Source organism: Streptomyces sp. NPDC107581 (assembly GCF_055657175.1).
Map to the genome: position 1 here is coordinate 1 of NZ_JBVKBH010000009.1, position 172,994 is coordinate 172,994.

Genomic DNA, 172,994 nt, shown 5'->3' on the forward strand with positions numbered 1-172,994 from the left:
CACACACCGACCCTGCCGGTCGCCTGCGCATAACCGGTGGCCGCATGACCGGCACCCTGCTCATGACGCACCAGCACATGACGCACCCGGCTGGAATCCATCAACGGGTCGTACGCCGGCAGGATCGCACCACCCGGGATACCGAACACCGTCTCAGCGCCGACCTCCTCGAGGGAGCGGATGAGGGACTGCGCACCCGTCATGAGTTCGCTCCTCGCACCTGTCACGAGTTCGGTCGTCCCCCCTGTCGCGAGTTCGGCCGCCGCACCCGTCGCGGGGCCGCTCGTCCCACCCGTCATGAGTTCGGTCATCGCTATGCCCATGTGATCAGTCGCTTGGGTCGCTCCAGGATCTCCGCGGTCGCGGCGAGAACCTTGGAGCCGAGTTCCCCGTCGACCAGGCGGTGGTCGAAGGAGAGGGCCAGGGTCAGGATCTGACGCGGCCTCACCTTGCCCTTGTGGACCCAGGGCAGGGGCTTGATCGCGCCGACGGCGAGGATGGCCGCCTCCCCCGGGTTGAGGATCGGGGTTCCCGTGTCGACGCCGAAGACCCCGAGATTCGTGATGGTCACCGTGCCGCCGGACAGGTCCGCAGGGGTGGTCCGGCCGGCCCGCGCCGTGGTGACCAGGTCGCCCAGCGCCTGAGCGAGTTGCGGCAGCGTCCTGGTGTGCGCGTCCTTGATGTTGGGGACGAGCAGACCGCGCGGCGTGGCCGCCGCGATGCCCAGATGGATCCGCTCCTTGATGACGATCTCCTGTGCGGCTTCGTCCCAGGAGGCGTTGATCTCGGGGAACCGCCGCACCGCGGCGAGAAACGCCCTGGCCACCAGGAGCAGCGGGGTCACCCGCAGCCCGGCGAAGTCGGCGTCCTCCTTGAGCTGTTGCACGAGCTTCACCGTGCGCGTGACATCGACCGTGCTGAACTCGGTGACGTGCGGCGCCGTGAACGCGCTCGCCACCATCGCCTCGGCGGTCGCCTTCCGCACCCCCTTGATGGGCACACGGCGCTCGTCGGACGCGGGCGTCCGGGCCGACTCGGCGCGGACGGGCCGTTCGTCACGGACCGGCGGTCGGGTAGAGGCCGGCGGTCGGGCAGGGGCCGACGGTCGGGTAGAGGCCGACGAACCGGTGCGCACCGGTGCTTCGATGCGAGCCTGCGATTCGGTACCGACCGACGGCTCGGTACGGGCCGCGGCGTGGACGTCCTCACGGGTGATCACGCCGCCCGGGCCGGAGGGTGCCAGGCGATCCAGGTCGACGCCGAGGTCCCGGGCGAGCTTACGGACCGGGGGCTTCGCCTGCGCGGGAGTGGTCTCGCGGTGCGCCGTCTCACTGAGGGCGGCCTCGCCGCGGGCGGCCTCGCCGCGGGCGGTCTCGCTGCGCGTGGTCCGCTCGGCCCGTGGCTTGCGCGGGCGGCGCTTGGTCGAGCCGTGCATGACGCCGTAACCGACGAGCAGGGCCTGCTGGGGCTCCTGCTGGGACTCCCGCCGGGGCTCCTGCCGGGGCTCCTGCTGGGGCTCCTGCTGGGACTTTTGCCCGGGGACGGGCGGGGACTCGACACCGGACACCGACGGGGCCACGGGCGCTGCCTCACCGGGCACGCCGGCCGGGGCGGTGTCGACGGTGATGATGACCGCTCCGATGTCGACCGTGGTCCCGGCGGGGCACCGGATCTCGTGCACCGACCCGTCGTAGGGGATGGGCAGTTCCACCGCGGCCTTGGCGGTCTCCACCTCGCACACGATCATGCCGTCATGGACCGGGTCGCCGGGCTTCACGTACCACTGGAGTATGTCGGCCTCGCTCAGGCCCTCGCCCACATCGGGCATCTTGAACTCACGGAAACGCTGTACTTCCACGGGATCCTCGTCTCAATAGGCCAGGACGCGCTCGACAGCATCCAGAATTCGGTCCAGGTCGGGCAGGTAGGCGTGCTCGGCACGTGAGGGTGGGTACGGCATGTGGAATCCGCCCACGCGCAGGACCGGTGCCTCCAGCCGGTGGAAGCAGCGTTCCGTGATGCGCGCGGCGATCTCCGCGCCGGTCCCGAAGAACACGGGCGCCTCGTGCACCACCACCAGGCGGCCGGTCCTGCGTACCGAGGCCTCGATCGTGTCGAAGTCGACCGGCGAGACGGAGCGCAGGTCGACGACCTCCAGGCTGGTGCCCTCCTCGTCGGCCACGGCCGCCGCCTCCAGCGCGGTACGCACGGTCGGCCCGTAGGCGAGGACCGTCGCATCGTGCCCGGGGCGCACCACGCGTGCGGAGTGCAGCGGGTACGGTGCCGCCGCCGGGTCCACCTCGCCCTTGTCGTAGTAACGGCGTTTGGGCTCGAGGTAGATCACCGGGTCGTCCCCCGCGATGGCCTGCCGGAGCATCGTGTACGCATCGCCGGGGTTGGACGGCGACACCACCCGCAGCCCCGCGACATGCGCGAACAGCGCCTCGGGCGACTCACTGTGGTGCTCGACCGCGCCGATGCCGCCGCCGAACGGAATCCGGATGACGACCGGCAGCCCTGTGCGACCGCCGGAGCGGGCCCGCATCTTGGCGAGCTGGGTGACGATCTGGTCGTACGCGGGGAAGACGAAGCCGTCGAACTGGATCTCCACCACGGGGCGGTAGCCGCGCAGTGCGAGTCCGATCGCCGTGCCGACGATGCCGGACTCGGCGAGCGGGGTGTCCTTCACCCGGTGTTCCCCGAAGTCCTTCTGCAGACCGTCGGTGACCCGGAAGACGCCGCCGAGCTTTCCGATGTCCTCGCCCATCAGCACGACCTTGGGGTCGTCCTCCATGGCCTTGCGCAACGCCGCGTTGATGGCCTTCGCCAGGGTCAGTGCCGCCATCTCAGCTCCCCTCGGTGAACGACGCCTCGTACTCCTTGAACCACTCCCGCTCCTCGGTCACCAGCTGGTGCTCGCCGGCGTAGGTGGTGTCGAAGAACTCCGTGAGACCGGGGTCGGGCATGGAACGGACGCTCTCCCTGATGGTGTGGGCGAGCCGGTCCCCCTCCTGCTCGACCGTGCCGAGGAAGCCGGCGTCGGCCCACCCGTTCTTCAGGAGGTACGTCTCCAGCCGTGCGATCGGGTCCTTCCGCGCCCACTGCGTCAGCTCGGCGGACTGCCGGTAGCGGGTCGGATCGTCCGACGTGGTGTGGGCGCCCATGCGGTAGGTGAACGCCTCGACCAACGTCGCCTCGCGGTCCTGACGGGCCCGCTCCACGGCGGCCCGGCTCACCGCCAGACAGGCCAGCACATCATTGCCGTCGACGCGGACACCGTGAAAACCGAATCCGGCGGCACGCTGATGGATCGGCACCTTGCTCTGCCTTTCCACACCCTGCGAAATAGCCCACTGATTGTTCTGGCAGAAAAACACGACCGGCGCATCGTAGACGGCGGCGAAATTGAATGCCTCGCTCACGTCTCCCTGACTGGTCGCACCGTCGCCGAAATACACGATGACAGCGGAATCGGCACCGTCGTCGGCCACGCCCATCGCATATCCGGTCGCATGCAGCACCTGCGACCCGATGACCAGCGTATAGAGATGGAAGTTCTTCTCCGCGGGGTCCCAGCCGCCGTGACTCACGCCCCTGAACAGTCGGAAGATGTGCAGCGGATCGACCTCCCGGGCGAGCGCGACACCGTGATCACGGTAGCTCGGAAAGACATGGTCGTCCGCGCGCATCGCCAGCGCCGAGCCGACCTGGGCCGCCTCCTGCCCCAACGAGGAGGGCCAGAGCCCCAGTTCACCCTGGCGTTGCAGGGTGACCCCCTCGGCGTCCACCCGGCGGGTCAGCACCATCCGGCGGTACATCTCACGGAGTTCTTCAGGGGTCGGTTCGATGTCGTAGTCCGGGTGGTGCACGCGTTCGCCATCCGGCGTCAGCAACTGCACCATTTCCCCGGGGCCTTCCCCTTCAAGGCCGTCCCTCATTCGTTTTCGCGCAGCCAAGACACTCCCCCGCCACTGCTTGGAATCGTAACTCGAATTCACCCATGGACGCCGACTCAATCGCGCGCAGGAAGTATTACTGATCCTTCACCGGGAACACCAGGTTGTGCATGGACCGGCCATACACATTCCGTACCCGGTCCGACGTGCGGTCGAGCACTTCGTACGCCGATCCGTTCGGCCCCACCGGCCTCGCCGACGCCCCCGTTACGTCGGTCCCGCCGGCCCCGCCGATTCCGTCAGTCCCCCCGGTTCGCCGGGCCGGCTTGTTCCGCCGGCTCGCCGCGAAGCAAGGAGAGCAGTTCGCCGAAGAAAGCCCCCTTGGACTCGCGGGGGAAGAAATGGCCGCCCGGGATCACATGGACGGTGCAGCCCGCGCTGGTGTGCCGGCTCCATCCCGCCGCGGCCGTCCGGTCCACCAGGGGATCGCGGGTGCCGGTGAAGACATCGATCGGGCAGGACAGCGGTACGCCGGTGCCCTCCGCCGGGTGCAGGGGCCGGCAGATCCGCAGGTCCTCCCGCAGCCGGGCGAGCATGACGGCCACACGGTCGGTGCCGCCGAGGAGGTCGGCGTGGATGTCGGACGTGTCGACCAGCCAGCGCAGCAGTTCCGGGTCGGTCATGTCCTCGGCAGCACCGGCCGACTGGCGCAGATGCGGCGCGCCGAAGGCCCCGACCAGCAGCCGTTCCGGAAGCCGCTGCGCCCGCCGGGCCCGCAGCCGGGCCAGCCGGTAGGCGATCAGCGCGCCCATGCTGTGGCCGTAGAGCACATGCCGCCCCGAAAGGCGGGGCCCGAGATCGTGGGCCAGCGCCTCGGCCAATGAGTCCAGATCGCGGTAGCGGGGGCTGCGGCCGTCCCGCCCCCGCCCCGGCAGAGCGACCGGCACCACCTCGACCTCCGGCCCCAGCGCACGCTGCCAGCCGGAGAACGCCGCGATGCTGCCGCCGGCATGGTGAAACCCGAAGAGGGTGAGTCCCTCCAAGGCGTCGCCACCTCCCCTTTGTCCGCCGGACGGCCCCGACCGGAGCCTCCGGCGCTGTGCAACCACCGAATCCCCGTGGTTGCACAGCCCCCGTGGTTGCACATGTCCGTGCAGCGGCGCCACGTCGACCTCATCGATGTGGCGCGAGCGCAGCCACTCGGCCGGCGGAGCCGCTGTCGCCCCGCTGCTGCACGGGACGAGGACCCGTCCGTACTGCACACGGCCGTACCGTACGCTCCCCGCGGTCGTACGGTCGCCGTTGACCGTCCAGGTGTCTCGCGGTCGCGCACGACCGCCCGCGCCTACGCGCCCTCGGCCTCGGCCTCGGCCGCCACTCGTTCCAGATCGTCGGCGAACTCGGTCCAGGCCGTGGCGCACTTGCGGGCCAGCTGACTGATCACCGCGGCGCCGTGGTCCGGTACGGCTTCCTTCAGCTCCGTCCACCGGCTGTCGGGCAGTACCTGGGAGCCGAGCAGCCTCAGCAGGAAGCGCCCCCGCTCGGACAGCCTGAGGGAGGGGTCCTTCATGAGGGATCTCAGCAGCCCCTGCTCGTCGACCGGGGTGCGCACCGCGGCCAACCGCCGCACCTGCGCGGGCCGGGGCTCGACGGGGTCACCTCCGGAGGCGACCGGGGCCCGCAACGACGCCGGGACCGGGTCCTCGCCCCTGCTCATCCTGTCGCGTACGTCGCGGACCGTGCCCGGGGAGATGCCGGCCCGCTGGGCGATCGCCCGCAGCGAGGCGTTCGGCATCTCCTTGATCAGCTGACTGGCGCGGATCCGCCCGTCGGCACTGTTCAACGGCCGCACCCGGCCGTCGCGCCCCAGCCGCACGGCGGGCACTTCGCTCTCCCCCTGGGACGCCCGCCGGATCTCCCCCACCGTACGGGCGGAGAGCCCGGCCGCGAGCGCGACGGCGGGATCGGACCAGTGCGGATGCATCCGAAGGATGCGGGCGGCGGCCGCGGCACGGTCGCGTGCGCTGAGCGGCAGTCCGTGCGCGGTGTTCTCCCGTACGGCGATCACGAACGCGTCGCGCTCGGCGCCGTCGAAGAACCGCACCCGCACCTCGCGCTCCCCGCGCAGACCGGCCGCCATGAGCCGGTGCATACCGTCCACGACCCGCATGGTCGGCCGGTGGACGATGATCGGCGGGAGCAGTGCTCCCGAATCAGCCAGTACACGTGCGTGCGAGTGGTCCTCACCGGCGGTGCGCGGTGAGTCAGCAGGCAGCAGACAGTCGATCGGGACCCTGGTCACCGCTGAGAGACTGGGCTGCTGCCCTTCGCCCAACGCCTGCGGTTCGCCCACCCCCGTGGACTGCTGAGGCAACACCAAGACGTTCTGGGTACTCATCATGCTCCACATCTCGAGCTGATCTAGTGCCCCCAGCATAGACTTTTTTCGTACCTTCGCGAACGGTTTTTTATTGGTGCGTACCTAGAAGGACGGACAGTCACACCACAGAAGGACTCTCAACTTGCCCTTTTAGCCCCACCTTCAGATGCTTCAGACGCCGTGATCCAGTCATGTTCTGTTACAAGCGGAGGCGACGAATACGTTCCCGGTGGTAGGTTTGCGTGTCAACCGAGCCGACGTTGACATCACGCTGGAGCCGCTACGTGCACGTCTTTGAGCCCAAAACCTCCGGCGAGGAGCGCCCCGCCAGGCAGAGCCCCAAACAGCAGCGGTCGATCCGCACCCGCGTCCAGATCCTCGAGGCGGCGGCGGTCGTCTTCGCGCGGGACGGCTTCGGCCACGTCACGCTCCTCGACATCGCCGAGCAGGCCGGGGTGACCAAGGGCGCCGTGTACTTCCACTACGCGAACAAGGAGGCCATCGCCGTCGCGGTCTCCGAGGAGTACTTCGCCCGCCTGGCCGCCCTGTCCGCCGGCGTGAAACGCCTGAAACTGCCTCCCCTGCAGGCCACGGTCAAGCTCCTGAACCGCGTGGCGGTGACCCTCCGCGACGACACCCTGTTCCAGGCCGCGGTGCGACTGCATCTGGACCGCCACCTGATCACCAGCGGCCTGCCCACCCGGCCGTTCGTCGACTTCACGGCGCACTGCCAGGAGTCACTGACGGAGGCGAAGCAGCTGGGCCAACTCCCCGCGGACGTGGACCCGGAGAGGCTGGCCCGGGTGCTCGTCGCGTCCTTCTTCGGTGCCCAGCACATCTCCTGGGCGCTGAACGACCGCGCAGACCTCATCGAACGAGTACAGGAGACGGTCGACGCGATCCTGCCTCCTCATTGGTACGCATCACCCGAGACCACGTGACCGCATCGGAGCCGACTGCTGCGGGGGGTGGGTGAACGGGGGCCGGACGGTGAGACGGGGGCCGGACGGTGGAAACGGGGGCCGGAGGGTGAGACGGGGGCCGGAGGGTGAACGCGAACCGGGCGGCAGACGGGAGCCGCTCGGGCCAGGGCGTGGACGTGACGACCGCGAGCCGGGCGGGCCGGAGCGTGGACATGGCGACCGCGAGCCGGGCGGGCCGGAGCGTGGACATGGCGACCGCGAGCCGGGCGGGCCGGAGCGTGGAAGTGACGACCGCCGAAACCCGCTGCCATCGCGTAGACCCCGCCTCCGTCGCGCAGGCCGATGCGGCGGCGACCCGGAGGAGGGTCAGCCATGGCCGTCGAGGGCCCCGCGGCCACAGCCGTACGGCAGCGCCCGCCCGAGCCTCGATCCGGTACGCTGTGGATCGAGCGTCCCGGCGGGCGTTTGTGGCGTGCGTCGCGGGTTCAGCCCGCCTCCTCACCTCATCACCCTGCCTCAGGCCGCTCAGGGCTTGATCAAGAGACCTGGCCACGACTCGTCCACCGAGCCTCGGCCAAGGTTTCGCACAGGCCCCGCCTTCGTAGCTCAGGGGATAGAGCACCGCTCTCCTAAAGCGGGTGTCGCAGGTTCGAATCCTGCCGGGGGCACCAGGCAAAAGGCCCCGGACCGATCATGGTCCGGGGCCTTTGACATCCATTTTTGATCAACGGGGGCGGTCAGCCACGACCGGGGCGCCGCTTTCGCAGTAGCCGGTCCATGTGGCTCATGGCCTCGCGCTGGGTGTCCTGGACGACGTGGGTGTACACATCCATGGTGATGCTGATCTGAGAGTGGCCGAGGATCTCCATCACGACGCGGGGCGCGACCCCGGCCGCCGTAAGGAGCGTGGCCGTGCCGTGGCGAGCGTCGTGCAGGCGGATGAGGCGGAGGCCGGCGGATTGGGCGACGCGGGTGAAAGAGCGGTAGAGGTTGCGCGGCTCGACCTTACCGACGGTTCTGGTGAAGACGCAGTCGGAGTGCTGTCACTCCGCCACGGCGCGGACTCCTTGCCCCGCCTGGTGCCGACGCAGAACGCGACACGTCTGCAGTGCCAGGCACAGTGATGGACGTCGTCGGCTCGGGCGAGAATCAGGCGAAACCTTCGCCAGTCATCCAGGCGCATGTCTCTTGACCCCTCGCGCTGTCGGCGCACGCCCGCCATTTTCCGCTAGGGCGAGGCATCAGGGGCTGGCAAGCCACCGCCAAAAGCCCCTCTACCGCAGCCCAACCTCTTACAGCTATCCGAAATCAGAAGGAACAGAAGAACGCCTTGCCGGTAGGTTATATCCCGCTCTCGCGTAGGCCACGAGCCAACCTACGGCCGTCATCGACGCAATCTTGCGCCGCTTATCCATCTCATCCGCCTCGTACGTCAAGAGATTGGCATCTTTCAACGTCCGAATAGGCGATCGCATAGCCTTCGACGACTCAAATCCGAACTCTCCGAAGTCATGGCAGGGACGACAGGTCCCTCCCCTTGTAGACAAAGCATCAAAAGTCGCCCAATCCCGCTCTTCGAGCCATTCACCCGCATCGTCACGGTAACGGTCAGCAGTGTTCGCGACCCAGACCTCCAGAAGGTCTTGATACCCGCCCTTACCTGGACCTCCGACCTGCTGAGCATGCAACCAAAGAGAAAACTCCTCAGCAAATTTTAGCGCGGTGCGAAGATTTCGATTGAAGATGTCGTATAGGTACCAGAAATTATCCGGACCTATCGGAACAACGGGATTTTCTCTGGTTTTATAGGCGTCGATCCTTCTAGTTATGACATCCGATGTGAGTTCATCTGCAATCGGATTCACCTCAATCGGATGCCCCAGGGTGTCACCAAGCCTGGGAGTGGCGGCCGCGGACCGGATGACCCCTTGAGCTCCGCACAAAATCCACCGCAGCCCCTCTTGAGCCAGGATGTTGTCACGCATATAGTCGAGGACGTCTCGAACTCTTTGAGACGTTCGCATGAGTTCCATGTTGTCGATCACGCCGACAAATCCCCCGTATCCACGCTCAGGGAAGCAGCTTTCGAGGGAGGCTTTCATCGCCCTCGGAAAACCGAATTCAGAGTAGGCGGAACCGGAATTTGGCGAGCTCCCCTTCCCTACAGCCACTCCCCCAAGTGGCATATTTGCCCCAAGTGCGCGCGTGCTGAAAACAGGATCGTTCAGCCAGCGCTCAATATCCTTTTGCTTGGGGATCCTTCTACCCGTGGCCTCCAACCTGTCTTTGTGCAGCCTAAAAGCCTCGGCGACCTGACAGAACAGTTTATGCTGGATCCTTTCAATCGTTATATCCGGATAGAGTTCAATGGGCTCTTTCAGCGGAATCAAGGAGTTGACGCTCGCTTTCCCCTCATTGAACGATCGTTGCATCCGGAAGCAAGCCACTCGAATCAGGCTGGTCTTCCCGACACCGAACGGTCCCTCGATAGTGGGATGTCGTGCGGATGATTCGAGCCGAGAAACCAGATTCCTGATCTCCGCATCGCGCCCGACAAGCAAATGGTCCCCTTGCCTGGTGGCAGGGATCGGATCGATGGCGTATGGAGAACTGGTAAAACCGAAGTCGGCCCAGACTGACATAGCGTCTCCAGAGTGAGGCCGCGGACTCCTCTACTTCCCCAGGATACGTCTACACGGGACGGCGGACCACGCTCCGATGCTGCGGCAGCCGGCCGAGGAGCCCAAGACCCTACCTCGACCTACATGTCCGGCATGCGATCGCTACGAAACCGAGCGATGAAAGTTCCGCAGCCCCGAAGACGCAATCTACACCCAGGCAAGCGGGTAATTTTAGTTGCCCCCTTGACAATCGCAAGTTCAACCTTGGCCCGTGCTTCTCAGTCGCCAGTAAGCAACCCCGAAAAATCATCCGGCTCAATTTGTTAAGCCGACCTCCGCTGTACCACATGGCCACGGCAACGACCTGCGACGGCGCAGCTTAACTGCAGTAAGGCGACCACTTTGGCCTCAGCCAAGCGATACGGATCACAAGCAAGTATCGCGAATCCTGCCGGGGCACAAGAAGAAAGGCCCCGGACCGATCCTGATCCGGAGCCTTTGACATCAACACGCACGGTCATTGGCGACCGGGGCGCCTCTTAAGCAGCCGATCCATGTGACTCATGGCCTCGCGCTGGGTGTCCTGGACGACGTGGGTGTACACGTCCATGGTGATGCTGATCTGGGAGTGGCCGAGGATCTCCATCACGACACGGGGCGCGACCCCGGCCGCCGTGAGGAGGGTCGCGGTGCCGTGGCGAGCGTCGTGCAGCCGGATGACGCGGAGGCCGGCGGACTGGGCGACGCGGGTGAAGGAGCGGTAGAGGTTGCGCGGCTCGACCGGGCGGCCGGTCCGGGTGGTGAAGACGTAGTCGGAGTCCTGCCACTTCTCCCCCGCCTTGGCGCGAGTCTCTGCCTGCCGCATGCGCTGCCAGCGAAGGGGAGCGAGGCAGAGAGCGGGCAGCGGGACGGCACGGCGACGGCGGCTCTTGGGATCGCCGTCGTACAGGACGCCACGGCGACGCTGGACCTGGTGACGGACGTAGAGGACACGGTTATCGAGGTCGACGTCCGCCCACCGCAAGCCGACGATCTCTCCCCGGCGTAGGCCCATGGCGATGGCGAGCACGAAGGCCGCGTAGAGCGGGTCCTCGCGCGAGGCCGCGAGGAAGTCCAGGGTCTCGTCCAGGGTCCAGGGGTGCAGCTCGGGTGTGTCCGTGCGGGGCGGCTCGACCAGTTTGGCGACGTTGCGCGTGATCAGTTCCTCGCGACAGGCGGAGGACAGTGCGGAGCGCAGAACTCGGTGCGATTCCTTGGCGGTTGCGGTGGTGGTCTCCTTCTCCAGACGGACGAGGAAGCGCCGCACGTCAGCGACGCCGAGGGATTCGAGCCGCTTGGAGCCGAGGAGCGGCACCAGGTAGAGCCGGACGTGCGTTTCGTACTTGACCTCCACATGCGTGGACTGGTCGGGCACTGTGTGGCACGGGCAGTCGCACGCCTCGTAGACCAGGGGGAGGGCGGCCGGCGCCGGGGCAGGGGAGGATTCTGTGCAGGCGCGGTGCGTGCCGATCCGGCAGGCGGTCGATCGGTAGGAGACGCCCGAGGCGTCCGTGAAGCGCGGCTGTGGGCGCGGAGACATCAGCGGACCCCCAGGAAGGCCGCGCAGACCTCGGCCGATAGGTGGGGCGCGACGACCACGGAGCGCGTCCGTACGCGCCTCTCCCACGCCAGCACATACGGGCGGACGAGTGCGTTGTCCTCACCTGCGAGCGAGTCTCGGTGGGGCGGGCCGTCGGAGGTGCGTCCCAGGGCGACCGTCGGTGCGTCAAGGGTGGTGGGGACGGTCTGCGACTGGGCGGGCCGTAAGGGGCGGCGGTGCCTGCCCTTCGGAAATCGCCGCGCTCTGGTGAGTGCGGCGGCACGGCGGATACGGTTGAGCACGCTGCTCAGCTCCTATCGCTGATGGCCCGGTCCCCCGACATCGCCCGTCGCGGGGACCGCTTTGCGTACGACCGCCCATAGGGTGCGGCCGTTCAGGCTGGTGGTGAGGAGCCCGAACCGATCGGCTTCCGCCACCACTTCCAGGACCTCCCGCCAGGACTCCGCGGAGAGGGATTTCGGTACCTCCGCTTCGACCGACGTGTACCGGTCGTGCTCCACCACCCGAGCGGCGAGCCCGACGGCGGACAGCCGGGCGGCGATGGCCGCCGCGCTAACTCCCGAAGCGGGCACAGGGCAGCCTCCGTCAACCGACAGTCACTTTCAGTGAAGCTAGTTAACTAGGCTAGAGCTAGTGGACTAGATTTTCCATATGTCTGAGCAGCCGCCCTACCTCCGCATCGCCGACGAACTCCGGCGGCGGATCGCGGAGCACGTGTGGGAGCCGGGGGACCGGCTGCCCTCCCGCACCCAGATCGGCCAGGAGTGCGGCGTGGGCGAGAACGTGGTCCGCCGGGCGCAGGAACTGCTCATCTCTCAGGGCGTGCTGGAGGGCCGTGCCGGATCGGGTACGTACGTCGCCGAGCCTCGGCAGCGAGTCCGGGTCGTCCGGTCATCGGCTCGGGAGCAGCCCAGCGGTTCGCCGTTCCGCGCGGATATGAAGGCCGTAGGCAGGCAAGGCGATTGGGAGAGCCGGACCGATGCCAAGGTCCCGGCTCCAGCAGAAGTCGCAGCGCGGCTGGGCATCACCGAGGGCGACCTGTGTGTCCGGACGACGTACGAGTTCCTCGCCGACGGCAGGCCGGTCCAGCTGTCCACGAGCTGGGAGCCGTACGACCTCACCGCCGGCACTCTCGTCGTCCTGCCCGAGGGCGGCCCACACGCAGGGGCGGGCGTCGTGAACCGCATGGCCGCGATCGGCGTCACCGTCAGCCACGCCGTGGAGCAGCCCGAGCCGCGACAGGCGACCGCCGAGGAGGCGTCGATACTCGGCATCCAGAAGGCCGCGCTCGTCACGCACATCCGGCGGACGTACTACAGCGACCAGGGGCGACCCGTGGAGACGGCGGACATCGTGGTGCCTGCGGCTCACTGCGAGATCGTCTATGAGATCCCGATCAACCGGTAACCCGCTCTAGGGTTCGCCGTATGGCCGACGACGCTCCGTCCTGTCCCGAGTGCAAGCAGCCCCTGAGGTCGGGCGGTCTGGTGCTCGCCAGGCGGGATGACGATGGCCGGCGGACCTGCCGGTCGTTGTGGCGGTGCGCCGATCGGCATACGTGGTGGCAGTGGGCGGACCGGCCGGGGGAACCGTTGGAGGTCTGCCCAGTTCCGGGGCTGTTTCGGTGACATCCAATGCTGACATCAACGGGGCCGGACGAAGGCATACGGCAGCACCCTCGGGCGACCGCCGGACCAGCCGACGACGGCACCAGGGGCGGGGGTAGATCGAACTCCTAAAGCGGGTGTCGCAGGTTCGAATCCTGCCGGGGGCACAAGGGAAAAGGCCACCTAGGAACGTTCCTAGGTGGCCTTTGACATCAACGCGGGCGGTCCTCACGACCGGGGCGCCTCTTCCGTTCCTCAGCAGCCGGTCCATGTGGCTCATGGCTTCGCGCTGGGTGTTCTGGACGACGTGGGTGTAGACGTCCATGGTGATGCTGGTCTGGGAGTGGCCCAGGATCTCCATCACGACGCGCGGCGCGGCCCCGGCCGCCGTGAGGAGGGTGGCGGTGCCGTGCCGGGCGTCGTGCAGCCGGATGACGCGGAGGCCGGCGGATCGGCGACTCGGGTGAAGGAGCGGTTGCGTCGCGGCTCGACGGGGCGGCCGTTTCGGGTGGCGAAGACGTAGTCCGACTCCTGCCACTTCTCCCCGCCTTGGCTCGGGCAGCCGCCTGCCGCATGCGCTGCCGGCGCAGGGGCGCGATGCAGAGGGCGGGCAGCGGGACAGCACGGCGACGGCGGCTCTTGGGGTCGTCGTACAGGACGCCACGGCGACGCCGGACCTGGTGGCGGACGTAGAGAACGCGGTTGTCACGCAGCTGGTGAGCGGTGCCCTGGCTCAAGTTGGAGCGCCTACTCAAGTTGCTCCGGGACGAAGAGGTCCCGGGTCCTGGGCTCGCGCAGCAAGCAGGCGCCATGCTGGCCGCGCAAGTCCGACGATCCTGCCGTCAGGCCAGCGCAGGCATGAAACCACCGCGGGCGGTGCCCGAGGACAGCAAGGCAGACCAATCGAGCGCCTCGGGTAGCTGCTCCAAAGACAGGACGACTGCGCCGCCGGCCTGCACAGCATCCGCGCACCAGTCGCCCATGCCATTCGATGCCTCGCCATCATCGGCGCCCCCGACCACCGGCGCGGCGAGAGCGGGGACAACGAGTCCGTGGTCCCCAGGTCCGTCTACGACACACAGGGTGAGTCGAGGGACAATGCTCCACCCCTCACACAAGGGCACCGCCCCGTCCGACGCAGCCAGCAGCGGCAGGGCATCGTGAACGGGCGCGTCGGCCAGCAGAAGCACGGGCGTGGCACCACGGACGAACAGAGTGTTCTCAGGATCCAGGATCACGGGACCACTCTCGCAGGCGGAGAGATCCGGGCGTCAGGGAGGTACCAAGCAGCGCAACGAGCGCTGTCGGCCCAAACAGCCCGGACAGGATTGAAGGCGACTGTCCGGGCTGTCCGGTCACGGACGACTCGGACGAACTGGCCGGGCCTGACGTGCTGATCTCGAGTCACATGGTCCGCCTGTTGGATGTTCCGGTTTGCGCTGCAAGGCCGTTCAGCTGACCCAGATTCCGTCGGGTGAGAGTCGGCGAGCAAGGCGCCGGCCCGCAGCGCTTACGCGAGTCGATCAGGACACATCCGCAACATTGCATCCGAAGTCGGTGGCTAGTGCCTGCACGAGCGTGGCGCCAATGCCGCGGTGCCGATGGGCGTCTGCCACCCCAAATGAGGATGATTCGGGGGCGCAGGGTAGCGTCCGGGCTCGGAGACCACCGACCGGATCGTGAAGGTCGACCAGTACGCCAAGGCAGGCATCGGCTTCTACTGGAGGTCGACAGGCATCGGCTTCTACTGGCGGATCGAGCAGGCCGCGACAGGTGTTCCTCTCGTATACAGCTACGTTCTCGACCCCGCGACGAAGACCTACCGGGACGGAGACGTGTTCACCGGAGTCGTCGAGGCAGCAGCCCCCTTCCCGGTGGAGATCGACCTCGGCCAGGTCTGACCTGCTCACTGCCCGGCAGTCGGCAGCGCGTGAGCGATACGTGAGTGGACGGCCGGATACCGGGCGGCATGAGCCGGATCAAGTGGGTTTCCGTGCGATTCCGGCCGGGGGAAACAGCACCGCGCGACAGTGCCCGGCAAGGATTCGATGCCACTCCTGAACGGGTGTCGCAGGTTCGTATCCTGCTGGGGCGTCAGACAAAAGGGCAGGCCGGCTGAGGAAGGGTTCCCTCCTGAATTGGCCCTTCGTCGTGTTCGGGGTTGCGCCACACGCGACCAGGCTCCTCGGAAGGTGCCTCGCCGTAACCGTCCGGCCTGCGCGGAGAGCCGCCCGGCCGGCGCATGCGGGCCCAGGGCCGGCCGCGGAAGACTACTCCCGCATGGTCAGGCCGCCGTCCACGGACAGAATCTGGCCGGTGATCCAGCTGCCTTCGTCCGACAGGAGGAAGGTGAGGAAGGAGGCCAGGTCCTCCGGCCGGCCCAGACGGGGAAGCGCCGTGCGCTCCAGCATGGCCGCCCGTGCGTCCTCCGCCATCACTTCCCTTGCTCCTTCCGTGAGAACCGCACCAGGGGCGACGGCGTTGCAGCGCACGTTCTTCTTGCCCCACGTGCGAGCCGTGTGCCGCGTGAGCGCATGCAGGGCGATCTTGGAGGAGCCGTAGGCGGCGAAGGCCGGGTCCCCCAGCCAGGCTGCCGCCGAGGAGACGTTGATGATGGAGCCGCCGCCGGCGGCCACCAGGGCGGGCAGGCTCTCGCGGATCACGGTGGCCGTTCCGATGAGGTTGGCCTGCATCATCTCGGCCCACAAGCCGGCGTCCAAGGTGTCCACGCCCTGGTCCCGGCTCAGGAAATCCGGGTGGACCGCCGCGGCGACGTTGGCGACCCCGTCGAGGCGACCGAACGTCTCGGTGGTCCGGGCGACCAGGGAGGTGATCGAGGCTTCATCGCGAAGGTCGAACCGGGCCGTCAGCACATTGCCGGCCATCGCCCCGGCCCGGTCGCGGGTTTGCGCGAGGCCCTCGGCGCGGGTGCCCGCAGCCATGACCCGGGCACCCGCGGAAAGCAGGCGCAATGCGGTGGCGGCACCAATTCCCGATCCGCCGCCCGTTACGATGAAGGCTTTTCCTTTCAACCCTTCCATTGTTCGCCTCCTTGATTTGCGAAGGCCGCTCGAGTCGATATGATCACTCACTTTCATCCTAGCCAGTAACCCCGCTGCGCATGAAACGGAAAGGCGATCCAAAAGGAATATCCGCGTGGATCAGGAAACTGACCGGAGCCCGGCAAGGATCGCCCGCGACTGTGCCCGGCTGCCGGAGCAGGAGCCGGGCACGGTCTTCTGGGGGGTGCTGCGGTGGGGGCGTCCCCCTCGGTCGTCCCCACTGCGGCACCCGCCCCTTGAGGCCACCCGTGCAGGGCGGGCCTGAACGGACGGTCACGGTGGTTACTTCATCGCCGCCAGCGCCGTGTCGACGCCGGCGAGGGGGGAGCCGAGGCCGGTGACGGTGTCGTAGCCGGGGCCTGCGGTGCACTCGGCGCCGCACAGGCCGTTGGAGCCCTGGGTGACGTCGTTGAGCTTGCTGCCGAGGGCGTAGACGTCCTAGTGGGCGGTGTCGCCCTGCGGACCCGCGACGGCCAGGGGGCCTTGCCGGCGGCGGCGCGGAGCTGGTCGGCGACGGTGATCACCGCGCCCCAGACCGGGGCGGACAGGCTGGTGCCGCCCACCTCCATCCACACGGGCTGCCCCAGAGCGGTGGTGTAGACGGCGACGCCCGTCGCCGGGTCGGCCACGAAGCTGACGTCCGGGGTGGCGTTCGGGTAGTCGTAGGCGTCGACGATGGCGATGGTCTGGCCCGAGCCGTCACCGGTGAGGCCGAGGCGGGTCCGGATCTGTGCCGGGGTGCAGCCGCGGGTGACTTCGGTGGTCGCGTGGGGAGGGGAGACCGCGACGGTCGACCTGACCTTCACCGGCGGGGCGATCAGGCCCGAGGTGTTCAGCCTGCCGCGCCTGGATCTGACCCGCACAAGCACCTGCCGCGCCTTCCCCTGACCCGCACGAGAGCCTGCCGCGCCTGGCGGAGCTCCATGCCGTCGCCAGGCTTCACAGGCGGTCTCCGCCGGTACGGCGGTCGAGCCGTCGTGGGAGTTACTCGCCGAGCGCGGCCCGGTAACCGGCCGGGTCAAGAAGACGGTCGAGTTCAGCGGACTTCGACGGCTTCAACCTGAAGATCCAAGCGCCGTAGGGATCTTCATTGATCAGCTCCGGGCTTCCTTCCAACTCTTCATTGACGGCCAGTACTTCGCCGCTGACCGGCGCATAGAAGTCCGACGCCGCCTTGACCGACTCCACGACACCGACGGCATCCCCGGCCGCGAAGACTTTGCCGGCCTGAGCCATGTCCACGAACACGAGTTCCCCGAGCGCGTGCTGGGCATGGTCGCTGAGCCCGACCGTGATCGTGCCGTCCGATTCCAGACGCGCCCACTCATGTGACTCGGCAAACCGCAGATCGGTCGGAATGTTCGACACGCGCGCTCCCCTGAAGCCGTAGGTGATCAACACATCCATCATGCCCAGGAATGGGAGCGTTTTAGGAGTACTTTCACCTTTATGGCCTACATGCTGCCGACATGCCCATAGTGCGCGTCGGGGATCGGATCATGTCCCGCGGCGTGGCCGCGCAGCGTGCGTTCCAGGCAGTCGGCAACCTGCCGTACGCCTTTGTCCTCTTCCTGCTCGGCCGGTCGAATTCCTGGTCGGCCGAACGGTGTGGCCGAACCGGCCCGACCGTCCTTGTCGAAGGGGAATCGTTGTTCCGCAACGCAGTCCGGGCCGTGAGCATCGCCGGTCTTGCCGTGGCGCCCTTGGCGGGGGCGGCGGCAGGGGCATCGGCCGAGGGAGCGAGCCCGGCTCCGTCCGCCGGCCCGGCCGCAGCCGTCCGCCTGGAGTCCCACGTGCCTCAGGGCAGGATCCTGGCGGCCGGCGACTCCCTCTGGTTCAGCATCGAGGGCATGCCGCCGGGGTGGGACCGGGTCGAGGTCACCTCCCCTGCCCTCCAGGAGCCGATCGTCCTGGCTCCCGTGAAGAAGGGCGCGACGCAGTCGGTCCAGTCGGACGAGGCGGGAACGGAACACCGCATCCGCTCGGGCCTGCGCGCGGGCACCTATCCGGTCACCGCGACCCGTCACGGCCGTACGGTCGCCACCGCGCAGCTCAAGGTCGCGGCCGAGGACTCGGCAGAGATCTACCGGTTCGTCATCGGCCCCCTCAACGCGTTCCCCGGCAGCGACACACCCGCCCCCGTACGGCCCGGCAGCGACGTCCGGGTGGTGCTCACCGACCTGCGCGCCGCATCGGAAGACTCCCTGACCGTCAGGTCACCCCTCTTCATCGGCCCTGTGACCATCAGAACGGACAGCGCCGACGATCCCGGGTGCAAGTGCGACGACCCGGGCACGGTCTATGCCGGCCATGCCCGGGTGCGTGATGACGTGCCCCCGGGCCGCTACACGCTGACCGTGGTCAGCCACCACGGGCAGCAGACCACCGAGCAGCACGTCACGGTCGTCGGAGAGCCCGTTGCACACGGCCCTTCCTGGTGGGTCGCCGGTGCTGTCGCAGCCGCGGGAGTGGCCTTCGCCTCGGGCAGCGTGATCGCGGCGCGCCGCCGCTCGCGCTCGCTGCCGCCCGCCCCGGCTCCTTCCGTCAGGTCCGGTAGCGGTAGCGGATCCGGCCGCGGGTGAGGTCGTAGGGGCTGAGTTCCACGAGCACCCGGTCGTACGGGAGGATCTTGATGTAGTTCTTCCGGATCTTTCCGCTGATGTGGGCGAGCACGGTGTGACCGTTCTCGAGCTCCACCTTGAACGTGGCATTGCGCAGGCACTCGACCACGGTGCCTTCGACTTCCACGCCTCCTGAAGTTTTCGTCATGGTCTCTCACTTCTCCCGTTCTGCGACGGTGTATTCGGCACGAAATGAAATGCGGCGCGCGGCCGGCCTCGATGCGGTGCGGTGCGGCGCGGTGTGGCGGAGCGTCAACGGCGGGCCAGTTCCAGGGTGTTGGCCGTGTGCCGGGCACCGATGCCCTCGAACAGAGCGGTTGCCGCGGTGTTGGACTCGTTCACCTCGGCCCATGCCGAAGCGGTCCCGGTGCGGTGCAGCGAACCCAGCGCGTGGGCCAGCAGTGCCCGGGCGATGCCGCGGCGGTGCCTGTCGGCCCGGACGGCGATCAGCCCGATCCGTGGCTGCCGGGGCAGCGGCGCCACCCGGACCAGCCCCACGTACTGGTCCAAGTGCCGTGCCACCGCGTACTTCGACGGGTCGACCAGGGTGGTCCCCGCCGGGCGGGGCAGCACCTCGGCCGGCATCGTCCGCCATCCGACGGTGGCCTCGACCTCGTCGCGGATGATGCGGTCCAGGGCGCGCAGCGGGCCCTCCTCCGCCTCACCGGCAGGGACGATCGTCACGTCCGACGGGGGCCGCACCGAGCCGAGCCCGCTGATCTGCGGGTCGGTGGGCACGAGATAGCCCCGCTCGCGGCGTGCGACGGCGAAGCCGGCCCGCTCCCAGGCGGACCTCGACTCGTGGTCGGCCTCGTCGACCACGGCGTACAGCGGTGTCGGCAGGTCCGCCAGCATCGCGTCGGCGATGCGGTCGAAGACGGCGTCGTGCCATGCGTCGGCGCTGATGAAGAGCCGTCCGTCGGGCCGGCGCGAAGCATCGCCGCGGCCGACCACCCGGTCGTCCTCCACGGCGTGCCACTGCATGTCCGAGACCCGCGTGACCACCACCGCGTGGTGGTCCGTGCCCGAGGTGGAATGCAAAGAGTTCATAGGAATTGCCTTTCAGGAGTGCCTTGTCGGAGGCGCTCCCGGCGACACCTAAGTCAACCGCCCACCGTGACGAAAAGGGGGAGCACCCACACCGGTACAGCCTTCATGGGTCTCACCTCCTCGCGTCTCTCTCACGGCTGCCCAGACCGTACCAGCGGAGACCGGTCGGTCCCACCTATTTATTCCCACGAGGCCGGCCCAGCCCGCCCGTTGCTGCCCGGGCATCGGCCGACGCCACCGCCGCCCGGCCCATCGGCTGCGGATCCGTCCCCGGCGAGTCCGGCGGAACAGCGGCCCGCCGCCGACACGTCACCGCCGTCCGGATGCCGTTTCCCGGCCGTCCTGCCCGTCCGGGGCGTCATCGAGGACGAAGAGTGGTTTGGCGCCGTGTGCGGGTGCTTCGGCGAGCGAAATGGCCTCGGTGAAGTCTTCGAGCGGGAACGGCCGGCCCGGGGGGATGCTCAGCACGTCATCGGCGACGAGACCGCGAACCTGGGACAGCGCGTGCAGCGCATCCGGAGGTGAGGCCGTGCTGAACCAGCGGTACAGCCAGAAGCCACGGACCACTTTGGTCTCGTAGATGACCGAGCGTGCCAGCAGCGGAATCGTCAGCGCCGCCGGATCGGCCTGCCGATGGGTGGAGAGCGCGCCGTACACCACGACCTCTCCGCCGGGAGCCAATGCCTGGGACACCTGGGCGCCCACCTCGCCCGAGACACAGTCGACGGCTTTGCGCACACCGGCCGGTCCCGCTATTTCGGCCACCCGCTGCACCAGGTCCTCGTCCTCGGTGCAGATGACCTCCTCACCACCGAGCGCCCTGATCTCCTCGACGGCATCGCGCCTCCGCACGACATTGATCGTCCGAATTCCCAGGTGCTTGGCCAGCTGAATGACGAGCCGGCCGACGGTGGAACCCGCGGCCGTCTGCAACAGCCATTCACCCGGCTTTACGTCGAGTTCGCGCGTCACCAGCAGCAGCGCGGTCAACGGGTTGACGGCGAGTTGACAGGCACTGGAGTCGCTCAGCCGGTCGGGGACCGGCAGGAGCCTTTGTGCATCGGCAACAAGGTATTCCTGCCAGGTGCCGGCCACCCCGACGGTCACCACGCGTTCACCGGTCTTCAGTCCCTCCGTGTCCGGGCCCAGGGCCTCGATACGGCCCACGCATTCCAGGCCCACCACAGCGGGGAACTCGGGGGAGAAGCCGTAGCGGCCGCGCAGCACGTGCAGATCGCTGGCGTGAATCGGAGTCGCCTTCACGCGGACCAACGCCTGACCGGCCTGCGGAGTGGGAACGGGGCGGGATTCCAGCCGCAGGACATCGGCCGGCTCACCGACCTTTCCGGCTACGAGCGCACGCATGGATTGCGACATGAGCGAGCTTTCGACTCTCGGCACCCGACGGACTCGGCGGGCGTTCCGGACACGGATCTGGGTTCAGAAAGTGCATCCCGACTTGCAGGCCGCCGGGACAGACCGTCTCACCGGCGATGAAGAGATCGACCTCGTCCTCAAGAATAACGTGGCCGGGCCGCCCCGGCAGAACCTCGGATTCCGGCTGATCTTCCGCGCGTGTGGAGAAGTGGCCGAGAAGAGAAGTGATCGGGAGAAGAAGTGGGCCGGGGGGAGAAGAAGTGGTCGGGCGTCGTCCGTGATATCCGGCTGTGGAATTCCGGGATCCGATCCGCTCCCCGGCTCAGGGGACATTGCCGCCTCCGGCCTCCGGGCCGTACGCCCGGGAAAGGGCCTCGCGCCCGCGGCGTCCGCATGAGCCGGAAGCGCCGCCGGGGCTCCGTCCGCCCCGGCGGCGCAGCCCGGGTCCGCCCACCCGTTGGGTACCCGGCCGGGGTGGGTCTATCGTCGGAATGCTGGGCCAGGAAACAGGAGGACGGCCGGTGATGCCGCAGGACGAGGCCGTGATCGGCTGCACGGGGAAGGTTCTGATCGGAACCCGCGGATCCGCGGGCCCCGGCGAGGTCCTGGTACGGGTCAGGGGCGGCTCCGAGACCTTCCTCGCCTGGTCGGAGGATCCCCTCCCCTCGGGCGCGTCGGTGCTCGTGATCGAATCACGTGGATGCCGCGAAGTCGGCGTCATCGAGTGGGTGGATCCATTGGACGCGCTCGACGGCGATACCGTCGGCGCCGGCTGAGGAGTAACAGCATGTTCGGATACCGCGTTCCCGCTCCCGACGAGGCGATGTTGATCTCAGGGGGCCGGCGGGGACTGGGGGGAGCGCCGTTCCGAGTGGTGACGGGGCACGGCAAGTTCGTGCTCCCGATCTTCCGTAAGACCCGCTTCCTCACGCTGTCGATGTGCGAGGCCGAGGTCACCGAGACCTGTGTGACCAAGCAGGGCATCTCCCTGCACGTGCGCGCGGTCATCGCCTTCAAGGTCGGCAACGACCACGAGAGCATCATCAACGCCGGCCAGCGGTTCCTCTCCGACCAGGAACAGATGTCGGTGCTGACCGGCCGGATCTTCGCCGGCCATCTGCGGGCCATCATCGGCTCGATGACCGTCGAGGAGATCGTCACCGAGCGGCAGAAGCTCGCCGCCGAGGTCCTGGACACCTCGAAGACGGAGATGGCGAAGATCGGTCTGATCGTGGACTCGCTGCAGATCCAGTCGATCGACGACGGTGACACCGGCTACATCGACGCGATGTCCGCGCCGCACAAGGCGGCGATCCAGCGGCAGGCCCTGATCGCCCAGGCGCAGGCCACCCAGGCCTCCGTCGAGGCGGAGCAGGCGGCGGCCCGCAAGCAGGCCGAGTACGCCCGGCAGACCGCCGTCGTCAAGGCGGAGTACTCGGCCGAGGTGGACCGCGCCCAGGCGCAGGCCGCGCAGGCCGGGCCGCTGGCGCAGGCACACGCCCAGCAGGAGGTGCTCGCCGCCCAGACGGAGCTGGCCCAGCGCCAGGCCAAGCTGCGCCAGCAGCAGCTGGTGGCCGAGGTCGTGAAGCCCGCCGAGGCCGAGGCCGAGCGGGTCAGGATCCTCGCGGCCGCCGAGGCGCAGCGGATGAAGATCCAGGCGGAGGCGGCGGCCTCGTACGACCGGGTCGCGCTCGACCGGATGCTGATCGACCAGCTCCCGCAGATCGTGAAGGAAGCGGCCGGCGGCCTCGCCGGTGCCAACGTCAACGTCCTCAACGGCGCGGACGGCCTCGGCGAGATCGCCGCCGGCCTGGTGTCCCAGGGCCTGACGATCCTCGACTCGGTCCGGCAGAACCTGAACGGCCAGGACTCCGACGGCCAGCGCCCCGAGGAGGGCAAGGGCAAGGGCCTGCTGCAGCTGCCGACCAGCAAGGAGAAGAGGTCGGACGACGGTCCGGTGGACGTCGACTAGTCGTCCAGGGGCAGCCGGCCTCGACCGGGAGCTTCCGACGGCGGCCGGTGGCTTCGGGAGCGTCGGAGGGCTCGCGCGGAGCGTCCCGGGTCTCCCGCAAAGCGTCCGGCCCCGTCACCGAACAGGACGGGGCTGGGCCGCCATTCCGCGGAATGGGTCTGCCAGTGACGGCCTAGAGCAAGCCGCCGAGGAGGGCGAGGACTTCACCGAGCAGGTTGACGACGATCATCTGGATACTCCCTTCTTTCGTAGGACGGTCCTACTACGGCCGAGTCTGGATGAATGCCACAACTCGGGCAATCGGAGCTGGGCTGACTGGGAGCCCTCCCCCGCCACGAGCGGCAACCTCACAAGCGGCAGCGCCCGTCGCGGCGTTCGGCTCAGCCCAGGTCGCCCGGCGCACCGTCCCCCCTGATCCTGCGCCCTCGGTACAGGCGCCCCTTGACGCCGCTGAACCGCAGGTCCAGACCCACCCCGTCACGTTCCGCGTGCAGATGCAGGTGCGGTTCCGTCGAGTTGCCGCTGTTGCCCACCTCGCCGAGGAGCCGGCCCGCCTCGACGACATCGCCCGGCTTCACGGTGACCGAACCCGGGCGCAGATGGGCCAGTTCGATGATCTCGCGGCCCGTGTCGAGGACGACGTGGTTGCCGTAGCGCGGTGCGTAGCGGGTCTCTCCGGGGCGCTGGTCCGGGAGGGTCGTGACCGCCGAGAGCACGCGGCCGGCGCTGGGGGCGCGGACGGGTCGGCCGTAGGCGGCGTAGGCGGCCAGGTCGTCGCCGGGGCGGGTGCGGGTGCCGTGGGGGCCGAGGGCGACCAGGTCCAGGGCGGCGCGTTGTTCCGGGACGCCGGTGTGGTGGTTGACGAGGCTGCCGCCGCCCTGGACGACGTACCAGGTGCCCTCCAGGGGGAAGCGGAGGGGCTGGGAGACGGGGGTGCGCCAGTGGTGGAGGCGCGCCCGGGCCACCAGGCCCACGGCCGCGGCGAGCAGCGCCGGGGCGATCACCAGGGCCGGGGTGAAGTCTCCGGTGGGCAGGGTCGGCAGACGGTAGGCCGAGAGGAGCGGGAGGAGGGCGACCGCCCGGGCGGCGCGGCGGCGCAGGCGGGGTTGTTGCGCGGGGGCACCGACACCCTCGGCGAAGACGAAGAAGGCGGCGAGGACGGCCATCCACGCGCACCATGAGAGGCGGCTGCCGGCCGCCCGGATCGTGAGGACGCTCCAGAAGGCGTCCAGCAGGAGGAACACCAGCCAGGGGACGAATTCCGGGAGGCGCCGGCGTCGGGCCGGGGGCTCGTAGAGGTCTCCTTCGAGGAGCAGGCCGGTGATCTCCTCGCCGTCGTCGGTCTGCCGGGCCCAGGCGCGGACCCTGCCCCGCGGGCCGGTGACGATCAGGCCGTCGGGGCTGTCCGTGACGGTGACGGGGGTACCGGTGCGGGCGAGTGTGGCCTCGACGATCCGCTCCATCCTGTCCGCGCCGACCGCCTGGGCGACGCCGGGCGCGAGCCGGGCCCGGCCGGCCGGGTCCGCCGCGAGGAAGCGGGTCAGGGTTTGGGCCTCGGGCGGCAGGGCTCCGTCGCCCTCCGACGGCGGGGTCTCGCCACCCTCCGGCTCGCCACCCTCCGGCGGCCCGGTCACGGCCTCGTGCGGCGGAGTTCCGCTCCGCGCCGGCGGAGTCCCGCCCCCCGGCGGCGGCGCGGACGAGGGCACGGCGTCGGACGTCGGGTTCTGTTCCTGCATGTGCTCCCCCATGGTTCCGGCTCTGCGGCAGTCGGCCGCCTGCGAGGTGCACCGCGCGGCCCTCTGGAAGACGATCAGGAGTGCGGCGGGGGTTCGCCGGACAGGGCGGCCGGCGACGAGCACGTGTCGCTTTCTTTACGGATCCCTGACGCCGCGTCCGCATCCGGAGACCCCCGCCGTGGTGTCCTCCCCCTTGTCCGCAACCGGATGGAAGTCGCGTCGGAGAATGGAGTGCCATGGAAGGCACTGTCGTCGCAGTGGTGCTGGTGGTCCTGCTCGTGCTGCTCGTGCTGAAGAGCGGAATGCGGGTCGTCAACCAGGTGGAGCGCGGGGTCGTGTTCCGGTGGGGGAAGGCGCTGCCGACCCACCGGCAGCCCGGTGTCACCTTCCTGATCCCGTTCGCCGACCGCATGCGCAAGGTGAACGTGCAGATCGTGACCATGCCGGTGCCCACGCAGGAGGGCATCACCAAGGACAACGTGTCGGTGAAGGTCGACGCCGTCGTCTACTTCCGGGTGACCGACCCGCTGCGGGCGGCCATCGAGGTGCAGGACTACGTCTTCGCCGTCGGGCAGGTCGCCCAGTCCTCCCTGCGCTCCATCATCGGCAAGAGCGACCTGGACGATCTGCTGAGCGACCGGGAGCGGCTGCACGAGGGCCTGGCGCTGATGATCGACAGCCCCGCCACGGGGTGGGGCATCCACATCGACCGCGTCGAGATCAAGGACGTCCAGCTTCCCGAGTCGCTGAAGCGGTCCATGTCACGGCAGGCCGAGGCCGAGCGGGAGCGGCGGGCCCGGGTCATCACCGCGGACGGTGAGTTCCAGGCGGCCCAGCAGCTCGCCAACGCGTCGAGGATCATGTCGGACACCCCCGAGGCCATGCAGCTGCGTCTCCTCCAGACGGTCGTCGAGGTCGCCGCCGAGAAGAACTCCACGCTGGTGATGCCGTTCCCCGTCGAGCTGCTGCGGTACTTCGACCGCGCCGCCGCGAACCTCGGCGCCCAGAACACCGGCACGCGGCACCCCGACGCCCCGAACGCGGGCATCCAGAACACCGGAGCCCAGAACACCGGCACGCAGACCCACGACGGGCAGAACCCCGGCGTGCAGAACCCCGGCGTGCAGAACGCCCTGGATCTCGCCGTCGACCTCATCGCGAAGAGCGTTCCGGAACAGCAGCCGCAGGAGAACGACGGCCGGCCATAGCCAGCGAGCCGGTCACGGCCAGCGAGGCCGCCGCCATCACCGTCATCGCCCGGCCGGGCGAGGTCAGCTGGGCCAGCGAGCCGGCCAGCGTCGCGCTCACGCCCTGCAGGGCCAGCATCCCCGCCGAGTGCAACCCGAGGGCGTGACCGGCCAGTTCGTCCGGGGTCAGGCTCATCAGCCGCTCCTGCTGGACCAGGCTCGCGCCGAATCCGGCGGAGGCCACGGTCACGCACACGGCGGCCACGGCGACCGGCGGACGCGCGCAGAACAGCAGGTACGGCGTCGCCAGGAGCAGGAGCAGCGGCGTCGCGAGCCGGGGACGTACGGCGGCCGGGATCAGCCTCCCGACCGTCACGTCCCCGGCGAACATGCCCAGCGCCGCACAGGCGAACAGGGTGCCGGCCGCGTCGGGGGCGTACGACACGTAGAGGGACTCGCAGCCGACGACGAGGCCGTTGGGCAGCCACAGCCCCAGATAGGTGAGACGGCGCGTACGGGCGGACCACAGCAGCGCGTTGGTGCGCCGGGTCGCCGCCGGGGAGGGGCGGCCGGTGGCGCGCGGCGGGCGGCGGGTGAGGCCGAGGCGCAGGACGAACGCGGCCGTCAGGTACAGGGCCGCCGCGAGGAGCAGACAGGTCCGCGGGGACAGAGCGGTGAGCAGGGCGCCGCCGGTGGCGTACCCGGTGATCTGCATCAGCCCGCTCATCATGTTGAAGAGCGAACGCCCGGGCAGATAGCCGTCCTTGGCGAGGATCTCGTTCAGCAGACCCCAGCGGACCCCGCCGCCGAGCGAGGCGACCAGGCCCAGCGGCAGGACGACGGCGAAGAGCGCGCCGGCCGGGAGGCCCGGCAGCGCCTGGACCGCCGTCCCGGCCGCGAAGGTGAGCGAGACGGCGGTGAGGGCCGTGCGCGGGGGCAGCCGGTCGGCACCGGAGAGCAGGAAGGTCGCGCCGAGCACCTGGGCCAGCGACGGGCCGAACATGCTCACCGCCGACAGCAGCGGGGAGCCGGTCGCCCGGTACACGAGGGTGCCGAGGGCGAGTCCGCCGACGGTCTGGGCGGCGGTCTGTGCGGCCGCTCCGAAGAACAGCTGGGTGAACTCCGGGGTCCGGAACAGGGATCGGTATCGGGGCATGCCCCGGAGTCTCGGACCGGCCCGGCAGCACTCGTTATTGTTTCGCCGTCGCGCGAAAGGTCGCGGAAGGGTCCGCCGAGAGGTTCGCGAAGAGGCCCGCCGAGTGGTCCGCAGAGAGGTCGGAGAGGTCCGCGGAAAAGGCAGGCTCGGAAGAGGCGGGATCGGAAGGGGCGGGCTCGGAAGGGGCGGGCTCGGAAGAGGCGGGCTCGGAAGAGGCGGGCTCGGAAAAGACCGCGGACAAGGCCGCGGAAGGGTCGTGGGAAGGGGGGATCCGTGGGCTGGTGGCAGCTGAACGCGGACACCCTGGCCCGCAGCCGGTTCGTCCTCTCCCCGCTCGCCGAGACCTTCGCGAGCCTGAAACTGCTGCACTCGGGGCAGGGCGCACACCCCGGCGAGCGGGAGTGGCTGCGCGACCACCTGCCCGGCTACCGGGCGCGGCTCACGGCCGACCCGGTGACGGCCCGCCTGGTGCGGGCGGGGCTGGGCCGGGACTGGATCGCCGACTTCCTCACGCCCACCCCCCGCGCCGGGGAGGACTTCGCCGACGAGGTCGCCCGGGTGCGCGCGGCCGGGCCCGCCGACGCCCGCGCCCATCTGCGTCTCGCCCTCGCCGGGCCGCTGCCGGCCGTGCTGGACCGGGACGACCTGCCGGAGCGGGCGGCCGCGCTGCTGGAGTGGGTGTGGCAGGAGGCCGTACGGCCGTACTGGGAGCGGCGCAGGCGGGTGCTGGAGGCGGATGTGGTGGCGCGGACCGCCCAGGTGAGCCGGGGTGGCTGGGTGAGCGCGCTGGACTCCCTGCGGCCGGGCGGGACGCGGTGGCTCGGGGAGAACCGGTTCCAGGTCAATCTGCACGAGTATCCGCCCCGCGAGATCTCGGGTGCCGAGCTGCTCTTCGTGCCGGTGACGCCGCAGCGGACGGGGTGGGTGGCCTGGGAGGAAGGGGAGCGGTACGCCGTGGTCTATCCCTGCGCCGGTGTCCTCGCGGGCGGGGACGACCGGGCCGTGCCGGCGAGTCTGGGCGCGCTGCTCGGGCCGGCCCGGGCCGCGGTCCTCGCGCTTCTCGGCTCGCCCATGAGCACCACCCAGCTGACCGCGGTCACCGGGCAGGCGCTGGGCTCGGTGGGCCGGCATCTGAAGGTGCTGCGGGAGGCGGGGCTGGTGCAGCGGCGACGTGCCGGGCGGTCTGTGCTCTACGCCCGGACGGCGGCGGGTGAGGTGCTGATGGAGGCCGGGACGGACCCGACACCACCGGGGGCCGGAACGGACCCGACACCACCGGGAGCCGGGACGGGCCCGACGCGCCCGGGGGCCGGGACGGGCCGGACGCGGCCCGGGGCCGGGGCAGCCGGGGGCTGAGGGAGACTGGAAAGGTGCCCGTAACCCTGGTCCGTAACCCGCCGGGGCTAGCATCCGCACCATGACGACTACTGACCACAACGGTTCCGTGCTGGACACCGAGATCGGCGCCCTGCGGGGCGGCTCCGCGAACCTGCCGCAGTATGCGGGCAAGGCCGTGCTCATCGTGAACGTGGCTTCCAAGTGCGGCCTGACCCCGCAGTACTCGGGTCTGGAGCAGCTGCAGGAGCGGTTCTCCGGGCAGGGCTTCACCGTGCTCGGCGTGCCCTGCAACCAGTTCCTCGGGCAGGAGCCCGGCACCGCCGAGGAGATCGCCGAGTTCTGCTCGGCGACGTACGGCGTGACCTTCCCGCTGACCGAGAAGGTCGAGGTGAACGGGGAGGGCCGGCACGCGCTGTACGAGCGTCTGGTGGGCTTCGCCGACGCCGCGGGGCACAGCGGGGACATCCGCTGGAACTTCGAGAAGTTTCTGATCGCCCCGGACGGGCAGGTCGTCGCGCGGTTCTCGCCGCAGACCGAGCCGGAGTCCGCCGAGGTCGTGGCGGCCATCGAGAAGCAGCTGGCCTAGCCGGTTGACCTTGCCCCTGGGGCAAGGGAGAGCGTCCCTGTCACCGGGCGGAAAGAGCCGCCCGGTGACGGAGGATGGCATCGTGGACGAGGAGCTGCTCACCATCGGCGCGTTCGCCGCGCGGGCCCGCCTGTCGGCCAAGGCACTACGGCTGTACGACCGGCTCGGGCTGCTGCAACCGGCGCATGTCGACGAGGCCAGTGGCTACCGCTACTACCGCGCCGGCCAGGTGGAGCGCGCCCGTCTGGTGGCCCTGCTGCGGCAGCTGGACATGCCACTGGCCCGGATCGCCGAGGTGGTCGGGGCCGGGGGCGCCGAGGCGGCCGACCGGCTCGCCGCCTACTGGGCGGCCGTGGAGACCCGGGTGGCCGGGCAGCGGACCCTCGCCGAGTACCTCCGTGGACGGCTGTCGGGGAGGAGCTCCGAGATGTACGACAGGTTCGTGGTCGAGACGGTGGACGTGCCGGCGCAGGTGGTGATCACCGAGTCCCGCCACACGCTGGCGGACGAGCTGCCGACGTGGATCGGCGCGTCGCTGGGCCGTCTGGAGGAGGCCGCGCGGGAGTGCGGGGGCGTCGCCGGTGCGCCGTTCGTCGTCTACCACTCCGAGGTGTCGATGGAGAGTGACGGGCCCGCCGAGTCCTGTGTTCCGGTGGCCGACGAGGCGGCGGCCCGGGCCTGGGTGGAGCGGCACGGCGGCCCCTGGGCGACGCGGGTACGGGTGGAGCCGGCGGCCCGGCTGGCCCGCACCCGGATCAGCAAGGCACAGGTGGCGCATCCGCAGATCCTCACCGCCTTCGAGGCGGTGGAGCACTGGATGGCCCAGGAGGGGCTGGAGACGGCCGGCCCCTGCCGCGAGGTGTACTTCGCGGACTGGGACGCGGCGGGAGCCGGGGACCCGGTCTGTGACGTGGCCTTCCCCGTGCGCCCGCCGACGGCCGCCCACGGAGCATGAGCCGCGGGGAGGGCCGGGTCCCGGGGATGAAAGCCGAGCGCTGGAAAGGGCCGAGCCCCCTCGGCAAGGACGGCGACTCGTCGAGAGGGCTCTGCGGGGTGGTGCTTGTGCAGTTGTCGTCGGACGAGTCCGCGAGGGAGCGTCAGAGAGGGCTCCCTACGCCTTGACCGAGGCCACGAAGACGTTCCACGCCTCGGCGGGGAACGCCAGGACCGGACCCTCGATGACCTTGGAGTCGCGTACGGCGAGTTCCATGGTGGTGGGCGACTTGACCTCGACGCAGGCGCCGTTGCCCGCGGAATAGGAGGACTTCATCCACGTCTCCGAAGCGCCCTGAATCAGTGCCATGTCCACTCCTGTTGCGAGTTGCTGGTGGTGCGGTTCACGCCAACCTTGTCGTCTGATTGGCGTGATCGACGCTACCGGGCAACCGCCCTTGCCGGAGTAGCCGTTCACTCAAGCGGATGGCATATTCCAAGTGAGCCTTCCGCGAAAGCGGACTCACAGTGTACGATCCGGCACTTCCTGTGGAGCAGGGCTCAATCGGCGTAGGTTTTCGCTACATCCGAGATGTATTGCCGGGATTGCTCCACATTGAGGGACTGTGCCCGCAAGTGCTCGTACATCACGGCGTACTTCTGCACGTCCAGCGCCTTCTCCAGGTACAGGTCGCTGGTGACGCCCTCCAGATAGACGACGCTGGAGTCGGCCGCGTCCGTGAACTCGAGGATCGCGTACTGCCCGTTGAGCCCCGGGTGTGCGCCCACCTCGAAGGGCAGGACCTGCACGGTGACGTGCGGCAGCTGGGACATCTCGATCAGGTGCTCCAGCTGTTCGCGCATCACCAGCTTGCTGCCGACGACCCGGCGCAGCGCCGCCTCGTCCAGCACCACCCACAGCCGAAGAGGGTTGTTCTCGGCGGTGATACGTTCCTGTCGGCGCATGCGCACCTGCACGCGCTTCTCGATCTCCGCCGTCGACGTCTCCGGCAACGCGCCCTGCACCAGGGCCTCCGCATAGGCGCGGGTCTGCAACAGACCGGTCACCAGCTGGGGTTCGTACACCCGCAGCGACTCGGCGTCGGTCTCCAGGCCGATGTAGACGCTGTACGGGATGTCCCCGAACGTGTGCCACCAGCCCTGCTGCCGCGAGTCCCGGGCCATCTCCATCAGCGAGTCGACGATCCGCTGGTCCTCGACCTCGTACACCCCGCACAGGTCGCGCACATCGCGCTGACTGATGCTTCTGCGGCCGTTCTCCAGCCGGCTGATCTTCGACTGCGACACGAGCAGTCGCTCCGCCACCTCTTCGGCCGTCATGCCCTTGAGCTCGCGGAGCCTGCGCAGCTCCTGGCCCAGCCGGCGTCGCCTGACGGTGGGATTGACATTGGACGCCACGGGACGTGCACCTCCGGCTGCCTGCCTGTACCTGACACTTTGCGTATCTGCTGCTGAGCAGACTGCCACCAAGGTGCTTTCTACCGCTGGGAAACGGTGGATATGCGGCGCGTACGCGTCAGTTCGGGCACGGATTGACGGACGTGCGGATGCGGTCGAGCGGGGCGGTGGGACCACGAGGGTCCCGCCACCCCGCTCGTACCAGCGGCTCCCGTACCGGGTCCTGCGGACCGACGGTGCGGCTCAGTGGGCCACGGCGCGCGCCATGGACCCATGGTGCGGCTGCATCGGAACCCCGCGTGCGGGTTCCGCCGTGGTCCTGACCGCGGGCCCCGCCGGCCGGCCGGCCGTGGCCGGTCCGCGCCGCGGCTGGGCCACCGCGCCGTTCTGTACGTCCATCACGGCATGCGCGACCAGCCCGCCCATGGGGTCGTGCCGGATCAGGTCCCGCAGCCGGGAGCGGGACGAACGCCCCTCGTTCCCCGGATACAGGTGCTTGCCGAGGCCGACGGCGTGTGCCAGGGCGGCGAGCGCCGCGGTCCGCGGGTCCGGCGGTACGCCGGTGCGGATCGCGCAATCCAGCCGGGAACGGATCTCCCTGCTGATTTCGGTGTCCGTCGCCTGGTAACGAGTCGTCGGCAGTACTCCGCACATCTGCCCCGGCACGGCGGCAACCATGCCGCACCGTTCGAGATGCGAGAGGTAGGTCTGACGCAGCCCCAGCCGGGGCCCGCCGATCCAATGGACGGCCCGCACAGGAGCGCCACGCCTTCGCAGCAACTCCAACGCGCAGTCCAAAGTCGGATCTCCAGTCGGCCGTGGTACCACCACGGCGATACGATCCCCGTCTGGGGCTATCCGTCCGGCCAGCGCCAGCTCCACTAGCTGCGCTCCGGCCAGACCGAGGTCGAGCGACTGCGGCTGTGCAGTGGTACCCGTGGTCGGGTCCAATGCCAGCAGCAGAAGCTCCTCCGGAAGTGTTCTGCGGCTCCTGCCCATCCATGCCTCCCCGCGTGGATGAATGACAGGGTGACCCCTCTCACATTGGTCTGTCGAGGGTGCGTGACCGGTTCGTGAGGGAACCGGTAGGTATGTCGTTCTCGTCTACCACAGGGGCCAAGCCCTCACACAGGACACTGGTACATGGTTCGGACAGGCCGCGCGCGTGGGCGTGCGGCGCACGGAGGAGGCATCGGTGGCGGGCGAGTCCCCCGACAGGTCGAAGCAGCACGAGTCGTCGGCGGAACCGACGTCGGGGAGCGCGGGTCCGGTTCCCGAGGCCCGCGATCCGCGTCTGGCCGTCTCCCGCGAAAAGGATTCAGCGAACGGGGCGGCGGACACCGCGACGAAGGTCCTGTCGGTGCGGGACGTGAAGAAAGCCGCCGAATCCGCCAAGGACGCCAAGGGCTCCGGGGACGCCGAGAAGTCCGCGGACGCCAAGGGCTCCGGGGATGCCGAGAAGTCCGAGGCATCCAAGGCCTCTGACGCATCGGAGGACCCCAAGGCCCCCAAGGACGAGGACGCCGACCTCCGCGAGGCGGTCTCGGCCTGGGTCCGCTCGGCGGACACCACGAAGAAGCCGAACCCCGAAACCGACGCATCTGCAAAGACACCTGAGGGCACCGAGGGGTCCCGGAAGCCCGAGGGCTCACAGAGCACCGAGGGTCCGAAGGGTCCCGAGAAGACCGAAGACCCCGAAGGGACCGAGCAGAAGACCGCGCGCGAGGACGAGCGGACGGCCGAGAAGACGGCCGCCTCCGGGGCCGGCGAGGACGCGAAGGCCGACCGGCCGGAGAAGCCGGCGAAGGAGAAGGCCGAGGCCAAGGCCGAGCCGGAGTCCCTGGGGGAGAAGGCCGACGCGAAGGCCGATGCGAACGCCGAGCCGACAGCGGACGCCGACGCAGGCACGGGCACGGGCACGGGCACGGACGCCAACGCTGACGTGGACGCCAACGCCGACGCCGACGCGGACGCCGACGCGGACGCCGACGCGGACGTAAAGGCTGACGCCACCTCGGAATCGGACGCGAAGGCCGAGGCGGACGCGGAGGCTGACGACGTCTCGGACCGGGCCGAGGGCATAGACACGGCCGCAAAGGCCGCCGACAAGAACGAGGCCGGGGCAGAGGCCGAGGCCGGGGCAGAGGCCGGCGACGCGGACGAGCCGCAGACCGCCGACAAGGCCGAGGGCAAGACCGAGGCCAAGGCCGGCGACGCGGACAAGCCGAAGGCCGGTGCCGCGGACGAGGCCGCAGCCGCCGACGGTGAAGGTGGTCCTCAGGGGCCACCCGCAGCCGAGGACGAGAGCCGCACGGATGGTGCGGCTGGGGACGGGACCGGCACCGACGGCGAAGCCGAGGCAGCCGCCGCGCCGCAGGCGAAGGGCGTCGACCAGCCCACCACCGTCTTCAAGGCCCTCCGCCCGAAGAAGCCCGAGGTCGACCAGCCCACCACCATGCTCAAGCTGGGCGGCAGCAAGTTCGTCCCGCTCAAGAACCCCGATGTCACCACCACCGTCCCGCAGGTCGGCCCCGAGCGCACCACCCAGCAGCCGCTCCCGCCCAAGCCGCCGCTGGACCTGCTGGCCGAGCTGACGAACACGCCCCCGCCCCCGGAGACCCCGGTCCGCACGATCGTCCGCCGGGTCAAGATCTGGACCCCCCTGGTCCTGCTCCTGGTGGTCGTCCTGGCGGTCGTACAGGCCTTCCGCCCGCTGCCCCGGCCCACCCTCGACCTCACCGTGAAGGACACCTTCACCTTCGACGGCGGCAAGCCCGGCATCCCCTGGCCCTCCCAGGGCCAGGCCGCCCTCGACGTCCAGGGCATCGGCAGCTTCGGCTCCTCCGGCGCCCAGAAGCCCGTACCGATCGCGAGCGTCGCGAAGGTGATGACCGCGTACCTGATCCTGCGCGACCACCCGCTCAAGAGCGGTGAGGACGGTCCGAAGATCACGATCGACAAGCCCGCCGAGGAGCAGTCGGACGCGGGCCAGGAGTCCACCGTCCCGGTCACCGCCGGCGACAAGATCTCCGAGCGCGAGGCCCTGGAGGCCATCCTCCTGCCCTCCGCCAACAACGTGGCCCGGCTGCTCGCCCGCTGGGACTCGCATTCCGAGAAGGCGTTCGTGGCGAAGATGAACGCCGCCGCCAAGGAACTCGGCATGCCCAACACCACCTACACGGACCCCTCGGGCCTGACGGACTCGACGGTCAGCACGGCCGTGGACCAGCTGAAGCTGGCCAAGAAGGCGATGGAGCAGCCCGCGTTCCGCGAGGTCGCGGCGATGATGTCCTACGTCGACTACAAGGGCGCCAAGCACCTCAACTACAACCGGCTGGTCGGCTACAACAACGTGGTCGGCATCAAGACCGGCACCACCACCTCCGCCCTCGGCAACCTCGTCTTCGCGGCGAAGCAGCAGGTCGGCGGGGAGACGCGCACCATCATCGGGGCCGTGATGCGGCAGCCCGCCGGTGGCGACGACAACACGATCATCAGCGGCGTCCTGGATGCCGGCGACAAGCTGATCCGGTCCGCGCAGGGCGCTCTGAAGTCGGCGACGATCCTGAAGAAGGGCGATGTCGTCGGGTACGTCGACGACGGGCTCGGCGGCCGTACGCCGGTCGTGGCCACCAAGGACGTCACCGCGGCCGGCTGGGCCGGTCTGAAGGTGAAGCTGTCCTTCACCTCCGGGACGCTGCCGCACACCGCGAAGGCCGGCACCACGGTCGGCTCGCTCACCGTGGGTGACGGTTCGGCCGCGGGTGCCGTGAAGGTGCCGGTGGCTCTGCAGAAGGACCTGATCGAACCCGGCCTCACGGACAAGCTGACCCGCCTCGGCTGACCCGTCCCGACCGGGCCGGGACCCTCGGCCGTACCGCTACCGCACCCCGCCGACGGAGCCCCGCGGCGGGGTGCGTGCTAGCGTCACGAATCGGGGCAGGTCGCCGGTCACGGGACAGGGCCGCGAACTGGACGGAAAGCGGCCGGGAACATCGAGGGAAGCGGCCGAGAACAGAAGACGGGACACGGGGAGTGCCTTCAGGTGGCCACAACCGAGCCGACACGCGCCGACGACGCCGATCCGGACCCGGGATCCGGCCCGCGAATACGCCTGTCCGCCGCTGACACGGACGATCGCGCCGGCGGTCGTCCCGGCACGCATCCGAAAGCGCGTCCGACCACGCGTCCGGACGCGCAGGGGGACGCACCTCAGGGCACACGTCCGGACACACACCCGGGCCTGCGCCCGGACGGCAGACTCGCCCGTCTCCTCATCGCCGCCGAGCCCCTGCGGCAGCGGCTCCTGCGACACCCCGTGCTGTCCATCACAGCTCTCGCGGGTGTCCTGCACATCATCTGGATCTTCACGTTCGCCAACAGCGGCGGCGACCTCGCGGCCCAGGACGCCTGGGCGGAGTTCGTCGGCCGCCACCCGGACTCGGCGTACAACCTCGCCTGGTACGGGGGCATGCACCCGGTGTCGTACAGCGTGGTGTCGCCGTATCTGATGTCCGTGCTCGGCGTCCGTACGACGCTGATGATCGCCGGGACCATCTCGGCGGGCCTGCTGACGTTGATCCTCATCCGCAGCCGGGCCGTGAAGAACCCGTTGTGGGCCTCGCTCGCCGGGGTCTTCGCACTGGTCTGCAACGCGCTGTCCGGCCGGGTGACCTTCGGGCTCGGCACGCTGTTCGCGCTCGGTGCGGTCGCGGCCGTCTTCTGCTGGCCCTACCGGTGGCGGTACAAACGCTGGGCGAAGGCCCTGGTCGCCGCCCCGCTGGCGGCGCTCGCCACGATGGCCTCGCCGGTCGCGGGGCTGTTCGTGGGCCTGATCGCGGCGGCGCTGTTCCTGCAGAAGCGACGGCCGGGAGCCTGGGCGCTGGGGCTCGCCCCCTCGGCGGTGGTCGCCGTCTCGGCCTGGCTGTTCCCGTTCTCGGGCACCCAGCCGATGACGATCGGCTCGGTGATACTTCCCCTGTCGTACGGCCTGCTGTGCCTGTTCCTCGTCCCCAAGGAATGGATCACCGTACGGCTGACGGCCGCCGTCTACAGCCTCGGCGTGATCCTGGTGTGGCTGATCAACTCGCAGATCGGCTCGAACATCTCGCGTCTGCCGATGCTGTTCGCGGGTGCGACCCTGATCGCCGCGCTGCCGTTCACGGTGCCGCGCTCGCGCAAGTGGTACCTGACCGTGGTGGCGTTCCTGGGCGTGGTCGGCTGGATCGGCTTCAAGTCGGTCGACGACATCATGCACACCACCCCGGCGGCGTCCTGGGCCCGCGAGCTGGCCCCGCTGGTCAACCAGCTGCAGCAGGTCGGCGCCGAGAAGGGCAGGGTCGAGGTGGTCCCGGTGCGCTCGCACCGCGAGGCCTCCGCGCTGGCGCCCTACGTCAACCTGGCCCGCGGCTGGAACCGGCAGGCCGACATGGAGCGCAACCCGCTCTTCTACGACGACACGCTCAACTCGGCGAACTACCACGAGTGGCTCCAGCGGTGGGCCGTGCACTTCGTCGTGCTGCCGAAGGACAACCCGGACGGGGACGGCGGCGAGCGTGAGCAGGCGCTGCTGCGGCGCGGGATGCCGTACCTGAAGCAGATCTGGGGCGACGCCAACTGGCAGCTGTTCAAGGTGACCGACCCGGCGCCGCTCGCCGAGCCCGACGCGGTGGTGGACCGGGCCGAGCAGGGTGAGATGACGCTGGAGGTGCGCAAGGCCGGGCGCATCCTGATCAGGATCCCGTACTCGCCCTGGCTGAGCGTGGTCGACGCGCACGGCAAGAGCCTGAAGGCGCCGCAGGAGACGGAGGCGTCGAAGCATCGGGCCGAGGGTGTGCCGAAGACGTACGACAACGTCAACGGGTGTCTGATGGAGACGCCGGAGGATGCGAAGGGGGACAAGTGGACGATGCTGCTGGCGCCGAAGGCGGGAACGTATCGGTTGGCGGCGCCGTACCAGTTGCCTCGCGGCACCCCCTGCCCGGACGAGCTGAAGTGACCCCCGGGGGCTCCGCCCCCTCTACCCCTCCCCCCGTAGTTCCGGCACGTACCTGTCCGTGCCCGGGATCGTCGGGATGAACGGGGCCACCAGCTGGACCCTGCCCAGGCCCGTCCGGGTCAGCTGGTCGTCCAGCCCTGTGAAGTGGCCCTCCCAGCACTCCCGCGGGTCCGTCTCCAGGAACCACAGCAGGGTGAGCCGGGTGTCGACGCCCTCGACCTGTTTGACATAGGTCATGCGGTCGCCGGGCAGCGGGGTGGGCCGGAAGACCGTGACCATCGCGGACGGGGAACCCGCCAGCCAGCGGGGCAGCAGGCGGGTCCGGAGCCACTCCAGCAGCTGAACCCGCTGCTCGGCCGAGTCCGCGTCGATCACCTCCATCACCAGGCCCGCGTACGGGTGGTCGAGGGCGTGGAAGTCCCTCGGGCCCGCCGCGCCGTCCCGGTAGACCGTCGTCTCGTGGTCCTGGAACGCCGTGAAGACATGGGTGCGGTCGTGGTAGACGCGGGCGTCGCGGTTGAGGCGCTTGTTGATGGCGACGGTCCACTTCATGTGGTCGTCGTAGCGTCCGTCGGTGATCCAGTACGTGGAGAGGTAGCAGCCGGCGGTGACCGGCTGGGCGATCGCCGACTTCTCGGGGTGGCGCAGGAGCTGCAGGTCCCGGGTGGCGACCCAGCGGCGGCCGGCGTACATCCAGGGCATGGCCATCGCGCCGGCGTAGTAGTGGTCGTCCTCGTACCAGCGGTTGTAGGCGTACTCGTGGCCGGGGTGCGGCTCGACCATGGTGATCAGGGCGTGGCCGGGGTGGACGCCGTAGGGACCCGCCCCGGCCAGTTCGGCGTACAGCTCACTGCGGGTGTCGGCCCCGCTCCCGCTGTCGGTCTCCCCACGGGTGTCGCTCTGTTCCGGCATGAACGCTCCTCCCCTTCCGTCCTCCTGCACTCGCCCATACTCTGACGCTCCGTCAGATGATGCGCCAGAGCCCGGACAGCTGGAGGTCCGTCATGTCACTGCTCGCAGGCAAGACCGTCGTCGTCTCCGGAGTCGGGGCCGGGCTCGGCCACCAGGTCGCCGCGGCCGTCGTACGGGACGGCGGGAACGCCGTGCTGGGGGCGCGCACCGAGGCGAACCTCGCCAAGAGCGCGGCCGAGATCGACCCGGACGGCACGCACACGGCGTACCGGCCGACCGACATCACCGACGAGGGGCAGTGCGAGGCGCTGGCGCGGCTGGCGCGGGAACGGTTCGGGGCGATCCATGCCGTGGTGCACGTGGCGGCCTGGGACTCCTACTTCGGCGGGGTCGAGGACGCGGACTTCGCGACCTGGCAGTCGGTCATCGACGTGAACCTGCTGGGGACACTGCGGATGACCAGGGCCTGTCTGCCGGCACTTCGGGCGGGCGGGGGCGGGTCGGTGGTGTTCGTCGGGACGCAGTCGGCCGTCGCCGCGCCCTCGCAGGTCGAGCAGGCCGCGTACGCCGCTTCGAAGGGAGCGCTGACCAGCGCGATGTACTCGCTGGCGCGGGAGCTGGGGCCGCAGCGGATCCGGGTCAACACGGTGCTGCCGGGGTGGATGTGGGGACCGCCGGTGCAGGCGTACGTGCGGTTCACCGCGCACACGGAGGGCGTGCCGGAGGCGGAGGTGCTCGGGCGGCTGACGCAGCGGATGGCGTTGCCGGAGCTGGCGACGGACGGGGATGTGGCGGACGCGGCCGTGTTCCTCGCCTCGGACCGGGCGCGGTCCATCACGGGACAGTCCTTGCTGGTCAACGCGGGTGAGCTGATGCGCTGAGGCGGCCGAAGGGCATCGCGCGGCCTTTCTGAATGTTCAGATAGGTGAACCTAGGTCACTACGGCGAACGATTTTACCGTCTCCATACCTTCCGCTTCCTTGCCGTGTGTCCATGTTCGAAACCAGAGTTCACATGCCTGACCTTGGCTGCGAACCCTGGAAGGGGGCACATGAACGGTCTCGACTGGGCCGTGCTGATCGGCTACTTCGGTGTGATGGTCGCGATCGGCCTCTGGTCGCACAAGCGGGTGGACAACGTCAGCGACTTCTTCACGGCCGGCGGCAAGATGCCCTGGTGGCTGTCCGGCATCTCGCACCACATGTCGGGCTACAGCGCGGTGATGTTCACGGGGTACGCGGGAATCGCCTACACCTACGGCGTCACCTCCTTCATCACCTGGTCCTTCCCGATCGCGCTCGGCATCGCCATCGGCTCCAAGCTCTTCGCCCCGCGCATCAACCGGCTGCGGTCCAGGCTCCATGTGGCCTCCCCGCTGGAGTACCTGAAGACCCGCTACAACCTGCCCACGCAACAGGCGCTCGCCTGGTCGGGCATGCTGCTGAAGATCGTGGACGTCGGCGCCAAGTGGGCGGCTATCGCCACCCTGCTGTCGGTGTTCACGGGCGTGACACTGAACCAGGGCATCCTCATCACCGGCGCGATCACGGCCGTCTACTGCACGATCGGCGGCCTGTGGGCGGACGCGCTGACCGAACTCGGCCAGTTCGTCATCCAGTTGCTGGCCGGGATCTCGATGTTCATCGCGGTCGTGATGAAGCTGAACGACAAGAACATCGGCTTCTTCGGCGCCTGGGACGAGAGCGCGCTGCACGGCCACGGCAAGCCGCTGGTCGGGCCGTACGGAACGGTCTTCCTGCTCGCGTTCCTCTTCATCAAGCTCTTCGAGTACAACGGCGGCATGCTCAACCAGGCCCAGCGCTACATGGCGACGGGCAGCGCGCACGAGGCCGAGCGCTCCGCGCGCCTGTCGGCGATCCTGTGGCTGGTCTGGCCGGTGGTGCTCTTCTTCCCCATGTGGATGTCCCCGCTGCTGGTCCACGCCGCGAAGCCGGACGGCTCCGACTCCTACGCCCTGATGACCGAACAGCTGCTGCCGCACGGGCTGTTGGGCCTGGTCGTCGTCGGGTTCTTCTCGCACACGATGGCCATGTGCTCCTCCGACGCGAACGCGATCGCCGCGGTCTTCACCCGTGACGTGGCGCCGGTGCTGTCGCAGAAGGCGCGGAACTGGGGCGAGCGCTCGGGCCTGATCGCGGCCCGGGTGACCACGGTCGTCTTCCTCGGCCTGTCGATGGCGGTGGCGACACAGGTCAACTCCCCCGCCTTCAAGGACATCATCACGGTCGTGATCAAGTGGGTCGCGGGCCTGATGGGCCCGATCGCGATCCCGATGATGCTCGGGCTGCTCCGCCCGTTCCGCCGCTCCGGTCCGACGGCGGCCCTCACCAGCTGGGCGGCGGGCCTGCTGGCCTTCTGGCTGGTCAACTACCCCGTCAACTGGAGCGTCGACGGCGGAGTCCCCCTCCAGTACCAGGTCTCCGTACCGCTGGCGGTCTCCCTGGTCCTCTACGTCCTGATCGGCTGCCTGAAGCCGGAGGACACCCCCGAACGGCTGGCGGTCATCGACCAGGTCAACACGGACGGGGACGGCACGACGGCGGTCCCGGTGCCGGCCGCGGCGGGCGACGACATCGCGGGGACGCCCAAACCGGCCTTGTAGAGTGCCAGTTGGTCACCTCTTGGCATGAACGGGGAAAAGTGAACAGCATGGACGCGGTGCGGTCGGCCTCCCGGGTGGTGGGCCGCCGCACCACCTTGCGTTATCTCGCCATCGGCGTCGGAGCCTCGCTGCTGACCGCCTGCAAGGGCAAGAGCAAGGACAAGACGAAGACGAAGGCGAAGGGCCACGGGACCGGGGGGCCGAAGCAGCCGTACCGGCACTCGGCGACGGCCGGGGCGGCCGGCAAGGCGCTGGCCGCCTTCGTGCGCGGTTCGTGGAAGATCACCACGGAGACGACCGACGGCAAGACCGTCTCGTACTCCGCGGTCGTCGACGACGGCTTCTGGACGCTGGACTTCGGCGGCGGACGACGGCAGAAGGGCACCTGGGCGCTCCAGGGCGGGCGACTGGCCCTGCGCGCGCCCGAGCACCCGGGCGGCGACAGCTCCGAACTGGCCGACGCGGCGGCGCAGAACGTCCCGGCCAAGGTCGGCGACTCGGTGTCCCTGCTGCTGCCGTGGCAGCCGCCCGGCTACCCGGGCACCGATTCCGGGCAGCAGCTCGACGTCAACTACACGAAGAAGAGCGGGGTGCTGCGCATCCGCCACATGGAGGCGAGCGGGATGACCGTGCACACGTGCACGAGGGCGTGAGAGCCGGGGCGCAGCACCGGTGAGCGGTGGATGGGTGAACCGTGAGCCGTTGAACCGTTAGCCGGTGAACCGTAGGCCGGTCAGCCGTGGGCCCGTGAACCGTAGGCCCGTCAGCCGTGGGCCGGTGAATCGTGGGCCCGTCAGCCGTAGGCCCGTCAGCCGTGGGCCGGTGGCTTACGCCCGCGGGTACCTGGCCAGCCACCCGGGTGACGACCCGGCGGGGCCGTGCAGGGCCGGGCCCTGGGTCATCTCCATCGCGAAGTCGTCGGCCAGTTCCAGGATCGTGGGGCGGCCCTCCAGTTCGGCCAGCCACGCCGGTGGCAGGGCCGTCTCGCCGTGCAGCGCGCCGAGCAGCCCCCCGGTCAGCGCTCCCGCGGCGGCTGAGGGGCCGCTCTGGTTCACCGCGAGGCACAGGCCGTGCCGTACGTCCTCCCCCACCAGCGCGCAGTACACGGACGCGGCCAGCAGGCCGTCCGCGGTGCCGTCGCCGGCCAGTTCCTCCACCCGTGCGGGGCCGGGCAGCCCCTGCCGTACCGCGCCGAGCGCGTGCTGGAGGGCGTCGGAGACCGGCTGGTGGCCGGGGCGGGCGGCGAGCAGGGCGAGGGCCCGCTGCACGGCGCCGTCCAGGCTCTCGCCGCGGGCGAGGGCGTGCACGACGACGGCGTACGCGCCCGCCGAGAGATAGGCGATGGGGTGCCCGTGGGTCTGGGCCGCGCACTCCACGGCCAGTTGGATGACCAGCTGGGGTTCCCAGCCGACCAGCAGGCCGAAGGGGGCGGACCGGGCCACCGCCTCGGGACCGAGTTCACCGGGGTTCCTCGGGGCCTCCAGCGTGCCCATGGCCTCGTCGCCGAGGCCGATGAGCAGCGCCCGGGTCGGATCCCGGCGGGCGTACAGCCACTCCTCCCGGGCCAGCCACCCGTCGTCCGTGCGCCGCTCGTCGGGCCCCCAGTCCCGCTGGGTGGCCGCCCAGCGCAGATACGCCCGGTGCACGTCGGTCGGCGGATGCCAGGCGCCGGTGTCACGGCGCACCTGGGCCCGGATGAGGCCGTCCACCGTGAAGAGGGTGAGCTGCGTGTGGTGGGTGACCGTGCCGCGCGCCCCGTGCCCGTAGGCCAGGTCGAGCAGGCCCTCCCCGCCGTACGCGGAGCGGATCTCGTCCAGGGCGAGCGCGTCGGCCGGTCCGCCGAGCGCGTCGCCGAGGGCGGCGCCCAGCAGCGTGCCGCGCACCCGGCTGCGGAAGTCCTGCTGCTCGGCGCGGCCCCAGACGGCACCGGACGTGGCACCCACCCTGACCTCCTCACGGCACCGTCCGTACGTACGACGCTCAGCACTGTAATCGACCCGGGACAGTCGATTCACGGGGGCAAATCGGCTCCGCCCGGTCATTCCCGTACAGCTACGGGTACCCGTCTTCGAACCGTGGGCCCGCCCGGCGGGTCACCACCGTGACAAGGCGGCCCCGAGGTGCCCCGGCCGGCCGCCCCACAGCCGGGCTACGTGCAACCCGGCTGTGGGGCGGCCGGGCCGCGTGCAACCCTGGGCGGCCCGGGTTCCGTGTAGGGCGTAGGGAGAGGCGGAGACCCGGGCCGGCGCCCGGACTCGACGCCGGCGACGCCTGGATGCGTGAGACGAGGAAGAGCGTGACCGATCATCCCCGCGAGACCGACTTCCGGACCTGGGTGCTCGAGCATCGGACCCGTCTGCGCACGACGGCGTTCCTGCTCTGCGGTGACTGGTACCTCGCCGATGACCTCGTCCAGGACGCGCTCGGACGGCTCTACTCCAGGTGGGGCAGGGTGGCGGCGTCCGGCGATCCGCGTGCGTACATGCGCCGGGTCCTGTGCAATCTCCACACCGACCACCTGCGCCGGCCGGCACGACGTGAGATCAGCGAGGCGGATGTGGCCGTACTGGACTCGCACCCGCACACCAGCATGGCCGAGCGCGACGACGATCTGATCGCCGCCCTGCTGACGGTCCCGGCCGGCCAGCGGACCATGCTCGTCCTGCGCTTCTTCGAGGATCTGTCCGTGGAGCAGACCGCGGCCCTGCTCAGGACGAGTCCGGGCAACGTCAAGAGCCAGACGAGCCGCGGCCTGGAGGCGCTGCGCTCCGCGCTCCGGACGGGGCCCGTCCGGGCCGCACGACCGACCACGATCGAAGGAGCATCGTGAACCCCGACACCACGCCGGAAGAGCTCACCACGCGGATCGCGTCCCTCAGCGTCCGTGGCCCTGCCGACCGCATCGACATCGATGAGGCGGTGCGCGCGGGCACGAGGCAGCGCCGGCGCCGGCGGCTCGCCGTCGCCGGTGTGTTCGCCTGCGTCGTGGCCGTCGCCGGGACGGTGGCCGTCGCCGCACAGGCGTCCCACGACAGGAGCAGCACCATGGCCGCTCCCAGCTTCGGCCGTGCGGCCCTGAACGCCGAGAGCCTGGGCGGGCGTTGGATCGCCGTCCGGGTCGACGGGCGTGACGTCTCGTCGTGGCGCGACGCGGGCGGCCTTCCGGCGAACCTGATCATCGGGGCCGACGGGGCGCCGAACGGATGGCAGGTGAACAGGGCCTGCGGCCCGCTGGTCGGCGGTGACTTCACGGTGCGGGCGGACGGCTCGTTCACCGCCGCGCCGCCGCCGCTGCAGTTCCAGTCCTGCCCGATGGCCGGCGCGGAGCCCCCCGACCTCGTGGCCGCGGTCGCGCGCACCGCTCATGTCGATGTGGACCGGCCGGCCGGCTCGGCCGCCCGGACGCTGCGGTTCCTGGACGGCCACCACAGGCTCGTCGCACTGTGGCGCGAGGACACCACGACCGGCTCACCCGCCGCCGTGTGCAAGAAGGCGCTCGGCGGGAAGTCCGCCTCCGACGGCACCTTCACCACCGTCGAGAAGATCCGCGCGAAGCGCCTGGCCGCGACGGGCGCCGGGCCCGAGGACGTGCTGCCCCGCGTTCCCGGCGGCACCGTCGCCGTCCACTGCTCGGTCACCGAGGCGGGTTCGCCGGTCGGGTACGCGGTGACGGCCGACGGCCACAAGGTGCGGCTCCGGCCGGCCGGGTGACCGGCACCGCGCGCGGGTGTCACCCACTCGCGCGCGGCAGGTCCGGTCCTACGAGCAGCGTTTCCAGGTCTGGTAGAACGCGCTGGAGCTGGAGTGGGTATTGGCGAACAGGGCGGCGCCGGAGGCGGAGCCGTTGCTCGTCAGCCGCACCTCGGTGTCCGACAGCTTGAAGAGGTCCTTGAAGGTGCTGCCGTACCGGGCACCGGCGGCGCTGAACGTCTGCCGGCTGAACTTGCGCAGCTTGACGCCGTACACGCGCTCGTTGATGTAGTCCGCGGTCGTCCCGTCGTAGTAGCCCGACATACCGGACACGCTGACGGGTGACCAGCCGGCGCCGGCGGTCCGGTCGTACCAGTGGAAACCGGCCTTTCCGGAGGCGTAGGTCATGTACTGCGAGATGACGTGGCCGGTCTTCGTCGTGTGCCCGATGTAGACGGGCGGGTTCTGGTGCGCCGAGTTGAGGTACTCGTACCAGAGCGATGCGCCCTGGAGGGTGCCGCCCACCGATGAACCCGAGGCGAAGCCCTGCTGGATCAGCTTGCTGGAGCGGTAACCGCCCAGACCGATCCACGGGGCCGCCAGTGTCCGGTTGGCGGCGCCGCAATTCCCGTAGTAGGTGGGGATGTTCTGGTCGTCGTAGACCTCGTTGTAGTTGGAGTGCCCGCCTGCCATGTAGCCGCCCCAGTTGCCGCTGTAGGAGGCGAAGCGCGGTGACGACAAGGGGGACGACCCCAGGCACGGCACCGACGGGAGTGTCTCGCGGTACCCCTGGTACTTCGCCCGCCACGCCGTCAGCGCCTTCGGGGTGTCCGGGGCGTCGAAGCCGTAGGCCCGTGCCGTCGCGGGAGCCGCGGTCTGCGGCCGGAATCCCCGGGGCGGCACGATGGTCGTCATGGTCGCGCCGCCCGGCAGACGGTACGTCAGTTCCTTGCCCGCCGCGGCTCGGACGGCTGCCGCGGCCGAGGGTGACACGGTCTTTCCGTCGGCCCCGACCAGACGTGTCCGGGTGGGGCTGAGGGTTGTGCATCCCTGGGCCGGCGCGGAACCGGCCACCGGTGCGGCTTGCGCGGGCGTCGCCACGTAGGCGGCAGCCGCCACCACCATCGAGCTTCCGATGACTAAGGCTTTCCGGACATGAGAGCTTGCAGTTACCCGAGTGGGCCTCATGCTTCTCCTTCGGAACGGGAAGAGGACACCAGCGGCCACGGCGCGTGCGCACCGGTGTCACTCACTGATGCCGACAGGGCCCGGGCGGCCCGACCGCCGACGGCGGTCACGACCTCGCGGCCCGAACCCCTGCGGTTCCGAAGCCCATACCGACGATGAACGAACTGTTCACGCCACCCAACCCCCGTCGTGTGCATGAAACTTCCCCGCACGTGTGTGACTCACCGGATCCGTGCGGTCAACGCATCGTACGGGGCGACGGGTAAAGCACGGGGCCCTGTATAGAAAACTTGTTCCCATCTTGCCCGGTCACCGGGACACCTCCGGCGCATTCCGGTGCGCTCCGGCGGCCTCCGGCCGGTTCCGGGATCGTGACACGCACTCGCCCGCGCCCGTTCAACCTCCGTTCGCTGATCTTTCTCCCGGCCACCGAACGATCTCGGCCATGCCTCATAAGACACGTGTCAACGCGGCCGCGTACGCCCTGTCGGCCGCCGCACTGCTCGCCGGCGTCTCCGCGCCCGCCGCGGTCGCGGCGCCCCTCGCGCACGCCCGCCACGCACACCGCATACCGTTCACCGCGGCACAGGTGACGGCTCAGAACGACGGCTCGTACCGCATCACCTGGACGGCGCCGGGCGTCCGCCGCGTCGCCGTGCGCGCCGACGGCCGCACCCTCGCCGCCGGCGGCTCCTCCGGCTCCGTCACCGTGCGCGGCCTGCCGGCCGCCGACCGGCAGTGGTTCGACCTCGTGCCGGACCGCGGCGAGGGCCTGCACCTGGCCGACCGCCTGATCAGGCTCCAGGGCACCGTCAACTTCCGGGACGCGGGCGGCTACCGCACCGAGGACGGCCACTGGGTGCGGATGGGCGCGGTCTACCGCTCCGACGCCCTGGTCCTTGCCCGCCGTGCTTGCGTCCCGCCCGTGGTCCGTTTCGTCACGGCCGGGACGCGGCCGCGTAGTTGACGCAATGCGCACGGGAAAAGGGGGCCCTCGCCGGGGGAGAATTCAGCCATGACCACCACCCCCACCACCGACACCACGGCCACCAGCCGCACCGCTGGGAACGCCCTTCCGCTGGCCGCCGGAGTGCTCACCGGCGTCCTCGCCCTTTACATCGCCCTCGTGGCCCTCGGGAACATCACCGACTTCGGCACGAACCAGCAGTTCGTGCGGCATGTGCTCGCGATGGACACGACGTTCAAGGACGACGACCTGATGTGGCGGGCGATCACCAGCACCGCGCTCCAGGACACCGCCTATGTCGCGATCATCGTGTGGGAGAGCATCGCCGCCCTCGTGCTGATCGGGGGCACGTACCTCTGGGCGCGGCGGGACTTCGAGCGGGCCCGGCGGTTCTCCACCTACGGGCTGCTGATGCTCGTCCTGCTCTTCGGTGCCGGGTTCATCGCCATCGGCGGGGAGTGGTTCTCCATGTGGCAGTCGAAGACCTGGAACGGGCTGGACGCGGCGACCCGGGTGTTCCTGCTCAGCGGGGTGGCGCTGATCGTCAACCAGCTGCCGGGCGGGCGGCGCGACGCTAGCTGACCACCGCCACCTTGGTGCCCGTGTCACCGAAGGACCACAGGGCGGCTCCGTCCTCCTTGTGGAGGCGGATGCCGCCCAGCTTCTTGCCGTCCGCGGGCGGCGGCGAGGAGCCGTCGAGGGCGTTGGAGAACGCTATGTTCACGCCGGACGCCTTGGTGAAGTACATGATGTGCTCGACCTCGACGCCGTCGGAGCCCTTGAGCGACTGGATGCGCAGGGTGACCGAGTAGCGGCCGGGCTGCGGGCTCACCGTGCCCGGCCACACCGTGAACGTACGGTTCGCCCTGCCGGTCGCGTCCACCAGCCATACGCGCTTCTCGCCGAGCGAGTAGACGATCCGGCGGCCCGTGCCGGACTCCTCCGGGAGCGCGGGCGGCGCCGGCGTCTTCGGCGCGGCGGGCGCGTGCGCGCCCGCCGACGCCGAGGGGCTCGGGCGGACGGCCGCGGCCGTGGGATGGAGCCCGTGGTCCGCCTGGACGGCGAGGACGACGACGGCAGCGGTCGCCCCCGCGGTCAGACCGGAGACCCAGGCCCACGAGGGCAGTCGGGCAGCCACGGGTACGCATCTCCTCCGCTACGGGGCCCCTCTCAGCACGAGGGTCGGATCATCGTACTCAGTCCGGGCTCAGTCCAGGACCGGCAGCAGGTCGGGCAGGTGGCCGTCGGAGGCCTCCGCCGCGCGCCGCCGTTCCTCGGACACCTCGCCGTACAGGGTCGTGCGCGGCCTGGCCGGGCGGCCCGCCGCCTCCGCCACCGCGATCAGGTCGCGGACCGACTTGTAGGAGCCGTAGGACGAACCCGCCATCCGGGAGATGGTCTCCTCCATGAGCGTGCCGCCCAGGTCGTTCGCCCCGGAGCGCAGCATCTCCGCCGCACCCTCGGTACCCAGTTTGACCCAGCTTGTCTGGATGTTGGGGATGTAAGGGTGCAGAAGGAGGCGGGCCATCGCCGTCACCGCCCGGTTGTCCCGCGTGGAGGGACCGGGGCGGGCGATGCCCGCCAGGTACACCGGTGCGTTGGTGTGGATGAAGGGAAGCGTCACGAACTCCGTGAAGCCGCCCGTCCGCTGCTGGATCCCGGCCAGCGTGCGCAGATGGCCGAGCCAGTGGCGGGGCTGGTCGACATGGCCGTACATCATCGTGGAGGAGGAGCGGATGCCCAGTTCATGGGCCGTCGTGATCACCTCGGTCCAGGTCGCCGTGGGCAGCTTGCCCTTGGTCAGCACCCAGCGGACCTCGTCGTCCAGGATCTCCGCCGCCGTGCCGGGCAGGGAGCCGAGACCGGCCTCCTTGGCGGCGGACAGCCACTCCCGGATCGACATCCCGGTGCGGGTCGCGCCGTTCACGACCTCCATCGGCGAGAACGCGTGCACATGCATGCCGGGGACCCGCTCCTTCACCGCCTTCGCGATGTCGAAGTACGCCGTCCCGGGCAGGTCGGGGTGGATGCCGCCCTGCATGCAGACCTCGACCGCGCCCACGTCCCACGCCTGCTGGGCGCGGTCGGCGACCTGGTCCAGGGAGAGGGTGTAGGCGTCCGCGTCGGTGCGGCGCTGGGCGAAGGCGCAGAAGCGGCAGCCCGTGTAGCAGACGTTGGTGAAGTTGATGTTGCGGGTGACGATGTAGGTGACGTCGTCGCCCACCGCCGACTTGCGCACGTCGTCCGCGACCCGGCACAGCGCGTCCAGCGCCGGGCCGTCCGCGTGCAGCAGGGCCAGCGCCTCGGCGTCCGTGAGCCGGGTGGGGTCGTCGGCCGCCGTGCGCAGCGCCTGGCGCACGTCCGTGTCGATGCGCTCGGGTGCCATGCCGGGGGCCGCCGCCTCGCGCAGCGCCTCCCAGTCGCCGTAGACCTCGTCGAAGTCGTCGCGCCGGTCGGCGGTGCGGCCCTCGGTGTCGATCGTGCGGTGCAGGTCCGTGCGGCCGGCGGGCACGAAGGCCTCCTCCGGCTCCTGCCACGGGTGTCCCTCGACCACCGCGTCCGGCAGGGCGAGGCCGGTCTCCGGGTCGGCGAGCGCGGCCAGGTGCGGGCGCAGCCGCGGGTCCAGCCAGGGTTCGCCGCGTTGCACGAACTCCGGGTAGACGCAGAGGCGTTCGCGCAGTGCGAAGCCGGCGGCCCGGGAGCGCTCGGTGAGTTCCTCGATCTGCGGCCAGGGGCGCTCGGGGTTGACGTGGTCGATGGTCAGGGGCGACACCCCGCCCCAGTCGTCGATGCCGGCGCCGATCAGCCGCTCGTACTCGGAGTCGACGAGGTTCGGCGGGGCCTGCAGGCAGCCGCTCGGGCCCATGATGTGCCGGGCGACGGCCACCGTGGCGACCAGGTCGTCCAGTTCGGCGTCCGGCATGCCGCGCATCGCCGTGTCCGGCTTGGCGCGGAAGTTCTGGATGATCAGTTCCTGGATGCCGTGATACGCGCGGGAGACCTTGCGCAGGGCGAAGAGGGACTCCGCGCGCTCCTCGTACGTCTCACCGATGCCGATCAGCAGGCCGGAGGTGAAGGGGACGGAGGAACGGCCCGCGTCCTCCAGCACCCGCAGCCGTACGGCCGGTTCCTTGTCCGGGGAGCCGTGGTGCGGGCCGCCGGGCTCGGACCACAGGCGGGTGGCCGTGGTCTCCAGCATCATGCCCATGCTCGGCGCGACCGGCTTCAGCCGCTGGAAGTCCGTCCAGGTCATGACGCCCGGATTGAGGTGGGGCAGCAGGCCCGTCTCCTCCAGGATGCGGATGGAGATGGCGCGGACGTAGGCGATGGTGTCGTCGTAGCCGTGTGCGTCCAGCCACTCGCGCGCCTCCGGCCAGCGGTCCTCGGGCTTGTCGCCGAGGGTGATGAGGGCTTCCTTGCAGCCGAGGGCGGCGCCCTTGCGGGCGATGTCCAGCACCTCGTCCGGGGACATGAACATCCCGTGGCCCGCCCGGCGCAGCTTGCCGGGGACGGTGACGAAGGTGCAGTAGTGGCACTTGTCCCGGCACAGCCGGGTGAGGGGGATGAAGACGCTCTTCGAGTAGGTGATGACGCCGGGCCTGCCCGCCGCCTCCAGGCCCGCGTCCCGCACCCGGGCGGCGGACGCGGCGAGGTCGGTCAGGGCCTCGCCGCGGGCCTGGAGGAGCACCGCCGCCTCGGCGACGTCGAGGGCGACGCCGTCCCGGGCACGTTTGAGGGCGCGACGCATGGAGTTCTCGGTGGGGCCGGTTCCGGAGGTCGCGGAAGTCGTCATCTCTTGAGCATACGGAGGGGCTCCGCCGGTTCGGCGGGGTCGGGGGGCTTTGAGGGGCCGCGGTGCATCCGGGGGCGGGCTCGTCACGGCCGGTCGCGGCCGCGCGGCGGAGCCGCACACGGATACCGCCCCGCGCCCCCGGGCCGGCCGGCCCCTCGCTCACAAGGACGGGGAGTACGCGTCCAGCAGTCGCAGCACCTCCGACTCCCCCGCGGACGGCAGCTGGACCACGGTCTCCTCGATGCCCAGTTCGACGTAGTGGGCGAGTTTGCCGGGGGTGGGCAGGACCGCGTACGGGACCACCTGAAGAGCGGACGGGTCGCGGCCGGCGTCCGCCCAGACGGACCGCAGCACGGGCAGCGCCTCGGTGAGCCCGCGTCCGCCGATCGGCAGCCAGCCGTCCGCGTACTCCGCGATGTGCGCGAAGAGTCTGGGCCCTGCCGCACCGCCGACCAGGGTGCGGGGGCCGACGACCGGTCCGCGCGGCTTCTGCACCGGCTTGGGGAACGCGAGGCTGGGCCGGACGCCGCCGAACTCACCGTCGAATCCCGCCGGCTCCTCGGACCACAGCGCCCGCATGAGGCCCATCCGGTCCCGGACCAGGTCCCGGCGGGTGCGCCACTCCACCCCGTGGTCGGCGGCCTCCTCCACGTTCCAGCCGTAGCCGACGCCGAGGGTGAAGCGGCCGCCGGAGAGGTGGTCGAGGGTGGCGATCTGCTTGGCCAGGCCGATCGGGTCGTGCTGGGCGACCAGCGTGATGCCGGTGCCGAGGCCCAGCCGCTCGGTCACGGCCGCGGCCTGGCCGAGCGCGACGAAGGGGTCGAGGGTGCGGCCGTACTCGCGCGGCAGATCGCCTCCGGCGGGGTACGGGGTGGTCCGCTCCACCGGGATGTGGGTGTGCTCGGGGAGGTACAGGCCGCTGTAGCCGCGGGCTTCCAGTTCGCGGGCCAGGCGCGTGGGGGTGATGGTCTCGTCCGTGAGGAAAATCGTGACGGCGATGCGCATGGGTCTTCTGTACCCGGTGCCGCCGCCACTGTCCATACCGACTGGTCGGGACTTCGGGCGGACGGTGGGGCCGGCCGATCACCGCCGTGGGTGAGGGCTCACCGCGGGTGCGGGTTCGCCGCGGCTTGTCGCGCCCGCGCGGCGGAGTCGCAAATCGGCACTGTCCCGCACCCCTCCGGTCGGCTTACGTTGGACGTGTGACGACGTTGCGCGGCACCTTGGCACCGGGCTCGCCCGACTATGTCTACCTTCCGGTCGAAGTGCCGGCCGGCATCCGCGAGTTGCACGTCTCCTACACCTACGACAAGCCCGCCGTCCCGGCCGGCACCCCCGGCAACGCCCTCGACATCGGTCTCTTCGACGAGCGCGGTACCGAGCTGGGCGGGCGGGGGTTCCGGGGCTGGTCGGGCGGGGCCAGGACCGAGTTCTTCGTACGGGCGGACGACGCGACCCCCGGCTATCTGCCCGGCCCGCTCACCCCCGGCACCTGGCACCTCGCCCTCGGCCCCTACACGGTGGCGCCGCAGGGGCTGTCGTACGAGGTGACGGTCACGCTCACCGCGGGGGAGCCGGGCGGGACCCCGCGGCCGGTGTTTCCGCCCGGCCGGGCGGCGGGCCGGGGCCGCGCCTGGTACCGGGGCGACTGCCATCTGCACTCCTGGCATTCGGACGGGCGCCGCACCCCGGCCGAGATCGCGGCGCTGGCCCGTGCGGCCGGCCTGGACTTCATCAACAGCTCCGACCACAACACGACCTCCTCGCACGCCCACTGGGCCGACGCGGCCGGCGAGGACCTGCTCGTGCTGCTGGGCGAGGAGGTCACCACCAGGAACGGGCATGTGCTGGCCCTCGGGACCGAGCCGGGCACCTTCGTCGACTGGCGGTACCGGGCCCGGGACGACCGCTTCGGCCGCTTCGCGCGCCGGATCCGGGAGGCCGGGGGGCTGGTCGTGCCGGCCCATCCGTACGCCACCTGTGTCGGGTGCGCCTGGAAGTTCGGGTTCGGGGAGGCGGACGCGGCCGAGGTGTGGAACGGGCCGTACACGCCCGACGACGAGGTCGCGCTGGCCGCCTGGGACGCCCGGCTCGTCGCCTCGGTGCGACGGGACCGGCGGTGGCTGCCGGCGATGGGCAACAGCGACGCCCACCGCGACCCGGACGTGATCGGACTGCCCCAGACGGTCGTCCTCGCCGACGACCTCACCCGGGAGGCGATCCAGCAGGGCATCCGCGCGGGCCGCTCGTACGTGGCCGAGTCGCGGCTGGTGGCCCTGGCGTTCACGGCCACCGCCGGGGAGGGCCGGCAGGCCGGCATCGGCGAGCGGCTGGCGGTGCCCGGCGACACCCCGGTCATGGTCCGGCTGGAGGTGTCCGGCGCCCCGCGCTGCTCGGTCCGCTTCGTCACCGACCAGGGCGTGCTGTTCACCAGCGATCCGCTGCCGGTGTCGGGCCAGGGGGTCGTCGAGTGGCGCACGACCCCGGCGTACGCGGCCTACGTACGGGCGGAAGTGCGCCACGAGACGGCCCTGGGGCCGGTTCCGGGGTCGCTGGCCGCGTTCACGAACCCCGTGTTCCTCGGCGCTGCTTGATCTGCGCGGCGGCCCACTCGGCCCACTCCCGGCGCATCGCGTTGAAGCGCAGGCCGTACTCCAGCGCGATCCGGCCGTGGACCGAGAGGTCGTCGTCGTCCCAGTCGATGGCCGCGTCGAGCTGCTGCAGCTGCCCGTACTCCGCCGCGGACATCTCGGCCAGGCCGGTCAGATAGACGCGGGCCTGCTCGGGCGGCAGCACACCGAGGAAGAAGACGCGCAGCAGGAGGTCGCTGCGGGTGTTGCGCTGGGGCGTGGTCCCGGTCAGCCAGTGGCGCAGCTCGGCCAGGCCGGCATCGGCGAGCGCGTACTCCTTGCGGCCGCGCGGCCCCTCCGCGGCGACCGTGATCAGTCCGGAGCCCGCCAGCCTGGTCAGCTCGGTGTAGATCTGGCTCTGGGTCGCCGGCCAGACGTTGGCCAGCGAGGTCTCGAACCGCTTCAGCAGGTCGTACCCGCTGGCGGGGCGCTCCGAGAGCAGGCCGAGCAGTGCGTGTTTGAGGCTCATGCCCTCAGCCTACCTTCTACCTTCCACTATTGACATGTCAGGATGTGACCTTCTAGTTTTGACATGTCAGAACAGACACCTGATGACCGGGGGAACCCCATGTCGTACCTGCGCACCTTCCTGCCGTGGATCGTCTTCGCCGTCATCCCCTCGGGGCAGTGGCAGTGGGGGGCCCTGGCCGCCCTGGTGATCGCCGTGGGCATCACCGCCCGGGAGAAGCGGGCCGGCGCCGGATTCGACGCACTCATCATCGAAACCGGCTCGGCGGCCTTCTTCGCCGTCCTCGCGGCCATCGCCTTCGCCGACCCGCACTCGGGCGTGCACGACTACTCCGCGGCACTCTCCTCCGGCACCCTCGCCGTCGTCGCCGGCGTCTCGCTGGCCATCGGGCGGCCGTTCACGCTGGGCATCGCCAAGCGCACCGCCCCGCGCGAGCTCTGGAACCTGAAGCCGTTCATCCGGGTCAACGTCGTCATCACCGCCGTCTGGACCGCCGCCTTCGTCCTGACCGCCGCCGTGCTCGCCGTGCTCGCCCACTCCGGGCACGCCCACACGACGCCCGCGACGATCGTCCAGATCGCCGGCTTCGCCGTCCCGATGGTCTTCACCGTCCGCTACGTCGCCCACGTCCAGGCCAAGGCCGGACAGGCCGCCCGATGAACCCGGGGCACCTCTTGGGCAACTACGCCCCGGTCACCGAGGAACTCACCGCGCACGACCTGCCGGTGACCGGCACGCTCCCGCCCGGGCTGGCCGGCTGGTACCTGCGCAACGGCCCGAACCCGGCCGACGCGGCGTCCGGGCACTGGTTCTTCGGTGACGGCATGGTGCACGGCGTCCGGCTGGAGAACGGCCGGGCCGCCTCCTACCGCAACCGCTGGGTGCGCACCTCCCGGTTCACCGACGGCGCCGGGATGTACGACGACCGGGGCGACCGGGACCTCAGCACCGGCCCGGCCAACACCCATGTCGTCCGGCACGCCGGCCGCACCCTGGCCCTGGTCGAGACCGCCCTGCCCTACGAGCTGACCCGTGACCTCGGCACCAAGGGCCCCTACGACTTCGGCGGCCGGCTGCGGACCGCGATGACGGCCCACCCGAAGACCTGCCCGGTCACCGGCGAACTGCACTTCTTCGGCTACGGCATGCTGGAGCCCGACCGCCTCACCTACCACCGGGCCGACGCCACAGGCGAGTTGGTGATCAGCAGGCCCGTGGAGGTGCCCGGGCCGACCATGCTGCACGACTTCGCGCTCACCGCCGGGCACGTCGTCTTCATGGACCTGCCCGTCGTCCTCGACGTCGAACTCGCCCTGACCGGCGGGACCATGCCCTACAGCTGGGACGACGGATACGGTGCCCGGCTCGGTGTGCTGCGCCGCGACGACCCGTACGGCGAGGTCCGGTGGTTCACGGTCGACCCCTGCTACGTCTTCCACACGCTCAACGCCTACGACGCGCCCGACGGCACCATCGTGCTGCACGTCATGCGCTACCCGGAGATGTGGCGGCGCGACGCGGACGGCGGCACGCGGGCGCAGCAGGCGGTGCTGTGGAAGTGGACCGTCGACCCGGTGCGCGCAACGGTGCGCGAGGAGCAGGCCGACGACCGACCGGGCGAGTTCCCGCGCGTCGACGACCGGCTGACCGGCCTCGCCGCCGCGCACGGGCACATGACGAGCGGCACCTCACTGGTCCGCTACGAGTTGTCCTCCGGGGCCGTCGCCGCACACGACTTCGGCCCCGGCCGCACTCCGGGCGAGGCCGCCTTCGCCCCCGCCGACGACACACCCGGCGGACCGGGCTGGCTCCTGACGTATGTCCACGACGCCGCCACCGACCGCAGCGACCTGGTCGTTCTGGACGCCGACGACCTCGCCGCGCCACCGGTCGCGACGGTCCACCTGCCGGCCCGGGTGCCGTTCGGCTTCCACGGCAGCTGGCTGGCCGACCGGGTTTCCTAGGCAGTGCCCTCACGGGTGGCCCGGCGCAGGGCGATGATCTCGGCGACCGCGTCCAGCCAGCGGGCGGCGCGGGTCTCGGACTCCGGGGTGACGGCGGTCTGCGCCGCGCCGCTCAGCCAGTCCCGCAGGATCGCGGCGGGCCCCGGGGACGGCAGCGGCTCCGGCAGCCCGGCCGCGTAGGCCAGGCCGCCGGCCCGGACGATCTCGGCGACGAACACCAGCGAGCGCGGCAGTACGCCGAGCCGGTCGAGGGTGACCGCGGCCGCCACGGCGCCGTCTCCGAACAGGGCCGTGCGGAAGGCGTCCTGGGTCAGGCCGTAGCGCAGCAGGACGGCGACGTCGGTGGCGGCCAGGACCTCGTCGTCGGTGCGGCTGTCGGGAGCAGGGGGCATGAGGGCCTCGGTTCCGGTCCGGTCAGCGGACGGTGATCGTGAAGACGTAGAGGGCGGCGTGGGAGTCCGGAGTGCCGGTGGCCGTGGGGTACGGCGACGGGGACACCGTGCCGCCGGGGGTGGCGGCCAGGGTGGGACGGTCGTCGGGGCCGGGGCCGGTGCACGTGTTCACCGGGCAGTGCAGCAGCCGTACCGTGGCCCTGCCGTGCGCCAGGGCGGTGAAATCGAAGGACTGGGTGCCCGTGGTGCCGCCGTCGAGGTGGTCGTCGCCCTTCCAGCGGTCCCGCATGCCCCGGTACTTCAGCACGGCCGCGTCCGGCTTCGGGTCGGTGAGGTACCAGTGCTCGCCGTAGCTGGGGGACGACGGGACGGTGAGGGAGAACCCCTTGCCCGGCCCGACGGTGACGGTCCGGTCCTCGGTGCCGTATTCGGCGGTCGCCCTGCCGGGGCCGGGCTCGGCGGTCACGCCGTGTGTGCCGGGCGTGCCGGGTCCGGCCGTGCCGCCGGTTCCGCCGTCCTTGCCGCACCCGGTGAGGGCGAGCAGGCACACGAGGGCGGCCGGGCCGAGGAGAAGTGCACGTGAGGTCATGGTCGGTCGCTGATTCCTGGGTTTCTCAGTCCTGGGGCAGGTGAACGGCATACGCGTCGGGCAGTCCGCTGTTGCTGGCCTTCGCCATGCCACCGTTGACGAAGTCCTCTTCGCTGACCCATGTGGTCCGGCCCCACGGGTTGTAGATCTCCAGCTTGTCACCCTCCTGGCCGACGATCATCATGGCGTGACCGGACCGCACGCCCTGGTCGTTGTAGCCCTCGACGCCGATGGGCACCGGCTTGCCGTCCGCCACCGCCTTCTCGATCTCCGGCAGGACGTTGCGCCGGGAGTCCGCGTCCCGCACCTCGTGCAGTGCGTAGGAGCTTCCCGTCTCCGGACTGATCTCCTTGTTGACGACCTCGGTCTTGCCGGTCAGGTCCATGCCGTTCCAGCCGGCGCCGCCGTGGCCCTCCTGGTGCACCCGGTGCTGTTCGTCCACCAGGCGCCGCCGGAAGGCCGCCGGGTCGTTCTCCTGCCCGCTGGGACCGCCGGTGAGTCCGAGGGCGTAGACGGGGTCGACCATGGCGCGGGCGGTGACGGTGGACGAGGCCACGCAGGTGCCCTCGCTGCCGTCGCCGCCCTGGGCCCACTGCTGGCCGTCGAAACTCTGCAGGGCGGTGTTGACGTTGGAGCCGTCGCCCCGCGTTCCCTCGTCCTTCAGACTGCCGCCCCCGGTGACGACCGGCGTCAGGTGCTGCTGCAGCCATGCCGGGTCCTTGCCGTGGATCTTCCCGTCGAACGTCGTGATGTCGTCGACGCCGTGGCCGGCGGCGAGGGCCTTCATGAGGTACGCCTTCTCCTGCGGCGACTTCGCGTTCGCCAGGAGGCCGTCCATCCGGGCCCGGTCGGCCGGGGAGAGCCTGTCCATGGCCCGGCCGGAGCGCTCCAGGTCGTTGGCGCTGAGGATCTCGTTGTAGTCGGCCGCACCGGCCTTGCCGCTGGTGTCGGCCAGCATCAGCCGGTCCACCGAGGTCAGCCGGCCCGTGTGCATCTTCCCGGCGCGTGCCTCGGCCGCCCACTTGTTCAGGTCCCGGGCCGCTGCGCGCACGGCGTCGTCCGCGGCGACGGCGGCCTTGTGCATCAGCCCGGCCCCGTCCGTGGCGACGGTCCGGGCCGCGGCGAGGGCCTTCTTCTCCTCGGCCTTCTCCTCGTCGGTCTCGATCAGGCGGCCGAGGTCGAAGAAGCTGTCCTTGGGGCCGAGTTGCTGCTTGGCCTGCTGCATCCTGGCGCGGCCGTCGGCATCCTGCTTCTGTGCGTGTCCGAGCGCGTCGGCCAGCGTGAGCAGTGCCTTCGCGCCGCCCTGGAACGCCTCGGCCATCTTTGTCGCGGCCCGGGCGGCGGCGCCCACCGCGTCGGAGGCCAGGACGCTGGTGTCGCCGACCCAGACCTCCGGCAGCCCCTTGCGGGCCACCTTGTCCGCGCGGTCGTGCACGTCCCCGGCCTTGTCGACCTGGCCGCGGTAGCTCTTGCCCAGCGATTCGAGGGTGGCCGTGTCGCCCACCGGTGCGGAGACGAGGAGCGCGCCGTCGATCTGGTCCAGCAGGTCGTTCTTGGACCCGGCCTTGGGGATGCTCCGGCACAGATCGGCCAGCCAGGAACGGCGGCCGGCCGGGGAGTCCAGGAGGCTCAGGGGGTTCAGGGGGATGAGGAATCCCGTCATCGGCCGGCCCTCAGTAGCTCGACAGGGCCGACGGGCGGTCGGCGTGGGCCGGCATGGTGGTGACGCCGTTCCCGCCGACGGGCACGGCCTCGGTCCGCGTCGCCGCGGCGTGGTCGGCCCCGCCGTACGCCCCCTTGGAGAGGCGGACCTTGTCCGCGAGTTCGTGCAGCGCCGATTCCAGCGTGGACGCTTCCGCCTCCCAGGCAGCGGCGAACGCGTTGAACGCCTCGCTCGCCTCGGAGCCGCCCAGAGCGTCCTGCGTGTAGCACATGACGGGGCTGATCGCCCTGCTGATGTGTCCCGCGTCCTCGCCGGCGCCGTCCAGTTCCTTCGCCTGCCCGGACACACCTGACTTGACCGTGTAGCCGTCCGAAGACGCGCCCATCACGTTCCCCCGTTGCGATAGATCATGAACGCGGGGGAGGCTAACACGCGCCTCTCGTACACCCGTCCGCGAAGCACACAGCCCCCACAGGGCTGCCACAGCATCCGCCGGCGGCATCCGGGCGGTGCGCGCCCGTGCAGGATCTCAGCAGATCAGGAGAGTCCCAGACATGTCGTCCCAGGCCGGCCTCAAGCAGCGGATCGTCACCCGCTTCCAGCGTCATCTTGCCAACCCGCTGAACCGGCGCCTGCCGTTCCAGACCCTCCTGGAGACCACCGGCCGCTCCTCCGGCCTGCCCCGGCCCACGCCGGTGGGCGGGCGACGGGTCGGCGACTCCTTCTGGATCGTCTCGGAGTTCGGGTTCAAGTCGCAGTACGTGCGCAACATCCAGGCCGACCCGAAGGTCCGTGTCCGCATCGGCGGGCGCTGGCACCACGGCACCGCCCTCCTCCTTCCGGAGGACGACGCCGTGGCCCGGCTGCGCGCCCTGCCCCGCTTCAACAGCGCGGCCGTGCGGGCGTTCGGCACCGATCTGCTGACGGTGCGGGTGGATCTGGCGGACTGAGGCCGCTCACCCCGGCCACACGATCGACTGCACCTCGCTGTAGGCGTGCAGGGCGTAGGAGCCCACGTCCCGGCCGACCCCGCTCTGCTTGAAGCCGCCGAAGGGCGCCTCCATGTTGCGGCCGACCGTGTTGACGCCCACGCCGCCGGCCCGCAGCCGCCGGGCCACCCGGAAGGCCCGGGCCACGTCGCCCGACCAGACGTAGTCGATCAGGCCGTAGTCGGAGTCGTTGGCGCGGGCCACGCCCTCGTCCTCCTCGTCGAAGGGGATGACCGACACCACCGGCCCGAAGATCTCCTCCCGCGCCACCCGCATGTCGTCGGTGCAGTCGGCCAGCAGGGCCGGGGCGACGTGGAATCCCCTTTCCAGCGGCGGGCGTTCACCGCCGGTGACCACCGTCGCCCCTTCCTTGCGTCCCAGCTCGATGTACGACTCCACCCGCGCCCGGTGCTCGGCGGAGATCAGCGGCCCCACGACGGTGTCCGGCTCCCTCGGGTCACCGACCTTCAACCTCCTCGCATAAGCGGCCAGTTGCTCGACGAGCCGGTCGTACACCCCCCGCTGCGCCAGCACCCGGGTCGGCGCCGTGCAGATCTGCCCGCTGTAGAAGGAGAACGTCGTCCCGATCCCGGCCACCGCCGACGCGAGGTCGGCGTCGTCGAAGACCAGGGCCGCGCCCTTGCCGCCCAGCTCCATCAACTGGCGCTTCATGTCCCGCCCGCACACCTCGGCGATACGCCGGCCGACGGCGGTGGATCCGGTGAAGCTCACCATGTCGACGTCGGGGGAGGCGACGGCAGCCTCGCCGACCTCGGTGGAGCGGGCGGAGACCACGTTCACCACACCGGCCGGTGCGCCCGCCTCCTCCAGCGCCTGCGCCATCCGGTAGACGGACAGCGGGTCCTGCGGGGCCGGTTTCACGACCACCGTGTTGCCCATCGCCAGTGCGGGGGCGACCTTGCCCACCGGGTTCGCCCACGGGTTGTTGTAGGAGGTGATGCAGGTGACGACCCCGACGGGCTGGCGCACGGCCAGCGCCCCCATCACGGCCGCCCCGCCCATCGGCCCGGCCTCGTTGATCTGCGGCGGGATCGCCCACTCGGCCGGCTCCACGCGCGCGTACCGCCGGAAACGGGCCACTGCCACCCCGACCTGCATCGCCCGCGCCGTCCCGGTGGTGGCGCCGGTCTCCGCCCGGGCCAGTTCGGCGTACGGCCCGAACCGGCCGGCGATGATGTCCGCCGCCCGCCCGAGCACCGCCGCCCGCTCCTGCGGCGCCGTACGCGACCACGGCCCGAACGCCTCCCGGGCCGCCGCGCAGGCGGCCTCCGCCTGCGCCACGGAGGCCTCCGGCGCCTGCCCCACCGTCTCCTCGGTGGCCGGGTCGACCACCGGGTAGTACCCGGCGTCCGGCTCGGTCCACTCGCCCCCGATGAACAGCCGCTGTCCGTCCGTCACCTGGTGCTCACCGTCCCGGTGTCCCGGCCGGAGCGCAGCACCCTGCCGGGTACCGCCCCGCTCACCACGTCGTCCCGGATCGCCTCGACGCCGTTGACCCAGACGGCCCGCACGCCGAGCGCCCTGGAGTCCAGCCTGGGGCTGTCACCCGGCAGGTCGTGCACCAGGGTGGCCTGGCCGGCGTCGATCCGCTCCGGGTCGAAGAGGACCAGGTCGGCGTGCCAGCCCTCCCGGATCCGGCCGCGCTCGCGCAGCCCGAAGAGCCGCGCCGGGTCGTCGGTCAGCATCTTCACCGCCTGCTCCAGGCCGACCAGCTTCCGGCCGCGCAGACAGTCCCCGAGGAACCGGGTGGTGTACGGCGCCCCGCACATCCGGTCCAGGTGCGCGCCCGCGTCCGAGCCGCCGAGCAGCACGTCCTCGTGCTGCCAGGTCTCGGCGCGCAGGGCCCAGGAGGCGGGGTCGTTGTCGCTGGGCATCGGCCACAGGACCGTACGCAGCTCGTCGTTGGCGCAGATCTCCACCAGGCAGCCGAAGGGGTCCTGCCCGCGCTCGGCGGCGATGTCCCGGACGACCCGGCCGGTGAGCCCGCGGTTGGCCTCGCTGTACGTGTCCCCGATGACGTACCGCCCGAAATCGGCGAGCCGCCGGAAGACGCCCGCCTCCTTCGAGGTGGCCCGCCGCAGCATCTCGCTCCGGACCCCGGGGTCGCGGAGCCTGGCGATCCGCTCGGGCACGGGCAGTCCGAGGACCGGTCCCCACCCGGGGATGAGGTTGAGGGCGCAGAAGGTCCCCAGGGACATGTTCATCGGGGTGAGGATCGGCATGGTGAGCGCCACCACGCGCCCGCCCGCCTTCCGCGCCCGCTCGCCGGCGCTCAGCTGCCGCGGCACCCGCTCGGGAACGGCCGCGTCGATGGTCAGGACGTTCCAGTTCAGGGGCCGTCCCGCCGCCGCGCTCATCTCCGCGAACAGATCGATCTCGGCGTCGCTGAACTGGTCCAGGCAGCCGGCGACGATCGCCTCGATCTGCGTGCCCTCGTGCTCCCCGACGGCCCGGGCCAGGGCCAGCAGCTCCTCCGGCCGGGCGTGCCGGGAGGCCACGGGCTGCCCGTCGCCGTCGGAGTGCGTACTGGACTGGGTGGTGGACAGCCCCCAGGCGCCGGCGTCCATGGCCTCGTGGAACAGCCGGAGCATCTGCCGGAGCTGCTCGCCGCTCGGCTGCCCGCCGACCGCCCCGGGCCCCATGGCATACCGCCGCAGCGCACAGTGCCCCACCATGAACCCGGCGTTGACCGCGATCCGCCCCTCCAGGGCGTCCAGGTACTCCCCGAAGGAGTGCCAGCTCCACGGCGCCCCCTGCTCCAGGGCGACCAGGGACATGCCCTCCACCTTGGACATCATCCGCCGGGTGTAGTCGGCGTCCTCGGGACGGTCGGGGTGGAGCGGGGCGAGCGTGAACCCGCAGTTCCCGGCGGCGACGGTGGTCACCCCGTGGTTGAGGGAGGGAGTGGCGTACGGGTCCCAGAAGAGCTGGGCGTCGTAGTGGGTGTGCGGGTCGACGAAGCCGGGGGCGAGGACGAGGCCGTCGGCGTCCTCGGCCGTGCGGGCGTCCTCGGTGACCTTGCCGACGACGGCGAGACGCCCACCGCGTATGCCGACGTCGGCGGTGAAGGCGGGCGCACCGGTGCCGTCCACGACGGTGACGCCCTTGATGAGGTGATCGAGCACAGAGGGCTCCTTTTCAGCGCAGGTGCGTCGAACTCCCTGAGGGGCGAGGGAACCGCGCGGGCCACCGCAGCCGGCCCGCAGCCGCCGGCAGTGGCTAGACGGCCGCCCGGAACCGCGAGGTCCGGTGAACGGGATCCGTGTCGATCTTGGGGATCACGTGCTCCCCGATCAGCCGGATCGTCTGCAGCGTCTCCTCCTTCGGCACCCCCACCGGCAGCCCGAAGCTCAGCTGATCCGCCCCGGCCTGCTCCCACCGTTTGCACTGCCGCAGCACCTCGTCCGGGTCCCCGCAGATCAGCAGCTCCTCCTCGATGAGCAGCTCCACGAACTCCGGCGTGTACCGGGGCAGCGTCTCGGGCCACTCGGGGAAGCCCTCCGGCCGGGGGAAGGTGTCGTGGTACCGGAACACCAGCGAGGGCAGGTAGTGCAGCCCGCCGTTCACGGCGATCTCGATCGCCTCGGCGTGCGTCGGTGCGCAGATCGCCGTGGTCGTCACCATCACGTTGTCGTTGACGAAGTCCCCGACCGGCTCGGCGTTCACGACCGCCGTCTTGTACTGCTCCAGCACCCACTCCATGTCGGAGACCTTCTGGATGCTGAAGCCGAGGACGCCGAGCCCCTTCTTCGCGGCCATGGCGTACGACGGCGGCGACCCGGCCGCGTACCACATCGCCGGATGCGACTTCCCGTACGGCTTCGGGAGGACCTTGCGCGGCGGCAGCTGCCAGTGCTTGCCCTGGAAGCCGGCGTACTCGTCCTGGAGCCACATCTTCGGGAACTCGGCGATGGTCTCCTCCCAGATCTCCTTCGTGTGGTTCATGTCGGTGATGCCGGGCAGGAAGCCGAGGATCTCGTGGCTGCCGGCGCCCCGGCCGCTGCCGAACTCGAAGCGTCCCTCGCTGAGGTGGTCCAGCATGGCGACCTTCTCGGCGACCTTCACCGGATGGTTGACCTGGGCGAGCGGGTTGAAGATCCCGGAGCCCAGGTGGATCCGCTCGGTCGCGTGGGCGAGGTAGCCGAGGAAGACGTCGTTGGCGGAGAGGTGCGAGTACTCCTCCAGGAAGTGGTGCTCGGAGGCCCAGGCGTACTTGAAGCCGGACCTGTCCGCCTGGATGACGTACTCGGTCTCCTCCATCAGTGCCTTGTGCTCGGCCAGCGGGTCGGTCTCGGCGCGCTTGCCCACATATCCCTGTACAAAGAGCCCGAATTCCACGGCGGTCCACCGTCCCGGAGTATTTCTGACGTACCGTCAGATCCTGTTGATTGGCCGACTGTCGCACCGGCCGCCGTGACCGTCAATAGCTGACGCCGCGTCAGATGACACTGACCCCCGCGAGCCATCCGCCGTCGATCACGAACGGCTGCCCGGTGATGTACGAGGAGTCGTCCGAGGTCAGGAAGAGGGCCAGCCGGGCCACCTCCGCCGGCTGTCCGACCCGGCCCAGCGGCACGAGCTTGCGGTACAGCTCGTCCAGGGCCCGGCTCATCTCCTCCGGGTCCGCGTCCGGGTCCAGCCGGGCCGGGTTGGACATCGGGGTGTCGATGGCGCCCGGGCAGACCGCGTTGACCCGGATCCGCCTGCCCGCCAGCTCCAGCGCGGCCACCCGGGTCAGCCCGAGCACGGCGTGTTTGGTGGCGGTGTAGGTCCCCACGGCCGCCATCCCGGTGAGCGCGGTGTAGGAAGCGGTGTTGACGATGGTCCCACCGTCCGCCATCTCCGGTGCGACGGTCTTCATCCCCAGGAAGCAGCCGACCTGGTTGACCTGCACGACCTGCATGAACTCGTCCAGCGGGGTGTCCACCAGGGCGTTGAAGCGCAGGATGCCCGCGTTGTTCACCAGCCCGTCGATACGCCCGTACGCCTGCTTGACGGCGGCGACGGCCTCCCGCCACCCGTCCTCCGAGCCCACGTCGAGATGGACGTAGAGGGCCCCTATCTCCTTGGCGAGGGCCTCCCCCTGGTCGTCCAGCACGTCCGCGACCACGACCCGCGCGCCCTCCTGCCGGAAGAGCCGCGCCTCCTGCTCGCCCTGTCCGCGTGCCGCCCCGGTGATGACGACGACCCGCCCGTCCAGCTTGCCCATGCCCGCTCCTCAGTCCAGTCGGGGCGCGACCTCGGCCCCGAAAACGCCGATCTGGTCGATGAGTTCACTGCGGTTCCGGCTGCGGAACCGCACCTGGATCTGGTGCACGCCCATCGCGCGGTACGCCCGCAGCGACTCGGCGATCCGCTCGGGCGCCCCGGTGAGGGTGCGCCGCCCGACCTCCCAGCCGGCCTGTCCGACGTACAGGGGCTCGGTGATGGCGCCGATCGTGAGGGGCCCCTCGATGCCGTGCTCCTCCCTCAGCCGCCGCAGCCGAGCGATCTGGCCGGGCAGCCGGTCCCGTGGATCCCCCTGCGGCAGCCAGCCGTCCCCCTTGAGCGCGGCGCGGCGGACGGCGGCGGGCGAGGAGCCCCCGACCCAGATCGGGACGTGCTCCTGCGCGGGCCGGGGCCGCTGCCCCAGGTCGGCGAAGTCGTACAGCTTGCCGTGGTGCTCGGGGAACTCCTCGGGCCCGAGGGCGGCCCGCAGCGCGTCGATCGCCTCGTCCAGGACCGCCCCGCGCCGCTCGAAGTCCACCTGGAGGACCTCGAATTCCTCGCGGACGTGCCCGGCCCCCACGCCGAGGACGAGCCGGCCGCCGGAGAGATGGTCGAGGGTGGCGTACTGCTTGGCGGTGACCAGGGGGTGGCGCAGCCCGACGACGGCCACATGGCTGAGCAGCCGGACGCGCTCGGTCACGGCGGCGAGGTGCGCGAGGGTGGCGACGGGGTCGTACCAGACCGTGCTCATCGCCGGGGCCAGCCGGCGCGGGACGGCCACGTGGTCGCAGGCGGCGAGGTAGTCGAACCCGGCCCGCTCCACCGCCCGCGCGATCCCGACCAGGTCGGCGGGCCCGGCGGCGGCCTCCCAGCCCTCCGTGTAGAGGGTGCTCTGGGACTGCACGGGCAGCTGGACGCCGTAGGCCAGGCGGCTCACCGGGACCCCTGCCAGAGCCCGTCCTCGCTCAGCCCCAGCAGCTCGATCGCGTTCCCCCGCACGATCCGCTCCACGACGTCCGCCGGCAGGTGGCCCATCTGGGCCTCGCCGACCTCGCGGGACTTCGGCCAGGTGGAGTCGGAGTGCGGGTAGTCGGTCTCGTACAGGACGTTGCCGACGCCGATGGAGTCGAGGTTCCTGAGCCCGAAGGCGTCGTCGAAGAAGCAGCCGTAGACGTGCCCGGCGAACAGCTCGGACGGCGGCCGGTGGACCTTCTCGGCGACCCCGCCCCAGCCCCGGTTCTCCTCCCAGACCACGTCCGCGCGCTCCAGGATGTACGGGATCCAGCCGATCTGCCCCTCGGCGTACATGATCCGCAGGTTCGGGAAGCGCTCGAACTTCCCGCTCATCAGCCAGTCCACCATCGAGAAGCAGCAGTTGGCGAAGGTGATGGTGGAGCCGACGGCGGGCGGGGCGTCGGCGGAGGTGGAGGGCATCCGGCTGCTGGAGCCGATGTGCATGGCGACGACCGTGCCGGTCTCGTCGCAGGCCGCGAGGAACGGGTCCCAGTCGTCGGTGTGGACGGAGGGGAGGCCCAGGTGCGGGGGTATCTCGGAGAAGGCGACGGCCCGGACCCCGCGGGCCGCGTTGCGCCGCACCTCCGCCGCGGCCAGCTCGGCGTCCCACAGGGGGATGAGGGTCAGCGGGATGAGCCGCCCGTGCGCCTCGGGCCCGCACCATTCCTCCACCATCCAGTCGTTGTAGGCGCGGACGCAGAGCAGCGCGAGCTCCCGGTCCCGGGCCTCGGTGAAGGTCTGGCCGCAGAAGCGGGGGAAGGTGGGGAAGCAGAGGGCGGACTGGACGTGGTTGACGTCCATGTCGGCCAGGCGCCGGGGGACGTCGTACGAGCCCGCCCTCATCTGCCCGTAGGTGATGACCTCCAGCTTGATGTCGTCCCTGCTGTAGCCGACGGCGGTGTCGAGCCGGGTCAGGGGCCGGTGCAGATCCTCGTAGACCCACCAGTCGCCCAGGGGCCCCTCGTCCCCCGGCTCACCCATGACGGGGTTGAACCGCCCGCCCAGGAAGGTCATGTCCTTCAGCGGGGCGCGGACGATCCGTGGCCCGGTGTCGAGGTACCTCTTCGGAAGCCGGTCCTGCCAGACGTGCGCGGGCTCCACCGTGTGGTCGTCCACGGAAATGATCCGGGGGAAGTCGCTCTGGGTGTCCATGGCGCTCACCGTAGCGCCGATCTGACGACCCGTCAGCTAGTGGCGTCGGCCGACTCTGTGCAAAGACCGTGTGAGGACCTTGTGTACTGAGGTGTACCGGTCTGTGATCGGCGTCTCCCACGGCTGACGCAACCGCCCTGAACAAGGCAAACTGACGGAGTTGTTCGTGATGCCTAGGGGGGCGAACGCATGGACGGTGGACCGCGAGTGCCTGAGCAGCGGCGTCCCGGCTCCGCGGCCGTCGCGGCGCCGGCGACGTTGCGCTTCGGCGTGCTCGGTCCGGTGCGGGCCTGGCGCGGCGAGGAGACGCTGAACACCGGCTCCCCGCAACAGCGCGCCCTGCTGGCCGCCCTGCTGCTGCGCGAGGGCCGTACGGCGACGGCGGCGGAACTGATCGACGCGCTGTGGGGCACCGAACCGCCGTCCCAGGCACTGGCGGCACTGCGGACGTACGCCTCGCGGCTGCGCAAGGTGCTGGACCCCGGGGTCCTGGTCAGCGAGTCGGGCGGCTACGCCGTGCGCGCGCCGCGCGAGGGCGCGCTGGACCTGGCGGTGGCACAGGAACTGGCGGCCGAGGCGGAGAAGGCGCGCAGTGCAGGGGATCTGTGTCATGCGCGTGACCTGCTGAAACGGGCCCTGGGCCAGTGGGACGGCGAACCCCTGGCAGGCGTGCCCGGCCCCTACGCCGACGCCCAACGGGTCCGTCTGGAGGAGTGGCGTCTCCAGCTCCTCGAATCCCGCCTCGACATGGACCTGGAGCAGGGCTGTCACGCGGAGGCGGTCTCCGAGCTGACCGCGCTGACCGCGGCGCACCCCCTCCGTGAGCGCCTGCGTGAACTGCTCATGCTGGCGCTGTACCGCAGCGGCCGCCAGGCGGAGGCGCTGGCGGTGTACGCGGACACCCGGCGCCTGCTGGCGGAGGAGCTGGGGGTGGACCCGCGGCCGGGCCTGCGGGAACTGCAGCAGCGCATCCTCCAGGCGGACCCGGCACTCGCGGAGCCCTCCGCCCCGGTGGCGGAACCCTCGGTGGTCCAGGTGCGCCCCGCCCAGCTCCCGGCGTCCGTGCCCGACTTCACGGGACGTGCCGCGTTCGTCTCCGAGCTGAGCGAGGTGCTGGCGTCCGCTTCGGAGGCGGCGGCGGAGGGCCGGGTGATGGCGGTCTCGGCGCTGGCCGGGATCGGGGGCGTGGGCAAGACGACGCTGGCCGTCCACATCGCGCACCGGGCCCGTCCGGCCTTCCCGGACGGGCAGCTGTACGTGGACCTGCAGGGGGCCGGGCCGCGCGCGGCCGAACCGGAGACGGTGCTCGGCTCGTTCCTGCGCGCCCTGGGCACGGCGGACTCGGCGATCCCGGACAGCCTGGAGGAGCGCGCGGCCCTGTACCGCTCGGTGCTGGACGGCCGCCGGGTCCTGGTCCTGCTGGACAACGCCAGGGACGCGGCCCAGGTACGGCCCCTGCTGCCGGGCACGGAGGGCTGCGCGGCCCTCGTGACCTCCCGGGTCCGGATGGTGGACCTGGCCGGGGCCCACCTGGTCGACCTGGACGTGATGTCCCCCGACGAGGCCCTCGCCCTGTTCACGAAGATCGTGGGCGAGGAGCGGGTGGCGGCGGAGCGGGAGGCGGCGCTGGACGTGGTGGCGGCGTGCGGCTTCCTGCCCCTGGCGATCCGCATCGCGGCGTCCCGGCTCGCGGCGCGGCGCACCTGGACGGTGTCGGTCCTCGCCGCCAAGCTGGCGGACGAGCGGCGCCGCCTGGATGAACTCCAGGCCGGCGACCTGGCCGTGAAGGCCACCTTCGAGCTGGGCTACGGCCAGCTGGAGCCGGCCCAGGCCCGCGCGTTCCGCCTGCTCGGCCTGGCCGACGGCCCGGACATGTCCCTGGCCGCGGCCGCGGCGGTCCTGGACCTTCCGCCGGAAGAGACGGAGGACCTGCTGGAGTCCCTCGTCGACACGTCGCTGCTGGAGTCGGCTGCGCCGGGGCGCTACCGCTTCCACGACCTGGTCCGGCTCTACGCGCGTGCGTGCGCGGAGCGGGACGAGCGGCTGCCCGGTGAGCGGGAGGCCGCGATGTCCCGGTTGCTGGACTTCTACCTGGCCACGGCGGCCCGGGTCTATGCGATCGAGCGGCCGGGGGACCGGCTGGTGGATCACCTGGAGGGCACGCGCCACCCGGGCCTGGCGTTCACCCGCTCGAAGGCCGCGGTCGACTGGCTGCACGCGGAAGGAGACTGCCTGCTGGCCTGTGTTCGCCAGAGCGCGGGGAACGGCATGCTGAGGCGTGCCGTCGACCTTCTGTGGGTGGCCAAGGACCTCACGGAGTCGGGCGCGAACTCGTACCAGTACGAGGCCACCGCCGCGGCCCTGCGCGACATGGCCCATGAGGCGGGCGACAGCCGGGCCGAGGGCCGGGCCCGTACCGCGCTGACCAACGCGCTCCTGGTCTCCGACAGGTTCGCCCAGGCCGACGAAGAGGCCCGCCTGGCCACCTTGCTGGCGCAGGCCGCGGGCGATCTCGCGCCCTGCTGCTGGGCCCCCAACGACCGCGGGATCATCGCCCTTTACCAGGGACGCAACGACGACGGCGAGAAGCACCTCCAAGAGGCGATCACGAACTACCGCGCCGACGGAAACCTCCCGGGCGAGGCCAGCGCCCTGTGCAATCTGTCCCGTATCCACGTGAAACTGGGGCGGCTGGACAGCGCTGCCGAACTGGCCCGCAGGGGACTGGCCATCTACGACCAGCTCGGGCTGACGCTCCGTGTCGCCAATGCGCGGCTCGCCCTCGGTATCGCGCTCAGCGCCGCCGACCGGGCCCCCGAGGCGCTGGAGCAACTCCACGAGTCGCTCCGGCTGTTCCAGGAGAACCGGCAGCGCCTCTGGGAGGGCACGGCCAACTTCCGTATCGCCGAGGCACATCTCGCCGGCGGGCAGCACGCGCTTGCGGCACGCCATGCCGAGCAGGCTCTTGCCCTCCACGTCATCGGAGGTGATTGGATGCGGGCCAACGTGCTGACGGCACTGGGCCAGGCGCTCAACCGGCTCGGGCAGACCGACCGGGCGAGGGCGTGCTGGAGCGAGGCTCTCAACGTCCACGAGCAGTTCGGCGCGGCCGAAGCCGAAGAGGTGAAGGCCCTCCTGCGCCCCGCCGCCACGGCCTGACGGAGCCGCAGGACGCAGCGTTCATTTTTTGTTTATCGCCGATCGCCATCCTCATTGGTGCCAGACCGTCGCGTCGGGGGGCAGGCGGCAACGGCACTGGTCGCACCGTTAAGGTGAACGGCCTTGAAGCCCGTCCGGCGGCACCTCGGGGGAGCTGCCGGACGGGCCCATCATCCTTCTAGGACGCTCGACAGAAAGTTGCCGACGATGAGCGAGACCTCGCAGAAGAACGAGATCACCACCCTGGAGAACCACGCCGGCAGCCCGGACGACGGCTCCACGGTCAAGCCCCTGGAGAACCACGCGGGGAGCACCACGGAGAGCGAGACCATCAAGCCGCTCGAGAACCACGCCGGTCTCGCGCAGAAGGACATCCTCAAGACCCTGGAGAACCACGCCGGTTCCGAGAAGGCGTAACGCCCTCACAGCACGACGGGGGATCGGCCGCGGCGGCGCGGAGGGGGAGCCGTCGCGGCCGAGGCGTGTCCGGGGGCCTTGCCACAGCGCCACCCGCACCGACCTGCCCTCGCCGCCGAAGCCGGTCAACCGGCCTTCTCCGGAGGGCGCCGCTTCCACCGGAGGTGACGGCCGGGGCCGGCCGGGGCATGGTGTGCACGGCGCTGTGCTCAGCGGCCGTCGCCGGCGCCGCCGTGCTGATCGGCCTCGAGAACTGACCGCTCCCGCGGGCGGTTCCGTGCCCCCGTCCGGAAGGGGACCGTCCTCTCTTCCCTCCGGGGGCCTTCGGCCGTGCGAGGGTGACGCGGCTCAGGGCCGGCGGCCCGCCCGCGCCCGCAGCTCCCCCTTGACCACCTTCCCGCTCGCGTTGCGCGGCAGCTCGGTCACGAACTCCACCGCCCTGGGCACCTTGTAGTTCGCCATCTCCCGCCGCGCCCAGGCGATGAGGTCGTCGGCGGTCAGGACCGCGCCCGCCCTGCGCACCACGTACGCGCTGCCGACCTCTCCGAGGCGGGCGTCGGGTATGCCGATCACCGCGACGTCGGCCACATCCGGGTGGATGCCCAGCAGTTGCTCTATCTCCGCCGGGTACGCGTTGAAGCCGCCGACGATGAACATGTCCTTCAGGCGGTCCGTGATGCGCAGGTTGCCCGCCTCGTCCAGCACACCCACGTCGCCGGTGCTCAGCCAGCCGTCCGCCGAGATCACCTCGTCCGTGGCCGCCGGGTCCTCGTAGTAGCCCCGCATGACGTTGAAGCCGCGGACCAGCACCTCGCCGGGGGTGCCGGGCGGCACCGGTGTGCCCCGGGGTCCGGCCACCCTCACCTCCGTACCGGGGATCGCCCGGCCGGAGGTGGAGGCGATCAGCGACGGGTCGTCGCCGCGGCGGCACATCGTGACGATGCCGCTCGCCTCGGAGAGGCCGTACGCGGTCAGGACCGTCTCCACGCCCAGTTCGCCGCGCAGGCGCTCCACCAGCCGCAGCGGCACCACCGCCGCGCCCGTCACCACCAGGCGCAGGGCGGAGAGATCGTGCGCGTCGCGGGACGCGTGGTCCAGGAGCGACTGGTGCAGCGTCGGCGGGCCGGGCAGCACCGACACCCGTTCCGCCGCGATGTTCGCCAGCGCCGTGTCCACGTTGAACACCGGCTGCGGGATCATCGTCGCCCCGCGCATCAGACAGGCGATCACCCCGGCCTTGTAGCCGAAGGTGTGGAAGAAGGGGTTGACGATCAGATAGCGGTCCGTGGTGCGCAGGCCCGCCAGGTCCGCCCAGATGTCGTACGCCGTCAGGGTCTGCTCGTGCGTGATCATCGCGCCCTTGGGCCGGCCCGTCGTGCCCGAGGTGAAGACGATGTCCGACAGACAGTGGCCGGCCAGCGTCCCCTCGCGGTGGCGCACCTCGGCCTCCCCCACCCCCTCCCCGCCCGCCAGGAAGTCCTTCCAGGTGCGGAAGTCCCGGGGGGCGTCGTCCGACAGCACCACCACCTGCTCCAGCGCCGGCAGCCCGGGCAGCGGGCGGCCGGAGCCGTCCGGGTCTCCCGCCGCCCGCCGCAGCGAGGCCACGTACGAGGTGCCCAGGAACGTGCCCGTCACGAACAGCAGCCGGGTCCCGCTGCGGCGCAGCACGTCCGCCGCCTCGGCCCCCTTGAAGCGGGTGTTCAACGGCACGAGCACCGCTCCCGCCGAGACCGCGCCCAGCGCCGCGACGATCCAGTCCAGGGAGTTGGGGGACCAGATCGCCACCCGGTCGCCCCTGCGCACGCCGCTCGCGATGCAGGCCGCCGCCGCGCGCTCCACCCGGGCGCCCAGTTCGGCGTAGGTGATCCGCGTACGCCCCTCGACCACCGCCTCGGTGTCCGCGTACCGCTCCGCCGCCGTCCGCACCAGACGAGGAATGGTTCCCCAATCGCTCACAGCAGGCCTCCCCCACACACAGAGCTGACTGTCCGTCAGATTAGCTGTAACCTGACGGGCTGTCAGCGCAGGATGACCTCGCGGAGGTGTGCGCACCATGGCAGGACCGGGGTTGAAAGACGCCACCGCCATCGTCGGAATCGGGCAGACCGCCTTCGCCAAGCGGCTGCCCGAGGACGAGAGGACGCTCGCCTGCCGGGCCGTCCTCACGGCGCTCGACGACGCCGGGATCGCCCCGGACGAGGTCGACGCCGTCGCCTCCTACACCATGGAGGAGACCGACGAGGTGGAGCTGGCGAAGGCCGTCGGGTTCGGGGACCTCACCTTCTTCAGCAAGGTGGGGTACGGGGGCGGCGGATCCTGCGCGACCGTCGCCCACCTCGCCGCCGCCATCGCCGCCGGGCAGGCCACCGTCGGCGTCGCCTGGCGGTCGAGGAAGCGGGGCAGCGGGGCGCGGCCCTGGACCAACACCGCGGTCCAGCTGCCCACTCCGGCCCAGTGGACCAGGCCCTTCGGGCTGCTGCGGCCCGCCGACGAGATCGCCATGCTCACCCGTCGCTACATGCACGAGTACGGGGCGACCCGCGACCATCTGTTCAACGTCGCCCTCGCCTGCCGGAACCGGGCCAACCAGAATCCCGCCGCCATGATGTACGAACGGCCGCTGACCCGCGAGATGTACATGACCTCGCGGTGGATCAGCGAGCCGCTCTGCCTCTTCGACAACTGCCTGGAGACGGACGGCGCCCTCGCCTGTGTGGTCGTGAGCCGAGAGCGTGCCCGGGACTGCCGCCGGACCCCGGTCTACGTCCACTCCGCCGCCCAGGGGCTGCCCGCCCAGCACCACGGCATGGTCAACTACTGGAACGACGACCCGCTCACCGGGCCCGCCTGGACCGCCGCCCGGCACCTGTGGAAGCACGCCGACTTCACGCCCGAGGACGTGGACGTGGCGCAGATCTACGACGCGTTCACGGCCCTGATACCCCTGTCCCTGGAGGGATACGGCTTCTGCGGGAGGGGCGAGGGCGGGGCCTTCACCGAGCAGGGCGCCCTGGAGATCGGCGGGCGGCTGCCCGTCAACACCGCGGGCGGCGGGCTCTCCGAGGCCTATGTGCACGGCTTCAACCTCATCAACGAAGGGGTGAGGCAGCTGCGCGGCAGCAGTACCGCGCAGGTTCCGGGGGCCGCCACCTGTCTGGTGACGGCCGGTGAAGGCGTTCCGACGTCCGCTCTGCTGCTGAGGAGTTGAGGTGAGCTCATGCTGAATCCCGTCACCGACACCGACGGCGCCCCCTTCTGGGAGTACGCCGCCCGCGGCGAGCTGCGGGTCCAGGCCTGCGCCGACTGCGGCGAGGCCCGCTTCCCGCCCCGGCCCTGCTGCCCGCACTGCCAGTCCTTCGCGAGCGAGTGGCGGCCGGTCTCGGGGCGCGGACGTGTGTGGTCGTACGTCGTGCCGCATCCGCCGCTGCTGCCCGACTACGCGGAACAGGCGCCGTACAACGTCGTGGTCGTGGAGCTGGAGGACGTGCCCCTGATACGGCTCGTCGGGAACCTGGTGAGCCGTGCCGGGGCGAGGCTCGATTCCCTCGATCCACAGCGCATCAGGATCGGCGCCCGGGTGCAGGCGGTGTTCTCCGACGAGCTTGTGCAGTGGGTGCTGTCATGACCGCGGTCCAACTCGGCACCGACAAGGAGACCGGCGTCGCCGTCGTCACCCTGAACCGGCCCGGGCGGCTCAACGCCGTCGACGGGGACATGGTCCGCGAACTCGCCGGTGTGTGGCGTGAGTTGCGGTTCGACGACTCCGTGCGGGCCGTCGTCCTGACCGGGGCCGGGGAGCGGGCCTTCTGCACCGGCATCGACCGGGACTTCGCGGTGCCGCAGCCCTCGTCGCCGTACATGCAGGACGATCCGCTGCTGACGATCGGCCCGAAGGCGAACGACCTGTGGAAGCCGGTGGTGGCCGCCGTGCACGGGATGGCCTGCGGGGGCGCCTTCTATCTGCTCGGGGAGAGCGAGTTCGTCGTCGCCGACACCACGGCCGCCTTCTTCGACCCGCACACGACGTACGGGATGGTGAGCGCCTACGAATCGGTGCTCATGGCGCACCGGATGCCGTACGGGGAGGTCGCACGGATGATGCTCATGGGCAGCGCGGAGCGGCTCTCCGCCCGGCGCGCCCACGAGATCGGGCTGGTGTCCGAACTCACCGAGGAGGGGTGCGCGTTGGAGGCGGCCGTGCGCTGCGCCACGGTCATCGCCGGGTATCCGGCGCAGGGCGTGCAGGGGACCGTGCGGGCGCTGTGGGCCGCCAAGGAGGCGGTCCGGGCGCAGGCGTTCGCGCAGGCGCCGCATCTGATCGCGCTCGGGAACCTGCCGGCCGAACGGCAGGCGGAGCTGTTCGCCGGGAGGCGGCCGGAGTACCGGCTGCGCTGAGGCCCCTCCTCCGGACCGGGCCGGCCCGCCCCGAGGAAGGGCGGGGCCCGCGGGGCTCGAGGACTCGCGTGGCGGCGCCGGGTCCCTTGTTACCAAGTGCGGACAGAACCGGGTGAACAACTCCTGTCCGGACGCCATCTGACGGGGTGTAGCGAACAGCAGACGCGGCCGGCCGTCCTGCGGGAGCAGGCGCGGGTGCCGCATCCAGACACTCCATGGGGGCTTTCGATCATGACCACTCGCCGTGCCCGCCGCACCGCCCGTACCGCCGGCCTGGTGGCCGTCACCGCCGCCGCGGCACTCTCGCTGACCGCGTTCCAGAGCGGGAGCAAGGCCGCCGCCGCCCCGGAGACGGCCGCCGTGCACCACACCACCGCACCGGCCGCCGCGGCCAGGACGGCGTCCCCGGTCCGCACCCAGACCCTGCCGGACGGCAGCAAGGCCGAGATCTACCGGCTCGGCGACCAGCACTACCTCGCCAAGATCGTCAACCGCGGTCAGGTCCTGGCCACGATGGAGACGAACCAACAGGACGCCGGGCTCGACGCCAACGACATGTTCATCGTGCTCACGCTGGACGGCCAGGTCCACTCCTGGATGGGCGGCGGACACCAGGGACCGGGCACCTTCCACCTCGCGGGCGGCTGGACGGCCAAGGTCACGAAGATCGACGACGACCGGTACCGCGCGCAGATCATCGGCCACGACGGTGTGGCCGCCACGCTGAACGCGAACCAGCACGACGCTGGGGTCGACGCCAACGGGGTGTACATCGTGCTCAGCGCGGGCGGTGTGATCAGCGCCCACCTGTGAACGCCTCCCGTCACCGCGGTGGAGCCGTCTCCGCGGCTCCACCGCCCGGCCCCACCGCAGTGACGGAAGCGTTCGAAAGCCCTGAAGCCCTCCTGGGGCCTGCCGCCGGCCTGCGGGTCCGGGCACCCCGGCACCGCCTGGCGGGTGCCCGGCGCCGGGGGTAGCGTCAGGCGTGGGACGGCCGCCGTCCGGAGCCCTTCCGTGTACCGGTACGACGGCCGTCACGCAGTCAGGCCGTCCGGGCCGTGCCCGTCCCCTTCTCCGCGTCCAGCGCGTACACGCACCGGTCCTTGCTGCACGCGTACACCACGCCGTCCTTGACGACCGGCGAGCCGGTGATCTCGCCGCCCGTGGCCAGCTTCCACCTGAGCCGGCCGTCGTCGGCCTTCAGCGTGTACAGCAGATGGTCGGTGGAGCCGAAGTGGATACGGCCCTCGGCGACCGAGGGAGCGCCGACGACGTCGCCGCCCGCCTGGAAGCGCCACTTGGGGGTGCCGGTGACCGCGTCCAGGGTGTACAGGCCCTTGCCGCTGCCCACGTGGACGTGTCCGGCCACCACCAGGACCGGCTCGATGGAGGAGCGGGCCTCGGTGGCGATGCGCCAGCGGTCGCGGCCGTCGGTGGCGTCCAGGGCGTAGACCGTGCCGAGGTAGTCGGCCAGGTAGATGCCGCCGCCGGTGACCGCCGGGCCCGGGGCGTAGGCCGGCGGGCACAGGAAGACCGCGGGGGCCTCGAAGTGCCAGCGGACCATGCCGCTCGCCACGTCGACGGCCAGCACGCGGGTGCCGGCGCAGACGTAGACGTAGCCGTCGGGGGCCGGGGTGATGCGCACCGGGACGCCGCCGCAGGAGGCCGCGTCCCCTATGGGGTACGACCAGCGCTCCTCGCCGGTGCGGGCCTCGAGAGCGCGCAGGCGGGCGTCCTGCCAGACGTAGACCGTGCCGTCGTGGACGGCGGGCCCGGCCTCGGGGGACTCGAAGTCGGTCTGGCAGCCGCTGATCTCCCACAGCTTCTGGCCGTTCGCGGCCTCCCAGGCCTGGACGCCGCCGCCGCGGGTGCCGGTGACGACCGTGCCGTGGTCGGCCTTCAGGGAGTACACCCAGGCATCGGTGGACAGCCGCCACAGGTCGCCGCCCTCGCGGGCGTCCAGGGCGAAGAGGGTGGGGCCGTCGGAGGCGTGGATACGGCCGTCGGCGACCGCCATGGACCAGGCGACGTCCCGGGTCTTGAAACGGCGGCGGCCGGTGGCCACGTCCAGGGCGTGCACCTCGAAGGAGGTGACGTAGACCAGGTCGCCGTCGACGGACGGGGTGCCCCAGACGTCGTTCGACATCCGGAAGCGCCAGGGGCGCCAGCCGGAGGCCGTCTCCGGGGGTGCGGCCGGGGCGGGCGCCACACCGGGGTCGGCGCCGTTGACGCCGGGGCGGGGGCGGGACCAGCTGGCGACCAGGCCGGCTTCCGGCGGGGGCGCCTTGACGGCGGCGGCGCGGGCGTCGGCGACGCGCGGGCCGGGGCCGATGGGCACCTGGGCGCCGGCCAGCCGGACCGGGCCGGTGTCGGGCGCACCCACGCCGACCGGTGCGGGGGCCGGGACCGCGGGGTCGTACGAGGGCGGCGGGGGCAGGGCCGAGCGGCCGCCGCTGCGGGGGCCGGACGAGGCGGGGGCGGGCTTGACGGCGGCACGGCCGCCGCGGCGGGACTCGATGAGGCCGACGGCCTTCTCCGGCAGCCAGGCGGAGGCGGTGCCGCTGTCGTCGGAGCCGGAGCCGAAGAGATGGGGGGCGAGCTGGGCCTGGAGGTCGGCGGGGTTGGGCCGGCCGGTGGCCTCCATCTGCATGCAGGACTCGATCAGCGGGCGCAGTTCGTCCGGGAGGCCGGTGAGGTCCGGGCCCTCGCGCAGCAGCATGAAGACGGTCTCGACCGGATTGGCGCCGTGGAAGGGCGGGTGTCCGGTGGCGGCGAAGACCAGCATCGAACCGAGCGAGAAGACATCGCTGGCGCCGGTGACGCTGCGGGAGTCCTTGGCCTGCTCGGGGGACATGTAGGCGGGGGTGCCGACGGCGACGTTCGTCATCGTCAGACGGGTGTTCGAGACGCCGGAGGCGATGCCGAAGTCGATCACCCGGGGCCCATCCTCGACCACCAGGACGTTGGAGGGCTTCAGGTCGCGGTGGACCAGGCCGGCGCCGTGGATGGACTGCAGGGCCTCGGCCACGCCCGCCGCCAGCCAGCGCACCGCCTGGGCCGGGAGCGGCCCGCAGTCGTTCACTATCTCTTCGAGCGAGGGCGCGGGAACGTAGGCCGTGGCCAGCCAGGGCACGGCGGCGCGCGGGTCGGCGTCGACGACGGCCGCCGTGTAGAAGCCGGAGACCGCGCGGGCCGCCTCCACCTCACGGGTGAAGCGGACACGGAAGAGCTGGTCCTCGGCGAGCTCCGTGCGGACCGTCTTGATCGCCACGCGCCGGCCGGATGCCGAGCGTGCCAGATAGACCAGCCCCATGCCGCCGGCGCCCAGCCGGCCCAGCACCTCGAACGGCCCGATCCGCCGCGGATCGTGCTGTGTCAGCTGATCCACCACTTGCCTGCCACCTCCCCGTACGAGCCGCGCCACCCACATATGTACGCGACCGAAGTGCAGCGTCTCACCACCGCACCGCCATGGCGGCACGCACCCTGATTCTTCCTGGCCGGACGGCCGGTGGCGAACCCAGTGATAAATCGGGGTGTCTCAGGACGAACAGGTTCGAATACGACCGAATAAGGTCATTTCTCAACTGTGCCGCCGCGCCGCCGTGCCGCCGTGCCACCACTGCAGCGCGCATCACCGCTGCAGTATCGCGAACGACGCCCCCTGATTGTCGGTGACGACCGCCACTCGTCCGTACGACGCCTCGAAGGGCGGCGCCTGCACCCGCCCGCCGAGCCGTTGTACGGCCCCGAGGGAGTCGTCGAGGTCCGTGACCCCGAAGTGGACGAGGAAGTGCGGGGGCATCTCGGCCGGGAAGACCTCGGAGACGTCCGCGCGGCCGAAGTCGGGCTCGGCGTCGGCGCCGAACAGGGCCTCGTGGAAGATGTCGCCGTAGAAGGCGTTGGCCGCGGCGGTGTCACGGGTGTACAGCTCGACCCAGGCGAACGTGCCCGGCTCGTGCCAGCGGCCGAACCCCGCGTGGGTGCCCGGCTGCCACAGCCCGAACACCGCGCCCTCGGGGTCGGCGGCCAGCGCGAAGACGCCGAGGTCGTCCAGGGGCAGCGGGGCCGTGACGAGCTGGCCGCCGGCCGCGGTGATCCGCCGGCCCAGGACCCCGGCGTCCGGCGCCGCGAAGTACACCGTCCAGACGGTGGGCATCCGGCCGTCCGCCTTGCGGGCCAGCGCGGCGACGGGCTCGTCGTCCAGCCGGGCCCACACGGAGGAGCCGTAGGCCTCCCCCGGCTCGGAGAAGGTCCACCCGAAGAGCTCACCGTAGAACCGCTTGCCCGCCTCGACGTCGGGAAGCTGGGCGTCGACCCAGCAGGGGACGCCCTCTCCGTACACCGATGCCCTGTTTTCGGCCATGCCGTCAAAGTAACCGGGCCGCGCGCACCCCGCAGACCAGCCACACCACCCCCGGCGGACCCGTGCACCCCATTTGCAGTCGGCCGAATCGCGCTCCGATCACCCCTCGGTAAGCTGACGGCATGACAGGACAAGTGCGTACCGTCGACGGCCGCGTGGCCGGCCGGCGTGGGCAGGCGACCCGGCAGAAGCTGCTCGACTGCCTCAGCGAGATGCTCAGCTCCTCCCCCTACCGGGACGTCAAGGTCATCGATGTCGCCCGGAAGGCGGGCACTTCACCCGCGACCTTCTACCAGTACTTCCCGGACGTCGAGGGCGCCGTCCTGGAGGTCGCCGAGCAAATGGCCGCCGAGGGCGCCGGGTTGACCGAGCTGCTCGCAGGGCGTTCCTGGGCCGGCAAGGCCGGCTGGCAGACCGCACAGGAACTCGTCGACGGCTTCCTGGAGTTCTGGCGGAAGAACGATGCGATCCTGCGCGTGGTGGACCTCGGGGCGGCCGAGGGGGACAAACGGTTCTACAAGATCCGCATGAAGATCCTGAACTCGGTGAACAACTCCCTCGCGGACTCCATCGCGGAACTGCAGGCCAAGGGCAGGGTCGACAAGGACGTGAACCCGGCCGCGATCGCGGGCTCGATGGTCGCGATGCTCGCGGCGGTGGCCGCGCACCAGAAGGGTTTCCAGAGCTGGGGCGTCAAGCAGGCCGAACTCAAGCCGAACCTTGCGCTGTTGGTCCACCTGGGCGTGACCGGCAAGAAGCCGACGAAGTGACGCGGTAGCGCCCGGCCCGCCCTCCGGGCTCCGGTCCTCCGGGCTCCGGGCTCCGGCCTTCCGGTTTCCGGGTTTCCGGCCTTCCGGTTTCCGGCCCTCCGGGTTTCCGGGTTTCGATGCAACAGGTTCCGATCTTCCGGGTTTCGATCTATCAGGCCCCGGCCTCCGGGTCCATGTTCAAGTCCTGTCTGGCAGGCGGTGGTTCACATGCGGTGAGCCACCGCCTGCGCCGCTATGCGGGCAGCGGCCGGTCCCGCACCACGTGCTTCATCACCAGCGTCGAGGTCAGCCGCTGCACGCCCGGCAGGGTCGCGAGGCGCTCGTCGTACAGCCGCTGGAAGGCGGCGAGGTCGGCGGTGGCCACCCGCAGCAGGTAGTCGGGTTCGCCGAACAGCCGCTGGGCGTCCAGCACGTGCTCCAGCTCGCTGACCGCCCGCTCGAACTCGGCGACCGTGTCCCGGTCCTCCTGCCGCATGGAGACGAAGACCAGCGCCTCGAAGTTCAGCCCGAGCGCGGCCGGGTCGACCACCGCCCGGTAGCCCTGGACGGCACCGGACCGCTCCAGCTCGCGCAGCCGCCGGTGGCAGGGCGAGACGCTCAGGCGTACCCGGGCGGCCAGCTCGGTCACGGTCAGCCGCCCGTCCTGCTGCAGCTCGGCAAGGATTTTCCGATCGACGTCGTCCATGAAGAAGATATTTGCTCAGAAACCGCGATCATGGGCAAACTTCAGGAACACTTTCGGGCCATTCACGCCTAATGTCCCCAGCATGGACTCGGGACTGCTCTTCTCCTTCCTCGCCGTGGACCTGCTGCTGGTGTGCGTGCCGGGCGCCGACTGGGCGTATGTCATCGCGACCGCCCTGCGCGGCCGCTCGGTGCCGCGCGCGGTGGCGGGGCTGGTCTCGGGGTACGCCCTGCACACGGCCCTGGCGACGGCGGGCCTTGCGGTGCTGGTGGCGGGCTCGCCCCGGCTGCTGACGGCGCTGACGGTGGCGGGCGCCGGGTATCTGCTGTGGCTGGGCTGGGGTGTGCTGCGCCGCCCGGCCCTGCCGGGGGCGGCGGACGAGACGCCCGGCGCCGACCGCCGGCTCTTCCTGCGGGGCGCCACGATCAGTGGTCTGAACCCCAAGGGTCTGCTGCTCTACCTCTCGGTGCTGCCCCAGTTCCTCACGCTCACGGGCGCCCATCTCCCGGTGTCCGCGCAGACGGCGGCGATGGGGCTGCTCCACATGGCGTGCTGTGCGGCCGTCTACCTCACTGTCGGTGTGCTCGCCCGTGTGCTGCTGGCGGCCCGGCCGGCGGCGGCTCGCGCGGTCACCCGCACGTCGGGGGCGGCGATGCTCGGAATCGGCGCGTTTTTGCTGGTGGAGCGGTTGGCAACGCTTTAGCTTCGCTGCGGCCGGGGGGGTCGTGGGGCGCCGGGTCCGTGCGTTGGCTGCGGCTGCGTCGTGGCTTGTCGCGCAGTTCCCCGCGCCCCTGGGGGACTGCCGGGCCCTCGGCCGTTCCGCACCCTGGGCACCCGCGGGCGCCGGGTCCGTCGGTCGACTGCGGCAGCATCGTCGCTGGTCGCGCAGTTCCCCGCGCCCCTGGGGAACTGCCGGGCCCTCGGCCGTCCGGCACCCTGGGCACCCGCGGGCGCCGGGTCCGTCGGTCGACTGCGGCAGCGTCGTCGCTGGTCGCGCAGTTCCCCGCGCCCCTGGGGAGCTGCCGGGCCCTCGGCCGTTCCGCACCCTGGGCACCCGCGGGCGCCGGGTCCGTCGGTCGACTGCGGCAGCGTCGTCGCTGGTCGCGCAGTTCCCCGCGCCCCTGGGGAACTGCCGGGCCCTCGGCCGTCACCGTACTCACGCCCGTAGCCGTACATGCACCCACGCCGCGCCCGCGCTCACGTCCGTAGCCCTACCCGCCCGCAGCCATAGCCGTAGTCGTAGCCGTAGTCGTCGTCGCGGTCAGGGGTTTTGGCGGGTGAGGCGGAAGAGGCGGATCTCTCGGGTTACGCGGGCCTGGTAGGTGGCGTACGGCGGCCAGAAGGTCAGGAGTTCGGTCCAGGCGGCGGTCCGTTCCTCGGCTGTGAGCAGGTGTGCCGTGACGGGGATGTCCCGGCCGTGCCAGCTGATCGAGGCGTCCGGGTGGGCCAGCAGGTTGTGGGTCCAGGCGGGGTGGCCGGTCCGCCCGAAGTTGGAGCCGACCAGGAGCCAGCCCTCGCCGTCCTCCTCCGGCATGCAGGCGAGCGGGGTCCGGCGGGGCAGCCCGCTGCGGGCGCCGGTGGAGGTGAGGATCACCCCGGGCAGCATCCGGGCGCTGAGCAGCACCCGCCCCCGGGTCAGCCGGTGCACGGCCCGGTCCACGGCCGGGACCACATGCGGGGCGACCTTCGCGAAGGCCCGGGTGGCGGACACCTTCTGCACGAACCGCACGCCGGCGCCGGCCATCAGAGGGCCGCCTCCCCGCGCACGAACCGCACGCCGGCGCCGGCCATCAGAGGGCCGCCTCCCCGCGCACGAACAGCCCCGCGGTCTCGGCGGCCGCCTCCCGCAGCCGGTGCACCGGCCCGAACAGCAGCTCGTCCCCGGCCGCCCGCTTGAAGTACAGGTGGGCCTCGTGCTCCCAGGTGAACCCGATCCCGCCGTGCAGCTGGATCGCCTCCCCCGCCGCGCACCGCAGCGCCTCCAGCCCCTGCGCGAGGGCGAGCCCGCCCACCCGCTCCCCGTTCACCGTCGCCCAGGCGGCGTAGTGGGCGGCCGAGCGGGCGGCCTGCACGGACACATACACATCCGCGAGCCGGTGCTTCACCGCCTGGAAGGAGCCGACGGCCCGCCCGAACTGCTCCCGCTGTCCGACGTACTCGACGGTCCGCTCCAGCGCCCGGCCGGCGGCTCCCACGGCCTCGGCCGCGAGCACGGCGGCGGCGGTCTCCCCGAGTGCGGCGAGGGCGGGGAGCACGTCGGCGTCGGCGGTGCCCAGCAACTCGGCCGTCACGTCCCGCAGCTGGACCCTCCCCTGCGGCCGGGTGACGTCGAGTGCGGTCTGCCGGGCCCGTACGACGCCCTCGGCGTCCCCTTCGACCAGGAACAGCAGCGTGCGGGAGCGCGCGAACCCGCCGGTGTGCGCGGCGACGACGAGCAGCCCGGCGCTGTGCCCGTCCAGCACCTGGTCGACCTGCCCGTACAGCCGCCAGCCCGCCGTGGTGTGCCGGGCCTGCACACCACCGGCCCTGCCCCCGCCGGCCCACTCCCCTCCGTTGTGGCCGGTCAGGGCGAGGGCGGTGGTGAGGGCGGGGCCGGGGACGGCGAGGGTGGCGGTGCGGGTGCCGGCGGCGAGGCGGGGCAGCAGTTCGGCCCGCTGGGCCTCGGTGCCGAGGGCGAGGATCAGCGGGGCCGCGAGGACGGAGCTGGCCAGCAGCGGGGACGGGGCGAGGACGCGTCCCGCCTCCTCACCGGCGAGGGCGAGTTCGGTGACCGAGCAGCCGACGCCGCCGTAGGCCTCGGGGAGCGCGAGGCCCGGCAGTCCGAGCTGGTCGGCGAGGGCGGACCACAGGTCGGGGTCGTGGCCGGCCGGGCCGGCGACGGCGGCTCGCAGCTCCTCGGCGCCACAGCGTTTGCGGAGCAGTTCGCGCAGGGTGCGGCGGATCTCGTCCTGCTCGGCGGTGAGGCGCGTGTCCATGGCTGATCCGATCCTTCCGACCTGATCTGACGGTGCGTCATATTAGGGCGGACGGAGGGGGAAGCCCAGGGGTACGGCACCTGCCGCGCCGCACCGGATCTGATGTACCGTCAGATTCATGATGCCCGGGAGCCGGAAAGTCGCCGTGGCCGGAGTGGCCCTCTCCGACTGCGGCCGCGTGGACGACGCGACCCCGTACGCCCTGCACGCCCAGGCGGCCCGCCGCGCCCTCGCGGACGCGGGCCTGGACCGCGCCCTGGTGGACGGCTTCGCCTCCGCGGGCCTCGGCACCCTCGCCCCGGTGGAGGTCGCGGAGTACCTGGGCCTGCGCCCCACCTGGGTGGACTCCACCTCCGTGGGCGGCTCGACCTGGGAGGTCATGGCGGCGCACGCGGCGGACGCGATAGCGGCGGGCCACGCCAACGCTGTCCTGCTGGTCTACGGCTCGACAGCGCGGGCGGACATCCGGGCGGGCCGCAGGACCGGGAATCTGTCCTTCGGCGCGCGCGGGCCCCTCCAGTTCGAGGTCCCCTACGGGCACACCCTGATCGCCAAGTACGCGATGGCCGCCCGCCGCCACATGATCGAACACGGTACGACCATCGAGCAGCTGGCGGAGGTGGCCGTGCAGGCGAGGGCCAACGCGGCCCTGAACCCGGCGGCGATGTTCCGCGAGCCGATCACGGTGGACGAGGTCCTGGCCGGGCCGATGATCGCCGACCCCTTCACCAAGCTGCACTGCTGCATCCGCTCCGACGGCGGGGCCGCCGTACTGCTGGCGGCCGAGGAGTACGTGCGGGACTGCCGTACGCCTCCCGTGTGGATCCTCGGCACCGGCGAGCACCTCTCCCACGCCACGATGTCCGAGTGGCCCGACTTCACGGTCTCCCCGGCGGCGGTCAGCGGACGGCTGGCCTTCGAACGGGCCGGGGTGCGCCCCTCCGAGATCGACTTCGCCGAGATCTACGACGCCTTCACCTATATGACCCTGGTGACCCTGGAGGACCTGGGCTTCTGCGGGAAGGGCGAGGGCGGGGCGTTCGTGGAGAAGGGCCGGCTACGGGTGCGCGGCGGCGAGCTGCCGGTGAACACGGACGGGGGCGGCCTGTCGGCCCAGCACCCCGGCATGCGGGGACTGTTCCTGCTCGTGGAGGCGGTGCGACAGCTGCGCGGGGAGGCCGGCGAGCGCCAGGTGCACGGCAGGGACGGCGAACCGCCGCGGCTGGGGGTGGCGTCGGGGACCGGCGGGTGGTTCTGCTCCTCGGGGACCGTGGTCCTGGCCCGGTGACCGGCCGGCGCCCGAAGGGCGAAAGGGCTTCCCCGTCCGCCGGTGGGGCCGAGCGATTCATGGACGCCCTCGCCGCCGAGACGCCGAGATACCGAGACGCCGAGACGCCGAACATGGCGCGCGGAAGTCGAGTGCGGAAACCCACCCGCACCACTCCGCTAACATGTTCGAACTTGCGACGATCTCCCTCATCGCCCGCCCTTCACCGGAAAACCATGTCATCCGGCACAAAGAGTGACCTGGTTAACTAAATAGCAAATCGGCCAAATAATTGACATCTATAACATCGCGGGTGTTTTCGCGAATAAACAGCAGAATGACGTTCTCCGCGTGGCGTCGGCCACGCGCGATCCTGTGGGCCACGGCGGGCGTGGTGGCCCTCGGATTCCTCGTCGCGCTGGAGTTCGCCGCACGTCACTACGGCCTGCCCGGGCCGATCACCAACCAGGCCCGTGAGGTCGTGTATCCGCCCAAGTCGGGGCCGCTGCTGTACGCCAGCATGGCGTTGACGATGGTGGTGCTCACCTGGCGGCAACGGTTCATCGCGGCGGCCGTCGCGATCGGCATCGACGTCGTCTTCTTCCTGGTGCGGTGGGCGGTCGACGCCAGGACGACCGGCGGCCACCCCTTCGGCAACGGCGCGTTGTGGGTGATCCTGGGCTGCGCGGTCATCGCCGTCACGCGCCGCACGGGCCCAGAACGCGTCCTGCTGCTGAAGGGCGTCGGGCTGGGCCTGCTGCTGGTGGCCGGCCGCAAGACCGGCGACACCTGGCTGCTCATCACGTCGAAGACCCGCCCGGCCGTGCTCGACCCGTACGTCGCGACCGCCGATCACGCGCTGGGCAACCCGTCGTGGCTGGTGGGCCGGCTCGTCAGGGCCACCGGTCCGGTCGGCGCCCATGTGCTCGACTGGGTCTACATCCAGCTCGCGGTGGCCGCGGTCGTCGTCGCGCTGTACCAGCTGCGCAACGTGGCGGCCGAGCGCCGCTTCCCGCGCCATCATCTGGTCCGCACGTTCCTGGTGATCGGCCTCCTCGGGCCGGCCATCTACATGATCTTCCCGGTGGTCGGACCGGTCTTCGCCTACGGCGCCGACGGCGGGCACTGGGCGGTGGCCGGCCTGTGGCCGAACACGCCGCCGCCGGTCGGTGCCCCGCACCCGATGGCATTCGACGGGATCACCCCGCGCAACTGCATGCCCAGCCTGCACACGGCGTGGGCCACCACGATCTTCATTCATTCCCGAAGGGGCCCGCGGATTCTGCGATTCGCCGGCACGTTCTGGCTGATCGCCACGCTCGGCGCAACACTGGGCTTCGGCTACCACTACGGCGCGGATCTCGTTGCCGGCGTGGTGTTCGCGTTCACGGTCGAGGCCGCTCTGCGCTCGCTCGAACGCGGCTGGGACCGGCCGGGAATCCAGCTGGTCGCGCACGGCGCAGCGGTCTTCACCGCACTCCTGCTGTCATATCGGTATCTGCCGCTGGAAATGGCCGAACATCCGTGGGTGTTCGGACCGCTTCTCATTCTGGCGATGGCCTCGGTGGTCCACGCCTACATGCGGACCACCAGACTGTGGGAACCGAAAGCCGCGCCGGCGCCGCAACCGGAACCACGACCCGAAGTCGAACTGGTCTGAACACCGGTCCGCCCGGCCACGCACCGCTCAGTCCTCGTCCCGCAGTCTGCGCCAGATACGGGTGCGGTGCAGCACATAGAGGGCGATGACCACGACGGACGCCTGGAGGCCCACGGCGAGCAGCCAGAAGACGATCCTGCTCTCCAGCTCGTCGGTCAGATAGGTGAAGTTCATGCCGAAGAAGCCGGTCAGGAAGGACAGCGGCAGGAAGATCGTCGACACGATGGCCAGCCGGTTGATCACGCCGTTCTGCTCGCCGGCGACCAGGGAGGCGTAGCTGGCGAAGGCGCGGCGGGCGGCTTCCTGGAGGGACTCGATCGTCGCCAGGACCAGCCTCGCCGCGTGCTGGAACTCGCGGGCGAGCCGCTGCCGCTCCATCGGGAAGTCGCGGCTCATCATCCTGCGGGTGAAGACCTCGTCCACCGCCTGGAGGTAGGGCAGCAGCGAGCGGTGCAGCAGGGCGGAGTGCCGGCGCAGCTGGGACAGCCGGTAGACCTGCGCGGGGGTCCTTCCCTGGAACATGGCGTCCTCCAGCTCCTCCACCAGCAGCAGGTCCTGCACGGCGGCCCGGCGAAAGGTCTCCAGCGCCTCCTGGAGCATCAGGAAGAGCAACGCCACGGCGTCGGGAGGCCGTTCGGTGCGCAACTGCGCGGTGATGCTCGCCGCCAGGCCCGCCCTGCCCCGGTGCGCGGTGACCAGGAACCGGTCGCTCGCCAGCGCGTGGAGATGAGCGACCCGGTCGTCATGGACCACCGGTACGACGAACCCGGCCCGGTCCCCGAGGAACTCGGCCCGCGCGGGCTCCCCCGCCCTGCCGAACCAGTCCAGTTCCCCGGACCCCAGGCCGAGCCGGCGCGCGATGGGCTCCCCCTCGGCCGCCTCCCCCTCAGCCGGCTCCCTCTCGACAGTCGGCCTCTCCGCCGTCGGCCTCGCCGCCCGCGCCTCCTCCAGCAGTTCGACGTCGACAAGCAGGAAGCGGGCGGTGGCGAGCCGCTCACGGGCTCCGGACACGTCCGTACGCGTCGTGGCCCCCTCCGGCATCGACACCACCGTTACGATCATCGCCCCTCACCGTCGGTCCCGGCGCCCAGGGTCCCAGCGTGCGCACGGCCCGGCCCGCCCGCACCCGGAGGCACTCGCGTGCCCCGCCCGGTGGGCCCGGACGGGTGACGGACCCACCCGCCCCCGCGGAGACGGCGGCGACGGCGCCCGGAAACGCCGTACGGCCGACGCCGCCCGGAAGCGCGGTGGAGCCGGCGCCTCTCCGGGAGCGCGGCGGCGCCCGCACCGGTGCCGCACGGCCCGGCGATACTCGGCCCATGGCACACGAGGATCTCCACGACATGCTGCGCGCGCTGCGGGTCTGGTCGCCCGAGGTGACGGAGCTGCGCCCGTTCGACCCGGACACCGCCCCGCCGACACCCCTGCTCCTGTTCACGAGCTGGTTCGCGGAGGCGGTGCGGGCGGGCCAGCCGGAGCCGCACACGATGTCGCTCGCGACGACGGACGAGGAGGGCAGGCCGGACGTGCGGGTCGTGATGCTGCACGGTGCCGACGCGGAGGGCTGGTCGTTCGCGACGCACTCCACGAGCCGCAAGGGCCGGGAGCTGAGCGCCCACCCGTACGCGGCGCTGGCCTTCTACTGGCCGGTGCTGGGGCGCCAGGTACGGGTGCGCGGGCCGGTGACGTCGGCGCCCTCCGCGGAGAGCCAGGCGGATCTGCACGCCCGCTCGACGGGAGCGCTGGCGGCGGCGCTCACCGGACGGCAGAGCGAGGAGCTGGCCTCGGTGGAGGAGTTGAGGCGCGCCTCGCGGACGGCGTGGGAGAGGGCCCGGGAGAACCCGGCCGAGCCCTCGCCCACGTGGACGCTGTACCGGCTGCGGCCGGAGATGGTGGAGTTCTTCCAGGGGGACGCCGAGCGACGCCACGTACGACTGGAGTACCGGCACACGGGGTTCGGCTGGAGCCGCGGGCTGCTGTGGCCCTGACGCCCTCCGCCCAGGTGCCGGGGTGCCCCGTCGTCAGTCCGTGAACTCCCGCACCGCGAAGTCCGCGACACCCCGGTATCCGATCCGCTGGTAGAGCCCGTTGCTCGTGGGATGGGCGAGGTCGGCGAAGAGAAGGACCTCCGCCGTCCCGGAGTCCAGGGCGGCGCCGCTCACCTCGGCGGTCACCGCGCCCGCGTAGCCGTGGCCGCGCAGGTCCGCCGGGGTGTACACCGGTGCCACCCGAACCTGGCCCGCCGTCCTGGGGGGGCACCCCGGCCATGGAGACCGGGGTGCCGTCGGGGGTCTCCCAGAGGGTGATGCCCCCGCGCCCGATCCGGGCGTCGGCCCATTCGCCGGGGTCCCGACAGAGCAACGGCTGTCCCGGTCGTGGCTCAGGTGCCAGGTGTCCGCATGCATGCGGTCATGATTCCGGTCGGCCGCCCGGCCTGAACACCGGTTTTCCCTCCCGGAACGTCACCCGCAGGGGCATCCCGGCCACCGGCTCCCCCGGCCCGCACTCCACCAGCTCCGTCATCATCCGCGGCCCCTCGGCCAGGTCCACCACCGCGGCCACGTACGGGGTGCGGTCGCCGAAGGGCGGGAGGTCGTTGCGGTGGACCGTGGACCACGTGTAGAGGGTCGCCCGGCCGCTCGCCTCCTCCCAGGCCACCTCCTCGCTCCAGCAGTGCGGGCAGAACTCGCGCGGGTAGTGGTGGGCCCGGCCGCAGGTCCCGCAGCGGCGGAGCAGGAGCCGGCCCGCCGCGGCGGCCTCCCAGTAGGGCCGGGTGAAGCCGTCGACCTCGGGGATGTCGTAGCGCGCCGTGCTCATCGGAACCACCCGGCCGTCGCCATCGACCCCACCCCGCCGCCTTCATGGGCCCCGACGCGCCGCGCCCCCACCACGCCGCGCCTGCCCCGCGCCCGCCCCGTCACCCGCATCAGAACCACCCCAGCGCCGCGTCCAGCGACCACGCCTGCCACGCCATGCCGAAGAAGCCGACCAGCGAGATCAGCGCCATCATCGAGTTCTGCCCCTGCTCCGCCCAGTCGTGGATCATGAGGACGAAGTAGAGGACGTTCAGGACCAGGCCGCCCAGCAGGGCCACCGGGGTCAGGAAGCCCAGGATCAGGCCGAGGCCCAGGGCGAGTTCGGCGTACGCCACGATGTACGCCATCAGTTTCGGCCGCGGTTTCACCACCGTCTCGAAGCCCGCCCGCACCGGGGCCCAGCGGTGTTCCGCCGCCACGTCCGCCGCCCAGGCGATGCCCGTCCCGCGCTGGAACCAGGCCTTCTTGTCCTTGTGCCGCCAGCTCTCCAGCCACCACAGGCCGAGGCCCATGCGCAGCACCGCCAGCCACTCCGCGCCGTCCAGCCAGATCGCGTCCATGACATCTGACGGTACGTCAGATCACTGGGAAAGCCGAGGGGTCCGCCGTCGATCGGCCGTGAGTCCGGCGGACAGCTGCGGGTCCCCCATGCATCACCCGGCGCCTCCGCCTCCGGTGCCACCCCGCCGGCACCACCCCTCCAGTGCCGCCTCCTCCGGTGCCGCCTCCCGCGGCGAGGTGCCGGGCACACAGCCAGGGGCCGGCTCAGGGGGCATGATCCCCCGGAGCGGTCCGGCGGCTCCGGAGGGCCGCGGTACCCGTCCGGGGCCGCCCTTCGGACACCGTCTCCGACCATCCGGGGCGACTACGACACCTGTCCCACCCACTCCTCCCACAGCCGTGATCAATCCGCAACCAATTCCGGTCTTGACCGAGACCCATCAACCGAGTGTGTGATTACGCTCCCGCTCATGGCCGTCTCCCGTCCGTCTCCCGGACACCTCTCCCCGCCCCCCGCGGACCGCCCCGTCTACGTCATCGGCGCCGGTCCGGGCGGGCTCGCCGTCGCGTACGCACTGCGGGCCCGGGGCATACGGGCCGTGGTGCTGGAGAAGGCCGACCGGGTGGGCGCCTCCTGGCGGAACCACTACGACCGGCTGCACCTGCACACCACCCGCCGGCTGTCCGCCCTGCCGGGGCTCGCGATGCCGCGGAAGTTCGGCCGCTGGGTGTCCCGGGACAACGTGGTGCGCTATCTGGAGAAGTACGCCGAGCAGCACGAGCTGGAGATCGTCACCGGTGTGGAGGTCTTCCGCATCGAGCGCTCCGCGGACGGCGAGGGCTGGCTGCTGCACGCCTCCGGCGGGCGGGAGCTGACCGGCAGCGCGGTGGTCGTCGCCACCGGGTACAACCACACCCCGAAGGTCCCCGAGTGGCCCGGACTGGACGGCTACGGCGGGGAGTTCCTGCACGCCGGCCGCTACCGGAACGCCGGGCCGTACGCGGGCCGGGACGTGCTCGTCGTCGGTGTCGGCAACACCGGCGCCGAGATCGCCGTGGACCTGGTGGAGGGCGGGGCCGCGCGGGTGCGGCTGGCCGTGCGCACCGCCCCGCACATCGTGCGCCGCTCGTCCTTCGGATGGGCCGCCCAGTACACGGGCGTGCTGGTGCGCCGGCTGCCCGTGCGGCTGGTCGACCGGCTCGCGCGACCGCTGGCCGGGCTCACCGTCCCCGACCTGTCGGCCCACGGACTGCCCCGGCCGGACACCGGCTGCTACACCCGTGTCAACGAAGGCGCCATCCCCGTCCAGGACGTCGGCCTCATCGACGCCGTGCGGAAGGGGAAGGTGGAGGTCGTGGCCGCCGTCGAGGGGTTCGAGGACGGAAAGGTGATCCTCGCCGACGGGAGCCGGATCTCGCCGGACGCCGTGATAGCGGCCACCGGGTACGCGCGGGCGCTGGACGGGCTGGTCGGGCACCTCGGCGTGCTGAACGAGCGCGGGAGGCCGGTCGTGCACGGCCGGCGCACCCCGGCACAGGCGCCCGGGCTGTACTTCACCGGGTTCACCAACCCGATCAGCGGGATGTTCCGGGAACTGGCGATCGACGCGGAGAAGATCGCCAAGTCGGTGGCCGGGAGGCCCGCGTAGCCGTATACAACTTTGCCGTACCGACCCGTTCCTGACACTGCGTCAGTTCAGTAATCTGACAGTGCGTCAGTTACTTGGCAGTCACGACAGGAGCGGGCGGACGATGCTTGGATCAACCCACGGCACCCTCACCACCGACTCCCGCCGGGCCCGGGTCATCGCCTGCGGTGAGCAGCGGCCCGGACCCGCCGTCCACGGCCGGGCCGATTCCTTGGACGGCGCGGCCGGCGGGGCCGGCGCGCCCGACCTCGATGTCAGCGGACGGCCGTTGTACACGGACGTTCCGGATCTGGCGCGGTTCTTCCGGCCCGAGTCGGTCGCCGTGATCGGCGCCTCGGACGCCGAGGGGCGGCCGAACACCGGGATCACCCGTCAGCTGCTGGCCTGGGCCGAGCGGGTGGGGGCGCGGGTGCATCCGGTGCATCCGACCCGGCCGTCCGTGTTCGGCGTCCCCTGCGTGCCGTCGGTCGGCGGGCTGCCCGAACAGGTCGACCTGGCCGTGCTGCTGGTGGCGGACCCGCTGCCGGTGATCGAGGAACTCGCCGAGGCGAAGGTGAAGTTCGCCGTGGCCTTCGCGTCCGGGTTCGCGGAGACCGGTGCGGAGGGGGCCGAGGCGCAGGAGCGGCTCGCCCGGGCCGTACGGCGCTCGGGGCTGCGGCTGCTCGGGCCGAACACCAACCTGAACGCCTTCGAGCGGTTCCGGGACGACCTGGACGGCCCCGCGATCGCGCTCATCACCCAGTCCGGGCACCAGGGCCGGCCCGTCTTCTCGCTCCAGGAGCTGGGCATCCGGCTCTCCCACTGGGCGCCGACCGGCAACGAGGCCGATCTGGAGACCGCCGACTTCATCTCGTACTTCGCCGAGCAGCCCGGGGTCGGCGCCATCGCCTGCTACGTCGAGGGGCTCAAGGACGGCCGTGCCTTCCTGCTGGCCGCCGACCGCGCCGCCCGCCGCGGAGTGCCGGTGGTCGCGGTGAAGGTGGGCCGCACGGAGGAGGGCGCCCGTACGGCGGCCACGCACACCGGCAAGCTCACCGGCGCCGACGACGTGGTGGACGCGGCCATGCGGCAGTACGGCGTCGTCCGCGTCGACGGCCTCGACGAACTCCAGGACACGGCCGCCCTGTTGGCGCGGGCGCGGCCCCCACGGGCCGAGGGCGTGGTCGTCTACTCCATCTCCGGCGGCACCGGCGCCCATGTCGCCGACCTCGCCGCCGGGCTGGGGCTGCGGCTGCCGACGCTGTCGCCGGACCGGCAGGCCGAGCTGCACCAGTGGATCCCCGAGTACCTCGGCGTGGCCAACCCGGTGGACAACGGCGGGCATCCGGTCGGCGACTGGCGCGGCCGGAAGATCATCGACGCGATCCTCGCCGACCCGGAGGTCGGGGTGCTGATCTGCCCGGTGACCGGCCCCTTCCCGCCCCTCAGCGACAAGCTCGTACGCGACCTGGTGGAGGCGGCCGAGGAGACGGACAAGCTGGTGTGCGTGGTGTGGGGGTCACCGGTCGGCACCGAGCCGGCGTACCGGGAGGTGCTGCTCGGCTCCTCCCGCGTGGCCACCTTCCGCACGGTCGGCAACTGCCTCACCGCCGTCCGCGCCTGGCTCGGCCACCACCGCTTCGTGAGCGGCTACCGCTCCCCCTTCGACGAGGCCCCGCGCACCCCCTCCCCCTCCTTCCGCAAGACCGAGGCCCTGATGCGGCCCGGTCAGCAGCTCAGCGAGCACGCGGCCAAGCAGCTGCTGCGCGCCTACGGCATCCGGGTACCGCGCGAACAGCTGGTCACCAGCGCGGCGGCGGCCGTACGGGCGGCCGGTCAGGTCGGCTATCCGGTGGTGATGAAGGCCTCCGGCGCGCAGATCGCCCACAAGACGGAACTGGGTCTGGTGAAGATCGGTCTCACCTCGGCCAGCCAGGTCCGGGACGCCTACCGGGAGCTGACCGACATCGCCCGCTACGAGGGTGTGTCGCTGGACGGTGTCCTGGTGTGCCAGATGGTCGAGCAGGGCGTCGAGATGGTCGTCGGGATGACCCATGACGCGCTGTTCGGGCCGACGGTGACCGTCGGGCTCGGCGGGGTGCTGGTGGAGGTGCTGCGCGACGCCGCCGTACGGGTGCCGCCGTTCGGCGAGGAGCAGGCCCGGGACATGCTCGCCGAACTGCGCGGGCGGGCGCTGCTGGACGGGGTGCGCGGACGGCCGCCGGCCGACCTGGACGCCCTCGTGGAGGTCGTCCTGCGCGTCGAGCGGATGGCGCTCGAACTGGGCGGGCGCCTCGCCGAGCTGGACATCAACCCGCTGATGGTGCTGCCCCGCGGGCAGGGCGCGGTGGCGCTGGACGCGCTGGTGGTGTGCCGATGAGCGACGAAACGGTTCGCCACGAGGTCCGCGGCCAGGTCGCACATGTGACCCTGGACCGCCCCGAGGCCCTGAACGCCCTCACGCCCGGCGACCGGGACCGGCTGATCGCCCTGCTGGAGGAGGCGTCGGCGGACCCGGACATCCGGGCCGTCGTCCTCACCGGCACCGGACGCGGTTTCTGCGCCGGCGCGGACCTGCGCGGCGGGGCGGCCGGCGGGGAGCGCGTCCCGGGGGACGTGGCCCGCACGCTCCGCCTCGGCGCCCAGCGGCTCGTCTCCGCCGTACTGGACTGCGAGAAGCCGGTGATCGCCGCCGTGAACGGCACGGCGGCCGGGATCGGCGCACATCTCGCGTTCGCCTGCGACCTGGTCCTGGCGGCCGAGTCGGCCCGCTTCATCGAGGTGTTCGTACGGCGCGGCCTGGTACCGGACGGCGGCGGTGCGTACCTGCTCCCCCGGCTGATCGGACCGCAGCGGGCCAAGGAGCTGATGTTCTTCGGGGACGCGGTCACGGCGGCGGAGGCGGAACGGCTGGGACTGGTCAACCGGGTCGTCCCGGACGGCGGACTGGCGAAGACCGCCGGCGAGTGGGCGGCCCGCCTGGCCACCGCTCCCACCCGGTCCCTGGCCCTGACCAAGCACCTGGTGAACACGTCCCTGGACACCGACCGCACCACGGCCTTCGCCGCCGAGGCGTCCGCCCAGGAGATCAACATGACCACGGAGGACGCCCGGGAGGGGCTGCGGGCGTTCGCGGAGCGCAGGGCAGCGGAGTTCCGGGGGCGGTGAGGCTCAGCCGGACCGCCGCAGGATCCACACGGTGCCCACGTCCTCGTCGCCGTACCGCGCGAACAGTTCGGGGGCGTGCTCGGTGCCGCTGAACGCCCAGTGCGTGGCGCGGCCGCAGTCGAGCCGGAGCAGAATGCCGTCGCGCCCGGTGTCGTCGGGCTCCCAGGTGCCCGATCCGCCGCACATGGTGTAGTCCGTGACGCCCGAACCGCTCTTCCTGGAGACGAGCGGCAGCCTGGTGGCCTCGGCGTGGCCGCCCGGACGCAGCCGCAGCCGCGCACCGCTCGCACCCTGCCAGACACCGGTGAGCTGGGCGGTGGTGAGCCGCGGCGGCTCGTACCGCGGGAGCAGGCCGGTCGCGGTGGCCGTCAGCCCGCCGCCGAGGGCGAGGACGGCGAGGACGGGGGAGAGGAGGGCGGCGCGGCCCCAGATGCCCCACTGCCGCCAGGTGCGCCCGCGGACGCGGGCGACCCACAGCGAGGGCAGCACGCCGAGGGCGGTCAGGAGCGGGACGGTGAGGGTGGGCGGGTGCCCGGCGAGGGTGGCGAGCAAGCCCCACGCGACGGCCGGTGCGACCGGAGCCGCGAGGTGCCAGGCCCAGGTCCGGCCGCCGAGACGACGGCGCCCGAACCGGGCGAGCAGCACCGCGGGCAGCGTCAGCGCGAGGGGCTGCGCCAGGGCCACGACCGGAACGAGTACGGCCTCGATGACGAGGAAGACCACTGCGGCGAACGAGGTGTACCCGCCGCCGTGGTCGTCGTGGCCGAGGCCGGCGATCCACCAGAGCACGGAGGCCGCCGGAAGCTGCGCCGCGCTCATGGCCGCCGCCGCGCCGAAGTCCCGGAACGACCAGCCCGGATCGGCGGCCCGGGGCCGCCCGCGCTTCTCTTCCCGCCCCATGGACGCAGAGCCTACGGAGTTCTCCTCTCCCGTCCACACGACCCTTCACATCTGACGAGCCGTCAGCTTCAATGGGTGACGTGATGGGACAAGCAGGGGCGGCGGCGGCTGCCGTCCGTTGGTTCGGGTCGGCCCCGGCACCGGGGCCCGTGGAGGCGCTGCCGCGCCCGGAGTTGCGGTGCGTCCGCGAGGACGAGCGGGCGCCGCTGGACCGGACGGAGTTCCGCCGTGTGCTGGGGAACTTCGCGACCGGTGTCACCGTGGTGACGGCACCGCCCACCGAGGGCTCGTCGTCCCCGGCGGGCTTCGCCTGCCAGTCCTTCTCCTCCCTCTCCCTCGACCCGCCCCTGGTCTGCTTCATGGTGGGCCGCACCTCGACGACCTGGCCGCGCATCGCCCGCGCCGGTTCCTTCTGCGTCAACGTGCTCGGCGCCGGCCAGGGCGGCCTGTGCCGGGCGTTCGCGGTCAGCGGCGCGGACAAGTTCGCGGGGGTCGTCCACGACGCGGCCCCCGTCTCCGGGGCGCCCCGCCTGGCCGGCGCCGTGGCATGGCTCGACTGCACGATCCACGCCGTGCACACCGGGGGCGACCACCTGATCGTCGTCGGCCGGGTGGACGCGCTGGGCACCGGCGGGGCGGAGGACCCGCTGCTCTTTCACCGAGGGCGGTTCGGGCGGCTCGACGGCACCTGAGCCCGCCCCGCCCGGGCCGCGATCGGCACGCGCACGAACGGCGAAGCGGAACGGCAGGTCCACCAACCGCTCATCGGGCCAGCGGAGATGGGGTGCGGTGCGTCATGGGCCGAACCCGCCTCGGACGGCAGGGCGGGGCTCAGGAGGCGGCCAGTGCGGAGGCCGCCGGGCGGCGCCTGATCACCAGTGCCATCAGGGCCGCCGCCGCGCACAGGGCGCCGGAGGCGTGCCAGACCATGTCGTACGAGCCGAAGACGTCCCGGGCGACGCCGCCGAGGAAGGCGACCAGGGCCGCGCCGACCTGGTGGGAGGCGAGCACCCAGCCGAAGACGATGGCGCTGTCCTCGCCGTACTGCTCCCGGCACAGCGCCAGGGTGGGCGGGACGGTGGCCACCCAGTCGAGGCCGTAGAAGACGATGAAGAAGATCATCGGCAGGTGGACCGCCGGGCCCAGCAGCATGGGGAGGAAGAGGAGGGAGATGCCGCGCAGGGCGTAGTAGACGGCGAGCAGGCGGCGCGGTTCGAAGCGGTCGGTGAACCAGCCGGAGGCGATGGTGCCGACGACGTCGAACACACCGATCACCGCGAGCAGTGAGGCCGCCGCCCTGACAGGCATGCCGTGGTCGTGCGCGGCGGGCACGAAGTGGGTCTGGACGAGGCCGTTGGTGGAGGCGCCGCAGATCGCGAAGGTGCCGGCGAGCAGCCAGAAGGGTCCGGTGCGCACGGCGGAGGAGAGGACCGTCAGGGTGCGGCGGGCGGCTCCGGTGACCGGCGCCGGCTTGGGTACGAACTCCTTGGCACCGTACGGCTTCAGGCCCACGTCGGCGGGGTGGTCGCGCAGCAGGAGCCAGACGAACGGGACGACGGCGAGGGCGGCCAGGGAGACCGTCACGGCGGCCGGGCGCCAGTCGTGGGCCTCGACCATCCAGGACAGCAGCGGCAGGAAGACCAGCTGGCCGGAGGCGGAGGCGGCGGTGAGGATGCCGCTGACCAGGCCGCGCCGCTCGGTGAACCACCGGTTGGTGACCGTCGCGGCGAAGGCCAGCGCCATGGACCCCGAGCCGAGGCCCACCAGCAGGCCCCAGCACAGCAGCAGCTGCCAGGCCGCCGTCATCCACACGGTCAGGCCGGAGCCGACCGCGATCACGGTCAGCGCGACGGCGACGACCCGGCGGATGCCGAAGCGGTCCATGAGCGCGGCGGCGAAGGGCGCGGTGAGGCCGTACAGCGCGAGGTTGATGGAGACGGCCGCGCCGACCGTGCCGCGGGACCAGCCGAACTCCTGGTGCAGGGGGTCTATGAGCAGGCCGGGCAGGGAACGGAAGGCAGCCGCGCCGATGATCGTGACGAAGGTGACGGCGGCGACGAACCAGGCGCGGTGCACGCGGCGGCGCCGGGCGGGCGGAGCCTGGACCGGGGCTGCGGCTTCAGTTGTCTGAGTCACGTCATCGAGGGTCCTGTTTCCGGTCCCGTGCATCGAGTGGCCCGAAGGACAGTATTCGCTAGGATCGGGCCATGAGTGTCGGCCAGGATTTCCGTCCGCACCGGATCGTCGTTCTCGCCCTGGACGGTCTGCTCCCCTTCGAACTGGGCATACCGCACCGGATCTTCGGGCGCCCGCGGGACGCCGAGGGCCGGTGTCTGTACGAGGTGGTGACCTGCTCGGTCCGGCCGCCCGGCCCGGTCGAGACGGACGCCGACTTCGCCGTGCAGGTCCCGCACGGCCCGGAGGCCCTGGAGACGGCCGACACGGTGATCGTCCCGGCGTCGTACGAACTCGGCCCGGTCTACGAGGAGGGCAGGCTGACGGACGAGCTGGCCACCGCACTCGGCCGCATCCGGCCCGGCACCCGGCTGGCCTCCATCTGCACCGGCGTGTACGTCCTGGCCGCCGCCGGTTTCCTCGACGGCCGGCCGGCCACCACGCACTGGGCGGACGCCGAACGGTTCCAGCGGATGTTCCCGCAGGTGCGGGTGGACGCCGACGTGCTGTTCATCGACGACGGCGACGTGCTGAGCTCGGCCGGAGTGGCCGCGGGGATCGACCTGTGCCTGCACATCGTGCGCCGCGACCACGGCACGGCGATCGCCAACGACGTGGCCCGCCGCACGGTCGTCCCGCCCCACCGCGACGGCGGCCAGGCCCAGTACATCCACCGCCCCCTCCCGGATCCGCAGCTGGCCACCACGACCGGCGCCCGCGCCTGGGCCCTGGGCCGGCTGCACGAGCCGATCCAGCTGCGGGACATGGCCGAACAGGAGGCCATGTCCGTGCGCACCTTCACCCGCCGCTTCCGCGAGGAGGTCGGCATCAGCCCAGGACAGTGGCTCACCCAGCAGCGCGTCGAACGCGCCCGCCACCTCCTGGAGTCCACCGGTCTCTCGGTCGACCAGGTGGCCCGCGACGCGGGCTTCGGCACGGCCCAGTCGATGCGCCAGCACCTGCAGCAGGCCCTCGGGGTGACCCCGACGGCATACCGGCGGACCTTCCGGACGGGGGCCAACGGCTCCGGCGAGGGGTACGGAGAGGCGGGCGGGGCGGGGCGGCGGGGGTGAGGACACCGGCGTGCGGAGGACGGGGTGAGGGCAACGGGGTGACAGGGTGAGGGCAATTGAGCGACGGGGGACGGGGTGACGAGGTCGCGGTGACGAGCACGCGGCGACGAGGACACGGCAGCAAGGACACGGCGACGGCAACGGGGTGATGAGGGCGGCCGGGGGCTACGGCACCGTCGGCAACCGGTCCTGGTCACCCGGGGACACCACGGCAGCGTGCCCCGCCCTTGCCCCTCGGCCCGACCGGCGTATCTCCCCCCACCAGCCGACCCCGGTCAGCGTCAGGGTCAGCCCCACCGCCGCCAGGATCGCCGTCGAGGGAGCCGTCCAGGTGAGCAGGGCGCCCGCCAGGGAGCCGGTGGCCGCGTATCCGGCGCCGACGGCCGCGTACATGACCGAATAGGCGGCGGCCATGGCCACCGGCATCCGGGCGCCGATGGCCACGCAGGTCCAGGTCAGCACCTGTTTCGAGACGACGTCGCGGTAGCTCATGCGATGACGGTAGGGGTACCCACCGACAGGCGCCGCCGCACTTCCCCCCGCCTGTGGACAACTCCACGGATGTGGACAACTCCGCGGATACGGATGGGGACAACTCTGCGCACGTGGACAAGGGCACGGACGTGGACAAGGGCACCGGGCGTGCACAACCGCACCGGACGTGAACAGCCGCATAACTGGACAACCGCACCGGGCGTGAACAGCCGCACGGCTGGACAACCGCACCGGACGCCACGGACCGCACGGACATCGACAAGGGTACGGACGCCACCCACCGCACGGACATCGGCAAGAGCACGAACGCCACCCACCGCACGGACATCGGCAAGAGCACGAACGCCACCCACCGCACGGACATCGGCAAGAGCACGGACGCCACCCACCGCACGCACGGCGACAACTGCGCGGCCGCGGACGCCCGTCGCCCTCTCAGAAGGTGAGCACCCCCCGCGCCACCCGTCCCGCCTCCGCGTCGGCCCTCGCCTTCTCGAAGTCCTCCACCGGGTAGGCGGCCGTCACCAACTCGTCCAGGAGCAGCCGGCCCTGGCGGTACAGCTCGGCGTACAGGGGGATGTCCCGCTGGGGGCGGGAGGAGCCGTAGCGGCAGCCGAGGATCGCCTTGTCCAGGAACATCGAGGAGACGAGGAAGGACGCCTCGGCGCTCGCCCGGGGCACTCCGAGCAGGACGGCCTGGCCGTGGCGGTCGAGCAGGTCGATCGCCCGGCGGATCAGCTCCACCCGGCCGACGCACTCGAAGACATGGTCGGCGCCGGTGGGCAGGATGTCCCGGACGCCGTCCGTGGAGGTCAGGAAGTCGGTCGCGCCGAACTGCCGGGCCGCAGTCTCCTTCGCCGGGTTGGCGTCCACGGCCACGATCCTGAGCGCCCCGGCGATCCGCGCGCCCTGCAGGACGTTCAGCCCGATGCCGCCGGTGCCGATGACGACCACGCTGTCCCCGCGGTCCACCCGCGCCCGGTTGAGGACCGCGCCGACCCCGGTGAGCACCCCGCAGCCGATCAGCGCCGCCGCCTGCAGCGGGACGTCCTTCGGGATCCGCACCGCCTGCACCGCCTTGACGACCGTGCGTTCCGCGAACGCCGAGTTGGAGGCGAACTGGTACACCGTCCGGCCGCCCCGCGTGAACGGCTGCTGCGGACGGCCGATCGCCTGCCGGCACATCGTCGGGCGGCCCCGGTCGCACTCCGCGCACGTACCGCAGTTGGCGAGCGTGGACAGGGCCACATGGTCGCCGGGGGCCACATGGGTCACGCCCGCGCCCACGGCCTCGACCAGGCCCGCACCCTCGTGGCCCAGCACCACGGGGACCGGGAAGGGGATGGTGCCGTCCACCACCGAGAGGTCGCTGTGGCACAGCCCGGCCGCCGAGATCGCCACCAGCACCTCACCGGGCCCCGGCTCCCGTACCGCCAGGTCGTCCACCACCTGGACCTGCTTGCCGTCGAACACCACGCCACGCATCACACGACCCCCTTCGGCTCTCTCGGCAGGCCGAGCACCCGCTCGGCGATGATCGTGCGCTGGATCTGATCCGAGCCGCCGTAGATGGTGTCGGCCCGGGAGAAGAGGAACAGGTGCTGGTCGGGGTCGAGTGCGTACGGCGCCGACGGCGACCAGTCCGCGGGACCTGCGGAGGCCGCCGCGCCGCGGACCTGGACGGCCAGTTCCCCGAGCCGCTGGTGCCAGGTGGCCCACAGCAGCTTGGCCACGCTGGGCGCGCCCGCGTCGCCGCAGCCGCCGAGGGTGCGCAGGGCGTTCCAGCGCATGGTCCGCAGTTCGGCCCACTGGCGCACGAGCCGGGCGCGTACGACCGGGTCGTCGGCGGCGCCGGTGCGCAGGGCCGTGCGTACGACCTGTGCCAGCTCCTCGGCGAATCCGATCTGCTGGGCGAGCGTCGACACCCCGCGCTCGAAGCCGAGCAGGCTCATCGCCACCTGCCAGCCCTGCCCCGCTCCCCCGACGACATGCTCCTCGTGCGCGCGTGCCCCGTCGAAGAAGACCTCGTTGAAGTCGCTCGTGCCGGTCATCTGCCGGATCGGCCGGACCTCGATGCGGCCCGGCTGGTCCATGGGGACGAGCAGGAAGGAGAGACCGTGGTGGCGGCGCGAGTCCGGTTCGGTCCGGGCCAGGACGAAACACCAGTCGGCCTCGTGGGCGAGGGAGGTCCAGATCTTCTGCCCGGTGATCCGGTAGGACGAGCCCTCGCGCACCGCCGAGGTACGGATGCCCGCCAGGTCGGAGCCGGCGTCCGGTTCGCTGTACCCCTGGCACCACAGTTCCTCCCCGGCCGCGACGGGCGGCAGGAAACGGCTCTTCTGCTCGGCGGTGCCATGGGCGATGAGGGTGGGGGCGAGCAGATTCTCCCCGATGTGCCCGGACCGCGGGGGCGCGCCCGAGCGGGCGTACTCCTCGGCCCAGGCGACCTGCTGGGTGAGGGTGGCGGTGCGGTTGCCGTACCCCGACTCGGGCCAGCCGAGTCCGATCCAGCCCGACCCGCCGAGGGTCCGCTCCCAAGCACGCCGGTCCGGGACACGGCCGGCGTGCGCGGCCAGCCAGGAGCGGACCTCCGTACGGAACACCTCGTCCTCTGCCGTGAATCCGAAGTCCATGGGGCCTCCCTTGAAAGCACCGGGCGACATCCGCGCCCCGAGGGGGCGCGGGGAACTGCGCGACCAGCCACGAACAACCCGCGGACGCCCGACCGGAACGCCTCCCGAGCTCTCAGGCGTTCGGCCGGGAACCCTCGCGTGCCGCACTCTCCATCGCCGCCAGCCGCGCAAGCATCGGCATCGGATCCACCCCCACCGACCCCGGCAGAAACGCGGCGATCGTCTCCGGCGTCCATCCGCCGGAGGCATACGCCGCACGGAGTTCACGCGGCTGGGCCCACACCGCGATCTTCGGCCCGGCGATCGTGTACACCTGCCCGGTGATGCCCTGGTCCTTCGCGGGGTCGGACAGCAGGTACACCACCAGCGCCGCCACGTCCTCCGGTTCGCCGATCTCCGTCAGCTCCGTCGGGACGCCCGCCGACATCCGCGTACGGGCCACGGGGGCGACGGCGTTCGCGGTGACCCCGTACTTGTGCAGCCCGAGAGCCGCGCTGCGGACCAGCGAGATGATCCCGCCCTTCGCGGCGCTGTAGTTGGCCTGCGAGACGGAGCCCTGGTGGTTGCCGCTGGTGAAGCCGATGAGGGTGCCGGACTTCTGCTTCCGCATCACGGCCGAGGCGGCCCGGAAGACGGTGAACGTGCCCTTGAGATGGGTGGCGACCACCGGGTCCCACTCCTGCTCGGACATGTTGAACAGCATGCGTTCGCGCAGGATCCCGGCGACGCAGACGACCCCGTCGAGGCGCCCGTACGAGGACAGGGCCGTTTCCACGACCCGCTGTCCGCCGGTCATGGTCGAGATGTCGTCGGCGACCGCCACCGCTTCTCCGCCCGCCGCCTCGATCTCCTTGACGACGGCCTCGGCGACCTCGCTGGTCGGTGAGGTGCCGTCGGTGGACACCCCGTAGTCGTTGACGACGACCTTCGCGCCCTCGGCCGCCGCCGCGAGCGCGACCGCACGCCCGATGCCCCGCCCGGCGCCCGTCACGGCGACCACCTTGCCTGCCAAGAAGTTCCCCACGTCCGGCCCCTTCCCGCGGTTTCTGACGGACCGTTAGATTTTATGACCCGTCAGATGTGCGGACACAAGCCCCGGGGAGGCACCGATGTCACTGCCCGCCGAGTTCCACGACATCGCCAAGCGCGTGAACAACTGGGGGCGTTGGGGGGCCGGCGACGAGATCGGCACCCTGAACCTGATCACCGACGAGGTGGTGCGCGGGGGCGCGGCCTGCATCCGCACCGGACGCAGGGTGCCGCTCGCGCTGCCGCTCCAGCAGGACGGGGTGCAGACCGGGATGATCCCCGGGCGGGTCAATCCGCTGCACGCGATGGTGCAGATCAACCAGGAGCTGTTCGGGCCGGGCACGGTGGCGTGCAGCGACGACGCGGTGACCATGGGGCTGCAGGCGGGCACCCACTGGGACGCGCTGACCCATGTCTCGCACTCCGGGAAGCTCTACAACGGCCGTCCGGCGCACACGGTCACCGCGCACGGCGGCGCGGAGTTCGCCGGCATCGACAAGGCGCGGCACGTCGTCTCGCGCGGGGTGCTGCTGGATGTGGCACGCGCGCGGGGCGTGGACCGGCTGGCGGGCGGGCACGCGGTCACACCGGAGGACCTTGCGGCGGCCGAGGAGTTCGGCGGGGTGCGGGTGCGGGCGGGGGACGTGGTCCTGGTCCGCACGGGCCAGATGCAGGTCTGCCTCGCCGGGGACAAGCACGGGTACGGCTATCCGTCGCCGGGCCTCTCGGTGCGCTGCCCGGAGTGGTTCCACGCGCGCGATGTGGCGGCGGTCGCCAATGACACGCTCACATTTGAGATATTTCCGCCGGAGATCGACAATCTATGGCTGCCCGTGCACGCCCTGGATCTGGTGGAGATGGGGATGCTCCAGGGCCAGAACTGGAATCTCGAAGAGTTGTCCACAGCCTGTGGAGAAGAAGGGCGGTACGCGTTCCTGCTGTCGGCGATGCCCGAGCCGTTCGTCGGCGCGACGGGGACACCGGTGGCGCCGATAGCCGTCCTGTGAGACCCGGCGAACATCCTGCGGCACCGGGCGGGAGGAGTGTGAAGTCCGCTCGGCGGCGGACGGGAGGAGCGTCAAGTCCGGTCGGTGTCAGGCAGGAGGAGCGTGAAGTCCGGTTGGCGGCGCGCCCCCTGTATGCGACTTCGCGCCGCCATCCGGTGCGACCCACACTCGACGAGGGCCGCCGTCACCCGAGCCCTCGTCGTCCCCTCGCGGCGAATCGTTGCCCACAAGCGTGTTCATGCGGTCACACGCCGTCAACACCGGTGCGGGGATTTATTGCGTTCACCCCGCTCGTACGGACCGCGCACGGATGCATCCCCGGCGCATCGCCGTACCGGGGGACCTACACCGCCTCGAAAGCGAGGTCCTCGTACGCGGACAGACCGCCCCCGTAGACGACCGCCGCGCCCTCCCGGGCCTGCGAGCAGCGGTCGAGCTCGCACCAGATGCTCTTGCCGGAACCCTCGGGGCTCCAGCCCCAGCGGTCGGCGAGGCAGTCGACGAGCGCCAGACCCCGGCCGCCGGTGGCCTCACTTCCGGCGCAGCGCGGGACGGGCGCACGGGAAGAGGTGTCGGCCACCTCCAGCCGCACCGTGGCCGACACGGCCGGCCCCGAAGCCGAACCGGCCGACCCGGGAGCGGAACCGGCCGCCGCCGAGGCCGGACCGGAGACCGGACCGGCCACCGCCGGCGCCGGACCGGACGCCGATCCATTCGCGCCCGGAGCCCGAGCGGCCGGCCCTGAAGCCGAACCCGCCGCCCCCGACGCCGAACCGGTCGCCGCCGACGCCGAACGCGCCGGCCCCGACGCCGGAGCCACCGGCCCTGGCGCCGCGGCCGGGACCGCCGGGGCAGCCGCATCCGCCGCCCCCGGGCCGCCCGGCAGGGACAGTCTCAGCACGGCCGGGCGTCCGGTGTGCACCACGGCATTGGTCACCAGCTCGGAGACGAGCAGGATCAGGGTCTCGGCCAACGCCTCGTCGGCCCCTATCCCGAGCCCGGCGAGGCGGGAGCGGGCCCACTTCCTGGCCCGTCCCACCTCCGCGGGGTCGGGTCGGATCTCCAGCTGCACTTGAAGCACCTGCACCGCTCACACCATCCGAACCGGCGGACACATGACCCCACGCCACCCGGACGCCGCGGCGGAAGCCGCGGCGAGCAGCACGACGAGGGCCACGATCGTAGCCATTTTCTGCATGGCCAGAACAATGGCCAGAGCAAGGGTCACGGACCGTGATTCCCTTGCGAGACAGCATGGTTGACGTACAGTCACCCCAACAAGCGCTTCGGGCATATTCCAGCGCGAAGGAGTACGCGCGCGCCATACTGTGCGACACGCATGCCGGGGAGTCGAACAGGCGGCGGCACCAGCCCTGACCGCCCCGCGGGCGGGGGTGCGCACCGCACGGTCCGGCGACACCCCGGGGGCACCACCGGCACGGCTCGTGCTCGCAGCCACTCGCATCCCACACAAGGTACCGGAGGGGGCTCCCGACTCCAGGACGTGACGAGTCACGCGATGGACACAACCCGGTATCGACGCTCTGTGATTCCGGTGTGCCACGATCCGCGACATCCCGGCCCGGCGTTTCGCCGAGGGGCCGGCCCGGAGCGCCGCCCGTCGGTCAGGCCACCAGATCGGAGGCGAGCATGTCCTCACTCTGCGTACTCCCACCGCCACGCCGGGCCCGTACCCAGGCCCGTTTGAGATGCAGATGGACTTCCGCCTCCCAGGTGAAGCCCATGCCGCCGTGCACCTGGAGGCAGTCGCGCATCCCGCGCACGGCGGCCTCGTCGGCGAGCAGCCGGGCGGCGGCGATGTCGCAGGGGTCGGCGGTCACGGCGGCCGCGTAGACCGCGGCGCGGGCCGTCTCGGCGCGCACCAGCAGCTCTGCGCACAGGTGTTTGACCGCCTGGAAGGCCCCGATCGGCTGCCCGAACTGCTCACGCGCCCGGGCGTGTTGCACGGCCAGCTCGCACGCACGCGCCGCCGTGCCGAGCTGCTCGGCCGCGGTGAGGAGCACGGCCACCGGGTCCGGCGCGCCGGACCCGGCCCCGGGAAGGCGGTGCAGCGGCGTCAGCGGGTCCACCGAGCGCAGCGGTACGGCCCCGGAGGCGTCCCCGCACACGGTGTCCGCCGCGTCCAGCCACTCCACCAGTGGGCCGTCCGCGCGGGCCACGACCCGCTCCCCGGCCGCGGCGCCGGCCACGGTCCCGGCGGCGAGGTGGGTGGCGAGCACGGGCCCCGGCAGCAGCGCACGGCCGGTCTCCTCGAAGACCAGCACCGCCTCCGGCAGGCCGAGGCCGACCCCGCCCTCCTCCTCCGGCAGCCGCAGCGCGAACAGGCCCGCCGCACCCAGCTCCCGCCACAGGTCCCGGTCCAGGTGTCCGGGCCGGGACACGGCGGCCCGCAGCGCGTCGGCGCCGAACCGGCGCTCCAGCAGCTGCCGTGTGCCGGCCCGCAACGCCCGCTGTGCCTCGGTGAGTCGGAAGTGCACGGTCACCGTCCCTTGGGCAGGCCGAGGATGCGCTCGGCGACGATGTTGCGCTGGATCTGCGAGGTACCGGCGGCGATGGTGTACGACAGGGAGGAGAGCCGGTCCAGGACCCAGGGCCGGTCCAGGTCGAGGCTGTCCAGGCCGAGCACCTCGGCGGCGGCGTCGTACAGCTCCTGGCGGGCGTGCGAGTACCTCAGTTTGAAAACCGAACCTCCGACGCCCGGCACCCCGCCGCTCGCCTCCGCCTCGCTCACGTTCCACTGGGTCAGCCGCCACAGCGCCCGGAACTCGGCGTTGAGCCGCCCGAGCCGCCGGCGCAGGACCGGATCGTCCCAGCGGCCGTTCTCCCGTGCCGTTCGGGCCAGTTCACCGAGCACCCGGCGGCAGGCGACGACCTCGCCGACGAAGGCCGTGCCGCGTTCGAAGGAGAGCGTCACCATGGTCACGCGCCAGCCGTCGTTCTCCGCCCCGACCCGGTTGGCGACCGGCACCCGGACGTCGTCCAGGAACACCTCGGCGAACTCCGCGGACCCGGCGAGCGTGCGCAGCGGCCGCACGGTGACGCCCTCGGCGTCCATCGGCATGGCGAGCCAGGTGATGCCCTTGTGCCGGGGAGCCTGCGGGTCCGTGCGGACGAGCAGTTCGCACCAGTCGGCGACCTCGGCGTGCGAGGTCCAGATCTTGGACCCGCGCACCACGTAGTCGTCGCCGTCCCGCCACGCGCGCGTGCGCAGCGCGGCGAGGTCGGAGCCGGCCTCCGGTTCGCTGAAGCCCTGGCACCACACCTCGTCCCCGCGCAGGATCGGCGGCAGCCAGCGCGCCCGCTGCCCGGGGGTCCCCTCGGCGGCGATGGTCGGCCCGGCGTGCAGCAGTCCGACGAAGTTGGCCCCGACATAGGGGGCGCCCGCCTTCTCCGTCTCCTCCAGGAAGATCAGCCGCATGGTCGGCGAGGCGTCCCAGTGCACGTCGGCGTACCCGGCGTCGTACAGCATCCGCTGCCAGCCGAGGTCATGGGCGCGCCGGCCCGGCCAGTCGTCCGGGGAGGGCTTGGCCGGCAGGGCGGGCAGCGCCTTGCCGAGCCACTCCCGCAGCCGGGCCCGGAACTCCTCCTCCTCGGGCGTGTACGAGAGGTCCATTACCTGTCGAAGTCCAGGTCCAGCATGCGGATGGCGTTGCCCCGCATCAGCTTGTACACCGTCTCGTCGTCGAGGCCCTTCACATGGTCGAGGGCGACCTCCTTGGTGTGCGGGAAGGTCGAGTCGACGTGCGGGTAGTCGGTCTCGAAGGTGGCGTTGTCGCGGCCGACGACGTCCAGGGACGCGACGCCGTGCTTGTCGCGGAAGAAGCAGCAGAAGATCTGCCGGTAGTAGTACGTCGACGGCGGTTCCGGGATCAGATCGCGCACCCCGCCCCAGGCGCGGTGCTCCTCCCACACGTCGTCGGCGCGCTCCAGGGCGTACGGGATCCAGCCCATCTGCCCTTCGGAGTAGGCGAGTTTGAGGGTCGGGAACTTCACCAGGACCCCGCTGAAGAGGTAGTCCATCATCGAGGCCATCGCGTTGTTGAAGCTGAGCGAGGCCTGGACGGCGGGCGGTGCGTCCGGGGAGGCGGCGGGCATCTGCGAGCTGCTGCCGATGTGCATGTTGACGACCGTCCCCGTCTCCTGGCACACCGCGAAGAACGGGTCCCAGTGGCCGGAGTGGATGGACGGCAGCCCGAGGTGGGTGGGGATCTCCGAGAAGGTCACCGCCCGCACCCCGCGCGCGGCGTTGCGCCGGATCTCCGCGACGGCCAGTTCCACGTCCCACAGCGGGATCAGGCACAGCGGGATCAGGCGCCCGCCGCTGTCCCCGCACCACTCCTCCACCATCCAGTCGTTGTAGGCGCGCACGCAGGCGAGGGCGACCTCCTTGTCGTGCGCCTCGGCGAAGGTCTGCCCGCAAAAGCGCGGGAAGGTCGGGAAGCAGAGGCTGCCCTCGACGTGGTTGAGGTCCATGTCGGCGAGCCGCGCCTTCGGATCCCAGCAGCCGCGCCGCATCTGCTCCCGGGTGATCCCCTCCAGAGTCATCTCGTCCCGGTCGAAGCCGACGGCGGCGATGTTGCGCTTGTACGGGAACTTCAGGTCCTCGTAGATCCACCAGTCCGTCGGCTGTCCCTCCGGGTCCATGGTGATCTGGTACTTGCCGCCGACGTAGGCCAGCTCCCCGATCCCGGCGGTCAGCGGCTTGGGACCGCGGTCCCGGTACTTGGCCGGCAACCAGGTCTCGAAGAGATGGGCGGGCTCGATCACGTGGTCGTCGACGCTGATGATGCGGGGCAGTTCGGTCATGGATCCCCACCTCTCGATCTGATGGGCCGTCAGATTTTCCGTCTCCAGCAGGCTAACCGCGCACCCCTGGACCGACAAGGCGCACGGCCCTACGCTCTGCTGCACATCTGACACACCGTCAGCCATGCAGGGGGTCGACGTGAACGACACCGCACATGCCCTGAGCACCGCGCGCACCCTGTGGGAGCTGGTGGACCGCCGGGCCGGCCTCACCCCGGACCGGCCCGTCCTCCTCCAGGACGAGCGCCGGCTGACGTTCGGCGCACTGCGCGAGCGGGCCGAACGGGTCGCGGCCGGCCTGTACGGCATGGGCGTGCGCCCCGGCACGGTGGTCGCCTGGCAGCTGCCCACCCGGATCGAAACGGCCCTGCTGTCCTTCGCACTGGCCCGGCTCGGCGCCGTACAGTCCCCGGTCATCCCGTTCTACCGGGACCGGGAGGTCGGCTTCGCGCTGCGCGAGTCCAGGGCCGAGTTCTTCGCCGTTCCCGGGGTCTGGCGTGGCCACGACCACACCGAGATGGCCCGGCGGCTCGGCGCGAAGGGCGTCTTCGAGGCGTACGACGACCTGCCCGACGGCGACCCGTCCACCCTGCCCGCCCCGCCCTCCGAGGGCACCTCGGTCCGCTGGATCTACTGGACCTCGGGGACGACCTCCGACCCGAAGGGCGTGCTGCACACCGACCGCTCCCTGATCGCGGGCGGCTCCTGCCTCGCCCACGCGCTCCGCCTCACGCCGGAGGACGTGGGCTCGATGGCGTTCCCGTACGCGCACATAGCCGGGCCCGACTACACGGTCATGCTCCTTCTCTACGGCTTCCCGGCGGTGATGTTCGAGCAGTTCGCGCTGCCGGACGCGCTGGAGGGGTACCGGCGGCACGAGGTGACGGTAGCCGGCGGCTCGACGGCGTTCTACTCGATGTTCCTGGCCGAGCAGCGCAAACGGCCCGGGACGAAGGTGATCCCCTCCCTGCGCCTGCTCGCGGGCGGCGGGGCCCCCAAACCCCCCGAGGTCTACCACGCCGTCGTACGCGAGATGGGCGTCCAGCTCACCCATGGCTACGGCATGACCGAGGTGCCGATGATCACCATGGGAGACCCGCAGGACACGCCGGACAACCTCGCGACGACCGAGGGACGCCCGCCGGAGGGGATGCGGATACGGATCGTCGGCGGCGAGGTGCGGCTGCGCGGCGAGGCGGTCTGCCAGGGCTACCTGGACCCGGCCCAGACGGCGGCGGCCTTCGACGAGGAGGGCTTCCTGCGCACGGGCGACCTCGGGCACGTGACCGACTCCGGGCACCTGGTCCTCACCGGCCGCCTGAAGGACGTGATCATCCGCAAGGGCGAGAACATCTCGGCCAAGGAGATCGAGGACCTGCTCGCCGCGCATCCGGCGGTGGGGGACGCGGCGGTGATCGGACTGCCGGACGCCGAACGCGGGGAACTGGTCTGCGCGGTGGTCGAACGCCGTCCGGAAGCCGACGGGCCGACCCTGGCGGAGGTCGTCTCCTACCTGCGCGCGCAGGGACTGTCCGTACACAAACTGCCCGAGCGCCTGGAGGTGGTGGACGCCCTCCCGCGCAACGACACCTTGCGAAAGGTACTCAAGTACCGGCTCCGGGAGCGTTATTCATGACCGCTCCCGAGCCTGCGGGGGCACCCTGTTCCGCCCGGGTCCGCCGCTGCCTCTGCTTCGCCCTCTGCTCGCGGGCCATCCGGTGATGGTGACCAGCTGCGGCAGTGACGCCCCCCGGGCAGCTGCGGGCCGGCCCGGCGGTCTGATCGGTCTGATCGGTCTGATCGGCCTGATCGGTCCGGCGGGTCCTACTCGGGGACGGTGAAGTAGCGCGCGAACGCCGGGATGATCTCCGTCTCGCCGACCATCCCGTCGCCGTCCGTGTCGAGGGCGACGGCGGTCGCCCGGGCGATCTCCTCCGGGACGTGGAACACCCGAAGGACGCGGGCGGTGTCGGGGACGGTGGCGTGGCCGTCCGCGTCCGGGTCCGCCACGGCGAGGGCCGCGTGCAGGAAGGGGCGGGCGATCTCGGCGAAGCGTCCCGGGTTGTCGCGCAGGCGCTTGACCGCGCCGGTGACGAACTCCTCGCGGGTGATGCGCTGGTCGCCGTCCCGGTCCGCGATCCCCGCCATGCCCTGCCAGAACGCCTCCGCGCCGGCGTACAGCGCCTGGCCCCTGTCGGACCGGGCCGGGACGGCGAACTCGGCGAGCAGGGCCTTGGCCGCCGCGTTGAAGTCCGCGCGGTCGATGCAGCCGTTGCCGTCCTGGTCGAAGGTGGCGAACCGGGCGGCGATCCTGCGCTCGTACTCGGTGCTGACCATGTCTGTTCGGGCCGCCTTACGTTGACGTGGGGGTTGGTCGGGGGGAGCGTACGTCGCGGGTGACGGTGATGTGGCGGGAATGCGGCTGTTGTGCCAAGACCGGGGGAATTCTGCGACAACCTTGTAGCGGCGGCCGGGGCGGCGTCGGCAGGCACGTCCCAGGAGGACGCGGGAGGACGTGGGAGGGCGCGGGAGAGCGCGGGAGGGCACGGGAGAGCGCGGGAGGGCACGGGAGAGCGCGGGAGGGCAGAGCGGGCCGGGCGGACCGGTCCCATGCCGGGATGACGGGCCGGCCCCTCGCAGGGAGAGCGGGCGGGAAGTGCGGGCCGGGCCGGTTCTAGGCGGAGAGCGGGCCCGCCTCCTCGGCGGCCGCGGAGTCGACGTCGGGGTGGACGTCGAAGAGGCGGCGGACGCCGAGCGCGCCGAGGACCCGGTTGACGTGCGAACCGTCGTCCGCGCCCCGGTCCGGCAGGATCAGCCGCAGCCGGCCCTGACAGGAGCGGATCAGTCTGCGTGCGGCGATGAGGACGCCGACCCCGCTGGAGTCGCAGAAGAAGACCTCGGAGAGGTCGAGTATCAGACTGTGGTGGCCCTCGGCGACCACGTCGTGCACCCGCTGGCGCAGCACCGGCGAGGTCATCAGGTCCAGTTCCCCGGACACGCGGAGCACGGCCCACTCGCCCTGTACGGCGCCGGTCACCTTGAATGTCACGGCCACGCCCCTCCGCTCGCCGGATCGCCCGGAACCGCCCGGAAACGGAAGCAGTTCCTACGTTTCTTTCCGCGCGGCTGCCCAGCGGCCGTTCCCTGAAACTTCGACGAGCAAACGGCGCCCGATCCGCAAGGGGCTTGTTTCAGTCACTATCGATCCTGTTCGATCAGAGACGGACGCCCGTCGCGTGGAGATTGTGTGAAGAGGGCACTATCACCTGCGACGCCTCGGGGGGCGCACATTGACACAAAGGGGCGTGCATTGTCAGACGTGCCGACTACATTCGGGGTGAGGGTGCAGACACGCTGAACGGACCGGACGAGGGTGAGGGGAGGAGCCGCATGGCGCAGAAGGACGTACCGCCCCGCTGGGACCGCAAGATGCAGCAGCGGCTCGCACGCGGGGAAGCGGCCGCACTCGGCGAGCTGTACGACCGGTTCGCCTCCCTCGTGCACAGCCTCGCCCACCGCGTCCTCGGCGACGAGCGGGCCGCCGACGGCGTCACCCGTGAGGTCTTCGCCCACGTCTGGGAACACCCCGACACCTACGACCCCAAGCAGGGCCCGCTGCGCTCCTGGGTCGCCTCCGTGACCCACCGGCTGGCCGTGCAGCGGCTGCGCGCCACCGAGACGGCCGCGCTCCCGCAGGGCGAGAGCGGCTCCGCGCAGGAGCTGGAGGGCAAGCTGCACCGCGCGTCGGTCGCCGCCCGCGCGGACTACATCGTCCACTCCATGCCCGCCCCGCTGCGCGCCGCGCTGGAACTGGCCTACTTCCAGCGCCGCGACTACCGCCAGACCGCCGCCGACCTCGGCGTCACCGAGGACGAGGCCCGCCGCCGGCTCCGCCTCGGCCTGCAGCTGCTGTCCACCGCCCATGACGCGAGGACACCACCGGAATTCGGGGGTGCGGTGTGAGCGGGGCAGATGGCTTCGAGATGCCCGACGGGAACGGCGGGCACCACGGCGACGGCGGGCGCGACGAGCAGTTCGACGGCGGCACCGGTAGTGGTGCCAACGGCGGCACCGGTAGTGGCGCCAACGGCGGCACCGGCGGCGGTACCAGAAGTGGTGCCGGCGGCGGTGCCGGTATGGGTGCCGGCCGTGGTGCCGGCGGCGGTGCCGGTGATGTGCCGCCGGGTGCCGGTAAGCCCCGCCCGGACGGGCCACCCCGCATACCGCTGCCCCGGGCCTCCGTCGAGGACGGCGGACAGCCGCTGCCCGGTCTCGCCGGGCCGGGCGGTCTCGCGCCCGTGCCGCTCGATCTGCCGCACGACGTCCTGAAGTCGCTCCTCGGCGCCTGGGCCCTGGCCGCCTGCTCGGCGGCGGAGACGGCGGCCGTCGAGGAGCACCTCGGCGCCTGTGGGTCCTGCGCGGACGAGGCGCTGCGGCTGCGCGAGGCGGTCGGTCTGCTGCACCAGCCCGAGAGCCTCGACCTGGATCCCGCGCTGCGCACCCGGGTCCTGGAGAGCTGTCTGACCCGCCGGCCGCCGCGCATCCCGGTGCCCGGCTGGGCGGCTCCGTACGACGCCGAGTCCGCCCGGCTGGACGCGCTGCTGCAGGACTTCGGGGACTCCGAGTGGCATGCGCCCGTGCGGCTGCGGTGGTTCGAGGCCGATGCGGCGACGAGCCGTCGTACCACCGTGGCCGGGGTGATCGCGCACCTGCTGTCGGTGGACGGGCTGGTCGCGGCGGCGATCGGTCTGGAGGATCCGCTGACCGAGGTCGTCGGCGAGGGCCGCACGGGCGAGCCGGAGACGGCCGGGCCGGCCGGCCGCACCGAGGCGTTCTGGCGGGCGTCGCACTTCCCGCCGACGCGCTCGGTGCGGGCGCCCTGGCGGGAGCAGAGCCACAACCTGGTGCGGACGGTGTCCTTCACGGGCAGCAGCTCCGGCGGGCTCACGGTGCCCTACGGCGACTTCCGGCTGCCGTTGCACGACGCGATGCTGGACCGTGCCTTCGAGTGCTGGGTGCACGCCGAGGACATCGCCGAGGCGGTGGACTACCCGTACGACCCGCCCGCGCCGCGCCACTTGAACAAGATGATCGATCTGGCCGCCCGGATGCTGCCGGCCGCGCTCGCCGAGCGGCGGCGCGCGGGGCTGTCCGCCCCGGGGCAGGCCCCGCATCTCGTACCGGCGGGGGCGCCGGGGCGGAGCCTGCGGCTGGAGATCGAAGGCGCGGCCGGCGGGGAGTGGCTGATCCCGCTGGACTCGCCCGCGGCGGTGGGCTCCGCGGAGTTCGAGGTGGCCCATGTCGCGCTGGACGGGGTGGAGTTCTGCCGGCTGGCCGCGGGCCATGTACCGCCGGAGGAGGCCGCGGCGGGGCAGGTCGGCGACCGGGAGGCGATCAGGGACGTGCTGTTCGCCGCGGCGGGGCTGAGCCGCATGTGAGACCACCGGCCCGGCTCAGCCGGAAGCCCGGCCCCCATACGAAATCCGGTCCCCCTGCGAGCATTCCGAAGGGGCGCGGGGAACTGCGCGACCAGCCCCATACACCCGGCGACCAGCCCCCCCTACACCCGGCGACCAGCCCCCGCACACCCGCACCCGCACCCGGGCGGGACGGTGACGGAACGCGACGCCCCGTCCCCTGGGCGCCCCGCCTCCTGGACGCCCCCGTCCCCTAGGCGAACACCACCGTCCGCCGCCCGTTGAGCAGAATCCTGCGCTCCGCGTGCCACTTCACCGCCCGTGCCAGCGCCTGGCACTCCACATCGCGGCCGATGGCGACCAGCTGGTCCGGGGTCACGCCGTGGCCGACCCGCTCGACCTCCTGCTCGATGATCGGCCCCTCGTCGAGGTCGGCGGTGACGTAGTGCGCCGTCGCCCCGATCAGCTTGACGCCCCGCGCATGCGCCTGGTGGTACGGCTTCGCACCCTTGAAGCTCGGCAGGAAGGAGTGGTGGATGTTGATGATCCGGCCGCTGAGCTGCTTGCACAGGTCGTCCGAGAGGACCTGCATGTAGCGGGCGAGGACGACCAGTTCGACGCTCTCCTCGCGGACCAGCTCCAGCAGCTGCGCCTCGGCCTGCGGCTTGTTCTCCTTCGTCACCGGAATGTGGCGGAAGGGAATGCTGTACGAGCCCACCAGCTCGGCGAAGTCGGTGTGGTTCGAGACCACGGCCGCGATCTCCACGGGCAGCGCGCCGATCCGGGCACGGAAGAGCAGGTCGTTCAGGCAGTGGCCGAACCTGCTGACCATCAGCACGATGCGCATCTTCTCGTCGGCCCGGTTGAGCTGCCAGTCCATGTGGAAGGAGTCACCGATCGCCGCGAAGCTCGCCCGCAGCTTGTCCACCGTCACCGGCGCCTCCGCCGAGAAGTGGACGCGCATGAAGAACAGACCCGTGTCGTGGTCGCCGAACTGCTGGCTGTCCTCGATGTTGCAGCCGGTCATGAACAGGTAGCTCGACACGGCGTGCACGATGCCCTGCTTGTCCGGGCAGGAGAGGGTGAGGACGTACTGGTCGGCGGGGGCCGTGGCTCGGGTGGACTGCTCATTCATGCACCACAGGGTCTCATGTCCGCCCCACCCGGGGTACGGATGTCCGCTGAACGGACCGCCTAGGCGGACCGCGTGAGGATCCGCAGCACCTCGAGGCTCTTCGGCGGCGCGTCGGGGTCCTCCCCGTCGCTCACCGACATGCGCACATGCGCGTCCCGGGCCGCCCGCACCGCCTCCTGCCACCCGTGGTGGTCGACGTAGGCGGCGACCGGCGCGTCCGGGCCGACCTGGTGCATGATCCGCAGCACCCGCAGGACGGCCGTGTCGACGAGCGCCGCCTCCTGCGAGTCGCGGAATATCGTGCCGACGTACTTCTCCGCGGACCAGCTGTCCAGCCAGGTGTCCTCCACCAGCCGGTACACGGCGTCGGTGACGTCGCCGTACCCGTCCACGCCTGCCAGCCAGACGTCCTGCTGGAACACCGGATCGGAAAGCATGTGCAGCGCGGAGCGCACATTGCTGCGCCAGCGCCACCACGGCATGTCGTTCAGTGGCATGCCGCCCATGGTGGAGGAGCGACGGCCGCGACGGGAAGAGTTCTCCGAACCTTGCACAGTCATCGATCGTACGTTCCTCGTCACAGGCGCCCCACCGACCCCTGCAATTCACCCCGCCGTCACCTTCCGTTGATCCGGGATGACTCCACGGTTAGCAGTGTGAGGGAATCGTGCGTGTCCATGACCGGCAGGCGACGCACCCCCCGTACCATCCTCCGATCCTTCTCCCGGCCCGTCAGAGCCACCGCCCGGTACGCGGGCGCTCTGGCCGCCTGTGCGTCGCTCACCGCCGGATGCGGGGTCATCCCCGGTGCCACGGGGGGCTCCGGGGATGGCTCGATCAAGGTCATGACCTGGGCGCCCGAGAACACGGACGCCACCAACAAGCCCGGCATGCCCGCGATGGCCCGCGCCTACGGCAAGTGGATCAACAGCCACGGCGGGATCGACGGCCACAAGCTGGAGATCCTGACCTGCAACGACCACAACGACAGCGTGGGTGCCGCGAAGTGCGCCCGGCGCGCGGTGGCCGAGGACGTGGTCGCGGTCGTCGGCTCCTACAGCCAGTTCGGCGACTCCTACCTCGCCCCGCTGGAGAGCTCCGGCATCCCCTACATAGGCGGCTACGGCGTCACCAACGAGGAGTTCACCGGCCCCATGTCGTACCCGGTCAACGGGGGCCAGCCCGCCCTCCTGGCCGGTCTCGGCAAGGCCCTGGCCGCCACCTGTGGCCCGGTCGCCCTGGTCCGCCCCGACAGCATCGCCGGCGACCAGCTGCCCGTGCTCCTCGACTCGGGCCTGAAGGCGGGCCGGCACGCGCCCGCCGGCGACCAGCTCGCCGCCGAGGACGCCACCGAGTACGGCGACCAGTCCGAGCAGGCGCTGCGGTCCGCGACCAAGGATGTGACCAGGAAGGGGTGTGTGGTGCCCGCGCTCGGGGACCGCACCGACACCTTCATGGACTCCTTCCGGCGCGACCGTGACAGCTTCCCCGCGGTGCGCACGGCGACCGTGCTGGGCAGCGTCGACCAGACCGTGATCAACGCGACGGGCGGTGCGTCGGGTCCCTACGAGGGGGCGTACATCACCAGCTGGTACCCGGTGGCGTCCGACACGCGCTGGGACCCGATGAAGAAGGTGATCAACGAGGAGGCCTTCGGCGACAACCGCATCGACCCCGCGGACGCCGGAGTGCAGACCACCTGGATCGCCTACTCCGTGTTCAGGGCCGTCCTGGAGAAGATCGGCAGCGGCGAGGTGAGCGCCGACTCCGTGCGGCACACCCTCGACGACGGCCTGGAGGTGTCCACGGGTGGCCTCACCCCGACGCTGCACTGGCCCTACGAGGGCAAGCTCGCCGGGGTCGGCTTCCCGCGGCTGGTCAACGCCGACGTGACGCTCCAGGTGGTGCAGGACGGCAAGCTGGTCGCGGCGAAGAAGACGGCGGGCTCGGGCATCAACGGGATCACCGACATGACGAGCACGCTGGAGAACGCGGACCTGAACTGAGCAGGCCCGCGTCCCCCGCCGTCCTCACAGCTGGGTCGGCTGGCGCTCGGTCAGGCCGTACTTGCGGGCGATGGCGTTCCACAGCGCGGCCGCCTTCACCTTCTGCGCGCTGGCGGTGCCGCTCTCCCGGTTGCCGGCCTGGGTCTGGGGCGTGGTGCGGGCCTGGCCCTTGTGGCAGCCCTTCTTGCCGCCGCCCACCTGGCCGGCCCAGGCCGCGTAGTGGTTGTCGGCGGCGGCGGACGCCTGCCAGGCCCTGGTGAGGGCCGCGGTCAGCTCGGCGTTGCCCGGCAGCTTGTCGACGGACAGCTTGCCGAGCCGGGTGACCAGCTCACCGCGCTGCTTGGCCGCGCCGCGCAGGTCGGAGGCGGACTGGTCCAGGTTGTCGCACCGTTTGACGTTCGCCACCGCCTGGATCACCGAGGCGCGGCTGCTGCCGCTGTCGGCGAGCAGCTTGTCCAGGTCGACCGCCTGCTGCTTGGCCGGGTCGGCGGCGGCCGAGGCGGAGTCCTGGGTGGCCGGGCCGGTGGCGGCGACGGGCTTGTTGTCGTCGCCCTTGTCCCCGCCGCCGCTGCTGAGCAGCGCACCGGCGCCGACCCCGAGGACGACGATGCCGACGCCGATGGCGGCGATCAGCGGCACCCGGGAGCCCCGACGGCCGCCCCCGTGCCCCTCGTCCTCGTCCACCGGCGGGCTGTACGACTGCTGCGCCGGGCCCGGGTAGGCGTTCGGCCGCTGGATGCGCGGCATCTGCTGGGTGGACCCGGCCGGGCTCTCACCGCTGGCCGGTCCGCTGCGGAACAGGCTGTCGAACTCGGCGGGCGGCTGCCGCTCACCGCCCTGCGCCTGGCCGGTGTACGGCGGGATGTACTGCGTGGCCTCCGCGTCGGAGTGGGCGGCCGGGGCGGCGGGCTGCTGTGCGCGCCCCAGGTACCGCGTCTGCTCCCCGGCGGACTCGGGCGGCAGCGCACCGGGGGCCACCGGCGGGATGTACTGCGTGGCGCCCTCGCCGGCGGGGGCCGCCGGGACCGGGGGCAGGTACTGGGTCGCACCCTCGGCCGAGGCGGCCGCGGGGACGGGCGGCAGGTACTGGGTCGCGCCCTCGTCCGCGGGAGCGGGTGTGGATATGGGGGCGGGCATGGGGGCGCCCGCGGAAGCCGGTGCGGATGCGGAGGGCACCGGCGGAAGGTACTGGGTCGCGCCCTCGTCGCCCGGAGGCAGCGGGGCGCCCTGCGGCACGCCCGGCAGCGCGTGGTGCGCCGGGTACGCGTCCGGCGCGGCCGGCGGCAGGGGCGCGGCCTGAGCGTTCTGCGCCGGGTACTGCTGCTGGTACGGGGCGGGGTCGCCGTACGCGGGCTGCCCCGCGCCGCCGTAGTGGGACTGCGGGCCGCCGGGAGGACCGTAGGCCGCGTTCTGGCCGGCGGAGTCGTACGCCGCGTTGTGGCCGGCCGTGCCGTAGGCCGCGTTCTGGCCGCCCGTGCCGTAGGGCGGGTTCTGGCCGCCGGAGCCGTACGCCGGGTTCTGGCCGCCGGAGCCGTACGTCTGGCCGCCGTACGACGGAGCCGGTGCGCCCTCCGGGGGCAGCGGGCCGGGGCCGTTGCCGGACGGGAGCTGCTGTTCCGGGGTGTCCCAGTGCCGGCCGGGCGCCGCCGCGGGCCAGCCCTGCTCGGACTGGGGTGTCTGCTGCGGGCCGGGGCCCCACGGGCCGCCCCAGGCCTGGCCGCCGGCCGGCCCGGCGGGGGCCGGGGCGCCCGTCAGACCCGGCACCAGCGGCTCGCCTCCGTCGGAGGGCAGCACGATGCCTTCGCGCGCGGGCCGCGCCGAGGGCTCCTCGCCCTGTCCACTCTGCGTCACCGGGACTCCTACGAATGGGGGACCTTCGGAATCGTCGGCTCACGCTACCGGGTCCCCCGAGCCAGGTGCCACGCAGCCAGGGGGGCGATCTTGTTCCCTGTGACAGCGGTAACAAAACCGCCCCGCGGTGCGCTGTATATGGCATCCGTCGCGCGTCCGGGTGCCGTTTTCCGTGCGTTCACGCAGCCGCGGGGCTGGTGTTCAGGCGGCCTGCTGGAGATCGAGACGGGCTCCGAACTCCCGCACGACCGCTTCGTCCCGGAAGGGTTCCAGGCGCTGCTGGAGGTCCTCCAGATACTCGGCGCCCCGGTTGGAGCGGAGCGTCTCCAGCAGCTCCACGGCCTTCAGACCGGTGCTGCAGGCCTGCTCGATCTCGCGCTGCTGCACCTGGGCCGTGGCGAGCAGCACATAGTCGATCGCGCGCCGCCGGGCCCGGGACTCGGGGTGTCCGGCCAGCGACTGCTCGGCGTACCGCGCCGACGCCTCGGCCTGGCCCAGGTCGCGGTGGCAGTGCGCCAGCTCGTCGGCCAGATAGGCCTCGTCGAAGTGCGCGATCCACACCGGGTCGTCCGCGGAGGCCGCGTCCGCCTGGTCCATGGCCGCGATGGCCCGCCCGGAGGCGTCCTGCGCGGCACGGACGTCGCCGAGCAGGGCGTGTCCGCGGGCCTCGGCCGCGTGGAACATCGCCTCCGCGCGCGGGGTCACGCGTCCGCGCGCACCCTCCTGCGCGGCCCGGGCCAGCTGGGCGATCTCGCGCGGGTTGCCGAGCTGCGCGGCCAGGTGGCTCATGGAGGCGGCGAGGATGTAACCGCCGTAGCCGCGGTCGCCCGCGGCCTGCGCGAGGCGCAGGGACTGGATGTAGTAGCGCTGGGCCAGGCCCGGCTGCCCGGTGTCCACCGCCATGTAGCCGGCCAACTCGGTCAGCCGGGCCACGGTCGCGAAGAGGTCCCGGCCGACCGCCTCCCGGTACGAGCCCGCGAGCAGCCCGGAGACGACGCTGTTGAGGTAGTGCACCACGACCGGGCGCACATGCCCGCTGCCGAACTGGTGGTCGAGGTCCACCAGCGCCTGGGTCATCGACCGCACGGCCGCCACGTCGGACTGGCCCACGCGCGGGCCCGCCTGCCGGGCGACCTGGGAGTCCGGCGCCGAGATCAGCCAGTCGCGGCTCGGCTCGACCAGCGCGGAGGCGGCGACGGACGAGCCGGACAGGAAGTCCCGCCGGCCCACGTCGCTGCGCCACAGCTCGCAGACCTGCTCGATGGCCCCCAGTACCGTCGGCGAGAACTGGAGGCCGACCCCCGAGGCGAGGTTCTTGCCGTTGGCCATGCCGATCTCGTCGATCGTGACCGTACGGCCGAGCTTGCGCCCGAGCGCCTCGGCGATGATCGCCGGGGCCCGGCCCCGCGGCTGCTGGCCGCGCAGCCAGCGGGCCACGGACGTCTTGTCGTAGCGCAGGTCGAGGCCGTGCTCGGCGCCGCACATGTTGACCCGCCGGGCCAGCCCGGCGTTCGAGCACCCCGCTTCCTGGATGAGTGCCTGCAGCCGTTCGTTCGGCTGCCTCGCGACGAGAGGCCTTGCGGCCATGTGCTTACCCCCTGCGTTGCGATCCCCTGGAGCGTGAAATTCCGGTCGGGTGGATCCGGCCGAGACGATCCGGTCGGGAAGATCACTGCCCAGCTGACATACCGTCAATGCGTGACATGTGCGGTTTGCCGGGGTAAAAGCTGATGCCCCCCTCCCTGGCTACCCAGCCCACGTCCCGCTTCCCCCCGCGCGCCCCCACATGTGCACCCATGCGCCCCACTTGCGGATTCAATGCCCCTCCCCCGCGCGCGCTCCAGCCGTAACTACAGGTGGGTGCGGGAGTTGAGTTCAGCGTGGAAGAGACGATCGCCGGCACCGAAGCCGCTCAGATTCCGCAGCAGCGCGGGGAATCGCTGCTGGAAACCGCCGTACGCTACGCCGAGGAGCGGCACTGGGACGTGTTCCCGGGCAGCTGGCTGGAAGCCGTCGACGGGGTGCAGCGCTGCTCGTGCGGCGACGCCTCCTGTCCCGCGCCGGGTGCGCACCCCACGCGCCCCGACTGGACGACGCAGGCGACCGGCAGTGCGACCGTCGCGCGCCGGATGTGGCAGAAGCAGCCGACGGCGTCGATCCTGCTGCCGACGGGGCGTACGTTCGATGCGCTGTCCGTCCCGGAGAGTGCCGGCTTTCTGGCGCTGGCCCGGATGGAGCGGATGGAACTGACCCTGGGGCCGGTGACGCTCACCCCCGACCGGCGGATGCAGTTCTTCGTGCTGCCGGGGGCCTCCGCGAAGGTTCCTGATCTGGTGCGGAAGCTGGGATGGTCGCTGTCCTCGCTGGATCTCGTGCCGCTGGGGGAAGGGGGTTATGTGGCCGCCCCTCCGACGCGGTTCGGGTCCCGGGGGGCCGTGCAGTGGGCCTGCCGGCCGACGCCCGCGAACCGGTGGCTGCCGGATGCGGAGGAGTTGATCTCCCCGCTCGCCTATGCGTGCGGCCGGGACCGGTAGCCGTCCCCTCCGCGTGGTTCCGGTGTGCCGGCGCGTGCCGGTGCGTCGTGGCCCGTCGCGCGGTTCCCCGCGCCTCTTCAGGGCGTTGCGGCCGACGTAGGGTTCCCCCATGACGGAGGCGGCAGTTCGCATACAGGGACTCTGGAAGCAATTCGGGCAGCAGGTTGCCGTGGGCGGGATCGATCTCGATCTGCCCGCCGGGAAGTTCATCGGGCTGGTCGGGCCGAACGGGGCCGGGAAGACCACCACGCTGTCCATGGTGACCGGGTTGCTACGGCCCGATCAGGGGTCCGTCGAGGTCGTCGGGCATGACGTCTGGCAGGACCCGGTGGCCGTCAAGGCCCGGATCGGGGTGCTGCCCGAGGGGCTGCGGCTGTTCGAGCGGCTTTCGGGGCGGGAGCTGCTGGGGTACTCGGGGCGGCTGCGCGGGCTGCCGGGCACCGAGGTCGACAAGCGGGCCACGCAGCTGCTGGACGTGCTCGACCTCGCCGGGGCGCAGCACAAACTGGTCGTGGACTACTCGACCGGAATGCGCAAGAAGATCGGGCTCGCGGCCGCTCTCCTCCACAATCCCGAAGTGCTCTTCCTGGACGAGCCGTTCGAGGGCGTCGACCCGGTGTCCGCGCAGACCATCCGGGGGGTGCTGGAGCGGTTCACGGCCTCCGGCGCCACCGTCGTGTTCTCCTCGCACGTGATGGAGCTGGTCGAGTCGCTGTGCGACTGGGTGGCCGTCATGGCGGCGGGACGCATCCGCTCCTCCGGGACCCTGGCCGAGGTGCGCGGGGAACACCCCACACTGCAGGACGCGTTCCTGGAGCTGGTGGGGGCGCGCGGCCGGGACGCCGGCTCCGATCTGGACTGGCTGGGCGGCGGGGCGGCCCGATGACGAACCCCACCTCCACCGTCGTACGGCTGAAGCTGTCCCTGCTGCGGGGCGGGCTCAGGCAGTCGGCCGGCCGGCGGGCCGCGTTCCTCGCCTCGGGCGTCCTCGCCCTGCTGGTCGCACTGGCCCAGTTGCTGGGCCTGGTGGCGCTGCACGGCAATCCGCACGCCGAGGCCGTCGCCGTGCCGGGCACGGCCGTACTGGCGCTGGGCTGGGCGGTGATGCCGCTGTTCTTCCCGAGCGGGGACGAGACGCTGGACCCGACCCGGCTGGTGCTGCTGCCGCTGCGGCCCCAGCCGCTGGTCCGGGCGCTGCTGGCCGCCTCGCTGGTCGGCATCGGGCCGCTGTACACGCTGCTGGTGTTGGCGGGCTGCTCGCTGTCGGTGGCGCACGGAGCTGCGGGATACGCCCTCTGCGTCGTCGCCGTCGCCCTCGCGCTGCTGGTCTGCGTGGCGCTCGCGCGGGCCGTCGCCACCGCCAACGTACGGCTGCTGACCAGCAGGAAGGGACGCGATCTGGCCGTACTGAGCGGGCTGGTCATCGCCGTCGGGGCGCAGCTGGTCAACTTCGGTGCGCGGCAGTTGGGCTCGGGTGGCCTCGGCCGGCTGCAGCCGGCCGCGGACGTGCTGTCCTGGGTGCCGCCCGCGTCGGCGGTGGCGGCGGTACGGGCGGCGAGCGAGGGGTCGTACGGCGCCGCGGCCGGCCGACTCGCCCTGACGGCCGCCGCGCTGCTCGCGCTCCTCGTCCTGTGGGCGCGGAGTCTGACCCGGCTGATGACCTCGCCCGACGCGTCCACGATCCAGGCCGCCGACGCCGGGGCCCGGGACCGCTCCTCGGCCGGGCTCGGCCGGCTGCTGCCGGGCGGGCGCACGGGTACGGTCATGGAACGCACCCTGCGCTACATCTGGCGCGACCCGAAGACGAAGGCCGCGTGGGTGACCTCGCTGGCCATCGGCCTGATCGTGCCCGTGTTCAACGCGGTGCAGGGCACCGGGTCCCCCTACTTCGCGTGCTTCGCCGCCGGGATGCTCGGCATCCAGATGTACAACCAGTTCGGGCAGGACACCTCCGCCTTCTGGATGGTGGCCCTGACCATCTCCTCGCCGCGGGACGCCTACGCCGAACTGCGCGGGCGGGCCCAGGCCCTGCTGGTGATCACCCTGCCCTACGCCGCGCTGGTGACCGTCCTGACGACCGCGCTCCTGGGCGACTGGGACCGGCTGCCGGAGGTGCTGGGGCTGTCGCTGGCGCTGCTCGGGGCGATGCTGGCCACCGGCGCCTGGACCTCGGCCCGCTTCCCGTACTCCATCCCGCAGGAGGGCCACAAGAACGTGGCCCCCGGACAGGCCGGGCTCGCCTGGATCTCGATCTTCGGCGGCATGGTCGCGGCAGCCCTGCTGTGCTCCCCCGTCATCGCCGCGACGATCTGGCTGAACGTGCGCGCGGACGGCGACGCGTGGACCTGGGTGCTGCTCCCGGTGGGGGCGGCGTACGGCGCGACGACCGGCTGTCTGGGCCTGAGGCTCGCGGCACCGCGCACGGCGGCCCGCCTGCCCGAGATCCTCACCGCGGTGAGCAAGGGCTGACGGACCCCTCGGCGCGGGGCACCTGCGACGTGGCAGACGCGAACGTGATCAAGCACCGGCCATCGCATCGAGGAACGGCTCGACGGCCCCCCGCCAGGCCACCGGCTGGTCGTAGTGGACCAGATGCCCCGCGTCGGCCACCTCCGCATACTCACCGCGGGGCAGCACCCGCACCATCTCCTGCGCCTCGGCCCGCCCCAGCTCCCCGTCGAGTCCACGGACGACAAGAGCGGGGCAGCGGACCTGGGCCAGTTCCTCCCAGTGGGCGTCGTAGACCCAGCTCTCCCGGGTCGCCAGCATCTGCTCCGGCTCGAAGACCGGCCGCCATCCGTCGGCGGACTCGTGCATCACCTCGGCGTAGAAGGCACCGCGGGCCGGGCTCGGCCGCTCCACCCAGGGATCGTCCTCGCCGAACCACTTGCGGACGTCGGCGAGCGTGGCGAAGGGGACGGGCCAGGACCGGAACCAGTCGGCCCACTCGCGCTGCGAGGCCGCGCCGAGCGCGGAGGCCCGCATGTCGCAGACGACCAGGCCGCGCACCAGGTCGGGGCGTTTCGCGGCGAGCTGCCAGGCGGTCAGGGCACCCATGGCGTGGCCGACGAGGACGGCGGGGGCGAGGCCGAGCTGCTCCAGGGCGGCCTCGGCGTCCTCGACATAGGCCTCGCGGGTGTACGCAGCCTGTGGCGGCTTGTCGCTCCGGCCGTGGCCGCGCTGGTCGAGTGCGACGGCGCGATGGCGCTCGGCGAGCCAGCGGGCGGTGGACGCCCAGTGCGAGGCGCGGCCCATCAGACCGTGGAGTAACAGCACGCCCGGAGCCCTGGATTCCGCCTCCAGTTTGGGAGGATCCGCGAACTCCCAGGCGGCCAGGTGCACCCCGCCCGCTCCCGTCACATCGATACGCCGTGCCATCGGCCTGGCACCCCCCAGCTCCGCCTGCCTCGTACCGGTGTACTGCCGTTGTCGCCGCCGTCGTACTGCCGCCGCAGACTATCGAATGCCCATTCGAGGATGCTGCCTCTGCGAAGAACACCCCTCATTTGAGTGACACCCCTCAAGGAATGATCGCCGCCGCCGAGGGGATCTTTCTGGCGGGAGGCGGACCGCTCGGGGAAAAACGGTCCGAGGGGGATGACCCTGAGAGCTCGGGGCTCCGGGTCAGCACAGGGGAGGACAGGCCCCGGCGCCAGACGGCGCCGGGGCCCTCTCATGCTCAGCGCTTGGCGACGAACACGTGCGAGGCGATGTCGGCCTCCAGCTCGGCCGCCTCACCGCCGCTGCCCACCAGCACGCCGCCCGGCGACTCCGTCACGCTCACCACCGAGCCGGGCTGTACGCCCGCCCGCCGCAGCGTGTACATCAGCTGCGCGTCGGTCTGGATCGGCTCGCCGATGCGGCGCACCACGACCGTCTTGCCGTCCGAACCCGGATCCAGGTCGGCCAGCGACACCATGCTCTCGTCCAGGAAGGGATCGGCGCCGTCCTTCTCGCCCAGCTCCTCCAGGCCCGGGATCGGGTTGCCGTACGGCGACTCGGTCGGGTGCCGCAGCAGCTCCAGCACGCGCCGCTCGACGGCCTCGCTCATCACGTGCTCCCAGCGGCAGGCCTCCGCGTGCACCTGCTCCCACTCCAGGCCGATCACGTCGACCAGCAGGCACTCCGCGAGGCGGTGCTTGCGCATCACCCGCGTGGCCAGCCTGCGCCCCTCGTCGGTCAGCTCCAGGTGCCGGTCGCTGGCGATGGACACCAGACCGTCGCGCTCCATCCGCGCCACCGTCTGGCTCACCGTCGGCCCGCTCTGGTCCAGACGCTCCGCGATGCGGGCGCGCATGGGGACTACGCCTTCCTCTTCCAGTTCGAGGATGGTGCGGAGATACATCTCCGTGGTGTCGATCAGTCCGGACATACGTGCCCCTCGATTACCTCTGCCGGAAGCCCGGCGCGTGCGCTGGCCCTAGCATCAATTCTGCCGGATCCCACTGACATGCGGGGGCCCCCGCGAAAACGGCGGGGCACAAGGGGGTACGACGCACGGTCGGCCGTATTGACACCGCATTGGTCCAGACCGCAGGGTGATCCGCGACACAGACGCTGCGAAGGGGCACCGCATGAGCGACGGCACGCCTGCCGACCTGTTCTTCGACGCCGCCGTCGGCCTGCTGCAACGGGTCCGCGAGGAGGAGGCCGAGGCGATCACCGCGGCCGGCACCCTGCTCGCCGACACCGTGGCGGCCGGCGGCCGCCTGTTCGCGTTCGGCGCCGGACACTCCTCGCTGGCCGCCCAGGACGTCGTCTACCGGGCGGGCGGCCTCGCCCTGATGAACCTGCTCGCCGTCCCCGGCGTGGTCGGCGTCGACGTCACCCCGGCCACCCTCGGCTCCGCCCTGGAACGTGTCGACGGACTCGCCAGTGCCGTCCTGGACACCTCCCCCCTCCGCGCCGGCGACACCCTCGTGATCATCTCCCTGTCCGGCCGCAACGCCCTGCCCGTGGAGATGGCCCTCAACGCCCGTGCGCTCGGCGTGAAGGTCATCGGCGTGACGTCGGTGGCGTACGCCTCGCAGACCAGGTCCCGGCACTCCTCGGGCGGCTTCCTGAAGGACCACTGCGACATCGTCCTGGACTCGAAGATCGCCGTCGGTGACGCGGAGCTGACCCTCGACACCATCCCGGCCCCCTTCGCCCCGGCCTCCACGGTGGTCACCGCCGCCCTGATGCAGGCCGTCATGGCCACCGCGGCCGCCACGCTGGCCGACCGCGGCATCGAGCCCCCGCTGCTGCGCTCCGGGAACGTCGACGGCGGCCACGAATGGAACGGCCGGATCATGGAGGAATACGGGGACCGGATCTTCTACCGGCGCTGAACCCGCCCCCGGCCCCGGAAACGGCTCCCCGGCCACAGCCCCCACGACCGCAAGCTCCCCCGGCCGCAAGCTCCCCCGGCCACAGCTGCCACGGCCGGGCTCCCCGCGCGGCAGCTCCGCGGGCGTCACTCCCCCGGCTTCTCCCGGAGGGCCTCGCCCAGGTCCAGTGCCGCCGCGATCCGCAGGGCCACGTCCTCCGCATAGGCGGCGTCCGCACGCTCGAAGCGGCTGCGCCCCGCACCGCGCAGGAAGGTGACCACGCCGAGCGTCCGGCCCCGGCTGCGCAGCACCGAGCACAGGGCGTGCACGGTCTCGCCGGGCCACTGCCGGGCCAGCGCCCACTCGCGCGCCCGCTCGGCCGTGACCGACCCGGCGTCCGCGCGCACGCTGCCGGTCCGTTCGACGCAGCTCAGCGCCGGATGCCCCTCCTCGTAGCGCACCGGCAGCCCGGCCGTGCCCGTGAGCGCACTGGGCCCGGGCGCACCGGCGGGCGTGGCGGCGAACCGGACCAGCCGCACCGGCACCCTCTCCTCGCCCTCCGCGCGCGGGGCGCCCGCCAGCCGGTCGAGCAGGGCGTGGTCGGCGAAGCCGGCGAGGGCGAAGTCCAGGTGGACGGTGGCCGCTTCCGCCGGGTCCTCGCACTCGGCGGCGGCGCGGGCCGCGCGGTGCAGCTGGTTGGTGCGGAAGCGCAGCAGGGCCGCCTCCTGTTCGCCCTGCTTGGCCTCGGTGACGTCCTGGAACAGCCAGCCGACCCCGAGCGGTACGGGCTCCTCGGCGAGCGGCGAGGCCAGCCGCACGAATCCGCTGCGCCAGCAGCGCCGCTTCTCGCCCTCGGGCGAGCGCACGGACACCCACATCTCGGCCGGCGCGGGCGGGGCGCCCTCGGCCAGGACATGGGTGAGGGCGCCCTCCAGCTCCTCCACGCCCTGCGCGAGCAGTTCGCCGAGCGGCCGGCCGAGCGCGGACGTACGCCCGATGCCCAGGGCCCGCGCCGCGTGCGCGTTGACGACGGCGGGCCGCAGATCGGCGTCGACCAGGACCACACCCCAGGACGCGTTCTCGAACAGCGCCTCGCTGAGCGCGATGGAGCGCTCCAGGTCGATCTGCGCATGGACCTCGCTGAACGCGCAGTACACACCCGCCGGCTTCCCGTCGGGTCCGCGCACGGAGGCGGACTGGGTCCGCACGAGAACCCGTCCGCCCTCCTTCGTGACGAGGGCGAACTCGTGCACCTGCCGGCCGGGCGCGTGCATGGCCGACATCAGGCGTTCCTGGACGTCCTCGGCGTCGGCGCTGCGCACCGCCCACCCGGCGAACCCGTGGCGCCCCACCGCCTCGGCGGCGCTCCAGCCCAGGATCCGCTCGGCCTCGCGGTTCCAGTGCGTGACGACCCCGTCCGCGTCGAAGGCGCACAGCGCCGCGTCCATGCCGTCCAGCAGGGCGGCGAGCAGATCGGACCCGCCGGTCTCCTCCGGACCGGCCGGACCGGCCGGACTGTCGGAGCTGTGCGGACCGTCCGGCTCGGGCTCGTCCGGCCCCAGCTCATCGGTGGTCCCACTCCGCCGGGAAGCACTCACCTGGACCCCCTGGAGGCTGCGTCGGCGCACGTACGGCGCTCGGTTCGCTCAGTGGTGTTCATTCAACTGGAACGTGACGCAGCACACATCCTGTTCCCGCAGATTTCAGCAATCAATGCCCGGTGCGGGGGTCCGTTTCCAGACGCAGATCGACCCATTCGTCACTCTCGCCGTCCAGCACGTACCGCTCGACCTCCACGAACCCGTGCTTGCGGGCGAACCGCAGCCCGTCCTCGTTCACGGCCAGCACACAGGTCTCGACGGCCTTCGCGCCGAGCACGCGCGCGTGGGCGAGCCCGTTCTCGTAGAGCGCCGTGCCGAAGCCGCGCCCGCGGAACCCGGGGAGCACGCGCGCGATGACCGTGGCGACGGCGTCCTCCCCGGCCGGCGGCCGGACGGTGGTGCAGCCGACGAGCTCGTCCCCCAGGTACGCGTTCTCCAGCCGGTACCTCGCGCGCCGCTGCCGTGCGTCCTGCAGGGACATGGCGGCGGGCGGGACGATCACGTTGTGGACGTGGCGCCAGTGTTCCAGCATGGGATCGCCGTCGACGGCGACGATACGAAGATCGGTCACACGGGGAGCGAATCGCCCCGGGCCGCCGGGTGTCAACCGCAGGGCGCAGGTGCGGCTCGCGACGGACGCCACGGCGCCGGTCAGGAAGCCGTCGCGTCGGACGTCCGCGAAAAGTCGCACGCCTCCGAAAATCGGTTGAGCACCTCCCGGATGCTTCCTAGGCTGTCTCATACGTGAGAGAGGAGGTGATCGGGTAAATGAGTGAAACCCGGACGCGCGAGGTGGCTGCGGGCTGACGGCCCGCCACCACACGAAGTGCGGTGCCGGACCGGCGTGTGCGACGCACACGCAGCCGGCCCGAATCCAACGCAGTCGCCCGACCCGCGAGCTCGCCGGCACGTCCGGCCGGCTCCCCCGCCGAACAGGCGGAGGAACCGAGCTCGCGGGTCGTCTGCTGTCCGGCGGGCGGCCGGACGCGGCTTCGCGGCTTCAGTGGGCGATGTCGGCGTACCCCTCGATGTCCCGCGGGCTGCGGGTCCCGGGGCCCACATAGCGGGCGGAGGGGCGCACCAGCCTTCCCGTGCGCTTCTGCTCCAGGATGTGCGCCGACCAGCCGGCGGTCCGGGCGCAGGTGAACATCGACGTGAACATGTGCGCCGGGACCTCGGCGAAGTCCAGCATGATCGCGGCCCAGAACTCGACGTTGGTGGCCAGGACCCGGTCCGGCCGCCGGTTGTGCAGCTCCTCCAGCGCCGCCTTCTCCAGCGCCTCCGCGATCTCGAAGCGAGGAGCGCCCAGTTCGCGGGCCGTGCGGCGCAGTACGCGGGCGCGGGGGTCCTCGGCCCGGTAGACCCGGTGCCCGAAGCCCATCAGCCGCTCCCCGCGGTCCAGCGCCTGCTTGACGTACGCCTCCGCGTCACCGGTCCGCTCGATCTCCTCGATCATGCCGAGCACCCGCGAGGGGGCACCGCCGTGCAGCGGGCCGGACATGGCGCCGACGGCGCCCGACAGTGCGGCGGCGACGTCCGCGCCGGTGGAGGCGATGACCCGGGCCGTGAAGGTGGACGCGTTCATGCCGTGCTCGGCGGCCGAGGTCCAGTACGCGTCGACCGCCGCCACGTGCTTGGGGTCCGGCTCGCCCCGCCAGCGGATCATGAAGCGTTCGACGACCGAGCCGGCCTTGTCGATCTCCCGCTGCGGCACCATCGGCAGTCCCTGGCCGCGTGCGGACTGGGCGACGTAGGACAGTGCCATGACGGCGGCCCGTGCGAGGTCGTCGCGGGCCTGGGCGGCGTCGATGTCGAGCAGCGGCTTGAGTCCCCAGACGGGGGCGAGCATGGCGAGCGCGGACTGCACGTCCACGCGGATGTCACCGGAGTGCACCGGGATCGGGAAGGGCTCGGCGGGCGGCAGTCCGGGGTTGAAGGCGCCGTCGACCAGCAGCCCCCACACGTTCCCGAAGGACACGTGCCCCACCAGGTCCTCGATGTCGACGCCGCGGTAGCGCAGGGCGCCACCTTCCTTGTCGGGTTCGGCGATCTCCGTCTCGAACGCGACGACTCCTTCGAGCCCGGGTACGAAATCGGACATCAGGCGGCTCCTTGTGAATGTTTCGGCGGCGGACACCCCGGTGATGCCCCGATCGGCCGGTGGTCACCCAATCCACGGGGAACCTGCACGATAACCCCGAGTGCCATAGTTGGGGAGACCACGCGACACTGAGTGCCACGGGCGTTCGATACGGCAGGATGACCGCGTGACCGACCGCGACCCCATCCTCGACCCCCTCCTGGACCCCGCCGCCATGCGCAAGCAGTACCGGGCGGCGGGCCTCGACGAGAAGGACCTCGCCGCACACCCCATGGACCAGTTCACCGGCTGGTTCGAGGACGCCGCCCGAGCGGCCCTGCACGGCACGCTCTACGAGCCCAACGCGATGGTCGTCTCCACGGCGGACGCCACCGGCCGCCCCAGCTCGCGCACGGTCCTGATGAAGGGGTTCGACACGGACGGCTTCGTCTTCTACACCAACTACGACTCCCGCAAGGGCCGCGACCTGGACGCCAGTCCGTACGTCTCGGTGCTCTTCCCCTGGCACCCGATCGCCCGTCAGGTCATCGTCACCGGGACCGCCCGCCGCACCGGCCGGGACGAGACCGCCGCCTACTTCCGCACCCGCCCGCACGGATCCCAGCTGGGCGCCTGGGCCAGCGCCCAGTCCGCGGTGATCACGTCCCGCGCCGAGCTGGAGGCGACCTACGCGGAGCTGGCCGAGCGCTACCCCGAAGGGGAGCAGGTTCCGGTACCGCCGCAGTGGGGCGGCTTCCGGATCGCACCGGAGACGGTCGAGTTCTGGCAGGGCCGCGAGAACCGCCTGCACGACCGGCTGCGGTACGTGGCCCGGCCGGACGGCGGCTGGGCGGTGGAGCGGCTGAGCCCGTGAGCCGCCGGCCGTGGGCGGGCGCCGGCCGGCGGCGGGCGCCGCTCACACCGGGGCGAGCAGCTCCGCGTGGTGCCGTTCGGCCGCCAGCGGATGTGCCCTCAGCTTTCCCTTCAACTCGTTGTAGCCGTACTCCGCGTACAACGGGTTCGAAGGGTCGGTCGTGATGCCGGGGGCCGTCGAGGCGTGCGGGAAGGGCAGCGGCTCGACCCTGGCGTCCAGGCGCGGGTTGTAGAAGAAGGGCACCGAGAAGCGTTCGGTGGCTCCGGGCGGGCTGATCACCCGGTGGTTGGTGGCGATCAGGTAGCCGTTGGTGGCCACTTCGAGGAGTTCGCCGAGGTTGACGACGAAGGCGTCCCGCAGCGGGGGCACGTCGTGGAAGAGGCCGTCCTCGCGCTGGACCTGGAGGCCGCCGACGGTGTCCTGCAGGAGCAGGGTGAGGAAGCCGTAGTCCTTGTGGGCGCCGACGCCCTGGTCGGTGCCGTCGCCCGCGCTGCCCGGATAGCGCACGAGCTTGAGGTGCGGATGGGCATGGGCGCCGAAGACCGGGTCGTAGAAGTCGGCGGGGGCACCGATCGCGGTGAGGAGTTCGTGCAGGAGGCGCCGGGCGACCTCGCTCAGTCTGTCGATCCAGGCGAGGGCGGCGGTGCGCAGCCCGGGAAGCGCGGCCGGCCACTGGTTGGGGCCCTCCAGCCACCAGTACGACGGCTCGCCGGGGCCGGGGACGCGGGCGGGGCGCTCGGCGCCTATGTCGAGCTGGTCGCGCCAGTCGCGGGCGCCGCGGGTGCGCTCGTCGCCGGTGCGCGTATAGCCGCGGAAGTGCGGGGAGTTGACGTTGTCGAGGGCGAGCCGGTCGGCCTCGGGGAGGTCGAAGAAGGCGCGCATGGCGGTGAGCAGCGCGTCGGTGTCGGTCCGCGTCACGCCGTGCCCGACGAGCTGGAAGAAGCCCACGTCGTGGGCGGCGCTGTGCAGCTGGGCGTGGAGCAGGGCGCGAGCCTGGGAACCGCGGTCGGCGGCCGACAGGTCGATGATCGGGAGCTGTTCGTACGACGGGGTCGTCGCAGTGTGCGTCGTCATGGATGCGTCCACAGGGTGTGTGGGCCACGGGCAGGCCGCCGAGGGTAGGGCGGCGCCCAGAATGCCGTAAGAAGGAGAGAAAAAGGGGCTGAATTCAGGCCGAAAGCCGACAGCCCATGCTCGTGACGCGCACGTAGTCCACGTGGCGTCGGCGAACGAGCATCGGAAGCATGGGCCCAAGGGTAACGCGCTCCCGCACAACCCCTTCAGCCCAGCGTCTCCTCCAGGAGCACCGCCCACTGGGCCACCACCCGCTCGCGGCGGGTGCCGTCGTCGGTGAGGAGGTTGGCGAGGCCGAGGCCGCGGGCCATGTCGAGCAGGCCCTGGACGGTCTCGCGGACGCCGGGGCGGGTCTCGTCGGCACCGAGGAGCTCGACGGCGATGCGGTGGGTCTCGCGGCCGACGCGGGCCTCCAGCTCGGTCACGCGGGCGCGCAGCTGCTCCTCGTCGGAGGCGGCGACCCACAGGTGCAGGGCGGCGCGGAACAGGGGGCCGGTGTAGAGGTCGACCAGGGCGAAGACGACGGCACGGCGGTCGGCGGCGCCGTCGGGGAACAGTTCCCTGAGGGCGGTGGAGCGCTGTTCGGCGACGTACTCGACGGCTGCCGTGAACAGGTCCTCGCGGGTCGGGAAGTGGTGCTGGGCGGCGCCCCGGGAGACGCCGGCGCGTTCGGCGACGACGGCGACGGTGGAGCCTGCCCAGCCGTGCTCGGCCAGGCAGGCCACGGCGGCCTCCAGGAGCCGCTGCCGGGTGGCCCGGCTGCGGTCCTGTTTGGGGCTGCGGTCCGGCTTCGGGTCCTGCCCCGGCACGCGGTCGCGTTCCGCCGTCGTGCTCACGTCCTCACACCACCCATGCCGCATCCCGCTTCTCCAGGAAGGCCGTCATCCCCTCCCGGGCGTGGGCGGCGGAGAACAGCCGGGCCGAGAGCGCGGTCAGCTCCGCCGTGTCCCGGTCGAACGTCTCCAGCACCCTAGCCGTGAGCAGCGGTTTCGTCTCGGCCAGGGCCTGTGGGCAGGAGCGGCGCAGGCCGTCGAGCACGGGGGCGAGGGCGTCGTCCACGTCGTCGCCGGTGACGGTGAGCAGGCCCAGGCGTACGGCCTCGGCCGGATCGAAGCGTTCGCCGGTGAGGTAGTAGCGGGCGAGCGCGCGGGGGTCGGCGCGCGGGAGGACCGGCAGGGAGATCACCGCGGGGGCCACGCCGATACGGACCTCGGTGAAGGCGAAGGTGGCCCCGGTGGCGGCGGCGGAGATGTCGCAGGCGGCCAGCAGGCCGAGGCCGCCCGCGCGGACGTGCCCGGTGACGCGGGCGACCACGGGCTTGGGCAGCTCCACGATCTGCCGCAGCAGACCCACCAGCGCGTCCGGATCGGGCGGGTCGCGCAGGTCGGCGCCGGCGCAGAAGGTCGTGCCGGTGTGGGTGAGGACGACGGCCCGGACCTCGGGGTCCTTCGCGCAGTCGGCCAGGGCGCCGGCGAGGTCCCCGACGAGGGCCGCCGAGAGCGCGTTGCGGGTGTCGACGGCGTCCAGGCTGAGGGTTTCGACGCCGCGCGTGCGCGTGCGTCCGATCGGTGTGCTCACAGGTGCTCCCTGAGCTGTCGGCGCAGGATCTTCCCGGAACTCGCGCGGGGCACGGTGTCGATGAAGGTGATCCGGCGGATGCGTTTGTAGGGCGCGACGCGTTCGGCGACGTACAGCATGATCTCGTTCTCGCCCGGGCCGGCGGCGGTGGGCCGGCGGACGACGAAGGCGTGCGGGATCTCGTTGCCGTCCTCGTTGCGGGCGCCGACGACCGCGGCGTCGGCGATGCCGGGGTGGGTGAGCAGCAGGGCCTCCAGCTCGGCGGGGGCCACCTGGAAGCCCTTGTACTTGATGAGTTCCTTGACCCGGTCGACGACGAAGAGCCAGCCGTCGGCGTCCACGTGGCCGACGTCGCCGGTGTGCAGCCAGCCCTCGGTGTCGATCATGTCGGCGGTGGCGTCGGGGCGGCCGAGGTAGCCCTTCATCACCTGCGGGCCGCGGATCAGGATCTCGCCGGTCCCACCGGTGCCGAGGTCCTTGCCGGGGTCCGCCAGGGAGACGATGCGCATCTCGGTGCCGGCGATGAGTCTGCCGACCGTGCCGGCGGGCGCCTCGTGCAGGGCGTCCAGCGGGACGACATGGGTGCCGGGCGACAGTTCCGTCATGCCGTAGGCCTGGCCGATGGGCGGCAGGCCGAGCCGTTCGGCGCAGGCGCCGGCGAGCCGGGCGTCCAGCGGGGCGGCGGCGCTGATGACGTACTGCACGGAGGAGAGGTCGTAGCGGGCCACCGCCGGGTGCTTGGCCAGGGCGAGCACGATCGGCGGGGCGACGTACAGGCCGGTGATGCGGTGGTTCTCGATGGCGGCGAGGAAGGTCTCCAGGTCGAAGCGGGGCAGGACGACGACCGTGGCGCCCTTGCGCAGGGGCGCGTTCATCAGGGCGGTCAGGCCGTAGATGTGGAAGAACGGCAGTACGGCGAGGATGCGGTCGCCGGGGCCCGTGGGGACGGGGGCGTCCAGCTGGGCGAGGTTGGTGGCGATCTGCCGGTGGGTGAGCATGACGCCCTTGGGGACGCCGGTGGTGCCGGAGGAGTACGGCAGGGCGGCGATGTCGCCGGCCGGGTCGATGCCGACCGCCGGTTCGGGCGCGGCGGAGGCGATCATCTCGATCAGGGAGCGGTGTCCGGGTGCGCTGTCGCAGAGGAATATCTCCCGTATGCCGCCCGCGAGTTCGGCGGCCCGGCGGGCGGCCTGCAGCAGTGGGGAGACGGTGACGATCCAGCGGGCGCCGCTGTCGGCGAGCTGCTTGGCGAACTCCTCGGGCGTGGCGAGCGGGTGCGCGGTGGTGACGGTGGCACCGGCCCGGGTGGCCGCGTAGAAGGCGATCGGGAAGGTGATCGTGTTGGGGCTGTGCAGGGCGAGGACGTCGCCCTTGCGCACTCCCGCGTCGGCGAGCGCGGCGGACAGCCGCCGGTGGAACCGGTCCACTTGTTCGTACGTGAGGGTGGTGCCGTCCGTGCCGTCGATGAGGGCCGGCCGGTCGCCGAAGCCGGCGGCCGGGCCCAGGACGGCCTCGTGGATGGGGAGTTCTACGGGCGGAACGTCTGCGTACACGCTGCGGAACACGGTTCCTCCAAGCGGCTGCCGGTGGTGGCCTAGTACGACTTGGGCAGGCCCAGGGTCTGGTGGGAAACGTAGTTGAGAATCATCTCCCGGCTCACCGGAGCAATACGAGCCACACGTGCGGCCGTTATCAGCGAAGCGAGCCCGAACTCGCGCGTGAGGCCGTTGCCGCCGAGGGTGTGCACGGCCTGGTCGACGGCCTTCACACAGGCCTCGCCCGCCGCGTACTTGGCCATGTTGGCCGCCTCGCCGGCGCCGGTGTCGTCGCCGGCGTCGTACAGATGGGCCGCCTTCTGCATCATCAGCCGGGCCAGTTCCAGGTCGATGTGCGCCTGCGCGAGGGGGTGGGCGATGGCCTGGTGGGCGCCGATGGGAGCCTTCCAGACGGTGCGGTCACGGGCGTACTCGATCGCCCTGGCGAGCGCGTAGCGGCCCATGCCGATCGCGAAGGCGGCGGTCATGACGCGCTCGGGGTTGAGCCCGGCGAACAGCTGCAGCAGTCCGGCGTCCTCGTCGCCGACCAGGGCGTCGGCGGGCAGCCGTACGTCGTCCAGGACCAGCTCGAACTGTTTCTCGGCGGCCTTGAGCTCCATGTCGATGGGGTGCTTGTGGAAGCCCTCGGTGTCCGTCGGGACGATGAACAGGCAGGGCTTGAGGCGTCCGGTGCGGGCGTCCTCGGTACGGCCGACGATGAGGACGGCGTCCGCCCGGTCCACCCCGGAGATGAACACCTTGCGGCCGGTCAGCAGCCAGTCGGCGCCGTCCTTGCGGGCCGTGGTGGTGATGCGGTGGGAGTTGGAACCCGCGTCGGGTTCGGTGATGCCGAAAGCCATGAGGCGGGAGCCGTCGGCGATGCCGGGGAGCCAGGTCCGCTTCTGCTCCGCGGTGCCGAAGCGGGAGATGACCGTGCCGCAGATGGCCGGCGAGACCACGAGCATCAGGAGGGGGGAGCCCGCGGCGCCCAGCTCTTCGAGGACGATGGAGAGTTCGGCTATCCCGCCGCCTCCGCCTCCGTACTCCTCGGGGAGGTTGACGCCGAGGTAGCCGAGCTTTCCCGCCTCGGACCAGAGTTCGGCGGGATAGTTCCCCGCGGCGACGGTGCGGGTGATGTAGTCGCGGCCGTAGCGTTTGCCGAGGGCGGCCACCGCGGACCGCAGGGCCTTGTGCTCTTCGGATTCGATGTGGGTGGACATGCGATTCCTCCGGGTGCGGGTCGTTTGTGGCTGGGCGCGCAGTTCCCCGCGCCCCTAGGCTGGTTGCACGACCGCCAGCAGCGTGCCCGGCTCCACCTGTTGTCCCGGCTTCACCTGCAGGGCCGTGAGCGTGCCGGTGGCCGGTGCCGAGATCTGGTGCTGCATCTTCATCGCCTCCAGCCAGATCAGGGGATCCCCGGCCCGTACGGCCGCCCCTTCCGCCAGGCCCTCGGCGATGCGCACGACCGTGCCGGGCATCGGCGCGAGCAGGGATCCCGGGGCGTGCTGGGCCTTCGGGTCGGGGAAGCGGGGCAGGACGGTGAGGGTCGTGGAGTTGACGTGGACCTGGTCGCCGTAGCGCGCGACCTCGAACCGCCGCTGTACGCCGTCCACTTCGAGGACGACCAGGCGCGCGTCGGCGTGCACCACGCGTACCCCGTCGGCGGTGGGGCCCTGCCGGGTGTGCCGGTAGTGGACCTCGTGCTCCTCCCCCGCCATCGCGTACCGCTTGACCTGGGGCTGAGAGGGCACATTGCGCCAGCCGCCGAAGCGGGAGCGGCCGTGGGCGTCGGCCAGGGCCGCTGCCAGGGGGGCGTACGGGTCGGGGGCGGGACCGGTCAGGGCGGTGAGGTGGCGTTCGTAGAAGGCGGTGTCCATGCGGGCCGCCGTGAACTCCGCGTGCCGCAAGGAGCGCACCAGCAGGTCGCGGTTGGTGACCGGCCCGTGGATCGCCGACCGCTCCAGGGCTCCGGCGAGCTTGCGGAGGGCCTGCGCGCGCGTGGGGGCGTGGGCGACGGCCTTGGCCAGCATCGGGTCGTAGTGGACGCCGATGGTGTCGCCGTCGGTGTAGCCCGTGTCCAGGCGGATGCCGTCGGGTACGGCGAGGCGGTGCAGGGTGCCGGTCTGCGGGGCCCAGTCGCGGGCGGGGTCCTCCGCGTACAGGCGGGCCTCCACCGCGTGGCCCTGTGCGCGGGGCGGGTCGGCCGGGAGGGGGTGGCCCTCGGCGACCCGGATCTGCTCGGCGACCAGGTCGAGGCCGAAGACGGCTTCCGTGACGGGGTGTTCGACCTGGAGGCGGGTGTTCATCTCCAGGAAGTGGGCCCTGCCGTCGGCGACCAGGAACTCGACCGTGCCGGCGCCCACGTAGGACACGGACCGGGCCGCGCGCACGGCCAGTGCGTACAGCTCCTCGGTGAGCCGGGGCGTCAGACCCGGTGCCGGGGCCTCCTCGATCACCTTCTGGTGGCGGCGCTGCAGGGAGCAGTCGCGGGTGCCGAGCGTCCAGACCGTGCCGTGGGTGTCGGCAAGGATCTGCACCTCGACGTGGCGGCCGCGTTCGATGTAGGGCTCGACGAAGACCTCGCCGTCGCCGAAGGCGCTCGCGGCCTCGGCGCGCGCGCCCTCCAGCGCGGCCTGAAGCTCTTCCATACGGCGCACGATCCGCATCCCGCGCCCCCCGCCGCCCGCGGCCGCCTTCACCAGCACCGGCAGGTCGGCCGCGGTGACCTCGTCCAGGGGGGCGAGCCCCATCAGCTCCTTGGCCCGGGTCTTGGACGCCATCGCCTCGATGGCGCGCGGCGGCGGCCCGATCCAGAGCAGGCCGGCGTCGAGGACGGCACGGGCGAAGCCGGGGTTCTCGGAGAGGAAGCCGTATCCGGGGTGCACGGCGTCCGCGCCGGCGGCCAGCGCCGCCTTCACGATCAGGTCGCCGCGCAGATACGTCTCGGCGGGCGTCGCCCCCGGCAGCCGTACCGCCGTGTCGGCCATGCGCGCGTGGAGGGCGCTCCCGTCCGCGTCCGAGTGCACGGCGACCGTCCGGATTCCCCACTCACTGCAGGTCCGGAAGATCCGGCAGGCGATCTCGCCCCGGTTGGCGACGAGTACGGTCGAAATCACGTGATCCCTCACATCCGGAAGACGCCGAAGCCGCCGCGTGCGCCCTCGTAGGGGGCGGTGTGGATCGCGGACAGGCACAGGCCGAGAACGGTGCGGGTGTCGCGCGGGTCGATGACGCCGTCGTCGTACAGCCGCCCGGACAGGAACATCGGCAGCGACTCGGACTCGACCTGCTGCTCCACCATGGCGCGCAGGGCCGCGTCCGCGTCCTCGTCGTACGGCGCTCCCTTGGCCGCCGCCGACTGCCGGGCGACGATCGACAGCACGCCCGCGAGCTGCTGCGGGCCCATGACGGCCGACTTGGCGCCGGGCCAGGTGAACAGGAAGCGGGGGTCGTAGGCGCGCCCGCACATGCCGTAGTGCCCGGCGCCGTAGGAGGCCCCCATGAGGACGGACAGATGGGGCACGCGGCTGTTGCTCACCGCGTTGATCATCATCGCGCCGTGTTTGATGATCCCGCCCTGCTCGTACTCCCTGCCGACCATGTAGCCGGTGGTGTTGTGCAGGAACAGCAGCGGGATGTCGCGCTGGTTGGCGAGCTGGATGAACTGGGCGGCCTTCTGCGACTCCGCGCTGAACAGGACGCCCTGGGCGTTCGCCAGGATGCCGACCGGGTAGCCGTGCAGGGACGCCCAGCCGGTCGCCAGGCTCGTCCCGTACAGCGGCTTGAACTCGTCGAAGTCGGAGCCGTCGACCAGGCGGGCGATGACCTCGCGCGGGTCGAAGGGGATCTTCAGGTCGCCGGGGACGATGCCGAGCAGCTCCTCCGGGTCGTACTCGGGCGGGGCCGCCGGGCCCGGATCGCCGTACGCCTTGCGGTGGTTGAGCCGGGCGACCACGCGGCGCGCCTGGCGCAGCGCGTCCCGCTCGTCCACGGCGAAGTAGTCGGCGAGGCCCGACACGCGCGCGTGCATCTCCGCGCCGCCCAGGGACTCGTCGTCGCTCTCCTCGCCGGTCGCCATCTTCACCAGCGGCGGCCCGCCGAGGAACACCTTCGCCCGTTCCTTGACCATGATCACGTGGTCGGACATGCCGGGTATGTACGCGCCGCCGGCGGTGGAGTTGCCGAAGACGACGGCGACGGTCGGGATGCCGGCGGCGGAGAGCCGGGTGAGGTCCCGGAAGATGGCGCCGCCCGGGATGAAGATCTCCTTCTGCGACGGCAGATCGGCACCCCCGGACTCCACCAGGCTGATGCAGGGCAGCCGGTTGGCGAGCGCGATGTCGTTGGCGCGCAGGGCCTTCTTCAGGCTCCAGGGGTTGCTGGCGCCGCCGCGCACGGTCGGGTCGTTGGCGGTGATCAGGCACTCCACGCCCTCGACCACGCCGATCCCGGTGACCAGGGAGGCGCCGACCGTGTAGTCGCTGCCCCAGGCGGCCAGCGGGGACAGCTCCAGGAACGGGGTGTCCGGATCGAGGAGCAGCTCGATGCGCTCGCGGGCGAGCAGCTTGCCGCGCTCGCGGTGCCGCCCGACGTACTTCTCGCCGCCGCCCGCGAGGGCCTTGGCGTGCTCGGCCTCCAGGTCGGCGAGCTTGGCGAGCATCGCCTCCCGATGGGCCTGGTAGTCCGGGCCGTTGACGTCGAGAGCGGAGGAAAGGACCGTCACAGCAGGGCCTCCCGGATGTCCAGGGCGGTGGAAAGGACCGTCACAGCAGGGCCTCCGGGATGTCCAGGTGGCGGGAGCGCAGCCATTCGCCGAGCGCCTTGGCCTGCGGGTCGAAACGGTGCTGGGCGGCGACACCCGCGCCGAGGATCCCCTCCACGACGAAGTTGACGGCCCGCAGGTCCGGCAGCACATGCCGGGTGACGGGCAGGTCCCGGCTCTCCGGGATCAGCTCCCGGAACCGCTCGGCGGTCAGCTCGTGGGCGAGCCACCGCCAGGCCTGCGGCGAGCGCACCCACACCCCGACGTTGGCGTTCCCGCCCTTGTCCCCGCTGCGGGCCCCGGCTACCAGGCCGAGCGGGGCGCGGCGGACCGGGCCCGGCGGCAGCGGGTCGGGCAGGGGCGGCTGCGGTACGTCCCCGGGTACGAGGGTGTCCTCGGGCGGCGGCACCGTCACCCGGCGGCCGTCGGGCAGGACGGCCACATGGCCGACCGTGTCATGGGGCACGTACACGTCCTCGAAGACCCCGTAGGGCGCGCCCTTTCCGGGCGGGGCCAGCACATGGAACCCGGGGTAACTGGCCAGCGCCAGCTCGATCGCGGCCCCGCTCAGCGCCCGCCCGACGACCTGCTCGTCCGGATCCCGTACGACGAGCCGCAGCAGGGCGCCGGCCGTCTCCTCGGTGTCCGCGTCGGGCCGGTCGGTGCGCACGAGGTCCCACCGCACCTCCGCGGGCGGCGCCTTGGCGAGCACGTCGGCCAGCTGCTCCCGGACGAGGGCCGCCTTCGCCTCGATGTCGAGTCCGGTCAGGACGAAGGCGACCTCGTTGCGGAAGCCGCCGAGCCGGTTCAGCCCCACCTTGAGGGCCGGCGGGGGCGCCTCCCCGCGCACGCCCTCGATCCGCACCCGGTCCGGCCCGTCCGGGCTCAGCCGTACGGTGTCCAGCCGGGTGGTGACGTCGGGGCCGAGGTAGCGGGCGCCGCCGGTCTCGTAGAGCAGCTGGGCGGTGACCGTGCCGGGGTCGACGAAGCCGCCGGTGCCGGGGTGCTTGGTGATGACGCTGGTGCCGTCGGCGTGGATCTCGGCGAGCGGGAAGCCGGGACGGCGTACGTCCCCCTCGCGGAAGAAGGAGTAGTTCCCGCCGGTCGCCTGGGTCCCGCACTCCAGCACGTGCCCGGCGACGACGGCACCGGCGAGGCGGTCGTACTCCCCGGGCCGCCAGCCGAAGTGGGCGGCGGCGGGCCCGGTGACGAGCGCCGCGTCGGTCACCCGGCCGGTGATCACGACGTCCGCCCCGGCCCGCAGGCACTCGGCGATGCCGAACCCGCCGAGGTAGGCGTGGGCGGCGAGGGCGCCGGGGTGGGCGGCGGTCAGGTCGTCGCCCTCGACATGGGCGACCCGGACCGGGATGCCGAGCCGGCCGGCCAACTGCCGTACGGCGTCGGCGAGTCCGGCGGGGTTGAGTCCGCCCGCGTTGGTGACGATCCGCACCCCGCGCTCGTGGGCGAGGGCGAGGCAGTCCTCCAGCCGGCGCAGGAAGGTGCGGGCGTATCCGGCGGCCGGGTCCTTCAGACGGTCGCGGCCGAGGATGAGCATGGTGAGTTCGGCGAGGTAGTCACCGGTGAGGACATCGACCTCGCCGCCGGTGAGCATCTCGCGCAGGGCGTCGGCGCGGTCGCCGTAGAAGCCGGAGAAGTTGCCGATGCGCAGCGGACGCGTCGTCACCCGGCGGCCCCCTTCGGCGGGCGGCCGGCGCCGGGCGGGCCCGCGAAGGCCTGCGCGATGTCGAGCCAGCGGTCGGCGTCCGGGCCCTCGGCGCGCACGGCGAGGTCGGTGCGGTGGGCGCGCTGGGTGACGAGGAGGCAGAAGTCCAGGGCGGGTCCGGTGACGCGCTGGGGGGCGTCCTCGGCGCCATATGTCCACAACTCGCCGGAGGGTGCGGCCAGTTCCACGCGGAACTCGTCGGCGGGCGGGGTGAGCCCGTGCACCCCGAAGGCGAAGTCGCGGGTGCGCACCCCGAGCCGGGCCACATGCCGGAGCCGGTCGGTGGGCGGGCGCACCACGCCCAGGGCGTCGGCGACGTCCAGGGCGTGGGCCCAGGTCTCCATGAGGCGGGCGGTGGCCATGGAGGCGGCGGACATGGGCGGGCCGTACCAGGGGAAACGGGCGCCGGGCGGTGCGGTGCGCAGGGCCTCGGCGAGGGCGGTGCGCCCGGTGCGCCACACCGCCAGCAGCTCGGCGGGCGCAAGCCGGGCGCCCTCCTCCGCCCCCTCGTCCACGAACGAGCCGGGGGCGGCGAGCGCCTTCTCGACCAGCGTCCGGAAGGCGTCGGCGTCGGTGACGGCCACCTGTGCGGAGCGGTCGGTCCAGGCGAGGTGAGCGATCTGGTGGGCCACGGTCCAGCCGGGGGCGGCGGTGCCGAGGGCCCACTGTTCGGATGTCAACTCGGCGACGAGCAGGTCGAGTTCGTCGCTCTCGGCACGCAGGTCGTCGATGACGGGCGTCGGGTCGGCCATACGGGGAGCATGGCAGTGGGTGCAGAAACAATCAAGCGTGCTTGCATGAATTTCGGCCTGGTTCTCAGCCGGTGGGCGCGAGGTCCAGTTCGACCTTCTGCCGGGTGCCCCAGCCGGTGCGGTAGCACGTCGCCATGGCGTACCAGCGGACCACGCGGAAGACGGTGAACGCGAAGATCTGCGCCAGCGGCGCCGCCGCGAAGGTCAGGAGCTGGGCGGCGAAGGGCTCGTCGCTGCGCCGGAAGCTCAGATACCTGAGCGCCTGCCCGTACCCCACGAGCACGGGGATGAGGAGCAGTTCCCACGTCCAGACGCCCTGCACCAGCGGCAGGTACAGGAAAAGGGCGACGAAGATGACGGTGGAGAGCATCATCTGGATCCATCCGATGAGATGGCCCCAGTACGCGTAGTTGTCGAGCCGCAGGTAGCGGAAGCGCCAGAAGGTGCGGATGAAGGCGCCCCGCATCCAGCGCGTGTACATGCGGAAGAGCTGCGAGAAGTTGTCCGGCATCAGGGTGGTGGCGAAGGCCGTGGGCTGCTGGACCGCCTTGCCGTGCTGCAGGGCGTAGATGGTCAGCATGGAGTCGTCGGAGAACTCGACCTTGCGGCCGAGGAAGGTCTCGTTGAGGTAGCCGTCGAGGTTGTCCTCGACGACGTGCGCCCGGTACGCGGCCAGCACACCGGAGTTGACCAGGACTCCGCCCAGGGCCGACTGTGCCGACCGGTCCACCAGCTGCCCCACCACGAACCACAGGTCGGTGAGCCGGACGAGCACGTCCCGCCACCGCCTGCGCTCACCCTTGCCGTTCACGTTGCCGCGCAGGTTGGAGGCGAGCACGATGCCGGCCACGGACTGGATCTCCCGGTCTGCGAAGGGCTTGAGGATCTCCGCGACCGCCTGGCAGTCCAGGTTGGCGTCGGAGTCCACGGTGACGTAGACGTCCGTGGCGATGGCGGCCCTCCGCGCCGCCGCCAGGGCCAGGCCCTGCGCGTGCCGCTTGCCCGGCACCGCAGTGCACTCCCAGAGCAGCGGGACACCCCGCTCCTCGCACACCCCCTCGAACCAGGAGCGGACGGACGTGTAGTCGACGGAGTTGTCGTTCTCCACCACGACCACACAGTGCGGAAGGCGTGTCTGGTCGGCGATGGAGGCCAGACAGGCCTTGAAGGCGTTGGGGCCCTCGTTGCGCACCGGCACGGGCACGGTCACCCGCAAGGCGTCCAGCCGCTCCTGCTGTTCGGGCGTCACCTTCCGCGGCCGCTCGCAGAAGTAGAGCACGCACTGCCACATGAGCAGCAGGAACGCGAGGGCGTACACCGTGGCGAAGTGCTGCCCGTGCCCCTCCCATGTGCTGATGCCCGAGTAGATGTGCCGGACCAGCCAGACGGAGAGGGCCGCCACCGAGAGGGCGGCCCCCACCAGAATGCGGGTCCGGGTCCGACGCACCCGGATCGTCTTCATCGCTCGTGGACCGCCTTCCCCCGGCGGAACGACGTGCGCACGAGCACGGCTCCGAGACCGACCACGACGGCCGCCACGCCCAGCAGCCACAGCTGCTGGAAGGCGATCCCCCCGATCGTGATGGCCCCGGCCCCCGTTGCGGCGAGTGAGCCGCTCCCCCCTGTGTAGTTCATCCAGCAACCTTTCTCCGGTGTTCTTGCTCAAAACACAGAGTCAGGCCAGGGCCATGGGCTTGTCCGGCCTTTCCCCGTTCGCGCGACGCCCGGCGATCAAGTTCGAGGAGCATTTCGATCAAGGCCCTCATCAGGGGAAACGGCAGGCATGAACATCAACGGGAAGATCGCCGGCCCCGCCCCGTCGCCGGGCGGCTCACACCGCCGCCCCTGGCGCATGCACCGGCCCCTCGCCCCGGCGCACACACCGGCACGCCGGCTCCCCACCCCGCCGGGACCCTTCGCGGAGCCGGGCGGGCACCGGCCGTCGTCTCACTGGGTGACCAGGCTGACCGGGTGCCGGGGGTCGCGCCGCCGGGCCCACTCCAGGATGTGCCGCTCGCGCAGCACATCGGCAGGGCGGCAGCCGCTCCCGCGCTTGTGCGGAACCGTACAGACCGGCCAGGGCTCGTCGGCCGGCCACAGCAGCGGGCCGCCGACCGAACTGTCGTGCACCGTGGGGGCCCCTCGGCTGACGACCGTGCGCCGCAACGGCCGCCGGAGCGGGTTGCTGATACGGCGGCCGGTACGGCTGCCGGAGCGGTCTGCTGGTCAGGCGCGGGCCGGTACGGCTGCCCGAGCGGGCTACTGGTCAGGCGCGGGCCGGTACGGCTGCCGGAGCGGGCTACTGGTCAGGCGCGGGCCGGTACGGCTGCCGGAGCGGGCTACTGGTCAGGCGCGGGCCAGTACGGCTGCCGGAGCGGTCTGCTGGTCAGGCGCGGGCCGGTACGGCTGCCGGAGCGGGCTACTGGTCAGACGCGGGCCAGTACGGCTACCGGAACGGGCTACTGGTCAGACGCGGGCCAGTACGGCACCGGCTCGTGCCTGCCGGCCCACCTGTGGCGGGCCCGGCGCCAGGCGGCCGGAGCGGGCTACTGGCCCTCGGCCGGAATCGGCGGCATCTTCGCCCGGCCCGCCTGGGTCCGCACCGCGCCGATGCTCGCCGCGATGACCAGGGCGATCGCGGCGGCCTCCATGGCGGACAGGGACTGGCCGAGGAGCAGGAACCCGGCCGTGGCCGCGACCGCCGGCTCCAGGCTCATGAGGATGGCGAAGGTGGAGGCGGGCAGGCGGCGCAGGGCCAGCAGTTCGAGGGTGTAGGGCAGGACCGAGGAGAGCAGGGCCACCGCCGAGCCGAGGGCGATGGTGGTGGGGTCGAGCAGACGGGTGCCCGCCTGGGCGATGCCGATGGGGAGGAACAGCAGGGCCGCCACCGCCATGGCGAGGGCGAGCCCGTCCGCCTGCGGGAAGCGGCGGCCCGTACGGGCGCTGAAGACGATGTAGGCGGCCCACATGGCGCCGGCCCCCAGGGCGCAGGCGACACCCGTGGGATCGAAGTCGCCGAAGCCTCCGCCGCCCAGCAGGAAGACGCCTCCGAGTGCCAGACCCGCCCACAGCGCGTTGACCGCCCGGCGGGACGCGATGACGGACAGGGCCAGCGGGCCGAGGACTTCGAGGGTGACCGCGGCGCCCAGCGGGATGCGGGCCGCCGCGCTGTAGAAGAGGCCGTTCATCGCGGCCATGGTGATGCCGAAGACGACCACCGTGCCCCAGTCGCTGCGCGAGTGACCGCGCAGCCGCGGCCGGCAGACCACCAGGAGGACCACGGCCGCCGCAAGGAGCCGCAGGGTGACGACGCCGAGCGCGCCGGCCCTCGGCATCAGGGTCACCGCGAGCGCCCCGCCGAACTGGACCGAGATGCCGCCGGCCAGCACCAGCCCGACGGGCCCGAGCGAGCCGAAACGGCTCGGGGCGGCACCCGGGGGTACGGACGCTTGCTGCGTCGAGGGTGCGGCGGCGCGGGAGGTACTCACGGGCGGTCCTGGGGCTGGCTCGGATCGGATCATGTTCATCTCGATGTACTACCGAGTCCAGGGTAATAGACTCCTGTCAGGAGTGTGAACTCCTTATGTAGCTGTCCTGGATGCTGAGATGCGTCCCGTCAGATACCGGACCAGGGCTCCTCGTCCCGGAACAGGGGGCGCCCGTCGGGGAGGTGTCCGCCGGGCACCGGCAGGTGGGGCTCGTACACGGGCTGGGGCCAGACGCCGGCCTGGTCGGTGGCTTGGGTGGTGACTTGGGCGGTGGCCTGAGCCGTGACTTGGGCCGCGGCTTGGGCCGTGGCCTGGCCGGTCGCCTGGACGGTGTACGGGGTGTGGCCGTACGCCCCGTACCCGGCCGGGTACTCGTACACCGGCACCGGCGCGGCGGGCCGCGCCTCCTCGTACAGCGGCAGCCTCAGCTCGCCCGTGTCCATGGACGCGTTGTTCTGCGAACGGTGCAGCCGCGCATACGCCCCGCCCCGCGCGAGCAGTTCCTCGTGGCGGCCGGTCTCGACGACACGGCCGCGGTCGACGACGAGGATGCGGTCGGCGTCGGGGGCCAGGTTGAGATCGTGCGTGATCATGATCGTCGTACGGCCCGCCATCAGCCGGCGCAGCGGCTTGACCACCCGGCGGGCGGCCATCGCGTCCAGGCCGGTGGTCGGCTCGTCCAGCACCAGGACCGGTGCGTCGCGCAGGATGGCGCGGGCGATGGCCAGGCGCTGGAGCTGGCCGCCCGACAGCCGGGCGGAGTTGGGGTCGACGCGGGTGTCGTAGCCGTCGGGGAGCCGGACGATGAAGTCGTGCGCGTCGGCCGCCCGTGCCGCCTCCTCGATCGCCCGCTCGCTGGCGCCGGGCCGGCCGCAGGCGATGTTGGCGCGGACCGTGTCGTGCAGCACCAGGGTCTCCTGCGGGAGAAGCGTCACGTACGCGCGCAGGCGGGCCAGCGGAAAGTCGCGCACCGGGACGCCGTCCAGCAGGACCTCGCCCGCGTCCGGGTCGTAGAAGCGCAGGAGGAGCTTGGAGACCGTGGACTTTCCGGCGCCGCTCGGGCCGGTGACGATCACCAGTTCGCCGGGGCTGACGGCGAAGGACAGGCCCTCCAGGGTCGTCCGGTCGGCGCCCGGGTAGCGGAACGAGACGTCCCGCACCTCGACCGTGCCGTCCGGGCGGCCGGCCCCGGTGTCGTGCCGGGGGTCGGCGACCGAGGGCCGCACGTCCAGGATCTCGATCAGCCGCTCCGCGCCCGCCGTGGCCGCGGTGACCGTGAGGCCGAGCTGGGCCAGGCCCCGCACGGGCGGGTAGAGGTAGCCGAGGAACGCGGCGAAGGCGAGCAGCTGCCCGAGCGTCATCCGGCCGGTGGAGATCTCCCAGGCGCCGATGCCGATGACGGCGAGCACGCAGACCGTCTCGATGACCTGGACGAGCTGTTCGTAGGCCTCGTTGAGCCGGGTCGAGCGGACGGAGGCGCGGAACCAGGCGTTCGCCTCCTCGCGCAGTCGCCGGCGCTCGGCGTCCCGGCGGTCGTACGCCTGGGTGAGCACGATGTTGCCGAGGGACTCCTCGACCACGGAGGTGATCGCACCGTCGGCGACCCGGCCCGCGCGGGAGACGTCCTTGATGGAGCCGGAGAAGCGGCGCGCGGCCAGCCAGAACAGGGGCGCGAGGACGAAGGTGGCGGCGGCCAGGTCCCAGCGCAGCCAGAACGCGGCGGCCGCGTAGAAGAGGGCGGAGAACGCGGCCGAGGCCGCACCCACCAGACCGGACACGACCATCGTCTCGATCGCCTCGACGTCGCTGGTCAGGCGGGAGAGCAGATCGCCCTGGCGGTGGCGCTGGAAGAAGTGCGGGGGCAGCTGTTGCACATGGTCGAAGACGCGCTCGCGCAGCCGCATCACGAACCGTTCGGTCACCCACGCGGCAAGGGAGTTGCCCGCGTACGCGACCAGCGCGCCGACCACGGCGACGCCCAGCCAGGTGGCGGCCGGACTCCAGAACGCGCTGAGCGAGCCCTTCTGCAGGGCGTGGTCGGTGAGGTCGCCGAAGAGCAGGATGGCCTCGGTCTCGGCGAGCGCGGCGATCACCGTGCACACCCAGACGAGGATCAGCCAACGGCGCAGTCCTGCGGTCAGCGGCCAGAAACGGCGGAACGCGGTACGGGCGGGAATGATCGGGGTGTCCTCGTATTCGAGTTCCTCACCCATATCGATCCCATCGATCTTACCGATCTCATCGACCTGGCCGATCTCACCGATTTCCATAGGCACTTCCTCCGCTTGCTTTCACCTGCCCGGTCACCCTTGAGGAACTCATGAGAAAAGGGGTCGACGGTGCACCATCGACCCCTTTCGGCTCAGCGTCGGATCAGTGGTCCTGGCCGGGCAGCGGCTTGGGAAGCGGCTTGTGCGCGTGCTTCTTGGGCCTCGGCTTCGGCGGCGGCGGAAGCTGCTTCGACTTGGGCTTGGGGGGCAGCGGGGCAAGCTTCTTGAAGCTCATTCCTACTCCTGTTGTCTCGTAGTTCTTCGGCCGGGAATTCCGTGTACGGCTCCCGACACCGAGGAAGCTACACAGGTGGTCTGTGATTGCCCTTGGAGTACCTGGGAATTACTTGAGGGTGCTCAGCGGCGGGCCATGTAGACGTCGAACGCCTTGTGCAGCAGCCGGTTCAGCGGGAAGTCCCACTCGCCCAGGTACTCCACGGCCTCGCCGCCCGCGCCCACCTTGAAGCGGAGCAGCCCGAGCAGATGGTTGGACTCCTCCAGGGTGTCGGTGATGCCCCGGAAGTCGTAGACCTGGGCGCCCAGCTCGTGCGCGTCGGTCATCATGCGCCACTGCATGGCGTTGTTGGGCTGGACCTCGCGCTTGCGGCCGGTGGAGGCGCCGTAGGAGTACCAGACGTGGCCGCCGACGATCAGCATGGTGGCCGCGGCGAGCACATCACCCTCGTGGTGGGCGAGGTAGAGCCGCATCCGGTCGGGGTGTTCGGCGGCCAGCGCCGCCCACATGCGCTGGAAGTACGGCAGCGGGCGCGCGATGAACCGGTCGCGCTCGGCGGTCTCGGCATACAGGTCGTAGAAGGCCGGCAGATCCTCGTAGCCCCCGCGGACGACCTTCACACCCGCCTTCTCGGCCTTCTTGATGTTGCGCCGCCACTGCTGGTTGAGCCCGCGGTGGATGTCCTCCAACGACCGCCCGGCGAACGGGATCCGGCACACGTACCGGGGCTGACCGGCGGCGAACCCCTCCTCGCCGCCCGCCTCGGCCTGCCGCCAGCCCAGCCGGCGCAGCCGCTCCGCGAGGTCCCCGGCGCGCGGGTCGTACGACGTCGGCTCGGCGTCCCGCAGCCGGTGCGCGCCAGGGTCGGCGATCGCGGCCTTGACCGCCTCGGGGCTCCACCGCCGCACCACCACGGGCGGCCCCATCTTCACCGAGAAGGCGCCCCGGCTCTTCAGATACGCGAGCATCGGCTCCAGCCAGCGCTCCAGGTCCGGCGTGTGCCAGTCGATGACGGGTCCTTCGGGCAGATACGCCAGATACCGTTTCAGCTTCGGCATCGGCCGCAACAGCACCAGCCCGACACCGACCGGCCGGCCCTCCCCGTCGAACCAGCCCAGGCTCTCCGCCTGCCAGTCGGGCTTCACGTCCCCCCACGACGGCATCTGCATATGGCTGGCCGAGGGCAGGGAGGCCACGAAGGCCAGATGCTCGGCGCGGCTGATGGGGCGGAGGGTGAGCGTCATGCGCGGGACTCCTTCGGGGTGGCTGTTCCCCTCACCCTAAGAACTCCGCCGTCCCGCCCCTCGGTCCGAGCACCGCCGGCGCCTGCGTGTCCGTCGGGTGCCGACCGGTCGTACTCTTCCGTCACTGCTCCGCACCCTTGTCCCGCTCCTCCCGCCCCCGCTCCTCCAGCTGCTTCCGCTTCTCCCGCTGCTGCACCCCTTCAGCCAGCACCTCTGCCAGATGCCGCCCCCGCACCCCGGCCAGCTGCTCCAGCTGTGTCCGGCACGAGAAGCCGTCCGCCAGGACCACCGTGCCCTCGGCCGCGTCCCGTACCGAAGGCAGCAGCTGTTCCTCCGCGCAGGCCTTCGACACCTCGAAGTGCCCCTGCTCGAAGCCGAAGTTGCCCGCGAGGCCGCAGCAGCCGCCGCTCAGCCCGCCGATGAGGCCGGCGGACTCGCGCAGTCCGCGGTCGGCGGTGTCGCCGAGGACCGCGTGCTGGTGGCAGTGCGTCTGCCCGGCGACCGGGCGGTCCACGGCGGGCGGGGTCCAGTCGGGTGCGTGCCGCTGAAGCGCCTCGGCGAAGGTGAGCACCGCCGAGGCGAGCCGGGCCGCGCGCGGGTCGTCGTGCAGCAGCTCCGGGAGATCGCCGCGCAGGGCCGCCGCACAGCTGGGCTCCAGGACGACGACCGGAGTGCCCCTGCGCAGCACCGGTTCCATCAGGTCCAGGGTGCGGCGCAGCACCGCTCGGGCCCGGTCGAGCTGGCCGGTGGAGACATAGGTCAGGCCGCAGCAGACCTGCCCGCCGAACGGCCGGGACGGCGGCAGCTCCACCCTGAGTCCGGCATCCTCCAGCACCCGTACGGCCGCCTGTCCGACCGAGGGCGAGAGGTGCTCGGTGAAGGTGTCGGGCCACAGGACGAGCAGTTCTCCCGTGCCGCGCCGCTGCCGCCGTCGCCACCAGCGGCTGAAGGGCTCCGCGGCGATCTCCGGGATCTCCCGCTCGGGCGCGATCCCGCCCAGCCGCTTCCCCGCCCGCGCCGACAGCCCTGTGGAAGCGAGCCTGTTGAGCAGGGGGGCGGTGCGGGTCCGTGCCACCCAGCGCAGCCACAGCGGCAGCCGGCCCATCGTGTGGTGGGCGGCCGGGCGGCGCCTCCCCGCGTAGTGGTGGTGCAGGAACTCGGCCTTGTAGGTGGCCATGTCGACGCCGACCGGGCAGTCCGAGCGGCAGCCCTTGCAGGACAGGCACAGGTCCAGCGCGTCCCGGACCTCCGTCGAACGCCAGCCGTCCGTGACCAGCTCGCCCGCGAGCATCTCGTGCAGCAGCCGGGCCCGCCCGCGCGTGGAGTGCTCCTCCTCGCCGGTCGCCCGGAAGGAGGGGCACATCACGGCGGGCCCGGCCGCGGTGTCCGTACGGCACTTGGCGACGCCGACGCAGCGGCGGACGGCGGCCCGGAAGTCGCCGCCGTCGGCCGGGTAGCCGAAGGCCACGTCCACCGGGCGACGGGGCAGGACGGAGAAGCGGAGGTTGGTGTCGAGCGGGGCCGGGCGGACCAGCATGCCGGGGTTGAGCAGGTCGTCGGGGTCCCAGACCGCCTTGGCCCGCTCGAAGAGCCGCACCGTCTCCTCGCCGTACATGCGCGGCAGCAGCTCCGCGCGGGCCTGGCCGTCGCCGTGCTCCCCGGAGAGCGAGCCGCCGTGGGCGACGACCAGATCGGCCAGTTCCTCGGAGAAGCACCGGAAGCGGCCGATGCCCGCCTCGGTGATCAGGTCGAAGTCGATGCGGACGTGGATGCAGCCGTCCCCGAAGTGGCCGTACGGGGTGCCGCGCAGGCCGTGCGCGGCGAGCAGAGCGCGGAATTCGCGCAGATAGGGGCCGAGCCGGGCGGGCGGTACCGCGCAGTCCTCCCAGCCGGGCCAGGCCTCCGTGCCGTCCGGCATCCGGGTGGCCGTACCGCTCGCGTCCTCGCGGATGCGCCACAGGGACCGCTGGGCCGCCGCGTCCGTCACCACGAGGGAGCCGACGACGTCGGCCGCGCGGACGATCGCCTCCGCACGCGCCCGTGCCTCGGCCGCCGTCTCTCCGCCGGTCTCCACGAACAGCCAGGCGCCCCCCTCGGGCAGCCCGGCCGGGGAGCGCACCAGGTCGGCCGCCATGCCCTCCACCGTCAGCGGGCCGAGCGGCAGAAGTCCGGCGGCGGCCTCGGCGGCGCCGCCCTCGTCGCCGTACGCCAGCACCGCGAGGGCACGCGCGCGGGGGGCCTCCACCAGCCGTACGACCGCCTCGGTCAGGATGCCGAGGGTGCCTTCGGAGCCGCAGAAGGAGCGGGCGACGTCGGCACCCCTCTCGGGCAGCAGGGCGTCCAGCGCGTATCCGGAGATCCGGCGGGGCAGGTCGGGAAAGCCGGTGCGCAGGCGGGCCAGTTCTCCCTCCGCCAGGGCGCGCAGTCCGTCCGGGGCGCCGGCCCACTGCGCCCCGAGCCGCAACCGCTGCCCGCGTGCGGTGAGGACGGACAGCTCCCGCACACTGTCCGCGGTGGTCCCCCAGGCGACCGAATGCGAGCCGCACGAGTTGTTGCCGATCATTCCGCCGAGCGTGCACCGGCTGTGGGTGGAGGGGTCGGGGCCGAAGCGCAGGCCGTGCGGGGCCGCGGCCTCCTGGAGGCGGTCGAGGACGAGACCGGGCTGCACGACGGCCGTGCGGGTGCCCGCGTCCAGCTCCAGCAGCCCGTTCATGTGCCGGGTGAAGTCCAGCACCACGCCCGTGCCGGTCGCCTGGCCCGCGATCGACGTGCCACCGCCGCGCGCCACCACCGGCACGCCGCGCGCCCGGCACACCTCCAGCACCGCAGCCACGTCGTCGGTGTCCCGCGGGGCCACCACCCCCGCCGGGACACGCCGGTAGTTGGACGCGTCCATGGTCACGAGGGCCCGGGCGGTGACATCGAAGCCGACCTCACCCCGGACGACCCCGCGCAGCTCCGCCTCAAGACCCGAGAGATCCGTCATGCGTCCAGGATGCATCCGCTCACGCACAGTCACCGCGACTTTTCCACAGCCCCGCCCATATCGTCGTACAACCTCCAAGGTTCAGGGGTCGACGCTCTCGTCTCATCGGACGGACATGGTTCCGTCCCGTTTCGTCTGGGCGATACCCTCCGACTCGTGGCCGACATTCAGATTCCCGCTGACATCAAGCCCGCCGACGGACGCTTCGGCGCGGGCCCCTCCAAGGTGCGTACCGAGGCGCTCGACGCGCTCGCCGCCACCGGAAGCTCTCTGCTCGGCACCTCCCACCGCCAGGCCCCCGTCAAGAACCTGGTGGGCCAGGTCCGCGAAGGCATCAGCTCCCTGTTCTCCCTCCCCGACGGCTACGAGGTCGTCCTCGGCAACGGCGGATCCACCGCCTTCTGGGACATCGCCACCCACGGGCTGATCGAGAACAAGTCCCAGCACCTCAGCTTCGGCGAGTTCTCCTCGAAGTTCGCCAAGGCCGCCAAGCTCGCGCCGTGGCTGGCCGAGCCCACGGTCATCGCCACCGACCCCGGCACCCACCCCGAGGCGCAGGCCGAGGCGGGCGTCGACGTCTACGCCTTCACCCACAACGAGACCTCCACCGGTGTCGCCATGCCGATCAAGCGCGTGGCCGGCGCCGACGAGGGCGCGCTCGTCCTCGTGGACGCCACCTCCGGCGCGGGCGGCCTCCCGGTCGACGTCGCCGAGACCGACGTCTACTACTTCGCCCCGCAGAAGTCCTTCGCCTCCGACGGCGGTCTGTGGATCGGCGTCTTCTCCCCGGCCGCGATCGAGCGCGCCGAGCGCGTCCACGCGAGCGGCCGGCACGTCCCGGAGTTCTTCTCGCTGCCCACGGCAATCGACAACTCCCGCAAGAACCAGACGTACAACACCCCGGCCCTCGCCACCCTCTTCCTGCTGAACCAGCAGCTGGAGTGGCTCAACGGCCAGGGCGGCCTGTCCTTCTCCACCGGCCGCACCAAGGACTCCTCGACCCGCCTGTACAGCTGGGCGGAGGAGTCCAAGTACGCCACCCCGTTCGTCACGGACCCGGCCAAGCGCTCGCAGGTCATCGGCACGATCGACTTCTCCGACGAGATCGACGCGTCCGCCGTCGCCAAGGTGCTGCGCGCCAACGGCATCGTGGACACCGAGCCGTACCGCAAGCTCGGCCGCAACCAGCTGCGCATCGCGATGTTCCCGGCGATCGACCCGGCGGACGTCGAGGCCCTGACGAAGTGCATCGACTACGTGATCGAGAAGCTCTGACCCCTCGGGTACGAGCACGAGGGCGTCCGGTGCCGGCACCGGGCGCCCTCTTCCCGTTCACCCCCGGCGCCGCAGTCTCCGCAGCCCGAACAGTGCGGCGGCGCCGGTGGCGGCGACGGCGGCGGCGACCTTGAGACTTCCGCCGATCGTGGTGCCGTTGCCGGCGCCCGAGGCGGAACTGCCGCCGCCCGAGGACGACTTGCCCGGTGACGCCCCGTCCGGCGCGTCCTGCGCCTGGACCGAACTGCCCGCCCCCTCGCTGCCGTACATCAGCTTGGTGCCGTCGGGCGAGTACGAGACGGACTCCCCCTGCCCCTGGAGGGGCACGTCCAGCCGCCCCTTGCGCTTGATCCGGCCGCCGTTCCAGTCGTAGTAGATTCCGCCGAAGTAGCCCCGTACGGCGAGCTGTCGGCCGTTCGGCGAGAGAGCGGCGTCGGTGGCCCAGAGGTCGACGGTGGCGACGGGCTTGAAGATGTTCGCGCCGGAGGCGGACAGGTGCGCGGGACCTTCGTACAGATGCCCGCCGTCCTCCTTCTTGTCGATGATGTACACACGTCCGGTCGTGGGGTGGACGAGGAGCGACTCGGCGTCCCTCGGCCCGTCGGAGTACTTCACGACGTACTGCGTGGCCCGGACCGTCTGGTCCTTCAGCACCTTCGGCTCGGGCAGCCGGTAGATCCACACGTACGGCCACTTGCCGCCGAGGTTGTCGCCGATGTCACCGACGTAGATCTGGTGGTCCGGTCCGATGGAGATGGCCTCCACGTCGCGCGGGGAGCCGATCCCGCGCAGGGTCACCGTGGCGACGGTCTTCCCGGTCCGGCTGTCCACGGCGTAGATGTACGGCCCGTCGTCGCTGTCGTTGTGCGTCCAGTAGATGCCTGGGTGCAGCGTGGAGGCGGCCAGCCCGCTGGACTCGGTGATCCTCGGGTCCTTGATGGTGAAACCCTGGTCACCGGTACTGCCACCGTCGGCGGCGGAGGCGGGCAGCGCACAGGCACCCGCGAGCAGGGCCCCGGCAAGCAGGGCGAACGGTCGACGCATGCACCAAGCGTGCCATTCCCCGCCGGGGTTCACGGGGCGTGGCGGGCCTCACACCCCACGCGCGCGCGTGATCGTCCATCATGAGCGGATGCTCCGCTTCATGCCCGTAGGTGACTCCATGACGATCGGGAGCGCGGGCGACCACACGTGGCGTTACCGGCTGTGGCGGCACCTGTGCGAGTCGTACGGCCGTCCGTTCACCTTCGTCGGCCCGCGCGAGGAGCTGTACGACAAGACGGCCGATGCACCGACGTCGTACGCGTACGCCGAACCCGACTTCCCGCGCGCGCACCTGGCGGGCTGGGGCGAGGGCTGGATGCACATGGCTCCGCTGATCGGTGAGACGGTGCGCAGGCACCGGCCCGACGTCCTGCTCGTCTCCCTCGGCCTGATCGACCTGGGCTTCTACACGAACGCCGAGCAGACGGCGGAGAACGTACGGGCCTTCGTCGCGGGTGCGCGGGAAACGTCGCCGCGCGTCCGCATGGTCTTCCTCCCGGTGATCCCGAACATCCGCGCGGCCGCGGACGCCCCCTTCGCCGAGCAGGTGGAACGGTTCAACGTGCTGCTCGCCAAGGCGGTCGCCGACCTGGACGAGCCCCGCTCGCCGATCCTGCTGGCCTCGCCGCCCGAGTCGTACGACATCCACGCCGACACCTACGACGGGACGCATCCCAACGCGAGCGGGGAGCACCGGATCGCGGGGGCGTTCGCGGGGGCGATGTGGCAGGCGTGGGGGTTCGGACAGGCGTACGCGGCTGGAACAAGTTGACCTGATTTCGGCGTCTCCCGGTCACCGTGCGTATCGTTGAACCGCGCGGCTGCATGCGTCGACGGAGCAGCCGGGGAGGAGCGCCACGATGACCGTCCTCGAAGACAGGATCGCGATGGCCGAGAGCGACAGCGAGAGCACGCTGGACGAGATGTTCGAGCGGCTCGAGAAGATGCCCGTCCCCGAGGGATACAAGGTCGAGATCGTCGAGGGGACCGTCTACATGTCGCCGCAGCGGGACACCCACTGGGAAATCATCCTGGACATCGTCGAGCAGTTGCGGACCAAGTACCCCCGGAAACGGGTGAAGTCCGACGTCCGGATCGACTACCCGGGCCACCTCAACGGTTTCGCCACCGACGTGACGGTGATGGCCGAGGGGGCCGAGAAGACGGAAGCCGGCCACTGGCGCCACGAGGACGTCGAGTTCGTCGCCGAGGTCATTTCCAAGGGCACCGCGGCGAACGACTACGGCCCCAAGAAGACCGCCTACGCCACGGCGGAGGTCCCGGTCTACGTCATCGCCGACCCCTACCAGCGCCGTTGTCACATCTACACCCAGCCCAAGGAAGGCGACTACGAGATCGAGACCACGGTTGCGTTCGGCAGCGGCCTGGACCTCACCAACACCGTCGTCGGCCTCACCCTCAAGACCGACGACTTCCCCCGCGACTGAGGTGCTTGCATAGAGCGCACTCCAAGCCGTTGGCTGGTGGACCATGAAGTACACGCAGCTAGGACGCACGGGACTCAAGGTAGGCCGACTCGTCCTCGGCACCATGAACTTCGGCCCGCAGACCGATGAGGCCGACAGCCACGCGATCATGGACACGGCGCTGGACGCGGGCATCAACTTCTTCGACACCGCCAATGTCTACGGGTGGGGTGAGAACAAGGGGCGGACCGAGTCCATCATCGGGAACTGGTTCGCCAAGGGCGGCGACCGGCGCGACAAGGTCGTCCTCGCCACCAAGGTGTACGCCAACATGGCCGCCGACGGCGACGCCTGGCCCAACCACGACAAGCTCTCCGCCCTCAACATCCGGCGGGCCGTGGACGCCAGCCTGAAGCGGCTGCAGACCGACCACATCGACCTGTACCAGTTCCACCACGTCGACCGGGACACTCCCTTCGAGGAGATCTGGCAGGCCGTCGACGTACTGATCCAGCAGGGCAAGATCCTGTACGTCGGCTCCTCCAACTTCCCGGGCTACAAGATCGCCCAGGCCAACGAGACCGCAGCCCGCCGCGGCGGCACCACCGGGCTCGTCAGCGAGCAGTGCCTGTACAACCTGGCCGAGCGCCGCGCCGAGATGGAGGTCATCCCGGCCGCGCAGGAGTACGGCCTCGGGGTCATCCCGTGGTCGCCGCTGCACGGCGGCCTGCTCGGCGGCGTGATCAAGAAGGAGGTGCAGGGTGGACGCCGCGCCTCCGGCCGGGCCGCCGACGCCCTCGCCGACCCCGCCTCCCGCGCGCAGATCCAGGCGTACGAGGACCTGCTCGACAAGCACCGTGTGGAGCCCGGCGAGGCCGCCCTGGCCTGGCTGCTCACCCGCCCCGGCGTGACCGGTCCGATCGTGGGCCCGCGGACCGCCGAACAGCTGGAGTCGGCCCTCAGGGCCGTCGAGCTGGAGCTGAGCGAGGACCTGCTGACGGGTCTGGACGAGATCTTCCCGGGCCCGGGCCCGTCCCCGGAGGCCTTCGCCTGGTAGCACCGCGCAGGGCCGACGGCCCAGGAGTGCAAGGACCGACGGTCCAGGTCCAGGGGTGAGGGAACCGACGCCCCCGGGGTGAGAGGACCCACGTCCGGGGGATCCGGGAACCGACGCCCCCGCGGGGTGAGAGGACTGACGTCCCGGGGATCCGGGAACCGACGTCCCGCAGGTGCGGGGAACTGCGCGACCGGCCGCATGCGGCCGGCAGCCGATCGGATCGACCGCAGTTCCCCGGCCGCGCCCGCGCAGCGGTCCGCTACCTGAGCGCCGCCGACACGGCAACCACCACGAACATCAGCACAAGCACACCGGCCATGATCCGGTTCCGGGTTTTCGGGTCCACGTACCCGAGCCTAACCGGCCCCGCCGAGCGCCCAGCGGGCGACCGCCTCGTAGCGGGGCTGTTCCCCGGGCACCCCGGACCTGGGCAGGTTGCTGCGCACCAGCGCCAGGTCCGCCACGGTCCAGGTCCGGCTGGTGAAGCCGTGCAGGCTGTCGACGTACGGGCGCACGTCCACCGCGTCCCGGCTGCGCGCCACCGTCAGATGAGCCTTGTACCGCCGGTGCTCCCCCATCGGCACCCCCGCCTTCCGCGCCGCCGCCTCCGCCCGGTCGGCCAGCAGCCGCAGGGCCTCCAGATCGCCGGAGGCGCCCGCCCACAGGGCCCGCCCGTGCCCGAACTGCCCGCCGCCCGAGAGGGCGAGGGGGAAGGGCTCGGTGCGCTGCGCCGCGCGCGCCAGCCGGTCCGACAGGTCCGGTACGAGTTCGTCGTCGACCTCGCCGTAGAAGGCGAGCGTGAAGTGCCAGCCGGGGCGGCCGGTCCAGCGCAGCGCGCCGGCGCCGGGCAGGCCGCGCAACTGGTCGACCTCGGCGGCGAGTTCGTCGGTGACGTCCCGCGGGGGCAGCACGGCGGCGAAGAGTCTCATGCCGTCACCCTGGCAGGGACGGGGCCGGAGCGCACAAAGCGGCTGACCCGGCGCGCCCGGACATGGATGATCAGGAGCATGGACAAGAACGGGAAGATCAGCATCAGAGAAGGCGGGCCGGACGACATCCCCGTGATACTCGGCATGTTCGACAGCGCCGTGGAGTGGCTGGCGGCACAGGGGCGCACCCGGCAGTGGGGCAGCACGCCCTGGTCGGAGAACCCGAGAGCGGTGGCCATGATCACCAAGTACGTCACCGGGGGCAGCCCGTACATCGCCGAATACGACGGCGTCCCGGCAGCCACGCTCACCCTCACCGATGCGCCCGGTGACTATCTGGAGCCTGCCGACGAGCCCGAGCGGTTCATCCACATCCTCGCCTCGGACCGCCGCTTCAAGGGCCGTGGCACCGGTGCCGCGCTCCTCGCCCACGCGGCCGAGGAGACCCGCCGGGCCGGGATCTCGCTCCTGCGCGTCGACTGCTACGCGGGCGACGACCGCAAGCTCGTCGCCTTCTACGAGCGCAACGGCTTCATCCCGACCGAGTCCTTCACCGTCGGCGCGCCCGGCGACGACGCATGGCCGGGTCAGCTGCTGGCCCGGAGGGTCCTCTGACCCCCCGGACCCCCTAGCCTGCCTCTGAAGCCGCCGCGGCCGCCTCTCCAAGCCGCCGCGGCCGGTCTCTCCCAGCCGTCGCGGCCGGTCTCTCCGGCCACCACCGCCGGCCTTCTCAAGCCGTCGCGGCCGGCCTTCTCAAGCCGCCGCGGCCAGTTCCTCCCGCTCCCGTGGGACGAACCGCACCTGCGGGTGCCCGTGGTGCCAGCGCACCGACAGGCGCAGACCGCCGACGCGGACGAGGACCAGGCCGATGGAGGCGGCCGCGGCGGCGGAGACGATGCCGCCGAGGGCGAAGCCGATCCGGGGCCCGTAGGTGTCGGTGATCCAGCCGACGACCGGGGCGCCGAGCGGCGTACCGCCCATGAACACCATCATGAACAGGGCCATGACCCGGCCGCGCATGGCCGGGTCGGTGGCCATCTGCACGGCGGTGTTCGCGGTGACGTTGACCGTCAGGCCGAAGATCCCGATCGGCACCATGAGCAGTGCGAACAGCCAGTACGACGGCGCCAGCGCGGCCACGATCTCCAGCGTGCCGAAGGCCACCGCGGCGGCGATCAGGACCCGGAGCCGGGCCGTTCCGCGCCGGGCGGCGAGCAGGGCGCCGCCGAGCGAGCCGACGGCCATCAGCGTGTTGAAGAGGCTGTAGGCACCGGCACCGGCGTCGAAGACGTCGTCCGCGTAGGCCGACAGCCACACCGGGAAGTTGAAGCCGAACGTGCCGATGAAGCCGACGAGGACGATCGGCCAGATCAGCTCCGGGCGGCCGGCGACGTAGCGCAGGCCCTCCCGCAGCTGGCCCTTGCCGCGCGGGGCACGCTCGACGACGTGCAGCTCACGGGCGCGCATCAGCAGCAGGCCGGTGATGGGGGCGACGAAGGACAGGCCGTTGAAGAGGAACGCCCAGCCGGTGCCCACACCCGTGATCATGAGGCCGGCGACGGCGGGGCCGACCAGGCGGGCGGACTGGAAGTTCGCCGAGTTCAGGCTGACCGCGTTCTGCAGCTGCTCGGGGCCGACCATCTCGGAGACGAAGGACTGCCGGGCCGGGTTGTCGATCACCGTGGCGAGGCCGACGGCGAAGGCGGCGAGGTAGACGTGCCAGACCTGGACGTGGCCGGAGAGGGTGAGGAAGGCGAGCGCCAGGCCGGTGACGGCCATGGCGGTCTGGGTGACCAGCAGGGTGGGGCGCTTGGGCAGCCGGTCGACCAGGACACCGCCGTAGAGGCCGAACAGCAGCATCGGCAGGAACTGCAGGGCCGTCGTGATGCCGACGGCCGCGGAGGAACCGGTGAGGCTGAGGACGAGCCAGTCCTGGGCGATGCGCTGCATCCAGGTGCCCGTGTTGGAGACGACCTGGCCGATGAAGAACAGACGGTAGTTCCGGATCCTCAGCGAGCTGAACATCGAGGACTTGCGGAAAGTGGGGGTAGTAGGTGCCGGTGCGGGGGCGGAAGGTGCTCCGGATCCCGTACTCAAACGGGTTCGCCTCCTCTGTTGACGTCGACTGCTCGTTCGCGTGCTCGTTCGCCTGCGGGGCGGCTCACTCGCAGCGCGGCTTGCTTACAGGTGGGCGAGCTTCTCCAGCACGGGGGCGGCGGCGCGCAGCTTGGCCCACTCGTCCTCGCCGAGGCCCTCGACCAGGCCGGCCAGGAACGCGTTGCGCTTGCGGCGGCTCTCCTCGAGCATCGCCTCGGCCTGCTCGGTCCTGGTGACGACCTTCTGGCGCCGGTCCTCGGGGTGCGGATCCAGACGGACCAGGCCCTTGGCTTCGAGCAGCGCCACGATGCGGGTCATCGACGGCGGCTGGACGTGCTCCTTGCGGGCCAGCTCGCCCGGCGTGGCCTGCCCGCAGCGGGAGAGGGTGCCGAGCACCGACATCTCGGTCGGGCTCAGCGACTCGTCGACCCGCTGGTGCTTGAGCCGACGGGACAGCCGCATCACGGAGGAGCGGAGGGCGTTCACGGCGGCAGCGTCGTCGCCATGGGTAAGGTCCGGCATGTTCTTTAGAGTAACTCATTACTCTGGCTAAGTACCAGCGGGGCGCGCCCGTATGCCCGTGACTCCGGCCACCGAACCCGGATATCACTCATATGGGTGATCGATACGCGGAACGTGACGCATCGGCCGGAGGGGTGCCGCGACCCTCGTGTCCATGGGGACCAGCGTGCTCAGCCTGCGCATGGACAGGGAGCTGCTCGAACGACTCCGCCACCATGCGGCGAAAAGAGGAATGAGCGTGCAGGACTATGTGGTCCGCACGCTCATTCGGGACGACTTCGACCAGCGGTTCCAGGCCGCCGTGGAGGAGACCGAGAGGTTCTACGGGGTCCCCTGAGGTTCTAGGGGCCACCCTGAGGTCCACGGGCCCCGAGGCTCCACCGGGTCGCCTGAGGGCTCAGGTGAGACCGAGGGCCGGCATCAGGTAGTAGAAGACGAAGACCGCCGAGACGACGTACATCGCCACCGGGATCTCCCGGGCCCGTCCGGCGGCCAGCCGCAGCACCACGAAGGTGATGAAGCCCATGCCGATGCCGTTCGTGATCGAGTACGTGAACGGCATCATCAGCATCGTCACGAAGGCCGGGATCGCGATGGTGTAGTCCGCCCAGTCGATCTCCTTGACCGAGTTGGACAGGATCAGGAAGCCCACCGCGATCAGCGCCGGGGTGGCCGCCTGGGACGGGACCATCGTGGCGACCGGGGTGAGGAAGAGGGCCACCGCGAAGAGGCCGCCCGTGACGACGTTCGCGAAACCCGTGCGCGCTCCCTCGCCGACGCCCGCGGTGGATTCCACGAACGCGGTGGTGGCCGAGGAGGAGCTGGCACCGCCCGCCGCGACCGCGAGGCCGTCCACGAAGAGGACCTTGTTGATGCCCGGCATATAGCCCTGGGCGTCGGTCAGCTTGGCCTCGTCGCTGACGCCCATGATCGTGCCCATCGCGTCGAAGAAGCACGACAGCAGGACGGTGAAGACGAAGAGGATCCCGGTCAGGATGCCGACCTTGGAGAACCCGCCGAACAGGCTGACCTCGCCGATCAGGCCGAAGTCGGGGGTGGCGACCGGATTGCCCGGCCACTTCGGGACGGTCAGGCCCCAGCTGGAGACCGTGGCGACCGAGTTGATGATCAGCGCGAGGACGGTCATCCCGACGATGGAGATCAGGATCGCGCCCGGCACCTTGCGGACGATCAGGGCGAAGGTGAGCAGCGCGCCCAGGATGAAGATCAGCACCGGCCAGCCGTCGAGGTGGCCGTTGCTGCCCAGCTGGAGCGGGACGGTGGTCTGGGCGGCGTCCGGGATACGGCTGACGAAACCGGAGTCGACCAGGCCGATGAGCATGATGAACAGGCCGATACCGATGGAGATCGCCTTGCGCAGGCCGAACGGCACCGCGTTCATCACACGCTCGCGCAGCCCCGTGGCGACCAGCAGCATGACCACGAAGCCCGCCAGCACGACCATGCCCATGGCGTCCGGCCAGGACATCCGGGGCGCCAGCTGGAGCGCGACCACCGAGTTCACACCGAGGCCGGCGGCGAGCGCGATCGGCACATTGCCGATGACACCCATCAGGAGCGTGGTGAACGCCGCCGTCAGTGCGGTCGCCGTGACCAGCTGGCCGTTGTCCAAGTGGTGCCCGTACATGTCCTTCGCGCTGCCCAGAATGATCGGGTTCAGCACGATGATGTACGCCATCGCAAAGAAAGTGGCGAATCCGCCACGGACCTCACGGGCCACGGTGCTGCCGCGCTCGGAGATCTTGAAGTAGCGGTCGAGGGCGCCGTAGGCAGGCTCGCCGCCCGGCTGTTCGGGGGCGGGGACCTTGGCTGGTGCCGAGGTGGACATGCGAGACCTCATCACCAAAGGGGTTCCCCCGAGCCCCTTTGGAGTTTCATACGAGCAGAAGTGGTCAAAGACAAACGGTTTCAGTATGAACGTATGAGTGCTAGATCGCTATCTCCGCGCGTAGACCCCGGACGGGAACGGCCTGCCGCCCCGCCGCCCGCGCCTCGTAAGCTGTCTCTATGGCTAAGTGGACCCCCAAGCACGAGGCGCCGGAGCCCCTGGAGGGCCCCGTGGTCGCCACCATCACCGGCGGCACGATCGTGTGGTTCGTCCTCTTCCTGGTCCAGCTCCCCTTCTACGGCTGGTACGCCGACCACGGCCACACCTGGTGGCTGTGGACCTGTCTGGCCGGGGGCGGGCTCGGACTCATCGGCATCTGGTACGTCCGCAAGCGCGATGCGGCGATCAAGCGGGCGGCCGCTCCGCGGACGACGCCCGCCGAGTAGCCGTACAACCAGGGCACGACCCGGCTCCTCCCCAAGTCGGAACTTCGCCCCGCTCGGCAGGTGAAGGCGCAGAACCGCACGTACCGTCGAATGCATGACCCATATCGACGCGGGCGCCGAGCTCGACCCCGTGCACCCGGTCGCGCTGCCGGGCGTGTCCCCGGCCGGTCTGACCGGCGCCCAGGTCGCGGAGCGCATCGCGCGCGGGCAGGTCAACAACGTGCCGGTGCGCAGCAGCCGCTCCCTGGGCGAGATCGTCCGCGCGAACGTCTTCACCCGGTTCAACGCGATCATCGGCGTCCTGTGGCTGATCATGCTGTTCGTCGCGCCGATCCAGGACAGCCTCTTCGGCTTCGTGATCCTCGCCAACACCGGCATCGGCATCGTGCAGGAGTGGCGGGCGAAGCAGACCCTCGACTCGCTGGCGGTGATCGGCGAGTCCCGGCCGACGGTCCGCCGCGACGGCACCGCCGTCGAGATTCCCACGAACGAGATCGTCCTGGACGACCTCCTGGAGATAGGACCCGGCGACAAGATCGTCGTGGACGGGGTGTGTGCGGAGGCCGACGGCCTGGAGATCGACGAGTCGCTGCTCACCGGCGAGGCCGACCCGGTCGTCAAACACCCCGGCGACCGGGTGATGTCCGGCAGCTTCGTGGTCGCGGGCGGCGGCGCGTTCCAGGCGACCAAGGTGGGCCGCGAGGCGTACGCCGCCCAGCTCGCCGAGGAGGCCTCCCGCTTCACCCTCGTCCACTCCGAGCTGCGCACCGGCATCTCCACGATCCTCAAGTACGTGACGTGGATGATGGTCCCGGCCGCGATCGGGCTGGTCGTCACCCAGCTCGTCGTCAAGGGCGACGACCTGAAGGACGCGGTGGCCCGCACGGTCGGCGGCATCGTCCCGATGGTCCCCGAGGGGCTGGTGCTGCTCACCTCCGTCGCCTTCGCGATCGGGGTCATCCGGCTCGGCCGGAAACAGTGCCTGGTGCAGGAGCTGCCCGCCATCGAGGGCCTCGCCCGCGTCGACACCGTCTGCCTGGACAAGACCGGCACGCTCACCGAGGGCGGCATGGACGTCACCGACCTCAGGACGCTGGACGGGGTCGACGAGACATACGTACGCAGGGTGCTCGGCGCGCTCGGTGAGTCCGACCCGCGCCCCAACGCCTCCCTCCAGGCGATCATCGACGCCTACCCGGACAGCGAGGAGTGGCGCTGCGTCGAGTCGCTGCCCTTCTCCTCCGCCCGCAAGTACAGCGGCGCCGCCTTCAGCGAGGGCGACGGCGAGGCCAGTACCTGGCTGCTGGGCGCCCCCGATGTGCTCCTCGGCGCCGACGACCCGGCCCTGGCCGAAACCGAGCGCCTCAACGAGCAGGGCCTACGGGTCCTGCTCCTCGCCCGCGCCACCCGCGACCTGGACGACGCCGAGCCGGCCCGCGGCGCCCGCGCCACCGCCCTGGTGGTGCTGGAGCAGCGGCTGCGGCCCGACGCCGCCGACACCCTGCACTACTTCGCGGAGCAGAAGGTGCGCGCCAAGGTCATCTCCGGGGACAACGCGGTGTCCGTCGGTGCGGTCGCCGCCAAGCTGGGCCTGTCCGGTACGGCGGTGGATGCGCGCCGGCTGCCCGCCGACCGGCCGGGCATGGCGCAGGCACTGGACGAGGGGACCGTGTTCGGGCGGGTCACCCCGCAGCAGAAGCGGGACATGGTCGGCGCGCTGCAGTCCAGCGGGCACACGGTCGCGATGACCGGCGACGGCGTGAACGACGTCCTCGCTCTCAAGGACGCCGACATCGGCGTCTCGATGGGCTCGGGCTCGGAGGCGACCCGTGCGGTCGCGCAGATCGTCCTGCTGAACAACAGCTTCGCGACGCTGCCCTCGGTGGTCGCCGAGGGCCGCCGGGTCATCGGCAACATCACGCGGGTGGCCACGCTGTTCCTGGTCAAGACGGTCTACTCGGTGCTGCTGGCCGTCCTGGTGGTGTGCTGGCAGGTCGAGTACCCCTTCCTGCCGCGCCATCTGACCCTGCTCTCCACCCTCACGATCGGCATCCCGGCCTTCTTCCTGGCCCTGGCGCCCAACAAGGAACGGGCCCGGCCGCACTTCGTCCGCACGGTGATGCGCTACTCGATCCCGGGCGGGGTGGTGGCCGGGGTGGCGACCTTCGTGACGTATCTGATCGCCCGGCACCACTACACGGGGCCGGGTTCCCTGGACGCGGAGACCAGCGCGGCGACCCTGACCCTGTTCCTGATCTCCATGTGGGTCCTGGCGATCATCGCCCGCCCCTACACCTGGTGGCGGGTCCTGCTGGTGGCGTCGATGGGCGTGGCGTTCGTGTTCGTCCTCGCCGTGCCGGCCCTGCAGGGCTTCTTCGCACTGAAACTGGTGGGGATGGCGATGCCGTGGACGGCGGTCGGCATCGCGGTGGTGGCGGCGGCCGCCCTGGAGTTCCTGTGGAAGTGGGTCGACCGCCGCTTTCCCGTCTAGCGACAGGGGCCGTGCGGGTCAGCGCACGTCGACGTAGTCACCCGCCGCGCTGACCGCCGACGTGGTCGACACGCCCGCGAAGCTGTAGCGGTAGTAGCCGTCCGCCGAGGCCTTGACCGTGGTCTTCAGGGCGCCCGTGGAGGACGTCTTGACGGTCTTGACGGTGGTGTAGGTGCTGCTGCCCGCCTTGCGGTACTGGAGCGCGACGTTCTGGCTGCCGAACGCGGTGTACGTGCCGTGCTGCCAGTCGGCCCGGGTCAGCTTGCCGGTGACCGTGAGGGTCGCGCCCTTCTTGACCGGCTCGGGGGTGGCGTCGGCGGTGAGCTTGGCGGCGCGGCGGACCGGGATGGTGCCCAGGTCGTTCTGCCACTTCTGGGTGTTCGCCTTGGTGTCGAAGGCGACACCGCCCGTCTTCCAGGTGCCGGCGTCCGAGTTGTACAGCTCGTCCGCGGGGAGGGTGATGGTGGCCGAGCAGTTCAGCGTGGTGGAGCTGACCTTGCTGCAGGTGCCCGGGTCGTCGCTGATGACCTGGGTGTCGGCGTCCTTGGCCGAGGTGCCGCGGTAGAGCACCGGGCCGGTCAGGATGTTGGTGGTGGAGACGGTGGAGGGATGCGTCACGGTGTAGGTCGCCTTGACCTTGACCGTGGAGGTCGCGCCGAGGGTCAGGGCCTTGCCGCTGTTGACCTTCATGTTCGAGAAGGTGATGTTCGGCGTCGCCGCGGCGGCGTGCGCGGCCGGGACGGCGAAGGCGGACAGGGCCAGGGCGCCGGAGACGGCGGCCACGGTGGCACGTATGCGCATGTGCGTTCCCCTGGAGGGAGAAGTGATGGTGGAGTCGGCTGACTCACGCGATCAGATCCGTGAGGGGAGTGGGTGGTTGTACGGCGGGAGAGGTTCCCGGACAGATTTTGATCTTGCATTGCCTGCCCGTGGCACGAGCGAGAAGAAACGTTTCGGCCCCGGAGGCCGGAGGCTTCCGGGGCCGAGACGGGCGCCGCTTACTTCACGTCGACGAAGTCACCCGCGGCGTTGACCGCCGGGGTGGTCGAGGTGCCCGCGAAGGCGAAGCGGTAGTAGCCGTCGACCGTGGCCTTGGCCGTCGTCCTCAGGTTGCCCACGGAGTCCGTCCGGATGGTCTTCAGCGTGGTGTAGGTGCTGGAGCCCTTCTTGCGGAACTGCAGCTTCACCGACTGGCCGGTGAAGCCGTGGTACTTGTGGTCCTCCCAGTTGGCCCGGGACAGCTTGCCGGTGACCGTGAGGGTCTTGCCCTTCTTGACCGGCTCCGGGGAGGCGTTGACCGTCAGCGTGGAGTTGCGCTGCACCAGGGTGGTGCCGAGGTCGAACTGGACGGCGCTCTTCTCGCTGTCGAAGTCCAGGGCGACGGCGGCGCCGTGCCAGGTGCCGGCGTGGCCGTTCAGGAGGTCCGAGCCGTCCTCGGTCTTCGGGTAGATGTCGATCCGGCCCTTGCAGGTGGCGGTGGTCGCCGAGGCCTTGGTGCAGGTCGCGGGCAGGTCGCCGCCCAGGACGTTGTCCGGGTCGGCGGAGGAGCCGCGGTAGATCACGGGTCCGGAGGCGAAGTCCTCGGAGGTGATGTCGACATCGGCGCCGTGGGTCAGCGTGTAGGTGACCACCGTGGAGACGTGGGCGGTGGTACCGACCTTGACCGCCTTGGCGATCTTGAAGTTGGAGAAGGAGACGTTCAGGTCGCCGACCGGCTTGGCGGTGGCGGTGAAGGCGGTCCTGCCGGACGCGTGGTGCGAGAGGACGTCCGCGATGTCGGCGCGGTAGGACGAACCGCTGTCGGCGGCCTGCGCGGCCGGCACGACGAAGGCGGAGAGGGCCAGGGCGCCGGAGACGGCGGCCACGGTGGCACGAATGCGCATGTGTTCCCCTGTGAGGAGAAAGATGGGCACGGGGCCCAAGTGATCGTGGAGTCTGTTGACTCGGCGGATCAGACTCGCGTGGAACGTTGAGGGTTGTACGAGTGTTCCGGTGGATCCGCCCTCCGGAACACCCGTACGTTCACGCCCTGTCCGCGGCGCTTCCTACTTCACGTCGACGTAGTCGCCCGCGGCGCTGACCGCCGGGGTGGTGGAGACGCCCGCGAAGGAGAAGCGGTAGTAACCGTCCGCCGTCGCGGTGGTCGTGGTCTTCAGGTTGCCCCTGGAGTCCGTCTTGACGGTCTTCAGCGTGGTGTAGCTGCTGGAGCCCTTCTTGCGGAACTGCAGCTTCACCGACTGGCCGCTGTAGCCGGAGTACTTGGCCGCGTCCCAGTTGGCCCGGGTCAGGGCACCGGTGACGGTGAGGGTCCTGCCCTTCTTCACCGGCTCCGGGGAGGCGTTGACCGTCAGCTTGGACGCGCGCTGGGCCTGGAAGGTCCTGGCGGTGTCCTTGCGGACGTAGTTGCCGTCCTTGGCCTGGGCGATCGCCCAGACCTTCCACGTGCCCGCCACCTGGTTGATCAGGTTCTCCTGGGCCCTGAGGGTGTAGGTCGCGGTGCAGGTCGACTTGGTGGCGCTGACCTTGGTGCACTTGGACCGGCCGTCGCTCGTGTTGGCGACGGCACCGCTGTCGGGGTGGTCGATGTCGGGACCGTGGTACAGGACGGCCTGCGCCCAGTTGATGCCCGAGTTGTCCGTGGCGGTGAAGGACACGGAGAAGGTCTTGCTCCCGGTCGCACCGACGACGACGGGCTTGCCACCGTTGACCACGAGGTTCGAGATCTTGGTGTCGCCGTGGGCCGCGTCGGCGTGCGCGGCCGGGACGACGAAGGCGGACAGGGCCAGGGCACCGGTGACGACGGCGCCTGCGGCTCGGATGCGCATGGGTCGGTTTTCCCCCGTATGGAGTGTTCGAGGAGTCGGTCGACTCGCATGATCAGATCCACGACGGAAGGCGATGGTTGTACGGAAAACGCGACCTTTTCGACCCTGTGTTCGAGATCACTTTCAGTCGAACCACCGGTCCCGTGCCAGTTCCTCCGTCCGGGTCGGGTCCTCCAGCAGGGCCGCCACCTCGAAGCGGCGCGGCCACTGGCCGGCCGCCCAGGCCAGTCCCGCGGCGACGCCCTCCAGGGTGGCCGCGTGCAGGACGCCGTCGTCGGTCAGCCGCCAGTCGATCTCCACACCGTCCACGACCAGCTCCTCGTGCTCGACGTAGGTGTCCGGGGTGCGCGGACCGAGCAGCACCCGCACCGGCTGCGGTACGTCGTGCTCGGCGCCCTCGGAGTGCACCTCGCCGGTGACGGACTCGCTCAGCCGCCGCACCTGGAACAGCTCGGCCAGCTCGGCGGCCCGGGACGGGCGGACGGGCAGCAGCGGGACGCCGGCGGCGAACGGCAGCAGGTCCGGCGAGTCGACCACCACGGCATCGGCCGCGTCCACGACCGTCGCCCGCCCGTCGACCACGGCCCGCAGCTCCTCCGGCAGGGTCACCTGCTCCGGGTCCAGCTCGGCCAGCGCGCCGTACAGCCCGTGCAGCTGGGCCGGGGTGACCGGCCGCCCGGGGTCGGCGAGGCGCTCCAGCAGCTCGGCGGCGCCGCCCGGCTCGTCCAGCAGGGCACCCACCGAGGTCCGTACGCCCAGCGCGCGCAGCACCTGCTCGTCCTCGAACCCGGTGGCGTCCGCCTCGTCGTACAGGCCGTGCAGCAGCGGGTCCCCGCCGGCCGCGAGCAGACCGGCGGGCCGGCGCCCGTCGAGGACGGGATGCCCGCGCAGCCACCACGCGGTGTACGGCCGTACGACCTCATGGGTGCCGTCGGGCAGCAGGACGCGCACCGGCTGGGTGAGGGCGTCGCGCAGCGGCGGCCTGGCGAGCAGGGCTAGGGCCTCGGGCCAGTGGTCGTCGTCCACCAGGTCGAGATCGCGCACGGCGACGAGTTCGGTGGCGACCGGAGGCACCGGGCTGTCCGGGAAGCGGTCGAGGATGTCCTCGCACCACACGTCCACCGCGTCCAGCAGCCCCGCGTCGTCCGGCTCGGCGAAGTCGCCCTCCCTCGGGTCCAGTTCGTCCGGGTCCAGGACGACATCGGTGGCGCGGACGAGCGCGAAGTCCGCGAGCACACCGCAGGCGGTGAGGGCCTGTTCGCCCCACTTCGCCGCCAGCTCTCCGTCCACGGCGGGCAGTTCGTCCGCACGGATCACCCGGGCGAAGGCGCTGCCGGGGAAGACCAGCTCGCCCGCCGGGGCGAGTTCGCCGTCCTCGTCGGGCAGGGCGAGGGCGCCCAGCCAGGGCTCGTCACCGGGTTCGAGGCCGGCGTCGCGCACCAGGCAGAGGACCGTGTCGGCCAGCTCCTCGGCGTCCGGGGCGTCCTCCTCCCACAGCGCCCCGCCCTCGTCGTCCAGGGAGGCGGCCACCGCGGCCCGCACCTGCGGGGTGGTGAGCACCGCGCGCGGGGTCGCGGGCAGCGCGCCCAGCTTCTCCAGCAGCGGGTGCGCGGCGTCCTCGTGGGCGACCTTCAGCCCGAGCCGGCCGAGCACGTCGGGGTGGATGAGGGCGGCGTCCGGGGTGGGCAGCAGGATCTGCCGGGGGCCGATGGTGGTCCTGCCGTCCGCGAGCGGCACCGGAAGCCCCGACAGCCGCTCGGGGTCGACCCCGGCGAGGCTGTCGTAGAGCCGCCACCACCAGTCGGGGTCCTTCTCCAGGCCGGCGAGCCGGTCGACGGCGTCGGCGAGCGGGAGCCGGGCGACCCCGAGGGTGCGCAGCTCGACCCGGCGTTCGAGCCCGGCGGGGAGCAGCGTGGGCAGCACTTCGGAGAGCACCCGCACGGTGTCCGTCCCCGCGCCCTCCACCACTTCGGCGTCCCTGGGCCGCAGCGCCTCCGGAAGCTCGTCGTCGCCCTTCGCGTCGATGGCCGGCGGCAGGAAGGCGCTCCTCGGCAGCCGCTGCAGGATCGCCTGCCGCAGCGCCCCGTCCAGCTCGCCCTTGCCCAGCGGCCCCGGTACGAGGTCGATGACGCCGTCGTTCACCGGACGCCACTCGGCGAGCAGCTCGGCGTAGGCGTCCGCCGCCCGCTGCACCAGGAAGTCGGTCAGCGGACCGGGGGCCGCGTGCCGGCGGGTGGTGTCCAGCGGGAAGGAGGCGATGAGGAGCGCGGGAACGCCCAGGGGCTCGTCGCTGGGGGTGGGAGCGTGCAGGACGGCCGTGGTGCGCGGCCGGAACGGACGGCCCTCGGCATCCGCCGGCACCGCCCAGGTCACCGACCAGTGCGGCCGCAGACGCTCCTCCACCGGGCGGTCGGCGAGCAGGTCCGGGGTGAGCGGCCCGTGCGCGGAGACGCTGCGCCAGCGGGTGACCCCGTCCCGCGAGTCCTCCACGAGGGTGGCGGCGCCCTCGGTGCGGCGGCGCAGGGTGCGGGGGACGTCGCCGTTGACCTCCACCACCACTTCCTCCAGCCCCGGCAGGGCGAGGAGCAGGGCGTCGTCGACGGCGGTGAGGAGGCGTTCGGCGAGATCGGTGGCGGCGGTGTCGCGCAGCGGCAGGATGACGGCGGTGTCGTACGACTCCGGGGCCGAGCCCTCGGCGGCGAACGGGAGCCTGAGCAGGGGTACGTGCCCGTCACGGCGCCGGATCTCGTCCCCGAGCCCGGGGCTGTGCCGGGCCGTGTCGGCGGCCAGCTCGCGCGCCTCCGCCAGGGACCAGCGCACCCCGCCGTGCCGGCCGACGATCGCGGGCTCGTCCGTGACGGCGATGACGGCGGCGAAACCGACACCGAACCGGCCGACGGCACCGTGGGTGTCCTGCGCGTCCCGCTTGGCCGAGGCGCGCAGGGTGGACAACGACTCGACACCGGTCGCGTCCAGCGGGGCGCCGGTGTTCGCCGCGACCAGCACACCGTCGCGGAGCGTGAGACGCAGCCGGCCCGGTGTCCCCGCCCGTGCGGCGGCGTCGGCGGCGTTCTGGGCCAGCTCCACCACGAGCCGGTCCCGGTAGCCGCCGAGGACCAGGTCCTCCTCGGCGTTGGCGTCCTCACGGAAGCGGGCGGGGCTGGTGGCCCAGGCGTCGAGGACACCGCGGCGCAGACGGGCGGTACCGAAGGGGTCGGCGCCCTCGGCGGCCGGCCGCACGTACTTGCTCACGTTCACACTCCTCATCGACGTGAGGATGAAGGTACCGCCCCGCGGGCATGCGGCTTCTCAGGCCTCGGAGGCGGAGGCCGCAAAGCCCCTCCGGGCGGTGCGGCGACGGCGAGGACGGCACCGCCGGTTCACCCGGAGGCCCGGACGCGGATGGTTCCGGGGGTGGGGCGATCTCCGCGCAGGATCCGCTCCGGCTGCCGCTGCGGCTGCTCTCGAACCGGTCGAGGGCGGCGCACACTCACCCTGTCGGGTGAACATGCCCAACTGGACCGGCGTGGCGCCCGGTTGCGCGCTCTACGCTCAGCGCGACAAGGCCGCGCGACGAAACCGCGCGACAAGAGCGCAGGAATACGGCGGTCCCGCAGGCGCTGGTATTTCCCGGGCGAGGGCCCCATTCACCTGGGAAGCCGGACCGCCGGGGAGCGGTCCGGGGCGCCCGTGCGTTACGGGAACCGGAGGCCGAGGGTGTCACGGGAGCCGGGAGCCGAGGACGCCACGGGAACTGGAAGCCGAGGCGTTACGGAAGCCGCAGGCCGAGGACGTCACAGGAGCCGGGAACCGAGGACGCCACGGGAACTGGAAGCCGAGGCGTTACGGAAGCCGCAGGCCGAGGACGTCACAGGAGCCGGGAACCGAGGACGCCACGGGAACTGG

Annotated in this window: 150 protein-coding genes, 1 tRNA gene and 7 pseudogenes; 60 read left to right on the forward strand and 98 right to left on the reverse strand. The window is 71.6% G+C overall.

Annotated features, from left to right (window positions below; translation table 11 throughout):
* From ACZ7P3_RS23300 to ACZ7P3_RS23325, 6 genes are all read right to left on the reverse strand, one after another.
* Positions 1–203, reverse strand: a 203-nt coding sequence (locus tag ACZ7P3_RS23300) for a thiamine pyrophosphate-binding protein (protein WP_472084618.1), incomplete at its 3' end; no start/stop codon positions are given.
* 110 nt (positions 204–313) lie between these two features.
* Positions 314–1,828: a dihydrolipoamide acetyltransferase family protein gene (locus ACZ7P3_RS23305; RefSeq protein WP_472085225.1), complete on the reverse strand. Its 1,515-nt coding sequence runs from the start codon at positions 1,826–1,828 to the stop codon at positions 314–316.
* A gap of 42 nt (positions 1,829–1,870) precedes the next feature.
* Positions 1,871–2,845 carry an alpha-ketoacid dehydrogenase subunit beta gene (locus ACZ7P3_RS23310; RefSeq protein ID WP_472084620.1) on the reverse strand — a complete coding sequence of 325 codons (975 nt, stop codon included), beginning with the start codon at positions 2,843–2,845 and terminating at the stop codon, positions 1,871–1,873.
* 1 nt (position 2,846) lies between these two features.
* The gene (gene pdhA / locus ACZ7P3_RS23315; protein WP_472085227.1) at positions 2,847–3,938 is read right to left on the reverse strand and encodes a pyruvate dehydrogenase (acetyl-transferring) E1 component subunit alpha; all 1,092 of its coding nucleotides are present in this window, start codon (positions 3,936–3,938) and stop codon (positions 2,847–2,849) included.
* Between the two features lie 257 nt (positions 3,939–4,195).
* Positions 4,196–4,939 carry a thioesterase II family protein gene (locus ACZ7P3_RS23320; protein WP_472084622.1) on the reverse strand — a complete coding sequence of 248 codons (744 nt, stop codon included), beginning with the start codon at positions 4,937–4,939 and terminating at the stop codon, positions 4,196–4,198.
* A gap of 302 nt (positions 4,940–5,241) precedes the next feature.
* Positions 5,242–6,198: a ParB/RepB/Spo0J family partition protein gene (locus ACZ7P3_RS23325; protein WP_472084624.1), complete on the reverse strand. Its 957-nt coding sequence runs from the start codon at positions 6,196–6,198 to the stop codon at positions 5,242–5,244.
* A 362-nt stretch (positions 6,199–6,560) separates the two neighbouring features.
* On the opposite strand from ACZ7P3_RS23325, the gene ACZ7P3_RS23330 reads away from it, so the two are divergent.
* Both ACZ7P3_RS23330 and ACZ7P3_RS23335 read left to right on the forward strand, forming a co-directional pair.
* A complete protein-coding gene (locus ACZ7P3_RS23330; protein WP_472084626.1) occupies positions 6,561–7,217 on the forward strand; it encodes a ScbR family autoregulator-binding transcription factor in 657 nt (218 codons plus the stop codon).
* Between the two features lie 577 nt (positions 7,218–7,794).
* Positions 7,795–7,870 (forward strand) — tRNA-Arg (locus ACZ7P3_RS23335).
* A gap of 66 nt (positions 7,871–7,936) precedes the next feature.
* On the opposite strand, the pseudogene ACZ7P3_RS23340 reads toward ACZ7P3_RS23335, so the two are convergent.
* The 5 genes and pseudogenes from ACZ7P3_RS23340 to ACZ7P3_RS23360 form a co-directional block, all read right to left on the reverse strand.
* Positions 7,937–8,350, reverse strand: a pseudogene (locus ACZ7P3_RS23340) (tyrosine-type recombinase/integrase); the annotation flags it as partial.
* A gap of 147 nt (positions 8,351–8,497) precedes the next feature.
* Positions 8,498–9,841 (reverse strand): hypothetical protein, encoded by a 1,344-nt coding sequence (locus ACZ7P3_RS23345; RefSeq protein ID WP_472084627.1) that lies wholly within the window; start codon positions 9,839–9,841, stop codon positions 8,498–8,500.
* A gap of 496 nt (positions 9,842–10,337) precedes the next feature.
* Positions 10,338–11,204: pseudogene (locus ACZ7P3_RS23350) on the reverse strand (tyrosine-type recombinase/integrase); the annotation flags it as partial.
* Between the two features lie 194 nt (positions 11,205–11,398).
* A complete protein-coding gene (locus ACZ7P3_RS23355; protein WP_472084629.1) occupies positions 11,399–11,701 on the reverse strand; it encodes a hypothetical protein in 303 nt (100 codons plus the stop codon).
* Positions 11,702–11,713: 12 nt separating this feature from the next.
* On the reverse strand, positions 11,714–11,992 hold the full coding sequence (locus tag ACZ7P3_RS23360; protein ID WP_472084631.1) for a hypothetical protein: 279 nt from the start codon (positions 11,990–11,992) through the stop codon (positions 11,714–11,716).
* A 79-nt stretch (positions 11,993–12,071) separates the two neighbouring features.
* On the opposite strand from ACZ7P3_RS23360, the gene ACZ7P3_RS23365 reads away from it, so the two are divergent.
* Positions 12,072–12,827 carry a GntR family transcriptional regulator gene (locus tag ACZ7P3_RS23365; protein ID WP_472084633.1) on the forward strand — a complete coding sequence of 252 codons (756 nt, stop codon included), beginning with the start codon at positions 12,072–12,074 and terminating at the stop codon, positions 12,825–12,827.
* A gap of 444 nt (positions 12,828–13,271) precedes the next feature.
* Here ACZ7P3_RS23365 and ACZ7P3_RS23370 read toward each other — a convergent pair.
* Together ACZ7P3_RS23370 and ACZ7P3_RS23375 are read right to left on the reverse strand one after the other, a co-directional pair.
* Positions 13,272–13,734 (reverse strand): annotated as a pseudogene (locus tag ACZ7P3_RS23370) (tyrosine-type recombinase/integrase); the annotation flags it as partial.
* Positions 13,735–13,869: 135 nt separating this feature from the next.
* Positions 13,870–14,265, reverse strand: a complete 396-nt coding sequence (locus ACZ7P3_RS23375; protein ID WP_472084635.1) for a hypothetical protein — start codon at positions 14,263–14,265, stop codon at positions 13,870–13,872.
* A 414-nt stretch (positions 14,266–14,679) separates the two neighbouring features.
* Between ACZ7P3_RS23375 and ACZ7P3_RS23380 the strand changes: the two are divergent.
* Positions 14,680–14,928: pseudogene (locus ACZ7P3_RS23380) on the forward strand (hypothetical protein); the annotation flags it as partial.
* Positions 14,929–15,297: 369 nt separating this feature from the next.
* Here the strand turns inward: ACZ7P3_RS23380 and ACZ7P3_RS23385 are convergent.
* The gene (locus tag ACZ7P3_RS23385; protein WP_472084637.1) at positions 15,298–16,068 is read right to left on the reverse strand and encodes an SDR family NAD(P)-dependent oxidoreductase; all 771 of its coding nucleotides are present in this window, start codon (positions 16,066–16,068) and stop codon (positions 15,298–15,300) included.
* A gap of 771 nt (positions 16,069–16,839) precedes the next feature.
* Between ACZ7P3_RS23385 and ACZ7P3_RS23390 the strand changes: the two genes are divergently transcribed.
* Positions 16,840–16,977 carry a hypothetical protein gene (locus ACZ7P3_RS23390; protein ID WP_472084639.1) on the forward strand — a complete coding sequence of 46 codons (138 nt, stop codon included), beginning with the start codon at positions 16,840–16,842 and terminating at the stop codon, positions 16,975–16,977.
* 96 nt (positions 16,978–17,073) lie between these two features.
* On the opposite strand, the gene gcvH is transcribed toward ACZ7P3_RS23390, so the two are convergent.
* Positions 17,074–17,499, reverse strand: coding sequence for a glycine cleavage system protein GcvH (gcvH, locus tag ACZ7P3_RS23395; protein WP_472084641.1), 426 nt, complete (start codon positions 17,497–17,499; stop codon positions 17,074–17,076).
* Between the two features lie 59 nt (positions 17,500–17,558).
* On the opposite strand from gcvH, the gene ACZ7P3_RS23400 reads away from it, so the two are divergent.
* On the forward strand, positions 17,559–18,671 hold the full coding sequence (locus tag ACZ7P3_RS23400; protein ID WP_472084643.1) for a hypothetical protein: 1,113 nt from the start codon (positions 17,559–17,561) through the stop codon (positions 18,669–18,671).
* Here the strand turns inward: ACZ7P3_RS23400 and infA are convergent.
* From infA to ACZ7P3_RS23415, 3 genes are all read right to left on the reverse strand, one after another.
* On the reverse strand, positions 18,634–18,858 hold the full coding sequence (gene infA / locus ACZ7P3_RS23405) for a translation initiation factor IF-1 (protein ID WP_391831895.1): 225 nt from the start codon (positions 18,856–18,858) through the stop codon (positions 18,634–18,636). The two genes, ACZ7P3_RS23400 and infA, sit on opposite strands and share 38 nt — an antisense overlap.
* Before the next feature lie 104 nt (positions 18,859–18,962).
* Positions 18,963–19,760: a GNAT family N-acetyltransferase gene (locus tag ACZ7P3_RS23410; RefSeq protein ID WP_472084645.1), complete on the reverse strand. Its 798-nt coding sequence runs from the start codon at positions 19,758–19,760 to the stop codon at positions 18,963–18,965.
* A 309-nt stretch (positions 19,761–20,069) separates the two neighbouring features.
* Complete coding sequence (locus tag ACZ7P3_RS23415; RefSeq protein WP_472084647.1) at positions 20,070–21,032, reverse strand: zinc-dependent alcohol dehydrogenase family protein; 963 nt, start codon at positions 21,030–21,032, stop codon at positions 20,070–20,072.
* A 103-nt stretch (positions 21,033–21,135) separates the two neighbouring features.
* Between ACZ7P3_RS23415 and ACZ7P3_RS23420 the strand changes: the two genes are divergently transcribed.
* From ACZ7P3_RS23420 to ACZ7P3_RS23430, 3 genes are all read left to right on the forward strand, one after another.
* On the forward strand, positions 21,136–21,534 hold the full coding sequence (locus tag ACZ7P3_RS23420) for a hypothetical protein (protein ID WP_472084649.1): 399 nt from the start codon (positions 21,136–21,138) through the stop codon (positions 21,532–21,534).
* Positions 21,535–21,661: 127 nt separating this feature from the next.
* A complete protein-coding gene (locus ACZ7P3_RS23425) occupies positions 21,662–21,913 on the forward strand; it encodes a hypothetical protein (RefSeq protein ID WP_472084651.1) in 252 nt (83 codons plus the stop codon).
* An 11-nt stretch (positions 21,914–21,924) separates the two neighbouring features.
* Positions 21,925–23,109, forward strand: coding sequence for a flotillin family protein (locus ACZ7P3_RS23430; protein WP_472084653.1), 1,185 nt, complete (start codon positions 21,925–21,927; stop codon positions 23,107–23,109).
* A gap of 380 nt (positions 23,110–23,489) precedes the next feature.
* Here the strand turns inward: ACZ7P3_RS23430 and ACZ7P3_RS23435 are convergent, their stop codons facing one another.
* Entirely contained in the window at positions 23,490–24,845 is a 1,356-nt protein-coding gene (locus ACZ7P3_RS23435) for a M23 family metallopeptidase (RefSeq protein WP_472084655.1), read from the reverse strand.
* Positions 24,846–25,081: 236 nt separating this feature from the next.
* Here ACZ7P3_RS23435 and ACZ7P3_RS23440 point away from each other — a divergent pair, with 236 nt between their 5' ends.
* The gene (locus tag ACZ7P3_RS23440) at positions 25,082–26,053 is read left to right on the forward strand and encodes a slipin family protein (RefSeq protein ID WP_472084657.1); all 972 of its coding nucleotides are present in this window, start codon (positions 25,082–25,084) and stop codon (positions 26,051–26,053) included.
* On the opposite strand, the gene ACZ7P3_RS23445 is transcribed toward ACZ7P3_RS23440, so the two are convergent.
* Positions 25,998–27,188: an MFS transporter gene (locus ACZ7P3_RS23445; RefSeq protein ID WP_472084659.1), complete on the reverse strand. Its 1,191-nt coding sequence runs from the start codon at positions 27,186–27,188 to the stop codon at positions 25,998–26,000. The two genes, ACZ7P3_RS23440 and ACZ7P3_RS23445, sit on opposite strands and share 56 nt — an antisense overlap.
* Positions 27,189–27,461: 273 nt before the next feature.
* Between ACZ7P3_RS23445 and ACZ7P3_RS23450 the strand changes: the two genes are divergently transcribed.
* The 3 genes from ACZ7P3_RS23450 (at position 27,462) to ACZ7P3_RS23460 (ending at position 30,067) form a co-directional block, all read left to right on the forward strand.
* Entirely contained in the window at positions 27,462–28,544 is a 1,083-nt protein-coding gene (locus ACZ7P3_RS23450; RefSeq protein WP_472084661.1) for an ArsR/SmtB family transcription factor, read from the forward strand.
* 61 nt (positions 28,545–28,605) lie between these two features.
* Entirely contained in the window at positions 28,606–29,112 is a 507-nt protein-coding gene (locus tag ACZ7P3_RS23455; RefSeq protein WP_472084663.1) for a glutathione peroxidase, read from the forward strand.
* A 64-nt stretch (positions 29,113–29,176) separates the two neighbouring features.
* Positions 29,177–30,067 carry a MerR family transcriptional regulator gene (locus ACZ7P3_RS23460; protein ID WP_472084665.1) on the forward strand — a complete coding sequence of 297 codons (891 nt, stop codon included), beginning with the start codon at positions 29,177–29,179 and terminating at the stop codon, positions 30,065–30,067.
* Between the two features lie 156 nt (positions 30,068–30,223).
* On the opposite strand, the gene ACZ7P3_RS23465 is transcribed toward ACZ7P3_RS23460, so the two are convergent.
* The 3 genes from ACZ7P3_RS23465 to ACZ7P3_RS23475 all read right to left on the reverse strand — a co-directional run bounded on the left by ACZ7P3_RS23465 (position 30,224) and on the right by ACZ7P3_RS23475 (position 32,463).
* Positions 30,224–30,415, reverse strand: coding sequence for a DUF397 domain-containing protein (locus ACZ7P3_RS23465; protein WP_472084667.1), 192 nt, complete (start codon positions 30,413–30,415; stop codon positions 30,224–30,226).
* 191 nt (positions 30,416–30,606) lie between these two features.
* Complete coding sequence (locus tag ACZ7P3_RS23470) at positions 30,607–31,464, reverse strand: helix-turn-helix domain-containing protein (protein WP_472084669.1); 858 nt, start codon at positions 31,462–31,464, stop codon at positions 30,607–30,609.
* A gap of 243 nt (positions 31,465–31,707) precedes the next feature.
* Positions 31,708–32,463, reverse strand: coding sequence for a GOLPH3/VPS74 family protein (locus tag ACZ7P3_RS23475; protein WP_472084671.1), 756 nt, complete (start codon positions 32,461–32,463; stop codon positions 31,708–31,710).
* A 196-nt stretch (positions 32,464–32,659) separates the two neighbouring features.
* On the opposite strand from ACZ7P3_RS23475, the gene ACZ7P3_RS23480 reads away from it, so the two are divergent.
* Together ACZ7P3_RS23480 and ACZ7P3_RS23485 are read left to right on the forward strand one after the other, a co-directional pair.
* Positions 32,660–35,308 (forward strand): D-alanyl-D-alanine carboxypeptidase, encoded by a 2,649-nt coding sequence (locus ACZ7P3_RS23480; protein ID WP_472084672.1) that lies wholly within the window; start codon positions 32,660–32,662, stop codon positions 35,306–35,308.
* A 201-nt stretch (positions 35,309–35,509) separates the two neighbouring features.
* The gene (locus ACZ7P3_RS23485) at positions 35,510–37,462 is read left to right on the forward strand and encodes an MFS transporter (protein ID WP_472084674.1); all 1,953 of its coding nucleotides are present in this window, start codon (positions 35,510–35,512) and stop codon (positions 37,460–37,462) included.
* Between the two features lie 21 nt (positions 37,463–37,483).
* Here the strand turns inward: ACZ7P3_RS23485 and ACZ7P3_RS23490 are convergent, their stop codons facing one another.
* Positions 37,484–38,374, reverse strand: coding sequence for a hypothetical protein (locus ACZ7P3_RS23490; RefSeq protein WP_472084676.1), 891 nt, complete (start codon positions 38,372–38,374; stop codon positions 37,484–37,486).
* A gap of 92 nt (positions 38,375–38,466) precedes the next feature.
* Here ACZ7P3_RS23490 and ACZ7P3_RS23495 point away from each other — a divergent pair, with 92 nt between their 5' ends.
* The 3 genes from ACZ7P3_RS23495 (at position 38,467) to ACZ7P3_RS23505 (ending at position 41,650) form a co-directional block, all read left to right on the forward strand.
* Positions 38,467–39,255, forward strand: a complete 789-nt coding sequence (locus ACZ7P3_RS23495; RefSeq protein ID WP_472084678.1) for an SDR family oxidoreductase — start codon at positions 38,467–38,469, stop codon at positions 39,253–39,255.
* A gap of 170 nt (positions 39,256–39,425) precedes the next feature.
* Positions 39,426–40,997 (forward strand): sodium:solute symporter family protein, encoded by a 1,572-nt coding sequence (locus tag ACZ7P3_RS23500; RefSeq protein WP_472084680.1) that lies wholly within the window; start codon positions 39,426–39,428, stop codon positions 40,995–40,997.
* Positions 40,998–41,044: 47 nt separating this feature from the next.
* Positions 41,045–41,650, forward strand: a complete 606-nt coding sequence (locus ACZ7P3_RS23505) for a hypothetical protein (protein WP_472084682.1) — start codon at positions 41,045–41,047, stop codon at positions 41,648–41,650.
* Positions 41,651–41,824: 174 nt separating this feature from the next.
* On the opposite strand, the gene ACZ7P3_RS23510 is transcribed toward ACZ7P3_RS23505, so the two are convergent.
* On the reverse strand, positions 41,825–42,940 hold the full coding sequence (locus tag ACZ7P3_RS23510) for an ADP-ribosylglycohydrolase family protein (protein ID WP_472084684.1): 1,116 nt from the start codon (positions 42,938–42,940) through the stop codon (positions 41,825–41,827).
* A 353-nt stretch (positions 42,941–43,293) separates the two neighbouring features.
* On the opposite strand from ACZ7P3_RS23510, the gene ACZ7P3_RS23515 reads away from it, so the two are divergent.
* Both ACZ7P3_RS23515 and ACZ7P3_RS23520 read left to right on the forward strand, forming a co-directional pair.
* Positions 43,294–43,827, forward strand: a complete 534-nt coding sequence (locus ACZ7P3_RS23515) for a SigE family RNA polymerase sigma factor (RefSeq protein ID WP_472084686.1) — start codon at positions 43,294–43,296, stop codon at positions 43,825–43,827.
* Entirely contained in the window at positions 43,824–44,708 is an 885-nt protein-coding gene (locus ACZ7P3_RS23520; RefSeq protein WP_472084688.1) for a hypothetical protein, read from the forward strand. Before ACZ7P3_RS23515 ends, ACZ7P3_RS23520 begins: the two co-directional genes overlap by 4 nt.
* Before the next feature lie 48 nt (positions 44,709–44,756).
* Here the strand turns inward: ACZ7P3_RS23520 and ACZ7P3_RS23525 are convergent, their stop codons facing one another.
* A complete protein-coding gene (locus tag ACZ7P3_RS23525) occupies positions 44,757–45,680 on the reverse strand; it encodes a hypothetical protein (protein ID WP_472084690.1) in 924 nt (307 codons plus the stop codon).
* 640 nt (positions 45,681–46,320) lie between these two features.
* On the opposite strand from ACZ7P3_RS23525, the gene ACZ7P3_RS23530 reads away from it, so the two are divergent.
* Positions 46,321–46,842, forward strand: coding sequence for a tyrosine-protein phosphatase (locus ACZ7P3_RS23530; RefSeq protein ID WP_472084692.1), 522 nt, complete (start codon positions 46,321–46,323; stop codon positions 46,840–46,842).
* A 48-nt stretch (positions 46,843–46,890) separates the two neighbouring features.
* Entirely contained in the window at positions 46,891–47,424 is a 534-nt protein-coding gene (locus ACZ7P3_RS23535) for a DUF2165 domain-containing protein (RefSeq protein WP_472084694.1), read from the forward strand.
* On the opposite strand, the gene ACZ7P3_RS23540 is transcribed toward ACZ7P3_RS23535, so the two are convergent.
* The 3 genes from ACZ7P3_RS23540 to ACZ7P3_RS23550 form a co-directional block, all read right to left on the reverse strand.
* Positions 47,417–47,980, reverse strand: a complete 564-nt coding sequence (locus ACZ7P3_RS23540; RefSeq protein WP_472084696.1) for a hypothetical protein — start codon at positions 47,978–47,980, stop codon at positions 47,417–47,419. The genes ACZ7P3_RS23535 and ACZ7P3_RS23540 overlap by 8 nt on opposite strands.
* A 69-nt stretch (positions 47,981–48,049) precedes the next feature.
* Positions 48,050–50,635 (reverse strand): bifunctional FO biosynthesis protein CofGH, encoded by a 2,586-nt coding sequence (locus ACZ7P3_RS23545; protein WP_472084698.1) that lies wholly within the window; start codon positions 50,633–50,635, stop codon positions 48,050–48,052.
* 159 nt (positions 50,636–50,794) lie between these two features.
* On the reverse strand, positions 50,795–51,640 hold the full coding sequence (locus ACZ7P3_RS23550) for an LLM class F420-dependent oxidoreductase (RefSeq protein ID WP_472084700.1): 846 nt from the start codon (positions 51,638–51,640) through the stop codon (positions 50,795–50,797).
* 197 nt (positions 51,641–51,837) lie between these two features.
* Here ACZ7P3_RS23550 and ACZ7P3_RS23555 point away from each other — a divergent pair, with 197 nt between their 5' ends.
* Positions 51,838–53,229: a CehA/McbA family metallohydrolase gene (locus tag ACZ7P3_RS23555; RefSeq protein WP_472084702.1), complete on the forward strand. Its 1,392-nt coding sequence runs from the start codon at positions 51,838–51,840 to the stop codon at positions 53,227–53,229.
* On the opposite strand, the gene ACZ7P3_RS23560 is transcribed toward ACZ7P3_RS23555, so the two are convergent.
* A complete protein-coding gene (locus ACZ7P3_RS23560) occupies positions 53,198–53,734 on the reverse strand; it encodes a PadR family transcriptional regulator (protein ID WP_472084704.1) in 537 nt (178 codons plus the stop codon). The genes ACZ7P3_RS23555 and ACZ7P3_RS23560 overlap by 32 nt on opposite strands.
* A gap of 63 nt (positions 53,735–53,797) precedes the next feature.
* On the opposite strand from ACZ7P3_RS23560, the gene ACZ7P3_RS23565 reads away from it, so the two are divergent.
* Both ACZ7P3_RS23565 and ACZ7P3_RS23570 read left to right on the forward strand, forming a co-directional pair.
* Positions 53,798–54,394 carry a DUF3159 domain-containing protein gene (locus ACZ7P3_RS23565; protein ID WP_472084706.1) on the forward strand — a complete coding sequence of 199 codons (597 nt, stop codon included), beginning with the start codon at positions 53,798–53,800 and terminating at the stop codon, positions 54,392–54,394.
* Positions 54,391–55,698: a carotenoid oxygenase family protein gene (locus ACZ7P3_RS23570; protein WP_472084708.1), complete on the forward strand. Its 1,308-nt coding sequence runs from the start codon at positions 54,391–54,393 to the stop codon at positions 55,696–55,698. The genes ACZ7P3_RS23565 and ACZ7P3_RS23570 overlap by 4 nt, the downstream gene beginning before the upstream one ends.
* Here ACZ7P3_RS23570 and ACZ7P3_RS23575 read toward each other — a convergent pair.
* From ACZ7P3_RS23575 to ACZ7P3_RS23590, 4 genes are read right to left on the reverse strand one after another with little or no spacing between them, the layout of a single operon-like run.
* Entirely contained in the window at positions 55,695–56,090 is a 396-nt protein-coding gene (locus ACZ7P3_RS23575) for a hypothetical protein (RefSeq protein WP_472084710.1), read from the reverse strand. The two genes, ACZ7P3_RS23570 and ACZ7P3_RS23575, sit on opposite strands and share 4 nt — an antisense overlap.
* 22 nt (positions 56,091–56,112) lie before the next feature.
* A complete protein-coding gene (locus ACZ7P3_RS23580; protein ID WP_472084712.1) occupies positions 56,113–56,679 on the reverse strand; it encodes a hypothetical protein in 567 nt (188 codons plus the stop codon).
* A 25-nt stretch (positions 56,680–56,704) separates the two neighbouring features.
* Positions 56,705–58,342, reverse strand: coding sequence for a peptidoglycan-binding protein (locus ACZ7P3_RS23585; protein ID WP_472084714.1), 1,638 nt, complete (start codon positions 58,340–58,342; stop codon positions 56,705–56,707).
* A gap of 10 nt (positions 58,343–58,352) precedes the next feature.
* Positions 58,353–58,727, reverse strand: coding sequence for a hypothetical protein (locus ACZ7P3_RS23590; RefSeq protein WP_472084716.1), 375 nt, complete (start codon positions 58,725–58,727; stop codon positions 58,353–58,355).
* A gap of 169 nt (positions 58,728–58,896) precedes the next feature.
* Here ACZ7P3_RS23590 and ACZ7P3_RS23595 point away from each other — a divergent pair, with 169 nt between their 5' ends.
* A complete protein-coding gene (locus ACZ7P3_RS23595; RefSeq protein ID WP_472084718.1) occupies positions 58,897–59,292 on the forward strand; it encodes a nitroreductase family deazaflavin-dependent oxidoreductase in 396 nt (131 codons plus the stop codon).
* Between the two features lie 6 nt (positions 59,293–59,298).
* On the opposite strand, the gene ACZ7P3_RS23600 is transcribed toward ACZ7P3_RS23595, so the two are convergent.
* From ACZ7P3_RS23600 to ACZ7P3_RS23625, 6 genes are all read right to left on the reverse strand, one after another.
* Positions 59,299–60,750, reverse strand: coding sequence for an aldehyde dehydrogenase family protein (locus ACZ7P3_RS23600; protein ID WP_472084720.1), 1,452 nt, complete (start codon positions 60,748–60,750; stop codon positions 59,299–59,301).
* Positions 60,747–62,477: an N-acyl-D-amino-acid deacylase family protein gene (locus ACZ7P3_RS23605; RefSeq protein ID WP_472084722.1), complete on the reverse strand. Its 1,731-nt coding sequence runs from the start codon at positions 62,475–62,477 to the stop codon at positions 60,747–60,749. Before ACZ7P3_RS23605 ends, ACZ7P3_RS23600 begins: the two co-directional genes overlap by 4 nt.
* Before the next feature lie 94 nt (positions 62,478–62,571).
* The gene (locus tag ACZ7P3_RS23610) at positions 62,572–63,690 is read right to left on the reverse strand and encodes an LLM class flavin-dependent oxidoreductase (RefSeq protein ID WP_472084724.1); all 1,119 of its coding nucleotides are present in this window, start codon (positions 63,688–63,690) and stop codon (positions 62,572–62,574) included.
* A gap of 100 nt (positions 63,691–63,790) precedes the next feature.
* On the reverse strand, positions 63,791–64,561 hold the full coding sequence (locus tag ACZ7P3_RS23615; protein ID WP_472084726.1) for an SDR family NAD(P)-dependent oxidoreductase: 771 nt from the start codon (positions 64,559–64,561) through the stop codon (positions 63,791–63,793).
* A 9-nt stretch (positions 64,562–64,570) separates the two neighbouring features.
* On the reverse strand, positions 64,571–65,497 hold the full coding sequence (locus ACZ7P3_RS23620) for an LLM class F420-dependent oxidoreductase (RefSeq protein ID WP_472084728.1): 927 nt from the start codon (positions 65,495–65,497) through the stop codon (positions 64,571–64,573).
* On the reverse strand, positions 65,494–66,726 hold the full coding sequence (locus tag ACZ7P3_RS23625; RefSeq protein WP_472084730.1) for an amidohydrolase family protein: 1,233 nt from the start codon (positions 66,724–66,726) through the stop codon (positions 65,494–65,496). The genes ACZ7P3_RS23620 and ACZ7P3_RS23625 overlap by 4 nt, the downstream gene beginning before the upstream one ends.
* Before the next feature lie 189 nt (positions 66,727–66,915).
* On the opposite strand from ACZ7P3_RS23625, the gene afsR reads away from it, so the two are divergent.
* Positions 66,916–69,885: an SARP-family global regulator AfsR gene (gene afsR / locus ACZ7P3_RS23630; protein ID WP_472084732.1), complete on the forward strand. Its 2,970-nt coding sequence runs from the start codon at positions 66,916–66,918 to the stop codon at positions 69,883–69,885.
* Positions 69,886–70,092: 207 nt separating this feature from the next.
* Positions 70,093–70,302 carry a hypothetical protein gene (locus ACZ7P3_RS23635; RefSeq protein WP_472084734.1) on the forward strand — a complete coding sequence of 70 codons (210 nt, stop codon included), beginning with the start codon at positions 70,093–70,095 and terminating at the stop codon, positions 70,300–70,302.
* Between the two features lie 348 nt (positions 70,303–70,650).
* Here the strand turns inward: ACZ7P3_RS23635 and ACZ7P3_RS23640 are convergent, their stop codons facing one another.
* Positions 70,651–72,258, reverse strand: a complete 1,608-nt coding sequence (locus ACZ7P3_RS23640; protein ID WP_472084736.1) for a FadD3 family acyl-CoA ligase — start codon at positions 72,256–72,258, stop codon at positions 70,651–70,653.
* 97 nt (positions 72,259–72,355) lie between these two features.
* On the opposite strand from ACZ7P3_RS23640, the gene ACZ7P3_RS23645 reads away from it, so the two are divergent.
* The 4 genes from ACZ7P3_RS23645 to ACZ7P3_RS23660 all read left to right on the forward strand — a co-directional run bounded on the left by ACZ7P3_RS23645 (position 72,356) and on the right by ACZ7P3_RS23660 (position 75,510).
* Entirely contained in the window at positions 72,356–73,510 is a 1,155-nt protein-coding gene (locus ACZ7P3_RS23645; protein WP_472084738.1) for a lipid-transfer protein, read from the forward strand.
* A gap of 9 nt (positions 73,511–73,519) precedes the next feature.
* The gene (locus tag ACZ7P3_RS23650; RefSeq protein ID WP_472084740.1) at positions 73,520–73,927 is read left to right on the forward strand and encodes a Zn-ribbon domain-containing OB-fold protein; all 408 of its coding nucleotides are present in this window, start codon (positions 73,520–73,522) and stop codon (positions 73,925–73,927) included.
* Positions 73,924–74,697, forward strand: a complete 774-nt coding sequence (locus ACZ7P3_RS23655; RefSeq protein ID WP_472084742.1) for an enoyl-CoA hydratase/isomerase family protein — start codon at positions 73,924–73,926, stop codon at positions 74,695–74,697. The genes ACZ7P3_RS23650 and ACZ7P3_RS23655 overlap by 4 nt, the downstream gene beginning before the upstream one ends.
* Positions 74,698–74,928: 231 nt before the next feature.
* The gene (locus tag ACZ7P3_RS23660; protein ID WP_472084744.1) at positions 74,929–75,510 is read left to right on the forward strand and encodes a hypothetical protein; all 582 of its coding nucleotides are present in this window, start codon (positions 74,929–74,931) and stop codon (positions 75,508–75,510) included.
* Between the two features lie 229 nt (positions 75,511–75,739).
* Here ACZ7P3_RS23660 and afsK read toward each other — a convergent pair whose 3' ends face one another.
* Positions 75,740–78,088, reverse strand: coding sequence for a protein serine/threonine kinase AfsK (afsK, locus tag ACZ7P3_RS23665; RefSeq protein ID WP_472084746.1), 2,349 nt, complete (start codon positions 78,086–78,088; stop codon positions 75,740–75,742).
* A 243-nt stretch (positions 78,089–78,331) separates the two neighbouring features.
* A complete protein-coding gene (kbpA, locus tag ACZ7P3_RS23670; protein ID WP_472084748.1) occupies positions 78,332–79,063 on the reverse strand; it encodes an AfsK-binding protein KbpA in 732 nt (243 codons plus the stop codon).
* A 122-nt stretch (positions 79,064–79,185) separates the two neighbouring features.
* Here kbpA and ACZ7P3_RS23675 point away from each other — a divergent pair, with 122 nt between their 5' ends.
* Positions 79,186–79,833, forward strand: coding sequence for a TetR family transcriptional regulator (locus ACZ7P3_RS23675; protein WP_472084750.1), 648 nt, complete (start codon positions 79,186–79,188; stop codon positions 79,831–79,833).
* 232 nt (positions 79,834–80,065) lie between these two features.
* On the opposite strand, the gene ACZ7P3_RS23680 is transcribed toward ACZ7P3_RS23675, so the two are convergent.
* A complete protein-coding gene (locus tag ACZ7P3_RS23680; RefSeq protein ID WP_472084752.1) occupies positions 80,066–80,518 on the reverse strand; it encodes an Lrp/AsnC family transcriptional regulator in 453 nt (150 codons plus the stop codon).
* 82 nt (positions 80,519–80,600) lie between these two features.
* Between ACZ7P3_RS23680 and ACZ7P3_RS23685 the strand changes: the two genes are divergently transcribed.
* The gene (locus ACZ7P3_RS23685) at positions 80,601–81,221 is read left to right on the forward strand and encodes a LysE family translocator (protein WP_472084754.1); all 621 of its coding nucleotides are present in this window, start codon (positions 80,601–80,603) and stop codon (positions 81,219–81,221) included.
* Between the two features lie 558 nt (positions 81,222–81,779).
* On the opposite strand, the gene ACZ7P3_RS23690 is transcribed toward ACZ7P3_RS23685, so the two are convergent.
* Both ACZ7P3_RS23690 and ACZ7P3_RS23695 read right to left on the reverse strand, forming a co-directional pair.
* A complete protein-coding gene (locus ACZ7P3_RS23690; RefSeq protein ID WP_472084756.1) occupies positions 81,780–82,262 on the reverse strand; it encodes a nitroreductase family deazaflavin-dependent oxidoreductase in 483 nt (160 codons plus the stop codon).
* 46 nt (positions 82,263–82,308) lie between these two features.
* Positions 82,309–83,493 (reverse strand): acyl-CoA dehydrogenase family protein, encoded by a 1,185-nt coding sequence (locus ACZ7P3_RS23695; RefSeq protein WP_472084758.1) that lies wholly within the window; start codon positions 83,491–83,493, stop codon positions 82,309–82,311.
* A 118-nt stretch (positions 83,494–83,611) separates the two neighbouring features.
* Between ACZ7P3_RS23695 and ACZ7P3_RS23700 the strand changes: the two genes are divergently transcribed.
* Entirely contained in the window at positions 83,612–84,781 is a 1,170-nt protein-coding gene (locus ACZ7P3_RS23700) for a thiolase C-terminal domain-containing protein (protein WP_472084760.1), read from the forward strand.
* A gap of 316 nt (positions 84,782–85,097) precedes the next feature.
* Positions 85,098–86,420 (forward strand): phosphatase PAP2 family protein, encoded by a 1,323-nt coding sequence (locus tag ACZ7P3_RS23705; protein WP_472084762.1) that lies wholly within the window; start codon positions 85,098–85,100, stop codon positions 86,418–86,420.
* A gap of 27 nt (positions 86,421–86,447) precedes the next feature.
* Here the strand turns inward: ACZ7P3_RS23705 and ACZ7P3_RS23710 are convergent, their stop codons facing one another.
* Positions 86,448–87,482, reverse strand: coding sequence for a magnesium transporter CorA family protein (locus ACZ7P3_RS23710; RefSeq protein ID WP_472084764.1), 1,035 nt, complete (start codon positions 87,480–87,482; stop codon positions 86,448–86,450).
* A gap of 257 nt (positions 87,483–87,739) precedes the next feature.
* Between ACZ7P3_RS23710 and ACZ7P3_RS23715 the strand changes: the two genes are divergently transcribed.
* On the forward strand, positions 87,740–88,408 hold the full coding sequence (locus ACZ7P3_RS23715) for a pyridoxine/pyridoxamine 5'-phosphate oxidase (protein ID WP_472084766.1): 669 nt from the start codon (positions 87,740–87,742) through the stop codon (positions 88,406–88,408).
* A gap of 33 nt (positions 88,409–88,441) precedes the next feature.
* Here the strand turns inward: ACZ7P3_RS23715 and ACZ7P3_RS23720 are convergent.
* The 3 genes and pseudogenes from ACZ7P3_RS23720 to ACZ7P3_RS23730 all read right to left on the reverse strand — a co-directional run.
* Positions 88,442–88,769: pseudogene (locus tag ACZ7P3_RS23720) on the reverse strand (GNAT family N-acetyltransferase); the annotation flags it as partial.
* Between the two features lie 60 nt (positions 88,770–88,829).
* On the reverse strand, positions 88,830–89,237 hold the full coding sequence (locus tag ACZ7P3_RS23725; protein WP_472084768.1) for a Zn-ribbon domain-containing OB-fold protein: 408 nt from the start codon (positions 89,235–89,237) through the stop codon (positions 88,830–88,832).
* 109 nt (positions 89,238–89,346) lie between these two features.
* Complete coding sequence (locus ACZ7P3_RS23730; RefSeq protein WP_472084770.1) at positions 89,347–89,796, reverse strand: DoxX family membrane protein; 450 nt, start codon at positions 89,794–89,796, stop codon at positions 89,347–89,349.
* 411 nt (positions 89,797–90,207) lie between these two features.
* Here ACZ7P3_RS23730 and ACZ7P3_RS23735 point away from each other — a divergent pair, with 411 nt between their 5' ends.
* The 3 genes from ACZ7P3_RS23735 (at position 90,208) to ACZ7P3_RS23745 (ending at position 94,533) form a co-directional block, all read left to right on the forward strand.
* Positions 90,208–91,386 (forward strand): flavin-containing monooxygenase, encoded by a 1,179-nt coding sequence (locus tag ACZ7P3_RS23735; RefSeq protein WP_472084772.1) that lies wholly within the window; start codon positions 90,208–90,210, stop codon positions 91,384–91,386.
* A gap of 103 nt (positions 91,387–91,489) precedes the next feature.
* On the forward strand, positions 91,490–93,745 hold the full coding sequence (locus ACZ7P3_RS23740; RefSeq protein WP_472084774.1) for an acetate--CoA ligase family protein: 2,256 nt from the start codon (positions 91,490–91,492) through the stop codon (positions 93,743–93,745).
* Complete coding sequence (locus ACZ7P3_RS23745) at positions 93,742–94,533, forward strand: enoyl-CoA hydratase/isomerase family protein (protein WP_472084776.1); 792 nt, start codon at positions 93,742–93,744, stop codon at positions 94,531–94,533. The genes ACZ7P3_RS23740 and ACZ7P3_RS23745 overlap by 4 nt, the downstream gene beginning before the upstream one ends.
* 3 nt (positions 94,534–94,536) lie before the next feature.
* On the opposite strand, the gene ACZ7P3_RS23750 is transcribed toward ACZ7P3_RS23745, so the two are convergent.
* Entirely contained in the window at positions 94,537–95,433 is an 897-nt protein-coding gene (locus ACZ7P3_RS23750) for a hypothetical protein (protein WP_472084778.1), read from the reverse strand.
* Between the two features lie 83 nt (positions 95,434–95,516).
* Between ACZ7P3_RS23750 and ACZ7P3_RS23755 the strand changes: the two genes are divergently transcribed.
* Positions 95,517–96,125 carry a flavin reductase family protein gene (locus ACZ7P3_RS23755; protein WP_472085229.1) on the forward strand — a complete coding sequence of 203 codons (609 nt, stop codon included), beginning with the start codon at positions 95,517–95,519 and terminating at the stop codon, positions 96,123–96,125.
* A 139-nt stretch (positions 96,126–96,264) separates the two neighbouring features.
* Here the strand turns inward: ACZ7P3_RS23755 and ACZ7P3_RS23760 are convergent, their stop codons facing one another.
* Entirely contained in the window at positions 96,265–97,569 is a 1,305-nt protein-coding gene (locus ACZ7P3_RS23760) for an MFS transporter (protein ID WP_472084779.1), read from the reverse strand.
* Positions 97,570–97,640: 71 nt separating this feature from the next.
* On the opposite strand from ACZ7P3_RS23760, the gene ACZ7P3_RS23765 reads away from it, so the two are divergent.
* Entirely contained in the window at positions 97,641–98,681 is a 1,041-nt protein-coding gene (locus ACZ7P3_RS23765) for a GlxA family transcriptional regulator (protein ID WP_472084781.1), read from the forward strand.
* A 165-nt stretch (positions 98,682–98,846) separates the two neighbouring features.
* On the opposite strand, the gene ACZ7P3_RS23770 is transcribed toward ACZ7P3_RS23765, so the two are convergent.
* From ACZ7P3_RS23770 to ACZ7P3_RS23785, 4 genes are all read right to left on the reverse strand, one after another.
* Positions 98,847–99,173, reverse strand: coding sequence for a hypothetical protein (locus tag ACZ7P3_RS23770; RefSeq protein WP_472084783.1), 327 nt, complete (start codon positions 99,171–99,173; stop codon positions 98,847–98,849).
* A 438-nt stretch (positions 99,174–99,611) separates the two neighbouring features.
* Positions 99,612–100,661 carry a Zn-dependent alcohol dehydrogenase gene (locus ACZ7P3_RS23775; RefSeq protein ID WP_472084785.1) on the reverse strand — a complete coding sequence of 350 codons (1,050 nt, stop codon included), beginning with the start codon at positions 100,659–100,661 and terminating at the stop codon, positions 99,612–99,614.
* Positions 100,661–101,809 (reverse strand): acyl-CoA dehydrogenase family protein, encoded by a 1,149-nt coding sequence (locus ACZ7P3_RS23780; protein ID WP_472084787.1) that lies wholly within the window; start codon positions 101,807–101,809, stop codon positions 100,661–100,663. The genes ACZ7P3_RS23775 and ACZ7P3_RS23780 overlap by 1 nt, the downstream gene beginning before the upstream one ends.
* 112 nt (positions 101,810–101,921) lie before the next feature.
* Positions 101,922–102,833, reverse strand: a complete 912-nt coding sequence (locus ACZ7P3_RS23785; RefSeq protein ID WP_472084789.1) for an SDR family NAD(P)-dependent oxidoreductase — start codon at positions 102,831–102,833, stop codon at positions 101,922–101,924.
* 85 nt (positions 102,834–102,918) lie between these two features.
* Between ACZ7P3_RS23785 and ACZ7P3_RS23790 the strand changes: the two genes are divergently transcribed.
* Positions 102,919–103,845 carry a cyclase family protein gene (locus ACZ7P3_RS23790; protein ID WP_472084791.1) on the forward strand — a complete coding sequence of 309 codons (927 nt, stop codon included), beginning with the start codon at positions 102,919–102,921 and terminating at the stop codon, positions 103,843–103,845.
* A gap of 343 nt (positions 103,846–104,188) precedes the next feature.
* Here ACZ7P3_RS23790 and ACZ7P3_RS23795 read toward each other — a convergent pair.
* The 5 genes and pseudogenes from ACZ7P3_RS23795 to ACZ7P3_RS23815 all read right to left on the reverse strand — a co-directional run.
* Positions 104,189–104,446: pseudogene (locus ACZ7P3_RS23795) on the reverse strand (ATP-binding protein); the annotation flags it as partial.
* Positions 104,447–104,722: 276 nt separating this feature from the next.
* Positions 104,723–104,917 (reverse strand): annotated as a pseudogene (locus tag ACZ7P3_RS23800) (ATP-binding protein); the annotation flags it as partial.
* A 553-nt stretch (positions 104,918–105,470) separates the two neighbouring features.
* Positions 105,471–106,343, reverse strand: a complete 873-nt coding sequence (locus ACZ7P3_RS23805; RefSeq protein ID WP_472084793.1) for an acyl-CoA dehydrogenase family protein — start codon at positions 106,341–106,343, stop codon at positions 105,471–105,473.
* 2 nt (positions 106,344–106,345) lie between these two features.
* Entirely contained in the window at positions 106,346–107,479 is a 1,134-nt protein-coding gene (locus ACZ7P3_RS23810) for an acyl-CoA dehydrogenase family protein (protein ID WP_472084795.1), read from the reverse strand.
* Positions 107,479–108,672, reverse strand: coding sequence for an amidohydrolase family protein (locus ACZ7P3_RS23815; protein ID WP_472084797.1), 1,194 nt, complete (start codon positions 108,670–108,672; stop codon positions 107,479–107,481). The genes ACZ7P3_RS23810 and ACZ7P3_RS23815 overlap by 1 nt, the downstream gene beginning before the upstream one ends.
* Before the next feature lie 139 nt (positions 108,673–108,811).
* On the opposite strand from ACZ7P3_RS23815, the gene ACZ7P3_RS23820 reads away from it, so the two are divergent.
* Positions 108,812–110,308, forward strand: coding sequence for a class I adenylate-forming enzyme family protein (locus ACZ7P3_RS23820; protein ID WP_472084799.1), 1,497 nt, complete (start codon positions 108,812–108,814; stop codon positions 110,306–110,308).
* 188 nt (positions 110,309–110,496) lie between these two features.
* Here ACZ7P3_RS23820 and ACZ7P3_RS23825 read toward each other — a convergent pair whose 3' ends face one another.
* Complete coding sequence (locus ACZ7P3_RS23825; protein WP_472084801.1) at positions 110,497–111,009, reverse strand: EF-hand domain-containing protein; 513 nt, start codon at positions 111,007–111,009, stop codon at positions 110,497–110,499.
* Between the two features lie 337 nt (positions 111,010–111,346).
* Positions 111,347–111,727 (reverse strand): STAS domain-containing protein, encoded by a 381-nt coding sequence (locus ACZ7P3_RS23830; RefSeq protein ID WP_472084803.1) that lies wholly within the window; start codon positions 111,725–111,727, stop codon positions 111,347–111,349.
* A gap of 335 nt (positions 111,728–112,062) precedes the next feature.
* Between ACZ7P3_RS23830 and ACZ7P3_RS23835 the strand changes: the two genes are divergently transcribed.
* Both ACZ7P3_RS23835 and ACZ7P3_RS23840 read left to right on the forward strand, forming a co-directional pair.
* A complete protein-coding gene (locus ACZ7P3_RS23835) occupies positions 112,063–112,635 on the forward strand; it encodes a sigma-70 family RNA polymerase sigma factor (RefSeq protein ID WP_472084805.1) in 573 nt (190 codons plus the stop codon).
* Positions 112,632–114,110, forward strand: coding sequence for a zf-HC2 domain-containing protein (locus ACZ7P3_RS23840; RefSeq protein ID WP_472084807.1), 1,479 nt, complete (start codon positions 112,632–112,634; stop codon positions 114,108–114,110). Before ACZ7P3_RS23835 ends, ACZ7P3_RS23840 begins: the two co-directional genes overlap by 4 nt.
* 232 nt (positions 114,111–114,342) lie before the next feature.
* Here the strand turns inward: ACZ7P3_RS23840 and purU are convergent, their stop codons facing one another.
* Positions 114,343–115,224 carry a formyltetrahydrofolate deformylase gene (purU, locus tag ACZ7P3_RS23845; protein WP_472084809.1) on the reverse strand — a complete coding sequence of 294 codons (882 nt, stop codon included), beginning with the start codon at positions 115,222–115,224 and terminating at the stop codon, positions 114,343–114,345.
* A gap of 59 nt (positions 115,225–115,283) precedes the next feature.
* Entirely contained in the window at positions 115,284–115,784 is a 501-nt protein-coding gene (locus ACZ7P3_RS23850) for an SCO4402 family protein (RefSeq protein WP_472084811.1), read from the reverse strand.
* 117 nt (positions 115,785–115,901) lie between these two features.
* Here ACZ7P3_RS23850 and ACZ7P3_RS23855 point away from each other — a divergent pair, with 117 nt between their 5' ends.
* Complete coding sequence (locus ACZ7P3_RS23855) at positions 115,902–117,230, forward strand: ABC transporter substrate-binding protein (RefSeq protein WP_472084812.1); 1,329 nt, start codon at positions 115,902–115,904, stop codon at positions 117,228–117,230.
* Positions 117,231–117,254: 24 nt separating this feature from the next.
* Here ACZ7P3_RS23855 and ACZ7P3_RS23860 read toward each other — a convergent pair whose 3' ends face one another.
* Both ACZ7P3_RS23860 and ACZ7P3_RS23865 read right to left on the reverse strand, forming a co-directional pair.
* The gene (locus ACZ7P3_RS23860) at positions 117,255–119,081 is read right to left on the reverse strand and encodes a hypothetical protein (protein ID WP_472084814.1); all 1,827 of its coding nucleotides are present in this window, start codon (positions 119,079–119,081) and stop codon (positions 117,255–117,257) included.
* A gap of 201 nt (positions 119,082–119,282) precedes the next feature.
* On the reverse strand, positions 119,283–120,668 hold the full coding sequence (locus ACZ7P3_RS23865) for a transcriptional regulator (protein ID WP_472084816.1): 1,386 nt from the start codon (positions 120,666–120,668) through the stop codon (positions 119,283–119,285).
* Between the two features lie 293 nt (positions 120,669–120,961).
* Between ACZ7P3_RS23865 and ACZ7P3_RS23870 the strand changes: the two genes are divergently transcribed.
* The 3 genes from ACZ7P3_RS23870 to ACZ7P3_RS23880 all read left to right on the forward strand — a co-directional run bounded on the left by ACZ7P3_RS23870 (position 120,962) and on the right by ACZ7P3_RS23880 (position 124,084).
* On the forward strand, positions 120,962–121,615 hold the full coding sequence (locus ACZ7P3_RS23870; protein WP_472084818.1) for a bifunctional DNA primase/polymerase: 654 nt from the start codon (positions 120,962–120,964) through the stop codon (positions 121,613–121,615).
* Between the two features lie 109 nt (positions 121,616–121,724).
* Positions 121,725–122,501, forward strand: coding sequence for an ABC transporter ATP-binding protein (locus ACZ7P3_RS23875; RefSeq protein ID WP_472084820.1), 777 nt, complete (start codon positions 121,725–121,727; stop codon positions 122,499–122,501).
* A complete protein-coding gene (locus ACZ7P3_RS23880) occupies positions 122,498–124,084 on the forward strand; it encodes a transporter (protein WP_472084822.1) in 1,587 nt (528 codons plus the stop codon). Before ACZ7P3_RS23875 ends, ACZ7P3_RS23880 begins: the two co-directional genes overlap by 4 nt.
* Positions 124,085–124,132: 48 nt before the next feature.
* Here ACZ7P3_RS23880 and ACZ7P3_RS23885 read toward each other — a convergent pair whose 3' ends face one another.
* Both ACZ7P3_RS23885 and ACZ7P3_RS23890 read right to left on the reverse strand, forming a co-directional pair.
* Positions 124,133–124,993, reverse strand: coding sequence for an alpha/beta fold hydrolase (locus ACZ7P3_RS23885; RefSeq protein ID WP_472084824.1), 861 nt, complete (start codon positions 124,991–124,993; stop codon positions 124,133–124,135).
* A gap of 301 nt (positions 124,994–125,294) precedes the next feature.
* The gene (locus ACZ7P3_RS23890) at positions 125,295–125,987 is read right to left on the reverse strand and encodes a metal-dependent transcriptional regulator (protein WP_472084826.1); all 693 of its coding nucleotides are present in this window, start codon (positions 125,985–125,987) and stop codon (positions 125,295–125,297) included.
* Between the two features lie 202 nt (positions 125,988–126,189).
* Here ACZ7P3_RS23890 and ACZ7P3_RS23895 point away from each other — a divergent pair, with 202 nt between their 5' ends.
* Positions 126,190–126,945, forward strand: coding sequence for an SIS domain-containing protein (locus tag ACZ7P3_RS23895; protein WP_472084828.1), 756 nt, complete (start codon positions 126,190–126,192; stop codon positions 126,943–126,945).
* Between the two features lie 125 nt (positions 126,946–127,070).
* Here the strand turns inward: ACZ7P3_RS23895 and ACZ7P3_RS23900 are convergent, their stop codons facing one another.
* From ACZ7P3_RS23900 to ACZ7P3_RS23910, 3 genes are all read right to left on the reverse strand, one after another.
* Positions 127,071–128,522 carry a PAS domain-containing protein gene (locus tag ACZ7P3_RS23900; RefSeq protein ID WP_472084830.1) on the reverse strand — a complete coding sequence of 484 codons (1,452 nt, stop codon included), beginning with the start codon at positions 128,520–128,522 and terminating at the stop codon, positions 127,071–127,073.
* A gap of 112 nt (positions 128,523–128,634) precedes the next feature.
* Complete coding sequence (locus ACZ7P3_RS23905; RefSeq protein ID WP_472085231.1) at positions 128,635–129,057, reverse strand: GNAT family N-acetyltransferase; 423 nt, start codon at positions 129,055–129,057, stop codon at positions 128,635–128,637.
* 468 nt (positions 129,058–129,525) lie between these two features.
* On the reverse strand, positions 129,526–130,626 hold the full coding sequence (locus ACZ7P3_RS23910; protein WP_472084832.1) for a citrate synthase 2: 1,101 nt from the start codon (positions 130,624–130,626) through the stop codon (positions 129,526–129,528).
* 166 nt (positions 130,627–130,792) lie between these two features.
* Here ACZ7P3_RS23910 and pdxH point away from each other — a divergent pair, with 166 nt between their 5' ends.
* Positions 130,793–131,479, forward strand: coding sequence for a pyridoxamine 5'-phosphate oxidase (gene pdxH / locus ACZ7P3_RS23915; protein WP_472084834.1), 687 nt, complete (start codon positions 130,793–130,795; stop codon positions 131,477–131,479).
* A 42-nt stretch (positions 131,480–131,521) separates the two neighbouring features.
* On the opposite strand, the gene ACZ7P3_RS23920 is transcribed toward pdxH, so the two are convergent.
* The 17 genes from ACZ7P3_RS23920 to ACZ7P3_RS24000 all read right to left on the reverse strand — a co-directional run bounded on the left by ACZ7P3_RS23920 (position 131,522) and on the right by ACZ7P3_RS24000 (position 153,126).
* Positions 131,522–132,553, reverse strand: a complete 1,032-nt coding sequence (locus tag ACZ7P3_RS23920; RefSeq protein ID WP_472084836.1) for an isopenicillin N synthase family dioxygenase — start codon at positions 132,551–132,553, stop codon at positions 131,522–131,524.
* Between the two features lie 206 nt (positions 132,554–132,759).
* Entirely contained in the window at positions 132,760–133,413 is a 654-nt protein-coding gene (locus ACZ7P3_RS23925; RefSeq protein WP_472084838.1) for a TetR/AcrR family transcriptional regulator, read from the reverse strand.
* Positions 133,394–134,131: an enoyl-CoA hydratase family protein gene (locus ACZ7P3_RS23930; RefSeq protein WP_472084840.1), complete on the reverse strand. Its 738-nt coding sequence runs from the start codon at positions 134,129–134,131 to the stop codon at positions 133,394–133,396. Before ACZ7P3_RS23930 ends, ACZ7P3_RS23925 begins: the two co-directional genes overlap by 20 nt.
* Positions 134,128–135,696 (reverse strand): 4-coumarate--CoA ligase family protein, encoded by a 1,569-nt coding sequence (locus tag ACZ7P3_RS23935; protein WP_472084842.1) that lies wholly within the window; start codon positions 135,694–135,696, stop codon positions 134,128–134,130. Before ACZ7P3_RS23935 ends, ACZ7P3_RS23930 begins: the two co-directional genes overlap by 4 nt.
* 29 nt (positions 135,697–135,725) lie before the next feature.
* Positions 135,726–136,886 carry an acyl-CoA dehydrogenase family protein gene (locus ACZ7P3_RS23940; RefSeq protein ID WP_472084844.1) on the reverse strand — a complete coding sequence of 387 codons (1,161 nt, stop codon included), beginning with the start codon at positions 136,884–136,886 and terminating at the stop codon, positions 135,726–135,728.
* Between the two features lie 54 nt (positions 136,887–136,940).
* Positions 136,941–138,782: an acetyl/propionyl/methylcrotonyl-CoA carboxylase subunit alpha gene (locus ACZ7P3_RS23945; RefSeq protein WP_472084846.1), complete on the reverse strand. Its 1,842-nt coding sequence runs from the start codon at positions 138,780–138,782 to the stop codon at positions 136,941–136,943.
* A gap of 8 nt (positions 138,783–138,790) precedes the next feature.
* A complete protein-coding gene (locus ACZ7P3_RS23950; protein WP_472084848.1) occupies positions 138,791–140,389 on the reverse strand; it encodes an acyl-CoA carboxylase subunit beta in 1,599 nt (532 codons plus the stop codon).
* Between the two features lie 40 nt (positions 140,390–140,429).
* Positions 140,430–142,112: an acyclic terpene utilization AtuA family protein gene (locus ACZ7P3_RS23955; protein ID WP_472084849.1), complete on the reverse strand. Its 1,683-nt coding sequence runs from the start codon at positions 142,110–142,112 to the stop codon at positions 140,430–140,432.
* Positions 142,109–142,903, reverse strand: a complete 795-nt coding sequence (locus tag ACZ7P3_RS23960; RefSeq protein WP_472084851.1) for a TIGR03084 family metal-binding protein — start codon at positions 142,901–142,903, stop codon at positions 142,109–142,111. The genes ACZ7P3_RS23955 and ACZ7P3_RS23960 overlap by 4 nt, the downstream gene beginning before the upstream one ends.
* A gap of 64 nt (positions 142,904–142,967) precedes the next feature.
* Complete coding sequence (locus tag ACZ7P3_RS23965) at positions 142,968–144,365, reverse strand: glycosyltransferase (protein ID WP_472084852.1); 1,398 nt, start codon at positions 144,363–144,365, stop codon at positions 142,968–142,970.
* Positions 144,362–144,538 (reverse strand): hypothetical protein, encoded by a 177-nt coding sequence (locus ACZ7P3_RS23970; protein WP_472084854.1) that lies wholly within the window; start codon positions 144,536–144,538, stop codon positions 144,362–144,364. The genes ACZ7P3_RS23965 and ACZ7P3_RS23970 overlap by 4 nt, the downstream gene beginning before the upstream one ends.
* Before the next feature lie 312 nt (positions 144,539–144,850).
* Entirely contained in the window at positions 144,851–145,033 is a 183-nt protein-coding gene (locus tag ACZ7P3_RS23975; protein ID WP_472084856.1) for a hypothetical protein, read from the reverse strand.
* A 416-nt stretch (positions 145,034–145,449) separates the two neighbouring features.
* A complete protein-coding gene (locus ACZ7P3_RS23980) occupies positions 145,450–146,424 on the reverse strand; it encodes an EamA family transporter (RefSeq protein WP_472084858.1) in 975 nt (324 codons plus the stop codon).
* Between the two features lie 95 nt (positions 146,425–146,519).
* Entirely contained in the window at positions 146,520–148,604 is a 2,085-nt protein-coding gene (locus ACZ7P3_RS23985; RefSeq protein WP_472085233.1) for an ABC transporter ATP-binding protein, read from the reverse strand.
* A gap of 160 nt (positions 148,605–148,764) precedes the next feature.
* A complete protein-coding gene (locus tag ACZ7P3_RS23990; RefSeq protein WP_389154757.1) occupies positions 148,765–148,896 on the reverse strand; it encodes a hypothetical protein in 132 nt (43 codons plus the stop codon).
* A gap of 122 nt (positions 148,897–149,018) precedes the next feature.
* Positions 149,019–150,140: a lipid II:glycine glycyltransferase FemX gene (locus ACZ7P3_RS23995; protein ID WP_472084860.1), complete on the reverse strand. Its 1,122-nt coding sequence runs from the start codon at positions 150,138–150,140 to the stop codon at positions 149,019–149,021.
* A gap of 121 nt (positions 150,141–150,261) precedes the next feature.
* Positions 150,262–153,126 (reverse strand): FAD-binding and (Fe-S)-binding domain-containing protein, encoded by a 2,865-nt coding sequence (locus ACZ7P3_RS24000; RefSeq protein WP_472084862.1) that lies wholly within the window; start codon positions 153,124–153,126, stop codon positions 150,262–150,264.
* Positions 153,127–153,282: 156 nt separating this feature from the next.
* Here ACZ7P3_RS24000 and serC point away from each other — a divergent pair, with 156 nt between their 5' ends.
* On the forward strand, positions 153,283–154,401 hold the full coding sequence (gene serC / locus ACZ7P3_RS24005) for a phosphoserine transaminase (protein WP_472084864.1): 1,119 nt from the start codon (positions 153,283–153,285) through the stop codon (positions 154,399–154,401).
* A gap of 57 nt (positions 154,402–154,458) precedes the next feature.
* Here the strand turns inward: serC and ACZ7P3_RS24010 are convergent, their stop codons facing one another.
* Entirely contained in the window at positions 154,459–155,445 is a 987-nt protein-coding gene (locus ACZ7P3_RS24010; RefSeq protein WP_472084866.1) for a TolB-like translocation protein, read from the reverse strand.
* An 88-nt stretch (positions 155,446–155,533) separates the two neighbouring features.
* Between ACZ7P3_RS24010 and ACZ7P3_RS24015 the strand changes: the two genes are divergently transcribed.
* From ACZ7P3_RS24015 to ACZ7P3_RS24025, 3 genes are all read left to right on the forward strand, one after another.
* Positions 155,534–156,217, forward strand: a complete 684-nt coding sequence (locus ACZ7P3_RS24015) for an SGNH/GDSL hydrolase family protein (RefSeq protein WP_472084868.1) — start codon at positions 155,534–155,536, stop codon at positions 156,215–156,217.
* A gap of 88 nt (positions 156,218–156,305) precedes the next feature.
* Positions 156,306–156,893 (forward strand): Uma2 family endonuclease, encoded by a 588-nt coding sequence (locus ACZ7P3_RS24020; RefSeq protein WP_472084870.1) that lies wholly within the window; start codon positions 156,306–156,308, stop codon positions 156,891–156,893.
* 43 nt (positions 156,894–156,936) lie between these two features.
* Positions 156,937–157,929 (forward strand): aldo/keto reductase, encoded by a 993-nt coding sequence (locus ACZ7P3_RS24025; RefSeq protein WP_472084872.1) that lies wholly within the window; start codon positions 156,937–156,939, stop codon positions 157,927–157,929.
* A 356-nt stretch (positions 157,930–158,285) separates the two neighbouring features.
* Here ACZ7P3_RS24025 and thpR read toward each other — a convergent pair whose 3' ends face one another.
* A complete protein-coding gene (gene thpR, locus ACZ7P3_RS24030; protein WP_472084874.1) occupies positions 158,286–158,858 on the reverse strand; it encodes an RNA 2',3'-cyclic phosphodiesterase in 573 nt (190 codons plus the stop codon).
* Positions 158,859–158,936: 78 nt separating this feature from the next.
* Between thpR and ACZ7P3_RS24035 the strand changes: the two genes are divergently transcribed.
* Complete coding sequence (locus ACZ7P3_RS24035) at positions 158,937–159,473, forward strand: GNAT family N-acetyltransferase (protein ID WP_472084876.1); 537 nt, start codon at positions 158,937–158,939, stop codon at positions 159,471–159,473.
* Positions 159,474–159,611: 138 nt separating this feature from the next.
* Here the strand turns inward: ACZ7P3_RS24035 and ACZ7P3_RS24040 are convergent, their stop codons facing one another.
* Positions 159,612–160,955, reverse strand: a complete 1,344-nt coding sequence (locus ACZ7P3_RS24040; RefSeq protein ID WP_472084878.1) for an MFS transporter — start codon at positions 160,953–160,955, stop codon at positions 159,612–159,614.
* Between the two features lie 84 nt (positions 160,956–161,039).
* The gene (locus tag ACZ7P3_RS24045; RefSeq protein ID WP_472084880.1) at positions 161,040–161,477 is read right to left on the reverse strand and encodes a MarR family winged helix-turn-helix transcriptional regulator; all 438 of its coding nucleotides are present in this window, start codon (positions 161,475–161,477) and stop codon (positions 161,040–161,042) included.
* Positions 161,478–161,631: 154 nt separating this feature from the next.
* On the opposite strand from ACZ7P3_RS24045, the gene ACZ7P3_RS24050 reads away from it, so the two are divergent.
* On the forward strand, positions 161,632–161,814 hold the full coding sequence (locus tag ACZ7P3_RS24050) for a ribbon-helix-helix protein, CopG family (protein WP_472084882.1): 183 nt from the start codon (positions 161,632–161,634) through the stop codon (positions 161,812–161,814).
* Positions 161,815–161,874: 60 nt separating this feature from the next.
* Here ACZ7P3_RS24050 and ACZ7P3_RS24055 read toward each other — a convergent pair whose 3' ends face one another.
* Positions 161,875–163,326: an NCS2 family permease gene (locus ACZ7P3_RS24055; protein ID WP_472084883.1), complete on the reverse strand. Its 1,452-nt coding sequence runs from the start codon at positions 163,324–163,326 to the stop codon at positions 161,875–161,877.
* Positions 163,327–163,505: 179 nt separating this feature from the next.
* On the opposite strand from ACZ7P3_RS24055, the gene ACZ7P3_RS24060 reads away from it, so the two are divergent.
* Both ACZ7P3_RS24060 and ACZ7P3_RS24065 read left to right on the forward strand, forming a co-directional pair.
* Positions 163,506–163,772: a DUF2530 domain-containing protein gene (locus tag ACZ7P3_RS24060; RefSeq protein ID WP_472084885.1), complete on the forward strand. Its 267-nt coding sequence runs from the start codon at positions 163,506–163,508 to the stop codon at positions 163,770–163,772.
* A gap of 94 nt (positions 163,773–163,866) precedes the next feature.
* Complete coding sequence (locus tag ACZ7P3_RS24065) at positions 163,867–166,263, forward strand: HAD-IC family P-type ATPase (protein ID WP_472084886.1); 2,397 nt, start codon at positions 163,867–163,869, stop codon at positions 166,261–166,263.
* An 18-nt stretch (positions 166,264–166,281) separates the two neighbouring features.
* On the opposite strand, the gene ACZ7P3_RS24070 is transcribed toward ACZ7P3_RS24065, so the two are convergent.
* The 4 genes from ACZ7P3_RS24070 to ACZ7P3_RS24085 all read right to left on the reverse strand — a co-directional run bounded on the left by ACZ7P3_RS24070 (position 166,282) and on the right by ACZ7P3_RS24085 (position 172,340).
* Positions 166,282–167,064 carry a hypothetical protein gene (locus tag ACZ7P3_RS24070; RefSeq protein ID WP_472084888.1) on the reverse strand — a complete coding sequence of 261 codons (783 nt, stop codon included), beginning with the start codon at positions 167,062–167,064 and terminating at the stop codon, positions 166,282–166,284.
* A 197-nt stretch (positions 167,065–167,261) separates the two neighbouring features.
* The gene (locus ACZ7P3_RS24075) at positions 167,262–168,146 is read right to left on the reverse strand and encodes a hypothetical protein (RefSeq protein ID WP_472084890.1); all 885 of its coding nucleotides are present in this window, start codon (positions 168,144–168,146) and stop codon (positions 167,262–167,264) included.
* Between the two features lie 162 nt (positions 168,147–168,308).
* Positions 168,309–169,088, reverse strand: coding sequence for a calcium-binding protein (locus tag ACZ7P3_RS24080; RefSeq protein ID WP_472084892.1), 780 nt, complete (start codon positions 169,086–169,088; stop codon positions 168,309–168,311).
* A gap of 123 nt (positions 169,089–169,211) precedes the next feature.
* The gene (locus ACZ7P3_RS24085) at positions 169,212–172,340 is read right to left on the reverse strand and encodes a sacsin N-terminal ATP-binding-like domain-containing protein (RefSeq protein WP_472084894.1); all 3,129 of its coding nucleotides are present in this window, start codon (positions 172,338–172,340) and stop codon (positions 169,212–169,214) included.
* Positions 172,341–172,994 lie beyond the last annotated feature (654 nt).

Excerpts from the sequence above, each read along its gene's own strand:
- ACZ7P3_RS23305 (WP_472085225.1), bottom strand. The coding sequence starts at position 1,828 with ATGCCCGATGTGGGCGAGGGCCTGAGCGAGGCCGACATACTCCAGTGG.
- ACZ7P3_RS23310 (WP_472084620.1), bottom strand. The coding sequence starts at position 2,845 with ATGGCGGCACTGACCCTGGCGAAGGCCATCAACGCGGCGTTGCGCAAG.
- pdhA (WP_472085227.1), bottom strand. The coding sequence starts at position 3,938 with ATGAGGGACGGCCTTGAAGGGGAAGGCCCCGGGGAAATGGTGCAGTTG.
- ACZ7P3_RS23345 (WP_472084627.1), bottom strand. The coding sequence starts at position 9,841 with ATGTCAGTCTGGGCCGACTTCGGTTTTACCAGTTCTCCATACGCCATC.
- ACZ7P3_RS23365 (WP_472084633.1), top strand. The coding sequence starts at position 12,072 with ATGTCTGAGCAGCCGCCCTACCTCCGCATCGCCGACGAACTCCGGCGG.
- ACZ7P3_RS23385 (WP_472084637.1), bottom strand. The coding sequence starts at position 16,068 with ATGGAAGGGTTGAAAGGAAAAGCCTTCATCGTAACGGGCGGCGGATCG.
- gcvH (WP_472084641.1), bottom strand. The coding sequence starts at position 17,499 with ATGATGGATGTGTTGATCACCTACGGCTTCAGGGGAGCGCGCGTGTCG.
- ACZ7P3_RS23400 (WP_472084643.1), top strand. The coding sequence starts at position 17,559 with ATGCCCATAGTGCGCGTCGGGGATCGGATCATGTCCCGCGGCGTGGCC.
- infA (WP_391831895.1), bottom strand. The coding sequence starts at position 18,858 with ATGACGAAAACTTCAGGAGGCGTGGAAGTCGAAGGCACCGTGGTCGAG.
- ACZ7P3_RS23410 (WP_472084645.1), bottom strand. The coding sequence starts at position 19,760 with ATGAACTCTTTGCATTCCACCTCGGGCACGGACCACCACGCGGTGGTG.
- ACZ7P3_RS23420 (WP_472084649.1), top strand. The coding sequence starts at position 21,136 with ATGAGCGAGCTTTCGACTCTCGGCACCCGACGGACTCGGCGGGCGTTC.
- ACZ7P3_RS23425 (WP_472084651.1), top strand. The coding sequence starts at position 21,662 with ATGCCGCAGGACGAGGCCGTGATCGGCTGCACGGGGAAGGTTCTGATC.
- ACZ7P3_RS23430 (WP_472084653.1), top strand. The coding sequence starts at position 21,925 with ATGTTCGGATACCGCGTTCCCGCTCCCGACGAGGCGATGTTGATCTCA.
- ACZ7P3_RS23435 (WP_472084655.1), bottom strand. The coding sequence starts at position 24,845 with ATGCAGGAACAGAACCCGACGTCCGACGCCGTGCCCTCGTCCGCGCCG.
- ACZ7P3_RS23440 (WP_472084657.1), top strand. The coding sequence starts at position 25,082 with ATGGAAGGCACTGTCGTCGCAGTGGTGCTGGTGGTCCTGCTCGTGCTG.
- ACZ7P3_RS23445 (WP_472084659.1), bottom strand. The coding sequence starts at position 27,188 with ATGCCCCGATACCGATCCCTGTTCCGGACCCCGGAGTTCACCCAGCTG.
- ACZ7P3_RS23455 (WP_472084663.1), top strand. The coding sequence starts at position 28,606 with ATGACGACTACTGACCACAACGGTTCCGTGCTGGACACCGAGATCGGC.
- ACZ7P3_RS23465 (WP_472084667.1), bottom strand. The coding sequence starts at position 30,415 with ATGGCACTGATTCAGGGCGCTTCGGAGACGTGGATGAAGTCCTCCTAT.
- ACZ7P3_RS23475 (WP_472084671.1), bottom strand. The coding sequence starts at position 32,463 with ATGGGCAGGAGCCGCAGAACACTTCCGGAGGAGCTTCTGCTGCTGGCA.
- ACZ7P3_RS23490 (WP_472084676.1), bottom strand. The coding sequence starts at position 38,374 with ATGCCGGAACAGAGCGACACCCGTGGGGAGACCGACAGCGGGAGCGGG.
- ACZ7P3_RS23495 (WP_472084678.1), top strand. The coding sequence starts at position 38,467 with ATGTCACTGCTCGCAGGCAAGACCGTCGTCGTCTCCGGAGTCGGGGCC.
- ACZ7P3_RS23500 (WP_472084680.1), top strand. The coding sequence starts at position 39,426 with ATGAACGGTCTCGACTGGGCCGTGCTGATCGGCTACTTCGGTGTGATG.
- ACZ7P3_RS23505 (WP_472084682.1), top strand. The coding sequence starts at position 41,045 with ATGGACGCGGTGCGGTCGGCCTCCCGGGTGGTGGGCCGCCGCACCACC.
- ACZ7P3_RS23530 (WP_472084692.1), top strand. The coding sequence starts at position 46,321 with ATGCCTCATAAGACACGTGTCAACGCGGCCGCGTACGCCCTGTCGGCC.
- ACZ7P3_RS23535 (WP_472084694.1), top strand. The coding sequence starts at position 46,891 with ATGACCACCACCCCCACCACCGACACCACGGCCACCAGCCGCACCGCT.
- ACZ7P3_RS23545 (WP_472084698.1), bottom strand. The coding sequence starts at position 50,635 with ATGACGACTTCCGCGACCTCCGGAACCGGCCCCACCGAGAACTCCATG.
- ACZ7P3_RS23550 (WP_472084700.1), bottom strand. The coding sequence starts at position 51,640 with ATGCGCATCGCCGTCACGATTTTCCTCACGGACGAGACCATCACCCCC.
- ACZ7P3_RS23560 (WP_472084704.1), bottom strand. The coding sequence starts at position 53,734 with ATGAGCCTCAAACACGCACTGCTCGGCCTGCTCTCGGAGCGCCCCGCC.
- ACZ7P3_RS23565 (WP_472084706.1), top strand. The coding sequence starts at position 53,798 with ATGTCAGAACAGACACCTGATGACCGGGGGAACCCCATGTCGTACCTG.
- ACZ7P3_RS23570 (WP_472084708.1), top strand. The coding sequence starts at position 54,391 with ATGAACCCGGGGCACCTCTTGGGCAACTACGCCCCGGTCACCGAGGAA.
- ACZ7P3_RS23575 (WP_472084710.1), bottom strand. The coding sequence starts at position 56,090 with ATGCCCCCTGCTCCCGACAGCCGCACCGACGACGAGGTCCTGGCCGCC.
- ACZ7P3_RS23580 (WP_472084712.1), bottom strand. The coding sequence starts at position 56,679 with ATGACCTCACGTGCACTTCTCCTCGGCCCGGCCGCCCTCGTGTGCCTG.
- ACZ7P3_RS23585 (WP_472084714.1), bottom strand. The coding sequence starts at position 58,342 with ATGACGGGATTCCTCATCCCCCTGAACCCCCTGAGCCTCCTGGACTCC.
- ACZ7P3_RS23590 (WP_472084716.1), bottom strand. The coding sequence starts at position 58,727 with ATGGGCGCGTCTTCGGACGGCTACACGGTCAAGTCAGGTGTGTCCGGG.
- ACZ7P3_RS23595 (WP_472084718.1), top strand. The coding sequence starts at position 58,897 with ATGTCGTCCCAGGCCGGCCTCAAGCAGCGGATCGTCACCCGCTTCCAG.
- ACZ7P3_RS23615 (WP_472084726.1), bottom strand. The coding sequence starts at position 64,561 with ATGGGCAAGCTGGACGGGCGGGTCGTCGTCATCACCGGGGCGGCACGC.
- ACZ7P3_RS23625 (WP_472084730.1), bottom strand. The coding sequence starts at position 66,726 with ATGGACACCCAGAGCGACTTCCCCCGGATCATTTCCGTGGACGACCAC.
- afsR (WP_472084732.1), top strand. The coding sequence starts at position 66,916 with ATGGACGGTGGACCGCGAGTGCCTGAGCAGCGGCGTCCCGGCTCCGCG.
- ACZ7P3_RS23635 (WP_472084734.1), top strand. The coding sequence starts at position 70,093 with ATGAGCGAGACCTCGCAGAAGAACGAGATCACCACCCTGGAGAACCAC.
- ACZ7P3_RS23645 (WP_472084738.1), top strand. The coding sequence starts at position 72,356 with ATGGCAGGACCGGGGTTGAAAGACGCCACCGCCATCGTCGGAATCGGG.
- ACZ7P3_RS23650 (WP_472084740.1), top strand. The coding sequence starts at position 73,520 with ATGCTGAATCCCGTCACCGACACCGACGGCGCCCCCTTCTGGGAGTAC.
- ACZ7P3_RS23655 (WP_472084742.1), top strand. The coding sequence starts at position 73,924 with ATGACCGCGGTCCAACTCGGCACCGACAAGGAGACCGGCGTCGCCGTC.
- ACZ7P3_RS23660 (WP_472084744.1), top strand. The coding sequence starts at position 74,929 with ATGACCACTCGCCGTGCCCGCCGCACCGCCCGTACCGCCGGCCTGGTG.
- kbpA (WP_472084748.1), bottom strand. The coding sequence starts at position 79,063 with ATGGCCGAAAACAGGGCATCGGTGTACGGAGAGGGCGTCCCCTGCTGG.
- ACZ7P3_RS23675 (WP_472084750.1), top strand. The coding sequence starts at position 79,186 with ATGACAGGACAAGTGCGTACCGTCGACGGCCGCGTGGCCGGCCGGCGT.
- ACZ7P3_RS23680 (WP_472084752.1), bottom strand. The coding sequence starts at position 80,518 with ATGGACGACGTCGATCGGAAAATCCTTGCCGAGCTGCAGCAGGACGGG.
- ACZ7P3_RS23685 (WP_472084754.1), top strand. The coding sequence starts at position 80,601 with ATGGACTCGGGACTGCTCTTCTCCTTCCTCGCCGTGGACCTGCTGCTG.
- ACZ7P3_RS23690 (WP_472084756.1), bottom strand. The coding sequence starts at position 82,262 with ATGGCCGGCGCCGGCGTGCGGTTCGTGCAGAAGGTGTCCGCCACCCGG.
- ACZ7P3_RS23695 (WP_472084758.1), bottom strand. The coding sequence starts at position 83,493 with ATGGACACGCGCCTCACCGCCGAGCAGGACGAGATCCGCCGCACCCTG.
- ACZ7P3_RS23700 (WP_472084760.1), top strand. The coding sequence starts at position 83,612 with ATGATGCCCGGGAGCCGGAAAGTCGCCGTGGCCGGAGTGGCCCTCTCC.
- ACZ7P3_RS23705 (WP_472084762.1), top strand. The coding sequence starts at position 85,098 with ATGACGTTCTCCGCGTGGCGTCGGCCACGCGCGATCCTGTGGGCCACG.
- ACZ7P3_RS23710 (WP_472084764.1), bottom strand. The coding sequence starts at position 87,482 with ATGATCGTAACGGTGGTGTCGATGCCGGAGGGGGCCACGACGCGTACG.
- ACZ7P3_RS23715 (WP_472084766.1), top strand. The coding sequence starts at position 87,740 with ATGGCACACGAGGATCTCCACGACATGCTGCGCGCGCTGCGGGTCTGG.
- ACZ7P3_RS23725 (WP_472084768.1), bottom strand. The coding sequence starts at position 89,237 with ATGAGCACGGCGCGCTACGACATCCCCGAGGTCGACGGCTTCACCCGG.
- ACZ7P3_RS23730 (WP_472084770.1), bottom strand. The coding sequence starts at position 89,796 with ATGGACGCGATCTGGCTGGACGGCGCGGAGTGGCTGGCGGTGCTGCGC.
- ACZ7P3_RS23735 (WP_472084772.1), top strand. The coding sequence starts at position 90,208 with ATGGCCGTCTCCCGTCCGTCTCCCGGACACCTCTCCCCGCCCCCCGCG.
- ACZ7P3_RS23740 (WP_472084774.1), top strand. The coding sequence starts at position 91,490 with ATGCTTGGATCAACCCACGGCACCCTCACCACCGACTCCCGCCGGGCC.
- ACZ7P3_RS23745 (WP_472084776.1), top strand. The coding sequence starts at position 93,742 with ATGAGCGACGAAACGGTTCGCCACGAGGTCCGCGGCCAGGTCGCACAT.
- ACZ7P3_RS23750 (WP_472084778.1), bottom strand. The coding sequence starts at position 95,433 with ATGGGGCGGGAAGAGAAGCGCGGGCGGCCCCGGGCCGCCGATCCGGGC.
- ACZ7P3_RS23755 (WP_472085229.1), top strand. The coding sequence starts at position 95,517 with ATGGGACAAGCAGGGGCGGCGGCGGCTGCCGTCCGTTGGTTCGGGTCG.
- ACZ7P3_RS23765 (WP_472084781.1), top strand. The coding sequence starts at position 97,641 with ATGAGTGTCGGCCAGGATTTCCGTCCGCACCGGATCGTCGTTCTCGCC.
- ACZ7P3_RS23770 (WP_472084783.1), bottom strand. The coding sequence starts at position 99,173 with ATGAGCTACCGCGACGTCGTCTCGAAACAGGTGCTGACCTGGACCTGC.
- ACZ7P3_RS23775 (WP_472084785.1), bottom strand. The coding sequence starts at position 100,661 with ATGCGTGGCGTGGTGTTCGACGGCAAGCAGGTCCAGGTGGTGGACGAC.
- ACZ7P3_RS23780 (WP_472084787.1), bottom strand. The coding sequence starts at position 101,809 with ATGGACTTCGGATTCACGGCAGAGGACGAGGTGTTCCGTACGGAGGTC.
- ACZ7P3_RS23790 (WP_472084791.1), top strand. The coding sequence starts at position 102,919 with ATGTCACTGCCCGCCGAGTTCCACGACATCGCCAAGCGCGTGAACAAC.
- ACZ7P3_RS23810 (WP_472084795.1), bottom strand. The coding sequence starts at position 107,479 with ATGGACCTCTCGTACACGCCCGAGGAGGAGGAGTTCCGGGCCCGGCTG.
- ACZ7P3_RS23815 (WP_472084797.1), bottom strand. The coding sequence starts at position 108,672 with ATGACCGAACTGCCCCGCATCATCAGCGTCGACGACCACGTGATCGAG.
- ACZ7P3_RS23825 (WP_472084801.1), bottom strand. The coding sequence starts at position 111,009 with ATGGTCAGCACCGAGTACGAGCGCAGGATCGCCGCCCGGTTCGCCACC.
- ACZ7P3_RS23835 (WP_472084805.1), top strand. The coding sequence starts at position 112,063 with ATGGCGCAGAAGGACGTACCGCCCCGCTGGGACCGCAAGATGCAGCAG.
- purU (WP_472084809.1), bottom strand. The coding sequence starts at position 115,224 with ATGAATGAGCAGTCCACCCGAGCCACGGCCCCCGCCGACCAGTACGTC.
- ACZ7P3_RS23850 (WP_472084811.1), bottom strand. The coding sequence starts at position 115,784 with ATGACTGTGCAAGGTTCGGAGAACTCTTCCCGTCGCGGCCGTCGCTCC.
- ACZ7P3_RS23855 (WP_472084812.1), top strand. The coding sequence starts at position 115,902 with ATGACCGGCAGGCGACGCACCCCCCGTACCATCCTCCGATCCTTCTCC.
- ACZ7P3_RS23865 (WP_472084816.1), bottom strand. The coding sequence starts at position 120,668 with ATGGCCGCAAGGCCTCTCGTCGCGAGGCAGCCGAACGAACGGCTGCAG.
- ACZ7P3_RS23875 (WP_472084820.1), top strand. The coding sequence starts at position 121,725 with ATGACGGAGGCGGCAGTTCGCATACAGGGACTCTGGAAGCAATTCGGG.
- ACZ7P3_RS23880 (WP_472084822.1), top strand. The coding sequence starts at position 122,498 with ATGACGAACCCCACCTCCACCGTCGTACGGCTGAAGCTGTCCCTGCTG.
- ACZ7P3_RS23885 (WP_472084824.1), bottom strand. The coding sequence starts at position 124,993 with ATGGCACGGCGTATCGATGTGACGGGAGCGGGCGGGGTGCACCTGGCC.
- ACZ7P3_RS23890 (WP_472084826.1), bottom strand. The coding sequence starts at position 125,987 with ATGTCCGGACTGATCGACACCACGGAGATGTATCTCCGCACCATCCTC.
- ACZ7P3_RS23895 (WP_472084828.1), top strand. The coding sequence starts at position 126,190 with ATGAGCGACGGCACGCCTGCCGACCTGTTCTTCGACGCCGCCGTCGGC.
- ACZ7P3_RS23905 (WP_472085231.1), bottom strand. The coding sequence starts at position 129,057 with ATGCTGGAACACTGGCGCCACGTCCACAACGTGATCGTCCCGCCCGCC.
- ACZ7P3_RS23910 (WP_472084832.1), bottom strand. The coding sequence starts at position 130,626 with ATGTCCGATTTCGTACCCGGGCTCGAAGGAGTCGTCGCGTTCGAGACG.
- ACZ7P3_RS23920 (WP_472084836.1), bottom strand. The coding sequence starts at position 132,553 with ATGACGACGCACACTGCGACGACCCCGTCGTACGAACAGCTCCCGATC.
- ACZ7P3_RS23925 (WP_472084838.1), bottom strand. The coding sequence starts at position 133,413 with ATGCGGCATGGGTGGTGTGAGGACGTGAGCACGACGGCGGAACGCGAC.
- ACZ7P3_RS23940 (WP_472084844.1), bottom strand. The coding sequence starts at position 136,886 with ATGTCCACCCACATCGAATCCGAAGAGCACAAGGCCCTGCGGTCCGCG.
- ACZ7P3_RS23960 (WP_472084851.1), bottom strand. The coding sequence starts at position 142,903 with ATGGCCGACCCGACGCCCGTCATCGACGACCTGCGTGCCGAGAGCGAC.
- ACZ7P3_RS23965 (WP_472084852.1), bottom strand. The coding sequence starts at position 144,365 with ATGAAGACGATCCGGGTGCGTCGGACCCGGACCCGCATTCTGGTGGGG.
- ACZ7P3_RS23970 (WP_472084854.1), bottom strand. The coding sequence starts at position 144,538 with ATGAACTACACAGGGGGGAGCGGCTCACTCGCCGCAACGGGGGCCGGG.
- ACZ7P3_RS23980 (WP_472084858.1), bottom strand. The coding sequence starts at position 146,424 with ATGATCCGATCCGAGCCAGCCCCAGGACCGCCCGTGAGTACCTCCCGC.
- ACZ7P3_RS23985 (WP_472085233.1), bottom strand. The coding sequence starts at position 148,604 with ATGGGTGAGGAACTCGAATACGAGGACACCCCGATCATTCCCGCCCGT.
- ACZ7P3_RS23990 (WP_389154757.1), bottom strand. The coding sequence starts at position 148,896 with ATGAGCTTCAAGAAGCTTGCCCCGCTGCCCCCCAAGCCCAAGTCGAAG.
- ACZ7P3_RS23995 (WP_472084860.1), bottom strand. The coding sequence starts at position 150,140 with ATGACGCTCACCCTCCGCCCCATCAGCCGCGCCGAGCATCTGGCCTTC.
- ACZ7P3_RS24000 (WP_472084862.1), bottom strand. The coding sequence starts at position 153,126 with ATGACGGATCTCTCGGGTCTTGAGGCGGAGCTGCGCGGGGTCGTCCGG.
- ACZ7P3_RS24010 (WP_472084866.1), bottom strand. The coding sequence starts at position 155,445 with ATGCGTCGACCGTTCGCCCTGCTTGCCGGGGCCCTGCTCGCGGGTGCC.
- ACZ7P3_RS24015 (WP_472084868.1), top strand. The coding sequence starts at position 155,534 with ATGCTCCGCTTCATGCCCGTAGGTGACTCCATGACGATCGGGAGCGCG.
- ACZ7P3_RS24020 (WP_472084870.1), top strand. The coding sequence starts at position 156,306 with ATGACCGTCCTCGAAGACAGGATCGCGATGGCCGAGAGCGACAGCGAG.
- ACZ7P3_RS24025 (WP_472084872.1), top strand. The coding sequence starts at position 156,937 with ATGAAGTACACGCAGCTAGGACGCACGGGACTCAAGGTAGGCCGACTC.
- thpR (WP_472084874.1), bottom strand. The coding sequence starts at position 158,858 with ATGAGACTCTTCGCCGCCGTGCTGCCCCCGCGGGACGTCACCGACGAA.
- ACZ7P3_RS24035 (WP_472084876.1), top strand. The coding sequence starts at position 158,937 with ATGGACAAGAACGGGAAGATCAGCATCAGAGAAGGCGGGCCGGACGAC.
- ACZ7P3_RS24045 (WP_472084880.1), bottom strand. The coding sequence starts at position 161,477 with ATGCCGGACCTTACCCATGGCGACGACGCTGCCGCCGTGAACGCCCTC.
- ACZ7P3_RS24050 (WP_472084882.1), top strand. The coding sequence starts at position 161,632 with ATGGGGACCAGCGTGCTCAGCCTGCGCATGGACAGGGAGCTGCTCGAA.
- ACZ7P3_RS24055 (WP_472084883.1), bottom strand. The coding sequence starts at position 163,326 with ATGTCCACCTCGGCACCAGCCAAGGTCCCCGCCCCCGAACAGCCGGGC.
- ACZ7P3_RS24060 (WP_472084885.1), top strand. The coding sequence starts at position 163,506 with ATGGCTAAGTGGACCCCCAAGCACGAGGCGCCGGAGCCCCTGGAGGGC.
- ACZ7P3_RS24065 (WP_472084886.1), top strand. The coding sequence starts at position 163,867 with ATGACCCATATCGACGCGGGCGCCGAGCTCGACCCCGTGCACCCGGTC.
- ACZ7P3_RS24070 (WP_472084888.1), bottom strand. The coding sequence starts at position 167,064 with ATGCGCATACGTGCCACCGTGGCCGCCGTCTCCGGCGCCCTGGCCCTG.
- ACZ7P3_RS24075 (WP_472084890.1), bottom strand. The coding sequence starts at position 168,146 with ATGCGCATTCGTGCCACCGTGGCCGCCGTCTCCGGCGCCCTGGCCCTC.
- ACZ7P3_RS24080 (WP_472084892.1), bottom strand. The coding sequence starts at position 169,088 with ATGCGCATCCGAGCCGCAGGCGCCGTCGTCACCGGTGCCCTGGCCCTG.